The sequence below is a fragment of the Morganella sp. EGD-HP17 genome (assembly GCF_000512315.2).
Classification (GTDB): Bacteria; Pseudomonadota; Gammaproteobacteria; order Enterobacterales; family Enterobacteriaceae; genus Morganella; species Morganella morganii.
Map to the genome: position 1 here is coordinate 1 of NZ_AZRH01000007.1, position 215,164 is coordinate 215,164.

181 protein-coding genes, 5 tRNA genes, 1 pseudogene, 2 riboswitches and 1 other annotated feature are annotated in these 215,164 nt (G+C 52.7%); of the genes and pseudogenes, 67 read left to right on the forward strand and 120 right to left on the reverse strand.

Annotated features, from left to right (window positions below; translation table 11 throughout):
- Window positions 1–175: 175 nt before the first annotated feature.
- A complete protein-coding gene (gmhB, locus tag X965_RS08960) occupies window positions 176–757 on the reverse strand; it encodes a D-glycero-beta-D-manno-heptose 1,7-bisphosphate 7-phosphatase (protein WP_004237249.1) in 582 nt (193 codons plus the stop codon).
- Window positions 758–927: 170 nt separating this feature from the next.
- On the opposite strand from gmhB, the gene metN reads away from it, so the two are divergent.
- The 6 genes from metN to proS all read left to right on the forward strand — a co-directional run bounded on the left by metN (window position 928) and on the right by proS (window position 6,606).
- Window positions 928–1,962, forward strand: coding sequence for a methionine ABC transporter ATP-binding protein MetN (gene metN / locus X965_RS08965; RefSeq protein ID WP_004237248.1), 1,035 nt, complete (start codon window positions 928–930; stop codon window positions 1,960–1,962).
- A complete protein-coding gene (locus X965_RS08970; protein ID WP_004242237.1) occupies window positions 1,955–2,608 on the forward strand; it encodes a methionine ABC transporter permease MetI in 654 nt (217 codons plus the stop codon). Before metN ends, X965_RS08970 begins: the two co-directional genes overlap by 8 nt.
- Window positions 2,609–2,667: 59 nt before the next feature.
- Window positions 2,668–3,483 carry a MetQ/NlpA family lipoprotein gene (locus X965_RS08975; RefSeq protein WP_004237246.1) on the forward strand — a complete coding sequence of 272 codons (816 nt, stop codon included), beginning with the start codon at window positions 2,668–2,670 and terminating at the stop codon, window positions 3,481–3,483.
- A gap of 181 nt (window positions 3,484–3,664) precedes the next feature.
- Window positions 3,665–4,075 carry an Rcs stress response system protein RcsF gene (gene rcsF, locus X965_RS08980; RefSeq protein ID WP_004237245.1) on the forward strand — a complete coding sequence of 137 codons (411 nt, stop codon included), beginning with the start codon at window positions 3,665–3,667 and terminating at the stop codon, window positions 4,073–4,075.
- The gene (gene tsaA / locus X965_RS08985) at window positions 4,068–4,775 is read left to right on the forward strand and encodes a tRNA (N6-threonylcarbamoyladenosine(37)-N6)-methyltransferase TrmO (protein ID WP_004242235.1); all 708 of its coding nucleotides are present in this window, start codon (window positions 4,068–4,070) and stop codon (window positions 4,773–4,775) included. The genes rcsF and tsaA overlap by 8 nt, the downstream gene beginning before the upstream one ends.
- A 109-nt stretch (window positions 4,776–4,884) precedes the next feature.
- Window positions 4,885–6,606, forward strand: coding sequence for a proline--tRNA ligase (gene proS, locus X965_RS08990; protein WP_004237243.1), 1,722 nt, complete (start codon window positions 4,885–4,887; stop codon window positions 6,604–6,606).
- Window positions 6,607–6,679: 73 nt separating this feature from the next.
- Here proS and nlpE read toward each other — a convergent pair whose 3' ends face one another.
- Entirely contained in the window at window positions 6,680–7,339 is a 660-nt protein-coding gene (nlpE, locus tag X965_RS08995) for an envelope stress response activation lipoprotein NlpE (RefSeq protein WP_004237242.1), read from the reverse strand.
- 267 nt (window positions 7,340–7,606) lie between these two features.
- Here nlpE and rof point away from each other — a divergent pair, with 267 nt between their 5' ends.
- Window positions 7,607–7,873: a Rho-binding antiterminator gene (gene rof, locus X965_RS09000; protein WP_004237241.1), complete on the forward strand. Its 267-nt coding sequence runs from the start codon at window positions 7,607–7,609 to the stop codon at window positions 7,871–7,873.
- Here rof and tilS read toward each other — a convergent pair.
- The 18 genes from tilS to rpsB form a co-directional block, all read right to left on the reverse strand.
- Window positions 7,851–9,233, reverse strand: coding sequence for a tRNA lysidine(34) synthetase TilS (gene tilS / locus X965_RS09005; RefSeq protein WP_015422462.1), 1,383 nt, complete (start codon window positions 9,231–9,233; stop codon window positions 7,851–7,853). The two genes, rof and tilS, sit on opposite strands and share 23 nt — an antisense overlap.
- Before the next feature lie 9 nt (window positions 9,234–9,242).
- Window positions 9,243–10,202: an acetyl-CoA carboxylase carboxyl transferase subunit alpha gene (accA, locus tag X965_RS09010; RefSeq protein WP_004237239.1), complete on the reverse strand. Its 960-nt coding sequence runs from the start codon at window positions 10,200–10,202 to the stop codon at window positions 9,243–9,245.
- 12 nt (window positions 10,203–10,214) lie between these two features.
- A complete protein-coding gene (gene dnaE / locus X965_RS09015; protein ID WP_004237238.1) occupies window positions 10,215–13,694 on the reverse strand; it encodes a DNA polymerase III subunit alpha in 3,480 nt (1,159 codons plus the stop codon).
- A gap of 10 nt (window positions 13,695–13,704) precedes the next feature.
- Entirely contained in the window at window positions 13,705–14,301 is a 597-nt protein-coding gene (rnhB, locus tag X965_RS09020; protein ID WP_036417836.1) for a ribonuclease HII, read from the reverse strand.
- Complete coding sequence (gene lpxB, locus X965_RS09025) at window positions 14,301–15,455, reverse strand: lipid-A-disaccharide synthase (protein WP_036417838.1); 1,155 nt, start codon at window positions 15,453–15,455, stop codon at window positions 14,301–14,303. The genes rnhB and lpxB overlap by 1 nt, the downstream gene beginning before the upstream one ends.
- Window positions 15,456–15,469: 14 nt before the next feature.
- Window positions 15,470–16,261: an acyl-ACP--UDP-N-acetylglucosamine O-acyltransferase gene (gene lpxA, locus X965_RS09030; RefSeq protein WP_004237235.1), complete on the reverse strand. Its 792-nt coding sequence runs from the start codon at window positions 16,259–16,261 to the stop codon at window positions 15,470–15,472.
- A 3-nt stretch (window positions 16,262–16,264) separates the two neighbouring features.
- Entirely contained in the window at window positions 16,265–16,717 is a 453-nt protein-coding gene (gene fabZ, locus X965_RS09035; protein WP_004237234.1) for a 3-hydroxyacyl-ACP dehydratase FabZ, read from the reverse strand.
- 103 nt (window positions 16,718–16,820) lie between these two features.
- Window positions 16,821–17,849, reverse strand: coding sequence for a UDP-3-O-(3-hydroxymyristoyl)glucosamine N-acyltransferase (lpxD, locus tag X965_RS09040; protein ID WP_015422461.1), 1,029 nt, complete (start codon window positions 17,847–17,849; stop codon window positions 16,821–16,823).
- Window positions 17,850–17,852: 3 nt separating this feature from the next.
- Window positions 17,853–18,353: an OmpH family outer membrane protein gene (locus X965_RS09045; protein ID WP_004242223.1), complete on the reverse strand. Its 501-nt coding sequence runs from the start codon at window positions 18,351–18,353 to the stop codon at window positions 17,853–17,855.
- A 110-nt stretch (window positions 18,354–18,463) separates the two neighbouring features.
- A complete protein-coding gene (bamA, locus tag X965_RS09050) occupies window positions 18,464–20,860 on the reverse strand; it encodes an outer membrane protein assembly factor BamA (protein ID WP_004237231.1) in 2,397 nt (798 codons plus the stop codon).
- Window positions 20,861–20,901: 41 nt separating this feature from the next.
- Window positions 20,902–22,257 (reverse strand): sigma E protease regulator RseP, encoded by a 1,356-nt coding sequence (rseP, locus tag X965_RS09055; RefSeq protein WP_004237230.1) that lies wholly within the window; start codon window positions 22,255–22,257, stop codon window positions 20,902–20,904.
- 26 nt (window positions 22,258–22,283) lie between these two features.
- The gene (gene cdsA / locus X965_RS09060; RefSeq protein ID WP_024474952.1) at window positions 22,284–23,141 is read right to left on the reverse strand and encodes a phosphatidate cytidylyltransferase; all 858 of its coding nucleotides are present in this window, start codon (window positions 23,139–23,141) and stop codon (window positions 22,284–22,286) included.
- Window positions 23,134–23,847 (reverse strand): polyprenyl diphosphate synthase, encoded by a 714-nt coding sequence (uppS, locus tag X965_RS09065; RefSeq protein WP_004237228.1) that lies wholly within the window; start codon window positions 23,845–23,847, stop codon window positions 23,134–23,136. The genes cdsA and uppS overlap by 8 nt, the downstream gene beginning before the upstream one ends.
- Window positions 23,848–24,112: 265 nt before the next feature.
- Window positions 24,113–25,309 (reverse strand): 1-deoxy-D-xylulose-5-phosphate reductoisomerase, encoded by a 1,197-nt coding sequence (gene ispC, locus X965_RS09070; RefSeq protein WP_004237227.1) that lies wholly within the window; start codon window positions 25,307–25,309, stop codon window positions 24,113–24,115.
- Between the two features lie 155 nt (window positions 25,310–25,464).
- Complete coding sequence (frr, locus tag X965_RS09075; protein WP_004242216.1) at window positions 25,465–26,022, reverse strand: ribosome recycling factor; 558 nt, start codon at window positions 26,020–26,022, stop codon at window positions 25,465–25,467.
- 118 nt (window positions 26,023–26,140) lie between these two features.
- Window positions 26,141–26,869, reverse strand: a complete 729-nt coding sequence (gene pyrH, locus X965_RS09080; protein ID WP_015422460.1) for a UMP kinase — start codon at window positions 26,867–26,869, stop codon at window positions 26,141–26,143.
- A 120-nt stretch (window positions 26,870–26,989) separates the two neighbouring features.
- On the reverse strand, window positions 26,990–27,841 hold the full coding sequence (gene tsf / locus X965_RS09085) for a translation elongation factor Ts (protein WP_004242215.1): 852 nt from the start codon (window positions 27,839–27,841) through the stop codon (window positions 26,990–26,992).
- 140 nt (window positions 27,842–27,981) lie between these two features.
- Window positions 27,982–28,701 (reverse strand): 30S ribosomal protein S2, encoded by a 720-nt coding sequence (gene rpsB, locus X965_RS09090; RefSeq protein WP_004242214.1) that lies wholly within the window; start codon window positions 28,699–28,701, stop codon window positions 27,982–27,984.
- Window positions 28,702–29,062: 361 nt separating this feature from the next.
- On the opposite strand from rpsB, the gene map reads away from it, so the two are divergent.
- The 5 genes from map (at window position 29,063) to X965_RS09115 (ending at window position 34,747) form a co-directional block, all read left to right on the forward strand.
- Window positions 29,063–29,860 carry a type I methionyl aminopeptidase gene (map, locus tag X965_RS09095; protein WP_004237221.1) on the forward strand — a complete coding sequence of 266 codons (798 nt, stop codon included), beginning with the start codon at window positions 29,063–29,065 and terminating at the stop codon, window positions 29,858–29,860.
- A 76-nt stretch (window positions 29,861–29,936) separates the two neighbouring features.
- Window positions 29,937–30,653, forward strand: a complete 717-nt coding sequence (locus tag X965_RS09100) for a hypothetical protein (RefSeq protein WP_024474955.1) — start codon at window positions 29,937–29,939, stop codon at window positions 30,651–30,653.
- A gap of 84 nt (window positions 30,654–30,737) precedes the next feature.
- Window positions 30,738–33,392 carry a bifunctional uridylyltransferase/uridylyl-removing protein GlnD gene (gene glnD, locus X965_RS09105; RefSeq protein WP_036417840.1) on the forward strand — a complete coding sequence of 885 codons (2,655 nt, stop codon included), beginning with the start codon at window positions 30,738–30,740 and terminating at the stop codon, window positions 33,390–33,392.
- A 37-nt stretch (window positions 33,393–33,429) separates the two neighbouring features.
- On the forward strand, window positions 33,430–34,254 hold the full coding sequence (gene dapD / locus X965_RS09110; RefSeq protein ID WP_004237218.1) for a 2,3,4,5-tetrahydropyridine-2,6-dicarboxylate N-succinyltransferase: 825 nt from the start codon (window positions 33,430–33,432) through the stop codon (window positions 34,252–34,254).
- 106 nt (window positions 34,255–34,360) lie between these two features.
- Window positions 34,361–34,747 carry a DUF3461 family protein gene (locus X965_RS09115; protein WP_036417842.1) on the forward strand — a complete coding sequence of 129 codons (387 nt, stop codon included), beginning with the start codon at window positions 34,361–34,363 and terminating at the stop codon, window positions 34,745–34,747.
- Between the two features lie 55 nt (window positions 34,748–34,802).
- On the opposite strand, the gene X965_RS09120 is transcribed toward X965_RS09115, so the two are convergent.
- From X965_RS09120 to syd, 4 genes are all read right to left on the reverse strand, one after another.
- On the reverse strand, window positions 34,803–35,252 hold the full coding sequence (locus tag X965_RS09120) for a flavodoxin (protein ID WP_004237216.1): 450 nt from the start codon (window positions 35,250–35,252) through the stop codon (window positions 34,803–34,805).
- Window positions 35,253–35,293: 41 nt separating this feature from the next.
- Window positions 35,294–36,067: a tRNA pseudouridine(65) synthase TruC gene (truC, locus tag X965_RS09125; RefSeq protein WP_172794086.1), complete on the reverse strand. Its 774-nt coding sequence runs from the start codon at window positions 36,065–36,067 to the stop codon at window positions 35,294–35,296.
- Window positions 36,064–36,387 carry a YqcC family protein gene (locus X965_RS09130; protein ID WP_004242205.1) on the reverse strand — a complete coding sequence of 108 codons (324 nt, stop codon included), beginning with the start codon at window positions 36,385–36,387 and terminating at the stop codon, window positions 36,064–36,066. Before X965_RS09130 ends, truC begins: the two co-directional genes overlap by 4 nt.
- Window positions 36,388–36,799: 412 nt before the next feature.
- Window positions 36,800–37,351 carry a SecY-interacting protein gene (syd, locus tag X965_RS09135; RefSeq protein WP_036417844.1) on the reverse strand — a complete coding sequence of 184 codons (552 nt, stop codon included), beginning with the start codon at window positions 37,349–37,351 and terminating at the stop codon, window positions 36,800–36,802.
- Window positions 37,352–37,459: 108 nt separating this feature from the next.
- Here syd and queF point away from each other — a divergent pair, with 108 nt between their 5' ends.
- The 4 genes from queF to X965_RS09155 all read left to right on the forward strand — a co-directional run bounded on the left by queF (window position 37,460) and on the right by X965_RS09155 (window position 41,404).
- A complete protein-coding gene (gene queF, locus X965_RS09140; RefSeq protein WP_036417845.1) occupies window positions 37,460–38,311 on the forward strand; it encodes an NADPH-dependent 7-cyano-7-deazaguanine reductase QueF in 852 nt (283 codons plus the stop codon).
- 60 nt (window positions 38,312–38,371) lie between these two features.
- Window positions 38,372–39,739, forward strand: a complete 1,368-nt coding sequence (gene ppnN / locus X965_RS09145) for a nucleotide 5'-monophosphate nucleosidase PpnN (protein WP_004237210.1) — start codon at window positions 38,372–38,374, stop codon at window positions 39,737–39,739.
- 56 nt (window positions 39,740–39,795) lie between these two features.
- Window positions 39,796–40,563, forward strand: a complete 768-nt coding sequence (gene xni, locus X965_RS09150) for a flap endonuclease Xni (protein ID WP_036417847.1) — start codon at window positions 39,796–39,798, stop codon at window positions 40,561–40,563.
- Between the two features lie 145 nt (window positions 40,564–40,708).
- Complete coding sequence (locus X965_RS09155) at window positions 40,709–41,404, forward strand: DUF3592 domain-containing protein (RefSeq protein ID WP_036417849.1); 696 nt, start codon at window positions 40,709–40,711, stop codon at window positions 41,402–41,404.
- 38 nt (window positions 41,405–41,442) lie between these two features.
- Here the strand turns inward: X965_RS09155 and rlmM are convergent, their stop codons facing one another.
- From rlmM to X965_RS09170, 3 genes are read right to left on the reverse strand one after another with little or no spacing between them, the layout of a single operon-like run.
- Window positions 41,443–42,540, reverse strand: a complete 1,098-nt coding sequence (gene rlmM / locus X965_RS09160; protein WP_004237207.1) for a 23S rRNA (cytidine(2498)-2'-O)-methyltransferase RlmM — start codon at window positions 42,538–42,540, stop codon at window positions 41,443–41,445.
- On the reverse strand, window positions 42,533–42,928 hold the full coding sequence (locus X965_RS09165) for a DUF423 domain-containing protein (protein ID WP_015422457.1): 396 nt from the start codon (window positions 42,926–42,928) through the stop codon (window positions 42,533–42,535). Before X965_RS09165 ends, rlmM begins: the two co-directional genes overlap by 8 nt.
- A 26-nt stretch (window positions 42,929–42,954) precedes the next feature.
- Window positions 42,955–43,881, reverse strand: a complete 927-nt coding sequence (locus tag X965_RS09170) for a transcriptional regulator GcvA (RefSeq protein ID WP_004242201.1) — start codon at window positions 43,879–43,881, stop codon at window positions 42,955–42,957.
- Window positions 43,882–44,391: 510 nt separating this feature from the next.
- Between X965_RS09170 and csdA the strand changes: the two genes are divergently transcribed.
- Window positions 44,392–45,603 (forward strand): cysteine desulfurase CsdA, encoded by a 1,212-nt coding sequence (gene csdA / locus X965_RS09175; RefSeq protein WP_036417851.1) that lies wholly within the window; start codon window positions 44,392–44,394, stop codon window positions 45,601–45,603.
- A gap of 9 nt (window positions 45,604–45,612) precedes the next feature.
- Window positions 45,613–46,059, forward strand: a complete 447-nt coding sequence (gene csdE / locus X965_RS09180) for a cysteine desulfurase sulfur acceptor subunit CsdE (RefSeq protein WP_032098731.1) — start codon at window positions 45,613–45,615, stop codon at window positions 46,057–46,059.
- 5 nt (window positions 46,060–46,064) lie between these two features.
- Here the strand turns inward: csdE and tcdA are convergent, their stop codons facing one another.
- Together tcdA and mltA are read right to left on the reverse strand one after the other, a co-directional pair.
- The gene (tcdA, locus tag X965_RS09185) at window positions 46,065–46,883 is read right to left on the reverse strand and encodes a tRNA cyclic N6-threonylcarbamoyladenosine(37) synthase TcdA (RefSeq protein WP_036417853.1); all 819 of its coding nucleotides are present in this window, start codon (window positions 46,881–46,883) and stop codon (window positions 46,065–46,067) included.
- An 88-nt stretch (window positions 46,884–46,971) separates the two neighbouring features.
- Window positions 46,972–48,069, reverse strand: a complete 1,098-nt coding sequence (gene mltA, locus X965_RS09190; RefSeq protein WP_004242199.1) for a murein transglycosylase A — start codon at window positions 48,067–48,069, stop codon at window positions 46,972–46,974.
- 229 nt (window positions 48,070–48,298) lie between these two features.
- Between mltA and X965_RS09195 the strand changes: the two genes are divergently transcribed.
- From X965_RS09195 to X965_RS09205, 3 genes are all read left to right on the forward strand, one after another.
- Window positions 48,299–48,375 (forward strand) — tRNA-Met (locus tag X965_RS09195).
- Between the two features lie 58 nt (window positions 48,376–48,433).
- Window positions 48,434–48,510, forward strand: a tRNA-Met gene (locus X965_RS09200).
- Between the two features lie 26 nt (window positions 48,511–48,536).
- A tRNA-Met gene (locus tag X965_RS09205) sits at window positions 48,537–48,613 on the forward strand.
- Window positions 48,614–48,766: 153 nt separating this feature from the next.
- On the opposite strand, the gene amiC is transcribed toward X965_RS09205, so the two are convergent.
- Window positions 48,767–50,017, reverse strand: a complete 1,251-nt coding sequence (gene amiC / locus X965_RS09210) for an N-acetylmuramoyl-L-alanine amidase AmiC (RefSeq protein WP_004237199.1) — start codon at window positions 50,015–50,017, stop codon at window positions 48,767–48,769.
- Window positions 50,018–50,296: 279 nt separating this feature from the next.
- On the opposite strand from amiC, the gene argA reads away from it, so the two are divergent.
- Window positions 50,297–51,625 carry an amino-acid N-acetyltransferase gene (gene argA, locus X965_RS09215; RefSeq protein ID WP_036417855.1) on the forward strand — a complete coding sequence of 443 codons (1,329 nt, stop codon included), beginning with the start codon at window positions 50,297–50,299 and terminating at the stop codon, window positions 51,623–51,625.
- A gap of 9 nt (window positions 51,626–51,634) precedes the next feature.
- On the opposite strand, the gene recD is transcribed toward argA, so the two are convergent.
- Genes recD through X965_RS09255 form a run of 8 tightly spaced genes read right to left on the reverse strand, consistent with a single transcriptional unit; the run spans window position 51,635 to window position 65,239 of the window.
- Window positions 51,635–53,467 carry an exodeoxyribonuclease V subunit alpha gene (recD, locus tag X965_RS09220; protein ID WP_036413778.1) on the reverse strand — a complete coding sequence of 611 codons (1,833 nt, stop codon included), beginning with the start codon at window positions 53,465–53,467 and terminating at the stop codon, window positions 51,635–51,637.
- Window positions 53,467–57,084, reverse strand: coding sequence for an exodeoxyribonuclease V subunit beta (gene recB, locus X965_RS09225; protein ID WP_036417857.1), 3,618 nt, complete (start codon window positions 57,082–57,084; stop codon window positions 53,467–53,469). Before recB ends, recD begins: the two co-directional genes overlap by 1 nt.
- A gap of 4 nt (window positions 57,085–57,088) precedes the next feature.
- A complete protein-coding gene (ptrA, locus tag X965_RS09230) occupies window positions 57,089–59,980 on the reverse strand; it encodes a pitrilysin (protein ID WP_172794087.1) in 2,892 nt (963 codons plus the stop codon).
- Window positions 59,964–63,365, reverse strand: coding sequence for an exodeoxyribonuclease V subunit gamma (gene recC, locus X965_RS09235; RefSeq protein WP_036417861.1), 3,402 nt, complete (start codon window positions 63,363–63,365; stop codon window positions 59,964–59,966). The genes ptrA and recC overlap by 17 nt, the downstream gene beginning before the upstream one ends.
- 10 nt (window positions 63,366–63,375) lie before the next feature.
- Window positions 63,376–63,708 (reverse strand): prepilin-type N-terminal cleavage/methylation domain-containing protein, encoded by a 333-nt coding sequence (locus X965_RS09240; RefSeq protein WP_036417863.1) that lies wholly within the window; start codon window positions 63,706–63,708, stop codon window positions 63,376–63,378.
- Complete coding sequence (locus X965_RS09245; protein ID WP_225310106.1) at window positions 63,701–64,216, reverse strand: YgdB family protein; 516 nt, start codon at window positions 64,214–64,216, stop codon at window positions 63,701–63,703. Before X965_RS09245 ends, X965_RS09240 begins: the two co-directional genes overlap by 8 nt.
- Entirely contained in the window at window positions 64,191–64,778 is a 588-nt protein-coding gene (locus X965_RS09250; RefSeq protein ID WP_004237191.1) for a prepilin peptidase-dependent protein, read from the reverse strand. The genes X965_RS09245 and X965_RS09250 overlap by 26 nt, the downstream gene beginning before the upstream one ends.
- Entirely contained in the window at window positions 64,772–65,239 is a 468-nt protein-coding gene (locus X965_RS09255; protein WP_004237190.1) for a hypothetical protein, read from the reverse strand. Before X965_RS09255 ends, X965_RS09250 begins: the two co-directional genes overlap by 7 nt.
- A 481-nt stretch (window positions 65,240–65,720) precedes the next feature.
- Here X965_RS09255 and thyA point away from each other — a divergent pair, with 481 nt between their 5' ends.
- The gene (gene thyA / locus X965_RS09260; RefSeq protein ID WP_004242187.1) at window positions 65,721–66,656 is read left to right on the forward strand and encodes a thymidylate synthase; all 936 of its coding nucleotides are present in this window, start codon (window positions 65,721–65,723) and stop codon (window positions 66,654–66,656) included.
- Window positions 66,657–66,732: 76 nt separating this feature from the next.
- Here thyA and lgt read toward each other — a convergent pair whose 3' ends face one another.
- The 3 genes from lgt to rppH all read right to left on the reverse strand — a co-directional run bounded on the left by lgt (window position 66,733) and on the right by rppH (window position 70,525).
- Entirely contained in the window at window positions 66,733–67,629 is an 897-nt protein-coding gene (gene lgt / locus X965_RS09265) for a prolipoprotein diacylglyceryl transferase (protein ID WP_004237185.1), read from the reverse strand.
- Window positions 67,630–67,735: 106 nt separating this feature from the next.
- Window positions 67,736–69,982, reverse strand: a complete 2,247-nt coding sequence (gene ptsP, locus X965_RS09270) for a phosphoenolpyruvate--protein phosphotransferase (protein ID WP_032098738.1) — start codon at window positions 69,980–69,982, stop codon at window positions 67,736–67,738.
- A 9-nt stretch (window positions 69,983–69,991) separates the two neighbouring features.
- On the reverse strand, window positions 69,992–70,525 hold the full coding sequence (gene rppH, locus X965_RS09275; RefSeq protein WP_015422452.1) for an RNA pyrophosphohydrolase: 534 nt from the start codon (window positions 70,523–70,525) through the stop codon (window positions 69,992–69,994).
- Window positions 70,526–70,705: 180 nt separating this feature from the next.
- Window positions 70,706–70,814, forward strand: a riboswitch (TPP riboswitch).
- Window positions 70,815–70,883: 69 nt separating this feature from the next.
- On the opposite strand from rppH, the gene thiB reads away from it, so the two are divergent.
- The 6 genes from thiB (at window position 70,884) to rluA (ending at window position 80,450) form a co-directional block, all read left to right on the forward strand.
- Window positions 70,884–71,894: a thiamine ABC transporter substrate binding subunit gene (gene thiB, locus X965_RS09280; RefSeq protein ID WP_141650299.1), complete on the forward strand. Its 1,011-nt coding sequence runs from the start codon at window positions 70,884–70,886 to the stop codon at window positions 71,892–71,894.
- Window positions 71,870–73,480: a thiamine/thiamine pyrophosphate ABC transporter permease ThiP gene (thiP, locus tag X965_RS09285; protein WP_004242183.1), complete on the forward strand. Its 1,611-nt coding sequence runs from the start codon at window positions 71,870–71,872 to the stop codon at window positions 73,478–73,480. Before thiB ends, thiP begins: the two co-directional genes overlap by 25 nt.
- The gene (thiQ, locus tag X965_RS09290; RefSeq protein ID WP_036417867.1) at window positions 73,477–74,175 is read left to right on the forward strand and encodes a thiamine ABC transporter ATP-binding protein ThiQ; all 699 of its coding nucleotides are present in this window, start codon (window positions 73,477–73,479) and stop codon (window positions 74,173–74,175) included. Before thiP ends, thiQ begins: the two co-directional genes overlap by 4 nt.
- Before the next feature lie 73 nt (window positions 74,176–74,248).
- Window positions 74,249–76,624, forward strand: a complete 2,376-nt coding sequence (locus tag X965_RS09295; RefSeq protein ID WP_051997331.1) for a DNA polymerase II — start codon at window positions 74,249–74,251, stop codon at window positions 76,622–76,624.
- A gap of 213 nt (window positions 76,625–76,837) precedes the next feature.
- Window positions 76,838–79,744, forward strand: a complete 2,907-nt coding sequence (gene rapA / locus X965_RS09300) for an RNA polymerase-associated protein RapA (protein ID WP_036409232.1) — start codon at window positions 76,838–76,840, stop codon at window positions 79,742–79,744.
- A gap of 55 nt (window positions 79,745–79,799) precedes the next feature.
- The gene (gene rluA, locus X965_RS09305) at window positions 79,800–80,450 is read left to right on the forward strand and encodes a bifunctional tRNA pseudouridine(32) synthase/23S rRNA pseudouridine(746) synthase RluA (RefSeq protein ID WP_036417869.1); all 651 of its coding nucleotides are present in this window, start codon (window positions 79,800–79,802) and stop codon (window positions 80,448–80,450) included.
- 236 nt (window positions 80,451–80,686) lie between these two features.
- Here the strand turns inward: rluA and djlA are convergent, their stop codons facing one another.
- Window positions 80,687–81,508, reverse strand: coding sequence for a co-chaperone DjlA (gene djlA / locus X965_RS09310; RefSeq protein ID WP_004242174.1), 822 nt, complete (start codon window positions 81,506–81,508; stop codon window positions 80,687–80,689).
- A gap of 179 nt (window positions 81,509–81,687) precedes the next feature.
- Here djlA and lptD point away from each other — a divergent pair, with 179 nt between their 5' ends.
- The 6 genes from lptD to apaH all read left to right on the forward strand — a co-directional run bounded on the left by lptD (window position 81,688) and on the right by apaH (window position 88,439).
- The gene (gene lptD, locus X965_RS09315) at window positions 81,688–84,051 is read left to right on the forward strand and encodes an LPS assembly protein LptD (RefSeq protein ID WP_004237173.1); all 2,364 of its coding nucleotides are present in this window, start codon (window positions 81,688–81,690) and stop codon (window positions 84,049–84,051) included.
- Window positions 84,052–84,121: 70 nt separating this feature from the next.
- Complete coding sequence (gene surA / locus X965_RS09320) at window positions 84,122–85,420, forward strand: peptidylprolyl isomerase SurA (protein ID WP_004237172.1); 1,299 nt, start codon at window positions 84,122–84,124, stop codon at window positions 85,418–85,420.
- Window positions 85,404–86,402, forward strand: a complete 999-nt coding sequence (gene pdxA / locus X965_RS09325; protein WP_004237171.1) for a 4-hydroxythreonine-4-phosphate dehydrogenase PdxA — start codon at window positions 85,404–85,406, stop codon at window positions 86,400–86,402. The genes surA and pdxA overlap by 17 nt, the downstream gene beginning before the upstream one ends.
- On the forward strand, window positions 86,399–87,211 hold the full coding sequence (rsmA, locus tag X965_RS09330; protein ID WP_004237170.1) for a 16S rRNA (adenine(1518)-N(6)/adenine(1519)-N(6))-dimethyltransferase RsmA: 813 nt from the start codon (window positions 86,399–86,401) through the stop codon (window positions 87,209–87,211). Before pdxA ends, rsmA begins: the two co-directional genes overlap by 4 nt.
- 10 nt (window positions 87,212–87,221) lie before the next feature.
- The gene (apaG, locus tag X965_RS09335) at window positions 87,222–87,599 is read left to right on the forward strand and encodes a Co2+/Mg2+ efflux protein ApaG (RefSeq protein ID WP_004237169.1); all 378 of its coding nucleotides are present in this window, start codon (window positions 87,222–87,224) and stop codon (window positions 87,597–87,599) included.
- A 6-nt stretch (window positions 87,600–87,605) separates the two neighbouring features.
- A complete protein-coding gene (gene apaH, locus X965_RS09340; RefSeq protein ID WP_036413765.1) occupies window positions 87,606–88,439 on the forward strand; it encodes a bis(5'-nucleosyl)-tetraphosphatase (symmetrical) ApaH in 834 nt (277 codons plus the stop codon).
- 96 nt (window positions 88,440–88,535) lie between these two features.
- Here apaH and folA read toward each other — a convergent pair whose 3' ends face one another.
- Window positions 88,536–89,030: a type 3 dihydrofolate reductase gene (folA, locus tag X965_RS09345; RefSeq protein ID WP_015422448.1), complete on the reverse strand. Its 495-nt coding sequence runs from the start codon at window positions 89,028–89,030 to the stop codon at window positions 88,536–88,538.
- A gap of 171 nt (window positions 89,031–89,201) precedes the next feature.
- Between folA and X965_RS09350 the strand changes: the two genes are divergently transcribed.
- On the forward strand, window positions 89,202–89,816 hold the full coding sequence (locus tag X965_RS09350; protein WP_004237166.1) for a LysE family transporter: 615 nt from the start codon (window positions 89,202–89,204) through the stop codon (window positions 89,814–89,816).
- Between the two features lie 11 nt (window positions 89,817–89,827).
- Window positions 89,828–90,580 carry a nucleotidyltransferase domain-containing protein gene (locus X965_RS09355; RefSeq protein WP_225310107.1) on the forward strand — a complete coding sequence of 251 codons (753 nt, stop codon included), beginning with the start codon at window positions 89,828–89,830 and terminating at the stop codon, window positions 90,578–90,580.
- Between the two features lie 51 nt (window positions 90,581–90,631).
- Here the strand turns inward: X965_RS09355 and ftsP are convergent, their stop codons facing one another.
- From ftsP to nudF, 7 genes are all read right to left on the reverse strand, one after another.
- Window positions 90,632–92,059 carry a cell division protein FtsP gene (ftsP, locus tag X965_RS09360; protein WP_036417926.1) on the reverse strand — a complete coding sequence of 476 codons (1,428 nt, stop codon included), beginning with the start codon at window positions 92,057–92,059 and terminating at the stop codon, window positions 90,632–90,634.
- A 228-nt stretch (window positions 92,060–92,287) separates the two neighbouring features.
- Window positions 92,288–93,034: a 1-acylglycerol-3-phosphate O-acyltransferase gene (locus X965_RS09365; protein WP_036417871.1), complete on the reverse strand. Its 747-nt coding sequence runs from the start codon at window positions 93,032–93,034 to the stop codon at window positions 92,288–92,290.
- Between the two features lie 79 nt (window positions 93,035–93,113).
- Window positions 93,114–95,375, reverse strand: a complete 2,262-nt coding sequence (gene parC, locus X965_RS09370) for a DNA topoisomerase IV subunit A (protein WP_036417873.1) — start codon at window positions 95,373–95,375, stop codon at window positions 93,114–93,116.
- Window positions 95,376–95,417: 42 nt separating this feature from the next.
- Window positions 95,418–97,313 (reverse strand): DNA topoisomerase IV subunit B, encoded by a 1,896-nt coding sequence (gene parE, locus X965_RS09375; RefSeq protein WP_004237161.1) that lies wholly within the window; start codon window positions 97,311–97,313, stop codon window positions 95,418–95,420.
- Window positions 97,314–97,408: 95 nt separating this feature from the next.
- Window positions 97,409–97,987, reverse strand: a complete 579-nt coding sequence (yqiA, locus tag X965_RS09380) for an esterase YqiA (RefSeq protein ID WP_004242164.1) — start codon at window positions 97,985–97,987, stop codon at window positions 97,409–97,411.
- On the reverse strand, window positions 97,987–98,820 hold the full coding sequence (gene cpdA, locus X965_RS09385) for a 3',5'-cyclic-AMP phosphodiesterase (RefSeq protein ID WP_004242163.1): 834 nt from the start codon (window positions 98,818–98,820) through the stop codon (window positions 97,987–97,989). Before cpdA ends, yqiA begins: the two co-directional genes overlap by 1 nt.
- A 108-nt stretch (window positions 98,821–98,928) precedes the next feature.
- Window positions 98,929–99,567 (reverse strand): ADP-ribose diphosphatase, encoded by a 639-nt coding sequence (nudF, locus tag X965_RS09390; protein WP_036417875.1) that lies wholly within the window; start codon window positions 99,565–99,567, stop codon window positions 98,929–98,931.
- A gap of 219 nt (window positions 99,568–99,786) precedes the next feature.
- On the opposite strand from nudF, the gene tolC reads away from it, so the two are divergent.
- The 3 genes from tolC to X965_RS09405 all read left to right on the forward strand — a co-directional run bounded on the left by tolC (window position 99,787) and on the right by X965_RS09405 (window position 103,300).
- Complete coding sequence (tolC, locus tag X965_RS09395) at window positions 99,787–101,151, forward strand: outer membrane channel protein TolC (protein ID WP_004237157.1); 1,365 nt, start codon at window positions 99,787–99,789, stop codon at window positions 101,149–101,151.
- Between the two features lie 305 nt (window positions 101,152–101,456).
- Entirely contained in the window at window positions 101,457–102,134 is a 678-nt protein-coding gene (locus tag X965_RS09400) for a DUF1190 family protein (protein ID WP_004242161.1), read from the forward strand.
- A gap of 5 nt (window positions 102,135–102,139) precedes the next feature.
- Window positions 102,140–103,300, forward strand: coding sequence for a glutathionylspermidine synthase family protein (locus X965_RS09405; RefSeq protein WP_004242160.1), 1,161 nt, complete (start codon window positions 102,140–102,142; stop codon window positions 103,298–103,300).
- Window positions 103,301–103,375: 75 nt separating this feature from the next.
- Here X965_RS09405 and ygiD read toward each other — a convergent pair whose 3' ends face one another.
- Both ygiD and ribB read right to left on the reverse strand, forming a co-directional pair.
- On the reverse strand, window positions 103,376–104,155 hold the full coding sequence (gene ygiD / locus X965_RS09410) for a 4,5-DOPA dioxygenase extradiol (RefSeq protein ID WP_036413749.1): 780 nt from the start codon (window positions 104,153–104,155) through the stop codon (window positions 103,376–103,378).
- A gap of 186 nt (window positions 104,156–104,341) precedes the next feature.
- The gene (ribB, locus tag X965_RS09415; RefSeq protein WP_004237153.1) at window positions 104,342–104,995 is read right to left on the reverse strand and encodes a 3,4-dihydroxy-2-butanone-4-phosphate synthase; all 654 of its coding nucleotides are present in this window, start codon (window positions 104,993–104,995) and stop codon (window positions 104,342–104,344) included.
- Between the two features lie 167 nt (window positions 104,996–105,162).
- A riboswitch (FMN riboswitch) is annotated at window positions 105,163–105,308 on the reverse strand.
- A gap of 141 nt (window positions 105,309–105,449) precedes the next feature.
- Here ribB and X965_RS09425 point away from each other — a divergent pair.
- Window positions 105,450–105,710 carry an accessory factor UbiK family protein gene (locus tag X965_RS09425; RefSeq protein ID WP_004242156.1) on the forward strand — a complete coding sequence of 87 codons (261 nt, stop codon included), beginning with the start codon at window positions 105,450–105,452 and terminating at the stop codon, window positions 105,708–105,710.
- Window positions 105,711–105,756: 46 nt separating this feature from the next.
- Here X965_RS09425 and hldE read toward each other — a convergent pair whose 3' ends face one another.
- The 3 genes from hldE to X965_RS09440 all read right to left on the reverse strand — a co-directional run bounded on the left by hldE (window position 105,757) and on the right by X965_RS09440 (window position 111,118).
- Entirely contained in the window at window positions 105,757–107,184 is a 1,428-nt protein-coding gene (gene hldE, locus X965_RS09430) for a bifunctional D-glycero-beta-D-manno-heptose-7-phosphate kinase/D-glycero-beta-D-manno-heptose 1-phosphate adenylyltransferase HldE (RefSeq protein WP_004237151.1), read from the reverse strand.
- A 90-nt stretch (window positions 107,185–107,274) separates the two neighbouring features.
- The gene (glnE, locus tag X965_RS09435) at window positions 107,275–110,103 is read right to left on the reverse strand and encodes a bifunctional [glutamate--ammonia ligase]-adenylyl-L-tyrosine phosphorylase/[glutamate--ammonia-ligase] adenylyltransferase (protein ID WP_036417876.1); all 2,829 of its coding nucleotides are present in this window, start codon (window positions 110,101–110,103) and stop codon (window positions 107,275–107,277) included.
- A gap of 46 nt (window positions 110,104–110,149) precedes the next feature.
- Window positions 110,150–111,118, reverse strand: coding sequence for an inorganic triphosphatase (locus X965_RS09440; RefSeq protein ID WP_036417877.1), 969 nt, complete (start codon window positions 111,116–111,118; stop codon window positions 110,150–110,152).
- 228 nt (window positions 111,119–111,346) lie between these two features.
- Between X965_RS09440 and X965_RS09445 the strand changes: the two genes are divergently transcribed.
- Together X965_RS09445 and X965_RS09450 are read left to right on the forward strand one after the other, a co-directional pair.
- Window positions 111,347–111,964, forward strand: a complete 618-nt coding sequence (locus tag X965_RS09445; protein WP_024474998.1) for a TIGR04211 family SH3 domain-containing protein — start codon at window positions 111,347–111,349, stop codon at window positions 111,962–111,964.
- A gap of 31 nt (window positions 111,965–111,995) precedes the next feature.
- Window positions 111,996–113,177: a multifunctional CCA addition/repair protein gene (locus X965_RS09450; RefSeq protein ID WP_036417879.1), complete on the forward strand. Its 1,182-nt coding sequence runs from the start codon at window positions 111,996–111,998 to the stop codon at window positions 113,175–113,177.
- Window positions 113,178–113,207: 30 nt separating this feature from the next.
- On the opposite strand, the gene exbD is transcribed toward X965_RS09450, so the two are convergent.
- A complete protein-coding gene (gene exbD / locus X965_RS09455) occupies window positions 113,208–113,630 on the reverse strand; it encodes a TonB system transport protein ExbD (RefSeq protein WP_004237145.1) in 423 nt (140 codons plus the stop codon).
- 6 nt (window positions 113,631–113,636) lie between these two features.
- A complete protein-coding gene (gene exbB, locus X965_RS09460; RefSeq protein ID WP_036417881.1) occupies window positions 113,637–114,545 on the reverse strand; it encodes a tonB-system energizer ExbB in 909 nt (302 codons plus the stop codon).
- A 376-nt stretch (window positions 114,546–114,921) separates the two neighbouring features.
- Here exbB and X965_RS09465 point away from each other — a divergent pair, with 376 nt between their 5' ends.
- From X965_RS09465 to dkgA, 3 genes are all read left to right on the forward strand, one after another.
- Window positions 114,922–115,620: a DedA family protein gene (locus tag X965_RS09465; protein ID WP_036417883.1), complete on the forward strand. Its 699-nt coding sequence runs from the start codon at window positions 114,922–114,924 to the stop codon at window positions 115,618–115,620.
- A gap of 137 nt (window positions 115,621–115,757) precedes the next feature.
- Complete coding sequence (yqhD, locus tag X965_RS09470) at window positions 115,758–116,915, forward strand: alcohol dehydrogenase (RefSeq protein ID WP_004237142.1); 1,158 nt, start codon at window positions 115,758–115,760, stop codon at window positions 116,913–116,915.
- A 28-nt stretch (window positions 116,916–116,943) separates the two neighbouring features.
- Window positions 116,944–117,768, forward strand: coding sequence for a 2,5-didehydrogluconate reductase DkgA (dkgA, locus tag X965_RS09475; protein WP_004237141.1), 825 nt, complete (start codon window positions 116,944–116,946; stop codon window positions 117,766–117,768).
- 295 nt (window positions 117,769–118,063) lie between these two features.
- Here the strand turns inward: dkgA and X965_RS09480 are convergent, their stop codons facing one another.
- The 9 genes from X965_RS09480 to ribF form a co-directional block, all read right to left on the reverse strand.
- Window positions 118,064–119,338, reverse strand: a complete 1,275-nt coding sequence (locus tag X965_RS09480; RefSeq protein WP_036417885.1) for a YadA-like family protein — start codon at window positions 119,336–119,338, stop codon at window positions 118,064–118,066.
- Window positions 119,339–119,536: 198 nt separating this feature from the next.
- The gene (carB, locus tag X965_RS09485; protein ID WP_004237139.1) at window positions 119,537–122,764 is read right to left on the reverse strand and encodes a carbamoyl-phosphate synthase large subunit; all 3,228 of its coding nucleotides are present in this window, start codon (window positions 122,762–122,764) and stop codon (window positions 119,537–119,539) included.
- 14 nt (window positions 122,765–122,778) lie between these two features.
- Complete coding sequence (gene carA, locus X965_RS09490) at window positions 122,779–123,918, reverse strand: glutamine-hydrolyzing carbamoyl-phosphate synthase small subunit (protein WP_004237138.1); 1,140 nt, start codon at window positions 123,916–123,918, stop codon at window positions 122,779–122,781.
- A gap of 435 nt (window positions 123,919–124,353) precedes the next feature.
- Window positions 124,354–125,169, reverse strand: a complete 816-nt coding sequence (gene dapB, locus X965_RS09495; RefSeq protein ID WP_032099050.1) for a 4-hydroxy-tetrahydrodipicolinate reductase — start codon at window positions 125,167–125,169, stop codon at window positions 124,354–124,356.
- Between the two features lie 177 nt (window positions 125,170–125,346).
- A complete protein-coding gene (ispH, locus tag X965_RS09505) occupies window positions 125,347–126,297 on the reverse strand; it encodes a 4-hydroxy-3-methylbut-2-enyl diphosphate reductase (protein ID WP_004242138.1) in 951 nt (316 codons plus the stop codon).
- A 112-nt stretch (window positions 126,298–126,409) separates the two neighbouring features.
- The gene (fkpB, locus tag X965_RS09510) at window positions 126,410–126,841 is read right to left on the reverse strand and encodes an FKBP-type peptidyl-prolyl cis-trans isomerase (RefSeq protein WP_004237134.1); all 432 of its coding nucleotides are present in this window, start codon (window positions 126,839–126,841) and stop codon (window positions 126,410–126,412) included.
- A gap of 60 nt (window positions 126,842–126,901) precedes the next feature.
- Window positions 126,902–127,423 carry a signal peptidase II gene (lspA, locus tag X965_RS09515; protein WP_004237133.1) on the reverse strand — a complete coding sequence of 174 codons (522 nt, stop codon included), beginning with the start codon at window positions 127,421–127,423 and terminating at the stop codon, window positions 126,902–126,904.
- A gap of 3 nt (window positions 127,424–127,426) precedes the next feature.
- Window positions 127,427–130,240, reverse strand: coding sequence for an isoleucine--tRNA ligase (gene ileS / locus X965_RS09520; RefSeq protein ID WP_036417887.1), 2,814 nt, complete (start codon window positions 130,238–130,240; stop codon window positions 127,427–127,429).
- 27 nt (window positions 130,241–130,267) lie between these two features.
- Window positions 130,268–131,212 (reverse strand): bifunctional riboflavin kinase/FAD synthetase, encoded by a 945-nt coding sequence (gene ribF / locus X965_RS09525; RefSeq protein ID WP_004237131.1) that lies wholly within the window; start codon window positions 131,210–131,212, stop codon window positions 130,268–130,270.
- Window positions 131,213–131,563: 351 nt separating this feature from the next.
- Here ribF and rpsT point away from each other — a divergent pair, with 351 nt between their 5' ends.
- Window positions 131,564–131,824, forward strand: coding sequence for a 30S ribosomal protein S20 (rpsT, locus tag X965_RS09530; protein ID WP_015422441.1), 261 nt, complete (start codon window positions 131,564–131,566; stop codon window positions 131,822–131,824).
- A gap of 61 nt (window positions 131,825–131,885) precedes the next feature.
- Here the strand turns inward: rpsT and nhaR are convergent, their stop codons facing one another.
- Both nhaR and nhaA read right to left on the reverse strand, forming a co-directional pair.
- The gene (nhaR, locus tag X965_RS09535) at window positions 131,886–132,815 is read right to left on the reverse strand and encodes a transcriptional activator NhaR (protein ID WP_004237129.1); all 930 of its coding nucleotides are present in this window, start codon (window positions 132,813–132,815) and stop codon (window positions 131,886–131,888) included.
- A 91-nt stretch (window positions 132,816–132,906) separates the two neighbouring features.
- The gene (nhaA, locus tag X965_RS09540) at window positions 132,907–134,085 is read right to left on the reverse strand and encodes a Na+/H+ antiporter NhaA (RefSeq protein WP_036417889.1); all 1,179 of its coding nucleotides are present in this window, start codon (window positions 134,083–134,085) and stop codon (window positions 132,907–132,909) included.
- A 252-nt stretch (window positions 134,086–134,337) separates the two neighbouring features.
- On the opposite strand from nhaA, the gene X965_RS09545 reads away from it, so the two are divergent.
- Entirely contained in the window at window positions 134,338–135,180 is an 843-nt protein-coding gene (locus tag X965_RS09545; protein ID WP_036417891.1) for a DMT family transporter, read from the forward strand.
- A gap of 364 nt (window positions 135,181–135,544) precedes the next feature.
- Here the strand turns inward: X965_RS09545 and dnaJ are convergent, their stop codons facing one another.
- The 5 genes from dnaJ to tal form a co-directional block, all read right to left on the reverse strand.
- Entirely contained in the window at window positions 135,545–136,690 is a 1,146-nt protein-coding gene (gene dnaJ / locus X965_RS09550) for a molecular chaperone DnaJ (RefSeq protein ID WP_004237124.1), read from the reverse strand.
- 102 nt (window positions 136,691–136,792) lie between these two features.
- Window positions 136,793–138,715: a molecular chaperone DnaK gene (gene dnaK, locus X965_RS09555; RefSeq protein ID WP_004242128.1), complete on the reverse strand. Its 1,923-nt coding sequence runs from the start codon at window positions 138,713–138,715 to the stop codon at window positions 136,793–136,795.
- Window positions 138,716–139,029: 314 nt separating this feature from the next.
- Entirely contained in the window at window positions 139,030–140,328 is a 1,299-nt protein-coding gene (locus X965_RS09565) for an MFS transporter (protein ID WP_036409266.1), read from the reverse strand.
- A gap of 121 nt (window positions 140,329–140,449) precedes the next feature.
- Entirely contained in the window at window positions 140,450–141,034 is a 585-nt protein-coding gene (mog, locus tag X965_RS09570; RefSeq protein ID WP_004237119.1) for a molybdopterin adenylyltransferase, read from the reverse strand.
- A 106-nt stretch (window positions 141,035–141,140) separates the two neighbouring features.
- Entirely contained in the window at window positions 141,141–142,094 is a 954-nt protein-coding gene (tal, locus tag X965_RS09575) for a transaldolase (RefSeq protein WP_004237118.1), read from the reverse strand.
- 321 nt (window positions 142,095–142,415) lie between these two features.
- Between tal and yaaA the strand changes: the two genes are divergently transcribed.
- Window positions 142,416–143,198, forward strand: coding sequence for a peroxide stress protein YaaA (gene yaaA, locus X965_RS09585; protein WP_004237116.1), 783 nt, complete (start codon window positions 142,416–142,418; stop codon window positions 143,196–143,198).
- 91 nt (window positions 143,199–143,289) lie between these two features.
- On the opposite strand, the gene thrC is transcribed toward yaaA, so the two are convergent.
- From thrC to thrL, 4 genes are all read right to left on the reverse strand, one after another.
- Window positions 143,290–144,582 (reverse strand): threonine synthase, encoded by a 1,293-nt coding sequence (thrC, locus tag X965_RS09590; protein WP_036417894.1) that lies wholly within the window; start codon window positions 144,580–144,582, stop codon window positions 143,290–143,292.
- A 9-nt stretch (window positions 144,583–144,591) separates the two neighbouring features.
- A complete protein-coding gene (gene thrB / locus X965_RS09595; RefSeq protein ID WP_036413714.1) occupies window positions 144,592–145,524 on the reverse strand; it encodes a homoserine kinase in 933 nt (310 codons plus the stop codon).
- Between the two features lie 3 nt (window positions 145,525–145,527).
- Entirely contained in the window at window positions 145,528–147,987 is a 2,460-nt protein-coding gene (thrA, locus tag X965_RS09600) for a bifunctional aspartate kinase/homoserine dehydrogenase I (RefSeq protein WP_036417895.1), read from the reverse strand.
- A gap of 29 nt (window positions 147,988–148,016) precedes the next feature.
- Window positions 148,017–148,134, reverse strand: a sequence feature (Thr leader region).
- Window positions 148,073–148,159 carry a thr operon leader peptide gene (thrL, locus tag X965_RS19925; RefSeq protein ID WP_064483359.1) on the reverse strand — a complete coding sequence of 29 codons (87 nt, stop codon included), beginning with the start codon at window positions 148,157–148,159 and terminating at the stop codon, window positions 148,073–148,075. (Overlaps the previous feature by 62 nt.)
- A 615-nt stretch (window positions 148,160–148,774) precedes the next feature.
- Between thrL and arcA the strand changes: the two genes are divergently transcribed.
- Entirely contained in the window at window positions 148,775–149,491 is a 717-nt protein-coding gene (gene arcA / locus X965_RS09605) for a two-component system response regulator ArcA (protein WP_004237112.1), read from the forward strand.
- Window positions 149,492–149,570: 79 nt separating this feature from the next.
- Here arcA and creA read toward each other — a convergent pair whose 3' ends face one another.
- Window positions 149,571–150,062 carry a protein CreA gene (gene creA, locus X965_RS09610; protein ID WP_015422440.1) on the reverse strand — a complete coding sequence of 164 codons (492 nt, stop codon included), beginning with the start codon at window positions 150,060–150,062 and terminating at the stop codon, window positions 149,571–149,573.
- Window positions 150,063–150,273: 211 nt separating this feature from the next.
- Between creA and robA the strand changes: the two genes are divergently transcribed.
- The gene (robA, locus tag X965_RS09615) at window positions 150,274–151,194 is read left to right on the forward strand and encodes an MDR efflux pump AcrAB transcriptional activator RobA (protein ID WP_004242113.1); all 921 of its coding nucleotides are present in this window, start codon (window positions 150,274–150,276) and stop codon (window positions 151,192–151,194) included.
- Window positions 151,195–151,269: 75 nt separating this feature from the next.
- Here robA and gpmB read toward each other — a convergent pair whose 3' ends face one another.
- Window positions 151,270–151,917, reverse strand: coding sequence for a 2,3-diphosphoglycerate-dependent phosphoglycerate mutase GpmB (gene gpmB, locus X965_RS09620; protein ID WP_004237109.1), 648 nt, complete (start codon window positions 151,915–151,917; stop codon window positions 151,270–151,272).
- Window positions 151,918–152,106: 189 nt separating this feature from the next.
- On the opposite strand from gpmB, the gene yjjX reads away from it, so the two are divergent.
- The gene (yjjX, locus tag X965_RS09625; protein ID WP_004237108.1) at window positions 152,107–152,643 is read left to right on the forward strand and encodes an inosine/xanthosine triphosphatase; all 537 of its coding nucleotides are present in this window, start codon (window positions 152,107–152,109) and stop codon (window positions 152,641–152,643) included.
- 50 nt (window positions 152,644–152,693) lie between these two features.
- On the opposite strand, the gene X965_RS09630 is transcribed toward yjjX, so the two are convergent.
- Window positions 152,694–153,236, reverse strand: a complete 543-nt coding sequence (locus X965_RS09630) for a GNAT family N-acetyltransferase (protein WP_004237107.1) — start codon at window positions 153,234–153,236, stop codon at window positions 152,694–152,696.
- A gap of 169 nt (window positions 153,237–153,405) precedes the next feature.
- Between X965_RS09630 and X965_RS09635 the strand changes: the two genes are divergently transcribed.
- Window positions 153,406–154,269: a helix-turn-helix domain-containing protein gene (locus tag X965_RS09635; RefSeq protein ID WP_004237106.1), complete on the forward strand. Its 864-nt coding sequence runs from the start codon at window positions 153,406–153,408 to the stop codon at window positions 154,267–154,269.
- 1 nt (window position 154,270) lies between these two features.
- On the opposite strand, the gene trpR is transcribed toward X965_RS09635, so the two are convergent.
- Both trpR and sltY read right to left on the reverse strand, forming a co-directional pair.
- On the reverse strand, window positions 154,271–154,576 hold the full coding sequence (trpR, locus tag X965_RS09640) for a trp operon repressor (RefSeq protein ID WP_004237105.1): 306 nt from the start codon (window positions 154,574–154,576) through the stop codon (window positions 154,271–154,273).
- A 110-nt stretch (window positions 154,577–154,686) separates the two neighbouring features.
- Window positions 154,687–156,612 (reverse strand): murein transglycosylase, encoded by a 1,926-nt coding sequence (sltY, locus tag X965_RS09645; RefSeq protein ID WP_036417897.1) that lies wholly within the window; start codon window positions 156,610–156,612, stop codon window positions 154,687–154,689.
- Window positions 156,613–157,191: 579 nt separating this feature from the next.
- On the opposite strand from sltY, the gene X965_RS09650 reads away from it, so the two are divergent.
- Together X965_RS09650 and ettA are read left to right on the forward strand one after the other, a co-directional pair.
- Window positions 157,192–157,617 carry an Exc2 family lipoprotein gene (locus X965_RS09650; RefSeq protein ID WP_004237103.1) on the forward strand — a complete coding sequence of 142 codons (426 nt, stop codon included), beginning with the start codon at window positions 157,192–157,194 and terminating at the stop codon, window positions 157,615–157,617.
- Between the two features lie 213 nt (window positions 157,618–157,830).
- Window positions 157,831–159,498, forward strand: coding sequence for an energy-dependent translational throttle protein EttA (gene ettA, locus X965_RS09655; RefSeq protein WP_032099035.1), 1,668 nt, complete (start codon window positions 157,831–157,833; stop codon window positions 159,496–159,498).
- Between the two features lie 346 nt (window positions 159,499–159,844).
- On the opposite strand, the gene nadR is transcribed toward ettA, so the two are convergent.
- Genes nadR through serB form a run of 3 tightly spaced genes read right to left on the reverse strand, consistent with a single transcriptional unit; the run spans window position 159,845 to window position 163,511 of the window.
- A complete protein-coding gene (nadR, locus tag X965_RS09660; RefSeq protein ID WP_004237101.1) occupies window positions 159,845–161,107 on the reverse strand; it encodes a multifunctional transcriptional regulator/nicotinamide-nucleotide adenylyltransferase/ribosylnicotinamide kinase NadR in 1,263 nt (420 codons plus the stop codon).
- Window positions 161,108–161,119: 12 nt separating this feature from the next.
- Window positions 161,120–162,508, reverse strand: coding sequence for a DNA repair protein RadA (gene radA, locus X965_RS09665; protein ID WP_015422438.1), 1,389 nt, complete (start codon window positions 162,506–162,508; stop codon window positions 161,120–161,122).
- A 25-nt stretch (window positions 162,509–162,533) separates the two neighbouring features.
- Window positions 162,534–163,511 carry a phosphoserine phosphatase gene (serB, locus tag X965_RS09670; RefSeq protein ID WP_004242106.1) on the reverse strand — a complete coding sequence of 326 codons (978 nt, stop codon included), beginning with the start codon at window positions 163,509–163,511 and terminating at the stop codon, window positions 162,534–162,536.
- 101 nt (window positions 163,512–163,612) lie between these two features.
- Here serB and X965_RS09675 point away from each other — a divergent pair, with 101 nt between their 5' ends.
- Entirely contained in the window at window positions 163,613–164,281 is a 669-nt protein-coding gene (locus tag X965_RS09675; protein WP_004237098.1) for a YtjB family periplasmic protein, read from the forward strand.
- A 12-nt stretch (window positions 164,282–164,293) separates the two neighbouring features.
- On the opposite strand, the gene crcB is transcribed toward X965_RS09675, so the two are convergent.
- From crcB to X965_RS09755, 16 genes are all read right to left on the reverse strand, one after another.
- Window positions 164,294–164,677 (reverse strand): fluoride efflux transporter CrcB, encoded by a 384-nt coding sequence (gene crcB / locus X965_RS09680; protein ID WP_004237097.1) that lies wholly within the window; start codon window positions 164,675–164,677, stop codon window positions 164,294–164,296.
- Between the two features lie 40 nt (window positions 164,678–164,717).
- Window positions 164,718–165,800: an FUSC family protein gene (locus tag X965_RS09685; protein ID WP_004242105.1), complete on the reverse strand. Its 1,083-nt coding sequence runs from the start codon at window positions 165,798–165,800 to the stop codon at window positions 164,718–164,720.
- A gap of 12 nt (window positions 165,801–165,812) precedes the next feature.
- Window positions 165,813–166,979, reverse strand: coding sequence for an NAD-binding protein (locus tag X965_RS09690; protein WP_004242104.1), 1,167 nt, complete (start codon window positions 166,977–166,979; stop codon window positions 165,813–165,815).
- Window positions 166,980–166,991: 12 nt separating this feature from the next.
- Window positions 166,992–167,984, reverse strand: a complete 993-nt coding sequence (gene yut / locus X965_RS09695; RefSeq protein ID WP_004242103.1) for an urea transporter — start codon at window positions 167,982–167,984, stop codon at window positions 166,992–166,994.
- A gap of 93 nt (window positions 167,985–168,077) precedes the next feature.
- Window positions 168,078–169,043: an urease accessory protein UreD gene (locus X965_RS09700; RefSeq protein ID WP_015422437.1), complete on the reverse strand. Its 966-nt coding sequence runs from the start codon at window positions 169,041–169,043 to the stop codon at window positions 168,078–168,080.
- Entirely contained in the window at window positions 169,040–169,678 is a 639-nt protein-coding gene (ureG, locus tag X965_RS09705) for an urease accessory protein UreG (protein ID WP_036417900.1), read from the reverse strand. The genes X965_RS09700 and ureG overlap by 4 nt, the downstream gene beginning before the upstream one ends.
- Before the next feature lie 33 nt (window positions 169,679–169,711).
- The gene (locus X965_RS09710) at window positions 169,712–170,398 is read right to left on the reverse strand and encodes an urease accessory protein UreF (protein WP_004237086.1); all 687 of its coding nucleotides are present in this window, start codon (window positions 170,396–170,398) and stop codon (window positions 169,712–169,714) included.
- Between the two features lie 24 nt (window positions 170,399–170,422).
- A complete protein-coding gene (gene ureE, locus X965_RS09715) occupies window positions 170,423–171,100 on the reverse strand; it encodes an urease accessory protein UreE (protein WP_036417901.1) in 678 nt (225 codons plus the stop codon).
- 56 nt (window positions 171,101–171,156) lie between these two features.
- Window positions 171,157–172,875: an urease subunit alpha gene (locus X965_RS09720; RefSeq protein ID WP_004237084.1), complete on the reverse strand. Its 1,719-nt coding sequence runs from the start codon at window positions 172,873–172,875 to the stop codon at window positions 171,157–171,159.
- A gap of 67 nt (window positions 172,876–172,942) precedes the next feature.
- A complete protein-coding gene (locus tag X965_RS09725) occupies window positions 172,943–173,365 on the reverse strand; it encodes an urease subunit beta (RefSeq protein WP_004237083.1) in 423 nt (140 codons plus the stop codon).
- Between the two features lie 29 nt (window positions 173,366–173,394).
- Complete coding sequence (locus X965_RS09730; RefSeq protein ID WP_004242097.1) at window positions 173,395–173,697, reverse strand: urease subunit gamma; 303 nt, start codon at window positions 173,695–173,697, stop codon at window positions 173,395–173,397.
- Window positions 173,698–174,119: 422 nt separating this feature from the next.
- Window positions 174,120–174,917 carry an ATP-binding cassette domain-containing protein gene (locus X965_RS09735; protein ID WP_004237080.1) on the reverse strand — a complete coding sequence of 266 codons (798 nt, stop codon included), beginning with the start codon at window positions 174,915–174,917 and terminating at the stop codon, window positions 174,120–174,122.
- On the reverse strand, window positions 174,917–175,723 hold the full coding sequence (locus X965_RS09740) for an ABC transporter permease (protein ID WP_036417904.1): 807 nt from the start codon (window positions 175,721–175,723) through the stop codon (window positions 174,917–174,919). Before X965_RS09740 ends, X965_RS09735 begins: the two co-directional genes overlap by 1 nt.
- A complete protein-coding gene (locus X965_RS09745; RefSeq protein ID WP_004237078.1) occupies window positions 175,720–176,688 on the reverse strand; it encodes an ABC transporter permease in 969 nt (322 codons plus the stop codon). Before X965_RS09745 ends, X965_RS09740 begins: the two co-directional genes overlap by 4 nt.
- Window positions 176,688–178,283, reverse strand: a complete 1,596-nt coding sequence (locus X965_RS09750; RefSeq protein WP_004237077.1) for an ABC transporter substrate-binding protein — start codon at window positions 178,281–178,283, stop codon at window positions 176,688–176,690. The genes X965_RS09745 and X965_RS09750 overlap by 1 nt, the downstream gene beginning before the upstream one ends.
- A 669-nt stretch (window positions 178,284–178,952) precedes the next feature.
- On the reverse strand, window positions 178,953–179,729 hold the full coding sequence (locus tag X965_RS09755) for an energy transducer TonB (RefSeq protein ID WP_015422436.1): 777 nt from the start codon (window positions 179,727–179,729) through the stop codon (window positions 178,953–178,955).
- A gap of 192 nt (window positions 179,730–179,921) precedes the next feature.
- Here X965_RS09755 and X965_RS09760 point away from each other — a divergent pair, with 192 nt between their 5' ends.
- The 5 genes from X965_RS09760 (at window position 179,922) to X965_RS09780 (ending at window position 188,794) form a co-directional block, all read left to right on the forward strand.
- On the forward strand, window positions 179,922–180,464 hold the full coding sequence (locus tag X965_RS09760) for an RNA polymerase sigma factor (protein WP_036417906.1): 543 nt from the start codon (window positions 179,922–179,924) through the stop codon (window positions 180,462–180,464).
- Window positions 180,461–181,423 (forward strand): FecR domain-containing protein, encoded by a 963-nt coding sequence (locus tag X965_RS09765; protein WP_004237073.1) that lies wholly within the window; start codon window positions 180,461–180,463, stop codon window positions 181,421–181,423. Before X965_RS09760 ends, X965_RS09765 begins: the two co-directional genes overlap by 4 nt.
- Window positions 181,424–181,512: 89 nt before the next feature.
- The gene (locus X965_RS09770; protein WP_036417930.1) at window positions 181,513–184,275 is read left to right on the forward strand and encodes a secretin and TonB N-terminal domain-containing protein; all 2,763 of its coding nucleotides are present in this window, start codon (window positions 181,513–181,515) and stop codon (window positions 184,273–184,275) included.
- Window positions 184,276–184,317: 42 nt separating this feature from the next.
- The gene (locus X965_RS09775; RefSeq protein ID WP_036417908.1) at window positions 184,318–186,018 is read left to right on the forward strand and encodes an ABC transporter ATP-binding protein/permease; all 1,701 of its coding nucleotides are present in this window, start codon (window positions 184,318–184,320) and stop codon (window positions 186,016–186,018) included.
- On the forward strand, window positions 186,008–188,794 hold the full coding sequence (locus X965_RS09780) for a pitrilysin family protein (protein ID WP_036417910.1): 2,787 nt from the start codon (window positions 186,008–186,010) through the stop codon (window positions 188,792–188,794). The genes X965_RS09775 and X965_RS09780 overlap by 11 nt, the downstream gene beginning before the upstream one ends.
- Window positions 188,795–189,531: 737 nt before the next feature.
- On the opposite strand, the gene deoD is transcribed toward X965_RS09780, so the two are convergent.
- The 12 genes from deoD to X965_RS09840 form a co-directional block, all read right to left on the reverse strand.
- Window positions 189,532–190,251, reverse strand: a complete 720-nt coding sequence (gene deoD, locus X965_RS09785; protein ID WP_004237065.1) for a purine-nucleoside phosphorylase — start codon at window positions 190,249–190,251, stop codon at window positions 189,532–189,534.
- A 68-nt stretch (window positions 190,252–190,319) separates the two neighbouring features.
- A complete protein-coding gene (gene deoB, locus X965_RS09790; RefSeq protein ID WP_024475052.1) occupies window positions 190,320–191,543 on the reverse strand; it encodes a phosphopentomutase in 1,224 nt (407 codons plus the stop codon).
- Between the two features lie 62 nt (window positions 191,544–191,605).
- Window positions 191,606–192,928, reverse strand: a complete 1,323-nt coding sequence (deoA, locus tag X965_RS09795) for a thymidine phosphorylase (RefSeq protein ID WP_036417933.1) — start codon at window positions 192,926–192,928, stop codon at window positions 191,606–191,608.
- 92 nt (window positions 192,929–193,020) lie between these two features.
- Entirely contained in the window at window positions 193,021–193,800 is a 780-nt protein-coding gene (deoC, locus tag X965_RS09800; RefSeq protein WP_004237062.1) for a deoxyribose-phosphate aldolase, read from the reverse strand.
- Between the two features lie 446 nt (window positions 193,801–194,246).
- On the reverse strand, window positions 194,247–195,512 hold the full coding sequence (locus X965_RS09805; protein WP_004237061.1) for a NupC/NupG family nucleoside CNT transporter: 1,266 nt from the start codon (window positions 195,510–195,512) through the stop codon (window positions 194,247–194,249).
- 360 nt (window positions 195,513–195,872) lie between these two features.
- Window positions 195,873–196,667, reverse strand: coding sequence for a metal-dependent hydrolase (locus X965_RS09810; protein ID WP_004237060.1), 795 nt, complete (start codon window positions 196,665–196,667; stop codon window positions 195,873–195,875).
- A 4-nt stretch (window positions 196,668–196,671) separates the two neighbouring features.
- Window positions 196,672–197,736 carry a patatin family protein gene (locus X965_RS09815; protein WP_004237059.1) on the reverse strand — a complete coding sequence of 355 codons (1,065 nt, stop codon included), beginning with the start codon at window positions 197,734–197,736 and terminating at the stop codon, window positions 196,672–196,674.
- A 33-nt stretch (window positions 197,737–197,769) separates the two neighbouring features.
- Entirely contained in the window at window positions 197,770–198,174 is a 405-nt protein-coding gene (locus X965_RS09820) for a BON domain-containing protein (protein WP_004242077.1), read from the reverse strand.
- Between the two features lie 100 nt (window positions 198,175–198,274).
- Window positions 198,275–199,864 carry a peptide chain release factor 3 gene (prfC, locus tag X965_RS09825; protein ID WP_004237057.1) on the reverse strand — a complete coding sequence of 530 codons (1,590 nt, stop codon included), beginning with the start codon at window positions 199,862–199,864 and terminating at the stop codon, window positions 198,275–198,277.
- Window positions 199,865–199,988: 124 nt separating this feature from the next.
- A complete protein-coding gene (gene fliB / locus X965_RS09830) occupies window positions 199,989–201,221 on the reverse strand; it encodes a flagellin lysine-N-methylase (protein WP_004237056.1) in 1,233 nt (410 codons plus the stop codon).
- 111 nt (window positions 201,222–201,332) lie between these two features.
- Window positions 201,333–201,788, reverse strand: a complete 456-nt coding sequence (gene rimI, locus X965_RS09835; protein WP_004237054.1) for a ribosomal protein S18-alanine N-acetyltransferase — start codon at window positions 201,786–201,788, stop codon at window positions 201,333–201,335.
- Entirely contained in the window at window positions 201,757–202,167 is a 411-nt protein-coding gene (locus X965_RS09840; protein ID WP_032099229.1) for a DNA polymerase III subunit psi, read from the reverse strand. The genes rimI and X965_RS09840 overlap by 32 nt, the downstream gene beginning before the upstream one ends.
- Window positions 202,168–202,258: 91 nt before the next feature.
- Between X965_RS09840 and rsmC the strand changes: the two genes are divergently transcribed.
- The 3 genes from rsmC (at window position 202,259) to X965_RS09855 (ending at window position 203,596) form a co-directional block, all read left to right on the forward strand.
- Window positions 202,259–203,272: a 16S rRNA (guanine(1207)-N(2))-methyltransferase RsmC gene (rsmC, locus tag X965_RS09845; protein ID WP_036417912.1), complete on the forward strand. Its 1,014-nt coding sequence runs from the start codon at window positions 202,259–202,261 to the stop codon at window positions 203,270–203,272.
- A gap of 102 nt (window positions 203,273–203,374) precedes the next feature.
- A tRNA-Leu gene (locus X965_RS09850) sits at window positions 203,375–203,461 on the forward strand.
- Between the two features lie 48 nt (window positions 203,462–203,509).
- Window positions 203,510–203,596 (forward strand) — tRNA-Leu (locus tag X965_RS09855).
- A 36-nt stretch (window positions 203,597–203,632) separates the two neighbouring features.
- On the opposite strand, the gene X965_RS09860 is transcribed toward X965_RS09855, so the two are convergent.
- The 7 genes and pseudogenes from X965_RS09860 to X965_RS09885 form a co-directional block, all read right to left on the reverse strand.
- Window positions 203,633–203,893, reverse strand: coding sequence for a DUF1435 family protein (locus X965_RS09860; RefSeq protein WP_004237051.1), 261 nt, complete (start codon window positions 203,891–203,893; stop codon window positions 203,633–203,635).
- 179 nt (window positions 203,894–204,072) lie between these two features.
- A pseudogene (locus X965_RS18975) lies at window positions 204,073–204,186 on the reverse strand (GNAT family N-acetyltransferase); the annotation flags it as partial.
- Between the two features lie 9 nt (window positions 204,187–204,195).
- Window positions 204,196–205,851: a Na/Pi cotransporter family protein gene (locus tag X965_RS09865; RefSeq protein ID WP_004237049.1), complete on the reverse strand. Its 1,656-nt coding sequence runs from the start codon at window positions 205,849–205,851 to the stop codon at window positions 204,196–204,198.
- Window positions 205,852–206,194: 343 nt separating this feature from the next.
- On the reverse strand, window positions 206,195–207,631 hold the full coding sequence (gene phoA, locus X965_RS09870) for an alkaline phosphatase (RefSeq protein ID WP_015422431.1): 1,437 nt from the start codon (window positions 207,629–207,631) through the stop codon (window positions 206,195–206,197).
- A gap of 81 nt (window positions 207,632–207,712) precedes the next feature.
- Window positions 207,713–209,293, reverse strand: a complete 1,581-nt coding sequence (locus X965_RS09875) for an alpha/beta hydrolase-fold protein (protein WP_051997332.1) — start codon at window positions 209,291–209,293, stop codon at window positions 207,713–207,715.
- Between the two features lie 79 nt (window positions 209,294–209,372).
- Entirely contained in the window at window positions 209,373–209,999 is a 627-nt protein-coding gene (locus X965_RS09880; RefSeq protein WP_036417914.1) for an ATP-binding cassette domain-containing protein, read from the reverse strand.
- Between the two features lie 41 nt (window positions 210,000–210,040).
- Window positions 210,041–210,937: a LysR family transcriptional regulator gene (locus tag X965_RS09885; protein ID WP_036417916.1), complete on the reverse strand. Its 897-nt coding sequence runs from the start codon at window positions 210,935–210,937 to the stop codon at window positions 210,041–210,043.
- 107 nt (window positions 210,938–211,044) lie between these two features.
- Here X965_RS09885 and X965_RS09890 point away from each other — a divergent pair, with 107 nt between their 5' ends.
- From X965_RS09890 to umoC, 3 genes are all read left to right on the forward strand, one after another.
- Window positions 211,045–211,488, forward strand: coding sequence for a PACE efflux transporter (locus tag X965_RS09890; RefSeq protein WP_004242064.1), 444 nt, complete (start codon window positions 211,045–211,047; stop codon window positions 211,486–211,488).
- A 538-nt stretch (window positions 211,489–212,026) separates the two neighbouring features.
- Window positions 212,027–213,904: a glycoside hydrolase family 3 protein gene (locus tag X965_RS09895; RefSeq protein WP_036417918.1), complete on the forward strand. Its 1,878-nt coding sequence runs from the start codon at window positions 212,027–212,029 to the stop codon at window positions 213,902–213,904.
- A 69-nt stretch (window positions 213,905–213,973) separates the two neighbouring features.
- Window positions 213,974–214,393, forward strand: a complete 420-nt coding sequence (umoC, locus tag X965_RS09900; RefSeq protein WP_004237036.1) for a lysozyme inhibitor LprI family protein — start codon at window positions 213,974–213,976, stop codon at window positions 214,391–214,393.
- Window positions 214,394–215,164 lie beyond the last annotated feature (771 nt).

Here is a 215,164-nt window from a genome sequence, read left to right on the forward strand (position 1 = left end):
CCAGCCCCTTTGAGTCAAGCGTTGTTTTTCAACTTTCCGCTTTTTCTCTTTCTGCCGGAACCGCGTGTTATCGCGTTGTTCCGTGTCAGTGGTGGCGCATTATAGACACTCGCTGAGATCACGCAAGTGTTTATTTCAACTTTTTTTCTGTTTGCAGATAAAACACCCAATCGGGTTACTTTTTAGGTGATTTTGCGCTTTTTTGTACGGGTTTCAGCAGTGCAGGTAAATCCGCGATACTGTTAATCACAATATCTGCCGCCGCTTCGGCGTCTTCCGTTACCGGTTTACCGGTGCGTACCAATACGGTTGTACCCACTTCGGCTGCCCGTCCGGCCAGCATATCGTCGAGCTTATCCCCTACCATATAAGAGTTACTCATATCGATCTTCAGAAATTTCTGTGCATCCAGCAGCATACCCGGCTCCGGTTTACGGCAGTTACATTCCTGACGAAACTCTTCGACAGTACCTTCGGGATGATGAGGACAATAATAGATACCATCCAGGTCAACGCCGCGATCCGCCAGAGACCAGTCCATCCATTCTGTCAGATGCATAAACTGATCTTCGGTAAACATACCGCGGGCAATACCCGACTGATTTGTGACTATGATTAAAGCGTAGCCCATCTGCTTGATGGCCTGCATTGCTTCAATCGCGTTCTCTATAAACTGAAAATCATCAATCTCATGGAGATAGCCGGTATCTACGTTAATGGTGCCGTCTCTATCCAGAAATACTGCGGGGATACCCATGGTTACACTCTTAGTCCGTCATCAATAATGTATTTAGTATCGCCTATTTGATGCGGAATGAGAATGCGGCCTGATAACTAAATCCTGTTGACTTAGCCGTCCAGACATCTTAACATCCGAAAATCATCTGGTGAACAACCAGTTTCACGTAACAAGGTAATAATAATTACATGATAAAGCTGACGAATATAAATAAGGTTTTTCAGCAGGGTCATCGCGAAATACAGGCACTTTCTGATATTAACCTGCACGTCCCGCAAGGGCAGATTTACGGTGTGATTGGTGCTTCCGGCGCCGGGAAAAGTACGCTTATCCGCTGTGTGAATATGCTGGAACGGCCGACATCCGGACAGGTACTCGTCGGCGGCCGTGACCTCACTAAGATGAACGATAAAGAGTTAACCCGTGCCCGTCGCGGCATCGGAATGATTTTTCAGCACTTTAACCTGCTGTCCTCCCGTACTGTTTTCGGGAACATCGCTCTGCCCCTGGAACTGGACCGCGTACCGGCGGCGGAAATTGAAAAACGGGTTGTGAAGCTGCTTGACCTGGTCGGTCTGTCTGATAAACGGGATGTTTATCCGGCAAATCTGTCCGGTGGTCAGAAACAGCGTGTGGCTATCGCCCGCGCACTGGCAAACGAACCGGAGGTATTGCTGTGTGATGAGGCCACCAGCGCCCTGGATCCGGCAACGACCCGTTCGATTCTGGAACTGCTGAAAGACATCAACCGCCGGCTGGAGTTAACTATCCTGCTGATCACCCATGAAATGGATGTGGTGAAACGCATCTGTGACCAGGTTGCGGTTATCAGCGGCGGACAGCTGATTGAACAGAATACGGTGAGTGAGGTGTTCTCTCATCCGAAAACACCAGTGGCACAGGCCTTTATTGAATCCACGCTGCATCTGGATGTGCCGGAAGATTATCTGGCACGTCTGAAACCGGAACCGGCGGAAGGACTGGGTCCGCTGCTGAAACTGGAGTTTGGTGGTCAGTCTGTCGATGCCCCGCTGATCTCGATTGCATCACGCAAGTTCAATATTGATATCAGCATCCTGAGTTCTCAGATGGATTATGCGGGTGGTGTGAAATTTGGTGTCATGCTGGCAGAACTGGACGGTAACAGCCCGCAGGATGTTGAAGCGGCGATTAGTTTTCTGAAAGAACACCACGTAAAAACAGAGGTTCTCGGTTATGTCTGAAGGAATGATTTTACTGTTAGTTAAAGGCATCTGGGAAACCCTGGTTATGACATTTGCATCCGGTTTCCTGGGATTTTTAATCGGTCTGCCGGTGGGGGTACTGCTGTATATCACCCGTTCTGGGCAAATTGCGGATAATAAAAGCCTGTACCGGACCTTGTCCGTGCTGGTCAATATCTTCCGCGCGATTCCGTTCATTATCTTACTGGTGTGGATGATTCCGTTTACCCGGTTAGTCGTCGGTACATCTATCGGGTTACAGGCTGCCATTGTGCCGCTGACTGTCGGCGCTGCACCGTTTATTGCCCGTATGGTGGAAAACGCCCTGCTGGAGATCCCGTCAGGACTGATTGAAGCATCGCGGGCGATGGGAGCCACACCATTACAGATTGTCAGCAAGATCCTGCTGCCGGAAGCATTACCGGGACTGATCAACGCCGCTACCATTACGCTGATCACCCTCGTGGGTTACTCCGCAATGGGTGGTGCTGTCGGTGCAGGCGGGTTAGGTCAGATTGGTTATCAGTATGGTTATGTCGGATATAACGCAGTAGTTATGAATACGGTATTGGCATTGCTGGTTGTTTTGGTCTTTATTATTCAGGTATGTGGTGATCGTCTGGTTAAGGCCGTTACCCACAAATAAGACTCTCTCCGCGCCGCACTGACTGCGAACGCGTATTAAACAGAACGAGGAAAGAAAAGATGGCTTTTAAATTAAAATCGCTTGTCGTTGCCGGTGCTTTGCTGGGTTCATTAGTGCTGGCGGGTTGCGGACAGAATGAAAAAGATCCGAAAAGTATCAAAGTCGGCGTGATCGTCGGTGCTGAACAGCAGGTGGCAGAAGTGGCGAAAAAAGTCGCCAAAGACAAATACGGCCTGAATGTGGAACTGGTTACGTTCAACGACTACGTCATGCCGAACGAAGCGCTCAGCCGTGGTGATATCGATCTGAACGCATTCCAGCACAAACCGTATCTGGATCAGCAGATTAAAGACCGTAACTACAAATTAACTCCGGTGGGCAATACCTTTGTTTATCCGATTGCCGGTTATTCAAAGAAAATCAAATCACTGGATGAATTACAGGACGGCGCACAGGTCGCTCTGCCGAATGACCCGACTAACCTCGGCCGTTCACTGCTGTTATTACAGAAGCAGGGATTAATCAAACTGAAAGAAGGCACCGGTCTGCTGCCGACAGTTCTTGATGTGGTTGAAAACCCGAAAGGTCTGAAACTGATCGAGCTGGAAGCCCCGCAACTGCCGCGTTCACTGGATGATAATAAGATCGACCTGGCCGTGATCAACACCACTTACGCCAGCCAGATCAACTTAACCCCGGCTAAAGACGGCTTATTTGTTGAAGATAAAGATTCACCTTACGTCAACATTATTGTCTCCCGCGAAGATAATAAAGACAGTGAAGCGGTGAAACAATTTGTTCAGGCATATCAGTCTGATGAAGTCTTTAACGAAGCAGATAAAGTCTTCAACGGCGGTGCGGTGAAAGGCTGGTAAAAGACCGGGAGTTCAGAATAACTGCTAAGTTCTTTTATCTTTAATCAAAGAATATTACACTGAGGGTGAACAATTGTTCACCCTTTTTATTTTGTTATAATCATTAAATGTTCATCATATAAATAATAATATTTCATCTGCCCTTACTTTTCTGTTTTGTACAGCCAGAGGATTGTTTTCCATGCGAGTGCTTATTATCAGCCTGCTTGCTCTTCTCATCGCGGGATGCTCTTTCCGTCAGAGTCATTCTGAACAGGAGCAGGCGCAATACGCCGATATGCGGCTGAAAAAATCGGCCGGTAAAAAAGCCAAATCAACATCCGCAGCATCACGCGTCAAACTCTATCTCCACCCGGAAGAACTGTTGGGTAAACCTTTCCGTGACCTTGGTGTGGTTTTGGGTCAGAATTGCCGTGAAGCGGCAAACCCTGCACAGTCCGGTATTCCGGCAGCCCGTAAGCAAATGCTGTCCCGGGCCGGAAAACTGAAAGCAGATGCCGTGTTACTCCACCAGTGCGCCGTGAACCCCGCGCAGGGTTGTAAGCAGCTGGCGGTATGCGAAGGTACTGCGATTAAGGTTGATGATGTCTGAGTTTTCATTTTCGCCCGTGGGGTTTATCCGCTCACCGTGGCAGGAAAAATTTGCGATTCCGCGCCAGCCGGGGCTGGTTGAGGATGGTACCGGGGAACTGCACTTTGTGGCGCCCTATAATCACGCCGACTGCGTGCGCGGACTGGAACAGTTCAGTCATGTGTGGGTCATCTTTGTTTTCCATGATATTCCGGCCGGCAGCTGGCGTCCGCTGGTACGCCCGCCGCGCCTTGGCGGTAATGCCAAAATGGGCGTGTTTGCCACCCGCTCCACCTTCCGCCCGAATCCGATCGGGATGTCGCTGGTTGAACTGAAAAAAGTCTGTTACGACGGCGATACGGCGTATCTCTCCCTCGGCAGCCTGGATCTGCTTAACGGCACACCGGTGCTGGATATCAAACCCTATCTGCCCTATGCTGAATCCGTGCCCGGCGCACTGGCCGGTTTTGCGCAGGAAGAGCCGCCGGCGGATATGCCGGTCGTGTTCAGCCCTGCCGCGCAGCAATTCATAACAGCTCAGGCCGCACAATATCCTGATTTGGCGCGTTTTATCACACAGGTACTGGCGCAGGATCCGCGTCCGGCGTATAAAAAACAACAGGCTGACGATAAAATTTATGCCGTGCACCTGCTGGATTTAAATGTCCGCTGGCATATCCGTGACGGCGTGACCGAAGTCATCAGTCTGGAAAAACGCTAAACCCCTTTTGGGGCGCGGCAGTCACTGGTAAACTGTCAGGCTTAACTTCACTTCTGCGCAGAATATTTCTGCGATAAGACATGTTTGTCGTTCTAATGGAACCTAAATAATGCGTACTACCCAATATCTGCTCTCTACTCTGAAAGAGACCCCTGCTGACGCCGAAGTGGTCAGTCATCAGCTGATGCTGCGCGCCGGGATGATCCGTAAACTTGCTTCAGGTCTGTACAACTGGATGCCGACCGGTGTCCGCGTATTACGCAAAGTTGAAAAGATCGTACGTGAAGAGATGGAAAATGCCGGTTCACTGGAAATCTCCATGCCGGTGGTTCAGCCCGCAGATTTATGGCTGGAGAGCGGACGCTGGGAACAGTACGGTCCGGAGCTGCTCCGTATTACCGACCGCGGCGATCGCCAGTTTGTTCTGGGTCCGACGCACGAAGAAGTGGTCACGGACATCATCCGTAACGAAGTGACATCTTACAAACAGCTGCCGCTGAATGTGTTCCAGATCCAGACCAAATTCCGTGATGAAGTCCGTCCGCGTTTTGGTGTGATGCGCTCCCGTGAATTCATCATGAAAGATGCGTACTCTTTCCACCTGACTCAGGATTCTCTGCAGGAGACGTACGATACGATGTATCAGGCGTACAGCAAAATCTTCAACCGTATCGGACTGGATTTCCGTGCAGTAATGGCAGATACCGGCTCTATCGGCGGAAGTGCATCCCACGAGTTCCAGGTTCTGGCACAGAGCGGCGAAGATGATGTGATTTTCTCCTCTGAGTCCGATTACGCGGCCAATATCGAACTGGCGGAAGCGGTCTGCAACATTACTGAGCGCCCTGCACCGCAGAAAGCAATGGAACTGGTTGATACACCAAACGCGAAAACTATCGCGGAGCTGGTTGAACAGTTTAATCTGCCGGTTGAGAAAACCGTCAAAACCCTGATTGTTCACGGCAGCAAAGAGAGCGGCCACAAACTGGTTGCGCTGCTGGTGCGCGGTGATCACGAACTCAACGAAGTGAAAGCGGAAAAACATCCGCTGGTTGCTTCTCCGCTGGAGTTCGCGACAGAAGAAGAGATCCGCGCAGCCGTGAATGCGGGCCCGGGTTCACTGGGGCCGGTCAATCTGCCGCTGCCGGTGGTCGCTGACCGTACTGTTGCCATGATGAGTGATTTCGGTGCCGGTGCGAATATCGACGGCAAACACTATTTCGGTATCAACTGGGAGCGTGATGCTGCCCTGCCGGAAGTGGCGGATATCCGTAATGTGGTCGCCGGTGACCCGAGCCCGGACGGCAAAGGTACTCTGATGATCAAGCGCGGGATTGAAGTCGGTCATATCTTCCAGCTCGGTAAAAAATATTCCGAAGCACTGAAAGCGACAGTTCAGAACGAAGCCGGTCACAACGAAGTGGTCTTTATGGGTTGCTACGGTATCGGGGTCACCCGTATTGTTGCGGCAGCGATTGAGCAGAACTTCGACGATCGCGGGATTATCTGGCCGGATGCGATTGCACCGTTCCAGGTTGCTCTGCTGCCGATGAATATGCACAAATCTTACCGCGTGAAAGAAGTGGCGGAAAAACTCTACGCTGATCTGACCGCTCAGGGCATTGAAGTGATCTTTGATGACCGTAAAGAGCGTCCGGGTGTGATGTTTGCGGATATGGAACTGATGGGGATCCCGCATACCATCGTTATCGGTGATCGCAACCTCGACAGCGGTGTGGTGGAATATAAATACCGCCGCAGCGAAGATAAATCTCTTATCGCGCTGGATGACGTTGTCAGTGTGCTGAAAGAGAAAATCATCACTGCCTGATTATCAGTGCTGTGAATACAAAAAGGCTGAACATCTGTTCAGCCTTTTTTATGCCTGCGGGAGCCGGAAGAACTTACTGACAACCGCGTGATTTATCCAGTACGGATTTGCCGGTCTGGATCAGCGCCTGATCAAACTGGCCGTCTTCCATGGACGGACGGATGGTGTAATACCCTTCCACTTCCAAATAGACAGGTTTTCCGCCTTCAACGCCCAGCTTGCCGTAGCCCTGCTCTAAGCCGATATTGCCCGGTACCGCGTAAACCACACCGGTCTGGCAATCTTTAAACGTTGCCGCATCCGCCATATAACGATATTCACCTTTCAGCTGTACCGGTTTCACCATTTTCAGGGTGTAGTTCAAATCCGATTTAACCGGGTTGCCGTCGATATCCAGCATTACCAGCGATTTATCCTGCGGATCATAATAAGCACGCTGCCCGGCAGTATCGGTCAGACGCAGTTTTTCGCCGTCTTTCGCCCAGGTCCCGGTTTCAAAGAAGGTCTGGTTGCCGTCGCGGGTTTCCAGATAGGTGCGCTGCATAACATAGGTGCCGTCACCTTCCAGTAAAACGGTCACATCCATGCCGGAGCAATCGGCACACGGAACCACGCCGTTATAGGCACGGTCAAGAACATGGACTTCCGGAGTTGGTGGCACAACCACTGTCGAACTACAGGCCGTAATGCTGAAAATGCCTGCCGCCAATAAGAGTTTTGTCAGATTTTTCATGTTTCCCCCTGAACATCAGATGAGGTAATGTTAGCAAAATGATTGTCAGTTTTTGTATATTCACGCGCTTTCAGACAATTACGCATTTTTATTTTTAAAATGGCAATGATTTTCCTCAAAACAGTGATAAACAATATGTTTTGCCGATAATAAAATGTAATCAGTAATAGCCAATATGATAACTATGATATAGTCTGCTGGGAGCGATGAGGCTATTTGAATAACCATCCGCGGATGATACCGCAAGCGAAAGTATGGTGAGGGAATATGTCTGCAGAAAACGAATATCAACCAATTAATTGTGATGACTATGACAACCTCGAACTGGCCTGCCAGCATCATATGGTACTGGAAGTGACCTTACAGGGGGGCGATGTTCTGACAGGAAAAGCGACCGATTTGGTGCTCCGGAAGAAAGTGGAATACCTTGTTGTCACGATTGACAACGAACTGCGGGAGCTTCGTCTGGACTCTATTGTCAGCTTCAGTCATCCCGAACTGGGAACAGTGGTTATTGATCACTCACCGTCCTGAATAACTCTGCAACCCCGTCCGCGGGGTTGTTTTTTTCCTGCATAATCATCAGTTTTGCCTCATCCGCTTCTCCCTCTTTCGTGACAAATACCCCGACCGCCGCTATCAGCGTATCGTTATACCAGAGCAGCGGTGTGCGTTCGCGCAGCCAGGGCGCAACGCCGCATTCCTGCCACAGCTTTTTGGCTGATCGCCCGCGATCACGGCCGCAGATATGATAATGCCCCTGCAAACCAAAACGGACAGTCACCTGTTCATCCGGGCGCGGCGGACGCACCACAGAAGCCACATCCTGTGTAGTGACCGTTTCCGCCATCCGCAAAATGCCGGCATCATCAGGCAGTTGCAGCGCAGAGTGCAGATCCCACGGCAGGCAATAGTCTGATAACCCAGCGGTTTTTTCTGTCACATGCAGTTTATTCTGATAACGGCGGATGGTGACCGGTTTCAGATAATAGCCCGGCTCTGCATCCGGTTTCGCCAGTGCCACTTCCTGCCAGAGCAGTGCCAACTGATGCTGTGACGGCATCTGCACACCACAGTGTTTCAGCCAGCGGCGCAGTATGCCGTTGCGTTTCGCCGTCCCGGCGCTGAGCAGCGGGATAAAAGATAACCCGTTATCCGCATCCGTTAACTGCATAAGTTCCGGCAGCAGCAGTTCATCCAGCAGGGCTTCCTGTTCACCGCAAAGCGCGGCACTGCGGGAAACTGCCTGAGCAAAGTGCGGCCAGCGGGCATTCAGTTGCGGTAATACCGCATGGCGCAGAAAATTGCGGTCATAACGGCGATCCTGATTACTGTCATCCTCGACCCAGGAAAGCTGATAATATTGTGCATACTGTTCGAGCTGAGCACGGCTGAAGGAGAGTAACGGACGGATCAGCGGATTGGCACCGAATGCCATCTGTTCCGGCATTGCAGAGAGACCGGCAGGGCCGCTGCCGCGTTTTAAGGCAAGAAAGAAGGTTTCGCTCTGATCATCCAGATGCTGTGCGGTTACCAGCGCCTCATCCGGAGCTATCACTTCACGGAAAGCCTGATAGCGGGCATCTCTGGCGGCAGCTTCGATCCCTTTTTTGCGGGGATCCACCTGCACGCGGCACACCTGAAACGGAACAGAGAGTGAATCGCAGAATGTCCGGCAGTGATCTGCCCAGTCATCCGCCAGCGGATTTAATCCGTGATGAATGTAGACTGCCCGCAACCGCAATGCCGGACGCTCAGCGGTCTGCCACTGCCGCAGAGCATGCAGCAGGACAACGGAATCAAGCCCGCCGCTCAGTCCCGCCAGGATTGCCTGCTGAGAGGCAAACACACGGCGGAACACGGCAGACAGTGATTCACAAAAGGCAGTATCCACAACCGGTTATCAGCAGTAGCCGTAGCTCATCAGGCGCTCATAGCGGCGATTAGCCAGAGACTCGCTGTCCAGTTTATCCAGCTCTTCCAGATCAGACAGGATCTGTGCTTTCAGGGATGCGGCAACCGCTTCATAATCACGGTGCGCGCCGCCCAGCGGCTCAGGGATCACATTGTCGATCAGTTTCAGCTCTTTCAGACGCGGCGCGGTGATCCCCATCGCTTCTGCGGCGATCGGCGCTTTATCCGCACTTTTCCACAGAATCGAGGCACAACCTTCCGGTGAAATCACAGAGTAAGTGCTGTATTGCAGCATATTCACTTTGTCGCCCACTGCAATCGCCAGTGCACCGCCGGAACCGCCTTCCCCGACCACGGTACAGACAGTCGGTACTTTCAGGCGGGACATTTCACGCAGGTTACGGGCAATCGCCTCAGACTGGCCGCGCTCTTCCGCGCCCACGCCCGGATAGGCCCCCGGGGTGTCGATAAAGGTGATCACCGGCAGATTAAAGCGCTCTGCCAGTTCCATCAGACGCAGGGCTTTGCGGTAACCTTCCGGTGCCGGCATGCCGAAGTTACGGCGGATTTTTTCTTTGGTTTCACGGCCTTTCTGATGGCCGATAATCATCACCGGACGACCGTCCAGACGGGCAATCCCGCCGACAATCGCTTTGTCATCCGCATATGCGCGGTCGCCTGCCAGTTCCTGAAAATCGGTAAAGATCAGTTTGACGTAATCCAGGGTATACGGACGACGCGGATGGCGTGCCAGCTGAGCAATCTGCCAGGCACCCAGGTCAGCGAAAATCTTACGTGTCAGTTCCAGACTCTTCGCCCGTAAGCGTTCAACTTCTTCGTCAAGATTGATATCGAGTGATTCATCCTGGCGGCTGACCGCGGTCAGCGAATCAATTTTCGCCTCTAACTCGGCAATCGGCTGTTCAAAATCCAGAAAATTAAGACTCATAATGTTCCTATTTTAGTCAAATTCTAATTCTACCTGCTCATTACCCAGCAGAGTCCGCAGATCCGTCAGAAGGGTATCGGTCGGGGTGACCCGCCAGGTGGCACCGAAACGCATCCGCGCTCTGGCATCGTCCTTCTGGTAATAAAGGTGAACCGGTATTGTCCCGGAGCGGTGCGGTTCAAGCGCACCGCGCAGCCGGTGCAGCAGTTGTTCGTCAATTTGCCCGTCCGTGAGCGAGATAGCAAGCCCGCGCGCATATTTTTCGCGTGCTTCGCTGATATCCAGCAGCTCCCTGACCACCATTTTAAGCCCGCCGCTGAAATCATCAAAGCTGACCTGCCCGGAAGCAATCAGAATGCGATCCTGTTCGAGCAGATGCTGGTAACGTTCCAGTGCATCGGAAAATAGCATAATTTCCAGCCGGCCGGAACGATCATCGAGGGTACAGACACCAATCCGGTTTCCCCGTTTGGTGGTGATCACCTTGGAAGCCAGCACCAGACCGACTACCGTGGTCATCTGACCACGCGGTGTCGGGTTAACATCTTTCAGACGTAAACCATGAGTATAGCGCTCAATCTCTTTCAGATAACGGTTTATCGGATGTCCGGTAAGATACAGCCCGAGTGTTTCCCGCTCCCCTTCGAGGATAATTTCGTCCTGCCATTTCGGAATATTGGCATAAGAGCGCTCTACCTGCTCCGGTGCCTCTGCCAGTACCCCGAACATATCCGCCTGACCGATGGCTTCCGCTTTGGCGTGCTGATCCGCTGCTTTCAGCGCATCCTCCAGTGAGGACATCAGCGCGGCGCGGTGCGGCCCCAGCCGGTCAAACGCGCCGGACATAATGAGTTTTTCCATTACGCGGCGGTTCAGTTTTTTGGTGTCCGTACGGGCACACAAATCAAAAATATCCTTGAAATACCCGTCCTTACGGGCTTCCAGAATCGCTTCGATCGGGCCTTCGCCGACACCTTTAATCGCACCGATACCATAGACTATCTCACCTTCATCATTGACATGGAAGTGATACAGTCCGCTGTTGATATCCGGCGGCAATACTTTCAGACCCATCCGCCAGCATTCATCCACCAGCCCGACGACTTTTTCGGTGTTATCCATATCCGCCGTCATCACGGCAGCCATAAATTCCGCCGGATAGTGTGCTTTCAGCCACAGTGTCTGATAGGAAACCAGCGCGTAGGCAGCGGAGTGAGATTTGTTAAACCCGTAGCCGGCGAATTTCTCCACCAGGTCAAAGATTTTCATGGACAGCTCGGCATCGATGCCGTTTTTCACCGCGCCCTCTTCAAATACCGAGCGCTGTTTTGCCATCTCTTCCGGCTTTTTCTTACCCATTGCACGGCGCAGCATATCCGCGCCGCCCAGGGTATAGCCCGCCAGCACCTGGGCAATCTGCATCACCTGTTCCTGATAGAGGATGATGCCGTACGTCGGTTCCAGTACCGGCTGCAGGGATTCATGCTGCCATTCCACATCCGGGTAAGAGATGGCCTCACGTCCGTGTTTACGGTCGATAAAGTTATCCACCATGCCCGACTGCAGCGGGCCGGGCCGGAACAGCGCCACCAGGGCTATCATGTCTTCAAAGCTGTCCGGACGCAGACGTTTGATCAGATCCTTCATGCCGCGGGATTCAAGCTGGAAGACCGCTGTGGTTTCCGAGCGCTGCAGCATATCAAAGCTTTTCTGGTCGTCGAGCGGGATAGCCGCGATATCCACCGGCGGCTTGCCTTTTTTCTCATTGCGCGGGTTAATCATGCCCAGCGCCCAGTCGATAATCGTCAATGTACGCAGACCGAGGAAGTCGAACTTCACCAGACCGGCATATTCCACGTCGTTTTTATCAAACTGCGTGACCGGGTTATTCCCTTCCGGGTCGCAGTAAAGTGGTGCGAAATCGGTAATTTTTGTCGGCGCGATCACCACACCACCGGCGTGTTTGCCGGCGTTACGTGTCACCCCTTCCAGGATACGCGCCATATCGATCAGCGCCCTGACTTCCTCATCGGCCTCATACACCTCGCCGAGCTGCGGCTCTGCCGCAAAGGCTTTTTCCAGTGTCATACCGGGATCCGGCGGCACCAGTTTGGAAATTCTGTCGACAAACCCGTACGGATGCCCCAGTACACGGCCGACATCGCGGATAACCGCTTTTGCCGCCATCGTACCGAAGGTAATAATCTGAGAAACGGCATCACGCCCGTACATTTCGGCTACGTGATCAATCACGCGGTCACGTTTTTCCATGCAAAAGTCGACGTCAAAGTCGGGCATGGAAACACGTTCCGGGTTCAGGAAGCGTTCGAACAGAAGATCGAACTCCAGTGGATCCAGATCGGTGATTTTCAGGGAGTACGCCACCAGTGAACCGGCACCGGAACCACGTCCCGGCCCTACCGGCACATTGTTATCCTTCGACCACTGGATAAACTCCATCACGATCAGGAAGTAGCCGGGGAAGCCCATCTGGTTAATCACTTTCAGTTCAACATCCAGACGCTCGTCATATTCCGGGCGGCGCTGCGCACGCACTTCCGGATCCGGGAACAGGAACGCCAGGCGCTCCTCCAGTCCCTCTTTCGAGCGTTTGACCAGATAATCTTCCGTGCTCATGTCCCCGGTCGGGAACTGCGGCAGGAAATACTCGCCGAGACGGATAGTGACGTTACAACGCTTAGCAATTTCGACGCTGTTCTGCAGTGCTTCCGGGATGTCGGCGAACAGTTCGCACATCTCGTCCTCACTGCGCAGATATTGCTGAGGGCTGTAGAGTTTCGGACGTTTCGGATCCGCTAACGTATAACCATCATGAATGGCTACGCGGATTTCATGGGCGTCAAAATCCTCACTGCTGATAAAGCGGACATCATTGGTCGCCACCACCGGCAGAGATTTCTCTGTCGCCAGCTGTACCGCAGCATGCAGATAGCTTTCCTCATCCTGGCGGCCGGTACGGATAAGCTCCAGATAGAAGCTGTCCGGGAAGTGGGTCTGCCAGAATTCCAGCGCCTGCTCCACCAGGGCGCTGTTACCGCGCAGCAGAAACTTACCCACATCCCCCTTGCGCCCGCCGGAGAGAATAATCAGCCCTTCTTTATGATTAACCAGCCAGTCGCGCTGAATGGTCGGTCCCTGTGCACCGTAGCCTTTCTGATAGGCTTCGGAGATAAGCAGGGTCAGGTTCTGATAACCGGTATTATTGCGTGCCAGAATCGTGAGTGACGCCAGTTCATCACCCAGCAGCTCGCTTTCCATCAGGAAATCCGCGCCGACAATCGGTTTCACCCCGGCGCCGTGCGCACTGCCGTAAAATTTCACCAACCCGCACAGGTTAGTGAAGTCCGTAATCGCCATCGCCGGCATATTCATCGACGCCACTTTCTTGACCAGCGGGCCGGTTTTAGCCAGTCCGTCAATCATGGAATAGTCGCTGTGAATATTAAGATGAATAAAACGCGGTTCCGCCATTACGCCATCCTCACTTACTGATACCGGCCAGCGCGCGGCGGACCGGGCCAAAACTGGTGCGGTGATGCTCTGTCACCCCATACTGTGCCAGCATCTCAAGATGCAGCGCTGTCGGGTAACCTTTGTGTTTTGCAAATCCGTACTGCGGGAATTGTTTATCCAGCTCCGCCATTTCGCGATCCCGCGTGACTTTTGCCAGTATCGACGCCGCACTGATCTCCGGCACCAGCCCGTCACCCTTGATCACTGCCTGAGCAGGGACACCAAAATCCGGCGCTTTGTTGCCGTCCACCAGTACAAAACCCGGACGCACCGGCAACCCGGCAACCGCCCGCTGCATCGCCAGGAATGTGGCCTGCAAAATATTGATTTGATCGATTTCCGCCGCTTCCGCGCGGCCGATACTCCAGTACAGTGCCTTTTCCTGAATTTCCGCAAACAGGCGCTCACGTTTTTTCTCCGTGAGCTTTTTGGAGTCCGCCAGACCGTCGATCGGGTTCTGCGGATCAAGAATAACGGCGGCGGTAACCACCGCGCCGACCAGCGGCCCGCGGCCGACTTCATCGACACCGGCAATCAGTGCCGCGGCCGGATAAACAAAATCCATTAATTACTCGCTATATCTGATACGGCCTGTGCCGCCTGATTATCCGCATCAAGACGGATTTTCTGATGAAGTTCCAGGAAGGTTTCTCTGAGTTTATCCACGGCTTCACCGCCCTGCAACAGCGGCAGCAGTGCATTTGCCAGCAGATCACTGCGGCACTCATCCTGTAACAGTTCCGGCACGATCTCACACCCTGCCAGCAGGTTCGGCAGTGACACATACGAAGTTTTGACCAGCCGTTTCGCCAGCCAGAACGTGAACGGCTTCATGCGATAGCCCACGACCATCGGGCATTTCGCCAGCATGCACTCCAGTGCCGCCGTACCTGACGCCAGCAGTGCGGCGTCCGAGGCAATCATGGCATCACGGGCGCGGCCGTCAAGCAGGTGCACATCCAGTTCCGGGGCAATTTCCTGTTTGATAGCTTCAAATTCAGCGCGGCGTTTCGCATTTACCAGCGGCACCACAATCTGTAAATCCGGCAGTGCCTGCCGCAGCAGTTGCGCGGTTTTCAGAAAATCGCCGCTGAGCATCGAGACTTCCGCGTGACGGCTGCCCGGCAGTATTGCCAGACACGGCGCGGACGGATCCAGCCCCAGTGCGTCACGGGCAGCGGTTTTGTCCGGCTGCAACGGCAGTGCATCTGCCATAGTGTGGCCGATAAAGCGGCACGGCACATTGTATTTGTCGTAAAACGCTTTTTCGAACGGCAGGAAAGCCAGCACCAGATTGGTCGCTTTGGCGATTTTAAAGACCCTGTTCTGCCGCCACGCCCAGACTGACGGACTGACATAGTGGATCGTTTTGATCCCGGAAGACTTTAACCGTCCTTCCAGGGTGATATTGAAATCCGGTGCATCAATGCCGACAAAAACATCCGGCTTCAGTTCACGGAAGCGGCGGGTGAGATCACGGCGGATGGAGAGCAGACGCGGCAGGCGCCCCAGCACTTCCACAATGCCCATCACCGCCAGTTCTTCCATTTCATACCAGGTTTCACAGCCTTCCGCCTGCATCAGCGGACCAGCAACCCCGAAGAAACGAACATCCGGATATTTTTCTTTCAGTGCGCGCATTAAGCCTGCGCCGAGAATATCGCCGGAGGTTTCTCCGGCGACAATACCTATCGTGAGCGGACGAGGTGATACCGACATGGCAGCCCCCGCAATTACGGACGGATGATCCCGCGTTCAGCGGTATCCAGGAAGTCAGCGAAGGTTTTTACATGGACATTTTCTTTCGCCAGTTCAGCCAACTGCACTTTGGCTTCTGCCAGCGTCAGATTACTGCGGTACAGGACTTTATAGGCATTCTGTAACGCACTGATATCGTCTTTATCAAAACCACGGCGTTTGAGGCCGATAGCATTGAGGCCGAAGGCGGTCACATGGTTACCCTGCGCGATTAAGAACGGCGGGATATCCTGCGCCACACCTGAACAGCCGCCGACCATCACGTGCTCACCGATACGGCAGAACTGATGAACAGCCGATAAGCCACCCAGGATGACATAATCATCCAGCGTGACATGACCCGCCAGGGTTCCGTTGTTGGCAATGATACAATGGTTGCCGATCACACAGTCGTGAGCAACATGGGCATTGATCATCAGCAGGTTGTCGTTACCGATACGGGTAACGCCGGTGTCCTGCGCGGTGCCGCGATGAATAGTCACACTTTCGCGGATACGGTTACGATCACCGATTTCAACGCGGGTCGGTTCACCTTTGTATTTCAGATCCTGGTTTATCTCACCAATGGAGGCAAACTGGAAAATCTGGTTATCACGACCAATTTTGGTATGACCATTAATCACAACATGGGACTTGATTTCAGTCCCCTCACCGATCTCAACATCCGCACCAATACAGCAGAAAGGACCGATGGTGACATTGGCACCAATAACGGCGCCGTCTTCGATAATGGAAGACGGGTGGATCCGGGCGGTTTTATCGATCATTTATTACCCCTCACGGCGGCGTGCACACATCATGGTAGCTTCGCAGGCAACTTCTCCGTCAACTTTCGCAACACCCGTGAAACGGGCAACGCCGCGGCGTTCCTTATGGAAAGTCACTTCGAGGATCATCTGGTCTCCCGGCAGTACCGGGCGTTTAAAGCGACAGTCATCGATGGCGGCAAAATAATACAATTCGCCCGGCTCTAATTTACCCAGGCTTTTGAACGCCAGAATGCCGGTGGCCTGAGCCATCGCTTCCAGAATAAGAACGCCCGGAAAAATCGGTTTGCCCGGGAAGTGCCCCTGGAAGAACGGCTCATTGAATGATACGTTTTTCACGGCACGTAAAAATTTACCTTCTTCAAAATCCAGCACGCGATCCACTAATAAAAACGGATACCGGTGCGGAAGAAGCTCTAAAATTTCATCAATTTTGAGAGTATGGTTGTCACTCATCAGAATACTCTTCCTGTCTCTTTGTCATATGTCTTATTAATAACACGGCCTGCTATACCCGTCACGCGGTTAGCAGGCCGCAAAAATACCGCAAAATGCGCTGTTATTTATCGTCGTTATCCAGCTGCCGTTCGACTGCCTTCAGGCGTTTATTCATTTCGCTGATGTTCATCACCAGCGCGGCAGTTTTACGCCATGTTTTATTTGGCTGTAACGGAATACCGGAGGAGTATACACCCGGTTCGGTGATAGGCCGCATTACCATGCCCATACCTGTCACGACGACGCGATCGCAGATTTCCATATGACCATTAATGACGCTTGCTCCGCCAATCATACAGTTGCGGCCGATTTTCAGGCTCCCGGCCATAATCACACCACCGGCTACTGCGGTGTTGTCGCCGATTATGACGTTATGGGCAATCTGGCACTGGTTATCAATGATAACACCATTACCGATTACCGTATTTTCTAATGCACCACGGTCGATAGTGGTACAGGAGCCGATTTCAACCCGGTCACCGATAATAACGGAACCCAGCTGAGGGATTTTAACCCACTGACCGCGGTCGTTGGCATAACCGAATCCGTCCGCACCGATAACGGTGTTGGAATGAACCAGGCAGCCTTCGCCAATCACGATCCCGTGGTACACGGTGACATTTGCCCAGATACGGGTTTTGGCACCGATGGTGGTATTTTTGCCGACAAACGATCCTGCGCCGATGATAACATCGTCACCCAGAACCACGCCGGACTCAATGACAGCATTCGCACCGACCGACACATTCGCCCCGAGAGAGGCTGACGGGTCAATCACCGCAGACGGATGGATATTCTCAGCCGGAGCCGGTGTGGTATCCATAATCTGCGCCATATGCGCATACGCCAGGTACGGGTCTTTCACCACAAGGGCAGCGACCTGACAAAACGGTAAATCGTCTTCACGCAATACCACAGCACCCGCCTGACAACCAGCCAGTTTTTCCCGGTAACGGGCATCAGACAGAAAGGTAATTTGCCCGCTGTTTGCTGAATGCATAGGTGCGATACCGGTGATGACGAGATCGCCATCACCGTGTAACGTTGCATTCAACTGCTGAGCGAGATCAGCTAATCGAATGGAAGACATTAATTATTTAACCTGTTTCAGAACATCAGCAGTGATATCAATGCCGGAAACAGAGTAAGCAACTGCGTTAGCATCGATCACAACGTCATATCCGCCTTTTGAAGCAACAGATTTCACTGCATCTTCAACACGCTTCATGACTTTGTTGCGCTCTTCCATCTGACGTTTCTGGAAATCCTGGTCAAATGCCTGGGCTTTTTTCGCGAAGTCAGCACGTTTGGTGTCGAATTCACCTGCCAGTTTCTGACGCTCGCTGTCTTTCATGGTCGCGCCGTCTTTCTGCAGTTTCTGAGCACGGGTCTGCAGATCTTTTTCTAAACTCTGCAGTTCAGTACCACGGCTTTTGAATTCGCTTTCCAGTTGTTTTGCTGCCGCTTCACGGCCCGGCATTTTCTGGACAACTTCACCGATGTTGACAACCGCGATCTTGTCAGCAGCCTGAGCAGCACCGGCAGACATCGCTAATACCATACCCACGCTGGCAGCAGTTAATAACTTTTTCACAATAAAACCCCTTAAACACCATTTACTGGTTGGATATTAAACCCAATGGTAAAGATTCCCTTTGCACACTGAGCGTACTGGTTATTACGCATGGTAACCCTGTACTGCAATTACCAGGTCTTACCGATATTAAACTGGAACTGTTCTGTCCGGTCACCCTGGTAGTCTTTGATTGGCTTCGCATAAGAGAAGACCAATGGTCCGAGCGGAGAAATCCACTGGAACGCAACACCAGTAGAAACACGGATGTTCCCTGCTTTACTGTAATCAGGAATACCATACTTCTGCATAAGCTCAGTATTGTCCCAATTGGTATCCCACACTGTACCGGCATCCACAAAGAGTGATGTGCGGACAGAATTCGTGTATTTTTCGTCGATAAACGGTGTCGGAGTGATCAGTTCCATACTGGCCACCGCCATCGCGTTACCCCCGATAGCATCACGGGACGGGCTGTCGCTGCGTAACTTATCGGATGCCCCGTCATAGTAGACTGCTTTCGGACCGATGGTATTGGAACGGAAACCACGGACGGTACCGGACCCACCGGCATAGAAGTTCTCATAGAACGGCAGTTCTTTGCCGCCGAGACCATCACCGAAGCCTAAACGACCGCGTCCCATCACAACCCAGCTGCCGTTTTCGTCAATCGGGTAGTAGCCGGTGGTATCTGCGATCAGTTTATAGTATTCGTTATCAGAGCCCGGAACCGTGACTTTCGCACTCACAGTGGATTTCACACCGGAGGTCGGGAAGTAACCACGGTCGAGGTTGTTATAAACCCACGCAGTTGTCAGGGTAAAGTCATCGGCACGGAATTCCGCACGATCTTTATAGTTCGGCTCTTCACCCATTGAGTGCAGATAACGCCACATATTAACCTGTGGTTCCATACGTGACAGGGTGTTATGCACATAACCCAGACCTAAACGGAGGGAGTTATTTTCGTTGATCGGGAAGCCGAGCGTTCCGTCCACACCATAGGTTTTGTTGGTGTAACCGGACAAGTCTGCATCATCCGCACGGAAGTCGTTGTAGAAAATACGGCCGCCGAGACTCACACCATCAACCGTGAAGAACGGGTCAGTCAGTGACAGTTCAGCGTACGTTGAGTAGTCGTTCTTACTGGCGTTCGCACCAACCTGATAACCGGTACCTAACCAGTTATCCTGGGTGACACCCACCTGGAAGCTGACGCCGCTCTCTGTACCGAAGCCCACACCAAAGTTCAGGGAACCGGTGTTACGCTCTTTGACTTTATAGACGACATCGACCTGATCCGGCACACCCGGCACACGCTGGGTTTCCACCTCAACGGTTTCAAAGTAACCGGTACGGTTCAGACGCTCTTTACCGGCTTCAACCAGATCGTTACCTAACCATGCCCCTTCCATCTGACGCATTTCACGGCGCAGAACGGAGTCTTTACTCACGTCGTTACCGGCGAAACGGATCTGGCGGACATAGAAACGGTTACCGGCATCCACATTCACATGCAGAACCACGGTTTTATCGGCTTCATTAATTTCCGGCTGGGTCATGACGCGCGGATACGCATAGCCGTAACGGCCGAGCATATTTTTGACATCATTCTCCATTTTGGTGACCTGAGCACCATTATAGAGTGAACCCGGCTCAATGGCGGTCAGCTCGGTGATTTCAGCGGAGTGACCGGCCGTTTCACCTGCAACCTGAACCCCGGCAATCTGATACTGCTCGCCCTCGGTCACGTTGATGGTGATATAGATACCTTTTTTGTCCGGCGTCAGGCTGACCTGAGTCGAATCAATATTGAATTTCGCGTAACCGCGATCCAGATAGAAGCTGCGCAGGGTTTCAAGGTCACCGGCCAGTTTCTGTTTCTGGTATTTCTGATCAGCCGCCAGGTTCCACCACGGTACATCATCACGCAGCTGGAAACGGTTAACCAGTTCAGCCGTGGTAAACTGAGTGTTACCGACGATATTGATTTGCTGAATAGTCGCGGATACACCTTCCGCAAAAACGAATTTCACATCAATACGGTTGCGCGGCAGTGGTGTGACAACGGCTTTTACCGTCGCGTTATACTTACCGACACTGTGATAGAAATCTTCCAGCCCCTTTTCAATGTTTGACAGCATCGTCCGGTCAAGGGCTTCCCCGACGCGGATACGGGATGCTTCCAGGTTCTGTTTGAGCATGTCGTCCTTCACGGATTTGTTACCCGAGAAGGTGATATTTGCAATGGTCGGACGTTCCTTCACCTGAACCAGCAGTACATTACCTTCACGCAGGACGCGGACATCTTCAAAGTTACCTGTCGCGAACAGTGCGCGAATGGTACGTCCGATATCCTCATCACTGGCCGTGTCTCCGACACGGACAGGCATGTTCAGTAATGCAGCACCAACGGCGACGCGCTGAAGACCTTCAAACTGAATGTCCTGAACCACGAATCCGTCTGAACCGTATGCAGTGAAGCTGCCAAGCAGCAGCGACGCTATGAGCAACTTTTTCATCGCCATCGTTGTTATGCGTTTTCCTTACCGGTCCCGGTCTTCCTTAATCAGAAGCGGGAGAAATCATTGAAAAGTGCAAGCCCCATCAACAGTACCAGTGCCATTACACCAATACGATAACTGAAGTCTTGTACACGCTCAGACACCGGCCCGCCTTTTATCTTCTCGATAAGCAGGAATAACAGGTGTCCACCATCTAAAACTGGCAGCGGGAACAGATTTATGATCCCTAAATTGACGCTGATGAGCGCCAGAAACATCAGATAATACACTAAGCCGGAATCGGCGGAAATACCGGCACCTTTCGCAATCGATACCGGACCGCTGAGATTATTCAGTTTTACATCACCGGTCACCAGCTTGCCGATCATTTTCACGGTCAGATTCATTAACTGCCAGGTTTTCCCGGTTGCCTCGGCAACCGCTTCCACCGGCCCGTACTGATGTTCCGTAATATACTGCGGGTCGAGCGGAATAACCTTTAATTCGACACCAGCAAAACCAATTTGTTTACTGCCGCCGCTGTTTTTTATCTCCGGTGTGAGAGGCACATTAATATGTTCTCCGCCCCGCTCAATCAGTAAATCGAGCGTTTTACCGGGACTATTACGTACAAAGAGCGTAAACGGCTGCCAGACCGTAAGCGGCTCCCCGCTTACTTTAACGATCCTGTCCCCCGGTTGTAAACCGGCTTTTTCAGCAGGCCCCCCGGGCGTCAGTGCATTAATCTCATTACTGACCTTTGCGGACACCGGCATGATCCCCAGAGACAGGACAGCATCCTGTTTTTCCGGATCAAATTTCCAGCGGGTGAGATCGAGGCGTTTTTCCGCCGGTGCTGACCCCGGTTCCGGAATCACATTCAGAACGGTAAAATCATCGCCGATTTTACTGATCATCGCCATCCGCACACTATTCCAGTCAGGCGTTTCGATGCCGTCAACAGCATTTAGTTCCATCCCGGGCAAAATATTTGCCTGTTCTGCGACCGACCCCGCGCGGATATCCGCCACGACCGGACGAACCGCCGGCACACCGATCATAAACACAATCCAGTACGCCACGATGGCTAACAGAAAGTTAGCGATCGGCCCGGCGCTGACCACCGCCGCCCGCTGGCCGACGGTTTTGTTATTAAACGCCTGATGGCGACGCTCCGGTGCTACCGGTGCCACACGCTCATCCAGCATTTTGACATAGCCGCCGAGCGGAATCATTGCGATGACAAATTCTGTCCCGTGTTTGTCTGTGCGCCGCCAGAGTGCTTTGCCGAAACCGACGGAGAACCGTTCGACAAAAATACCGCAGCGCCGGGCCACCCAAAAGTGCCCGAACTCATGTACGGTAACCAAAATCCCCAGCGCGATAACAAACGCGGCTGAGTTCCAGATAAAAGTCATCATGCGTTTTCTGTCTGCTCCCGGTGTGCTTAAAAGCCGGAGAATACTAACAGGATCAGACCGGCAAATACCGGTACTGCCGCGGTCAGGCTGTCAATGCGATCCATCACGCCGCCATGCCCCGGGATCAGCTGACTGCTGTCTTTCACGCCGGACTGACGTTTAAACATGCTTTCGGTCAGATCACCGAACACAGAAATCAGAACCACAATCACTGACACGATAATCAGGTTTTCCGGCAGTGTCTGCAACGGCGAATAGTGACTGAACAGCCAGGACACCAGACCGGCGGTAATCAGGCCACCGGCCAGACCTTCCAGGGTTTTGCCCGGCGAGACACGCGGTGCCATTTTGTGTTTGCCCAGCAGACGGCCGAAGGCATACGCCCCGGAATCCGCCGCCCAGACCAGCAGCATGACATACAGCAGCCACCAGGCCCCCTGATACACATCACCGCCCGCATATCCCTGGTTGCGCAGTACCATCATGCCGCTGTAAAACGGAACAATGGTCACCACCCCGAAGATCAGGCGGATAATCACAGAATCTTTCCACAGCGCGGCGGATTTTGGGAAACTGATCACCAGCAGCACCGCGCAGACCCACCAGACCAGCGCCGCCCACAGGCTGACCTGTACAGCAGCATCCGCCATCAGGTTATTCATATCCAGTGTCAGCTGCCACGCAGCCAGACCGGCGGCAAACAGCACACCGGTGACAATACGCTGTCCGGCACCTTTCAGACCGGCAAACTGCGCCCATTCCCAGCCGGCCAGACCACACACGGCAATCACCACCCAGCCGAAATGTGCCGGTGCGAGCATAAACATCGCCAGCAGTACCAGCGGAATTAAAATAATGGCAGTAATTAGACGGTACTTAAGCAACATTTCCTCCCGGAGCCTGCTCAGACTGATCATCAGGTGTGGTTCCGCCGAAACGGCGCTCACGCTGTGTAAAAGAAGTCACCGCATCGCTGAATGCGTTTTCATCAAAGTCAGGCCACAGCACTTCTGTAAAATAAAATTCGGCGTACGCAACCTGCCAGAGCAGGAAGTTACTGATACGATGCTCACCACCGGTGCGGATCACGAGATCAATCGGCGGCTGGTCATGAAGCGAGATATGACGGCTGATATCCTGTTCGCTGACATCCTCAGCGGACAATTCCCCGCGCTGCACCTGTGCTATCACCTGTTTCACACTGTGGGTGATATCCCAGCGTCCGCCGTAGTTGGCGGCGATATTCAGCTGTAAACCGGTGTTATTGGCGGTCAGCACCTGACCACGGCGGATACGCTCCTGCAGACGCGGGCTGAACCGGCTGATATCACCGATGACAGATAATCTGACATTGTGCTTGTGCAGACTTTTGACTTCGTTGTCCAGCGCAAAGACAAACAACTCCATCAGTGAGTGGACTTCCTGTTCAGGACGGTTCCAGTTTTCACTACTGAAGGCATAAAGTGTCAGGGATTTTATCTGGTTTTTGATGGCAAAACTGACCGAGCTGCGGACCGATTTGATCCCTGCGCGATGGCCGGAAACCCGCAATTTTCCGCGTTTTTTTGCCCAGCGGCCGTTGCCGTCCATAATAATGGCGACATGCTGAGGTCCCGGCTTTTCTGAGGCATTTTCACTGGATACTGTCACGCAAGTTAATCCTTTGAGGTATCGGTTAATACATGGCGTCAGACACAAAAACACCGTGCAGGTTCACGGTGTTGTCTCTGTTTGTCAGTGATAACGTCATGGTGTTATTAACCGGTCATTAAAAATCTGATTTACAGAAATCGCAACGCTGAACTATATCACTTGCGCTATTCACCGACAAACGCAACCCGTTAATATAAATTAATTACTTCGCGATTTTTCCGATTGATTTACGGGTCAGTTCCCGCGCCTGTTTATCAATAATAAGGACATCATCAATTGACTGAGGTTCCGTGAACCGGTGATTTTCCACTACCATACGGTTTATTTGCGCGATATCTGTGAAACGGATTCTGTTTTGTAAAAATGCCTGCACAGTTTCTTCATTCGCCGCATTCATTGCCGTGGTTGCCGCCTGCCCGTCATCACAGGCTTCGATCGCCAGTTTCAGGCACGGGTAACGGTTATAATCCGGCTCAGTGAATGTCAGGCCGCCCATACGGGTAAAATCAAGGCGTTCAGCTCCGGCGGTAATACGGCCCGGATAACTCATGGAATAACTGATCGGGGTGCGCATATCCGGTGTGCCCAGCTGCGCGATAATGCTGCCGTCAGTATAGCGGACCATGGAGTGGATCACCGACTGCGGATGCACAATCACTTCCATTTGTTTTGCTGATGCATTAAAGAAATAACGTGCCTCAATATATTCAAGGCCCTTATTCATCATCGTCGCGGAATCCACGGAAATTTTACGTCCCATTGACCAGTTCGGATGTGCACAGGCCTGATCCGGGGTCATATTGGCCAGCTCAGATAAGGTGGTTTCGCGGAACGGGCCGCCGGAGCCGGTCAGGATAATGGAATCAATACCTGCGGCAGTCAGGTCAGCATGCCCGAGAGATAACTGTACGCCGGCCGGCAGGGACTGGAAAATCGCGTTATGTTCGCTGTCGATAGGAAACAGTTCAGCGCGGCTGGTGCTCATGGCGGCAAAAAACAGACGCCCGCTGGTGATCAGCGCTTCTTTGTTTGCCAGCAGAATACGTTTGTCAGCGCGGATAGCCGCGAGGGTCGGCAGCAGCCCGGCCACCCCGGTAATAGCGGCCATCACCTGATCCACTTCATCAAGCTGAACCACTTCACAGATAGCGGCACTGCCGCTGAGCACTTCGGTTGCACTGCCGTGGAGTTTCAGCTGAATACGCAATTCACCGGCAGCCACTTCGTCGGATAACACCGCATAGCGGGGTTTAAATTCCAGACACTGTTCAAACATCGTCTGAACATTTTTCCCGGCTGCCAGAACCACCGCACGGAACAGATCCGGGTGCTGACGAATAACCGAGAGTGTGTTTTTACCGATAGATCCTGTGGATCCGAGAATTGCCAAACCTTTCATGATAAATACTCAATGTTACTTTATCGTTATTTCGAATCGCAAAAGTATAGCACTTTGGTCAACAGAGAGTGAGAAGTCATTTCCGCAACTGATAAGTAAAAAAATAGTGCCTGAGGGCACTATTTTTATATGTTCTGTTCAGCACAGCATCCGGATCAGAATTCCATCAGCTCTTTTTCTTTTGCTGCCAGTGCATCATCGATTTTTTTGATAAACAGGTCAGTCATTTTCTGAACGTCGTCCTGGGAACGGCGGTCATCATCTTCACTGATTTCTTTGTCTTTCAGCAGTGCTTTGACTTTATCGTTCGCGTCACGGCGGACGTTACGCACAGCAATACGACCCTGTTCTGCGTCACCGCGGACGACTTTGATCAGGTCTTTACGGCGTTCTTCAGTCAGTGCAGGAAGCGGAACACGGATAACCGTACCGGCAGATGACGGGTTTAAACCGAGGTCAGAGGCCATAATCGCTTTTTCGATAGCCGGTGACATTGAACGGTCAAACACCGTGATAGCCAGGGTGCGTGAATCTTCCGCAACCACGTTAGCTAACTGACGCAGCGGAGTCGGTGTACCGTAATATTCAACAACGATACCGTCCAGCAGGCTCGGGGAAGCACGGCCGGTGCGCACTTTACTGATTTGGGATTTCAGCGACTCGACGCATTTTTCCATGCGTTCCTGCGCGTCTTTCTGGATTTCATTAATCACGTTATGAGTCCTTGGAAACGGGTAATTTTTCAGACCGTGCCTGTCGCGCGGCCCGCATTATAATTTTGGCGAATCGATTTATAAATGATACCGTCAAATTCCGCCGGTGTCCCGGCGTTTAGTCACGCGAAATCAAGGTACCTTCGTTCTCGCCCATCACGACACGGCGTAATGCACCGGGTTTGTTCATGTTGAAAACACGGATTGGCAGGTTATGGTCACGGGCCAGGGTAAAGGCCGCCAGATCCATCACTTTCAGTTCGCGTTCCAGCACATCCTGATAGTTGAGTTTTTCATACAGCACCGCATCCGGGTCTTTGGCCGGATCGGCTGAGTAAACGCCATCCACTTTTGTGGCTTTCAGCACCACATCCGCTTCAATTTCGATCCCGCGCAGACAGGCCGCAGAATCTGTGGTAAAGAATGGGTTGCCTGTTCCGGCAGAAAAAATAACCACACGGCCGTGACGTAAAAGACTGATTGCCTCAGCCCAGCTGTAGTTGTCACAAACGCCGTTGAGCGGAATCGCAGACATCAGCCGCGCATTCACATAAGCGCGATGAAGTGCATCACGCATTGCCAGACCGTTCATCACGGTTGCCAGCATACCCATATGGTCACCGACAACGCGGTTCATACCGGCTTCGGCCAGCCCTGCGCCGCGAAACAGATTGCCCCCGCCAATAACGACACCGACCTGAATCTGCAGTTCAACCAGTTCCTTAATTTCCTGCGCCATACGGTCAAGTACAGTCGCATCAATTCCGAAACCTTCATTCCCTTGTAAAGCCTCGCCACTGAGCTTCAGCAGAATACGTTGATAAACAGGTTTTGCATTGGTAGCCATGGTGTTCTGTCCTAAACAGATGAATTTATTGCCAGAGATACCCGGACGGATGCCCGGATGATAAACAGGGGTACTGCAGATAAAACAGAACCGCCTTCCGGCGGCTCTGATATGCAATGATTATTTGCTCATTGCCGCGACTTCTGCAGCGAAGTCAGCTTCAGCTTTCTCGATACCTTCACCCACTTCGAAACGGATGAATGCAGTCACGTCTGCTTTGTTTTCTTTCAGCAGATCGCCGACAGATTTGCTTGGTTCCATAACGAACGGCTGACCGGTCAGAGAGATTTCGCCGGTGAATTTGTTCATACGGCCGATAACCATTTTCTCTGCGATTTCCTGAGGTTTACCGGACTGCATTGCGATATCCAGCTGGATTTGTTTCTCGTGAGCAACAACATCAGCAGGAACATCTTCAGGTTTGGTATATTCAGGTTTGCTTGCCGCAACGTGCATAGCAATGTGTTTAACCAGTTCTTCGTTTGCGCCGGTTGCCGCAACCAGAACACCGATACGTGCGCCGTGCATGTAAGAACCGACCATGTCGCCTTCTAAGATAGCAGCGCGACGGAAGCTGATGTTTTCACCGATTTTGGCAACCAGTGCAACACGCTGTTCTTCGAATTTCGCAACGATAGCTTCTGCATCAGCAGTTTTCTCAGCCATAACGAAATTCAGGATGTCCTGTGCGAATGCCAGGAAACCGGTATCTTTTGCAACGAAGTCTGTTTCACAGTTAACTTCGATCAGTGCGCCGAATTTAGCATCTGCGCTGACAGCAGATAAGATAACGCCTTCAGCAGCAACGCGGCCTGCTTTTTTCGCTGCTTTAGCCTGGCCGGATTTACGCATGTTATCGATAGCTAATTCGATATCACCGTTTGCTTCAACCAGTGCTTTTTTACATTCCATCATACCTGCGCCAGTACGTTCACGCAGTTCTTTTACCAATGCAGCGGTAATTCCAGACATGTTATTTCCTCGATGAGCTCGCAGAAACTGTTTCTGCGGGGAGTTGTTCGTATATCAGATGCGTATAGGGAGCCATGACGGCTCCCTAACCATTTGCAGCAATACCTGGTTAATAAGAGCGCTCAGAGAGCGGACTCAGATTATTCAGCGGCTAATTCTTCAGCCTGAACAGCCAGATCCTGTGAACGGCCTTCGCGGACAGAAGTCGCGACTGCGCCCAGGTACAGCTTGATTGCACGGATTGCATCATCGTTACCCGGGATGATGAAATCAACACCGTCCGGATCAGAGTTAGTATCAACGATAGCAAATACAGGGATACCCAGGTTGTTTGCTTCTTTGATTGCAATGTGCTCGTGCTCAGCATCGATAACAAACAGAGCGTCAGGTAAACCGCCCATGTCTTTGATACCGCCCAGGCTATTTTCTAACTTACCAAGTTCACGGGTACGCATCAGCGCTTCTTTCTTGGTCAGTTTGTCAAAAGTACCGTCCTGAGACTGTGCTTCCAAATCTTTCAGGCGTTTGATTGACTGACGGACTGTTTTCCAGTTAGTCAGCATACCGCCTAACCAGCGGTGGTTCACGAAGAACTGGTCACAGCTGATTGCAGCTTCCTGTACCGCTTCGCTTGCAGCACGCTTGGTACCTACGAACAGGATTTTACCTTTGCGTGAAGCGATTTTGTTCAGTTCAGCTAATGCGTCGTTGAACATCGGAACAGTTTTTTCCAGGTTGATGATATGCACTTTGTTACGGGCACCAAAGATGAATGGTTTCATTTTCGGGTTCCAGTAACGAGTCTGGTGACCGAAGTGAACGCCCGCCTGGAGCATATCGCGCATGGAAACAGTAGCCATTTTAAACCTCTGTAAATAATAAGTTGGGGTTATGCCTCCACGAATCCCATGCTTCCGACTCCCTGTCAGCGTTAAGCTTCGGAGCACCCCGGCGCACGTGCCGATTCGTGTGTGTTATAACAGTTGAGTTAATTTAAGTTTCCGGCAACCGGGCAAAATACACGGAATGCCGGCGCGCTTTATACCATAAAAGCCGCAGCGATACCACATTTTCTTCAGTTTTCATGCCGGCGGTTATCCGTTGTCCGCCGGGTTTCCGCGCAATGATTGGCATCCTTTTCTCCGGCTGATAACATACCGCGTCTCAGTACCAGTTTCCTAAGTAAAGTAACGGGCATTCCCGGTTCGGATATCAATAATTATGGCAATCACAATCAAAACAGAAGACGACATCGCGAAGATGCGTGTCGCCGGTCGTCTTGCGGCCGAAGTGCTCGAAATTATCGCCCCGCATGTTGTGCCGGGTGTCAGTACCGGTGAGCTCGACCGCATCTGCCACGAGCATATTACAGTAAAGCAGCAGGCCATTTCCGCCTGTCTCGGTTACCACGGCTTCCCGAAATCTGTCTGTATCTCCGTCAATGATGTGGTCTGCCACGGCATTCCGAGCGAAGATAAGATCCTGAAAAACGGCGATATTGTGAATATCGATGTCACTGTTATCAAAGACGGGTTCCACGGCGACACCTCCGCCATGTTTATCGCCGGGAAACCGACGATTCAGGGCGAGCGTCTGTGCCGAGTGACACAGGAAAGTCTCTATCTGGCATTGCGTATGGTTAAACCGGGCATCCGTCTGCGGACTATCGGCGCGGCTATCCAGAAATTCGCGGAAGGACATGATTACTCTGTCGTGCGCGACTACTGCGGCCACGGTATCGGTGAAGGCTTCCACGAGGAACCGCAGGTGCTGCATTATGACGGCGATGACGGCGGCGTGGTGCTGAAAAAAGGCATGGCATTTACCATCGAACCGATGCTCAATACCGGCGATTACCGCATCCGTACCATGAAAGACGGCTGGACTGTCAAAACCAAAGATCGCGGCTTATCCGCACAATATGAGCACACGCTGGTTGTCACCGATGACGGCTGTGAAATCATGACCCTGCGTAAAGACGAGGAAGGTGCGCTTTCCCGTATTCTCGTTGCGCAGTAACCGCCCTGTATTCATGTCCGGCGCACATGCCGGGCATGATACCTCCCCGCCGTCAGGACGCTGAGGAATAACCGGAATGACAACTTCCCCCCGGAAATCTGCCTGTATCATTATTGGTATTGTCACACTGATCCTGCTTGTCATGCTGGTACCGTTTTATTTCCTGACCAAGTCATCCGGCTGGTGGCAGAAAGAGTTTGTCGCACGCGGGTATGCTGTCGGTGTGCAGATCCACCAGAATGTTTACGAACTGAATCTGTTTGATCTGGCCTTTACCAAACCGGTGTTTGATCACCAGTCAGTGTATGTCCCGGCAAGCAGCCTCGGCTCCTATTTCACACTGGTTGCGTTGTCACAACAGTCGTTTCCGACGCGGAAAAACATCCTGTTGCCGACGGAAAATCCCTATTTCAACGGCCGGATCAGCATCACTGCCCTGAATATTGATACCGCCGCGCTGGCAAGCGAGAGCAGACAGTACCTGAATGCCGGGGAGAGCTACCGCATCACCCGTCTGACCGCTTCACCGGACCGCTCTCTGTTCAGTTTCAGTACCGATGATAATGCGCCGGAAATACTGCAATCCTCCCCGTACCTGAAGGATATCGTCAATCAGGGTATGTGCCGCACAGACGGACAGAGCAACGGCTGCGGGATCGCTGAAGATACCTATATTAACCTCAGTGATGTCCTGCATAACTACTTCCGCAGCTGCCTGATTTACCGCGTGGATGATGAAAACAAACGCATTATTCTGCAGTTTATCCCGATGCCCGGCCCGGTACTGATATAACCCCGGCGAACCGGCAAAAAACTGGTTATTTCCCCGCTGACGCAGTAACCTTGCAGCAGAACACCTCTGCCACAAGGATCCCGCATGGACAACGCCCGGAGTACCGCATCAGCCCTGAAACCCGCCTCGCCGTTATCCTTTACTGATGATGATTTGCAGCTGCCTGTGCTGCGGGAGCACCTGGAGCATTACCGCCGCTGGCAGGCAGAGGCTTTCCGCGAAGGCCAGCCGGTTCATACCCTGCTGCTGACCCGCAGTGATTATATCGATCAGCTGCTGATCCGCCTGTGGCAATTTTTCAGTTTTGATGAGGTGGCGGATTTCGCTCTGGTGGCGGTCGGTGGTTACGGTCGCCGGGAACTGCACCCGTTGTCGGATATCGATATCCTGCTGCTGAGCAGAGCCCCGCTGCCGGAAGCACTCACACCGAAAATCGGTGAGTTTATTGCCGTGCTGTGGGATCTGAAACTGACGGTCGGCCACAGTGTCCGTACCCTGGATGAGTGTATCCGCGAAGGACTCGGCGACCTGACTGTCGCCACCAACCTGATTGAATCGCGCCTTATCTGCGGCACTCTGCCGCTGTTCCTGCAGTTACAGCGGCAGATATTTAATGACAGCTTCTGGCCGTCACCGCGCTTTTTTGCCGCCAAACTGGCAGAGCAGAAAGAGCGCCACGCCCGCTATCACAGCACCAGTTATAACCTGGAGCCGGATATCAAAAGCAGTCCGGGCGGGCTGCGTGATATCCACACCCTGCTCTGGGTGGCCCGCCGTCATTTCGGCGCGACGTCACTGTATGAAATGGCCGGTTCCGGCTTCCTGACCGATGCCGAGCGGGAAGAGCTGAATGAATGTCTGGATATGCTCTGGCGCATCCGCTTTGCCCTGCATCTGTCTCTGAGCCGCTACGATAACCGCCTGCTGTTTGATCGCCAGCTCAGTGTGGCGGAGCAGCTCGGGTATGACGGCGAGCACAATCAGCCGGTCGAGCGGATGATGAAAGCCTATTACCGCGTCACCCGCCGCGTGTCCGAACTCAATGAAATGCTGCTGCAATTGTTCGACGAAGCCATTCTGCACGCAGGGCACCACGATACCCCCAAACCGCTTGATAAGGATTTTCAGCTGTACGGCCACCGTATCGGGCTTATCCGTGATTCGCTGTTCAGTGAGGATCCCGCTGCCATTATGCGGATGTTTTACCGCATGGCCTGTGATGACACCATCACCGGCATTCATTCCGGCACACTGCGTCAGCTGCGCCATGCCCGGCGGCATCTCAGCCGTCCGCTGATGGAGTATCCGGAGGCCAGAGAGCTGTTTATCGCGATCCTGCGCCATCCGCGCGGTGTGAGCGCCGCGTTTGTTCCGATGCACCGTCATGGTGTGCTGGGTGCCTATATGCCGCTGTGGGGCAATATTGTCGGGCAGATGCAGTTCGATCTGTTCCATGCCTATACCGTGGATGAACACACACTGCGGGTGCTGGGAAAAATCGATACTTTCAGGCTGGAATCCGAGCGGGTGAATCATCCGGTGTGTGTGGATGTCTGGCCGAAACTGCCGCAGCCGGAACTGCTGCGCCTGGCGGCTCTGTTCCACGATATCGCCAAGGGCAGACAGGGCGATCATGCCGTTCTTGGTGCGGCAGATGCACGGGAATTCTGTGAATATCACGACCTGAATGAAGCAGACACAGATCTGGTCAGCTGGCTGGTGGAAAAACACCTGCTGATGTCGGTGACCGCGCAGCGCCGGGATATTCAGGATCCGGAAGTGATCCGCACCTTTGCCGGTGAGGTGCAGAGCACAGAGCGGCTCCGTTACCTTATCTGCCTGACCGTTGCCGATATATGGGCGACCAATGCCTCGCTCTGGAACGGCTGGCGGCGCAGTCTGCTGCGCGAACTGTTTATCAGCACCGAAAACCAGTTATTACGCGGAGTGCATAACAAACCAAATCTGCGCCAGCGGATCCGCCACCACAGCGACCGTGCACTGGCCCTGCTGCGTCAGGACGGTGCCGATGAGCAGAAACTGAACCGGTTCTGGTCGCGCTGTCATGCAGATTATTTTCTGCGCCATACCCCGGAACAGCTTGCCTGGCACGCCGGGGCACTGCTGAAAAATGATATGGCATCACCGCTGATCCTTATCAGTAACCAGCGCAGCCACGGCGGCAGTGAAATTTTTATCTGGTGCAACGACCGCCCTTCCCTGTTTGCTTCGGTGGTCAGCGAGCTGGATCGCCGCAATCTCAGTGTCCAGAACGCCCAGATTTTCACCAACCGCGACAATATGGCAATGGATTCCTTTGTGGTGCTGGAGCCGGACGGCAAGCCTCTCGCCGCCGATCGCCATGACACTATCCGTAAAGCACTGGCCTGCGCGGTTACCACAGATTATGTACCGAACCACCGCACCCGGACCGCCCCCGCCAAATTGCGCCATTTTGATGTGCCGACGCGGGTGAAGTTTATTCACAATAAACGCGGCCTGCGCAGCTACATGGAATTATATGCGCTGGATAAACCCGGACTACTGGCGCAGGTTGGTCAGATTTTTGCCGTACTCGGCCTTCAGTTGCACGGCGCGCGCATCACCACAACCGGCGAAAAAGTCGAGGATATTTTTATTCTGACGGATAAGGATAATAAAGCGCTGGATAAAAATATTCAGGAAGAACTGACTGAACGGTTGACAAAAGCCCTCAATTCAAAGGATAAAACAGAGTAAATTCATCAAAGCACCAGATAAAAGGAAACGAACACCGATGCAGCAATTACAGGCCATTATTGAATCCGCCTTTGAAGATCGCGCCGCTGTGACACCGGCAACTGCCACCCCTGTACTGCGTGACGCAGTTAATCAGGTGATTGAGTTACTGGACAGCGGAAAACTGCGCGTCGCTGAAAAAATCGGCGGCACCTGGGTGACACATCAGTGGCTGAAAAAAGCAGTGCTGCTCTCTTTCCGTATCAGTGACAATCAGGTGATGGACGGGGCTGAATCCCGTTACTTTGATAAAGTCCCGATGAAATTCGCGGATTACGACCAGGCGCGTTTTGAGCGCGAAGGGTTCCGTGTGGTACCGCCTGCGGCAGCCCGCCGTGGTGCGTTTATCGCCCGCAATACCGTACTGATGCCATCTTACGTCAATATCGGTGCCTATGTGGATGAAGGCACGATGGTGGATACCTGGGCGACGGTCGGCTCCTGTGCGCAGATCGGTAAAAACGTGCATCTCTCCGGCGGTGTCGGTATCGGCGGGGTATTAGAGCCGTTACAGGCCAATCCGACCATTATCGAGGACAACTGCTTTATCGGCGCACGTTCCGAAGTGGTGGAAGGAGTGATTGTGGAAACCGGTTCCGTGATTTCCATGGGTGTGTATATCGGCCAGAGCACCAAAATTTATGATCGCGAAACCGGCGAAATCCATTACGGCCGTGTCCCGGCGGGCTCTGTGGTTGTCTCCGGTAATCTGCCGTCAAAAGATGGCCGTTACAGCCTCTATTGTGCGGTGATTGTCAAAAAAGTAGATGAAAAAACGCGCGGCAAGGTCGGAATTAATGAATTGTTACGCACCATAGACTAATCTCAGAAATAGCGGATAATAACTCCGCTATTTTTTTATCCGTGCATCTTATCTTCCGCCTTTTGCGGCGGGAACAGGACAGAATAACAATCAATAGGTGGCGCACATGTACGACAATTTAAAAAGTCTGGGAATTACGCATCCTGAAGATATTGATCGCTATACTCTTCGTCAGGAAGCGAACAACGACATTCTGAAAATCTATTTCCGCAAGGATAAAGGCGAGTTTTTCGCCAAGAGCGTGAAGTTTAAGTACCCGCGTCAGCGCAAGACTATCCAGGATGCACAGGGTTTCAAAGAGATTAATGAGATCAACAGCAACCTGCGTTATGTCATCGAAGAGCTGGATACCATCTGCCAGCAGACAGAGAGCACGATGCCGGAAATCGATCTGAAACGTAAGATCCTCGACGATCTCCGCCATCTGGAGCATGTGGTGTCCAATAAGATCGCTGAAATTGAAAGCGATCTGGAAAAACTGACCCGCAAGTAACCGGATGAAACACTGCCGCAGTGCTGCAAAGCCGCTGCGGCGTTGTTTTCCGTGATCAGCTGACCAGTGCCGCCCAGGTTTTCAGCCACGGCTGTGCAAACTCTTCCGGTGCAGCGACTTCCGCGCCGTCAATCACCAGCATCTCGCCGATGCGCTGCGCATGCTGTTCCTGCAGTAACTCATTGAACTGATGGCCGCCACCGGCAAAATTATCATAACTGCTGTCGCCCAGCGCGATAATACCGTAGCGCAGTGACGGCTGATAACCGATGTCATCCCGCAGACCGGCAAACAGTTCGCGGATATTATCCGGCAGATCGCCCTGTCCGGTGGTGGAGGTGATCACCAGTGCCACATCCGTAAGGTAATCTTTCCACTGTGACAGTTCCGGTTCATCAAATAACACCACTTCATGACCGGCCTGCTCCAGAATGGTCTGTGCCTCTTCACCCACAGCCAGCGAATTGCCGTAAACTGTGCCGATAAAAATACCGATACGTGCCATTATCCGTCCTTTTTCATCAGTAAAATCAAATTATTAATAAATCAGGGTAATGTCCAGCCAAGCTGTTCTGCCACCCGCTGCCAGGTTTCATCGAAACCGGCATGCAGCACCAGCGACTCTCCGCTGACCGGGTGTGTCAGTACCAGTTCCGATGCATGCAGCATCAGCCGGCGGCTGCCGAAATGTTCTGTGAATCCCCGGTTCTGACGCAGATCGCCGTGGGCGGTATCACCGATAATCGGATGCCGCAGATGCTGCATATGGCGGCGCAGCTGGTGTTTACGTCCGGTTTCCGGTTTCAGTTCCGTCAGGGTAAAACGGGATGTCGGGTAACGCCCGATAGCCACCGGACACTCCACTTTCGCCAGCGGGCGGTAGTGTGTCACCGCCGGTTGCGCCGGTTTTTCCGCCGCAAATTTATCAGCGATTTTATCCAGCTCTTCCACCAGCGGGTAATCCAGCGTCGCCGTTTCCTCTATCCAGCCGCGCACCACCGCATGATAGGTTTTCTGCATTTCATGCCGCTCAAGCTGTTGTGACAGGAGGCGTGCCACCTCAGACGATAATCCCATCAGCAAGACGCCGGAGGTCGGTCTGTCGAGACGGTGAACCGGAAAAACATGCTGACCTATCTGGTCGCGCAGTGTCTGCATCACAAACACCGTTTCATGACGGTCAAGCCAGCTGCGGTGCACCAGCCATCCGGCGGGTTTATTCACCGCGACGATATGTTCATCCTGATAACAGATTTCCAGTAATGGTTTTTCCGGTAATGTTTTTTCCGGTAATGGCGTGTCCTGCAATGGTTGTGTCACGCGAAAAGCCCGTCCAGTGCCCGTAAATGGTCAAGCAGCACCAGATAGCGTGCAGCCTGTTCGTCCCCTCTGTAGTGCTCTTCAAAATACGGGGCTATCTGAAAGGCGGACGGCAGTGCCGCGCCCTGTTCAATCATGGCATACAGACGCGGGATAAGGATCCACTGTAACCACTCATGGGCATTCATGGTATCCACCGCAAACGGCAGTTCGCTTTCAAATGCTTCTGCTGCCGGAGGCTGCCCCTGCCACAGATCGACGGCGCGCATCTCATTCTCGATGTCCGTCAGGATCGCAGTAATCTGCTGATGTTTTGTCATAACTGAAACCTGTTTACGCTGTAAAATTCATTTTCCGCAGCCAATGCCGCTGATATCTGTAGCGTAACATTGAGGTCAGATAAGTAAAAATCAATTCCTGTCCGGAAGACATAAAAAGGCATAACGGGGATTTAGGGGGGATTAAAAACGAGGGGGAAAAATCCCCCTCGTTTCTAATAAAATAACATCCTGTCTCTGCTGAAAATACATCCGTGTATTTCCGTCCACTTCCTTATGGGCACAGACAGCATGCCGCAGCACTGCGTGACAGGCAATAATACCGGCGGGAAATCACGGTGGTACAGGAATATTAATTCAATGAATTTACTGCTTATTTTCAGTAAACCATGATTTTACGGCAGACCGTATTACAGCCATCACCGGTAAAATCCCACACCGCTGTCAGTGATATTTATGCTGTGCATACCGCCGTCAGCTGTGACAGAAATGATGCCGTATCCGCCGCCAGCACCCGGCGCTTTGTGGTACCGAACGTTTCGAGGATCACTTCACCGTTCAGGTTACAGACAGAAATCATGTCAAATTCTGATTCCAGTGTGGCGATAAACTGTGTCGGCGGCAGTTTCAGACGGCGCTGCGTGACCAGATGACCAATCAGGTTTTCCTGTAAGCGGATAAAATCATCCTCACTCCAGACCTGCACCAGACTGAGCTGAATATCCTCAAAAACAGCCTGCATATCCCCCGCAAACTGCTGCGTGTAGAATTCACTGATATCCGGGTGCAGCTGAATATCCAGCGCTTTCTCAACCGGCTGCAAATGCTTGTCTGCGGTGAATTCCGCCGGCTCCCAGTACACACATTCATCACCGGTGCGGATAATACACGGGGAAGGAATACCATAAAGATCGTGACTGATCGGCGGTAAACCTATTTTTTCCTGCCATAAACCGACATAATGCCGGGTAAACTGATGTAACGCCTGAGAAACTGTGCGGGTCATATCGCAAAACCTGTTAAACATAAAAGTATCATGCCGCTATAGTAACGTATGACAGACTGTATTGGCGACAGGCGGTACTATTTTTCACCTGAGGTAAAAGGGTTATTTATGTCTCTGTATGAAGGAAAGGCGGAACTGGCGTCACTGACGCTCGGTAAAAAAACCGGTTATGAGCAGCATTACAATCCCGCTCTGTTACAGGGTGTGCCGCGCAGCCTCAACCGGGATGCCCTGCATCTGCATGCGGATAATCTGCCTTTTCGCGGTGCGGATCTGTGGACCCTCTATGAGCTCTCCTGGTTACAGCCGAACGGCGTGCCCTGCATTGCGCTCGGCTATGTTTCCCTCGATGCCGCCGGGCTGAATCTGATCGAATCCAAGAGCTTCAAGCTCTATCTCAACAGCTTTAACCAGACGGTATTTGCCTCTGCGGATGATGTCCGCCGCACACTGGAGCAGGATTTAAGCGCCTGTGCACAGGGAACGGTAACAGTGGAGTTGCTGCACCCGGATCAGTTCACCGGACAAAAAATCATTGATTTTACCGGCGAGTGTATCGATTATCAGGATATTACGATTACTGATTATCAGTTCAGCAGTGATTATCTTATTGATGCCGTCAATGAAAATGACGATGTCGTTGAAGAAACGTTAGTCAGCCACCTGCTAAAATCAAACTGCCTGATTACACAGCAGCCTGACTGGGGCTCCGTCGCCATACAGTATCGCGGCCCCAAAATTGATCGTGAAAAACTGCTGCGGTACCTGGTGTCATTCCGCAACCATAACGAGTTTCATGAGCAGTGCGTTGAGCGGATTTTTACTGATCTGAACACACATTGCCGCCCGGTTGCCCTGACTGTCTATGCCCGTTATACACGGCGCGGCGGGCTGGATATCAATCCGTGGCGCACCAACACGGACTTTACACCGTCTGCGGACCGTCTCGCCCGTCAGTAAGGCAGACAGCGCGCAACCTGTACGACTACAATTTATCCACGGGATAACAAGGAGTTTTACTTGATCACACATATCAGCCCGTTAGGCTCTATGGATCTGCTTTCCCAGCTTGAAGTTGATGTTCTGAAACGGACAGCAAGCAGTCACCTGTACCGTCTGTACCGCAACTGTTCGCTGGCGGTGCTGAATTCCGGCAGCCAGATGGATAACAGTCATGAATTACTGTCCCGTTTCCCGGATTTTGATATTAACGTGCTGCGCCGTGAGCGCGGGGTAAAACTCGAACTGGTGAACCCGCCGCAGAATGCGTTTGTTGACGGCAAAATTATCCGTTCACTCCAGGCTAACCTGTTTGCCGTGCTGCGCGATATTCTGTTCGTCCAAACCCAGATCACCGATGCCGAGCGCTGCCGCGGCCTGAATCTGGACAACAGCGCACATATCACCAACCTGATTTTCTTTATCCTGCGTAACGCCCGCGCCCTGCATATTGATGAAGATCCGAATATGATTGTCTGCTGGGGCGGTCACTCCATCAATGAAACCGAATACCTGTACGGACGTAAAGTCGGGAACGAGCTGGGGTTGCGCGAGCTGAATATCTGTACCGGCTGCGGACCGGGTGCCATGGAAGCGCCGATGAAAGGCGCGGCTGTCGGCCATGCCCAGCAGGGTTACAAAAACAGCCGTTTTATCGGCCTGACCGAGCCGTCCATTATTGCTGCCGAGCCGCCTAACCCGCTGGTAAACGAACTTATCATCATGCCGGATATCGAAAAACGGCTGGAGAGTTTTGTCCGTCTGGCACACGGGATCATCATCTTCCCGGGCGGGGTCGGTACGGCTGAAGAACTGCTCTACCTGCTGGGGATCCTGATGCATCCGGAAAACAAAGATCAGGTACTGCCGCTGGTACTGACCGGGCCGAAAGAGAGCGCCGACTATTTCCGTGTGCTCAATGACTTCGTGATCAACACCCTGGGCGAAGAAGCCACCCGCCATTATCAGATCATTATTGATGATCCGGTGGAAGTTGCCCGCGTAATGAAACGCGCCATGCCGGAAGTGAAAGATAACCGCCGCAGCACCGGGGACGCTTACAGCTTCAACTGGTCGATTAAAATTGCCGGTGATCTGCAGCATCCGTTTGAGCCGACACATGAAAATATGGCTGCACTGAACCTGTACCGCAATCAGGAGCCGGAAAAACTGGCGGCAGATCTGCGCCGTGCGTTCTCCGGTATTGTCGCCGGTAACGTGAAAGAAAACGGTATGCAGGCCATCGCACAGCACGGGCCGTTCAAAATCCACGGCGAGGAAGCCATTATGCAGCGGATGGATGTCATGCTGCGCGGATTTGTTGAACAGCACCGGATGAAATTACCGGGCGGCACGGCTTACGAGCCATGCTACGAAATCATCCGCTGATACTTTTTATCTGAACTGTTTCCCCGCCGCCGGCGGGGAAATTATATATAGCGACTATGATCCATTTACTGATTATCGATGCAATGAATCTGATCCGCCGGATCTATGCAGTGCAGAGCCAGTCCGGCCTGCTGGTCTGTGAGCAGGCGCTGATGCAGATCCTGAATCATGCACAACCGACACACGCGGTCACCGTCTTTGATGAGGACGACCGCAGTCACAGCTGGCGTCATCAGCTGTTGCCGGGTTACAAAGCCGGACGCAGTGAGATGCCGGAAGTTGTCCGGCAGGAACTGCCGCTGCTGCGGGAGATGTTTGCCCGTCACGGCATCCGGGCATGGCATTCCGAAGGGGATGAGGCGGATGACCTCGCCGCCACACTGGCGCACAAAGTCGGTCAGGCGGGACACCGGGTGACGATTGTCTCCACCGACAAAGGCTATTGCCAGCTGCTCTCCCCGCAGATTCAGATCCGCGACTATTTTCAGAAACGCTGGCTCGATATGCCGTTTATTGCCGCCGAATTTGGTGTTACCGCGCAGCAATTACCGGACTTCTGGGGCTTAAGCGGCATCAGCAGCAGTAAAATTCCCGGCATCACCGGTATCGGCCCGAAAACAGCGGCCACACTGCTCAGCACCTTTGCTGACCTGGACTCACTTTACAGCGACATTGACCGGGTACCGGAAAAATGGCGTCAGAAACTGATCGACGGAAAAGCCATGGCTTACAGCTGCCGTGACGTCGCCACCCTGAAGCGGGATCTGCATTTACAGGGCAATCTCAGCCAGTTGCGCTTACCAGCGGGAAACAGCAGCTCTTAAACCAGACAACGGAGTGCCTGTGTTTACTCAGCTTCGTTCGGAATAATCCCGGTCAAATTTAGCTTAAGTTAAAATCGTTAGATAAACCGGCGGACATCCCCTACACTCGGTTTTATTAATATATTAACCAGCTAGCGGATGGCTTATGTTTACGAAAGCACGCATTATTTTAGGGTTTTTTGCTGTTATTGGTTTGCTGATGCTGATGGGCGGCAGTTACTTTTACCTTTCCGGTTATTCACAGGAAAAAAGCGGAATAGTGGTCACCGGACAAATTATCGATCTGTCTGTTCACCGCTCGGATGACGGTGCTTCTTATTGCCCTGTGGTAAAATACACTGACGGGCAGGAAGAGTATGTCATGGAGTCCTCTTATTGCAGCAGCGGTTACCGCAATGCACCGGGTGACGATATTGATGTTATTTACCAGCCGGGCAACCCGGATAACGCGGTTATCCACTCTTTCGGCGGACTGTACGGCGGAGCCGTGATTCTTCTCGGGATGGGTGCGGTATTTGCACTGGCCGGTACGCTGCCGCTGATTATCATGTATCTGCGGAGTAAATCCGGTCAGCGCCTGCTGCGGGAAGGAATGCCGGTCAAAGCCCGGTTCAGTGAAGTGATCCTCAATACCACGATCAATATCAACGGCCGAAGCCCGTTTCAGATTGTGGCACAAATGCATGACACCGCGGCAAACACGGTGAAACTGTATTACAGCCACAATATTGCGTTTGACCCCTCACCGTTTATTAATCAGGAGTTTGTCACCGTTTATGTGGACAAGAAAAATCCTGATAAATACTACATGGATATCTCTTTCCTGCCGAAGATGAAGTGATACAAAAAAATCCCGGCAATCATTGCCGGGATTATTTATCAGAAGACCCGATCCGGGTTATACGCACCCCACACCCGCTGGACATGCACCGTAATTTCCTCACGGTCATGATACAGATGTTTCGCGTGGATCAGCGCATTCACGCCCTGCTCTTTCATTTCAGCAGCCATTTTTTCGAGGATATGAGATACCTCTTCATAGCGCTTTTTCATCGGCAGTTTAAGGTTGAAAATCGTCTCGCGGCACCAGCCATTAACCATCCATGTGGTCATCAGCGCGGCCACTTTCGCCGGTTTCTCCACCATATCGCAGACCAGCCAGGTAATATTTTTGGATGTCGGCACAAACTTAAAGCCGTCCTCACGGAGATGGCGCACCTGACCGGTTTCCATCAGGCTTTCAGCCATCGGGCCGTTATCCACGGCCTGAACACGCATACTGTGTTTCACCAGCTGATACGTCCAGCCGCCCGGGCATGCCCCCAGGTCCACCGCCTGTAATCCGCCTTCCAGACGCTCTTCCCATTCGTCGTACGGAATAAACATATGAAATGCTTCTTCCAGCTTGAGGGTGGAGCGGCTCGGTGCATCTGACGGGAACTTCAGACGCGGGATCCCCATGTAGAACGCAGAGTTATTATTCGAGTAAGAATAACCGACATAGCAACAGCCCGGCGCGATAAAGAAAACGTGAATGACCGGACGGCCCCGGTTCTCTTTTGCCAGCAGCAGTTTTTCCTGACGCAGTGCCGAACGCAGCGGTACCGTGAATTTACGGCAGAACTTCATCAGCTCTTTGGCTTCGTTGGTGTCAGGCACTTCGACGCGCAGATCACCCGCACGCTCCACCACGCCGGTCAGCATCCCCATGATCGGCGAAATCCGGTCATTTTCGGGTAAGTTTTTCAGCAGTTCACCGACAACTATCATCTGACGGGCAAAAATCAGTTCTTTAAACGGGATCTCTTTTGCAATGCGATCGGCATCATCCGGCTGATAGCATTCAAAAATGACATAACCGCTGTTCTCTTTCACCCGCGGGAAACCAAAAATCTCAAGACGCCCGGCTTTATCCGTGATCTCAGCTGCACACTCTTTTTCAAAACCCGGACGGCAATATAATGCTATTTTATTCATGGCCGGAAGCCACTTTCCTTAGACGCAGCGCGCCAATCAATACACAAAACCAGCCTAACAGGAAACTTACCCCGCCAACCGGCGTAAAATAGGCAAAATATTTCATCTGTAACAGCGCCATACAATACAGGCTGCCGGAAAACAGCAGAATGCCGATCCCGAAAAACAGTCCGCTCCAGTAAAACCACAATACCACTTTGCGCATCAGCACAGCGGCCAGCCCCATCAGGGCGAGTGTATGTGAGATCTGGTACTGGAGACCCAGATTAATCCAGTCCATCTGGTGCTTTGCCAGAACCGGTGTTAAAAGGTGCGATCCGATTGCGCCGAATGCAACATAAAAAAAGCCGCTGAAACCGGCAAAAATTAACATCAACCGACTATTCATTTGCCATACCTTATGTGAAGTTCAGGTTAATCCTGCTCACTTGTCATCCAACCTAGTTTTTCCTGTTCACTCGCCGCCTGCGCCATAATCCACTGACGGAATGCTGCGATTTTACCGGAATCAGCCTGACTGTCCTGACACACCAGATAAAACGCATTCTTACTGACCAGAATATCTTTAAACGGGCACACCAGGCGACCGGCATCCAGTTCATTTTTTGCCATAACATTATTGACCAGTGCCACGCCCTGCCCGTGCACTGCGGCCTGAATCACCATCGCACTGTGGCTGAAAATCGGCCCGTGCTGCACATTAACCTGCTGCTGCAAATCCGCCTGACGGATATACGCCTGCCAGTCACGGCGGGATGAATCATGCAGAAGTGTATGATACGACAAATCGGTCAGCGTTTTGAGCGGCCGTTCACCGGTCATCAGTGACGGCGCGCACACCGGGATCAGATATTCCGCATACAGCCGGTCTGTACGCAGACCCGGCCAGTTACCCCTGCCGTAAAAAATCGCCACATCCACATCATCGGCCAGTTTATCTTCTTCGCGGTCAACCGCCTGGATCCGCACATCAATGCCCGGATAGGCCTGATGAAAGCCGGACAGACGCGGTACCAGCCACTGGATCGCGAAACTCGGTGACAGACTGACTGTCAGCGCCCCTTTGGCACTGCGTGCCTGGAGTTTGCGTGTGGCGTCGTTTATCGCTGAGAAGATTTCCTTAATATCGAGATAATAACTCTGCCCCTCTTCCGTCAGCAACAACGAACGGTTCCGGCGGCGGAATAATTTCAGCCCGAGGAAATCTTCCAGGCTTTTCATCTGATGGCTCACTGCGGCCTGAGTCACAAAAAGCTCTTCCGCCGCCTTAGTAAAACTTAAATGGCGGGCGGCAGCATCGAAGACACGCAAAGCATTGAGCGGAGGCAATCGTTTGGACATTTTCTGGTTTTTCTGTCAGATCCGGATACCGGTAACGTAAGTTTAGTCGGGATTAGTTTTTGTAATCCGAAGCATTATAAATTGTCCCTTGATGATACACCAGCAAATACCTATAGTATGCCCACTTCCTAAGCCGGAACGAAAAGTTGAACGGTAGCGATACTGCAAAACTTTTGGCTATGTGGTTGTGATGTTGTGTTTGCAAGTTGTCCGGGAGTTCCGGACATAGTAGCTTAAGCTACTGTTTTTTTCACTTCCTGTACATTTACCCTGTCTGTCCATAGTGATTTTTTGAATGCACCGCCGATTGCGGTGCTTTTTTTTGCCTTCCGTCCGCAGATACGTTTCCCCCGTCTGGAAAGCCGCCACGATGTTGATTATAGTAAACCGTCGCTGACGGTGCTACCGCCGCGATCCGGCCGGTCACCACCGGGCTCCCGCCTCTGATGTACCGGATACCGCACTTTTTGCATAAGCTCTGTTTATCTCAGACTGCCGTTGATAACACTGATGAAAACCTTTTCTCCCGATACATTCCGCCGCGCCTTTCCCGGGACCGCCGGTGACACTGTTTTTCTCGACAGCGCCGCCACCGCCCTTAAACCGGAGGTGATGACACAGGCCACCGCCCGCTATTATCAGCATGACAGCGGCGCGACCGTTCACCGCAGCCATCACCGGCAGGCCAGAGCCGTCACTGAACAGTTTGAGCAGGCGCGTGACGCTGTGCGGCAGCTGATTCAGGCTGAAGATGCCCGCAGCTGTATCTGGACAAAAGGCACCACCGAATCCCTGAACCTGGTCGCTCAGGGCTTTTTCCGCCCGCGTCTGCAGCCGGGGGATGAAATCATTGTCAGTGAGCTGGAACACCATTCCAACCTGATCCCGTGGATCATGCTGGCACAGCAGACCGGAGCAACCCTGGTGAAATGGCCGCTGACAGCGGACAAAACACTGTGCTGCGATCAGTTGGAACACCTGCTGTCACCGCGCACCCGGCTGGTGGCGGTCACACAGATGTCCAATGTCACCGGCTGCCAGCCGGATATTGCCCGCGCGGCACAGCTGGCACATCAGCACGGTGCACTGATTGTCGCTGACGGTGCTCAGGGTGTGGTTCACCGTCCGCTGAATGTTACTCTCAGTGATGTTGATTTCTATGCGTTTTCCGCCCACAAACTCTATGGCCCGAACGGGCTGGGTGTGCTGTACGGCCGTCCGGAGCTGCTCAGTGACATGCAGCCGTGGCAGGGCGGCGGCAAAATGCTGACGGATACCGACTTTTTCAGCTTCACCCCGGCTCCGGTTCCCGCCCGTTTTGAAGCAGGAACGCCCAATGTGGCCGGTGTTACCGCGTTCGGAGAAACCCTGCGCTGGCTGGATACAATCGATCTCACCGCCGCCCACGATTACACCATTGCACTGTGTGACAGTGCAGAACAGCAGCTCGCGGCACTCCCCGGCTTCCGCAGTTACCGCAGCCCGGGCAGCCCGCTGCTGGCCTTTAATATCGATGGTATTCATCACAGTGATATCGCCACGCTGCTGGCGGAAAAAAATATCGCCCTGCGCCACGGGCAGCACTGTGCGCAGCCGCTGTGTCAGGCTCTGGGCACGGAAGGCTGTCTGCGGGTCTCCTTTATGCCGTATAATCAGCCGGATGATGTCCGTCAGCTGGTGCAGGCGGTACAGTTTGCCCTTGAAATTCTGGCTGACAACTGAGAGAAAAAGATGACACACACATTCCCGGCACACCCGTTCGGCCACTCTATCCGCCGTGAGCAGCTCACGGAAACCTTTTCCGCCTGCCGCTCATGGGAGGAAAAATACCGTCAGCTGGTGATGCTGGCACGTCAGTTACCGGCACTGCCGCCGGAAAGCAAAGGTGAAGAGACAGAAATTAAAGGCTGTGAAAACCGCGTCTGGCTGGATGGCACACTCAGCAGTGACGGTACGCTGCATTTTTGGGGGGACAGTGACGGGCGGATTGTTAAAGGTCTGCTGGCAGTACTGCTGACCGAAGCGGAAGGTCTGACACCGGCTGCTCTGTTATCCGCGGATTTATCCGCAGCGTATGAACAGTACGGACTGAGTGCGCAGCTCAGCCAGTCCAGACAAAACGGGATTCAGGCACTGATTGATGCCGCCCGCGCCATTGCACAGCGGTTCAGCGCCTGAAAGGCTTATTCCGCCGCAGCACGCTCCGCTTTTGCCACCAGTTTTTTCAGTGCATGAGAGACCGCCACAAACCCGAAGGATGCCGTAACCACGGTGGCGGCACCGAATCCGGCGGCACAGTCCATACGCATACTCCCTTCCGCACTGTTTTTCATACCGCAGGCCGCGCTGCCGTCCGCCTGCGGATAACGCAGTGGCTCTGTCGAGAAAACACAATCAATCCCGAGCCGCCCTTTGCCGTTTTTACGCACACCATAATCTGATTTCAGGCGTTCACGCAATTTCGCCGCCAGCGGATCCTGCAAGGTTTTCGCCAGATCCGCGACCTGAATCTGTGTCGGATCGATCTGCCCGCCCGCGCCGCCGGTGGTGACCAGCGGAATTTTATTGCGGCGGCAGTAAGCCAGCAACGCCGCTTTCGGGCGGACGCTGTCGATAGCATCAATCACATAATCAAACCCCGGGCTCATCATGTCTGCGACATTATCCGGCGTGACAAAATCATCCGTACAATGCACCTCACATTCCGGGTTGATAGCCAGGATCCGCTCCCGCATCACCTCAATTTTCGGCTGTCCGACCGTGCCCTGCATGGCGTGGATCTGCCGGTTGGTATTGGTTATGCACACATCATCCATATCAATCAGTGTAATGGCACCGATTCCGGTACGCGCCAGTGCTTCCGCAGCCCACGAGCCGACACCACCGATGCCGACAACACAGAAACGGGACCGGGCAAATAAACGGAGTGCCTGCTGACCATAAAGACGGCCAATACCGGCGAAGCGCTGTAAATACGCATCAGATAAAGAAGTTTGTGTCATCGGGAACCTGCGGTGTCAGTCACGGAAAAAGAAGGAATTGATGCCGGTGCATACATCGTAGTGAAGTATACACCGCACAAAAGGAAGACTACAGCGCCGGATTCAGGATCGGCGGGATCCCTTTTTTCAGTACCCAGACGCGGCCGTAGTGATTGTAGAAACCAGCCATCAGCCCGGCATCGTGGCCGATACCGTGGTAAATATCGAAGTGATGCCCCTTGATAGCCCCGCCGACATCCAGCGCGATCATCAGGCGCATATCATAACGGCCGGTAAAATTGCCCTGATTATCCAGTACCGGGACTTCCGCCAGAAGCGTGGTACCCGGCGGGATCAGAGTTTTATCCGAGGCCACAGAGGCTTTGGCAATCAGCGGTACCGCGCTCGCCCCTTTCACCGGTGCAAACTGCTTCGGTGTGAAGAAGACAAAAGAGGCGTTTTGCTCCAGTAATTCCTGCACTTCCTGCGGAGAGTGATTATCGGCCCACTGGCGGATCGCCAGCATCGACATATCTTTCTTCTCCACCTCGCCGCGATCGATCAGAACACGCCCGATACTGGTATAACCGTGCCCGTTCTTCCCGGCATACGCGAAAAAGTTCAGCTCAGAACCATCACCGAAATCAATATAAGCACTGCCCTGAACATCCATCAGGAAATTATCCATCAGTGAGTTGCTGTAGGCGAGGACATAGTTATCACTCAGCGCGCCGTTATAAATCTGGGCCCGGCTCGGCAGACGGCTGCCTTTTTTCGGCGGCATGCGGTAGATAGGATACTGAAACTCCCCCTGACGGGTATGACGGGCCTGAACGACCGGGGTGTAATAGCCGGTAAACTGCACATTTCCGTAGTTATCTTTGCCTTCCATCTGATAGCTGTGCAGGTTGAACTGCCGCAACTGTGCGGTATCCGCACCGGAGCGCAGCCAGTTTTCAACCGCACGGAAGTTCTCGCTGTACTGATTGTACAGGCGTGGCGAGGTTGTCCGGATGGCTTCCACCTGTTTCAGAAAGTCCGGGCCGTTGACCGGCACACCGGGACTGTTGACGTTCGCCACTTCCTGTAAATTCTGTGTCAGATGCCCGTCTTTATACTGCTGACCTTTATCTGTCGGACGCGATTCACAACCAACCAATAAAGAAAATAATACGCCGCACAACAAATACCTGCCGGTTTTGCTCATACCCATCCGCCAACCAATAATTTGAATTAATGCAATATGTATGCGAACGATATCAAATCGCTTTTATTATGCAACCGCTTTAATTTTTGCTGCTGAACAATCATCCGGTCAAATGAATAAAAAACACGCAATCAGCCGGACAATTAACCAAATCAGGGGGTAGCATAGCTTTTTATCAAGAAAAAACTTGCATCAGCTCTCATCCTGAGTATAGTAAGCGCCTCACAGACGCGGGATGGAGCAGCCTGGTAGCTCGTCGGGCTCATAACCCGAAGGTCGTCGGTTCAAATCCGGCTCCCGCAACCAATTTTGAAGTGCGCTGTCTGTGAATACAATGTGATATGCTCAGTTAATGATATTCGGACGCGGGATGGAGCAGCCTGGTAGCTCGTCGGGCTCATAACCCGAAGGTCGTCGGTTCAAATCCGGCTCCCGCAACCAACCTTCATATCATTAACAAATTCGGACGCGGGGTGGAGCAGCCTGGTAGCTCGTCGGGCTCATAACCCGAAGGTCGTCGGTTCAAATCCGGCCCCCGCAACCACTCTTCTGACAAATTCTCTGTCAACTTTTCCTGAAAACACACAAAATTCATTCCTGAAAACGATTTTTTTCAGTGCATAACTATGTCTGTACTGTATCTGTCCGTTTCACACCACATCCTTGTGATGCACAATTTCTGTGATAAACCGTATTTTCAGTTGCGTCGTGCGACAGCCCCGCCGTTGGCAAAATACGCCTTAATCCCCAGGAAAATAGAATTTGCCATCTCCTGCTGGAATTTGGCCGTTTTCAGCAGACGCTCTTCCTCAAGGTTACTGATAAACGCCGTTTCCACCAGAATCGACGGAATATCCGGTGCTTTCAGCACCGCAAACCCTGCCTGATCAACCGTGCGCTTATGCAGTTTGTTGACATTTCCCATCCGTTTCAGCACTTCTGAACCGAATTTAAGGCTGTCTTTGATACTCGCACTCTGCACCATATCAAACATGGTCTGGTCGAGGTATTTGTCGCCGCTTTTGCTGACGCCCCCGATTTTATCCGCATCGTTCTGGGTCTGAGCCAGATATTTTGCGGTATTACTGGTTGCCCCGCGCGTCGAAAGCGCAAAGACCGACGAACCTCTGGCAGAGCGGTTGGTAAAGGCATCCGCATGGATTGAGACAAACAGATCCGCCCGCATTTTACGGGCTTTCGCCACGCGCACCGACAGCGGGATAAACACATCCTCGTTGCGCGTCATATAGGCACGCATACCCGGCTCGCGATCGATAAGCGACTTCAGGCGGCGGGCAATCTGCAGCACCACATCTTTTTCGCGGGTTTTGTATTTCCCGATAGCACCGGGGTCTTCCCCGCCGTGGCCCGGGTCAATCATAATAACAATCGGCCTGTCCTGACCGGCTTTACCCGGTTTCGGCGTTTCACGCGGCAGGCTTTCTTCGAGATCACCGCGGTTGTAATCTTCCAGCAGTGCCAGCAGAGGATCGTCTTCTGTCGCAGCACCATTTTTCGGATAAAAATCAAGCACCAGACGGTTTTTAAACTCAGCGACCGGGGTCAGTTCCAGCACCTGCGGGCTCATCGCCTGTTTCACTTCAAACACCAGGCGGACAGTCTGCGGATCATTCTGACCGACACGGATCAGCTTCAGATGCGGATCGCGATCCTGCACCTGCTTATCCATCCCTTTCAGCACACTGTTGAGGTGCACATTTTTCAGATCAACAACGATACGTTCCGGGTTCTGCAGTGAAAACTGCTTATATTTCAGCGGATGATCCGACTCAATAGTCACACGGGTATAACTGGATGCCGGCCAGATACGCACCGCCACAATCTGTGACGACGCCGCAAAGCCGAACGGGCTGATACTCAGCAGACAAAACGCCGCAGCTCCTTTCAGTAACAGACGGCGCGACGCATCATGTTCAGAATGACTCATGAAAAAATATCCATAGCGTAAATCAAATCAACAATAACCGGTGCGGGTTATGAAAACCGGAAAATAAAGAAGCAGAACAATTTATTCCGTAAATAATTTAAACGGCACTTTATCTAATCATTTGCGCCCTGTCATTATGCATTTTTGGCTTATATGGCGATAACGCGGCATAAAACCCGGTGAAATCTTAACCGGCGACCAAAATTTACGCTTGCTATTCCTTTGCAAAAAGAATAAAAATACATAAATTGCGAATAAAAATTCACTTACGAGGGTGTTATGAAAGAGCGCAGTATCGAACTGGTGGACGGATTCCGTCAGTCGGTTCCTTATATTAATGCTCACCATGGCAAAACATTTGTGGTGATGCTGGGCGGCGAAGCTATCGAGCATGAAAATTTTCCCGGTATTGTTAATGATATCGGCTTACTGCACAGCCTCGGCATCCGCTTGATTGTGGTGTACGGCGCCCGTCCGCAAATTGAAAAAAATCTGCTGGCCCATCAGTGCGAGCCGGTTTATCACAAAAATACCCGAGTGACAGATGCGCGGACTCTCGAGCTGGTCAAGCAGGCAGCCGGACAGTTACAGCTCGATATCACCGCCCGTCTGTCGATGTGTCTGAGCAACACACCGCTGCAGGGTGCGCATATCAATGTGGTGAGCGGGAACTTTGTGATAGCCCAGCCGCTGGGCGTGGATGACGGTATTGATTACTGCCACAGCGGGCGTATCCGCCGGATCGATGAAGATGCCATCAACCGCCAGCTCAATAACGGCGGTATCGTTTTGATTGGCCCGGTGGCGGTTTCTGTCACCGGTGAAAGCTTTAATCTGACCTCCGAGGAGATTGCCACGCAGATTGCCGTCAAACTGAAAGCTGAAAAGCTGATCGGTTTCTGCTCTGCGCAAGGTGTGGTGGCGGATGACGGCGGGATTATCTCCGAAATGCACCCGAATGATGCAGAGCACTATGTACAGGCGCTGGAAGGCAGCGGCGATTATTACTCCGGAACCGTCCGTTTCCTGCGCGGCGCAGTGAAAGCCTGCCGCCGGGGCGTGAAACGCAGCCATCTGCTCAGTTACCAGGAGGACGGCGCGCTTATCCAGGAACTCTTCTCCCGCGACGGTATCGGGACACAGATTGTGATGGAAAGCTCGGAACAGACACGCCGCGCCAATATCAATGATATCGGCGGGATCCTCAAGCTTATCCGCCCGCTGGAACAACAGGGCATTCTGGTGCGCCGCTCCCGCGAACAGCTGGAAATGGAAATCGACAAATTCACCATTATTGAACGCGATAACACCACGATTGCCTGTGCCGCCCTCTATCCGTATCCGGAAGAGAAAATCGGTGAAATGGCCTGCGTAGCGGTGCATCCCGATTACCGCAGCTCCGCACGCGGCGAGGAACTGCTGCACCGGGTCACACAGCAGGCAAAGCAGATCGGGCTGGAAAAGCTGTTTGTGCTCACCACCCGCAGCATTCACTGGTTTCAGGAGCGCGGCTTTGTCCCGGCAGAAATTGAAAACCTGCCGGTCAAAAAACAGGCGCTGTATAACTATCAGCGGCGCTCAAAAATCCTGATCCTGGGCTTTCAGTAATCCGCCGGACTAACGCAAACGCCCGCTCAGTCCGCTGTACCGCTGAGTCGGCGTTTTCACCGCCCGCTTAACACACTCTTCCCGGCTGTATATGGTCAGAAACTGCTTCGCCCGCGTCAGTGCTGTATACAGCAATTCACGGCTGACCAGCGGCGAAGGCTGCACCGGCAGCACCAGCGCGGTATGAGCAAACTCAGAGCCCTGTGATTTATGCACCGTCATCACATATGCTGTTTCGTGTGCCGGAAGACGGCTCGGGCGGATACTCCTGATAGTGCCGTCCGGCAGCCGGAAATACACCCGCAGTTCATGGTTTTCATCCGTCAGCATAATCCCGATATCACCGTTGAACAGCCCCAGCGGGCTGTCATTACGGCTTATCATCACCGGTTTGCCGTTATAGGCGCGGTGCCGGTGTATCAGCGGACGGCGGATATGCCCCTGCTGATGCAGCAGCCGTTCAATGCGCTCATTCAGCCCTTCCACACCGAACGGCCCTTCACGCAGCGCACAGAGCAGCCGGAACTGACTGAAGGCGTCAAGCACCGCTGCAGGATCGGCATGCTGTTTCACCAGTGATAAAAACGGCAGATAGGCTTTCATGGTGTCTGTCAGTACCTGAGCATAGCCTTCTTCATCCTCCAGCGGCACATAACGGACATCCGGCCGCTGCCCGCCGAGAACCGCCATGGTTTCCCGGATATCGCCGTTGTTAACTGCGGTGGCCAGTTGCCCGATGCCGGAACCGGCATCAAAACGGAAACTTTTACGCAGCAGGCAGAGGTGATCCTGCACATTGACCGGATGCGCCGGCGACTTATCCGGCAGCACACAGCCGGTCATAGCCTCCAGCGCCTGCCGCCGCTGTGGTGTGTAACCGGATTCAGCAAAACGGCAGATATCCCCCAGCACCGCCCCGGCTTCCACCGAAGCCAGCTGATCTTTATCCCCCAGCAGGATCAGAATAGCGTTCTCCGGCAGTGCATCAATCAGTGACGCCATCATCGGTAAATCAACCATGGATGCTTCATCCACAATCAGCACATCCGACATCAGCGGGTTTTTCTGATGATGGCGTAACCGGCGGCTGTCCGGCTGAGCGCCCAGCAGGCGGTGCAGGGTTTTGGCTTGCTCCGGCATCATGGCCCGCTGTGCATCCGTCAAATCAAGCTGCGCGATCGCCTCACCCAGTGATTCAGTCAGGCGGGCTGCCGCTTTGCCGGTCGGTGCTGCCAGTTCAATCAGCAGCGGCTCAGCGGCGGATTGCACCAGTGCCGCCAGAATACGGGCAACGGTTGTGGTTTTACCGGTACCGGGCCCGCCGGAAATAACGGAAGTCCGGCTGCTGACCGCTACCGCTGCGGCAATTTTCTGCCAGTCCTCCGGTTCTTCCGTACCGAACAATGCATCCAGAACCGGGCGCAGTTTCTCTGCATCAGCAGAAATCCGCTGAGGCCGGGAGAAAAATTCCGCCACCCGGCATTCATACTGCCACATCCGGTGCAGGTACAAATTCTCTTCTGACAGCACAACCGGTGCGGGAAGTGAGCCATCACTAACCGCATCAGAGGCAGACAGCGCCGCTTTTATCTCCGGCAGTCCCGGCTCATTCAGTGCCTTCCAGACAGACTGCATGATCTCCGCATGCCGTCCGCCCTGTTCCGCTGCGGGAATAATCCGCGACAGCGGCAGGCAGACGTGTCCGCCGCCGGTTTGTGCACTGAGCAGGGCAAAGACGAGTTGCAGCAGAGGATGACTGTCCGGTGCCAGCATGGCGGCGAACTGACAGTCCAGGGGACGCAGGATCTGCTCTGCACACAAGATTTGTAAGTGAGTATTCATTAACCTTCCTCCCCTTTAAACAGGGCATCCAGTTGTTCCGTGAATGCCTGCTCCGGGCGATAAAACCAGATCCCCCAGCCGGGATGGTCCGGTGTCATGCCGCGCAGAAAGAGGTAATACACACCGCCGAAATGCGTCTGATAGTCATAATCCGGCAACCGGTGGCGCAGATAGCGATGCAGCGCCAGCGTATACAGCTGATACTGCAAATCATAGCGGTGTTCCAGCATCGCCTGCGCCAGTGCGTCCGGCTGATAATCTGCGTGACTGTCACCCAGATAGTTTGATTTATAGTCCGCTATGTAATATTTACCGTCGTGATAAAACACAAGGTCAATAAAGCCTTTCAGCATACCGGTCACTGCCGCGAAATCCAGCGGTGGTGCCTGTGCTGACAGCGGATCATACTGCCGCGTCAGTGCATCCAGTTTTTGCGCGGTCAGGTCGCCGTCTATCGGCAGGAAAAACTGCATTTCATCCTGTTTATAACGTACCGGGATTGCACTGAGCACCGGCCCTTCCGCAGACAACGGTGTATTAACCAGATCCGTGAACCAGGTTTGCAGGAACGGTGCCCATTCAGCAGAGAATCCGTATGACAGCAGTTGCTCCCTCAGCCACTCAAGTGAGGGCTCACTATCAAATTCAAGCTCTTCAAACAGGCTGTGCAGGAATGTCCCCGCCATCGCACCGCGCGGGAAGGTACCGGCGGTTTGTGCCGTTCCGGTTTCGTCCTGCACTTCACCGAGCGTATCTGTATCCAGTGACGGGCTGAGAGAACGGATCATCGCCATCATCTCTTCCTGTCTGTCCTGTGTATACACAGTGCCGCCGGACGATGCACCGTAACTCAGGCCACTGTAACTGGTCACACGCCAGCGGCTGCTGACATTCCGGGTAAACGGCTTCACCGCCAGGGACGGCGGCTGTGACATACCGGGCTGCCACAGTTGCAGTTGTGGTTCTGTTATCCGGGTGACAGCAACCGGGCTGTCGCCCTGACAAAAAGCATCAAGCCGCTCCGCCAGGGTTTTGCTGTCACATGCCTGTCCGTTCTGAAGCAGATACCCCAGCCCGTTAAGATGCAGGTCGGTATTACCTGTTTTTTTGCGGTTCCCTCTGATAATCGGCGCAACACCCAGGCTGCAATGGTAAACCGCCCGCGTCACCGCCACATACAACAGACGTAAATCCTCTGCCAGACGTTCTTTATCCGCCAGGGCAAGCTGTGTTTCATCCGGTGACAGTGTCAGGCACGGCTCGAAGGTGGTTTCATCATGATAAAGCCGCTGACCACCCGCCTGAAAATTACAGATAAACGGCAGCCACACCAGCGGGTATTCCAGCCCTTTGGATTTATGGATAGTGCAAATCTGAACCAGATGCTGATCACTTTCCAGCCGCATCTGCTGACTTTCTGACTGCGCATCCGGGCGTAATACCTGTTGTGCCAGCCAGCACACCAGGGCGTGTTCATTTTCCAGCGTCAGTGATGTTTCCTGAAGTAACTCACTGATATGCATGATATCGGTTAAGCGCCGTTCACCGTCCTGCCCCACCAGAAGATTTTCCGCAATCTTCCGCTGACTGAGCACCCGGCGCAGCATCGGCAGAACGCCCTGCTGCTGCCAGATCTGACCATAACCGGCGAACTCGTCCACCAGCCTGTCACGGGCAGCTTCATCCTGATTCAGTGCATCAATTTGCGCAGCATTCAGACCAAACAACCCGGATGCCAGCGCACTGCGCAACAACCGCTCCTTTTCCGGATTCAGCACCGCCTGGAGCAGCCACAGCAACTCGCGGGCTTCCGGTGTGTCAAACACGCTGTCGCGGTTTGAGAGAAAAACAGACGGGATCGCCCGCTGGTTAAGGACATCTTTTATCAGTTGTGCTTCCCGGCGGCTGCGTACCAGCACGGTAATATCTGCCGCACTGACCGGCCGTTGTTTCCCGGGCTTGCCAATCAGTGCCGTGCCGTTTTGTCCGGCATCCAGCCAGTCGCAGATCTGCCCGGCACACACTCCCGCCATTGTCCGCTCATAATCCCCGCTGCTGACCCCCTCTGCGGCCTGCCACCAGAACTGCACCGCCGGTTGTGTTTTTCCGCCGATAATAAAAGCGGCCTCATCATTATCCGGTGCGGAACTGACCGGCTGAAACGGGATCTGTTTAAAGCAGAAAGGCTCATCCGCCTGTAAAAACAGCTTGTTGACGCTGTCGACCATCGTCTTCGCGGAACGGAAGTTAGTCCCAAGAGTGTAATGCGCACTGACATCCTGCCGCGCTTTGATATAGGTGAAAATATCCGCGCCGCGGAAGGCGTAAATCGCCTGTTTCGGGTCACCGATAAACAGCAGTCCGTACGGATCTGCCGGTGTGCCGTTGTCACCGGTGTTTTCCTGATAGATAGTACGGAAGATCCGGTATTGCTGGGGATCGGTATCCTGGAATTCATCAATCATCGCCACCGGAAAACGTCTGCGCAGTGTCTGCGCCAGCAGAACGCCGTTTTCCTGATGCAGCGCGTTATCCAGCCGGGTCAGCAAATCATCAAATCCCATCTCGCCCCGGGCCTGTTTCTCCTGCGTGATGGTCCGGCGGATCTCATACACCGCGCGGGTAAACAGGACATCCTCCAGCGTCAGTGCCTGTGCTGTCAGTTCCTCAATCGCAGAGAACACCGGATGTGACGGCGGCGTACCGCCTTTTTTGGTTTTTTCATCCAGCACTGCCTGACTGAAACGTTCTATATTTTTCGGCAGTGCGTAATGTGTGGTTTCGGTTTCCTTCGCCCAGTCATCAATGCCGGCAATCCATCCGGGCACCAGATTAGCGCGGTAACTGCTTTTATTCAGATCAGAGTTCTGAATAAGACTGACAAAATCAACATCACTTTCCCGCCAGCACTGTTTGACCTCATCAATCGCGGCGATAATTTTTTCATGGCGGGAAAGTAATGTTTCATCCGATTCCGGTGCATCTGTAATTCCGGGCAGTTCCCCCTGCAGCCAGGGGTAAATATCCCGCAGCAGCGCCTCAGGATCAGACCAGAGCTGTGTAATGGCTCTGGCCAGTTCAACCGGCAGCGGGTAACAATGACGCCGCCAGAAGTCCTCGCAGGCCTGTTTACGGACAGGATGCTCATCCTGAATCAGCGTTTGTTCAAAGAGCACGCCGGATTCAAAGGCGTTGTGTGTCAGCATACGCTGACAAAAACCGTGGATGGTAAAAATGGCGGCTTCATCCATCTGCCGTTCAGCCAGCAGCAGGCGCTGAGCAGCACTTTGTTTATCCTCAATCAGCGCCAGAAGCGGACCGAATCCGTAATCCTCCCCCGGTTCCCCGCCTTCTTCATGACGCAGACAGGCGATCCGCAACTTATGGATGTTCTCACGGATACGCCCCCGCAGTTCATTGGTTGCCGCTTCGGTAAAGGTCACCACCAGGATCTCTTCCGCCGATAACGGCCGGACAAATGCCCCTTCACCAATACCCAGCAGCAGACGCAGATAGAGCCGGGCCAGGGTGTAAGTTTTCCCTGTACCGGCAGAGGCCTCAATTAACCGCTGCCCCTGCAGCGGTATTGTCATCGGATTTAAAGATTCAGCCGCCATCGTTTTACCGGATTTCTTCTTTAACAGGTAACAGCGCCTGGAAAGCCGTGACAGACGGATACGTCGTCCATCCGGCCGGTTTCGCGTAATCATCCGCTTTGCCGCCGGTACCGGTCACCTGAGAGTAAAGCGCCAGTCCTTTTTTCGACATCACCGCGTTCTCATAGAATGTCACCACATCCTGTTTGGTCATTTTTTTCACCGCCGCAATCGTCTGCTCGCGGGTGTTGAAATCAAAGTAATTATTTTTGAAATCAAATGAATAACGGGATGCTTCTTCCTCAAAGGTTTCCGGCGGTTGTGTCATTTCAGTCAGCAGTGCATTACGGTATTTATCAAACTCCGCATTATCCAGTGCTTTCAGGCGTTTTTCCGCATTGATATAAAAATCATCAAAGCGTTGTGACAGATAAGCCGGATTCTTTTCATTGCTTTGCAGCAGGAAACCGATCCCCCACTGGCGGCCGAAGTTCGGGTTAAATGCAAACAGGGCATACCCCAGCTGTTCCTGTGTCCGCAACTGATCATAGAACCACGGATGCAGAATTTTCGACAGCACAGACGAGAATGCAGCACCTTCCGTCCGTGAATAACCGTCCGGAATAAAGATATTGGCCAGCGCGTTATCTGTGCTGTTGGCTTTTTCGTCAAAGCTTGGTTTCAGGGCTTTATCAATCACATAGTAATCCCCGACCCACCATTCCGTACCCTGTGAACCGAGCTGTGCCTGAGCTTTCGATGCAATCTGCTTTGCCTGAGGTGCTGTCAGATTACCGAATACAAACATCTGGAGAGCACCTTCACGGATAAGACGGTCACGGTACTGCGTGATGTCACTTTCGGTAATGGTGTCCAGCGCTGCGAGGCGTTCTTTATCTTCAAAATAAGGCACTGATTTCAGACGGCTGAACGGACGCATTGCCATTTCATAGGCTTTGCCGTTATCCGATACCGCAACCTGCTCACGATACCAGGATTTCGCCTGTGCAAGCTCCGATGCTGACGGTGTAAAGGACTGGTATTCACTCACTGCGGTGGTCAGCAGTTCCGGCAGATGCTGGGAATAACCACTGACGCTGATATTCAGACCATCATCATCACTGATATTGATCCCCATTCCTGCCACGCTGGCCTGATAACTGAGCTGATTCAGCTTCAGTTCACTGACATAACTGAGCAACGCGCTGGTGACAACATCTTTGGCTGTTCTGCCGGCATTCCGGTTACGCAGTTCCAGCGCGATAATTGCCTTCGGCTCATCCGCAAAATAGCGGCTCGGCATATAGAACAGGCGCAGTTTTGCAGTGTCTGTCAGTTGTACCGGTTTTTGCTGTTCCTGCTGTTTGATCAGATCAAAATTATCCGGAATAAACGGGTTCAGTGCAGGCAGAGAGAAACGGAAATCACCTTCAGATTTACGCCATTTATCCAGCTGAGCTGCAGTCACTGCATCCACCTGATAAGGCGCATCAACGAAATAGGCTTTTTTATTGCTTGGTTCCTGCGGGCTGGTATACCAGATGCGGGCTTTTTCCGGTGTTAAATCCGCAAGGCGGGCTTTGATGGCGGCAGGATCCCAGTCATCAGCCAGATAGCCGACATTCAGAACATTTTTTACCGGATATTCCATCATCGTATTTGCCAGTGATTCAACATAGTTCATATCACGGACAACCGAGCTGTAGCGGAATGCCAGCATATTCACGCGGGCGATTTCATCGAAATAGTCTTTATTGATCCCTTTTTCTTTAATCAGATTCAGGTACGCAAAAACAGCGGCGGTAATTTCATCGCGCTTCGCCATGCCCTCATCAGTCAGTGAGACAGAGATAATAAACACGCCCTGGTTACGTGCCAGGGTTGAGGATGCCGATGCACTGACGCTCTCCGCCAACCCGTTGGATATCAGCCAGTTCGCCAGCGTACCTTCACTGCGGCTTCCCAGCAGATACGCAATATAGGTATCTGTCTGCTTGCGGAAATCTTTGCTGTTGTTGTCGATGACAAACTCAAAATCCAGCGATTTCTGCGGCTGCGCAGGAACATAGTGAATGATTTTCTGCTGCTCGGCTGCGGTGATCAGCGGAACGGTAATCTGCGGAACAGCTGCGTGGCGATCCGGAATCGTGCCGAACGTCTCATTGGCCAGTTTTGCCAGTTCTTCCGGGGACTCCGGTCCGTAGATAACAGCTTTCATCAGATTGGATGAATAATAGGTATTATAAAACTTCAGCAGCTCTTCATGCAGGATGCTGCCGGGCTTATCTCTAAGGGTTTCCAGGTTACCACCGGAAAAACGGGAAATCGGATGTGCCGGGTTCCAGGTTTCCGCCCGGACCTGATACATGCGGTGCCCGTCACGGGAACGCGCCATGGTCAGCTCAGCGTTAACCGCATTACGTTCTTTATCCGCATTCACCGGATCCAGCAGCGGTTCTGCCAGGGCATCAGCCAGCCGCTCCGTTGCCCCTTTCAGCGCATTATTTTCCACTTCAAAATAGAAGTCAGTGTAATTGGAGCCGGTACTGGCATTATGGCTGCCGCCGTGCTTCGCCAGATAATCACTGAAATTACCGGGTTCAGGGAAACGTTTTGAACCCATCAGCACCATATGTTCCAGATAGTGCGCAAGACCAGCCTGGCTCTGCGGCTCATCCATACTGCCGATGGCCAAACTGACTGCCGCCGCTGATTTGCGCGCGGTTTTATCGGAAATCAGCAGAACCGTCATATTATTTTTCAGGGTGATTGCCTGATACTGACGCGGATCGTTGGCGCTTTTCTCAATCTCTCCGGGCAGAACCTGCCAGTTATTCTGAGCAAGTGCATTGGCACCGGTAAAAAAGAAAAGCAGCGTAAAAATAAACTGCACTAGTTGTTTAGGCATCAGCCTCATTCTCCCTGTTCTTCTGATGTTGAAACATCGGCAAAAAGAGTTGTTGTGAAAATTGCTTTATTGCATCCATAAGTGCTTCATCAAAATGGCGGAATGCGCGGACGACATAATCGTCCTCCGCCTCACCGGTAAACTGATATCCCCCCTGCAGTGTCTGCAGAAGCAGTAAACCGGCTTTATGTTGGAGTGCATCATCATCAGAGAGTTCACCGGTGTTCTCATCCGCCAGTGTGGTCAGCCATGCCCAGCCGCTTTTGACAAAGACAGGCAGCGGCTCATTCAGACCACGGACAAACACATCCAGCAGCTGACGCAGATAGCCCTGCGCCTGCTCTGCCGTCAGCGGCTCAAAGATCCACACCGTATCACCGCGCCCGTACATCCGGCTGTACTGCTGCCGTCCGCTCAGGCTGTATGTCAGATGTTCAATCCACAAACGCAGCCCGTCAGCGGCGGTAAGTGCCGCCGGACGCCAGCGGAGCAGCCCGTTCTCCTGAACTCCGGTCAGTTGCCCGCTGTAAGTATACGGCCCGGTAACATAGTGAAACGACTCAATATCAGATTCTGTCCGTGCATTACGGATTTTCTCCGCCAGAACATCCATTTCCTGTAATTGTTCTTCCCAGTAAACCTGTGCAAACGCCCCGGCCGGCAGTTCCCCCGCCGCCTTCAGTATGCGGAAGACCCGCTCTTCCGGTTCGCCGTCCACCAGCGCATCAAGCAGCCGGGTGTTAAACCCGTAACGCTGTAAATTATCAACACTGAACGGTTCTTCTTCCGGCAGAGCCACATCCTCAATATCAAAATGGACATTCAGACGCTGCTGAAAAAATGCCCTGACCGGATGACGGTAAAACCTCAGCAGCTGATCAATGGTTATTTCTGTTATATCTTCTGACGGAACCGGGACATTAAACGGCCCCTGCGCTTCGCCCTGCCGTAATGCTGCCGGTAACCACTGCGGCGAAAAGCTCTGAAATTCCGCGCCCTCCCGGTAGTTATCCGCCGCAAACGGAACCCTGGTGTGCCGGACAATCAGATGATTTTCCAGCGCTTCCCGGCTGGTATCCAGGTCAGCAAACCGGTCTTTCTCCAGACAAAAACTGAGACCGGCATATTCCAGCAGTTCACTGACCAGCACTGACGGGTTACGCTCTTCATTATCGCGGATAGATCGGCCGATATAACTGATATATAAATATTCTTTTGCTGACCCCAGCGCCTCCAGGAAAAGATAGCGGTCATCATCCCGGCGTTTGCGGTCACCCCGGCGGCTTTTTTCCGCCATAAGATCAAACCCCAGCGGCGGGATTGTCCTCGGGTACACACCGTCATTCATACCCAGCAGGCAAATAACCTTAAACGGCACAGAACGCATCGGCATCAGCGTGCAAAAGTTTACCGCTCCCGATAAAAAGCGCTGGCTGATTTTCTCGTCATCCAGCCGCAGAGAGAGCTCATCCCGGATCAATGCAAGCGGAACATCGCCGTCATAACAGGCTTTAACCCCCTGATCCAGTACCTGCTGCCACTGCTGTAACACCATACTGAGCACCGGTTCGGTATCCGGTGTCGTCATGAAAAAGGCAGACAGAAGCTCAGAACCGGTTTCACGCCATTGTGCCGGTGTCCGCGGTTCACTCAGTATTTTCTGCCACTGCCGCAACGTATCAATAAAAGCAGCCAGTTGTCCGACCCGGTCCGCTGACATACCGGAAACCTCGTCATACGGCAGGATCCCGCGCCAGGTACCTTCCTCCTCTGCCATGGCATAGCCCAGCAGCATGCGTTCCAGCCCGAATTTCCAGGTGTTCTGGCCAAAAACCGGCAGTGAGAAAGATTCAATATTATGGTCATCCAGCCCCCAGCGGACACCGGATCCGCTGACCCAGCGGCGCAGAAGCGGTAAATCGCTCTCATCCAGCCCGAACTGCTGCGCCACCGCCGGGACTTCCAGCAGACTGAGTACATGCTCTGAGGTGAAACGGCTCTGCGGTAATTCCAGCAGTGTCAGTACTGCCTGTAATACCGGATGAGCCTGGCGGGCTTTACGGTCTGAAATAGCAAACGGCAGATAGCGGTTTTCATTCCCCTGGCCAAATACCGCCTGAATATAAGGAGAATAACTGTCGATATCCGCCACCATCACAATAATGTCGCGGGGAGTCAGTGACGGATCATTTTCCAGCAGGTTCAGTAAATAGTCCTGCAAAATCTCGACTTCCCGCTGCGGACTGTGGCAGGAATGGAATGTCAGGGAACGGTCATTATCCGCAATCACCCGCCGCCGCTTACTGGTGACAAATTCCTCTTTGTTTTTTCCCACCACACTGCCGTCTTCCAGATTAAGAATATCCTGCTGAACAGCAGACAGCAGTGTATCTGCAGGGCGGTCGACAAAGGCTTTAATAGCATGGATTTCTTCAATTTCTTCCAGGAAAAACAGATTATCCCGGCCGGGACGCCCCCACGATGCCAGCAGCGGGTTACCGGTATTCTGTTCCCCGTCAGCCTCAAAATCGAACAGTGAAGGTGCATCCTCATCCGATTTAAACCAGCTGACGGCTTTTTTATCCCAATAACTTTGCGGCTTGCGCGCCAGCATACGCCGCAGTGCAGCCGGGCTCTGTAAATCGCCCCAGTAATACTGGCAGGGATTGGTAAACATCAGATGGATATGGGTATGTTGCCCGAGCGCCCGCAGAGCCTGCAGATAGACCGGCGGTAATGCGGAGATACCACAGATAAAAAGTCGGGGCGGCAGATTGGAAACCACTTCCGGATCACCTTCATTGAGCACATCAATAAAACGCTGATAAAGATTGGCACGGTGCCATTCCGGCTGCCCCAGGCTGCGGGTTAGTGTCTGCAAATCCTGCCACAGGCATTTCTGCCAGGACTGGTTCTGGCTCAGCCCGTCAATCAGTTCATTATTTTCCCACGCCGTCAGCCAGTCCGGCCGGTAGACAAGATACTGGTCAAATAAATCAGCAATACGTCCCGATAGCTGATGCAGTTTGCGTTTATCCCCGTCATCATCAAGATAATGGCGCAGCGGGGCAAAATCCGGATCATCAAGGCGCTGCGGCAGCAGTGACATCAGCTTCCAGGTCATTGCGCCCTTACTGAAGGCACTCTCCCTCGGAATGTCCGGCAGGACACGGGTAAACATATCCCAGATAAATGTGGCGGGCAGCGGAAATGTTATATTCGCGGCAATACCCAGTTTTTCTGCCAGGCTGATTTGCAGCCACTGAGACATCCCCGGGCTTTGCACCAGCACGGTTTCAGGACAAAAAGGATCATTAATTTTATCATTATCAATAATATGGCATATCAGATCTTTCAGCAGATCCAGATCATTGGAGTGATAAACTGTAAACATTGTCCTGTCCTTACATACATTGCCATCTGCCGGCGGTTAACCGGCGCTCTCCCGGAGAGACCAGCCCGATAGTAACGGAAATACAGCCCGGTGACACATTTTCCTGATAACTTTCCCATTTCTGCCGGGGAGATAAATGTGTCTGCATCATCTGCCGTAATATCCCGGGATCCGACGTAAAACGCATCATCTGATGCAGATGACGTACCGTGCTGACATCCGCATATTGCCGCTGTTTTCCGCTATGCAGGAGCTGATAATAGCGTAATAATCCGGTAACCAGAATCGCAAAAATAAAGGCACAAATCATCACTTCCGGTAACGACATGCCGCGCTCATTCATTGTTTTCTCCCGTTTCAGTATGCCGGTTGCAGCCGGGTTTTAAATCCGGCGGGCAAAAATCACTCCATCCCTGCGGTATTGCTGTCAATATCATGTTGTCTCCTTCTTCCCGTGCACTGACCAGCTGATAATGCGTGATATTTTGTTCAAACCAGGGAGAAAACATGCTGCCCTGTAATAACAGCTTATTGGCTCTCAGCCGCCGCAAACAACTCTTCAGTTCCGGATCCGGTGCTGTCCGGCAGTAAAACTGTGTTTCGTTCAGTGCTTTCCGGGACCACGCCAGTGTCAGCCCCCATTCCAGTGCAGAGGCCGCACCGGCATCCGCCCGGTAAAATGCCGTTTCATCCTGACCGTTACGCCACTCTGTCTGATAAAAGCGATGTAAAACAGACAACATCATCAGTGAAATTCCCAGCAACAGCATAATCATCAGCAACAGGGCATTGCCTCCGGAGTGACCGGCTTTCTCCCCGCCGGATCTACAGGTGGTAATTAGGCATGACAATCAGGCTTTCTCCGGTTCGCTGTATTAAGGGCATGTCCCGTCCGGTGAGTGTCAGGGTCAGTTTCAGGCCATTTTTTCCGTACAGTTTTACCGGCGTGACCAGAAACCGGGAAACATTCACATAGCGGCTATCCGTGACCTTTTGCCAGCCGGTATCCCGGCAGCTGCGGGCGTCGCGCGTCCATTCCAGTGCCTGCTTATTCAGACGGTAGCCGAAATGCTCCCCGATTTTACGGACATTCCGCTCCCAGCGGCCATTGTGATTGAGGTCGTAAGCAACAATGATGCAACTGCCGTCTGTCTCGCCGCGCCGGGCGGCAATTTCCAGCGGTTTGCCCTGACAGTGCCCCCGGCAGAATGCCGTCCGCCGGAGATCTTTTTCCAGCCGCAAAAGGGTTTCCCGCATTATCGTATCCAGCTTGTATTGCCGGTATGTGTTCAGTACATCCTGCCCCAGCGCCGGAAAAAAGCGGGTGACCGTGACCAGAAGAATTGCACTGACAGCCATTCCCGCCAGCATTTCAAATAGCAGTGAACCCTTTTCCCGCCTTTTATTCAGCATGACGGTACTCCGGATATCGTGTCCGGCGTGCACAACCGTATACGGCCCGGGGCCGAGATAATCAGTTTTATCTGTCCCTGCGTATTTTCCAGTAAAAAGCTGGCAGCAGAGGCGGTATGCCGGGTTCCCCAGAACAATACGGTACCGGTCGTGCCGGAAACAATCCGGACACCTTCCATCGGTGTGAATCCTTCCGGATCATCATCACACCGTGCTGCGGATACCTGATGACAGGCCCGGCTTTTCTCACCAAACGTAACCGCGATTTTCCGTGTTTCGTTCAGATAGGTTGCTTTCAGTTTATGGCTGCTGAGATATTGCTGAAACAACGCAGCCGTTTCTGTCAGATAACGCCGCTCTCTGTGGCTTTCCCATGAAATATTAATAAATGAAACAGGTAATGCCATAATAAATAAAACAATAATGACTTCCATCAGCGATATCCCCCGTTCTGTCAGCATGTATTCATCCGTTCGTTTTCTCTGCCGAAAAAATAACGGATTTACCACTCCCGGAAAGACAAAACCGAAAAAAATGCGATGCAACAGGAAAAAAATTCTGCGGAATACTGCAAATTCACATTCATTTTTCGTGTTGTACGGAAAAAAATTATCTGCCAGAGAAAAAAGTGTGGAGTGAACAAAATGAAGGCGCTAAAAAGTACAGACACCACCGCTCTTTAACAATACGGAAATTAACTGATATAAAAACCGGCCGCCGGTACTGTATTTGAATATCAGTACCGGTGAGCCGGAAATAATCAGATAAAGAATAAAAAACCCACTAATGATTTTTATAAATAACAAAAACATTAACTCAATTATTAATATGATTAATAGATTTAATACTGATAAAAAATCAAAATAATATTATCTTGTATTAAAAAAATGAAAATAATGTTATAATATAAAAACCATATACTGCGTCAACAGGAAAACGAAAGTGGAACAATATTTAGACATTGCAAAGCGGATTCTGGAGGAAGGGAAATGGATTGAGAATAAACGGACAGGTAAAAGATGCCTGACAATTATTAATGCCGATTTCACTTACCACGTTGACAAAAATGAGTTCCCGCTGGTGACCACCCGCAAGGCATTCTGGAAAGCCGCAATTGCAGAGATGCTGGGTTACTTACGCGGATATGACAGCGCCGCTCAGTTCAGAGCCATCGGCTGTAATACCTGGAACGCTAACGCCAATGAAAATACCGACTGGCTGGCAAACCCGAACCGCAAAGGTGAGGATGATATGGGCCGCGTTTATGGTGTTCAGGGACGGCAGCTGAAAGTATCCCCGACAGAAGCACAGTATGATTTATTATTATCATTAAATGATTCCGGAGATAAAGAAGGTGTTAAAACACTGATTAATGAACTGCGAAAAAATACATTCGATCAACTCCGTAAAGTCTATGATAATTTAAAAAAAGGAATTGATGACCGCGGTGAAATTATTTCATTCTGGAATCCCGGTGAATTTAATCAGGGTTGCCTGAGACCCTGCATGTTTATGCATCATTTCTCCGTTCTTGATGGCACATTATATTTAAATAGTTATCAGCGCAGTTGTGATTATGCACTGGGTTATGTTTTCAATGCGCCGCAATGTTATTTCCTGCTGGCTATTATGGCTCAGATAACCGGCCTGAAATGCGGTAAGGTTTATCACAAAGTGGTTAACCTTCATTTATATGAAGATCAGCTGGAATTAATGCGTGATGTCCAGATTGCACGTAAGCCATTTGCATCACCGAAACTGCATATTAACCCTGACATTAAAACGCTGGATGATTTAATGACATGGGTAACCACCGATGACTTCACAGTGACAGATTATCAGCACCACGACCCGATTAAATATCCGTTCTCTGTCTGAGAAACCATTAAACAGCCGCGCATAAAAAAACTGCATCCGTTACGATGCAGTTTTTTATTACTCACTAAAGCCTGATCTATTCCGGTGCGTTCTGTTTTCCGGTATTACTCTGCTTTTTATTACCCGGGCATTTGTATGCCCATACCATCATCAGTACACCAATAATAATCATCGGCACAGACAAAATCTGCCCCATGCTGATCCCGCCGAATAAACCAAGCTGGGCATCCGGCTGGCGGAAAAATTCCACAATGATACGGAACAGCCCATAGCCGATCAGGAACAGACCTGACACACTGCCCATCGGGCGGGATTTACGGACAAACACATTCAGAATAATAAAGAGGACGATCCCTTCCAGCAGCATTTCATACAGCTGCGACGGGTGACGCGGCAGAACGCCGTATTGCTCAAGCACCGGCATCAGAGACGGATCAGCAGCAGCCAGTTTCACGTCTTCACTATAAGACGTCGGGAACAGAATGGCCCACGGTGTATCGAGTGTCACACGCCCCCACAGTTCGCCATTAATAAAGTTACCGATGCGCCCCATACCGAGACCAAACGGAATCAACGGTGCCACAAAGTCAGCAACCTGTAAAAAATGACGCTTCGTGCGGCGGGCAAACCACCACATAGCAATAATAACGCCCATCAGTCCGCCGTGGAATGACATACCGCCATCCCAGACTTTGAACAGATACAGCGGGTTTTCTGCAAACAGCGGGAAGTTATAAAACAGCACATAGCCGATACGGCCGCCCAGGAAAACCCCCACAAACCCGGCATATAACAGTGTTTCAACTTCACTGCGTTTCCAGCCGCTGCCCGGTTTGTCTGCACGCCGGTTGGCCAGCCACATGGCAAACACAAACCCGACAAGATACATCAGCCCGTACCAGCGTAACGCCACCGGCCCCACAGAAAAAATAACAGGATCAAAATCCGGAAATGCCAGATAAGTGTTACTCATCGTACCTCACACTGTGTGTTGTATCCGGCTGCGGTTACAGCTCTGCCTGCCGCAGACCGGGATATATGACTGTAAGGACAGAACGGCCTCATCTCCGGAGTGCCGGTCAGGCACTGCCCCGGATAAGCTGTCCCAGTCCCTTGTTCTCAATAAACAGTTCCGCTTTTTCACGGATCTCAGCCGCTGTCTGCGCATCCAGCAATGATGCCAGCAGCGGCTCCAGTACTCCGGCATCCAGATGCCGCAGCAGATACTTAATACGCGGGATACTCCGCCCGTTCATACTCAGCTGACGGTATCCTAAACCAATCAGTATCATTGCACCTAACGGATTTGCCGCCATTTCCCCGCAAACCGAGACCGGGATCCCCAGCCGGGTGGTTTCAGTCCGGACAAAATTCAGCATACGCAGGACCGCCGGATGGAGCGAGTCATATAATGGTGCAACATGTGTATTATTCCGGTCAACCGCCAGCAGATACTGGGTTAAATCATTCGTACCGACAGAAATAAAATCAATATATTGTTTCAGCTCCGGCAGCATAAACAACAATGACGGCACTTCCAGCATCACACCTACCGGCGGACGTTCCACCCGTTCCCCGGTCAGTACCGATACTTCTTCACAGGCACGATCAAGCAGGCGGATGGCCTCTTCAACCTCCGCAAGCCCGGAAATCATCGGGAATAATATCTTCAGATTATTCAGCCCGATATTGGCCCGCAGCATGGCCCGCAACTGGATAAGAAAAATCTCCGGCTGATCCAGCATCACACGGATACCGCGCCAGCCCAGACACGGGTTTTCCTCGCTGATAGGCATATACGGCAGCTGCTTATCAGCACCGATATCCAGTGTCCGCAATACTACCGGTTTCCCGGCAAAGAGTTGCAGCATATCCTGATAACGGACTTTCTGCTCTTCTTCTGACGGAAAACCATTATGCACAAGAAACGGTATTTCCGTACGGTACAGGCCAATCCCGTCAATACTTTTGACGATTTTTTGCTCATACTTCAGACTGAGCCCGGCATTCAGCTGAACGGAAACCCGTTCGCCGCTTTTCAGTGCAGCTGAGCGGCTGAGCTCATCCTCGGCCAGTTGGCTGATAGCCTGCTCCTGCTCAATAATCTGGCTGAATTCCTGTGCTATCAGCGGCTCCGGTTCGATATACACCACGCCCCGGTAGCCATCGAGGATAAGCAGACGGTTGTGTAACAGCTCCGGCTGAATATCCGCGCCCATGATAACCGGAATACCCATCGCCCTGACCAGAATGGCGGAATGGGAATGTGTTGCCCCGTCACGCACCACCACACCGGCAAGCTGTTCCTGCGGCAGCTCTGCCAGCAGGCTGGCACTCAGTTCATCAGCCACCAGCACAAAGCGTTCCGGCCACTGGTTGCTGCCGGTAAAATTATCATCAAGATGGAATAACAGCCGCTGCCCGAGTGCACGCAAATCCGTGGCCCGCTCCCGCATATAGCTGTCCTGAAGCCCGGCAAACCGGCCCGCAAATTGCTCAATGACCGTTTTGACTGCCCATTCGGCCACAAAACCCTGCTCCACAATGCTGTACAACTCCTTTTTCAGTTGCAGGTCGTTCAGCAGATGGGAGTAGAGATCGAAAATAGCGGCACTCTCTTTTTGTGAGGCGGCATTAAAACGCTTGCTGATACGGCGGCACTCTGCCGTGGCATCCTCCAGCGCTTTATTCAGGCGGGCACGCTCCTGCACGCGGTCCAGTGCCGAGGCTTCAGAAACATTCTCAAGCACCGGCTGTGAACGGTCTTCCCAGCCATAGGCCATCACAATCCCGGAAGAAACCGGAATAGCCTGGATCCGGGTCTGACGAAACTGCCCGAACAACCCTTTGGTTTGTGCCTGAGCCAGCAGTACGGCAAGCTGCATCGCCAGAGTGACAATAAAAGACTCTTCCGTTTCACTGAACAGGCGTTTTTCTTTCTGCTGAACCACCAGCACGCCCAGTAACTGGCGGCGGTAAACCACCGGCGCACCGAGAAATGCACGCAGGTTGTCTTCTTTAACCTGGGGGAGATATTTAAAACCGGGGTGTTCGCGGACATCCGCGATATTGATAAGCTCGGCGCGGCGGCCGACATGACCGACCACACCTTCGCCGAAAGCAAGGCTGACAGCACGGCCGCGGGGCTTTTTCAGCCCCTGCGTTGCCATCAGATAAAAACAGTGATGCTGATTATCTGCCAGGTAGATGGAACAGACATCCGTTCCCATCGCCTGACAGGTTTCTTTAACCAGAAGCTCCAGCGCTTCCGCGAGATCGGCGGCGGCAGCCACTTTTTCAATCACTTCACGTAAACGCGTCAGCATCCGTTCCCCCTAATTCTGGCGCCGGCGACGGTAGGGAAACGGTGCCCGCACAGCCGTCGCTTCGCTGTTGGCAGGCATCACAACGGAAGAAAACTCTTTCATTACGCGGCGGTATACATCACGTTTGAAAGAGACCACCTGACGAACAGGATACCAATAGGTGACCCAGCGCCAGCCGTCAAATTCCGGCGACTTGCTGCGGGTCACATTGACCTCTTTGTCCTCGCAGAGCAGCTGAAGTAAAAACCAGCGCTGCTTCTGACCGATACAAACCGGTTTGGTATCCCAACGCACCAAACGTTTGGGTAATTTGTAGCGCAGCCAGTTGCGGGTGACCGCCAGGATACGCACATCTTTACGCGTTAAACCAACTTCCTCATACAATTCACGGTACATGGCCTGTTCCGGTGATTCGCCGGGATTGATACCTCCCTGAGGAAACTGCCACGAGTGCTGTCCGTAGCGGCGGGCCCATAAAACCTGGCCTTCCTTATTACAAATTACAATCCCGACATTCGGGCGGTAGCCATCATCATCAATCACTCGACTACCTCAGAAAAAAACTGAAAGATAGCCAATTGTTTCACACTCCCATCATGGGGTAAACCTCTGCACTCAAAATCCTTCAGCCCGCCGCATTTCCGGCTCTGACAGAAGAAAAACAACACGCCACGTTAACGGTTCCGGACAGTGGCAAATTCCTGAGAAAAACACTACACTATTCCTCTCTCAACGGGGTGCAGCTCCGGCTTTCCGGCCGGTGTTGCTGAGATAACACCCGAGGAACCTGATCCGGTTAATACCGGCGTAGGGATTTGAGCCGCCACTGCTGACAGCACAGCCTGTCGCCATCATGCTGCACTCAGATCCTTTGCCAATCCTTCCCTTACAGGAGCGCAAAGTGTTACAGAAACTGACCAGAAATATCATCGCAGGCGGCCTTGCTGCTCTGTTCTCTTTCCAGGCGGCTGCGGATAACAGCAAGCCGGTTCTGACTGTCTATACCTATGACTCATTTGTTGCTGAGTGGGGACCGGGGCCGGAAATTAAGAAAAACTTTGAAGCGCAATGCAACTGCGAACTGAAACTCGTCGGTCTGAGTGACGGCGTGACGCTGCTGAACCGTCTGCGGATGGAAGGTAAAAAATCACAGGCCGATATCATCTTAGGTCTGGATAACAACCTGATGCAGGCGGCTCTGGATACCGGACTGTTTAAAGAAAGCAATGTTGATCAGTCAAAACTGGTGCTGCCGGTCAAATGGGAAAGCAAAACCTTTATTCCTTATGACTATGGCTGGTTTGCTTTTATCTACAACAAAGACACCCTGCCGAACCCGCCGAAAAGCATGAAAGAACTGCTTAACAGTGATCAGAAGCTGACCATTATTTATCAGGATCCGCGCACCAGCACACCGGGACTGGGATTACTGCTGTGGATGGAAAAACTCTACGGGGATGATGTGGCGGCACAGTGGGCCAAAATGGCGAACAAGACCCTGACGGTCACCAAAGGCTGGAGTGAATCTTACGGCCTGTTCCTGAAAGGTGAAGCTGACCTGGTACTGAGTTATACCTCTTCGCCTGGTTACCACATGCTGGCAGATAACAAAGATAACTATGCCGCAGCACTGTTTGAGGAAGGACATTATCTTCAGGTGGAAATGGCAGGTGTACTGACCTCCTCAAAACACCCGGCACTGGCGGAACAGTTCATGCAGTTTATGCTGACACCGGATTTCCAGAAAACGCTGCCGACCACCAACTGGATGTATCCTGTGATTGATATGCCGCTGCCGCCGGTTTACGACAAAATGCCGAAACCGGCGAAAACGCTGGAATTTGATGCAAAAGAAGTGGCGAAAGAGCGCAATCAGTGGATACGGATATGGCAAAACGCAGTCAGCCGTTAATTGCCGCGTACCTGATACCGGGCGCACTCGCGTCCGGTCTTCTTCTGGTCGTTGCTGTCAGTGCCTTCGGGGCGCTGTGGTTTAACACACCGGATACAGACTGGCAGCAGATATGGGATGACAGCTACTTGTGGCATGTCGTCCGCTTTACCTTCTGGCAGGCTTTCTTATCCGCACTCTTTTCCGTTATCCCGGCTGTTTTCCTGGCCCGGGCACTCTGGCGCCGACGTTTCCCGGGACGGACGGTCTTTCTGCGGTTATGCGCGATGACGCTGGTACTGCCCGTGCTGGTAGCCGTATTCGGTATTCTGTCAGTTTACGGACGTAACGGCTGGCTGGCACATATTTCCGGTTTTCTGGATCTGGACTATACCTTCTCCCCGTACGGATTACAGGGCATTCTGCTGGCGCACATCTTCTTCAATATGCCGCTTGCCACCCGGATGCTGTATCAGCAGCTCGATAATATTGCCACGGAGCAGAGACAGCTCGCCGCTCAGCTTAATATGAATGAATGGCAGCATTTCCGGATTGTGGAATGGCCTTATCTGCGCCGTCAGTTGCTGCCGACCGCCGCACTGATTTTTATGCTCTGCTTTGCCAGTTTTGCCACGGTGCTGGCACTCGGTGGCGGCCCGGCGGCAACTACCATTGAACTGGCGATTTATCAGGCACTGAATTATGACTTTGATATTGGCCGCGCTGCCCTGCTGGCGCTGATCCAGCTGGTGTGCTGCATCGGGCTGGTGCTCGTCAGCCAGCATTTGTCCGGTCATTTTTCTGTCGGCTTTACCCAGTCACTGCAATGGCGCAACCCGCAGGACACGCTGCCGCGCAGACTGGCTGACGGCCTGATCATCCTCTGTGCCCTGCTGTTTCTGCTGCCGCCGTTTTTTGCCATCATCGCGGACGGTCTGAATCCGGGATTACTGCCGGTCCTGCAGCAACCGGCACTGTGGCGAGCTTTTTTCACCTCGCTCGGAATTGCGCTGGCTTCCGGTTTTATCTGTGTGCTGCTGACCATGATGCTGTTATGGAGCAGCCGTGAACTGCGGCTGCGGCAGGCGGTCAGAGCAGGACAGGCCATGGAGCTTTCCGGGCTGGTGATCCTCGCCATGCCGGGAATTGTACTGGCTACCGGGTTTTTCCTGCTGCTCAACAGCACGACCGGCACCACTGATTTGGGAGCAATTCCATACGGGCTGGTGATCCTGACCAACGCGCTGATGGCGATTCCGTATGCACTGAAAGTGCTGGATAACCCGATGCGTGACCTGGCTGAACGCTATAACCCGCTCTGTCTCTCGCTGAATATCAGCGGCTTCAACCGGCTGAAACTGATTGAACTGAAGGCTCTCCGTAACCCGCTGGCACAGGCGGTGGCATTTGCCAGTGTGCTGTCGGTCGGGGATTTTGGCGTGATCGCGCTGTTCGGCAATGAAGATTTCCGCACACTGCCGTTCTATCTTTATCAGCAGATCGGCGCTTACCGCAATGCGGATGCCGCGGTCACTGCACTGATCTTGTTTTTACTCTGTTTCGGGCTGTTTACCGTTCTGGAACGTCTGCCGGGGAAACGCCCATGATTTATTTTGATCATATTCTTTACCGCTATCAGCAACAGACCATGAATTTTCATTTTTCCGTTGCCGCCGGAGAAAAAATTGCCATTCTCGGCCCGAGCGGCGCGGGTAAAAGTACCCTGCTGTCACTGATTGCCGGGTTTCAGTTTGCCGAAAGCGGCACTATTCTGCTGAATAATGAAGATCACACCCGCACACCGCCCGCTTCACGCCCGGTATCCATGCTGTTTCAGGAAAATAACCTGTTTGCTCACCTGACGGCTGAACAGAATATCGCTCTCGGTTTTCATCCCGGGATGAAACTGAATGCGGCGCAAAAAGTGCAGCTGGAACAGATCGCTGAACAGGTTTCGCTGACACCACTGCTGAAACGGCTGCCATCACAGCTTTCCGGCGGTCAGCGCCAGCGGGTCGCACTGGCGCGCTGTCTGGTGCGTTCTCAGCCGGTTTTGCTGCTGGATGAACCCTTCTCCGCACTGGATCCGGCACTGCGCAATGAAATGCTGGCACTGCTGGAAACCATCTGTGATTCACGGCAACTGACACTGATGATGGTTTCCCACAATACCGATGACGCAGTCCGAATCGCGCCCCGCGCGATGGTGGTGGATAACGGTACCATTGCCTTTGACGGCAGTACCGCCGCCCTGGTCAGCGGTGAGGTTCCACAGGCTCAGATCCTCGGTATCCGTCCGTAAACCCGCATCTTAAATACTGTATATATCCACACCACTCTGCTATAGTTATTTTTTCATCAGCAGAACGGACAAAATGATGGCAGGGCACAACAGTTTTCCCTCCCGTCAGGTGGCAGCACCGGCGGAAGCCGGTTTTATTCTGACCCGTCACTGGTCTGATACCCCGCGCGGTATTGAAGTCCGTTACTGGCTGGCAACAGATAACGGGCCACGGCATGTTTCTGTTCCGCTGCAGCAGGCTGTCGGCTTTGTCCCGCACCGGGAGCTGGCGGAAAGCCGTCCCTTCATTAACAACATTCCCGGCGCCACACTGACAGCACCTCCGCTAAAGGATTTTCATCAGGATGATGTCAGTGCCGTTTACTGCCGCCAGTACCGCCAGTTACAGCAACTGGAAAAACAGCTCGGCGAACAGCATCTGCACCTTTATGAAGCGGATATCCGCCCCTGCGAGCGCTATCTGATGGAGCGTTTTATCACCGCCGCTGTCTGGGTGCAGCCACAGCCGGATGGTCATGTGCTGATGAAACCGCATCCGGATTACCGCCCGGCGCTGAAAATCGTTTCTCTGGATATCGAAACCACGGAGTTCGGTGATCTTTACTCCATCGGGCTCTCCGGTTGCGGTGCTGATACTGTTTTTATGCTCGGCCCGGAGAACGGCACACCGCTGACCAATCCTGATTTCACGCTGGAGTATGTCCCGCGCCGCCCGGATCTGCTTCACCGTCTGAACCAGTGGCTGGCGGAACATGATCCGGACATGATAATCGGCTGGAGCCTGATCCAGTTTGATCTGCGCATTCTGCAGCGCCATGCGGAAAAATATCAGATCCCGCTGATTTTCGGCCGTAATAATGCCCCGCTTTCCTGGCGGGAGCACGGCTTCAAACCCGGACAATTTTTTGCCGGTGCTCCGGGGCGGCTGATTATTGACGGTATCGATGCCCTGAAAGCCGCGACCTGGCAGTTCCCGTCTTTCAGTCTGGAGGCCGTGTCTCAGACACTGCTCGGCGAGGGCAAAGACAGCGATTCCCCGTATGACCGCATGGATGAAATCAACCGCCGTTTCCATGAGGATAAACCGGCGCTGGCACGGTATAACCTTCAGGACTGCCGTCTGGTCACCCGGATTTTTGAGCACACCCATCTGACAGAATTTTTACTGGCGCGGGCTGCCGTAACCGGCCTGGCACCGGATCGCATGGGGGGTTCTGTCGCCGCCTTCACCCATCTTTATCTGCCGCCGATGCACCGTAAAGGCTATGTCGCACCCGACCCCGGCGAGAAACCCGGTGAGCCGATACCGGGCGGCTTTGTGATGGATTCTGCCCCGGGATTATATGACTCGGTGGTGGTGCTGGATTTTAAAAGCCTGTACCCCTCCATTATCCGCACTTTTCTCATCGACCCGATTGGTATGGTAGAAGGTCTTGCCGCACCGGAACAGGCGGTTCCCGGGTTTAAGGGGGCGTATTTTTCCAGGGAAACCAACTGCCTGCCGGATATCGTCAACCGAATCTGGCATGAGCGGGACATGGCAAAACTGGCAGGGGATAAGCCGCTGTCGCAGGCACTGAAAATTATTATGAATGCGTTTTGTGGTGTTCTGGGTGCCGCCGGATGCCGTTTTTATGATCCGCGCCTGACCTCCTCCGTCACCATGCGCGGACATGACATCATGCGCAAAACCCGCACTATTATTGAGTCTCTGGGTTATCAGGTCATTTACGGCGACACCGATTCCACCTTTGTCTGGCTGAAAAATGCGCACAGTGAAGCCGGTGCGGAACGTATCGGACGCTGGCTGGTGGAAGAGATCAATCAGTGGTGGCAGACACATTTAAAGGATGAATACGGGCTGACCTCTGCCCTGGAAATTGAGTATGAAACCCACTACCGGCGTTTTCTGATGCCGACAATCCGCGGAACTGACCTCGGCAGCAAGAAACGGTATGCGGGGCTTTCGGGGGATAACATGGTCTTTCGCGGGCTGGAGACGGTCCGCAGTGACTGGACACCGCTGGCACAGCATTTCCAGCAAACCCTGTACCGGCTGATTTTCGATAAAATGCCGTATCAGCAGTTTATCCGTGATTATGTCCGTGACACACTCGCGGGACGCTACGATGACCGGCTGGTGTACCGCAAGCGTCTGCGCCGTCCGCTGGCGGATTATCAGCGTAATGTGCCGCCTCATGTCAAAGCGGCCAGAATGGCGGATGAGTATAATGTCCGCATGAATCGTCCGCCGCAGTACCAGCGCGGTGCGGGGATAAGCTATATTATTACCCGCTCCGGGCCGCAGCCGCTGGAGATTCTGACGGCACCGCCGGACTATGAGCATTACATTAATAAACAACTGATGCCGATAGCCGACGCCATTCTGCCTTTCCTGGAGGATAACTTCACCACATTGTTAACCGGGCAATTATTGATGCCATTTTAATTTTGCCATTTTACAGGTGACGATGCGGATCTTATGGATTAACATAGCGCCCCTTTACTGCTTTTAACACCGGAGCAGAGTGATGCAGCTGACGCTGCTGTTCTGACTGTCGGTGTTTTTTCCCGGTGAATACAATGCCGTTTTTGTATCACCGGTAATGATGTCCACAGCATTTTTCTAATTAGCCCTGAATAACAGAATCGAGCCAAAAATATGCCGTTTACTCTTGGTCAACGCTGGATAAGCGATACTGAAAGCGAGCTGGGATTAGGTACAGTTGTATCTGTCGACGCCCGGATGATCACCCTTCTTTTCCCTGCCACCGGTGAAAACCGTCTCTATGCCGCAGCCGATGCCCCTATCACCCGTGTGATGTTCAACGAAGGGGATACCGTTACCAGTCACGAAGGCTGGCAGCTCAGTGTGACCGCCGTTGAAGAGAGCGACGGATTATTAACCTATACCGGGCAGCGTACCGATACCGGTGAGGAAAATGTCCGCCTGCGCGAAGTGTTTCTCGACAGTAAACTGACATTTAATAAACCTCAGGATCGCCTGTTTGCCGGTCAGATTGACCGTATGGATCGCTTTGCGCTGCGCTACCGTGCCCGCAAATTCCTGAGTGAAGAGTACCGCCGCGCCACCAGCGGCCTGCGCGGCATCCGCGCCAGCCTGATCCCGCATCAGCTGTTTATCGCCAATGAAGTCGGTAAACGCCACGCGCCGCGTGTTCTGCTGGCGGACGAAGTGGGCCTGGGTAAAACCATTGAAGCCGGGATGATTATCCACCAGCAGTTAATGGCCGGACGCGCCGAGCGTGTGCTGATTATCGTACCGGAAAGCCTTCAGTACCAATGGCTGGTGGAAATGCTGCGCCGTTTCAATCTGCGGTTTTCTCTGTTCGATGACAGCCGCTACACCGAAGCACAGCACGAGAGTGACAACCCGTTTGAGACCGAACAGCTGGTATTATGCTCGCTGGATTTTGTCCGCAAGAGCAAGCCGCGTTTTGAACACCTGGCTGAAGCCGGCTGGGATATGCTGGTGGTGGATGAAGCACACCATCTGGTCTGGAGCGAAGAAGCGCCAAGCCGTGAGTATCAGGTGATTGAAACCCTGGCAGAAAGCATTCCGTCTGTACTCCTGCTGACCGCCACTCCGGAACAGCTGGGCATGGAGAGCCACTTTGCGCGTCTGCGCCTGCTGGACCCGAACCGTTTCCATGATTTCGAAACCTTTGTTGCCGAACAGCAAAAATATCAGCCGGTTGCCGATGCGGTCACTCTGCTGCTCGACCGCGCACCGCTGACCAAAGATCAGCAAAATGCCATTCATGACCTGATCGCCGAACAGGATATTGAGCCGCTGCTGAAAGCCGCCAATACCGACAGTGAAGACGGCGAAAATGCCCGTCGCGAGCTTATCAGCATGCTGATGGACAGACACGGCACCAGCCGCCTGCTGTTCCGCAACACCCGCAACGGTGTGAAAGGCTTCCCACGCCGCGAACTGAAAGCGATTAAGATGCCTCTGCCGGCACAGTATCAGACCGCGATTAAAGTCGCCGGGATCATGGGCAGCAAAAAAACCACTGAAATCAAAGCCCGTGAAATGCTCTATCCGGAGCAAATTTATCAGGAATTTGAAGGCGAAAACGCCACCTGGTGGAACTTCGATCCGCGTGTTGAATGGCTGCTCGGCTTCCTGCTGGCAAACCGCAATGAAAAAGTGCTGGTAATTTGTGCCCAGGCCGCAACCGCTCTGCAGCTGGAGCAGGTTCTGCGCGAGCGCGAAGGCATCCACGCTGCGGTTTTCCATGAGAATATGTCCCTGCTGGAACGCGACCGGGCGGCGGCCTACTTTGCCTCCGAAGAGGAAGGCGCACAGGTGCTGCTCTGCTCTGAAATCGGTTCTGAAGGGCGTAACTTCCAGTTTGCCAATCAGCTGGTGATGTTCGATCTGCCGTTTAACCCGGATCTGCTGGAGCAGCGTATCGGGCGCCTCGACCGTATCGGTCAGAAACGCGATATTCAGATCAGTATTCCGTATCTGGAAAATACCGCACAGGCCGTGCTGCTGCGCTGGTTCCACGAAGGTCTGGAAGCCTTTGAATATACCTGTCCGACCGGCCGCACCATCTATGACCGCTATTACGACAGACTGATTAACCTGATGGCAAACCCGGCGGATCTCAGTGGTTTTGATGAATTTATCGCGGAATGCCGGAAGACCCATGATGTACTGAAACAACAGCTGGAACAGGGCCGTGACCGCCTTCTGGAGATGCATTCCAACGGCGGCGAAGCCGGTAATGAGCTGGCTGCTGAAATTGCGGATCAGGATGAAGATACCGAACTGGTCACCTTTGCCCTGAATCTGTTTGATATTGTCGGCATCAATCAGGATGACCGCAGCGATAACATGATAGCCCTGACTCCGTCTGACCACATGCTGGTGCCGGATTTTCCGGGTCTGCCGGAAGACGGCTGCACCATCACCTTTAAGCGTGAACAGGCATTGTCCCGCGAAGACACACAGTTTATCAGCTGGGAACACCCGATTATCCGCAACGGTCTGGACCTGGTCCTGTCCGGTGATACCGGCAGCTGTGCGGTCTCCGTGCTGAAAAACAAAGCCCTGCCGGTCGGCACACTGCTGACAGAGCTGATTTATGTGGTGGAAGCACAGGCTCCGAAGAATCTGCAGCTGACCCGCTTCCTGCCGCCGACACCGGTGCGTCTGCTGATGGATGTGAAAGGCAATAATCTGGCATCTCAGGTGGAGTTTGAAAGCTTTAACCGCCAGTTGAATGCCGTAAACCGCCATACCGGCAGTAAGTTTGTCAATGCGGTGCAAAATGAGGTGCATCAGGTGCTGCGTCTGTCCGAAGATGTTGTTGCCGGTCAGGCCCGTGAGCTGATTACCGCAGCGAAAGCAATGGCTGATCAGCACCTTACTCTGGAACACGACCGCCTGCTGGCACTGAAATCGGTTAACCCGAACATCCGTGATGACGAGCTTGATGCCATTGAAGAAGAACGTCAGCAAATCCTGTCACATCTGGATGATGCCAACTGGCGCCTGGATGCTATCCGGCTGATTGTCGTTTCGCATCAGTAACCTGTATCCCGGCAGAGAATATCTGCCGGGTCTCTGATTTGGTGATCCCATGCTAATGGAACCCTATAACCCGCCTGCCGATCCCTGGCTGCACATCCTCTGGCAGGATGAAAGTATCATTGTGGTGAATAAACCAAGCGGACTGCTTTCCGTACCCGGCCGTGCGCCCGAACATAAAGACAGTGTGATGACACGCATTCAGCGTGATTATCCTGCCGCAGAATCTGTTCATCGTCTGGATATGGCAACCAGCGGTATTATTGTGGTTGCGCTGACCAAAGCCGCCGAGCGGGAGCTTAAACGGCAGTTCCGCGAACGGGAACCGAAAAAAACCTATGTTGCCCGTATCTGGGGACATCTGGAGCCGGAAACCGGCATGGTGAATTTACCGCTGATTTGTGACTGGCCGAACCGGCCGAAACAGAAAGTGTGTTTTGAAACCGGAAAACCGGCTCAGACAGGTTATGAAGTGCTGGAATATGAGGAAAATGCCACGCGGGTAAGACTGTTTCCGGTTACCGGGCGTTCGCATCAGTTGCGGGTGCATATGCTGGCACTGGGACACCCGATTCTGGGGGACCGTTTTTATGCACACGATGAAGCAAGAGCCGCAGCGCCCCGGCTGCAGCTTCATGCAGAGGCGCTGTCTGTCACACATCCGGCAAACGGCAAGCCGATGCATTTTACTTGTAAATCAGATTTTTAGTGGATTAACACGGTCACCGAATTCATTGAGGCAAGAATCAGGCAAAGTGCTAATCCCGCTACTCCGATAAGAACACGGGTATTGGCCATGGATCATATCCTTAACATATTTAATGAAATATTTACGTAATTTTTCAACTGCATTTATATTTTATAGCAATTATATGAAAAGAATATGATCCGCCCTGCACTTTCCCGGCAACATGTTTTACACCTTTAAAACGGTATTAAACGGGATTATTTAAAGCCTTTCTCTTTTTTAATGAGATCATATGCTGCCTGGATAGATTGCGCTTTCTCTTTCGCCAGCTCCATCATTTCCGGTGGTAATCCCTTCGCCACCAGTTTATCCGGGTGATGTTCACTCATCAGCTTGCGGTAGGCGCGTTTGATGACAGTACTGTCGTCGCTTTCTTTCACGCCCAGCACCCGGTAAGCGGCGGCAAGGTCTGCGGTCTGATCGCGGTAATAACCCTGCTGAGACTGCTGCTGCCAATTACCGCTCTGTGCCCCGCCGTGCATCTGCGCCTGCATCATTGCCAGTACATTTTCAAACTGATGACGCGGGATCCCCAGCTCTTCGGCGATCACCAGGAGTACCTGGCGTTCATTCGGATGCAGCTCCCCGTCACCAAACGCCGCCTGGATCTGGATTTCCAGAAACATGCGCAGTAAATCCGCCCGCCCGTAACAGGCGCGGCGTAACTGGCGCAGTGCATCGCGCAGCGGGAAACCGGCCGCTTTACCTTCACGGAAAGCATTCTGAGCCTGAGTCCGTGCACTGCCGTGCAACTGCATGCGATCCATCAGGGCGGTGGCCAGATAAATGTCTGACTCCGTTACCCGGCCTTTTGATTTGGTCAGATGCCCCAGAATCTGAAAGGTTGTACTGAAAAAGAGTGCCTGTCTGGACTGATTGTTGCTGAATGAGCCACCCAATTGCTGACTGCGGACTTTATCAATCGCATGACCAATAAGAAAGCCGAGAAAAATACCCCAAAAACCGGCCCCTGACGCCATGCCTAATAAAATTCCGATGATTTTTCCCAAATAGTGCATATACTCCTCAATTCAACAATGCCCTTGGCGCAATTTTGCATTATCATACTACCCATTCTGTACGATGCCTAACGCCATTTGGATACGTGAACCTGTTTCACGCGCGCTCTTTTTTCGTGTAAATTAGGCTTTTGGCGTTCGGGCAATGTGCTACCGAGGACGGAATTGCAGACATACTTATGAAGAAGAGTTATCCAACCCTGCTGGCCACCATTATCTGGGCAGCGTTATACAGTCAGGCTGCACAAGCCGCCACACTTGCCGAGCAATGTATGCTGGGTGTTCCGGTGTATGACGAACCGGTTGTTGACGGTAAACCCGGCGATTTTCCGGTCAATATCACTGCACAAGGTGTGTCAGGCGAATATCCGCACGCGGTAAAATATGATGGTGGCGTTGATATCCGCTCAGGTAACCAGAATCTGAAAGCGGATGAAGTCGAAGTTACCCAGAGCGGTGAAGAAACTAACCCTGTCCGTATTGCGACAGCGACCGGTGATGTCCGCTATTCTGATCCGCAAATCCGTCTGAAAGGGCCGAAAGCGTGGCTGAATCTCAATAACAATGATGCTGATGTTGAGAAAGGTGATTACCAGATGGTCGGCCGTCAGGGCCGCGGTGATGCCGACAAAATGAAGCTTCGCGGCGAAAACCGTTATACCATCCTCGAAAACGGGGTCTTTACCTCCTGCCTGCCGGGCAATGACAGCTGGAGCGTCAAAGGCTCTGAGGTCATTATTGACCAGGAAGAGCAGGTTGCGGAAATCTGGAACGCCCGTTTCCGTGTCGCCAATGTCCCGATCTTCTACAGCCCGTACCTCCAGTTACCGATCGGTGATAAACGCCGCTCCGGTTTTCTGATCCCGAACGGCAGCTATTCCAAATCATCCGGCCTGGAATTTACCCTGCCGTATTACTGGAATATCGCCCCGAATTACGATGCCACTATCACGCCGCACTATTTCAGTAAACGCGGCCTGAAAATGGATAATGAATTCCGTTACCTGACACAGTTCGGTACAGGCACACTGGCCTTTGATTTCCTGCTGGATGACTCGCAGTATAAGAAAGACAAAGAAGCTGCCGGTGATGCAGAGTGGGCGAAACGTGATTCCAATGACCGCTGGTTATTCTACTGGGGTCACAGCGGGTCATTTGCCCAGGACTGGTGGTTCTCCTCTGACTACACCAAAGTCAGTGACTCGCGCTATTTTACCGATTTCACTTCCGCTTACGGTAACTCCACTGACGGCTACGCCACACAAAAACTGGCTGTGGGTATCCGAAAATCGAACTGGAATGCCACCGTAACCGCCAAACAGTTCCAGATCCTGACCAACAATGATAATGCAACATCCTACCGTGCTGAGCCGCAGTTGGATCTCAATTATTATAAAAATGACCTCGGGGTATTTGATTTCCGGGCCTACGGTCAGGTCTCCCGCTTTACCAGCGTAGGTAAAAATAATCCGGATGCCGTCCGTATTCATGCGGAACCGACACTCAGCATGCCGCTGTCTAACGGCTGGGCCAGCTTCAATACTGAAGCGAAACTGATGGCAACCCATTATGATCAGGATATTCCTGAAGTACTGAAGAACTCCGAACTTGAAAAAAATGTTACCCGGGTGCTGCCGCAGTTTAAAGCTGATGCGAAGATGATCTTCGAGCGGCCGATGTTCTTTAATGACAGCTTCACCCAGACATTAGAGCCGCGCGCACAATACCTGTATGTCCCGTATAAAAACCAGGACAATATCAATAACTTTGACTCCACACTGATGCAGTCCAGCTACAGCGGTCTGTTCCGTGACCGCATGTACAGTGGTCTGGATCGCATTGCATCCGCCAACCAGGTCACCACCGGGGTAACCAGCCGGATTTATGATGATGAATTAGTTGAACGATTTAACGTTTCTGTGGGTCAAATCTACTACTTTGAACGTCCGCGTACCGGTAAAATTACCGTTGTGGATGAAAAAGATGAAACCGGCTCGATGGTCTGGGCGGGTGATTCCATGTGGCGTTATAACGACAACTGGGGCCTGAAAGGCGGTATTCAGTATGACCGCCGTCTGGGCAGCGTCTCCATGTCCAATGCCACGATGGAATACCGTCAGGATGCCGAACGTCTGATTCAGCTGAATTACCGCTATGTGGACCGGGACTATATCCAGGCCATGCGCCAAAATACACAGTATGGTCAAGACTATGTCACGCGCCCGAACCAGAAAGGCATCTCCCAGGTCGGTATCGTGGCCAGCTGGCCGGTTGCAGAGCAGTGGGCCTTTGTCGGTCAGTATTACTATGACACCAAAGAGAGCCAGCCGGCCAGCCAGTTAGTCGGTCTGCAATACAATACCTGCTGCTGGGCGGCAAACGTCGGTTACGAGCGTAAGATTATCGACTGGAAAAATGACGCCAGTGAGTACGACAATAAAATCACGTTTAATATCGAATTACGCGGTATGAGCAGCAATTACAGTCTGGGCAGCCAGAAAATGCTTGAGCGCGGTATTCTGCCGTATGTTCCGGCATTTTAACCGCCTGAGCTGACACAATTTTCACATGCCGTACCGGCGGTACGGCGATACGAAACATGATGGGATACTTATGAAAAACTGGAGAACACTCATTCTCGGCCTGATGTTCACGGCAAGCACAACCTCATTCGCAGCACCGCAGCAGCTTGATAAAGTTGCGGCAGTCGTGAATAACGGTGTGGTTCTGGAGAGTGATGTCAATAATATGCTTCAGACTGTCACCATGAATGCCCGCAATGCCGGTCAGCAGATTCCGGATCAGGCAACATTACGTCAGCAGATTCTTGAACGTCTTATCATGGACAATATCGTGATGCAGATGGCCGGACAGATGCAGATCTCTATCCCTGACCAGGCGGTTGACGGCGCTATCGAAGATATCGCCCGTCAGAACAACATGACCCTTGCCCAGATGAAAGATCGTCTGAAACGCGACGGCATGAGCTATGACAAATACCGCAGCGATATCCGCAAAGAAATGATGATGGCGGAAGTCCGTAACAACGAAGTCCGCCGCCGTGTGGTGATCCTGCCGCAGGAAGTTGATTCTCTGGCAAACCTTATCAGCACGCAAAACGCTGCGGATACTGAACTGAACATCAGCCACATCCTGATCCCGCTGCCGGAAAACCCGACAGAAGAGCAGATGAATGCAGCAAAAGAAAAAGTCACCACCATTATGAATGAACTTCAGCATGGTGCCGATTTCGGTAAACTGGCGATCACCTATTCTGCGGATCCGCAGGCGCTGAAAGGCGGTAATATGGGCTGGAGCCGTTTACAGGAGCTGCCGGGTCTGTTTGCCGAGCGCCTTCAGACAGCCAAAAGCGGTGAGATTGTCGGGCCGGTTCGCTCCGGTGTCGGCTTCCATATTCTGCGCGTGAATGAAGTCCGCGGAAACAGCCAGCCGATTTCTGTGACTGAAGTGAAAGCCCGTCACATTCTGATCAAACCGTCACCGGTGATGACCGATGACCAGGCCCGCAGCAAACTGCAGCAGATTGCCGCTGATGTGAAAAGCGGTAAAACCTCCTTTGATGCTGCGGCAAAACAATTCTCAGAAGATCCGGGCTCTGCCCTGCGTGGTGGTGAGTTAGGCTGGTCAATGCCTGATATCTACGACCCGGCTTTCCGCGACGCACTGATGAAACTGAAAAAAGGCGAACTGAGTCAGCCTGTCCGCTCCTCTTTCGGCTGGCACCTGATCCAGCTTGAAGATACCCGCAACGTGGATAAGACCGAAGCGGCTCAGAAAGATCGCGCTTACCGTATGCTGTTTAACCGTAAATTCAGCGAAGAATTACAGAGCTGGATGCAGGAACAGCGCGCCGGCGCTTACGTGGAAATTTTAGATGGCAGTAACAAATAAGCTGAAACCTGTCGTTATTACCCCCGGCGAACCTGCCGGGGTTGGTCCTGACCTGACAGTCGCGCTGGCACAGCGCGACTGGCCGGTAAAACTGGTGGTCTGTGCTGACCCGCAACTGATGCAGCAACGCGCACACGCCCTGTCACTGCCGCTCACCCTTGAACCTTATTCACCGGATACCGCCTGTCAGCCGCAGCGTGCCGGCACACTGACTATTCTGCCTGTTGAACTGAAAGCGCCGGCTGTCGCCGGTGAGCTCAACGTGGCAAATGCCGCTTATGTGACCGAAACACTGGCTCGTGCCTGTGACGGCTGTTTACAGGGTGAATTTGGTGCTTTGATTACAGGTCCGGTGCACAAAGGCATCATTAACGATGCCGGGATCCCGTTTATCGGCCACACAGAATTTTTTGCCGACCGCAGTCACTGCAAACGTGTGGTGATGATGCTGGCCACCGAAGAAATGCGGGTGGCGCTGGCGACCACGCATCTGCCGATTTTACAGGTGCCTGCAGCCGTTGACCGCACCTGCCTGCATGAAGTGATCACTATCCTCAATCATGACCTGCGCACCAAATTCGGTATCGCGCAGCCACATATCATCGTCTGCGGTCTGAACCCGCATGCGGGGGAAGGCGGCCATATGGGGCATGAAGAGATAGACACCATTATCCCGGCACTCGATGAGCTGCGGGCGCAGGGGATTTCCCTGGAAGGTCCGCTGCCGGCAGACACCCTGTTCCAGCCGAAATACCTGGAGCGTGCGGATGCCGTGCTCGCCATGTATCACGATCAGGGCCTGCCTGTGCTAAAATATCAGGGATTCGGCCGTGCCGTGAATATCACGCTGGGACTGCCGTTTATCCGGACCTCTGTCGACCACGGCACAGCCCTGGAACTGGCAGGTACCGGCAAAGCAGATGTGGGTAGCTTTATCACCGCATTAAATTTAGCGATTACAATGATTAAAAACAGTCAATGAATACACGAGTCCATCAGGGGCATTTTGCCCGTAAACGTTTCGGGCAGAACTTCTTAACCGATCAATTTATTATCGACAGCATTGTCGCGTCGATTAACCCGCAACCCGGCCAGGCGATTGTTGAAATCGGGCCGGGACTGGCTGCACTGACTGAGCCGGTCGCCGATCGCATGGACAAAATGACGGTCATTGAAATTGACCGTGATCTGGCCGCCCGTCTGGCCAGCCATCCGTTTTTACAAAGCAAACTGACCATTATTCAGCAGGATGCCATGACCGTGGATTTTACGGCACTGGCACAGGAACGCGGCCAGCCGCTGCGGGTGTTCGGTAACCTGCCGTACAATATCTCCACGCCGCTGATGTTCCATCTGTTCACGTTCACTAACGCAATCAGTGACATGAACTTTATGCTGCAAAAAGAAGTGGTTAACCGTCTGGTTGCCGGTCCGGGCAGCAAAACATACGGCCGTCTGAGTGTCATGGCACAGTATTACTGCCAGGTCGTTCCGGTTCTGGATGTGCCGCCGACGGCATTCCGCCCGGCACCAAAAGTGGATTCAGCGGTTGTCCGTCTGATCCCGCACCGCGAAAATCCGTATGTGCTGAAAGATGTCGCGCTGCTCAGCCGTGTGACCACGCAGGCCTTTAACCAGCGCCGCAAAACGATCCGCAACAGCTTAGGTGATCTGTTCAGTCCGGAAACCCTGACTGAGCTGGGTATTGATCCGGCCACCCGTGCAGAAAATATCAGTGTTGCGCAATACTGTCTGATGGCCAATTACCTGGCGGAACATCCCGCCTCATAGGGGATTCATCATGAATAACGACCCGAGAATTTGTATTCAGGTTCAGAGTGTTTATATCGAAAGTCAGTCTGAACCGGATGCGGAACGCTATGTTTTCGCGTATACCGTTTCTATCCGTAACCTGGGTCGTGATCCTGTGCAGCTTATCAGCCGCTACTGGCGTATCACTAACAGTGAAGGCCGCCAGACAGAAGTTCAGGGGGAAGGTGTCATCGGTGAACAGCCGGTGATCCGGCCCGGTGAAGAGTATCGTTATACCAGCGGCACAGTTCTGGAAACACCGCTGGGCACCATGGAAGGTTATTACACTATGGTGGATCACGAGGGTGCGGATTTCATCAGTGAGATCCCTGTTTTCCGGCTCGCAATACCAACCTTTATTCACTGATTTTCTATGGCAACCTATCTTATCGGCGATGTTCATGGCTGTTACCATGAACTTCGCGCATTACTGGCTCAGGCTGATTTTGATCCGCTGGCTGATACCCTGTGGCTGACCGGCGATCTGGTCGCCCGCGGCCCTGATTCACTGGATGTCCTCCGCTATGTCAAAAGCCTGGGTGACTGCGTCAGGTTGGTACTCGGCAATCATGATCTGCATCTGCTGGGGATCTACGCAGGGATCAGCCGTAACAAACCGCGCGATCATCTGAACAAACTGCTCAGCGCGCCGGATCTGGATGAGCTGATCAACTGGTTGCGCCGTCAGCCGATGTTGCAGGTTGATCATGAGAAAAAACTGGTCATGGCACACGCGGGGATCACCCCGCAGTGGGATCTGGATACCGCCATTCTGTGTGCCCGTGAAGTGGAAGCGGTTCTCAGCAGTGATACCTATCCGCTGTTCATTAATGCTATGTATGGTGACCTGCCGAATGACTGGTCACCTTCCCTCACCGGCCTGCCGCGTCTGCGTTTTTCCACCAATGCCCTGACCCGGATGCGTTACTGTTTCCCGGGCGGACAGCTGGATATGGTCTGCAAAGATAAACCTGATCAGGTTTCCGCGCCGCTGAAACCCTGGTTTGCCCTGCCGTCAAAACTGCCGGAAGGCTACAGTGTGGCCTTTGGTCACTGGGCGTCACTGGAAGGCAAAGGAGCACCACGCGGTATCTATGCACTGGATACCGGCTGCTGCTGGGGCGGACAACTCACCATGCTGCGCTGGGAAGATCGCTGCTATTTCTGGCAGGAGTCTTTTGCGGTGCGGGATGAGGATGATGACTGACCGGCCACCGGTAACAGACAAGAAAAAAGCAGAGCCGGTGGCTCTGCTTTTTTTATATCAGCATTATTTATGAAATAATACGAATCAACTGATTAATCAGCTCTTACGGCGCTCTAAGATTTCAAAGCAGAAACCGTGAGAGTTTGCTTCATCCGCGTCATGATATTCCATAAAAGTGGAGTCCCACTCATCCGGCTCATAGTCAGGGAAGTAAGTATCCCCGCTGACTTCCGCATCAACGTGTGTCAGATATAAACGATCCGCCAGCGGCAGGAATTGTCCGTAGACTTTACCGCCGCCCATCACCATGATCTCGCCGTCTGTTTCTTTCTGTGCAATCGCCAGTGCTTCTTCCACAGACTTCGCCCAGACCACGCGATCATCGTTGCCCGGCGTACGGCTGAGCACGATATTGAGGCGATCCGGCAGAGGGCGGCCGATAGATTCATAAGTCACACGACCCATGATCACCGGTTTATTCACCGTATTACGTTTAAACCATGCCAGGTCTTCCGGCAGTGTCCATGGCATCGCATTTTCCATGCCAATAACCCGATCCATAGCTAAAGCAGCGATCAAGCTAATGTTCATTCATTTCACCTTAGGGCTGAGAGAAATTTTGCCGTCACTATACGTAAACTACTCAATGCCGTCGACTGAATTCAGTGTTTCATCAATACAAATAATTTATTTGTCTTCACACTTGAAGGTGAGTCATACTTTTACTCTGCATTCAGGTCTTTTTCAGCAAGGATATACCACATGTATGACGCCACTCTGATGGTCACCACCATCGCTGCGCTCGGTATGATCTCCCCGGGCCCGGACTTCTTTCTGATTGTGAAAAACGCAGCCCGTTACCAGCGTGCCGCCGCCATGATGACCGCATTGGGCGTGCTGTCCGCGATCGCCATTCACATGACCTACTGCGTGGCCGGGCTTGCTGTGATCATCACCACCACACCGTGGCTGTTTATGATCCTCAAATATGCCGGGGCGGCTTACCTTATCTGGATAGGGATCAACAGCCTGCTGGCACGTGCCGGGCATACCCTTGATACCGGGGACGGCTCACATCAGCGCATTTCTTATAAGAAAGCCTTTATGCAGGGATTTCTCTGCAACCTGCTGAACCCGAAAGCCACACTCTTTTTCCTTGCTATTTTTACCCAGGTACTGGATATCAATTCCGGATTTGGTGAAAAACTCTGGTATGCTGCTATTGTGATGGGACTGGCAGTGGTTTACTGGCCATCGCTGGTACTGCTGATTCAGAGTGCTCCGGTACGCCACGGATTGGCGAAAATTCAGAAATATATCGATAAGGTCCTTGGCGTCGTCCTGATTGGCTTTGGCGTCCGGGTCGCAATGAGCTGATGATTATGATAATGAAAACAGATAAATACACTTTTCAGCCGGAATTTCAGAATGTGATACAGGATGCCGTACAGTCCCTGTGTACTGCACTGCCGGGTATTCTGCACAGCATCTATGTTTACGGCAGTGTGGCTGAAGGCCGCGCTGTCCCGGGCCGCTCTGATCTGGATCTGACCCTGGTTTTGCACCGGCCGCTCAGTGCGGCGGAAAAAACCATTCTCCGTTGTCTGGACAAAGCACTGACCGCGCGTCACAGCAGTGTGTCAAAAATCGGGTTTGATACCGGCCTGCTGTCAGAAGTGACCTCTGCGGAAGAACAGCCGGTCTGGGCTTACTGGCTGGCACACTTTTGCCTGCCGGTCTGGGGTGATGACCTGACACTGAAACTGCCTGTCGTGACACTGAACCGTGAGATTATACACGGCATTAACGGTGATTTTCCGGTACTCGTCCGTACCAACCTGATGCAGTTACAGAAAAGCCCGCCGCTGACTGAGATCCGGCGGATAAAACGGGAAACTGCGCGGCGTCTGCTGCGTGCCACCGCCCTGGTGTGGAATGATTATGAAACCTGCACTTACCCGCTGCCGCTGCCGCAGATGGCCGGAAAAGCCATAGCACTGTATCCGGAAAAGCGCCACGCGATCACCTTCCTGCTGGGGCAGACCGAAGAACCGGATACCGGCATCATTCAGTTTATCGCGGTTGCCGGGACATTCTCCCGCTGGCTGCGGGATGAGGAAAAACGGCTGCTGAGCCGCTGAGAAACCATAAAAAACCGCTGATTATTCAGCGGTTTTTTTATATCCGGTATTTTAATACTGAGAAGACGGCTCGATTTCCAGCTGCCCGGTAACCCCTCTGTCCGCCTGCTCCAGGAACTGGCTGTAATAGAAGAACGGGAAGTGAGAATACGATGGCTGCATCATCTGCACCAGCAATTCACTGCGCCCGTCAATCCAGACAGTGTCTTTCCAGCCGTAATCCTGCGGCTGCGGTGACTGGCCGTTATGGTTGATCACCTTAAAGCGGACACCGCTGATATGGAACGGCTGCGGAGTATCGGTTGTGACAACCCAGCGCTCCCAGTTGCCCTGCTGTGTGCGGATATCGGTTCGGCTCATATCCCACATCGCGCCGTTAATCCCCGGCGGTGACAAACTGAGTGACACATCGCGGTTACGGACACCGGTCGTGATCTGTGTCGGATCCTGAATCAGGGTGGTTGGCAGGTTATCTGTTACCAGCGAGATCAGGCCGGTTGCGCGGATAGTCAGCACATTGGTATTCACCAGTGTGTTTGATGTCTCAAACAGGCTTTTAAAACGCTCTGTCAGGGTAGCAGATTCCCCGGCCGTGATAGTCAGTGTTTCTGTTTTTGACATATCGATCAGCACTTCACGCCGTTCACCCGGTGACAGGGACAGCACCTCAACCGCCACTGGTGACGGCAGCAGCCCCTGATCAGAGGCAATCATATAGAACGGACGGCCGTCACTGAGTTTCAGTTCAAAGCGGCGGGCGTTTGCGGCATTAACCATGCGCAGCCGGATCCAGCCTTTCGACACTTCCAGATACGGATCTTCCGCACCGTTGACGATCAGCCGGTCACCGATAAACATACCGTCACTTTCTGTGCGGTACTCCGGTGAACCGAAGGAATCCAGGCGTTTATCCTGAATGATCAGCGGGAAATCATTGACGCCGTACTCTTTCGGCAACGGCAGATTACGGCTTTCCTCATCATCCACAATCCACATGCCGGCGAGCCCGTTATAAACGTGCGGCGCCATCCGGTTCGGGGTATTGGCATGATACCAGCAGGTTGCAGCCGGCTGGCGCACCGGGATCACCGGCGACCACTCGGTATTCGGTGAAATCAGACGGGCAGCGCCCCCTGCGACAGTACCGGGCACCAGCAGCCCGCTGACATTGACCGCAACCGGCTCTGACAGGCGGTTGCTGTAAATCATTTTGATGTCATCGCCATTACGGACGCGGACAGTCGGCCCGAGATAACGGCCGTTAAAGCCCCAGACACTGGCCTGAGTTTTACCGTTAAATGACCAGTGTGTACGCTGCATCGTCAGAAATAACGGCTGTCCGTTGCGGCTTTCCAGCAATGGCGGAACAGGTAACGGCTGACTGCCGCCCTCATCTGCCGCGCGGACAGACAGAGGCAGTGAGCCTAAACACACAGCTAAGCCGGATGCTTGAATAAACCGGCGCCGACTCAGGGTCATAGCATCTCCGAAAAAAACGTTTCCATGATTTTTATGATTTGTGCCGAACACCCGTATGCCGGTGAGCAGACAGAGACATCCGTGTTATCGTTTCATGAAGGGCATACGCTTAACAACGGAGTGTTAAGCGTATGATATAGCGGATGAAGAGCAATTCCTAAACTTATCTATGATAAGTTGCAAAATAATAAGGCTGGTATTGTATAACCAGCGTGACAGTCACGGAAATTAAGCGTCTTTACGACCCTTTTGTTTTTCCATTTCAATCACTTCCTTATCCAGCTCCGCGATACGTTTGATCATCATCTGGCGGCAATCTTCGGCCAGTTCACGCACCTGTTCACGGGTATATTTTGAGGTATCAACCGGCGGCAGCATTTCCACAATCACCACACCATTATCCCAGCGGTTCAGTTTAATGCGCCCCTGAGTGGTGGACACACATACCGGCACCACCGGCACACCGGCGGCCATTGCCGCGTGGAAAGCACCGGTTTTAAACGGCAGCATACCGCGGCCCCGGCTGCGCGTGCCTTCCGGGAACATCCAGACAGAGATATTGCGTTTTTTGATCTGATCCGCCACCTGGGTAATGGTGTTATGGGCTTTACTGCGGTTGCTCCGGTCAATCAGGATATTCCCCGAAATCCAGTACAACTGCCCGAAAAACGGGATCCAAATCAGGCTGCGCTTACCGACAGTCACTGTGCGCGGCTGCACCGCATTCGACATGGTGATCATGTCATAGTTGTTCTGGTGGTTGCCCACATACACACAGGAACCGTAGTGTTTCGCTTCTTCCGGAATGCGGTACACCATTTTGATGCCGAAAACATGAGAAAGCTTGCCGTACATGCGGCCGAAAGTCATCACATGCTTCGGGTTACGCGGGCTGGTCAGGCAGATAAGAATGCCGGCCAGACTACCGAAAATACAATAAATAATAACAATGATGATACGTAAAATGGCTAACATGCGTCCCCCGCAAAATGGCCTTTTAAGAAAAGCGGGGCAATCATTGCCCCGTGAATAGTATCGCTGTTAATACCGGATATTACGCCTTCGGCTCCGGTTCAGAAATATCAATCCGTTCGATCTTCTTCTGCATGCCGCGCGGCAGTGCCGTACCACGGCGTCCGCGCTCAGCACGGAATTTCTGCAGATCTTCCGGACGCAGCATCAGTTTACGCTTACCGAAATGCAGTGTCACACTGGCATCCGGGCGGATCACAAACAGATGTGCCAGACCGTCTTCCCCGGCTGCGGCCGCCGCAGAGGTAATGGAGATAATTTTGTTCCCCTTCCCTTTTGACAGCTGCGGCAGGTCACCGACAGGGAACAGCAGCATCCGCCCTTCCTGCGATACTGCCAGCAGAAGGTCGTTTTCCTCGTCATTCACCTCAATCGGCGTCATGACTTTCGCGTTATCCGGCAGCGTGATCAGTACTTTCCCGGCTTTGTTTTTCGCGACCAGGTCACTGAATGTACAGATAAAGCCGTAACCGGCATCCGAGGCCATCAGGTACTTCTGATTTTCATCGTTCATCAGTACCTGTTCAAACACGGCACCCGGCGGCGGTGTCAGTTTGCCGGTCAGCGGCTCGCCCTGACCACGGGCACCCGGCAGTTCCAGCGGATCGAGCGAATAACTGCGCCCGGTGGAATCAAGGAATACCACCGGCTGATTACTTTTGCCCCGTGCCGCGCCAAGGAAGGTATCACCCGCTTTGTAGTTCATGCCGGACGGGTCGATATCATGGCCTTTGGCGCTGCGCACCCAGCCCATCTGTGACAGCACAACCGTCACCGGTTCGGACGGCAGAATGTCATGCTCGCTCATGGCTTTCGCCTCTTCGCGCTCGTTGAGCGGGGAGCGGCGATCGTCACCGTACTGTTTAGCGTCTTCCTCAAGCTCTTTTTTCAGCAGCGTGTTCATACGCCGCTCAGAGCCGAGAATAGCCTGTAATTTATCTCGTTCTTTGGCCAGCTCATCCTGCTCGCCACGGATTTTCATCTCTTCGAGTTTGGCTAAATGGCGTAATTTCAGTTCGAGGATGGCTTCCGCCTGAGTATCACTCAGCCCGAAACGATCCATCAGTACCGGTTTCGGCTCATCTTCCGAACGGATGATTTCAATCACTTCATCAATGTTGAGATACGCGAGCAGCAAACCGTCAAGAATATGCAGACGGCGCAGTACTTTTTCCAGCCGGTGATTCAGGCGGCGGCGCACCGTTTCGCGGCGGTAAACCAGCCACTCATTGAGGATCTCAACCAGCCCTTTAACCGCCGGACGTCCGTCCAGACCGATCATATTCAGGTTGATACGGTAGCTTCTTTCCAGATCCGTGGTCGCGAACAGGTGAGTCATCACCTGATCAAGATCGATCCGGTTACTGCGCGGCACAACCACCAGCCGGGTCGGGTTTTCATGATCCGACTCATCGCGCAGATCTTCCACCATCGGCAGTTTTTTCGCCCGCATCTGTGCAGCTATCTGCTCCAGCACTTTCGCGCCGGAAACCTGATGCGGCAGCGCGGTGATCACCGCATTACCGTCCTCAGTTGTCCACACCGCGCGCATACGCACAGAGCCACGGCCGGATTTATAGATTTTACGGATATCCTCCGGTCCGGTGATGATTTCCGCTTCTGTCGGATAATCAGGGCCGGGGATAAACGCCATCACCTCTTCGAGAGACAGAGACGGCTTGTCAATCAGCGCCAGCAGTGCACCGGTCACTTCACGGGCATTGTGCGGCGGAATATCCGTCGCCATACCGACCGCAATCCCGGTGGTGCCGTTGAGCAGAATGTTCGGCAGACGCGCCGGTAACATTTTCGGCTCCTGCATGGTGCCGTCAAAGTTCGGCACCCAGTCTGCGGTGCCGTGTCCCAGTTCACTGAGCAGCACTTCCGCATATTTTGACAGGCGCGATTCGGTATAACGCATGGCGGCGAAGGATTTCGGATCATCCGGTGCCCCCCAGTTCCCCTGTCCGTCCACCAGCGGGTAGCGGTAAGAGAACGGCTGCGCCATCAGTACCATCGCCTCATAACAGGCGCTGTCACCGTGCGGATGGTATTTACCCAGCACGTCACCGACAGTACGGGCGGATTTTTTGTATTTGGCGGAGTTGCTCAGCCCCAGTTCAGACATGGCATACACGATACGCCGCTGAACCGGTTTTAACCCGTCGCCGATAAAAGGGAGTGCCCTGTCCATGATGACGTACATGGAATAGTTGAGGTAGGCATTCTCTGTAAAATTATGAAGCGCCTGGCGCTCCACACCGTCATGAGTTATTTCACTCATTCACTCTGTTCCTCTGACCTTTTGTGCCGTCACGGGGTGACATCACACATCCAATTCCACCCGATCACCCTTTTCCTGCAGCCAGTTACGGCGGTCTTCCGCACGTTTCTTGCCGAGGAGCATATCCATCACCGACATGGTTTCCTGATAGTTTTCCTCACTGATAGTGAGCTGTACCAGACGCCGGGTATTCGGATCCAGGGTCGTTTCACGCAATTGACCGGGGTTCATTTCCCCCAGCCCTTTAAAACGCTGCACATTCGGTTTGCCGCGCTTGCGGCTTAATTTATCCAGAATCGCATTTTTCTCGCTCTCATCGAGGGCGTAATGCACCTCTTTACCGAGGTCGATACGATAGAGCGGCGGCATGGCCATATAGACATGGCCGGCTTTCACCAGCGCCGGGAAGTGACGCACAAATAGCGCACACAGCAGGGTGGCGATGTGCAGCCCATCCGAGTCCGCATCCGCGAGGATACAGATTTTGCCGTAACGCAGGGTGCTTAAATCGTCGCTGTCCGGATCGATACCGATAGCCACAGAAATATCATGCACTTCCTGAGACGCCAGCACTTCATCAGACGACACTTCCCAGGTATTCAGTATCTTACCGCGCAGCGGCATGATGGCCTGGAATTCACGGTCACGCGCCTGTTTGGCTGAACCGCCCGCCGAGTCCCCTTCCACCAGAAACAGTTCGGTCTGATTCAGATCCTGGGATGAACAGTCCGCCAGTTTCCCCGGCAGCGCCGGACCTGACGTCAGCTTTTTGCGCACCACTTTTTTCGCGGCCCGCAGACGGCGCTGGGCGCTGGCAATCGCCATTTCCGCCAGCTGTTCCGCTGCCTGTACGTTCTGGTTGAGCCACAGACTGAATGCATCCTTCACCACACCGCTGACAAATGCCGCGCACTGGCGTGATGAGAGACGTTCTTTGGTCTGACCGGCAAACTGCGGATCCTGCATTTTCACGGAGAGCACATACGCACAGCGCTCCCAGATATCGTCAGCGGATAACTTCACGCCGCGCGGCAGAATATTACGGAATTCGCAGAACTCGCGGATACCGTCGAGCAGCCCCTGGCGCAGGCCATTGGCATGGGTACCGCCCAGCGGGGTCGGGATCAGGTTGACGTAGCTTTCAGTCAGCAGTTCGCCGCCTTCCGGCAGCCACAGCAGCGCCCAGTCCACCTCTTCGTTGTCCCCGGCATGTTTGCCGGTAAACGCCGCTTCCGGCAAAGTGACCAGGCCGTTGACGTTTTCCATCAGGTAATCGGTCAGGCCATCCTGGTAGCACCAGCGCTGTTCAGTCTCGTTCACATTATCTTTGAAAAGGATCTCAACACCCGGGCACAGCACGGCTTTGGCTTTCAGCAGATGCACCAGCCGGGAGACAGAGAAGCGCGGACTGTCAAAAAACTGCTCATCCGGCCAGAAATGTACGCTGGTACCGGTGTTGCGTTTGCCGCACTGCCCGATGACAGCCAGTTCACTGACTTTGTCACCATTTTCAAAGGCAATCTGATAAACCTGTCCGTCACGGCGGACAGTCACTTCGGTGCGTTTTGACAACGCATTGACCACGGAAATACCTACCCCGTGAAGACCACCGGAAAACTGATAGTTTTTATTGGAGAACTTCCCCCCGGCATGCAGGCGGGTCATGATCAGTTCGACCGCAGAGACTTTCTCTTCCGGGTGGATATCCACCGGCATTCCGCGCCCATCGTCAATCACTTCAACAGACTGATCTTTATGTAAAATAACTTCGACAGATTTAGCGTGACCGGCTAAAGCCTCATCGACGCTGTTGTCGATAACTTCCTGAGCAAGGTGATTCGGCCGCGTCGTGTCCGTATACATACCCGGACGGCGGCGGACAGGCTCCAAACCACTGAGGACTTCAATATCCTCTGCGTTATAAGATGATTGCGTCATGTTGGATTATCGGTTTTTCGCTAAAAAATAAACAAAATACGTGAATGATACTGGCGATAATACCAGTCCCTGATAAATTTAAATACGATTTTTCATTAATGGCCGAGGCCGAGGAACTCAATTATCTGCGGAAAATAGCGCTGAAATCCGGTAAAGGCATGGTTTCCGCCGGGTTCAATCGTCTGTTTGCATGCCACCAGATGGGTGACCGCCTGGCGGTAATCCAGCACTTCATCGCCGGTCTGCTGCAATAACCAGATCAAATCCGGTGATTCGACAGGATCGGCAAAAATCGCCCGTAAATCCTGCATATGATGCGGTTCGAGTGTGTAACGCTCGCCGGTGTAGGGGTTTTGATTTTCCCCGAGATAATCCTGAAGCAGATCAAACGGATATACTGCCGGATTGACCACCACAGCGGGGACATCAAACGCCTGTGACAGCCAGAGGGCAAAATACCCGCCCAGCGATGACCCGACAATTCCGGTGGTCTCACCGGCCAGCGAGTTCATCAGATCTTCCAGAAACAGTGCAGCCTCATCCGGATAACAGGGGATCTGCGGCTGTAACATCCGGATCGCCGGATGGTGCTCAGCCAGCCACGCTTTCAGCATCGTCCCTTTCTCTGACAACGGGGAACTGTTGAAGCCGTGCAGATAAAGGAGCGTCGCCATCAGTAACCGTCCGAACCCAGGTCGGGGCTGAATTCATCCGTATCCAGCCGGAACAGCTGTGTGGTCAGCGACGGATTATCACCGGTGGTCAGCTCCAGATAACGCCAGCCCGGAGCGGCGGTATCCAGCGTAAAATTGGTGCAGTGCGGTTTGAACTGGACACAGGTCGACGGCGTGGCCAGCATGCGGATACCGTTCCACATCACATCCAGATCCTGATGAATATGCCCGCACAAAATACCTTCAATATTCTGATAGCGGGTCAGAACCTCAGCCAGCATATGCGAGTTGCGCAGACTGTGCTGATCGAGCCAGGTACAGCCGGATGCCAGCGGATGGTGATGCAGCATAACAACAGTATGGCGGTCAGGCTGCTGCGCCAGGCAGTTATCCAGCCAGATAAGCTGATCATCACTCAGTTCGCCGTGCGGCACACTCTGAACCTGACTGTCGAGCAGCAGGATCTGCCACTGATCCCCGAGCAGCACCTGCTTGGAGGGAGAGATACCGGCGGCGGCCAGCTCCTGCGCCATGGACGGCTGGTAATCATGATTCCCCGGCAGCCAGACACACGGCGCCGGTAAACGGGCAATACCGTCCGTAAACCGCTGATAAGCCCGGGTGCTCTGATCCTGAACCAGATCACCGGTGGCAACAATCAGGTCGGCCGGTAACTGCTGTTTTACGATAGCATCCAGCACGGCATGGTAACTGTGCAGGGTATTAATGCCCAGCAGCGTGTCGGTTTCGCCGGCAAAAAGATGCGTATCAGTAATCTGTAAAATTCTGACCGCAGCGCCGTCAGCCACGGGCAAGTGCAACGGGGTTTCCAATCGATGTCCTTGTTATTTTAACAACTAACATATAATGATAACGTGTTTCGGCGGAGAAGATCTGCAATCCCGCACACAATTCCCCGGATGCGTATAAAAAAATCCGGATTATTTATCCCGCCACGTTGTGCGTATACGTTCATAGTGCAGTGTAAGCCACTGAATTGCAATGACAGTTGCTGCGTTATCGATCACACCTTTTTCAACCCATTCATACGCCTGTTCCCGGCTGACCACATGAACACGGATGTCCTCATTCTCCTGCGCCAGCCCGTGAACCCCGCCCGCCGCTGTGGTATCTGCCTCGCCGATATACACATACATCCGCTCGGACGTCCCGCCCGGGCTTGAAAGATAACTCAGTGCAAAGGTACAGCGGCCGATTTTCAGCCCCGCTTCCTCTTCCGCTTCACGCCGTACCACATCTTCAGCGGATTCCCCGCTTTTATCGATCATCCCGGCCACGGCTTCCAGCAGCCAGGGCGTCTGACTGCTTTCGATGGCCGGCAGACGAATCTGTTCAATCAGCACAATTTCATCACGAACCGGGTCATACGGCAAAATCACTCCGGCATTGCCCCGTTCGAAGACCTCGCGGCGGATTTCCGGGCTCCAGCCGCCCTCAAATAACCGGTGACGGAAACGGTATTCATTAATCTTAAAGAATCCTGAAAACAGGGTTTTCTTACTGATTATCTCCACGTCATCACTGCTGAACGCTAAAGGCAATCCGGATGTGTGTTTCATACTATTTTCTCCGCCAATACATCAATTATCAGTGATAATGGCCTTTTTCCTCTGCTGAGATAAAGAAATTTTCATCCCGTTGAGGTAAAGTTAAGCTAATTTAACGCAGAAGGCACAAACGGCTACCTTTATTAGCGAGCGGACTCTGCTAGAATTAGAGCCATTTGGTGCTTCCCGTGAGGCAACTGACAGATTAGCGCTGTGCAAAAAGGAATCCTAATGAAGAAACTGCTTTCTCTTCTCATTGCTGTGAGTGTGGCAGGTTTCAGCTCTGTCACCCAGGCTGAAGACCTCCTGCAGGTTTATCAAAAAGCGAAAGAGACCAACCCGACCCTCCGTCAGACTCAGGCTGAACGTAACCAGGCTTTCGAAAAAATTAACGAAGCCCGCAGTCCGTTACTGCCGCAGTTAGGTTTAAGCGGGGGTTATGACTATAACACCGGTTACCGTGATAACAGTAACCAGAGCAATAATGCACTGAATGCACAGCTGAAACTGACTCAGACAATTTTTGACATGAGCAAATGGCGTCAGCTGAACCTGCAGGAACAAACTGCCGGGATCAGCGATATCACATTCCAGAGTGCCCAACAGCAGCTGATTGTGGATACCGCCGTTGCTTACTTTAATGTTCTGCGCGCGCTGGATACCCTGTCTTTCGTACAGGCACAGAAAGAAGCCGTCTACCGCCAGTTGGATCAGACCACTCAGCGTTTCAATGTGGGTCTGGTAGCCATTACTGACGTACAGAACGCCCGCGCTAACTACGACAGTGTTCTGGCTCAGGAAGTCGCCGGCCGTAATGATGTCGAAAACGCCATTGAAGCACTGCGTCAGGTGAGCGGTATTTATTACAGCGAATTAGCCTCCCTGGATGTGAACCGCTTTAAAACCAATGCCCCGGATGCCATCGAAGCCCTGCTGAAAGAAGCACAGGAACGTAACCTGAACCTGCTGGGTGCCACACTGAGCCGTAATCTGGCGAAAGAGCAAATCAGCCTGGCGGAATCCGGTCACTATCCGACTGTAAACCTGAGTGCCGGCACAGGCGTAACCAACACCGATTACAGCGGCAACGGCTACCCTAACGGCCGCCCAAATAACAGCTACGCCGGTCAGAGCACCATCGGCGTGAACGTCAGTATCCCGCTGTACACCGGTGGTGCTGTGTCATCACAGGTTGATCAGGCTCAGTACGGCTATACCGCTGCCAGCGAAAAACTGGAAGCGACACTGCGTCAGGTTGTTCAGACCACCCGCTCTTCTTACAACAATATCAACGCCTCAATCAGCAGCGTGAACGCCTACAAACAGGTTGTGACCTCTGCGGAAAGCTCACTCGATGCAACCGAAGCCGGTTATCAGGTGGGTACGCGTACGATTGTGGATGTGCTGAACGCCACCACTACCCTGTATGAAGCGAAGAAAAGTCTGTCCAACGCCCGTTATGACTATCTGATTAACCAGCTTTATATCGGTCAGGCACGCGGTACGCTGAATGAAGACGATATCCTGCGCCTCAACCAGGTGCTGGGTAAAACTATTTCCACATCACCGGCTTCCGTGGCACCGACCACCCGCTGATCCTGATGTTTGTATGATAAGAACCCGCCTTCCGGCGGGTTTTTTTATACTTTTGCTGTTTTTGCGGATAATACTTCTGCCGGGCAGTGAAATATCAGGTTATATACCGGAGGCCGCAATATAATTACACCGGCCGGGCGTATTCCCCCCGTAAAAATACCGCGATACCGGTATCTTTTTTTTCTGTTAATCTGATTTAATTCACATCAGATGCAAAAAGCAGATTATTGCTTTAATTTCACACAGTTTTCCCCTATCCTAGACAGTAATTACCTCCCATAAAACCGTTTCCGGATATAACGACGATGACAATGAAACGCACCAAGAATATTAACCGCGACGCTTTCCGCAAAACCTGGCGTCAGTACCGCCTGGCACCTGTTGCGGCTGCTGTCGGCGCTGTTCTGATGTTAACCGCCTGCGATGAAGCCGATGAAACCGTTGCGCTCTACACCACCGCAGAGCAGTGCTCCGCCGCGAACCCGTCACAGGCCGGTGAATGTACCACTGCCTATAACAACGCACTGGAAGAAGCAGCAAAAACCGCACCGAAATATGCCACCCGCGAAGACTGCGTGGCGGAATTCGGTGAAGCCCAGTGTACTCAGGCACCAACAGAGCTGGCGAATAACAGCCAGCAGCAGCAACCTGCCCAGGCATCCGGCAGCTTCTGGATGCCGCTGATGGCCGGTTATATGATGGGCCGTATGATGGGCGGCGGTGCCGCTGCTTCTCAGCCGCTGTTCACTTCCCGTAACCCGGCAAGCCCGGCTAACGGCAAGTTTGTTGATGCCACCGGTAAAAACTACGGTTCTGCCACCGGCGGACGCAGCATGACAGTACCGAAAACCGCCATGGCACCAAAACCGGCCACCACAACCACCACCACACGCGGTGGCTTCGGTGACAGCGTGGCGAAACAGAACACCATGCAGCGCTCATCCGGCAGCAGCAATTCATCTTCCCGTTCAATGGGCGGCTGATTTACATGAAACGCGTAGCGATTAGCGAGCGCCCTGACTGGCGCGGGAAAGCCGAGGAATTCGGCTTCCATTTTCATACTATGTACGGCGAGCCGTACTGGTCAGAAGATGCCTGTTATCAGTTTTCTATGGCACAAATCGATGAAATCGAGGAAGTGACCAGCGAACTGCATCAGATGTGTCTTCAGGTGGTGGATAAAGTCACACAAAGTGACGAGCTGATGGCCCGTTTTCAAATCCCGAAACACTGCTGGGATTTCGTGCGTGAGTCATGGGCAACCCGCCAGCCGTCGCTTTATTCACGCCTGGATCTGGCCTATGACGGCGTGAATCCGCCGAAGTTACTGGAAAATAATGCGGATACACCGACATCGCTGTATGAATCCGCTTTCTTCCAGTGGATCTGGCTGGAAGACCAGATTGCCGCCGGTAACCTGCCGGAAAATGCCGATCAGTTCAACGGCATCCAGGAAAAGCTGATTGAGCGTTTCGGGGTGCTGGCGGAAGAGTACGGGTTCCGTTATCTGCACATGGCCTGCTGTCAGGATTCCGTGGAAGATCGCGGTACTATCCAGTATTTGCAGGATTGTGCACAGGAAGCCGGTGTCACCACTGATTTTCTGTTTATCGAAGATATCGGGCTGGGCGATCGCGGTGAGTTTACTGATCTTCAGGATCAGATTATCAGCAACATGTTTAAACTCTATCCGTGGGAATTTATGATGCGGGAGATTTTCTCCACCAAGCTGACAGACGCCGGTGTTCGCTGGCTGGAACCGGCCTGGAAGAGCATTATCTCCAACAAAGCCCTGCTGCCGATGCTGTGGGAAATGTTCCCGGATCACCCGAACCTGCTGCCTGCCTATTTTGCGGATAAACCGTATCCGGAAATGGAGAGCTACGTCATCAAGCCGCTGTTCTCCCGCGAAGGTGCCAATATCCGTATTATCGAAAACGGCAAAGAAATCGCCGCAGCGGACGGCCCTTACGGCGAAGAAGGCATGATTGTCCAGCAGTTCCATTCCCTGCCGAAATTCGGCGACAGCTATACCCTCGTAGGCAGTTGGCTGGTAAATGATGAATCTGCCGGGATCTGCATCCGTGAAGATAAAGAGCTTATCACCCAGGATCTCTCCCGTTTCTATCCGCATGTCATTATTGACTGACGAATAGTCTCTGGCTGATACAAAAATCCCCGGGACATCAGATGTCCCGGGGATTTTTTATGACAAAAGAAATCGTCAGCCGACTTTGACTGTCAGCATACTCAGTGAGCCGGATTCAATACCATCTACCGGTACGGTGACCGGCTCGCTGCCCTGCCGCATACCGAGAATATAGAGCAGCGGCAGATAATGTTCCGGTGACGGATTCGACCGTTTTCCGTCTTCGCGCTCAAGTGCATTCACCAGCGGATGCGGCCGGGCGTCGCTCTCCAGGTTATCACGCACAAAATTATTAAAACTCACTGCCCACGGATACGGTTCGGCCTGCGCATTCTGCCAGTCCATCTCACGCAGATTATGCACCACATTACCGCTGCCGAGCACCAGCACACCTTCATCACGCAGCGCCGCCAGTTTACGGCCGGTATCATAATGCCACTGTGCCGGTTTGCTGCCGTCAAGGCTGAGCTGCACCACCGGAATATCCGCATCCGGATACATTTTCACTAAGATCCCCCAGCTGCCGTGATCTAACCCCCACTCACCGTGATCTTCCCCGATATTATCATCACTGAGCAGATCTTTTACCCGCGCCACCAGCGCAGATGATCCGGGAGCCGGATATTCCGTTTCATGCAGCGCAGGCGGAAAACCGCGAAAATCATGGATGGTGCGCGGGTGTGCGGCAGATGTCAGCCACGCCCCCTGTGTATACCAGTGCGCGGAAATCACCAGAATGGCGGACGGACGCGGTATCTCCTCTCCCAGTTGCCGCCAGGTTTCGGTATAACGGTTGGTTTCCAGGACATTCATCGGGCTGCCGTGACCCGCAAACAGAGCCGGTAATCGTTTCATTGCTGACCTCACACAAAAATTGTTCACTGAGATCAGTGTATGCCATTCCGGGATTTATCACGCAGGGTAATCATGATGAAGTTATTCAAAAAATATGACAGGAGTGCGGATACAAAAATGCCGCTGTGTCAGCAGCGGCATTCTCAGGATTTCAGTCTTGTTCAGTTACTGACCCTGTCAGTGATGTCAGCCCGCTTTCGCCATTAACTGCTCACGGTACTGCACCAGGTCATCAATAGTCACAACCGGCATATCATGGGCTTTTGCAAACACAATCACTTCCGGTGCACGGGCCATTGAGCCGTCATCGTTGGTCAGTTCACACAGCACACCGTACGGCTTCAGACCGGCGAGTGTCGCCAGGTCAACAGAGGCTTCGGTATGACCGCGGCGGGTTAACACACCACCGTTCTGCGCGCGCAGCGGGAATACGTGGCCGGGACGGTTCAGATCCGCCGGAACAGCGCCATCAGCCACCGCAGCGCGGATGGTGGTGACGCGGTCAGCCGCAGATACCCCGGTGGTCACACCGTGAGCGGCTTCAATCGTGACGGTAAAGCCGGTTTTGAACTGGCTGGAGTTGTTCTCCACCATCATCGGCAGCTCAAGCTGCTGACGGCGTTCGTCAGTCAGGCACAGGCACACAATACCGCTGCCGTGACGGATGGTCAGTGCCATCTGCTCAACGGTGATGGTTTCGGCGGCGAACACCATGTCGCCTTCGTTTTCGCGGTTTTCATCATCGAGTACCATTACCCCCCGTCCCTGACGGATAGCTTCAATGGCACGTTCTGCACGTTCAATCGGATTGCCGTAATCTGATAACAGCGTCTGATTCATGGTAAATAAACCTCATCGTAATTAAAAATGATTACCAGAACCAGGGCATCTTAGGAGTTGCATACATATCATAACGCCATGTCATAAAACCATGCCGCAACAGGTTTTTACCTGTGCAGATAATTGATGATATGCGATCGGACGGGCGGATATTGCCCGGCTGATGCTGACTCTCTCCCATCCGGACTATAACCGTCGGCCCCGGAATTACACCGGATCTGCTGACCTTCACCGTAGTGAAGCGCTCGCGGGCTTCATTCGCAATGGAATGTTTACCGCCGGTGGGGACTTTCACCCCGCCCTGAGATAGCAGAGTTACTATACCCCCAACGAGTGAGCCCGGCCAGTGGTTATTTTTACCGGGGGCTCAAAATGAGAACTCAGACTGGTTCAGAATCCCGTAACAGGTTACTATTTGCGGCATAACGATCCTCCGGCTCAGAAAGGAAAAATCATGATTGACCCGAAAAAAATTGAACAGATTGCCACACAGCTGCAAAGCGCGCTGCCGAAAGGTGTGCGGGAGATCGGAGCGGATATCGATAAAAAGATGCGTGCCATTTTACAGTCACAGCTCGGCAAGCTGGATTTAGTCAACCGCGAAGAGTTTGATGTGCAGACTCAGGTGCTGCTGCGCACCCGCGAAAAACTGTCGCAGATGGAAAAACGTCTGGCAGAGCTGGAAGCGCGCCTGGCGGAAAAAGGCGGCGAGTAATGACAACAGGAGATACGCCGTGCGTATCTCCTGCATAATCAGCCGGTTACTTTGATTTATTGATCGTATTGATGATATTGGTGGTGGAAATGCCATCCTCAAAATTGAGGACTTTCACTTCCCCGCCTGCGGCCCACACTTCCTCACTGCCGGCGATCTCTTCCGGACGGTAATCCCCGCCCTTAACCAGCACATCCGGCAGAACAGAAGCGATCAGACGCTGCGGCGTATCTTCCTCAAACGGCACCACCCAGTCCACGGCACCCAGCGCACCGAGTACAATCATCCGCTGATCCAGCGGGTTGACCGGACGGCTTTCGCCTTTCAGACGTTTGGTGGAAGCATCACTGTTTACCGCCACAATCAGGCGGTCACCCAGTTTGCGGGCGTTGGCAAGATAAGAGACGTGTCCGGCGTGCAGAATGTCGAAACAGCCGTTGGTCATCACCACTTTCTCGCCGCGCTGACGGGCATCCGCCACCGCCTGATGCAGCTCTGCTTCGGTCATCACACCAAAGCCGTTATCGCTGCGGCCGCGTACGGCATTTTCCAGTTCAACCGGCGATACGGTGGATGTCCCCAGCTTACCGACCACCACACCTGCAGCGGCATTGGCCAGCGCACAGGATTCGTCCAGGGTTTTCCCGGCGGCCAGCGAGGTTGCCAGCACACCGATTACCGTGTCCCCGGCACCGGTCACATCAAACACTTCCTGCGCCTGTGTCGGCAGATGCAGGGCAGGCTGTCCCGGACGCAGCAGGCTCATGCCCTGCTCGGAGCGGGTCACCAGCAGTGCCTGCAAATCGAAATCACGGATAACTTTCAGGCCTTTTTCTTCGATATCCGCATTATCGGTGCATTTCCCGGCCACAGCCTCAAACTCTGACATATTCGGCGTCAGTAAGGTTGCGCCGCGATAACGGGCAAAATCGGTGCCTTTCGGGTCGATCAGAATCGGTACACCGGATTTGCGGGCCAGCGCGATCATCTCTTCCACATGCGCCAGTGCGCCTTTGGCGTAATCAGACAGCACCAGCGCGCCGATGTGCGGCAGCGCCTGTGCGATACGCTCAAGCATCGGCTGCGGATCTACATCCGAAAAACCTTCTTCAAAATCCAGGCGGATCAGCTGCTGGCTGCGGGATAACACGCGCAGCTTGGTGATCGTCGGGTGTGTCGGCAGGCCGACAAAATCACAGCGGACTTTCACATCATTCAGGCGCTCGGTCAGTGCACGGGCGGCGTCATCAATACCGGTCAGCCCCACGAGGCGGGAATTTGCCCCCAGAGACGCGATATTCATGGCCACGTTTGCCGCACCGCCGGGACGCTCTTCAATTTCAGTGACTTTCACCACCGGTACCGGGGCTTCCGGGGAGATCCGGCTGGTCGGCCCGTGCCAGTAACGGTCTAACATCACATCACCGACGACTAAAACTGCGGCATTCTGAAAATCCGGGAGTGTTACTTTCATTCCCTGCTCCACCTTATGAATAACGAAATTATTGCTGATAATATCACAAACTGGCCGCCGGACAGAAAATCCGCGTGCGGCAACCGGTGCTTATTCCCCGAGCCAGTGCTGCCAGCGGGCGCGGACAAATTCGCGCTCAGCGGCAAATTCCGTCAGCGGCACCACGCCGGATTTATCCTGCAAAGAAAGATGATGCAGCCTGTCGCGCATCATAATATAGGCCGCAGTCAGCCGCAGTGACTCCTCTTCCGGCATCACATCATAATTAGCCATCAGCTCAAAAATCCGGACATTATCAGACCAGCGGATCAGCGCTTTATTCTCCGGTGCAAAACGCAGTACCAGATACTGAGCGATAAATTCAATGTCCGTGATCCCGCCCGGATCAGTTTTGATGTTAAACACGCTGTCATCACGGCTGCCGAGATGCTGATACATTTTTTCGCGCATCTCACGGACATCCAGTTTCAGCTGTGCGTTATCACGCTGACGGCACAGAATATCACGGCGGATGCTGTCAAAACGGGCAGCAATCGCCTCATCGCCGTACACCTGACGGGCACGGATCAGAGCCTGATGCTCCCAGGTCCAGGCGCTGTTCTGCTGGTAATCCGCAAATGCCTCCAGCGTGCTGACCAGCATCCCGGCTTCCCCGGATGGCCGCAGACGGGCATCCACCTCATACAGCACGCCGGATGATGTGCGGGTGCTGAACAGATGCATAATGCGCTGCGCCAGCCGCAGATAGAACTGCCGCGCGTCGATTTCACGCGGGCCGGTGGTTTGTGTGCCTTCCGGGCAATCCAGCAAAAACACCAGGTCGAGATCAGAGCTGTAGCCCAGCTCCCAGCCGCCCAGCTTGCCGTAACCAATCACCGCAAAACCTTTATCCCCGTCGCGGGTCAGATGCGCAGGTTCACCATAGCGTCTGACCATCTGCCCCCACGCCTGCTGCACCACAGCACCGATCATTGCTTCTGCCAGCCAGGTAAGGTGATCACTCACTTTCATTACCGGCAGCACGCCGGTGATATCTTCCGCCGCTATCCGCAACAACTGTGCCTGTTTAAACTGGCGCAGTGCCTCAAGCTGCTGCTCCTCATCGTCCTCCGGAACCCGCATCAGATACTGACGCAGCTCATCACGGTACGCATTCAGCGGCAGCGGCTGGTAGAGTGAGGCCGGATCCAGCAGCTCATCAAGCAGCAGCGGATGGCGCGCCAGCTGCACGGCAATCATCGGGGATGCCGCACACAACCGCACCACATGGGTCAGTACCACATCGGATTCCAGCAGCAGCTCCAGATAGGTTGTCCGGCTGACAATGCTGAGCAACAGCGGCGTCAGGCGCTGTAACACCCGCTGTGCATCCGGCTGGGACACCAGCTTCGCCAGCAGTTTGGGCAGCAGATGATCCAGCACATCCCGTCCGCGCGGCCCGATGGTCCGTTTGCCGAGATCCTGCCGGAACCCCTGTAAACCGGTAAGAAACTGTGCGGCATCTTCTTCATTCAGGGAAAACAGAGAGGTGATATCAGTCAGTTCCGGCTCACTCTCCCACAACGAGATAAACGGCTGTAAGGCAGTTTCATCCTCACTTTCCTCATCATCCTCGCCGATAAGATCGGTAAAAATCTGGTGCACTGCCGCCATTTTACTGTTCAGCACCGTTTCCAGATCCGCCCACGAAGCGGCATCCATCCCCTGTGCCAGCCGCGCCTGATCCAACGGTGAATCCGGCAGCGTCTGTGTCTGGCTGTCATTAATGGCCTGCAGCAGATTTTCCAGCCGCCGCAGATACGTGTAAGCATCCAGCAACTGCGCGACCTGCTCCTCACCGAGCAGCCCCAGACGGGCGATTTCCGCCAGCGCCGCATGCAGGGATTGTGTCTGTAATCCCGGCTCACGTCCGCCGCGGATCAGCTGAAAGACCTGGGTGATAAATTCCACTTCCCGGATGCCACCGGCACCGAGTTTAATATTGTTGGTCAGCCCGCGCCGCCGGACTTCGCGGCCAATCATACCTTTCATATTGCGCAGAGACTGGATCACACTGAAATCAATATAGCGGCGGTAAACAAACGGGCGCAGCATCCGGCGCAGCGTCTCACTGTACGCGGAATCATCACGGCCGAGGATACGCGCTTTGACCATCGCATAGCGCTCCCAGTCGCGCCCCTGTTCCTGATAATAATCTTCCAGGGCGGAGAAGCTGAACACCAGCGGCCCGCTGTCACCGAACGGCCGCAGGCGCATATCTACGCGGTAGACGAAACCGTCCGCTGTGGCGTGATCCAGCATTCTGATAATTTTTTGTCCCAGGCGGGTAAAGAACTGTGCGTTTTCCAGCTCGCGGCGGCCACCCTGCGTGACACCGTTTTCCGGATAAGCAAAAATAAGATCAATATCGGAGGAGAAATTCAGCTCGCCACCGCCCAGTTTCCCCATCCCGAGGATCAGAAGCGGCATTGCGCTGCCGTCTGCCGAACAGGGTGTGCCCCAGTCCGCACAACAGCACTGATAAAGCCAGTCACGGGCGGCGATAATCAGCACTTCCGCCAGTTCACTGAGCTGACGCAGCGTCTCTTCTGTGGTGCTCCGGCGCAGGATCTGCATGACAGCAATGCGCATCAGCATCTGATAACGGAACAGGCGCAGCACCCGCATCACATCCTCTTCCTGTGCGGCATCCGCCATCATCTCCGTCAGCCGGGCGGCGTAATCCTGCCATTCATCCGGCTGCGGTGGGGTGTCGCGGAGGGCGGAGAGCCAGTCCGGGTGGCGGATACACTGCTCCGCCACAAAATCACTGCCGGCAAAAATCAGCGCTTCCTGTTCAGAGTACGGCACCAGTCCGGTATCAAGCCGGGCGGTTACCCGCTCAGCGGCTTGCCGGAGTATCGGGGTCAGCGGCAGCATCAATGTTCCTTTTGTTATCAGATTCACATAACAGCTCTGCACCCGGTTACGGCATGGCAGGCGCCGCCATCCACAGTGCGAAAACCCATTGCGTGAAAGCCAGTTTACACTGCAACCATACCGGACTGAAACAGACATCCGCAGATTTTGCATCCGCTTCCGCCAGTGCCGATACCACCTCCGGCAGCGGGCAGTCACGGACAAAATCAGGCACTGCGCCGGGATAGTGGTCTGCCAGTGTCAGCAGCAGAGAAAGGGTTTGCTGCAATGCCGGTAATGCGCCGTCCGCATCCAGCAGCCAGGCTTCTTCCAGGCTCTGCCACTGTTTGATCAGACGGACAACCACATCCGTCAGCGGGGTCTGCGGATCCCACTCTGTGAACAGCTCAGGCAGTTCCGGTACCGGGGCTCCCTGAGCCAGCCAGTAACCGCGTGCCGCTTTGCTGCGCCCGGCAAGGCGCAGCCCCGGCAATTCCGCCAGGGCTTTGGCGGCTGTCAGCAAATCAGCGGCAGCCCCCTCTTTCAGCTCCATCTCAAATTCACAGATAGAGCTTTCTGCCTCTCCGGCAACCACACTGCCCTGATCCAGCACCGCTTCCACCACACTGTGATTGACTGTCAGCAGCCACTTTTCACGGGCGAAATCCGTGGTAAAACGGGCGCGCAGTGATGACTGCAGCGCCGCAACATCCGTTTCCGGCGGCCAGACATCCGCAGGCAGCGCCGCTAAATCCAGTTCCGGGCGGGAGAGCGGAATATTATATTCAGGACGCTGATGTAAACCGCCGATATCATTTCCGGCCGTTTTCAGGGTCATTTCATATTCGGTATCACATCCCCGGATCCGCAGTCCCATATCCCACTGCCGCAGTGTGTCGTCAGCTGTTTCAAAATAGCTGTTGGTCAGGCGGACAGCACGGAAATGCTGATGAGGAAAGGCGGTCAGCGCAGCGATCACCGCTGTGATGGCTTCCGGTTTTACCGCAAATTTCAGTTCTGTTTCGTAATCGCTCATAGACATTCCCGTAATCTTATACCGTTATTTATCGTCAGTCTGACCCTGTATTCATGATAAAGATGACACTCATTTGTTATAAATAGCCGGATTTTTCGCTGTTTATCCACTTTATCCCGTCATTTATTCCGTTGTTAAGAGTAATCTCATGGCTGTTTAACGTTTGCACCCGCACACTTAACTCATTAGTATGCTATTCATAACCAACGATTGATAAAGCTTATGACGATGAAAAAACTCGCCTTACTCCCTTTGCTGTTTGCAGCAACCGTCAGCATTACCGCCCATGCTGAAGAAATCCGTTATGTCTCTGATGACCTCTCCACCTATGTTCACAGCGGCCCGAGCAACCGCTACCGCATTGCCGGTTCACTCAATTCCGGAGAAAAAGTCACCGTTCTTGATGTGAATAATGAGAGTGGTTTTGTCCGTGTCCGTGACAGCAAAAACCGCGATGTCTGGTTACCGAAAGAGCTGCTGAGCACCACGCCGAGCCTGAAAGAACGCGTACCGGCCATGGAAGAAGAAATTAAAACCCTGCGCGGCAAACTCGCCAATATCGACGGCACCTGGAACGACAAAACGGCTGACATGCAAAACCGTGTGGCCGCCAGTGATGATATCATTAATAACCTGAAAAAAGAGAATGACAGCCTGCGTAATCAGGTTGTGGTCGCAAAGAAAAAACTGGATGCCATCAGCGTGCAGTTAGATGACAAACAGCGCGATATTATCCTGCAATGGTTTATGTACGGCGGCGGTGTAGCCGGTGCCGGTCTGCTGCTGGGTCTGCTGCTGCCGCATATGATCCCGCGCCGCAAGAAAAAAGATCGCTGGATGAACTGAGCCTCACAGTAACCGCAGTACGGAGAAACGCGTGGATATTTATCTGGTCGGCGGCGCAGTCCGCGATGCCCTGCTGGGTCTGCCTGTCTCGGACAGAGACTGGGTGGTTGTCGGTGCCACCCCGGAGATGATGCTGGCGCGCGGCTATCAGCAGGTCGGGCGTGATTTCCCGGTATTTCTCCATCCGGATACCCGGGAGGAGTATGCGCTGGCGCGGACAGAGCGGAAAACCGGGGCCGGATACACAGGATTTGCCTGTTACAGTGCGCCGGATGTCACGCTGGAAGACGATTTACAGCGCCGGGATCTGACCATCAATGCTATTGCCCAATCGGCTGACGGCACACTGCATGACCCGTATCACGGGGCAGATGACCTGAAAAACCGGGTGCTCCGCCATGTTTCTGCGGCGTTTACGGAAGATCCGCTGCGCGTGCTGCGCGTGGCACGCTTTGCTGCCCGTTTCGCCCCGCAGGGATTTGTTATTGCACCGGAAACCCTTGCGCTGATGTCTGCTATCACACAGCAGGGAGAGCTTGCCCATCTGACGGCGGAGCGGGTCTGGAAAGAGACAGAAAAAGCCCTGAACAGCCCGTGCCCGGATATCTATTTTGCGGTACTGCGTGATTGCGGTGCGCTGGCGGTGCTGTTTCCGGAGCTGGAAGCCCTGTTCAGCGCCACTGACGGGCAGACAAGCTATGACATCCTGACCGCCGCACTCCTGCGCCGGACAGTGCTTCTGACTGACAGCACTGATATCCGCTTTGCCGCGCTGTGTCTTTACCTGAGCGGTCACAGTATCGCAGAGGGAACCGCCGCAATTCAGAAGATGTCTGAGCGCCTGCGGGTGCCGAACCCGGCACGGGATCTGGCTCTGCTTGCCACCCGTGATTTCCGGACTGTTCATGACATCAGCCATCTGACTGCAGACAATATCATCACCCTGTTTGATTCACTGGATGCCTGGCGCAAGCCGGAGCGCATTACACAGCTGGCTATCCTTTGCGAAGCGGATTACCGCAGCCGGATAGCGCCGGACGCAGCAGATTATCCGCAGGGGCAGTTACTGGCTGAGGCCTTCGCGCTTGCACAGCAGGTTGCCGTCAAACCGGTGATTGAGGCCGGTTTTAAAGGCGCGGACATCAAAGCGGAACTCACCCACCGCCGCGCTGAGGCCATCAGAGGCTGGCAACAAAAAAGCCGTTCATCATGAACGGCTTTTTTCATTTCAGGCTGCGGATAATTATTTCTCCGCAGACTCCATACCCACTAACCCGACTTTCAGATATCCCGCTTTGCGCAGAGCATCCATAATGCCCATCAGCGTTTCATAATCGACCGTTTTATCTGCCTGGAAGAAGATCGTGGTTTCCTTATTGGATTCCGTGGTCTGATCCAGGATCTGAGCCAGTGTTTCTTTTGTGACTTCCTGCTCGCCCACCAGCAGCTGGTTATCCGCTTTCACCGTCAGGAAGACCGGTTTTTCCGGACGCGGCTGTGGTTTTGCCGTTGAGGCCGGCAGATTTACTTTAATATCAACAGTCGCCAGCGGTGCGGCTACCATAAAGATGATCAGCAGAACCAACATCACATCAATAAAAGGTGTGACGTTAATTTCATGCAATTCGCCGCTGTCATCCGACTCTTCGTTAAGACGCATTGCCATCAGATATTACCCTGCTTTGCTGTCTGCCAGGTCGAGATCACGGCCCAGCCATAAAATAGTGTGTGCTGCGGTATCACCCAGGTCACCACGGTAAGCGGAAATCATACGGGCAAAGATGTTGTAGATAACGACCGCAGGAATTGCCGCGACCAGCCCCAGTGCCGTTGCCAGCAGTGCTTCTGCAATCCCGGGTGCCACAACCGCGAGGTTGGTGGTCTGTGAGTGGGCGATACCGATAAAGCTGTTCATGATACCCCATACGGTACCAAACAGGCCGACAAACGGTGAAATAGCCCCGATAGTGGCCAGATAGCCGTTACCGCGTCCCATATGACGGGCAACACCGGCAACGATACGCTCCTGGCGGAATGTCACACGGTCTTTGATGCCGCTCAGATCACGGCTTTTTTCTGATGCAGTCCGCTCATTGACGGCATCAAGCACCAGCATCCGGGTGACACTCTTTTTCCCGAATGTATCGGCGATGGCTGCCGCTTCATCCAGCGAGCGGGCATCTTTGATTGCTGCCGCTTCACGGCGGATACGACGGCGGGAAGCGATAAGATCAGCGCCCTTGGCAAAGAAAATGGACCAGGTAATCACTGAGGCGATAATAAGGCCGATCATAACCGATTTAACGATAACATCCGCGCCCTGATACATGGAAATTACGGACAATTCCGCCGCAAAGCCACGGTTACCGTCTGCCGGTGCTGCGCTGATTTCCTGAACAGGAACCTCTGTTGCGGATACCGGGACCGCCGGTTGTTCAGGCGTCTGAGCAGGCTGACCGGCGGTTGCTGCCGGCGCGGTGACAGGTGTTGTTGTCGCTGGTGTGACAGCTGCAGTGGTATCTGCGAATGCACTGCCGGTTAAACATAATGCCAATAGCACAGAAACGGTCAAATTACGCATCAGTTGGCCTTCAACTCTCTTTTGTTATGAACTCTTTCTCAGCAAAAAATAAATCGTGTTATTCATCGCTACCCAAAAAACGAAACCCGCTGATCATACCAAACCCTGAGTAATTTGATAGTAATTATCATTACCGTTTACCAAAAAATGCGATTCCGGCGGAAAATTTCACACGGAATGCTAAGGGTTTTCAGTCATCCATCCGGGATCACCACAGATAAAACGCACAAAAAACACACGCAGGGACATGATTCACCAACCTGACTTTATACCGTCAGTGAATCGGAAGAAAAACCCGATCAAATCAAACGAGTGAACAATTTTTGCGATACACTGTCTGTACCGTTGTTCCGGATCTCGTTTTACAGGAAATCTAATGTCTAGTTTATCAGAGATTGTGAGTGCGCTCTGGTCTCACGATTTTGCCACACTCTCTAATCCCGAAGTCCTCTGGCTGGTTTACGCTATCCTCTTCACTGTCATTGTGCTGGAGAACGGCATTCTGCCCACTGCGTTTCTGCCCGGGGATACCCTGCTTATTTTGTCAGGCGCACTGATTGCGAAAGGCGTGATGGATTTCCTGCCGACACTGGCCATTCTGACCGCCGCCGCCGGTATCGGCAGTTGGCTGGGTTTTGTTCAGGGGCGCTGGCTGAGTGATACCAAAACCGTCAGGCGCTGGATGACGCAGATCCCGAAAAATTATCATCAGAAAGCCGAAGTGCTGTTTAACCGCCACGGCCTGTATGCCCTGCTGATCGGCCGTTTTCTCGGTTTTGTCCGTACTCTGCTGCCGATGCTGGCCGGGCTCTCCACACTGCCGAACCGCCGTTTCCAGTTCTTTAACTGGCTGAGCGGATTCCTCTGGGTGGCAATTATTACCACCTTCGGTTATGTGCTCAATCAGATCCCGTTTGTCAAAGCACACGAAAAAACCGTAATGACCGCACTGCTGCTGATCCCGGTCTTTTTCCTGATTGTCGGTATCGCGGCATCCCTGTATCTGTTGATCCGCCACTACCGCAGACGCCGCGCCCTGCTCAACCGCAGACGTCACCGCACCTATAAGAAATAAGATAAGGGCTCCTGCGGGAGCCTTTTTGCTGCCGGTGTGCCGGAAAGCACAATCCGGTTCGCCACAACACCCGCCCTGATTTACACTACACTTAATGGTTATCCGCTTCATTTTTCCTAATCTTACCCGGAGAAATAATGAACAACTTCACTCTTTTCACCCCGACAAAAATTCGTTTCGGCAAAGGCCAAATCGCCAAACTCAGCAGTGAAATCCCGAAAGATGCCAAAGTGCTGATGCTGTACGGCGGCGGCAGTATTAAGCGTAACGGTGTTTACGAGCAGGTACTGGCTGCCCTGGACGGTTATGATGTTCATGAATTTTCAGGTATCGAGCCGAACCCGGCCTATGAAACGCTGGTAAAAGCGATTGCGTATATCCGTGAGCATGACATCAGCTATCTGCTGGCGGTCGGCGGCGGGTCTGTTATCGACGGCACCAAGTTTATTGCTGCTGCGGTGGATTATCCGGGCGACCCGTGGGATATCATCACTACCGGAGGCCGCAATATCCGCAGTGCACTGCCGATTGCCTGTGTGCTGACACTTCCGGCCACCGGTTCTGAAACCAACTGTTTTTCTGTGGTCAGCCGCCGTGAAACCGGAGATAAGCAATCATTCGGTCACCCGCTGGTGCATCCGAAGTGCGCCATTCTTGATCCGCAGACCACTTACACCCTGCCGCCGCGCCAGACAGCCAACGGCGTGGTTGATGCCTTTATTCACACCCTCGAGCAGTATCTGACGTATCCGGTGAATGCCAAAATTCAGGACCGGTTTGCAGAAGGTATTCTGCTGACACTGATTGAGGAAGGCCCGAAAGTACTGGCAAATCCGGAGGATTATGACAGCCGTGCCAATGTGATGTGGGCCGCCACCCAGGCGCTGAGCGGGCTGATTGGTGCCGGTGTGCCGCAGGACTGGGCAACCCACGCACTGGGCCATGAAATTACTGCGCTGTACGGACTGGATCACGCGCAGACACTGGCGATTGTGTTACCGGCACTGCTGCGGGAAAAACGCAAAACCAAGCGCGAAAAATTATTACAGTACGCTGAGCGTGTCTGGCATCTGACAGACGGTTCTGAAGAGAGCCGGATTGAGTGCGCCATTGAAGCAACCCGCGTTTTCTTTGAAGAGCTGGGCATAAAAACCCGTTTCTCTGATTATCAGATTGATGACAGCGGCATTCCCAAACTGGTTGCCAAGCTTACTGAACACGGCCAGACTGCCCTGGGTGAACACCAGGACATCACACCGGAAGTCAGTGAACGGATCTACCGGGCTGCCGTCTGATACACCATAAACACTGATTGGAGGCCACATGAACAAACCTGCATTAGTTACCTTATCTGACGGACACTTAATGCCGCAACTGGGGCTGGGTGTCTGGAAAGCCGGGAACGACGTGGTCGGCTCTGCTGTGCAGACCGCACTCGAAACCGGTTACCGGCTGATTGATACTGCCGCGATTTATCAGAACGAGGAAGGTGTCGGTGAAGGACTGAAAGCGACCACCGTTCCCCGCGACGAGTTGTTTATCACCACCAAACTGTGGAACAGCGATCAGCAACATGCCGGTAAGGCGCTGGAAGCGAGCCTGAAAAAGTTACAGCTCGATTATGTGGATTTGTATCTGATCCACTGGCCCGCACCGGCAGAAGACCATTATGTCTCCGCCTGGGAGCAGTTGATTGAATTACAGAAATCCGGACTGACCCGCAGTATCGGTGTCTGTAATTTTGATATCGGCCATTTGCAGCGCATTATCCACAAAACCGGCGTGGCACCGGTACTCAATCAGATAGAACTGCATCCTCTGCTGCAACAGCGCGAGCTTCAGGCCTGGAATGCGACCCATTCCATTCACACTGAATCCTGGAGCCCGCTGGCACAGGGCGGCGAAGGCGTTTTTGATACTGATATCATTCAGGCATTAGCGGCGAAATACCAGAAAACACCAGCACAGATAGTGATTCGCTGGCATCTGGATCGCGGGCTGATTGTGATACCGAAATCAGTCACCCCTTCGCGGATTCATGAAAACTTTGATGTCTTTGATTTCCGTCTGGAGAAAGAAGAACTCTCACAGATTCAGTCTCTCGATTCAGGTACCCGCTTAGGGCCGGATCCAAAAGAATTTAATTAAGTTAGTTACTGTCTGAAAGCCATCTGTATAAATTATACAGGTGGTTTTTATTTATTTTATAACTACTTTTCAAATGACCATTCAATAAACAAATAATTCATAAATAAAAAAGGGGAAATACACGAACGCAATATGTATTTCCCAAAGCATGGCAAATATAGCAGGATTAATTATCCAAATTTCAGCCTTGCTGTCATCAATATAATTAATTCGCTATTTATTAAAAATAAATTCAAACGCCAATATGAAAGGAGGAGTATATGAAACATGACCTTTCAGTCACCATAACACAGCATTACCATTCAAGGTTAAAAGCCATGTTGTACATCACATCGTTCGAACCGGTGTATGCGACACCAGTCTTCACAGCGATGTTCTCGTTGAACCGGTAACCGGTTCCCACTGCGACTGCCTGAGTGGACTGGTATCCGCCCATCGCCGCAGTGATATTCAGTTTACCGACACCGTACGGCTGGAACAGACCGTTCAGTGCGGCACTGGCCGCCAGACCGTTATCAAGGCGCTCGTTGGTTTCACGTAAATCATTTTCCAGTGAACGCAGATCCTGGCGGTTCTTCAGGATATCGAGGGTATTTTTATCAATTTTGGTCGCATGTTTATCAATATCTCTTCTGTTAGCATTAGCCACATTGGTTGTCGTATTACTCTTTTTGCGAACATCTTTTAAATCTGTTGTCAGCTTGTCTGAATCGGCTTTCAGTTCAGAGATCATTTTTCCCTGTTGCTGAATTTCGTTACCCTGTGAAAAATTCACTTCATCTGTCAGTTCGATAGCTGATTCCAGATTATTAATTTCCTGCTCATTCTTCTTACTATCTTGTTTTAACTGATAAATTGCATTATCGGCAGGGATCGCTCGTTCAATCAGAGAATTGATATTATTTCTTATGTTTTTATTTTCCGAATGAAGTTCTTCGAGTTGATCATCCTGTTCTTTATTCACAGTCTGAACGGCTGAGATATCCGTATGCAGTTCACCCACAGATAAAATGACAGATTCACTCTGTATTTTGATACTGTCTGCATCCTGTTTTAACTGAGATATCTCATTGAATACCGGTGATATTGTCTCATTTATCTCATTGATTTTAACTTCAGCAGACAGGGCTGCCGCCCCCAGTTTCTCCAGCTTAGTATCCTGTTTTTCATTAGCATCCTGTATATTTTTCATGTCACTATTAAATTCATCAATAGTTTGAGATAATGACTGATTATAAACAGGGGAATTACTCTGTATCTCCGTAACACTGTTCAGTGTATGATTAATTTTGTCATTTAAGTAATTATATGTTTGAATAACTTCTGAAATACCCGCACTGCGGTCATACTCATTTTTAATTTCAGATGTAATCAATGGCTGATAATTATTTTCTACAAAATATAATTTAGTACTGGTTTCCGGTACTAATACCGGAATCTCGTCTTCAGTAACTTTTTTATATTCAGATAAATCAACAAGTGTTCTTGCATAATAGTAGTTGCTGTTATCATCAGCGTTCGCATATGAAAAAGGCAGCATGATAAGCAGGGAAATTAAATTTTTTTTCATTCATTAACTCTCAATATAGATAAAACAGGATTTGAAAAAATATACCTGCATTACCGCAGAGAAAGAATAAACAAAACATAAACACAAAAAAAAGCAAAAAATATAGTTAGGTAATTATTTTAACAGAAGAGAATCGAATCGTTTTTCCGGAGAAATAAAAAATCCGCCGCAGCGGATTTTTTATTTTAACAAACGTGATTATTTATCTTTAATCAGGCTGTGCATTTCCTGTACTGAAATCACTCTCTCTGTCGGATCCATATTCAGAGACAGTGTGGTGGCAAAGCCGCCGTTCATGGTGGTGTCGTAATGCACTTTATATTGCAGGGCGCTGCGGCGGATCACTTTGGAATCCTCAATCGCCTGACGACCGGCGGTGGTATTCACAATGTAATCGTATTCGCCGTTTTTAATTCTGTCCTGAATGTGAGGGCGACCTTCGTGCACCTTATTCACCAGGCGCGGGTTAATACCCGCCTCACCCAGCACAATCGCAGTACCGTGTGTCGCATCCAGCTCAAAACCCTGTTTCAGCAGTTTTGCCGCCAGATCCACCACCCGCGCTTTATCACCTTCGCGGACAGAGAGCAGCGCACGGCCTTTCTTCTTCAGTGAGGAAGAGCTGCCGAGCATGGCTTTGGCAAAGGCTTCCGCAAAGGTGCGTCCCACGCCCATCACTTCCCCGGTAGAGCGCATTTCCGGCCCTAAAATCGGGTCAACGCCCGGGAATTTGTTGAATGGCAGCACCACTTCTTTCACCGAGTAGTACGGCGGGATGACTTCTTTTGTCACACCCTGCTGCGCCAGTGTCTGACCGGCCATCACGCGCGCTGCGACTTTCGCCAGCGGCACCCCGGTGGCTTTGGAGACAAACGGCACCGTACGCGCCGCACGCGGGTTAACTTCAATCAGATACACTTCGTTGTCTTTGACCGCAAACTGGGTGTTCATCAGACCGCGCACGCGCAGTTCCATCGCCAGTTTTCTCACCTGGTCGCGCATCACATCCTGGATTTCCTGACTCAGCGTGTAAGCCGGTAACGAGCAGGCAGAATCCCCAGAGTGAACCCCCGCCTGTTCGATGTGCTCCATAATGCCGCCAATCAGCACCTGTTCGCCGTCGCAGATAGCATCGACATCCACCTCAATCGCATCGTCGAGGAAGCGGTCAAGCAGTACCGGCGCGTCATTGGAGACACTGACTGCATTCTGGAAGTAACGGCGCAGGTCGGTTTCGTCGCAGACGATTTCCATCGCGCGGCCGCCCAGCACATAAGAAGGACGCACCACCAGCGGATAACCAATTTCTTTTGCCCGCTCAACCGCCTGCTCAATATTAGAGACGGTGGCGTTTGCCGGTTGTTTCAGGCCGAGGCGGACGACCGCCTGCTGGAAACGCTCGCGGTCTTCCGCGCGGTCAATCGCATCCGGGCTGGTACCGATAACCGGCACACCGGCCGCTTCCAGGCTGCGCGCCAGTTTCAGCGGAGTCTGGCCGCCGTACTGAACAATCACACCCGCCGGTTTTTCGACACGCACGATTTCCAGCACATCTTCCAGCGTCACCGGCTCGAAATAGAGGCGGTCAGAAGTGTCGTAGTCAGTGGAAACCGTTTCCGGGTTGCAGTTGACCATGATGGTTTCGTAGCCGTCTTCACGCAGCGCCATCGCCGCGTGTACGCAGCAGTAGTCAAACTCAATGCCCTGGCCGATACGGTTCGGCCCGCCGCCGAGTACCATAATTTTCGGTTTGTCGTTGTTCGGCTGCGCTTCACACTCTTCTTCATAGGTGGAGTAGAGATAGGCGGTGTCAGTGGCAAATTCCGCCGCGCAGGTATCCACACGCTTATAAACCGGCCACAGCTGATAGCTGTCACGCAGTTTGCGGATTTCAGCTTCCGCCACACCGACCAGTTTTGCCAGCCGCGCATCCGCAAAACCTTTGCGTTTCAGGTGACGCAGGAATTCGGGGGTCAGGCCGTTAATCCCGACTTCTGCCACCTGCTCTTCCAGACGCACCAGCTCTTCAATCTGTACCAGGAACCAGCGGTCAACGTTGGTCAGGTTAAATACGCCGTCAACTGACAGTCCGGCGCGGAATGCGTCCGCGATATACCAGATCCGCTCGCCGCCCGCTTCTTTCAGCTCACGGCGGATGCGGGTCAGTGCATCCGGGTCGTCCAGGTTCACTTTCGGATCAAAACCGGTCGCGCCCACTTCGAGGCCGCGCAGCGCTTTTTGCAGGGATTCCTGCTGAGTGCGGCCGATAGCCATCACTTCACCGACGGATTTCATCTGTGTGGTCAGACGGTCATTGGTGCCGGCAAATTTTTCAAAGTTAAAGCGCGGGATTTTTGTCACAACATAGTCGATGGACGGCTCAAAGGAGGCCGGTGTCAGGCCGCCGGTGATGTCGTTTGACAGTTCATCCAGCGTGTAGCCGACTGCCAGTTTGGCCGCGATTTTGGCAATCGGGAAGCCGGTCGCTTTGGAGGCCAGCGCGGAGGAGCGCGATACACGCGGGTTCATCTCGATAACAATCAGACGACCGGTTTTCGGGTTCACCGAGAACTGCACGTTGGAGCCGCCGGTTTCCACGCCGATTTCACGCAGCACCGCCATCGAGGCGTTACGCATGATTTGGTATTCTTTGTCGGTCAGGGTCTGTGCAGGGGCAACAGTGATAGAGTCACCGGTGTGGATCCCCATCGCGTCGAAGTTTTCGATGGAGCAGACAATGATGCAGTTATCATTTTTGTCCCGCACCACTTCCATTTCATACTCTTTCCAGCCAATCAGTGATTCATCAATCAGCAGTTCGTTGGTCGGGGAGAGATCCAGGCCGCGGGTACAGATTTCCTCGAATTCTTCACGGTTATACGCAATACCGCCGCCGGTGCCGCCCATGGTGAATGACGGGCGGATAATGCACGGGAAACCGACATCATCGGCGACCGCAAACGCTTCTTCCATGGTGTGTGCGATACCGGAACGCGCTGTATCCAGACCGATTTTTTTCATCGCGATATCGAAACGGCGGCGATCTTCGGCTTTATCAATCGCATCTGCTGTCGCGCCAATCATTTCGACGCCGAACTCTGCCAGCACGCCGTGACGTTCCAGATCCAGCGCACAGTTCAGCGCGGTTTGTCCGCCCATGGTCGGCAGAACGGCATCCGGGCGCTCTTTTTCGATGATTTTGCGCACCACTTCCCAGTGAATCGGCTCGATGTAAGTCGCATCCGCCATTTCCGGGTCGGTCATAATGGTTGCCGGGTTCGAGTTAACGAGGATAACGCGGTAGCCCTCTTCGCGCAGGGCTTTACACGCCTGGGCGCCGGAGTAGTCAAATTCACAGGCCTGGCCGATAACAATCGGACCGGCGCCTAAAATCAGGATGCTGCTGATATCTGTACGTTTTGCCATTTTTCTGCTCCTGATCAGTGACGGGCGTTTTTCATCAGTTCAATAAAGTGGTCGAACAGCGGGGCGGCGTCGTGCGGGCCCGGGCTGGCTTCAGGGTGACCCTGGAAGCTGAATGCAGGCTTATCATTACGGTGAATACCCTGCAGTGTGCCGTCAAACAATGATTTATGCGTGACGCGCAGTGTCGCGGGCAGCGTCGCCTCATCCACCGCAAAACCGTGGTTCTGCGCGGTAATCATCACCACATTATTTTCAATGTCTTTAACCGGGTGGTTGCCGCCGTGGTGACCAAATTTCATTTTGATGGTCTTTGCACCGCTGGCGAGTGCCAGTAACTGGTGCCCCAGGCAGATGCCGAACAACGGAATATCGGTTTCCAGGAAACGGGTGATAGCCTCAATCGCATAATCACACGGTGCCGGATCACCCGGGCCGTTGGAGAGGAAAATACCGTCCGGTGCCATTTTCAGCACCTCTTCCGCCGGGGTCTGTGCCGGTACGACGGTCAGGCGGCAGCCGCGATCCACCAGCATACGCAGAATATTGCGTTTAGCACCGAAGTCATACGCCACCACATGAAACGGCAGCTCTTCCGCTGTTTTATCCGCCGGTAAGCCGCTGTCCAGTGTCCAGGAGCCCTGTGTCCAGCTGTATGGCTGCGCGGTGGTGACTTCTTTCGCCAGATCCAGCCCGTTAAGCCCGCTGAAGCTCTGTGCATTTTTCAGCGCCAGTGCCGCATCCGGGTGTTCACCGGCGATGATGCAGCCGTTCTGAGCGCCTTTCTCGCGCAGTAATCGGGTCAGTTTGCGGGTATCAATATCGGCGATAGCCACGACGTTGCGGTGTTTCAGGTATTCGGAGAGGCTTTCTTCACTGCGGAAATTACTGGTGGTCAGCGGCAGGTCGCGGATAACGAGGCCTTGTGCATAAACATCCGGGGATTCTTCATCAGCACTGTTAGTGCCGGTATTACCAATATGGGGATAAGTGAGAGTGACTATCTGGCGGGAATAAGAGGGGTCGGTGAGAATTTCCTGATACCCCGTCATCGAGGTATTAAAAACAACTTCGCCGGTAACGGCACCCTCTGCGCCGATGGCGCGTCCGTGAAATGTGGTTCCGTCTTGCAGAACCAGGATTGCTGACTTAAACAAAACACCCTCCGGAGGAATAATAAATCACAATTAGTGCATATTAATTCAGATTTGGGGCTATAAAGCAATGCCAAAATAGAAATTTAACCAAATTTTGACAAATTGCGGCGCATTCTAAAGATCGAACGGGCAGTTGTCCAGAGAAAATCGACTTTTTTATATTTTTTTACTCATCATGATCAAAACAGGCTGGCTGACAGGGATAAAACAGTATCATTATTAGCTTTATGCTGAATTTTTGATGAGATGACTGAAAAAAAGGCTAACGGCCGGAAAAAGAGGTGAGAAAGGCAAAAACAGCAATAAAAAAGAGAGTAACAACGATGATAATGATAAAAAACATAGGTCAGATAAAGAATTATAAAAAAAGAATAGTTAAAGCAGTGATAAATCAAAATATCACTGCTTTATCAATCTGTTGTAATTTATACTTTATTATAAATTTTCCAGATCAAGCACATCCTTCATAGTGAATAGACCGTTCTTTTTATCACTCAGCCAGGCTGCTGCCTTAACCGCGCCATTTGCAAATGTCATCCGGCTTGAAGCCTTGTGGCTGATTTCAACACGCTCGCCGATATCCGCAAACATCGCTGTGTGCTCGCCCACAATGTCCCCGGCACGCACAGTGGCAAACCCGATAGTGTTCCGCTCCCGCTCGCCGGTATAGCCTTCACGGCAATACACCGCGCAATCCTTCAGGTCACGCCCCAGCGCCCCGGCAATAGATTCTCCCATCGCCAGCGCTGTTCCGGACGGCGCATCCACTTTATGGCGGTGATGCGCTTCAATAATTTCAATATCGGTATAGTCGCCCATGACTTTGGCCGCCTTTTCCAGCAGTTTCAGCACCAGATTGACGCCAACACTGAAATTCGCCGCAAAAACCACAGGAATTTGCTGCGCAGCCTGTGCAATAGCGGCCTTTCCGGCATCATCAAACCCGGTGGTGCCGATAATCATCCCTTTGCCGTTCGCGGTACAGAACGTCAGATGTGTCAGGGTGCCTTCCGGGCGGGTGAAATCAATCAGGATGTCGAAATTGTCTTTCTGGCTGTTCAGATCAGCCGTCAGGATCACGCCATTGCGCCCGGTACCGGCCAGTTCACCGGCATCAGTCCCGGTGAGTGAGGAGCCTTCGCGCTCAAATGCCGCACCCAGCACCACATCATCATTCTGTGCAATCGCCTGAATCAGCTGGCGTCCCATGCGGCCACCGGCACCCGCAACCGCGAGCCGTAACTTACCCATATTTGTTATCCTCAGTTTTCTGTCTGTATGTCAGCAGATTAACGGCTGTCCGGCCGGATTACCAGTTACCCGCCGCTATCATCAGAAAATCACAATACAGCCCGCCGATTATCAGTAAAACTGTATTTACCGGACTGCAGACAAAAAAAAGCAGAACCTGCGTTCTGCTTTGCTGTGTCAGACTTCTTTGATATCCACCCGTAACTCTTTCGGGACTTCAAAGATAATATTTTCCTCACGCCCCTCGAGCTGACTGATTTCATCCGCCCCCAGTTCCTGAAGACGGCTGATCACCTGCTGTACCAGCACATCCGGTGCGGATGCCCCGGCCGTCAGGCCGATAGTATCCACATCACGTAGCCAGGCGGGATTAATATCATCCGCAGAATCAATCAGATAAGACGGTTTTCCGACCCGCTGCGCCAGCTCCGCCAGCCGGTTGGAGTTTGATGAGTTTTTAGAGCCAACCACCAGCACCAGATCTGCCTGACCCGCCAGATCCCGCACTGCTTCCTGGCGGTTGGTGGTGGCATAGCAGATATCGTCTTTGCGCGGCCCGATGATTTTCGGGAAACGGGCATTCAGCGCATCAATAACTTCGGAGGTATCATCGACAGACAGAGTGGTCTGCGTCATAAAGCTGAGGTTTTCCTCATCTTTGACGTTCAGTTTCCACACATCTTCCGGGGATTCCACCAGATACATGCCGCCTTCCGGGTTGTTGTACTGTCCCATCGTCCCTTCCACTTCCGGATGCCCGGCGTGGCCGATCAAAATCGCCTCTTTGCCTTTGCGGCTGGCACGGGCCACTTCCATATGCACTTTGGTAACCAGCGGACAGGTGGCATCAAACAGCATGGTGAGATTACGGGAACGCGCTTCCTGGCGGATTGCCTGCGAGACACCGTGGGCGGAGAAGATCAGAATGGCGTTATCCGGTACTTCAGCGATTTCCTCAATAAAAATCGCGCCGCGCTCACGCAGATCATTGACCACATAGCGGTTGTGCACGACTTCATGACGGACATAGATAGGCGCACCATATAACTCCAGCGCCCGCTCCACAATACTGATTGCCCGGTCAACACCTGCACAGAACCCCCGCGGGTTAGCCAGTAAAATACGCACGTTCAGCCTCCAAACGATCGCCCGGACGGGCAGTAAAACAAAAATTCAACATTTGCGCGCTACTATACCAGAGCCGTCCCCCGGACCGTAATGCTAATTATTGCTCTGTGTCTTATGCAGTGACGTCACGGACACTGATATCAAACGTCACATCCTGTCCGCACAGCGGATGGTTGAAATCCACCTCGACAGAATCTTCAGTAACGGATTTGATAATTCCCGGCATTTCGCTGCCGTTCATCGCGGTAAACAGCATGATCGTACCGGTTTCCGGCAGACCGGCTTCCAGGAAATCAGCAGCTGAGAAAAACTGAATCAGATCCGGGCTCGGCTTGCCGAACACCGCCTCACCGGGCAGTGTGAAGGTTTTTTTATCCCCGGCGGATAAGCCCAGTAATTGCTGTTCCAGTGCATCAGACAAGCTGCCGTCGCCGAGGCGGAACAGTGCCGGTTTGCCTTGTGCTTCTGTGGAATCTGCCACCGAGCCGTCAGACAGTTTCAGGGTGTAATCCAGTAATACGCTGTGATGTTCTGCAACCTGCATATAATTATTACTCTCTGTATCAGATAAAAAATATCCGCCTGGCGGCGGATATTCGGGTCATCAGTCTGATGATGTTTTATTCTCTGGTTTGTCGCTTTTCTTACCGTCAGGGATAAAGCTTTCAATAATGATAAGCCCCGCCCCGATGATGATCCAGCTGTCCGCCAGGTTGAACGTCGGCCAGTGCCAGTCACCGACATAGAAGTCGATGTAATCCACCACAAAGCCGTGCATCAGGCGATCGAGCAGATTGCCGATCGCCCCGCCGATAATCAGCGCATAGGCAATATTACTGAGTTTATTGCGTGCACTGGTACGGTACATCATCACTAATAATGTCACGGAGATACCGATAGCCACCGCTGTGAAGAACCAGCGCTGCCAGCCGCCCTGAGATGCGAGGAAGCTGAATGCGGCACCGTAATTCCGCACATAGGTCAGATTAAAGTACGGCATCAGAGATGTGGATTCATGCAGCCCGTAATTGGCTAAAATCAGCTGCTTTGAAATCGCATCCAGTACCAGTACCAGGACCGCCAGCCACAGCCAGCGTAATCCGGTCGAACACAGTGGTTTTTTCATTTATCAGGCAAACTTACGTTCTTCACCGTTTCCGGCTACGTTAGTCACACAGCGGCCGCACAGTTCAGGATGTTCACTATCCTGACCGATGTCGGTCGCGTAATGCCAGCAACGCGGGCACTTACTGCCTTCCGCTTTGCCGAAGCCGATGCGCAGGCCGTCCAGCTCACTGTTTACCGCACTTTCCGGTGCCGCAGACAGCGGTTTCACATCTGCCTGAGAGGTCAGCAGCACGAAACGCAGTTCATTACCCAGGCGGTTCAGCTGTGCCGCCAGGGCATCATCCGCATACAGAGTCACCGCTGCTTCCAGCGAGCCGCCAATCAGTTTGTCGGCACGTGCCTGCTCCAGCACTTTGTTGACTTCACCACGCACCGCCAGCAGCGTTGCCCAGTAATCATCGTTCATGCTGTCCTGTGCATTCAGCCCGAACAGGCCGTCATACCACTCTTCAGTGAAGACGTACTGCGGACGTTTGCCCGGCATCACATTCCAGATTTCATCGGCAGTGAAGGACATGATCGGCGCCATCCAGCGAACCAGAGCTTCCGCGATGTGGAACAGTGCGGTCTGACAGCTGCGGCGCGCCAGGCCATCGCTTTTCGCGGTGTACTGACGATCTTTGATGATATCCAGGTAGAAAGAACCCATTTCCACCGAGCAGAACTGCATCAGACGCTGTACCACTTCATGGAAATCATAGGCTTCATAGGATTTCAGGATATCAGCCTGTGCCGCCAGCGCGCGGCCGACAGCCCAGCGGTCTGCCACAATCATCTCTTCCGGTTTCACCATATCGGTTTCCGGGTTGAAACCATTGAGGTTCGCCAGCAGGAAACGCGCGGTGTTACGGATACGACGGTAAGAATCCGCAGAGCGTTTCAGGATTTCATCCGAAACCGCGATTTCACCGGAGTAGTCAGTAGAAGCAACCCACAGACGCAGGATATCCGCGCCGAGTTTGTTCATCACATCCTGCGGGCTGATGGTGTTGCCCAGCGATTTGGACATTTTGCGTCCCTGACCATCGACGGTAAAACCGTGAGTCAGTACTTCGCGGTAAGGCGCTTTGCCTTTCATCGCGGTGGACAGCATCAGTGAGGACATAAACCAGCCGCGGTGCTGGTCAGAACCTTCCAGATACATGTCCGCAGAATTGCCATGAAACTCAGGACGGGCATCGACAACGGCAAAGTGGGTGGATCCGGAGTCAAACCAGACATCCAGGGTATCCGGCACTTTTTCATAGATATCGGCATCATCACCCAGCAGGTCACGCGGGTCGAGATCCCACCACGCCTGAATACCGTGCTCTTCCACACGTTTGGCGACGTCTTCCATCAGTTCCAGTGTACGCGGATGCAGTTCCTGGGTCTCTTTATGGACAAACAGAGACATCGGTGTGCCCCAGGTGCGCTGACGGGAGATACACCAGTCCGGACGGTTTTCCACCATCGCGGTGATACGCGCTTCGCCCCAGCCGGGGATCCACTTCACGCCTTTGATTTCATTCAGAGACTGCGGACGCAGACCGTTCACATCCATCCCGATAAACCACTGCGGCGTGGCACGGAAAATGACCGGCGTTTTGTGACGCCAGCAGCACGGATAGCTGTGCGAAATATTTTCGCTGTGCAGCAGTGCGCCTTTTTCTTTCAGCAGTTCCAGAATGATGTCATTGGCTTTCAGCACAAACACACCATCCAGTGACGGATAGGTGCCGCTGACATAACAGCCGTTCGGGCCGACCGGGTTAGCGGTTTCCAGGCCGTATTTCTGGCCGATTACATAGTCGTCAGGACCGTGGCCCGGCGCGGTATGCACAGCACCGGTACCCGCATCCAGGGTAACGTGATCGCCGAGGATAGCCGGGACATCGAAGCCCATAAACGGATGATTAAACCGCAGCAGTTCCAGGTCGCTGCCTTTGCAGTCCGCTTCAACAGTCCAGCTGGTGATACCGGCGCGTTTCATCACGCTTTCCACCAGGTCAGCGGCCAGAATCAGACGCTCGTCGTTCACATGGACTAACTGATAATCAAATTCCGGGTTCAGGGAAATCGCGCGGTTCGCCGGTAAAGTCCACGGGGTGGTGGTCCAGATAACCAGAGAAACCGGCAGCCCGTCATTTTTCACGCCGAATTTGCTGTAAACCGCATCCGCGTCCGCAGCGGTGAAACGCACGTCAATGGACGGGGAGGTTTTGTCGTAATATTCCACTTCCGCTTCCGCCAGGGAAGAGGCACAGGAGGTACACCAGTGAACCGGTTTTGCCCCTTTGACCAGATGGCCGTTGGCAATCACTTTTGCCAGTGCGCGGATAATATGAGCTTCGGTTTTGAAGTCCATGGTCAGGTACGGATGATCCCAGTCACCCAGCACGCCCAGACGGATAAAGTCTTCCTTCTGGCCTTCAATCTGCTCTTTTGCGTATTCACGGCAGGCGGCACGGAACTCAGCCGGTGTGACTTTATCACCCGGCTTGCCAATCACCTGTTCGACTTTGTGTTCAATCGGTAAGCCGTGGCAGTCCCAGCCCGGAATATACGGGGAGTCGAAACCGGCCATGCCTTTGGATTTAATAATAATATCTTTGAGAATTTTATTGACTGAGTGACCAATGTGAATGCTGCCGTTTGCATACGGAGGGCCGTCATGCAGGATAAATGTTTTTTTACCGGTTTTGGCTTTACGGATCGCCTGGTACAGACCTTCTTTGTACCAGCGTTTCAGCATATCAGGTTCGCGCTTTGCTAAGTCCCCGCGCATAGGGAACCCTGTTTCCGGGAGATTCAGGGTATTTTTATAGTCACTCATTCGATTCTCAGTTCCAATATTATTCCGTTAAACACATAACGAGGGGTTGGATTGTAAAAATTCCCTTGCCGCAATCTCATCCCGCGCGATTTGCGCTTTCAGCTCATCGAGCGAGGCAAACCGCTGTTCATTTCGCAATTTCTTGCGCAGTACCACATCCGGATGCTGCCCGTATAAATCCATTGCCGCATCAATCAGATGAACTTCCAGTTGCTGGCCCTTGCCCTGTACAGTCGGGCGGGAGCCGATATTGGCCACACCCGGCAGCGGATGCGGCCCGAGGCCGTATACGTCCACAGCGTACACACCGTTTACCGGTGCGGCCAGACGTTTCAGGGGGATATTGGCAGTCGGGAAACCGATCGTGCGCCCGAGTTCGTTGCCGTGCACCACGCGCCCGCTGATGCGGTAAGGGTGCCCGAGCAGTGCCTCAGCCAGTGCCAGATCGTCATTTTCCAGCGCACGGCGGATGGCCGTGCTGCTGATCCGTTTGCCGTTATCACAAAAACTTTCCGTGCTGCGGACCGTGAAACCATACTGTTTCCCTGCCTCACACAGCCCGTTAAAATCGCCCTGACGATTTTTTCCGAAACGAAAATCATCCCCGACCACCAGAAATTTTACCCCGAGCTGTTCAACCAGCAGGTGTGAGATAAAGGCATCCGGTGTCAGTGATGCAAATTGTTTGCTGAATTTAACACACAATAAGTAGTCCACACCGTACTGCGCAAGATATTTTACCTTATCGCGCAGCCGGGTCAGGCGTGCCGGCGCTTTATCCGGGGCAAAAAATTCCAGCGGCTGCGGCTCAAAGATCATGACGACCGACGGCAGCCCCAGGCGTTTTCCTTCCTGCGCCAGATGTGACAGTAATGCCTGATGTCCGCGATGAACGCCATCAAAATTACCGATAGTCAGCACGCAACCATGGTGACGCGCACGAATATTGTGAGTACCGCGAATTAGCTCCATAGCCGGCTCAATACAGTCAAAATTAGTCCGATTATACCTTGTCCGCCGCGTCAGGTTAACCCACTAATGCGGCTGAATCGCGAATTCTCTGTACAAAAAGCGGGGCATCCCCCTCTGCGGAAAGTGAAAAATAATTTTTTTCGTCAGAATCTTACCATTCCGGTGACTTTTTTCCGTGTAAGGGCTGTATTCCCGCTGCGTAAACTGATAAAATCCCCGCCCATCACAACGTACATTTGCGTCGCTGTACAACGACGCATATTTGCACAAATCCATTGACAAAATAAAGCGGAGCAGGCATATTCCTCCACCTTTGTATTGTCCTCGAAGAATATATTTGGGAGTTGGACCTTGGCTAATATCAAATCAGCTAAGAAACGCGCCATTCAGTCTGAAAAACGTCGTCAGCATAACGCTAGCCGTCGTTCTATGGTGCGCACCTTTATCAAGAAGGTTTACGCTGCTATCGCTGCCGGCGACAAAGAAGCTGCTCAGAACGCATTTAATGACATGCAACCACTTGTGGATCGTCACGCTGCTAAAGGCCTGATCCATAAGAACAAGGCTGCCCGTCATAAGGCGAACCTGGCTGCTCAGATCAAAGCAATGTAATCTGATTGTGCAGACATAAAAAAACCGGCTGATGCCGGTTTTTTTATGTCCTTTTTCTGCCTCAGTCCGGTAAACCGGCATCCGCAGCCGACTGCGAACCGCTGAACAACGCAGAGAAATCCTTGTTACACACCCGCTGAACCGCCGGATGCTGGATCATACGCTCGGCAAAAATCACATAATACTCTTCTTTGATGGTATCCACTGTTCCCAGCTCGACAACATCACTGTCCGCAAAAATGCCTTTGGTGTAGAGCGACGGCGCCACAAAAATCGCATTGTGATACATACCAAATGCTTTCATCAGTGCCGCATCATCAAATTCACCCAGGATTTCCACCTCCAGGTTTTTATTGCGGATCCAGGTCAGCAACTGACGGCCGAGCATCGAGCGGCGGCCGGGCACCAGAAGGCGGCGCTCTTCCAGGCATTCCGGGAACGGCTTCTGCGGCGCGGGCTGGCGGCAGTAGAAACTCATACTGCATTCCCCGAGCTTCACGGAAAACAGCCCTTCCTGCTGGGTGGAATCCACCGGGCAGTCAGAGAGGATCATATCCAGTTTGTGCTGGCTGAGCTGCTCCAGCAGCATTTCGTGAGTGGATTCAAAACAGCGCAGATGGATTTGCTCATGCTCCATCACCGCCGTTTCCAGCACTTTGCTGACCAGACGTTTTGACAGTGCGTCCGCAACCCCGACATCAAACAACAGATTGGATTCGCGGCTGTAAGTGACAATATCCAGCATTTCCTGGCTCAGCATAAACATTTTGTCCGCATAGCGGAACACCAGCTGACCCAGCTCTGACGGCACCAGGCCGCGTCCCTGACGTTTGAACAGCTTACCGTCCAGACGCTCTTCCAGCGCCTTGATTTGGCCGGTAATGGTTTGCGGGGTGAGATAGAGCGCTTCTGCCGCCCCCACCACCGAACCTTCTTTGCAGACGTGCCAGAAATAATAGAGGTGATTGTAGTTTAAATGGGAGACTCGCATAGTTTTTCCCGGTACATACCTTATCTTTTTTTGATGATTAACTCGGAAATTCTGTTGTATTCACCGGCCGCGGAGGCCGGTGAATAACGGATTACTGCCGGACTGTTTTCTTCGGTAACACGGAATGGAGCAGGAACAACCCGGTAACTGCCGCCATAGTGGAACCAATCAGAATTCCCAGCTTGGAGTAGGTGTTAAATGCTTCCGGAAGCCCGGTAAATGCCAGTCCCGCGATAAAGATAGACATTGTAAAACCGATCCCGCATAACACCGATACAGCGAATATCTGGTTAAGAGTAATCCTCTCCGGCAGTTTTGCAAAGCCCAGTTTTACCGAAATCAGACATGCGGTGAAAATCCCCAGCGGTTTACCGACAAACAGACCGAGCAGGATCCCCAGCGGCAGTGTGCCCATCAGTGCATCAAAGGAAATTCCCTGAACACTGACACCGGCATTGGCAAAGGCAAACAGCGGCAGGATCAGAAACGCCACCCACGGATGCAGCACATGCTCCAGCTCCTCTGACGGTGAGTGCTCACCATCTTTACTGCGCAGCGGGATCAGGAACCCGACGATCACTCCGGCCAGAGTTGCGTGCACGCCGGATTTCAGAATACACACCCACAATATCAGCCCCACAATCATATACGCAGCGGTGTTGCTGACATTACGCCAGTTCATCACACACAATACCACCACCATCAGTGCCGCCAGCAGCAGCGCTGTCAGTGAAACGGTTTTGGTGTAAAACAGCGCGATAATCACGATAACCCCGAGGTCATCAATAATCGCCAGTGCCAGCAGAAAGACTTTCAGCTCTGTCGGTACTCTTTTACCCAGCAGTGCCATTACGCCGAGGGCAAAGGCAATATCGGTTGCGGCCGGAATCGCCCAGCCCTGTGCAGCAGCGGCATCCCCGCCGTTAAACAGCAGATAGACCAGCGCCGGGGCTATCATACCGCCGAGTGCGGCAATTGCCGGAAACATCGCTTTGTCGCGCCCGGCCAGAGAGCCGGTCATCAGCTCCCTTTTTACTTCGAGCCCGACGACCAGGAAAAATATCGCCATCAGAGCGTCATTAATCCATAATAACAAGGGCTTATCAATTTCCAGTGCCGCAAATTTTACAGCAACAGGAATATCAAGAAACGACTGATACAACGCCGACAACGGCGTATTCGCCATTACCAGCGCGATCAGCGCGGCGATAATCAGCAGTATGCCGCCTGCGGCTTCGAGTTTTAAGAACTGTCGGATAATTGCGGTCATGGGTTAACTCCTTTAAGACTGTCGGCGTTAATAATATGCAAACAATTAACTCGAAAAAAGCAGATTATTCAGCAATAATAACTCGATAATTCCTGATTAATGAGGGTCTGAATCACAGAATTTCCTGATAAACACTCCGTGATTAACTATATATTAACATTTTCGTTTCTGTGAAGTGTATCGTATGATCCATCATACCGGCGGATATTCTGCTGTCGTTGCCACCGCTCACTGAATAAAACAGGTTATCCCATGTCCGCCACGCTGTTTATTGCTGTACTGTTTGCTGCCTTTTTCCATGCATCCTGGAATGCGGTGATTAAATTCGGGCAGGATCGCTTTCTGGGTATCGCAGTGATGACCATCTGGTCCGGCGTGGTCTCAGTTCCCGCCCTGTTTTGGCTCGGCTTACCGGATGCAGCTGCGGTAAAGTGGCTGCTGCTGTCCGCCCTGTTTCATATCGGTTATGCCATCTGTCTGAGCAAAGCGTATTCAAAGGGCGACCTCAGCCAGATTTACCCGGTTTCCCGGGGTTGTGCCCCGCTGCTGACGACCCTGTTTGCCGTACTTCTGTTTGGTGAGCATCTGCCGTGGCTCTCTTTAGCCGGTATTCTGCTGATTATCACCGGGGTTATCCTTCCCGCACTGAAACACCGGGCTTCCGGGCACGCCCGCAGCGGGCTGATCTATGCGGTGATCACCGCCTTTTTTACCGCCTGTTACACTCTATCCGACGGCTTCGGTGCCCGCAGCAACACAGACTCACTGACTTATATCTTCTGGCTGTTCGCCCTGAACGGGCTGGTGATGGTGGTGATGGGTTTTGCCCGTTACCGCCACCATTTCACCCGTGACTTTCTGCGCTACAGCAAGCCCGGGCTGACCGGCGGTATTCTGCAAATCTTCAGCTACGGCATTGTGATATGGGCGATGGGACAGGCACCGATTATGATTGTCGCGGCGTTACGGGAGACCAGTGTGCTGTTTGCGCTGCTGCTCTCCGCGTATTTCCTGAAAGAAAAGTTGACACCCGCCCGGATTCTGGCCGCCTGTATTATTGTGGCCGGGGTGATTGTGACGAAGCTGGGAGGATAGTTTCAGCCCTGATGTTATACAGCGTGTTCAGCATCAGCAGATTTATTTCACCTGACTTCACATTCACTTTTGTCGCATCAGATGCAGTCATCTCCTGCCGGGCAAACTCTGTCCGGGTATTGCAGACCTGTGTCACGGGTATGCTTTTCGCAACACCAGCGCTGTGTCCGGTAGATACTGAAGGCTGAACTGCAATCAGCCCGGCATGAATAATGGCGGATCCGATAGTATTCATCGCGTTAATCCCTGTTGATAATCAGAGCAAAAACAATAACGCGTTCAGATAAAACAACTTTTACAAAACACACAAAAAAACCGGCCGGGACAATTATCCCGGCCGGTTATATACATATCTGACAATGACTTATTTGGTCAGGTCATCAAAGAATTTTTTCACACCGTCAAAGAAGCGTTTCGCTTTCGGAGTGTTGTTGTGACCGCTCTGGCCATCAACGGATTCACCGAACTCACGTAACAATTCTTTCTGTTTTTCGCTCAGTTTCACCGGAGTTTCCACCACCACACGGCACATCAGGTCACCCTGCATTCCGCCGCGCGCCGGTCTGACACCTTTACCTTTCATGCGGAACAGCTTGCCGGTCTGGGTTTCTGCCGGAATTTTCAGCTTAACGCGTCCGTCCAGTGTCGGTACTTCAATTTCACCGCCCAGCGCCGCAACCGTAAAGCCAATCGGTACTTCACAGTAGAGATTGCTGCCGTCACGCTCGAAGATATTGTGCTGGCGGACATGAACCTCGACATACAGATCGCCTGCCGGAGCCCCCATTTCGCCTGCTTCACCTTCGCCGGTCAGACGGATACGGTCACCGCTGTCCATCCCCGCAGGGATTTTGACTGACAGGGTCTTATAGCGTTCAACACGCCCGTGACCATGACATTTGCTGCAAGGATCTTTGATGATTTTGCCACGGCCGTGACAGGTCGGACACGCCTGCTGCACTGCAAAGAAGCCCTGGCGCATCTGCACCTGGCCCATACCGTGACAGGTCGGACACTCCTGCGGCTCAGTACCTTCTTTCGCCCCGCTGCCGTGACATTTATCACAGGTTTCCAGGGTCGGAATACGGATCTCTTTGGTCACACCACGAACCGCTTCTTCAAGGGTCAGTTCGATGTTGTAACGCAGGTCTGCTCCGCGTGCCGCGCGTTGCTGACGGCGACCACCACCAAAAATATCACCGAAGACGTCACCAAAGATATCACCGAAATCAGCACCGCCGAAACCGCCGCCGCCAAATCCGCCGCCACCGCCCATACCGCCCTGCTCAAATGCCGCGTGGCCGTACTGGTCATAAGCCGCACGTTTCTGTGCGTCGGTGAGGATCTCGTATGCTTCTTTTACTTCTTTGAATTTATCTTCCGCGTCTTTATCGCCCTGATTACGGTCAGGGTGATATTTCATCGCAAGGCGTTTGTAGGCTTTTTTAATCTCTTTGTCATCCGCAGATTTCGAGACGCCCAACACCTCGTAGTAATCTTTTTTTGCCATCCGTTTTGTCCCTTAACACAAGCACACGGGCGCAGAGTTTCCTCAACGCCCGTGCCGGTTTTCAGTGATTAATAACAGTCATCACCGCGCCCGCTAAGGGCCTTATTTTTTGTCTTTGCTGTCGTCAACTTCTTCGAATTCAGCATCGACAACATCATCATTTTTACCTGCATCCTGCGCGGCATCAGCACCTGCTGCACCTGCCTGCGCCTGCTGCTGGGCAATTTCCATCAGTTTGGCAGAAGCGTCGATCAGCGCTTTCGTTTTCTCTTCGATAGCCGCTTTATCTTCGCCTTTCGCTGCGATTTCCAGCTCACTCACCGCCTGCTCGATTTTCACTTTATCGTCGCCCGGCAGTTTGTCGCCCGCTTCTTCGATCTGTTTACGGGTAGCGTGAACCAGCTGATCTGCCTGGTTACGGACCTGTACCAGCTCTTCGAACTTACGGTCAGCTTCAGCGTTGGCTTCCGCATCACGTACCATTTTCTGGATCTCTTCCTCGTTCAGACCGGAAGATGCCTTGATGGTGATGTTCTGCTCACGGCCGCTGTTTTTGTCTTTCGCGGACACATGCAGGATACCGTCGGCATCGATGTCAAAAGTAACTTCGATCTGCGGCATACCGCGCGGAGCAGCCTGAATACCATCCAGGTTAAACTGACCCAGTGATTTGTTGTCACCGGAACGTTTACGCTCACCCTGCAGAACATGGATAGTTACCGCAGACTGGTTGTCTTCCGCTGTGGAGAACACCTGGCTGTGTTTGGTCGGGATAGTGGTGTTCTTCGCAATCAGCGGAGTCATCACGCCGCCCATGGTTTCGATACCCAGAGACAGCGGGGTAACGTCCAGCAGCAGCACGTCTTTAACATCACCACCTAACACACCGCCCTGAACCGCAGCACCAACAGCCACAGCTTCGTCCGGGTTCACATCTTTACGCGGCTCTTTACCGAAGAAATCAGCAACGGTTTTCTGAACCAGCGGCATACGGGTCTGACCACCTACCAGGATGACATCATTGATATCATTCACTGACAGACCGGCATCCTGTAATGCAACTTTAACCGGATCCATAGAGCGTTTAACCAGATCTTCAACCAGTGATTCCAGTTTCGCACGGGTCACTTTGATGTTCATATGTTTAGGACCGGTCGCGTCCGCCGTGATATACGGCAGGTTAACGTCCGTCTGCTGTGCGGAAGAAAGCTCAATTTTCGCTTTCTCGGCAGCTTCTTTCAGACGCTGCATTGCCAGCGGGTCGTTACGCAGATCGATACCCTGTTCTTTCTTAAATTCTTCAACCAGATAGTTGATCATGCGGCTGTCGAAGTCTTCACCACCTAAGTGGGTGTCGCCGTTCGTTGCCAGCACTTCATAGGTTTTTTCGCCGTCAACTTCATCGATTTCGATGATGGAGATATCGAAAGTACCACCACCGAGGTCGAAGACCGCGATAGTACGGTTACCCACTTCGCGATCCAGGCCGTAAGCCAGTGCCGCTGCAGTCGGTTCGTTGATAATACGTTTTACATCCAGACCTGCGATACGGCCGGCGTCTTTGGTTGCCTGACGCTGAGCATCGTTAAAGTAAGCAGGTACGGTGATAACCGCTTCGGTTACCGGCTCGCCGAGATAATCTTCAGCGGTTTTCTTCATTTTTTTCAGGACTTCAGCAGAAACCTGTGGTGGTGCCATTTTCTGGCCTTTTGCTTCCACCCATGCGTCGCCGTTATCAGAGCTGACAATTTTGTACGGCATGATGTTCATATCGCGGCGCACTTCTTCATCGTCAAAACGACGACCAATCAGACGTTTGATTGCAAACAGTGTGTTCTGCGGGTTGGTAACAGCCTGACGTTTTGCCGGCTGACCGACCAGGATTTCACCATCCTGTGTATACGCAATGATTGACGGCGTTGTGCGGTCGCCTTCTGCGTTCTCCAGGACACGTGCCTGATTACCATCCATTACAGCAACACAAGAGTTGGTTGTACCTAAGTCGATACCAATAATTTTACCCATCTAAAGGCCTCCGAATAATTCTGTTCGTCTTACGCTACCGATGTATATGAGGTTCAATTTTCACTTTTCAAGAAAAAATTTTTCGCTCACCCGTCACCCGGAATATTTCCTGACGGTACCGGACATCCGCAGCGTTAAAGGGGATTCAACTGAGTTTCAGTTTCCGATGACAAGTAGATGGGGCCATAAATGCATTCATCAAGGGGAAAATGAAAAAAAAACAGATTATTTAAAAGAAAATGATGAAACACTGAAAAATGCCGCGCTGACAGTCATATCAGCACGGCATTCACACAACACAATGCAGGGGGTTATCAGGAGCTGAACACCATCATCCGCTGACGCACCGCCGCTTTCCCCATATACAGTCCCAGCAGCAGGCCGATCAGTGAAAGCCCCAGCATGTAATACGCCGGTGCCAGCGGGGTCCATTTCAGGAACAGCGTGACCACCACCGGCGTCAGTCCGCCGAAAATGGCATAAGAAAGGTTGTAGGAGAACGAAATACCGCTGAAGCGGATCTCCGCCGGATAACTGTTCACCATCACAAACGGTACCGCGCCCACCACGCCGACACTGAATCCGGCCAGTCCGTAGGTCAGCGACAGCGGCGTACCCGGCTCACCGGCGGTCAGGTAAAAATAGCCGGTGCAGACCGCCAGCAGCAGGCTGCCGAAGGTAAAGACCACAGAGGCGCCCAGTTTGTCACACAGATAACCCGCCACCAGACACCCGGCACACAGTGCCAGAATTGCGGTCATATTGGCGACTGAAACCACCGCTTTTGCCAGGCCGAACTCCGTCTGTAAATACGCCGGTGTCAGCAGGATCACCACCACAACCCCGGCGGAGAGCAGCCAGGTCAGCAGCATGGAGATCACAATCGCTTCTTTGTGATTCACCACCACGGTTTTCAGCGGCAGCTCTTTCGCCAGTGCTTTTTGCTGCTTCATCTCCTGAAAGATAGGGGTTTCCGCCAGCCAGCGGCGCAGATACAGTGCCACAAACCCGAAAATCCCCCCGAGGAAGAACGGTACACGCCAGCCCCAGGCAAGCTGCTGCGCTTCAGTAAAGAGTGTCGCCATCATCATGGCCACCAGCGAGCCGAGCAGGATACCAACCGTCAGCCCTGCCGTCAGTGTGCCGCAGGCAATGCCGACACGGTGCTTCGGCACATGCTCGGAGACAAATACCCAGGCACCAGGCACTTCCCCGCCGATAGCCGCCCCCTGCATTACCCGCATTAATAAAAGCAGTAACGGCGCGGCAATGCCGATAGATTCATAAGTCGGCAGCAGGCCGATACAGAGTGTCGGCACCGCCATCAGCAGAATACTGAGGGAAAACATTTTCTTGCGCCCGACCAAGTCACCGAAGTGTGCCATCACAATACCGCCCAGCGGGCGTACCAGATAACCGGCAGCAAAGATCCCGAAAGTCTGCATCTGCACCAGCCACGCAGGGATGTCAGGCGGGAAAAACAGTTTGCCGATAGTGACGGCAAAAAAGATGAAAATAATAAAATCGTAGAATTCGAGTGCGCCGCCCAGGGCCGCGAGAGAGAGTGTTTTATAATCCTGCCGGTTGAGTGTCCGGGGAATGGTCTGTGCCATGGGTTCACCTTTCCTGTCTTTACATTGCTGTTATCTTTACTTTACATAAGTGGATAACCGCATCATAGGACAAGAAAGGTGTCCGGGGGAATGTTTTTTATTTTATGCTGAAAACGCAGCATTACTGCGGCTTTATTGCTGATTTAGGGCGAAACGCCGCGACAATTTCAGGGTCAGTTTCGATGTAAGGCCCGTCGAGCAACTGTATACAATACGGTACACTTGCAAAAATACCGGAAACCATTACTTTGCCGTTTTCATCTTTCAGCCCTTCCAGGGTCTCAGCGATAGCTTTCGGCTGCCCCGGCAGATTGAGGATCAGTGACTGATTGCGGATCACGCCCACCTGGCGGGATAAGATTGCCGTCGGCACAAATTTCAGGCTGATCTGACGCATCTGCTCGCCGAAACCCGGCATTTCGCGATCCGCCACCGCCAGTGTTGCGTCCGGAGTCACATCACGCCGCGCCGGGCCGGTTCCGCCGGTTGTCAGCACCAGATGGCAGCCGAATTCATCCACCAGCTCACACAGCGTCTGGCTGATCATCGCTTCTTCATCCGGGATCAGGCGGGTTTCTGTCTGAAAAGGCGTGGTGATAGTTTTTTCCAGCCATGCCTGTAAGGCCGGAATGCCTTTATCTTCATAAATACCACCGGATGCGCGGTCAGAAACCGAGACAAGACCGATGCGCAACACATTGTTCATAGTCACCTCAACGTCATTTTGACTCCGGGGCACAGCATAGCATTGCCGCCGGAAACAAAAAAGGCAGCCTGCCGGCTGCCCTTCTTATCTGTTTGTTTTATAAAGATTACAGCAGATCGGCGATCATTTTTTCCAGTTTGCCCTGGTCTACCGCAAACTTACGGATACCGTCCGCCAGTTTCTCGGTTGCCATAGCGTCACTGTGGTGACCCCAGTAGAACTCAGCTTCTGTCAGCGGCGCAGGACGCGCTTTCACTTCGCCTTTGTATTCCAGTTTGCGCTCAACCGCGCCGGTCGCTTCTGACAGCTCTTTCAGCAGTGCAGGGGCGATGGTCAGACGGTCACAACCGGCCAGTTCCAGGATTTCACCTGAGTTACGGAAGCTTGCGCCCATAACCACGGTTTTGTAGCCGTGCTCTTTGTAGTAGTTGTAGATTTCAGTTACTGAAATCACGCCCGGATCTTCTGCCGGTGCGAACTCTTTCTTATCGCTGTTTGCTTTGTACCAGTCGAGGATACGGCCGACAAACGGAGAAATCAGATATACACCTGCTTCCGCACAGGCACGCGCCTGAGCAAAGGAGAACAGCAGTGTCAGGTTACAGTTGATGCCTTCTTTTTCCAGCTGTTCCGCCGCGCGGATACCCTGCCAGGTGGACGCCAGTTTGATCAGGATACGATCGTTGCTGATGCCGGCATCGTTATACAGTTTGATGAGACGTTTTGCTTTCGCGATACTTGCCTGAGTGTCATAAGAGAGACGGGCATCCACTTCTGTGGAGATGCGACCCGGAATCAGTTTCAGGATCTCCAGACCGATATTCACCGCCAGTTTGTCACCGGCATCGATAATCTGCTGTTCACGTGAATCGCTCTGTGCACGCGCCCAGGTCACCGCATCATCAATTAACTTACGGTACTCCGGAATCTGCGCCGCATTGAGGATCAGAGAAGGGTTGGTGGTGGCATCCTGTGGTTTGTAAAGCTTCATCGCTTCGATGTCACCGGTATCGGCCACAACCGTGGTCAGATTACGCAGGGAAGTTAACTTATCGGTCATTTTCGTCTCTCATCTTATGTCAGAAGATACTCTGAATAATCCAGCATGCCTGCAGGCGGGCTTTGCGTAGTCAACACCCCGGCATTCTGAAGTATGGCGAGTACAGATGGCAATATGCCGCAACTGCACCTGATAATATCACGGACAGCCCGCCGCGCAAGCAGGGAAAATCCGATGCCGCACCGGTGATCCGCCGTTATTCCGCTGTAATCCGGAACGCCTCCTGTTTTGTATGTATTACCGATTACAGTGATTTGCCCGCTCTGTGCTTTTTTTTGGTAGAGTACCGTTAATAATGACAATATCAGACCGGAGCCGACCATGCTGCTGACTATTTCCCCTGCCAAAACCCTCGACTATGACAGCCCGTTAGCCACTGAACGCCATACTCAGCCTGAGCTGCTGGCACAATCAGAAGCCCTGATGGAAACCTGCCGCAAACTGACCCCGGCGGATATCGGCTCGCTGATGCATATCAGTGATAAACTGGCGGGTCTGAATGCCGCCCGTTTCGGGGAGTGGCAGCCGGATTTCACGCCGGACAATGCCCGTCAGGCTATTCTGGCATTTAAAGGGGATGTGTATACCGGGATGCAGGCGGAAACCTTCAGTGAAGCCGATTTTGATTTCGCCCAGCAGCATCTGCGTATGCTTTCCGGCCTGTACGGCGTGCTGCGCCCGCTGGATCTGATGCAGCCTTACCGTCTGGAGATGGGGACGAAACTCGCCAATCCGCGCGGCAAAGATCTGTATGCGTTCTGGGGGGATATTATTACGGACAATCTCAATCAGGCACTGGCCGCACAGGGTGATAATGTACTGGTCAATCTGGCCTCTGATGAATACTTTAAAGCGGTGAAGCCGGAGAAACTGAATGCGGTGATTATCAAACCGGTTTTCCTCGATGAGAAAAACGGCAAATATAAAGTGATCAGTTTCTATGCTAAGAAAGCACGCGGCCTGATGAGCCGGTTTATTATTCAGAACCGCCTGACACAGCCGTCTCAGCTGACCGGCTTTAACCTCGACGGTTACCGTTTTGATGAGAGTCAGTCCGGTGAGCGGGAACTGGTGTTTACACGTTCAGAACACCACGCAGCATAACCGCCGGATAATTCAGCTGCGCCATCCATGGCGCAGTATGCTTTTTGTTCTCTTACCCGTTATCATCTCGCTATCGCTGATTGATAAGAAATTACGGCTTCACCGTCTTCAGCATATAGTCCCGCAGCGCCGCGAAATCCGCTGGTAACACGGCTGACAGCAGTGGTAAATCAGCCCGCTCCGCCAGTTCAGCCGGTAACGGCAGTTTACTGCCCAGAATCGCTTCCACACTCTCCAGGAATTTTGCCGGATGCGCCGTGCCGAGGAAAATACCGTACTCACCGGGCTGCAAGTCACTGCGCAGCTGGCGATAAGCAATCGCGGCATGCGGCTCGGAAATATAACCTTTCGCAGCCAGATCGCGCATCGTTTCGCGGGTTTCGTCATCACTTACCGCACCGGAACGCAGATCCTTCAGAGACCAGCCTTCGCGCGCAAACAGCGCCTCAATACGCGGCCAGTTATTCGGCTGGCTGACATCCATGGCATTGGATAACGTTGCCACCGTCGCCGCCGGTTTCCACTGTCCGTCCGCCAGATAGCGCGGTACCGTGTCGTTGGCATTGGTCGCGGCGATAAAGCGTTTCACCGGCAGCCCCATCGCTTTCGCCAGCACCCCGGCGGTCAGGTCACCGAAGTTGCCGCTCGGCACCGAGAACACCAGTTCACCGCGTTTTTCCGCCGGAACCTGTGCCACCGCTTCAAAGTAATAACAGATTTGTGCCAGCAGACGGCTGATATTAATAGAGTTTGCCGAGTTCAGATGCAGCGTCTGCTTCAGTTCCTCATCATCAAATGCCTGTTTTACCAGTGCCTGACAGGCATCGAAATCATCCTGCACCGCCACGGTATGGATATTACCGCCGAGGGTACAGAACAGTTTTTCCTGTAACGGACTGATTTTTCCCTGCGGATAGAGGATCACCACCTGCACATTTTTCAGGCCGTAAAAGGCGTGTGCGACGGCAGCACCGGTATCCCCTGAAGTCGCGGTCAGAATAGTGACCGGCTTGTCACCGGCAACCGCGGCCAGCGCCTGGGCCATAAAACGTCCGCCGAAATCTTTGAATGCCAGTGTCGGGCCGTGGAACAGCTCCAGACAGGCCACATCCGGCTCTACCGGGTTCAGCGGTGCCGGGAAAGCAAAGGCGGCACGGACACGCGCTGCCAGCTCAGCTTCCGGGATCTCATCACCAATCAGGGCATGCAGAATGGCGGTGCTGCGGCTGACAAAATCCATCGCCAGCAGCTTATCCATTTCCGCCTGCTCAAAAAACGGAATCTCACGCGGGAAGAACAGCCCCTGTCCGCGTCCCAGCCCCTGTTTTACCGCCTGTGCAAAACTGACTTTTTCACTCTCATCTTTTAAATTGTACAGTTCCATTTTTTACCTTTATGCACTTATCTGACGTGCGCCTTTGAGATCGAGACGGCACAGATGGACAAACCCTTCGCTGTTCTGCAAATACTGTGTGTTAAAGACATCCGCTACCTGCTCTGCCGCTGATTTGCTGTCACAGACCGCAAACAGGGTCGGACCCGAGCCGGAGATGCCGCATGCCTTCGCGCCGCGTGCAAGCACCTGCTCACGGACCGCATCAAAATTCGGTAATAATTCACGGCGGTACGGCTCTGCCACCACATCACGGATCATCGCCGCCGCCAGGTCAGCCTGTCCGGTATGACAGGCGTGGATGAATCCGGCCAGGTTGCGGCCGTGGCTGACAATATCCGCCCGTGAATAGGTCGCCGGTAAAATCGCCCGTGCCTGCGCCGTGGAGACTTTGATACCCGGATACGCCATTACCCAGTACCAGTGTTCAAACCCCGGCACAGCCTGGCTGACGCTGTCGCCGGTTTCAATATTGAGCTGCAATCCGCCGAGGAAGCAGGGGGCGACATTGTCATAATGCACACTGCCGGAGATGCGCCCTTCCATCTCGCCCATCAGACGCAGCAGCGCCATTTCCTCCAGCGGCCTGCCGGTATACTCGTTCAGCGCCACCAGCGCGGCCACCACCGAGCAGGCGCTGGAGCCGAGCCCCGAGCCCACCGGCATATTTTTTTCCAGCACCATAGCGACCTGCAGATCATCATGAATGATCTCACTGAACCGTTCACGGCACTGATACACAATATTGTGCTTCGGATTCACCGGCAGTTTCCCGGCAAAACGCCCGCGGTTTCTGAGTGAAAACGTCTCTGCCTTCGCGATGGACACACAGTCGCCGAGCAGTGCCCCGCTGACCGGAGACACTGCCGCACCCAGCACATCAAACCCCACACTCACATTCCCGATTGACGCCGGTGCATAAATTTTTATCACGTTTTACACTCCCAGTTTCCATGACATTGTCCGCAGCACATCCGCAAACACCCCTGCCGCTGTCACATCATTCCCCGCGCCGTAACCGCGCAGTACCAGCGGGATAGGCTGATAGTAGCGGGTATAAAACGCCAGGGCGTTCTCGCCGTTTTTCACTTTATACAGCGGATCGTTACCGTCTGCCTCTGTGATTTTCACCTGACAGCGGCCGTGATCAATGATGCCAACATAACGCAAAACGCGGCCTGCTTCTGCGGCTTTCGCCACACGCGCGGCAAAGGCCGCATCCAGTGACGGCAGATTCGCCATAAAGGTATTCACATCGCCGGAAGCATCGAAGTCCGGCGGCAGCACGGAATCCACCTCAATATCGGATAATTCAAGGGAAAGTCCCGCTTCGCGGGCCAGGATCAGCAGCTTACGCGCCACATCCATCCCGGAGAGATCATCACGCGGATCCGGCTCGGTAAAGCCTTTGGCTTTCGCCGCAGCTGTTGCCTCAGACAGTGACATTCCTTCATCCAGCATACCGAAAATAAAGGAGAGCGAACCGGACAGAATACCGCTGAACTGCATCAGTTCATCCCCCGCGTTGAGCAGGTTTTGCAGGTTTTCGATCACCGGCAGCCCGGCACCGACGTTGGTGTCATAACGGAACTGACGTTTTGATGCCGCCGCCGCACTGCGCAGTTCATGGTAATAATCCATCGACAGGGTGTTGGCTTTTTTGTTCGGCGTCACCACGTTGAAACCGTCCTTCAGGAAATCCGCATATTGCAGGGCGATTTCCTCATTCGACGTACAGTCCACAATCACCGGATTAAGGAAGTGATATTCTTTTTCCAGGCGGATCAGACGGCTGAGGCTGAACGGCTCTTTGGCCTGCGCCAGCGACTGACGCCAGTCCTGTAAATCAATGCCGCGCATATTAGTCAGCATCGCTTTTGAGTTGGCGATACCGCACACGCGCAGATCGATACTCCGGGCTTTCAGCCACGCCTGCTGGCGGCGGATTTGCTCCAGCAGCGCACTGCCGACCCCGCCGGTGCCCACCACAAACACCTCCACAATGCGGTCAGTGTTAAACAGCATCTGATGACACAGACGCACACCGGCGGCCGCGAGATCATTATCCACCACCGCAGAAATGGAACGTTCAGACGAGCCCTGCGCGATCGCGATAATATTGATGTTGGCGCGCGTCAGTGCCGAGAAGAACCGCGCGGAGATGCCTTTGAGTGTCCGCATGCCATCCCCGACCACGGAGACAATCGCCAGGTTATCCAGTACATCCAGCGGGTCGAGCACGCCCTCTTTCAGCTCCAGATAGAACTCTTCTTCCAGTGCCTGCTGAGTGCGGGCCTTATCTTTCTGCGCCACACAGAAACTGATGCTGTATTCGGAAGATGACTGTGTAATCAGCACGACAGAGATATTACGCCGTGACATCACCGTAAACACCCGTGCCGCCATCCCGACCATTCCTTTCATACCCGGGCCGGAGACGTTAAACATCGCCATATTATTCAGATTGGTGATCCCTTTCACCGGCAGGCTGTCATCACGCTGGCCGTCGCCGATCAGCGTGCCCGGTGCGTCCGGATTGAGGGTATTTTTAATCAGGCACGGGATCTGGAACTGTGCAATCGGCGCGATAGTGCGCGGATGCAGGACTTTTGCCCCGAAATAGGAGAGTTCCATCGCCTCCTGATACGACATGCCTTTCAGCAGACGGGCATCCGGCACAAAACGCGGGTCACAGGTATACACGCCGTCCACGTCAGTCCAGATCTCACAACAGGCCGCACGCAGACACGCCGCCAGTACCGCTGCGGAATAATCAGAGCCGTTACGCCCCAGCACCACCAGCTCACCGTTTTCATTACCGGCGGTGAATCCCGCCATCAGAATGATGTGGTCAGACGGGATATTCAGTGCTGCAATACGTTTTGTTGATTCATTAATATCAACGGTGGATTCCAGATAACCACCAAACGCCAGCAGGCTGGCCACCGGGTCAATCACCGTTACTTTATGGCCGCGGGCTTTCAGCAGTGATGCCATCACCGCAATGGAAAAACGCTCGCCGCAGCTGATCATATTGGCGTTGATGCCGTCCGGACACTGCCCCAGCAGTGACACACCGTGCAGTACCCGGCGGATCCGGCTGATTTCCTGCTCTGTTTCATGCTTCAGCCGGTCATATTCAAAGCCCGGTACCGCATCGCGCAGCCCGTCCAGAATCGCCCCGAGAATCGCGGCGGCATCGTGTACCAGGGTGTTTGCTTCCTGCCCGCTGACGGTCTGCTCCACCATCGCCACTAAGTAATTAGTGATTTTCGCCGGTGCGGAAAGCACCATGGCGAGCTGTCCCTGCGCGAGTTTTTTCTCCGCGATTCCTGCGATGTTCAGTATACGATCCGCGTTTGCCACGGATGTGCCGCCAAATTTAAGTACACGCATGTGTCACCTGCTCCTGCCGTTTTTAGTCCAAAAAAAAAGCCCGCACAGTCATTGTGCGGGCTTTTTTCGTGATTTCAGATATGCGTCAGCCCGCACCGCCGGTGGTAATGGTGGTGGTGGTAATAATAATCATGGTCAGGCTGTGATTACGCATGGGGTTCCTGTCTGTCATTTGTCTGGTTAACCCTATTACGGTTAAAGGAAAGGCAGGTTGATGTCAAATTATTCTTCAGATTTGCCCGCAGAATCAGACAATTTGAATCTGATCACATATCAGAATAAAAAGAAATTACGGCAAATTAACGCGGTTATCATCTCATCAACCGGCATTTAATTTTACAGAACCAGGAGTTTCTGTATTTTTTCACTTTTATCATGCAGGTTGCGTTTTTCGCTGTTTACCCGGCAGAAAAATGTACAATAATCAGACAAGTCAGATATAATGCTTAACATTGTATTTCTATTTATTTGACAATCATTAAAACCGGCAATTAACAATTGAAAATTGTGTTAACGTGCTACAATTGATTTTGATATGTATCAACAAAGGTTAGATTTCCGGATGGTAAATGATTGGGTTGCTGTTATATTGGTGTTAATAGACTAATATTGGTACGAATCGTTTCAATTCCTTACGTTCTGAGTTGAGTGATTGTTAAAATGCGGTCTGAACAAGATTTTTTTCTGTCTGTGGTGATGTGCCGGACATAACCACAACGATACCGGCACAGGTTACACGGGCAGATAATCAGATTTCTTATTATTCTAAGTAATTTAGGTAGCGACTATGCAAACCCCGCATATTTTAATTGTTGAAGATGAGATCGTCACCCGTAACACCCTGAAAAGTATTTTTGAAGCAGAGGGTTACGTGGTACATGAAGCCACTGACGGTGCAGAGATGCACAATGTGCTGTCAGACCATGATATCAATTTGGTTATCATGGACATCAACCTCCCGGGAAAAAATGGTCTGTTGCTGGCGCGTGAGCTCCGCGAACAGGCAAACGTGGCACTGATGTTCTTAACCGGCCGTGATAATGAAGTGGATAAAATCCTCGGTCTGGAAATCGGTGCTGATGACTACATCACCAAGCCGTTTAACCCGCGTGAACTGACTATCCGCGCACGCAACTTACTGTCACGGACCATGAATCTGGCCGGTGGCAGCGAAGAGCGCCGCAGTGTGGAAAGTTACAAGTTCAACGGCTGGGAACTGGATATCAACAGCCGCTCATTAATCGGACCAACCGGCGAGCAGTACAAGCTGCCGCGCAGTGAGTTCCGTGCAATGCTGCACTTCTGTGAGAATCCGGGCAAGATTCAGACCCGCGCTGAACTGCTGAAGAAAATGACCGGCCGTGAACTGAAACCGCATGACCGTACAGTGGATGTCACCATCCGCCGTATCCGCAAGCATTTCGAGTCCACACCGGATACTCCGGAAATCATCGCCACCATTCACGGCGAAGGTTACCGGTTCTGCGGCGATCTCGAAGAGTAATCTTCCGCTGCGGTAACATATATACGAAATCCCCGGTGATGCCTGGCACCACCGGGGATTTGTTGTTGCTGTTATCCGGTTATTTGTTCCACGGAATGATCGGCACCGCGCTCAGCGCATTCTTCGGCGAGCCGTCGACCACTTTATCCGAATAGGTCAGATAAATCAGCGCGTGACGCTTCTCATCATAGAAACGAACCACCTGTAACTTCTTGAATACCATGGATGTCCGCTTCTGGAACACCACCTGGCCTTTATCTTTGCGGCCTTTTTTCACTTTATCACTGACTGTGACCGGCCCGACCTGCTGACAGGAAATCGCGGCATCAGATGTATCCTCCGCCAGACCCAGCCCACCCGAGATCCCGCCGGTTTTTGCCCGGCTCAGGTAACAGGTGATATTTTCCACATCCGGATCATCAAAGGCTTCCACCACAATCTTGTGGTCCGGCCCCAGAATTTTGAACACGGTGTCCACAGAGCCGATTTCTTCACCATGGCTCAAAAAGGATAACGAACTCAATGAAATAGCTGTGATAATTCCCAGTATAGACCGGCGAGTCTGATTCATAATCTTAATAGCCCAAGAAAATCATTTGAAAATTGTATGATTTTAAAGATAATCCATGTTACCAGTTTATGATAGTCGCCCTGTTCTTAAAACATTTTTTCCGGCCAAAAGTAAGAATTGGTAAATGATTATCCCGTTGATAATCACTCAGGTTAGAATATAAATTCGTTATATCTCTTTCAGAACTTCATCAATCCAATAAGGGAGATGTATGGATCAGACCAGCATCATTCGCGATTTACTCCGTTGGTTAGATGAGCATTTAGATCAGCCACTTTCCCTCGATAACGTCGCTGCGAAGGCAGGCTACTCCAAGTGGCATTTACAACGTATGTTCAAGGACGTTACCGGTGAGGCCATCGGCGCTTACATCCGCGCCCGCCGTTTGTCACGCGCAGCCATTGCACTGCGGCTGACTGCCCGTCCTATTTTAGATATCGCATTACAGTATCGTTTCGATTCACAGCAAACCTTTACCCGCGCATTCAAGAAACAGTTTAATAAAACACCTGCGCTGTACCGCCGTCTTGACGAATGGTGCTCTGACGGAATCTGCTCCGCCATTCTGCTTGATGATGTGCCGATGCCGGAGCACGAGTTTGTCACGCTGCCGCCGCGCACAGTCACCGGTATAGAGAACAGCTGTTCACATCGTCTGGAAGACTGGGCAACCGCGTGTACCCACATGCGCCAGGAGTTCTGGCTGCATCATATTTCTGTGGCGAAAACTATCCCGGACTATGTTTACGGGCTTTACAGCACTACCCGTAATCCGGACAAAGAAGATGAGCAGACAGTCCATTACACCACTGCCGTGGCGAAGGAATTTGCTGCCTTTACCACTGAGGAAAATGTTCACGAGGTGGAAATGCCCGGTGGCGAATATCTCTGCTTCACCTTCAGCGGCATTCCTTACCGCGGTGCGATGCAGGAATTCCTGTTCACGATTTACGGCCAGTGTGTGCCGCGACTGGGGATCACCCGCCGCCGTGGTTACGATATTGAGAGCTATAAACTGAGAAAGGGAACCGACATCCGCTATCCGGATGCGGCTGATGTGGATGAGACTGATCCGCGCCATCACATCGAGGAATTTAAATACTATATTCCTGTCAGACGTGACGCGCAGTAACAGCCTTCCCGCAGAACAAACACCGCCGCCGGTGGTGTCTTGTTCACCCGGGCGGTGTCTGATTCACCGGTTTACTCAGCGCTGCACTTCATCCAGCGCCGGAAGACTCAGATGTGTGGTGTCACCGGCCGTTTCAACTACCCAGCCATCCGCCAGCCACGGGCTTTCCTGATACTCCAGAACGGATAACGAACAGTTGCGCAGACGCAGACGGCGCTCCGCATACGCCGGCAGCCCCAGCACAGAGCCAATCAGGCATCCCAGCGCAATACCGTGACTGACCAGCAGAACTTTGCTGCCCTCCGGCAGATCCAGCGTGCTCTCCAGCGCCGCCCGCATCCGGCTTTCCAGCTCCGCGAGAGATTCCCCTTCCGGGATACGCCCGTCTTCCGCGCCGTTAAGCAGACTTTTACGCCAGCCCTCTTCTTCTGCGGTCAGGGTATGGATCTGACGTTTTTCCAGCACGCCCATATTGAGCTCACGCAGACGCGGATCCGCAATAATCTCACAACCGCAGGCTTCTGCGATCAGTTTCGCGGTCTGCTGTGTGCGGCCCAGATCACTGGCAATAATATGGGTGATCCCTTCATTTTTCAGACGCGCGGCAACCTGCTTCGCCTGATCGATACCACTTTGTGTTAACGGGCTGTCAGAATGACCCTGGATACGGCGCTGAACGTTCCATTCAGTTTCGCCGTGACGGACAAGAAATACCTGTGACATAACTATCAATCTCTGCTTTTACTGTGTGAAAGTCTGATTACCCCGCTACCATACCGTAAAAACATTCCCGGGATCACGCTTTATCCCTGAAACTCTTTCACCGCACGGCACCGTCTAAAAAAATCTGCGGAAAGCCGTCAATATTCGCTATACTGCGGCAAACATAATTACGTGGATAGTTTAATTATCATGTTTCATATTATCGCAGCAACGACTAATCCGGCCAAAATTCAGGCTATCCGTTCCGCTTTTGAAGTGGTACTGGGTAACGGCAATTTTGATATTGAAGATGTCAATGTGGACAGCAGTGTGCCGCAGCAGCCTATCGGGAACACAGAAACCCGTACCGGTGCCCGCCAGCGCGTCAATGCGGCCCGTCAGGTCAGACCGGAAGCGGATTTTTGGGTTGGTGTTGAGGCGGGTATTGAAGGCGATATGACCTTTGCCTGGATTGTTATCGAGCACCGTCAGCTGCGCGGGGAATCCCGTTCTGCCAGCCTGATGCTGCCGGAAAAAATTCTCGCGGGGATCCGCGAAGGCCGCGAACTGGGTGATGAAATGGCCGACCTGACCGGGGTGGAAGATATCAAACAGAAAGGCGGAGCGATCGGTTTCTTCACCGGCGGCGCGCTGACCCGCACCAGTGTCTATGAGCAGGCAATTATCCTGGCGCTGGTGCCTATCCAGCATGAAATTTATAAATCCCTGAACACCAAAGAATCCTGATCTGAAAAACCGGACCGGTACTCACCGGCCCGGTGACCTTCCCGGCACATTTACTGCTGTGCCAGCCACTCTTCCCGCGTAATGCGGCTGATATGTTCAGTCCGGTAATCATTCAGGAACTGATTGAATTTATTCTCTTCGGTATGATGATGACGGAATCCGCATTTGGCCTGGGCGCGGTGTGACTGTTCATTGTTTTCAAAATAGCCGCACCACAGTGCATCCAGCTCCAGTGTTTCAAATGCATGGCGCATCACTTCCCTGACCGCTTCCGGGATCAGACCCTGTCCCTGGTACGGCACACCAATCCAGTAGGCGATTTCCCCTTCCCGCTGACTGATGTCAAAGTTGCTGTTTTCACCGATCAGGATCCCGATACAGCCCACAGCCCGTCCGTTCGCTTTCAGTTCAGTGGCATAGACCTCATCAAGGTTAAAAACGGTGCGGATAATATCGGCACTTTCCTCAGCGCAACTGTGCGGCGGCCAGCCGGCAATCGGGCCGACGCGGTCATCTTTCGCCACTTCATATAAATCGGCGGCATCGGTTTCTGCCCACGGGCGCAGAATCATACGTTCTGTTTCTAATTTCATACTGCTTACCTTACTTCAGTTATACATTCAGCCTCAGCGGCTCTCTCTGTGATGACGGGAAGTGTAGCCTGACGGCAGACCGGCGGTAAGCAACAAACCTCCGCACTTTCGGTACTTTTGAAAACTATTGTGATAAATTTCCTCTGATATCTGCTTCAGGACGGCAAAAATGGCAACTCACGATATTACACTGACAGATCAGATTCCGGTGCTGACGGAAGAAACAGACACATTACTGACAGGGGAAAGCACACTGGCCGATCACAACGGCGTACCGCTGACCTTCGGAAATGCGTATCTCACCCTGATGATCTGCCGGGCGGGATACGCGCATATGTCACTGAACTTTAAATCTCAGCCTGTACGGGCGGGGGATATTCTGGTGCTGGCGGAAGATACGATCGCGCTGCTGAAAAAGCGCTCACGGGGATTCCGTGTGTTTTTTTGTCTGATCCCGGCCTCCTTCTCTGCCGAAATCGCCTATGTCCTGCCGAACCCGCTGTTTCTGTTTCTGCATGAATATCCCCGCTGCATTCCGCTGCCGGAAGAAAAATCGCTGCTGACAATGTGGCTGGCACAAATGCAGGATATCACCCGCAACAGCCCGGTTTACCGGCATATCATGCAGCGTAATCATTTACAGAATCTGTTTTTGCGGATAGCGGAAAGAATGCCGCCGGATGCCCCGGCCGCCATACAGAAGTACAGCCGGAAAGAGACGCTGTGCTGGCAGTTCTGGGAACTTATCTGCCGCCACAGCCGGGAACACAGGGATGTGCAGTACTATGCACGGCGGTTAAATATCACGCCGTTTTATCTGTCACAGCTGACCGGAACGTTTTTCAATCACTCGCCCAAGTCACTGATCAACCGCCGGGTTATCCCTGAAATCAAGACACTCCTGCGTTACAGCACGCTGTCAGTGGAGCAGATCGCAGATAAACTGCACTTTGATGACCCGTCCTACCTGTGCCGCTATTTCAGACGGGAAACAGGTATTTCTCTGACAACATACCGGCGGCAGAACAGCTGAGTTATTTTTTGCCGCTGAGGAGTTCCTGCTCCAGCCAGGCTTTTACCTCTTCCGGGGCATATTTCAGGCTGTTGGAGCCGCGGGTGATGGTCGCAATGCCGACCCCCAGCTCACTTTTCAGCTCACGCTGACTCATCTTACCGCGCAGCAGTTCCTCGACGATCCGCACGCGTGTGCCCAGCGCTGTGCGCTCATCCGGGGTAAAAAGCAGCTGAAAAAGGTGGGATTCAATATCCTGTGAATAGGCATTGCGCAGCAGGCTGACAAAGCGCTGCCAGTCGCTGTCCTGAAGTTGGTCTGTCGTCATGTGTCACCCCATAGGATCGGGAGTACAAAAAGTACCCGTTAACTAGTACATCTAGGATAACACAAGCCCGGTGCAGCTGTCTTCTGCTGAACCGGGCCGGAGGGGAATGATCAGTAACGCATTGATTGTTCGGAAGGTGTCAGTACATCCGCCGGGCGCTGCCCTTTCAGGAAGTTCTGATAAAAGACATCAAATGCCAGCACATTCTTCACATAACCCCGGGTTTCCGCGAACGGAATGGTTTCCACGAAGGCAACCGCATCGAGCCGTCCGCCGCTGTTGCTCAGCCAGCGGGTCACACGGTTCGGGCCTGCGTTATACGCAGCACTCGCCAGGATCCGGTTCTGACCGAACTGGTTATACACGCCGTTGAGATACGCGGTGCCTATCTCGATATTTTTGCGCGGATTAACCAGCTGCGCACTATTGCTGTAATCCGCAATACCATTGTCGCGGACCGTCTGGGTTGCCGTTGCCGGCATCAGCTGCATCAGCCCCGTTGCGCCGACCGGCGAACGCGCCTGCGGGTTCCAGGCACTTTCCTGACGGGCTATCGCCATCGCATAGCTTTTGCTGATATTTTTATTCTGAGTGAACTCATCAAACTCACTCTGCCAGGCCAGCGGGAAGCGCTCTTCCAGATGATCCCACAGCTTGCCGTTGATCGTCGCCTGCACACTCAGATCCGCCCAGCCCTGCTCCAGCGCATAACGCGCCAGCTGTGCTTTGCGCGCCGGTGTCTGGCTGTCCACCAGATTCAGCCACTCGGTGCGGGCCAGCCCTTCCATCTGCCAGTACAGCAGCTCACGGATACGCTGAATTTCCGGCAGATTGCTGATGCTGTTGTCCGGTTTATCCGCCGCATTGATCATCATGACATACGGTTTACCCAGACGCTGTGCCGCCACCATCGGATAGAACCCGCGACCCTGAGTGATTTTTTCCAGAATGGCATCTGCTGCCGCTTTATTGCCGCCTTTTTCCAGCAATACGGCGCGCCAGTACTGCCATTCCTCTTTCTGCTGAGCATCCGCCGGTAACCGGGTCAGCCAGCGATCCAGATCACGGTCATCCGCGTTACTCAGCGCCAGACGCACACGGCGCTCGCGCAGGGTGACAGAATCGGTTTCCTGAATCACCCCATCACGCCAGGCAGCCTGCTCATCTGTCACGTCGCTCCCCATATACTGCCACGCGACAGCATCTTTCAGTTGCTGACGCTCGCTGTCATTCATTTTCTGGGCGCGCGCCACACTGTTCAGGTCAGCCCGTGCCGCATCCGGTGATTTGCGGGCATAGGCGGAGAAAGCGGAGATGGTGGCCTCGCGGGTGAAATCCGTCGGGCTCAGCTGGGCAAATGTCACCACTGATGCCGGGTTTTTCTGTAAGTTAATCACACCATTGCTGATGGTCTGATAAGAGGCAGGCAGGCGTTTTGCCAGATAACTGACCAGAGAGGTGTTGCCGTTTTTCAGCGCCAGGCTGATGCGTTCAAGAACACGTTCCGGTGTCAGTCCGCCGGACTGATCCCAGACATCAAATAACTTATCGCAGGAGGACGGCAGGGAATTTCCCGCCAGCCAGACTGATTTCGCCCCGTCCAGCGCCACCTGACGGTTTCCGGTCTGCCAGTTGGCATAGTAATAGTCACACTTCGCACTGACCGGTTTTGGTACAGTCGTGCTGTAGCTGACCAGCCCCTGCCAGTCATTACGTTTGGCCAGCTCACTGATAAATTTATTTTTCAGACTTGCCGCTGACGGCAGGTTCGGATGGGTATCCGTAAAATTTTTCACCTGACCTGCTGTCAGCAGGCTCATGTCCTGTGTCAGCTCACGGTATTCCAGATAAGGATAGAGCGGATAATCCCGCAGTGACGGCATCAGGCGTTCCACTTCCGCCATATTATTGGCATCCCAGGCAGATTTGACATCCTGATAGCGCTGACGCTGCTCACTCAGTGAATCCGCTGACGCCAGTGCTGAAAACATCAGCATGCTGAGGGCTGTCACGCCCGGCCATATACATTTCCTCATGATCTGCTCCTGTCTCCTTCATTACCGTTTATCTGCACAATACCTCAGACCCTGATACACAGTGTAAGTGCCCTGTCACGCAGACACAAATCATACCGTTGTACCGGATAACCAGATACCGGAAATTATATTATTCAGAATATATGTCTGATTATTCTTATTATGCATTCCCTTTGCCGTAAATGATGGTTTATTAAACAGAATGCAGTGATATCGTCTGGTGCACTCATCATTCTTGCTATATAGTAAAGTTAAATTTAAAATTATAATGATAACACTTCAGGAAACCGGCTACCGCCGTAAACGGGATCCTGAGCACTACCAATAACTCTATAAGTAGTGAACACATTTCAGACGACTCCGGTCGTCTTTTTTTTACCCCTTGCTCCGGGATAAACACGCTATTTTAATTAATCAGATAGTTATATTTTTGAAGTATTTTTATTTTCCAGATTACAGACAGAAATCATAAAATATATGATGTACATCACTTGCTGTATTTCCGGTTTCCATTAAAAATATTCTCATATTTTTACACCACATCCGGTTTACTGATAACCGTAAAGGACGTAATACATTATGAATAATATAAAAAACATAATAATCATCTCTGCATTATTTGCTCTGACAGCATGTGCATCACAGCAGACCGCCTATGAGAAAATCACCCGACACTATGTCTACCAGCAGGCCGCGCAGGATTCTGACCCTAACTTTCAGACTCATATAAATGGCTCCGTTAAACTTATGACGCCGTTTTTTAAACAATTCTATGATGCCGGTATAAAAGATAAAAAAGACGGAATAACACCGCAACAATATAAAGAGCGAATTAGTTATTTCAGAAGTAACGAATTTTTGAGCCGTATGACCGGGACAACACAGTTTATTTCACCAAAAGTACATACTGAGAAAGTAAATGAAAGTGACCGCACGGACCGGCAGAAAAAAATGCTGACAGACAATATTATTGCTGCTTATGAGGCCGGTTACAGCGGCCGTTAGCACACCGGCCCCGGGTTCATCATGATACGGATCCCGGCGACGGCACGATCACCGTGAGAATAACGCAGGCCGGTGTTAGAATGGGGAATCTGCTGTACCCGCCGGTCACTGCCGGCAACCGGGCAATACTGACACCGGAGTGGCTTTAACTAAACGTAAAACTTAGTCATAATGCCCCGCAGATGCCCCATCAACGAAAAAAGGTAGACTACATTGGCTCAATACGTTTATTCGATGCACCGTGTCGGCAAAATTGTGCCGCCGAAGCGTCATATACTGAAAGATATCTCTCTGAGTTTCTTCCCGGGCGCCAAAATCGGTGTTCTCGGCCTGAATGGTGCCGGTAAATCAACCCTGCTGCGCATCATGGCAGGTGTGGATACCGATATTGAGGGCGAAGCACGTCCGCAGCCCGGCCTGAACATCGGCTATCTGCCGCAGGAACCGAAACTGAATCCGGAACACACTGTCCGTGAAGCGGTTGAAGAAGCGGTTGCGGAAGTGAAAAATGCCCTGACCCGTCTGGATGAAGTGTACGCGCTGTACGCCGATCCGGATGCGGATTTTGACAAACTCGCCAAAGAGCAGGGTGAACTGGAAGCGATTATCCAGTCTCATGACGGCCATAATCTGGATAACCAGCTGGAACGTGCGGCAGATGCCCTGCGTTTACCGGCCTGGGATGCCAAAATCGGTAATCTGTCCGGGGGTGAGCGCCGCCGTGTGGCTATCTGCCGCCTGCTGCTGGAAAAACCGGATATGCTGCTGCTCGACGAACCGACCAACCACCTGGATGCGGAATCTGTCGCCTGGCTGGAACGCTTCCTGCACGACTACGAGGGTACCGTTGTGGCGATCACCCACGACCGTTACTTCCTTGATAACGTCGCCGGCTGGATCCTCGAACTTGACCGCGGTGAAGGTATTCCGTGGGAAGGAAACTACTCCAGCTGGCTGGAGCAGAAAGATGCCCGTCTGGCACAGGAAGCGTCTTCTGAAGCTGCCCGCCGCAAGTCTATCGAGAAAGAGCTGGAGTGGATCCGTCAGAATCCGAAGGGTCGTCAATCCAAAGGCAAGGCCCGTCTGGCCCGCTTTGAGGAACTGAACAGCGTCGAGTACCAGAAACGTAATGAGACCAACGAACTCTTTATTCCGCCTGGTCCGCGTCTGGGTGACAAAGTTCTGGAAGTGGAAAACCTGACCAAATCCTATGATGGCCGTACCCTGATCGATAACCTGAGTTTCTCGCTGCCGAAAGGGGCGATTGTCGGGATTATCGGGCCGAACGGCGCGGGTAAATCCACCCTGTTCCGTATGATCAGCGGCAAAGAACAGCCGGATTCCGGTACTATCACTCTCGGTGATACCGTGACTATCGCGTCTGTTGATCAGTTCCGTGATGCCATGGATGATAAGAAAACCGTCTGGGAAGAAGTGTCCGGCGGGCAGGATATCATGCGTATCGGCACCACTGAGATCCCGAGCCGTGCTTATGTCGGACGCTTTAACTTCAAAGGCGTTGACCAGGGCAAACGTGTCGGTGAGTTATCCGGTGGTGAGCGCGGCCGTCTGCATCTGGCCAAACTGCTGCAGGTCGGCGGCAACATGCTGCTGCTCGATGAACCAACCAACGACCTGGATATCGAAACCCTGCGGGCACTGGAAAACGCCCTGCTGGAATTCCCGGGCTGCGCTATGGTCATTTCCCATGACCGCTGGTTCCTTGACCGTATCGCCACCCATATCATCGACTATCAGGATGAGGGCAAAGTGGAGTTCTTCGAAGGTAACTTCAGTGAATATGAAGATTACAAGAAACGAACTCTCGGCGAGGCCGCACTGGAGCCGCACCGCATCAAGTACAAACGTATGACCAAATAGGCCATATAACGGAAAATGCCGCGTGGTGAGGGACCGCGCGGCATTTTTTGGTTGGATGGATAAAAGAGTGTCTTTTGTTACGGGTATTACATTGAACCTGGTACTTAAGGTACAACCGAAGCTGACTTACTACTTCATACTTACCGCTTTCATAACACTTAAAACTGATAAACAAATCAATCAGTTAACACCATCAGTAAAGGGATCCTTTACTCTTCATCTTTCCTCCCTTTGTTGCCCTGAATTCTGTCGGACGCTGTGTGTTGTCCTTGTTCTTTCAGTATAGAAGAGAAAAATAATTTCTCACGGAAATTACCTGATTATTTTTCGATTCTCACAACATTCTTTATTTTTGCTGATCCCCGTCACGAATTTCAGGGGTATCCAGCATCAGCAGACGCTGAACCAGCTCGACGCACTCGAGAAAACGGGTATCGTAATCCGCCGATGTCACATGGACAAACTTAATGCCGTTTTCCCGCAGCATATCGATCAGCAGATCCTGAAACGCTTTGCGGTCATTGTCACTGCCGAGGCTGCGCAGTCCGTCAGCCACCCACGGCGTGTTATTTTCCAGCAGGATCACCAGGTCAAAGCGGTACTCCGCAATCAGTGCCTGCACAAACGGATGCTCTTTACCCTCATACCGTTTGCAGAAAGCCTGGGTCGTGACAAAATCCGTATCAACAAACGCAACTTTATTGGCATATTTTACTGCAAAATCAATATACTGAGCATGCCCCAGCGCGATTTTGTCATAGTCGGAATATTGCAGCGCCATTTCATCACCGCCCAGGTGGGAAAACACATAATCGCGTCCGTATTCCCAGGCACTGGTGGTATTGAACATATTCGCCAGTTTATTGACGAGGGTGGATTTTCCGCTGGATTCCCCGCCGAGCACCGCCACAGTGCGCACAAAGAAGGGTTTGACCTCTGTCGGAATATAGTCCCAGTAGCGGAACGGCGCCTGACGGATCTGCCGCCCGCTGATATTCATAAAGGTACGTTCCGGGTCGATAAGCACTGTTTCAATGCCGAACGATTCACGGTAACGCGGCACATCCGCTTTTTCGCCTGAATAGATAAAATCCGGCGTGATCCCTTTTTCCCGCATAAACTGACACACACCCTGACTCCAGTGTTCCCAGCCGTGCGGATACGGATCATAAGCGTGCTCATCAAATGAGTGAATGCGGATATTTTTCTGATATTTAAACGTTTGCAGAAGCCAGCGCAGGCGATCACTGACGGTCGGCTGCTGAGACATCGAACTGTTGATAAACAACGCTTTATCACGCGGTTCGTCGTGACAGAGGATCACATGCAGCTCATCCACCTGGCTGCACGCCCGCTGGATCAGATAAATATGGCCGGTGTGCAGCGGGTAAAATTTCCCGAACACCACCCCGGTAATTTTCTGCTTCAGCGGATAATCCAGCCCCAGCGCACTGTGCAGCCCGGCCAGCTTCTGGCCGCCGGGACTTTTGATTTTGTTGTTAATCAGCTGGCTGAGATACCCTTTGGTCACTCCGCACTGATCCGCCAGTTGCTGGAGTGTGACACCCGCCTGTTTAATGGCTTGTTTCAGATAGGAAAAATCGGTCATTCTCTGCCTCACTTATTCCAGTTCATCCAGCACAGACAGGGCATCCGACAGTTTTTTCACCCCGAACACCTGCATACCCGGCGGTGGGTTTTTCGGGCGGTTGGCATTCGGCACAATCGCCCGTTTAAAACCGTGTTTGGCCGCTTCCGAGATCCGCTCCTGGCCGCTCGGTACCGGACGGATTTCCCCTGCCAGTCCCACTTCGCCGAAGATCACCACATCACGCGGGATCGGCCGGTCACGGAAACTGGAGACCAGCGAGAGAAGCAGCGCCAGATCCGCACTGGTTTCGGTGACTTTCACCCCGCCGACCACGTTGACGAACACATCCTGATCCGACATCTGCAATCCGCCGTGACGATGCAGTACCGCCAGCAGGATAGCCAGCCGGTTCTGCTCCAGCCCGACCGCCACACGGCGCGGATTCGACATCATGGAGTGATCCACCAGCGCCTGGATTTCCACCAGCAGCGGACGTGTGCCTTCCCAGACCACCATCACCGAACTGCCGGACGTGATTTCATCCCCGCGGCTCAGGAAAATGGCGGACGGGTTGCTCACCTCGCGCAGCCCCTGCTCCGTCATGGCAAACACACCCAGCTCATTCACCGCACCAAAGCGGTTTTTATGGCTGCGCAGTGTGCGGAAACGGGAATCGGCCTCGCCGTCGAGCATGACCGAGCAGTCAATACAGTGCTCGAGTACCTTCGGTCCTGCCAGAGAGCCGTCTTTGGTGACGTGGCCGACCATAATGATCGCCACACCCCGGGTTTTGGCAAAGCGGGTCAGATAGGCAGCTGTTTCGCGTACCTGTGCCACACTGCCCGGCGAAGACTGAATATCCGCCATGTGCATCACCTGGATGGAGTCAATCACCATCAGCTTCGGCTGTTCCTGCTCTGCGATCAGGCAAATCTGCTCAATCGCCGTTTCCGACAGCATATTGAGATTGTCCATCGGCAGCCCGAGGCGGTGCGCCCGCATCGCCACCTGCTGTAAGGATTCCTCCCCCGTGACATACAGGGTTTTCATCTGTGCGGCGAGCTGGCACATGGTCTGTAACAGCAGGGTACTTTTCCCGGCGCCCGGGTTACCGCCGATCAGAATGGCACTGCCCGGTACCACGCCGCCGCCCAGCACACGGTCAAATTCTTTGAAACCGGTGGAGAAACGCGGCAGTTCCTCAAGACTGATTTCCGACAGCTTCTGTACTTTGCTGACACCGCTCTGCCCCGCATAGCCGCTGAGGCGATCATTGCGTGCCGCAGACGATGAGACAGAAGCCAGCCGGACTTCCGTGATGGTATTCCACGCCTGACACGCGGTGCACTGCCCCTGCCAGCGGGGATAATCCGCCCCGCACTCGTTACAGACAAAGGCGCGTTTTGCTGGTTTTGCCACTCGTGACCCCGTAATAACTGATAAATTAACGTTCTTCGTGTTTCAGACCACCACTGAGGGTGCACATCACCCCCATCAGGTCGGCATGGCGGATAGCCACTTTTGCCCGTGCATACACTTTCGGTTTGGCGTGGAAGGCAATACCGAGACCGGCTTTTTTCAGCATTTTCAGGTCATTGGCACCATCACCGATCGCCACGGTCTGCTCTAAAGGAATATTGAGAAATTCCGCCAGTTTCACCAGCGCCTGCGCTTTGTATTTGGCATCCACCACCGGACCTTTGACTTTGCCGGTCAGTTTGCCGTCTTTGATTTCCAGCTGATTGGCATAGACGGCAATCAGGCGCAGAGAATCTTTTAAATGATTGGCGTAGAAAGTAAATCCGCCGGAAGCAATCGCGACATGCCAGTCCATCGCCTGGAGTTTACGCACCAGGCTGGTCAGCCCCGGCATCAGCGGCAGCGTATCCAGCACCTGCTGTAAAATGGCGGCATCCGCCCCGGCCAGCAGGCCGACACGCGCTTTCAGGCTTTCGCTGAAATCCAGTTCGCCCTGCATCGCTCTTTCCGTCACCTCCGCGACTTCATCACCGACGCCGGCTAATCTGGCGATTTCATCGATACATTCGATTTGGATCGCAGTGGAATCCATATCCATCATCAGTAATCCGGGGGAGCGCAGTTTCGGGATATTACCCAGCGGCACGACATCCATCTGAAACTCATCCGCCACCCGCTTGATGCGCCCGGTCAGACTGCCCGCAATCCGCACCACCTGATAGTCATCAATCCGCCATGACGAGACCACCACAATTGCCGCACCCAGACGGTGCTGGAAATCGCTGATCCGCGCCTTATCCAGCCCGCGTCCGTACAGCAGCCAGCCGCTGTCACCCGCCCGGTAGTCCAGCGGCATCACTTCATCACCGCTCAGGGAAAGAGGAAGGCCCGGCCACTTATGGATTTCATTCGGCAAATAACAGTAGGTCAGACTCGTCGACATCAACAGATACTCCTATAATCCCTGATAATATTCATGATGGTAGCAGATAAAAATTTCCGCTTCTGGCAATATGGTGGCGACAACGGAAAAACGGATAAACAATGGCCAAAACGAAGTTAACATTCCGGCTGCATAAAACAGCCATTATTCTGATTTGTCTCGCCCTGATGGTGTGTCTGTTACAGGGTGTGTCTTATTTCAGCCGCGTCCACCAGCAGTCGTCAATGGACCAGTTTAATGAACTGGCCTATTCGCTGGCACAACAGGTGGCGTTTAACCTTTCCGATGCTATAGACGATAACGGGAAAGTGCTCAATAAGAAACAAATTACGGCAAATTTAGCGCAGCTGACCACCAACAGCCGCATTCTCGATGCCACAGTATATCAGGATGACGGGGTACAGATAGCCGGCAGCGGCGAGAGTATCACTGTCCGCGACCGGCTGGCGCTGGACGGACAAAAAGCCGGCAGTTATTTTAATCATCAGATTGTCGCCGCCATCCCCGGGAAAAAAGGCCCAAAAGGCTTTCTGCGCCTGACCATCGATACCCACCGTCTGGCCACAGAATCCACCCAGGTGGATAACACCACCAACCTGCTGCGGGTGATGTTACTTCTCGCTCTCGGTATCGGCTTTGTGCTCGCCAATAACCTGCTGCAGCTGACCCCGAGCCGCTGGCAGCAATCCCTGTATCTGCTGACCGCCAATCTGAAAAATGAAGATGAAAAGCCGGGGAAGAAAACGGAAGAGAAAGAAAAAGGGGAATAATTTCCCCTTTTTTTACCGGTGCTGCAACACCTGCCAGGTCAGCAGGCCGAGCCAGGTCATCAGCAGGGAGCTGAGTACATGCAGGGCGATTTCTGCCATACCGTGGTGGATGCGCCCGGCCTGGAAAGCCTGCACAATCTCGAGTGAAAAAGTCGAGAATGTCGATAACGCGCCGCAGAAACCGGTGACAATAAACAGCCGCCATTCCGCCGGAAGTGTCGGGTGAGAAGAGAAAAACGCCACCGCCAGCCCGATAATATAACCGGCAATAATATTAGCGAGATACGTCCCCAGCGGCATCATTGCCAGCACCGGGTTGAATTTATTACTCAACACCCAGCGGCCGAGGCCGCCGAGTACTGATCCTGCGGAAATGCTGAGGATCACATTTAACATAGAAAAACCTTACGTCATTTTTGTTTCAATATTTCTGTGTTTATGCGCATTTCTTTAAAATGTCAATCTGAACCAGCCCGCACACTTCATCCAGCAGCTTGATTACTTCCACACTCATCCCGACCATCATGGCATCCGCCGAGTTACTTTCCGGCTGTGCATTGATCTTCTGATGCAGCTCATGTGTGCTGGCACGCAGTGCCTGGAGCTTATCCATGGTGTCATCGTCTTTCCCCTGCACAAAGATATCAGAGAGCAGTTTCATGATCTCACTGTTGCTTTTCTGCAACTGCACAATGTAGGGATTTTCGGTGTTCAGCGCATGAGCGAAGTAGTTTTTACTGAAGGTATCGGTCAGCAGTTCCAGTATCGCCACCAGCCGCCGGATGCGCCCATGAATGGCCGTAAAGGTGGCAGCCGGAACATGGGTTTCTTTGACAGCCGGTGCAATGTAGGTATTACAGGTCAGCAGTGTGGATAACGTGTCTTTCAGCTGATTATCCCACCGTTCCGGGTCGGTACTGCTCAGTTTCATGATGTGCTCATCATATAATCTGGCAATATCGCGCAGAATAGTGCTGATATTCATCCGCCAGAACACAAACCCTTTCAGCGGCAGGATCGCCGAGAACACCAGTGCCAGAATCGAGCCGCCCACCGTCTGCGCCGAACGGATAAGCGCAGAGTCCATGTCCCCGACAGGTGCGGTGGCAACGATACTGATGGTCATCCCGATCAGCATCCCGACATACATATTTTTGCCCAGCGCAATCAGGCCGCAGACAAACATCGCAATGGTCGCCAGCGCCAGCATCAGCGGGAAAGAGTGGGTTTCCGTATACAGCAGCAGCATCCCTATCAGTGAGCCGATAACGGTGCCGAGGGTGCGCTGCATCGAGCGGATCAGCACATTTCCCCAGTACGGCATCGGCATCAGGATAGAGATAAGTGTCATAATGATATAATCGAGCTTATCGCTGTGTAATTCCCGGAACACCAGAAACGTCAGTGTAAATGCCAGCGCAATGCGGATGCCGTGCAGCTGTTTAAACCGGGAATAGAAAAATGACTGAGCCCGGGAGATCCCGTGGCTCAGATTTATTTTTTTTTCTTTATGCTTCACAACCGGCCCTGCTTATGGCGCTTTGGCTAATAAGATGTCAGCCATAACGCTGTTATTGATGCTTTCACCGCACAGCATTTTCATCAGCACTTCACTGCCGAGCTGTGACAGGGAGAAGGTCATATCCGCATGCAGCAGGCGCATTTTGTCGCGGTTCTCTTCCTGATTCACCACAGTCACGGTTTTCACGCCTTCACCGGCCAGCTGTTTCACCGCCAGCAGCGCAAAGGTGTTATCCGCATCATTATCACTGATAGCCATCACACAGCGGGCATCTTTGACATTAGCTTCATTCAGGGTCACGGCATCCGCACTGTCACCGGCCACGGTCACGGTGCCGTCAGGGAAGTGCTTTTTGTCCTCATCAGAACAGATCACCACCACCTGCAAACCGCGTTTTTTCAGTCCTTTATAGATATTGACCGCCAGCGGATTCGCGCCGATAACAACATAATGCTCTTTCATGTGTAACAACCTCTTTTTGACAATCTCGCGTGTGCCGCGCAGGACGACACCCACAATGTACACAATGGATGTGGTGAAAATCGTGATACCGAACACCACCACCGTCAGGGTAAACATCCGCGCTTCCACGCTGATCGGGATGATGTCCCCGAAGCCGACCGTGGTCATACAGACCAGGGCAAAGTAGAAGGCAGCTGAGATATCCGTGACATGCGGCTGGAATTCATTGCCGAGATACAGGGTGCCGAAGACGGAATACACCACCAGCAGGATAATACTGCTGACCGCCACCACGCCGGCACTGGTCAGGCTGTGATGCGGGAACTGCCGCCACAGGCAGCCGGACGCAATCAGCAGCGCCAGCGAGAACAACCCCTGCAGTGAGTATTCCCGGGCCAGCCCCAGATCCATCAGTACCATCGTGAGCAGGATAAACAGGGAGAACAGCCAGGCGATGCGTGCGCCGGTCAGCATCAGCAGCGCCAGCAGTGCCAGCAGTAACCCCAGCATAAAGCGGGGAATATCCAGCAGTTTTATAAACCCGAGCGACTGTAACCACGCGGTGAAACCGCCGTCCTGCCAGGCAATATCCCCGGTATAGGAAAACAGCACCGGCGACAGGATCATCACCCCGTCAATAAACAGCAGCACCGACAGGATCACCCGCAGACTCAGTAATTTATGTAACCCTGTCTTCAGTAGATTACTCTGCATATTTCTCCCCTTTTACTGACGGTGTTCCGGCATGATGTCCTGATTCGGCACCAGGAACAGCCAGGAGGCCAGAACGAACGGCATGGTCAGTGTCGGAATACCGAACGGCGAGACCACCACATCCAGCGCGCCCTGGACAAACACCGTAAAAATCACACCCACTACGGTATACACCAGCACTTTGAAGCTCGGTTTATTAAATGTGGAACCCAGCGCGATCGCAGTTAACACGGCGCTGAATGAATACAGCCCGGTATGCACACTACCGAAGTCTGCTTTCAGGAAAGATGCCACACCAAAAGCCAGCAGTGAGCCAAAGACCGCAAAGACCGCCGCCCACACAGAACTGACTGCCAGACCGATCACAAACAGGATCCCCACGGTAATGCTGCTCAGCAGAAAGACCTCTGACACACCACGAAAAATATCCGGGATCAGATCGGAATACGGGATCCCGGCGATCGGTGCCACATACTGATCCGGCAGTGCCGGCCCCGGCAGACTGACGCCTTTGATACCGAAGAAACTGTAACTGGCCAGCAGGATAGTCCAGGTCACCAGCACGAAAGGCGCGGTCAGCGCAGCAACTTTCCAGTTTTTCAGGAAATCGGTCAGTGAGATGGTGGCGATCACCGCCACGATACTGCCGAGCACAATGGCCGCCCACATAAACGGTGTGTTATCCAGGAAGGTCGGCAACGCCACACCGACCAGGCAGCCGTTATAGCCGTACAGCCCGGCACGCAGTGAAGTGACATCCATTTTGCTGACATACGCCGTCAGCGTGGACACCACGGTACCGAGCAGACAGCCCCAGCCGACCGCCGGAATGCCTTCACTGTATGCACCTGTAAAAATAGCGGCGAAAAAGAACAGCCCGGTCAGCGGGTTGTTCTGAAACATCACCTGCGCACAACCACGCAGCGTGATATCAATAAAATGTATGACAGGATTGGATCCGGCCAGTTTATTCCAGCCGTTCTGACTGACTGTTGAAGTTGCCATCGTCTTTCCCCTGAAGGTAAACCGGACAAAGGGACTGATTATGCTGATAATAACCAGTCCCCTGAGTAACCACCGGTGTCATCCTGCAGCGCATCAGCGCCACAGGAACGGTTTCTGCAATGTGATGCCGAGGATCTCTTCCCGGGCGATTTGCCAGAAATAACGGACAGCCTCTTTGGTTTTCGGGCTGTCGATTCCCAGCACTTTGAAGACCAGACCGCACTCGTTCGGCAACTGCGTCGCCCCGAATGCAACCTCTTCATCCGTGTCATAACGGGCTTCCAGACGCTCCAGGATACGGGCATGATGCTCTTTCGGTGTCAGTAAAATCACGTTACCGAAAACATCAAAACCCCCCATCACGCCGACCACATTCAGTGCTTCTTTTTTCGGTTCCAGAATGTATTTTTCAACAAATAATTCTTTTCCCTCATTGTCCTGCGCCCGGATCTTTGAGGAAAAAATATCAAACCCGAACTGTTCGTCCGGATGGTGATATTTCCGCCCCGACATCAGGATCTCGGAGTAGATCACGGTTGCTGTCGGATCAACCGTGATCTGAGTGTCCGTTAAAAAACGGGCATTACGGTGCGGGATAATCGGATCCGGCATAAACTCCAGATAACCGCCGGCTTCCACCACCACATTCTGGTACTGCGTGGCGTAGTTCGCCTCCATCATGTGGATTTTGGTGGCGGACTGTGTGGTGACGTGGGCGCACGCCCCCTCTTCCACAATCAGATCCAGCGCCTGGCGGTCGCCCTGTAACAGGCAGCCGGAGGTGGAAATCATAGTGACACACGGCATCTGCGGCATCATTTCATCCCAGTACAGCGCGCGCTGCACCAGGGAAGGTACGCGGCGCTCCATTTCCACCATTTCACTGCGGTATTCCCGTTTGGCAAACCGCAGTTTCAGATAGCCGCTTTTCCCGATGGCACCACTTTGCATCTGCTTTGGCTCATCCTGGTAAGGCGCCATTTCCGGCGCCTTTTCCCCTAAGAGATGAGCCCGGAGGCGCGTAGGCGTCCCCGCAATCTCAGCCCTCAGTTGTGTCATGCTTTCGCTCCCGGGATCTGATGGGTGAACAGGAATTTATCCATGATCATATCCACCAGCTCCACCACGCCTTCGCCGGTTTTGCAGTTGGTCATGACATACGGACGGTTGCCGCGCACCACTTTGGTGTCACTTTCCATCACTTCCAGGCTGGCACCAACATACGGTGCGAGGTCGATTTTGTTGATGACCAGGATATCCGCCTGCACCAGGCCCGGGCCGTTTTTACGCGGGATTTTTTCCCCTTCCGCCACATCGATAACATAGATGTAGAAGTCAGCGAGTGCCGGGCTGAAGGTCAGCGTCAGGTTATCGCCGCCGCTTTCAATCATGATGACGTCGCTGTCCGGGAAACGCTCTTCCATATCTTCCACGGCTGCAATGTTCATACTCGGGTCTTCGCGTACGGCAGTGTGCGGGCAGGCACCGGTTTCAACGCCGAGGATTTTCTCTTCGTCGAGGATCCCTTTCAGGGTGCGTTTGACCTGCTTCGCATCTTCGGTGGTCACGATGTCATTGGTGATGATTAACGGCTTGATCCCGCGTTCGATCAGGATCGGGGTGATCACTTCAATAATCGCCGTTTTACCTGAACCAACAGGGCCGCCGATGCCGATCCGTGTCATTTTTTTCATCAATATACTCCCGGAAAATAAGTCAGCCGCCTGTCAGTTCATAAACAGGCGGACAAAAGATTTGGTATGAACTGCCGCAAGGACGTCGATCACCGGCACATAGGAAGACATCTGTTCAATGTCGCCGCAGGCTGCAATATCGCAGAAGGTTTCAATGTCGTTGTTCAGCTCAAATAAAATGTGCTGTGTTTCAAAGTGCGTGATCCGCATCAGGCGCATGGCGGCGCTGAGGATCGTCATTGCGATCCCGTACTGATGCATAACCACCACTTCGCGTTCGCCGATACCCTGTACCGCCATCACAATAGCCTGAGTGACAGGCTGGGTGCCCGGGGTGTCCCCGCTTTTAATCTGTGCCAGCCACCATGCCACGAGCGGATCGTCAAAAATATGGACAGAAATTTCCGCCAGTTTTTTCCCCATCCGCGTTGCCATCAGGCGGGCTTCTTCATTCAGTTTGCGGTTATTCACCGCCCGGTCGACCCGCAGAATGGCGTCGTTATCACCGGCAAGCACTGCGCGGTGTGCCGCGACAACAGCAATACCGTCACCGCTCGCCGCCTGTTTCAGCGCGGTGCGGACAAAGCCTTTCAGGGTTTCGGCATCATGTACCACACCCGTCTGAATCGCCGATTCCACACCGTTTGAGAAAGTAAAGGCGCCGACGGGAAGTGCCGAATCACCAAACTGCATGATCCGGATAAGATCAGCCGCTTTCATCACACGTTCTCCCGTTCCGGTCTGTCAGTGTTTGTGGTCATGGTCGTGATCGTGGTGATGATCATGGCCGTGGTCGTGACTGTGGTCATGATCATGGCTGTGCCCGTGATCGTGGCCGTGTGAATGTGAGTGCCCGTGGTTATGTGCCACATGCACGTGAGTATCTGTCTCTTCCGCGCCGCCGAACAGCAGACGGGATTCTGAGTTGGTCAGGATCGGCAGAATGGTTTCGCCTTTGACGAAGGCAAACGTATCATTGTCGAAGCCGTGGGTGCGCATCACCGATTCCATCACTTTTTCACTGACGGTCAGCGGGACATACACCTTGTTTTCTTTGATAACGGCTTTCCAGTGCTGGTTACCGAGCGCATGGCCCAGTTCAAAACTGATGCGGATCTGCTCTTCCGGCGTGCTGCCCTGAAGACGTTTAAGATCAACAACCATGACATCACGCAGATCGATCTGGACAACAACCATCGTATTGGTGGCGTCGTCGGTGTGGATCACATCTCCGTCAGACAACAGCACGTTGCGATCCAGCGCGATCCCGATATCCAGCCCGTTTTGGGTGTGTTTACGGCAGCGGCTTTTCTGGGCTTCACGCTGATCGAGGATCAGCATATCCACCGTCATTTCGTTCGCTTTATCAGCCCACGCCTGATCTTTTCTGACGTTGCCGAGAATGTGCTCAATGAGGATCATGGAATTACCTTTTTGTTATGCCCGGCGGGCAGAACAACACCCGCCGGGGAAGTCAATCAGCCGAAGAAATAACGCTGGTTCATCGCCGCCACCGAGATTGGCTGGCAGGTCGCGTGTTCCCCGTTAACTTTCACCGCGAAGGTTTCCGGATCCACTTCGATATCCGGGGTTTCGCCGTTACGGACCAGGTCGCGTTTGGTGGTGGTGCGCATGCCCTGAACCGCGACAACTTCGCGCTCCAGACCCGCTTTCTCTTTCACGCCATCTTCCAGTGCTGCCTGGGAAACGAAAGTCACACAGGTATCCTGCAGGGTTTTACCCATCGCACCAAACATCGGACGATAGAAGACCGGCTGCGGCGTCGGCAGGGACGCGTTAGGGTCACCCATCGCTGCCCAGTTGATCATGCCGCCTTTGATAACCAGTTTTGGTTTCGCGCCGAAGAAACGCGGATCCCACAGGACCAGGTCCGCCATTTTGCCGACTTCGACTGAGCCGAGCACATGGCTGATACCCTGGGCAATCGCCGGGTTGATGGTGATTTTTGCCACGTAACGCAGAACACGGAAGTTATCGTTACCCGCCGCATCTTCCGGCAGCTTGCCGCGTGCCGCTTTCATCGCGTTAGCGGTCTGGATCACACGCAGCCAGTTCTCACCGACACGGCCCATCGCCTGGGAGTCACTGGAGAACATGGAGATAGCACCCATATCATGCAGCACGTTTTCCGCTGCGATGGTTTCCGGACGCACGCGGCTTTCCGCGAAGGAAACGTCAGCCGGGACATTCGGGTTCAGGTTGTGACATACCATGATCATGTCGAACAGTTCTGCCTGGCTGTTGATGCCGTACGGCAGTGTCGGGTTAGTGGAGCTCGGCAGCACGTTCGGCTGGCTGACCACTTTGATGATGTCCGGCGCATGACCACCGCCCGCACCTTCGGTGTGGTAAGTATGGATAGTACGGCCTTCAAAGGCTTCGATGGTATCTTCCACATACCCGCCTTCGTTCAGACTGTCAGTATGTACCGCAACCTGGATATCATAATCATCTGCCACACGCAGGGCATGACGGATGGCGTTGGAGGTTGCACCCCAGTCTTCGTGGACTTTCAGACCGGCAACACCGGCAATGATCTGTTCAACCAGCGGATCGCGGGCAAAAGAGTTACCTTTCCCGAGCATACCGACGTTAACCGGTAAACCTTCCAGTGAACGCAGCATCGCGCGGATGTTCCACGGACCGGCGGTAACCGTTGTCCCGTTGGTGCCGTCTGTCGGCCCGATACCGCCGCCGAAGAAGGTGGTGACACCGTTGGACAGCGCCGCATAAGCCTGCTGTGGTGAGATCAGGTGAATGTGGGTATCGATACCCGCCGCTGTCAGGATCAGATGCTCACCGGAGATAGCATCAGTCGATACCCCGGCAACCATTCCCGGGGTGATACCGTCCTGCAGGTTCGGGTTACCGCTCTTGCCGATACCGACAATTTTACCGTCCTTCACACCCACGTCCGCTTTGATGACGCCTAATTTGGCATCCAGGATAGTGACGTTGGTGATAACCAGGTCGAGCACGCCGTTGTCGCTGGTCAGCGTGTTGTTCGCGCCCATCCCGTCACGGAGGGATTTCCCGCCGCCGTAAACAGATTCTTCGCCGTAACCGCGTAAGTCTTTTTCAATTTCGATATAGAGATCGGTATCACCAAGACGGATTTTGTCTCCGGTGGTCGGCCCGAACAGGCCGCAATATTCTTGTCTGGAAATCTGTGGCATAACGTGTTCCTTATTTCGTTCAGGATGCCTGTGCATCACTGCCGGAAAATCGTGTCAGGACGGAGAATTACTTCTTCGCTTCTGCTTTATGGCTGAAACCGCGGGCAATCGCTTCGTTCAGAGCAATCGCTTTTGCCGGACGTTCGCTGGTGGCCACATTATTACCGGCCCAGCCGTCCACCAGGTTGTTAAACCCGTAAACTGTCTGTTTGCCGCCGTAAGGAATAAGAGAAACTTCAGTTTCATCACCCGGCTCAAAACGGATTGCGGTGGTGGATGAAATATTCAGGCGTTTGCCGTAAGCCGCTTCGCGATCAAATTCCAGGGCATGGTTCACTTCAAAGAAATGAAAATGCGAACCGACCTGAATCGGGCGATCCCCGGTGTTACGGACTTTAATTTTGGTTTCCGGCTTACCGGTATTAAATTCAATCGGGGTATCCGCAAAAATGACTCCGCCTAACGGCGTGGGTTGTTTTGTATTGCTCATAATCAGAACCTCACCTTTTTGCTGTACGTTTATTTGATTGGGTTATGAACCGTCACCAGACGGCTGCCGTCTGTGAAAATCGCCTCAACCTGCACATTCGGGATTAAATCATCCACCCCTTCCATCACGTCGGCTTTGGTCAGTACGGTGGCAGCTTCTTTCATCACATCTTCCACTGTTTTGCCGTCACGGGCGCCTTCCAGTGCTGTCACGGTAATAATCGCGACCGCTTCCGGGTAATTCAGTTTTACCCCTCTGTCGCGACGTCGCTGCGCGACATCCGCCAGGGTATATACCATCAGCTTTTCAACTTCTCTCGGGGTTAATTGCATAACGCCTCCACAATTGAATGAAAACAGAGTCATCAGACAGCAATCCGGATATCAGTATTCCGGGATACCGTGATTTCAGTTTTTATTTCAGTGACGCATCCGCTGAATGCAGACACAATCCGCCACTGACCGCCGGACATGCGCAGGCGCACACCCGGAAATACTAAAGCGTGAAAAATGTAAGCTGTTAATCAGCCATAAAAAAATAAATCATGCACCGCTGTTCTCCTGATAAGAAAACGAGGTTCAGATCCCTTTCAGACTATGCGGAGTTTCCGTTACCGCATATAAATGAATTAATATCCGCTACTGTGTTTAAATATAAAATAAATAACCCTGCTGATTTTCAGCAAATAAATAAAAAATACTCATATACGGACGAATTAAAGCGGATTATCACCTGTATTCATCCGTCATTCTTATTACCGCCTCATCCCGGTATATTTCCGCCCCGCCAGAAAACGGTGTTCCGGCAGTGCGTCCCACAGTGACTGCAGCCACGGGCTGCCTTCCCCGTTCAGTAATGCCTGCGATGTCAGTGTTTCCTGTAAAACCCCGTGACGCAGCACGGCAATCCGGTCAGCAAAGCGGGCGGCCATCGCCAGATCATGCGTGACCCACAACACACCGCGCCCGTCCGCACACAGCACTTTCAGATGCGCGAGTATCTGCCCCGCATGTTCGTCATCCAGCCAGGATGTAATTTCATCCGCCAGAATATACTGCGCCCCGGTCAGCGTTGCGCCGCAGGTCAGCACCCGTTTTGCCATTCCGCCGGAGAGCCGGTTCGGAAACGCATCCGTCAGCTCAGGCCGGAGGTTATAACGTTGCAGCTGGCGCGCCACGTCGTGCATCTTCACATGCATACCGCTGAGTGTGGCCGCGCGTTCCAGCTGCGGGCCGACCCGCACCAGCGGATTCAGCGCACTCACCCCCTGCGGTACGTAACACAGGGTGTTGCCGCGGTGCAGCTGTTTGCTCTCTTCCGTCAGGGTTTCCCCCGCCAGCGAGATAGCGCCACGGCAGCGCATATTATCCGGCAGAAGCCCCAGTGCACTTTGCAGCAGCAGGCTTTTGCCTTCCCCGCTGCTGCCGACCAGCGCCACCAGCTCACCGGGCTGAACTACCAGGGAGATATCTGTCAGCAGCGGCTGCCAGCGTTTTTTCCGCAGCCAGCTGAACTGTGCGACATCAATGGCAAGCCGGTCAAATTTCAGCATTATGCGATCCTCAGCCAGAGCTGTTGTAAGGCTTTCGCAAACTGATCAAACAGTAACACCAGTCCGACCAGCACCAGTCCCGGGAAAAATGCCAGCCACCAGGCACCGGTACTGAGATAGCGCAGTGCATCTGACAGCAGGATCCCCAGTGATGCCTCATGCGGCGCAAGCCCGAAGCCCAGAAAACTGAGCGCCGCACTGTGCAGTACCGAATGCGGTAACATCAGCAGTGTGCCGACAATCCACTGCGGTAATAACATTGGCAGATAATGATGACGCCAGCAATACAATCGCGAATTTCCCATGCGTTGTGCCAGCATCACATAATCCGTTTCCCGCACCCGCAGGATTTCCGAGCGCAGGATCAGCGTCAGTTTCGGCCAGTGTGTCAGGGCTATCGCCCAGATCACGCCGGATTTTCCGCCGCCCAGGGTGAAACAGATTAAAATCAGCAGCAGCAGATGCGGCAGCGCCAGCAGTGCATCAATCACCCCGCGCACCAGATAATCTGTTCCTTTGTTAACCGTTGATAACCCGGCCATTGTCAGCGCCACCAGCCCGCTGGTCAGGGCGGAAATCAGTCCGATCTGCAGACTGGTTGCCATGCCCTGAAAAGTGCGATCCCACAGATCACGCCCCAGGCTGTCAGTGCCGAACCAGTGCGTGACAGACGGTGCCTGCCGCCGCGCCAGGAAATCCATATCAATATCAGTGTGTGTGATCCATATGGCATAGACGCCCAGCAGGATCAGCATCAGTAATGTGCCCGTCAGTTTTAACAGCGCACGGTTCGGGTTATACGTCATGATTCGCGGATCACTCCCTGATTCACGCGGCGCAGTAAAATATCCGCCGTGCTGTTACCGATAAAAATCAGGATCGCGCAAAACATCACAATACCCATCAGCAGCGGGATATCCCCCCGCAGCCCCGCGTCTATCGTCGCCTGTCCCAGTCCGGGATAGGCGAACACTTTCTCCGCCAGCAGTGAACCGCTCAGCAGTTCCCCCACAGAGGCAAACTGTAAACAGAGTGCCGGGGTAATGGCGTGACGCAGCACATGAAATTTAATCATCGGCCAGCCTTTATCCCCCTGCGCTTTCGCATAACGGATAAATTCGGTCCCCATCACTTCCGCCACTTTTGCCCGTGTGTGCAGGGCAATGTTACCGACACCGAGTAAGCCCAGCGCCAGCACCGGCAGAATCAGGTGATGAATTTTCTGCCCGAAGGTTGCTGTATCCGCATCCTCGCCCATCGGCCAGGCACAGCAGATTGGTGCCCAGTTCAGGGTGACCGCAAACAGCGACAGCAGCAGCAACCCTATCCAGAACGTCGGTATCGAAGCCAGCAGATACGACAGTGCCGAAATAATTTTGTCCGGCCAGCGGTTCAGATAACGCCCGGCCACCAGCCCCAGCAGCAGCCCGGCAATGCCCGAGAGCAGCCAGGCGCTGATAAGGAGTGCCAGTGACGGCCCGAGCCGCGCCGAAATCACCTCTGACACCGGCGCGTTATACAGCATAGAGTAACCGAGATCGCCCCGCAGCATCTGTGAGAACCAGATCCAGAACCGCTGCCACAGCGGCTGATCCAGTCCCCAGCGGGCGGCAATCGCCGGATACTGCTCCGGCGGCACATGCAGCAGATCATTTCCGATATAGGCTCTGATCGGGTCAATTGGCGAATAGCTCAGGAGGATAAATACCCCCGCCGCCGTGACCGTCAGCAGACAAACAAACCGCACGAAAAGGAGCAGGGCACTGCGCATTATTTACAGGTCCAGGCCCAGTCATCCACACTGTTGAGCAGTGACCATGACCCGTGGATCTCCGGTGCCCCCTTGCCCAAATCAACACAATCACTCACCACATAGGTATGCTGTACATTCAGCAGCCACGCCCAGGCGGCATCCCCTTTAATCCCGGTACCGGTTTTGCCGTTCCAGTCCACCTGCTGCCAGACAGGAATGGCGGCTTCCTGATCCGGCGCACTCATGGCTTTCTCAAGAATGGCATCCACCTGCGGATTTTTGTAATAGCCCGGGTTGTAGAATTCCACACCCGCCGCTTTGCTGCTGTAGTGATGGACTAACTCCATCGGATCCAGGCTGCCCCAGCCGAACAGCGTCGGGTTGGCGTGCATATGGCGTTCGACGGTTTCCCAGCTGCCGGACTGTAAATCCAGTTCAATGCCGATTGGTTTCAGGAAGGCGCGGATAGCCTGTGCCAGGTCACGGCGGGTGGTATCCCCGCTGGTGTACCACAGCGTCAGTTTGGCGACTTTGCCGTCTTTCTCACGCAGCCCGTCTTTATTGAGTTTCCAGCCGGCTTCTTCCAGAATCTGTTTGGCTTTTTCCGCATCACCATCTTTAAAGGCGGCTTCCGGGTTGTTCCACGGCAGGCCGTGAACACCGGTAAAGGCCGGTACGGCGTACCCTTCCATCACCTGCTCAGACAGCAGTTTGCGGTCAATCGCATAGTTGATGGCTTTACGGATGGCAACATCAGAGGTGATATCGTTACCGATCGGGTAACCCTGTGCATCTTTTTCACCGGCTTTCGGGATAGGGAAAACAATACCGCGGTTTTCCACGCTGGCGCGTTCCACCAGTTTCATCCCTTTGACATCACCGGCAGTTGCGGCAATCACCGGCGGAATGCGGACAACCTCAAGCTGGCGGCTCTGTGCGGCAGCAAAGGCGGCATCCTCATCCAGGAAGACAAACACCAGCTTGTTAAAGTCATTTTTCGGCCCGGCGTAGTACGGGTTAGCCTCAACAATCAGCTGCTGGCCCGGCTGGAAAGCTACCAGGCGGTACGGCCCGGCACCCACCGGTTTTTGGGCATACTGTCTGGCATCATATTTATCGGCGGATACAATGCCGAGAGAGCCGAGCACGTTGATAAACGTACTCTGAGGTTCGGACAGGGTGATTTTCACTGTCAGCGGATCAATTTCCTCTGCTTTGGCAAAGTTACCCATATCGATTTTACCGCCGCCGGCGGCCGCATTGTTATAGGTGAACGCCACATCTTTGGCGGTCAGCGGGGAGCCGTCAGAGAATTTCAGGTCTTTTTTCAGCTTCAGTGTCCACTCTTTGCCGTCGGCATTGTGGTCGTAGCTGTCCAGCAGGTAGCTGTGCCAGGAAAGATCGGCCTTTTGTTTGAGCAGCGGGCTGTGCAGTAACAGATAACTGCCGTGGCTCCAGCCGAGCATCGGGTCAAACCCTTCTGTCGGTTCTGCGCCGATGGCCAGCCGCAATGTATGACCGGTATTTTCTGCCGCAGCCAGCGCTGAAGCACTGATTGCTGTACCTAACAGCAGAGAGACGAGTGTTCTTGCAAAAACTGACTTTTTAGTCATTACTTGTCCTTACCTAACTAAAATTTACAATGTTTAATTTTGAGTTAATCCGGCGTTACGCAAAATCACCTATAAAAAATTAATCTACCAAAGAAAACAGAGTTTATACCACTAAAATCACGTCCGAAAATGATGCATATTAATGAATCGTGGTAAAAATCGGATTTCTCATATATTAAATTCTTTTATTCAATCCTGCTGCTGAATAATAACATCATTACATATTTCTCTGATAATTTCAGAATGAAATATTTTGTAACAACCTACCCGTAAACAGACTAAAAATGATTATTTGCCAAAGCATTATGATGTTTACACACGGGCTCGCAGGTGATGTTATCAGCATGACAGTTACACATTTCTTAACAGCTTAACACACTCTTTTTGATTATAACGGTTGAATTCTCTTTAGTATTATATATTAATAATATTAATTATTTTCTTTCGGAAAATATAATCATAACACGTCATCACAGGATTTTATCCAGGTCTGAACCCGCTTTACTGCGCCTGTTGCAATATGAGTAACTGAAACTCATTCAGATAAATTAAGAAAACCACAGAAAAACCGAAATATTAAGCAGAGAAAAGATAACAAGGGAAACAAAAATGCGGAAAATACAGACAATTCCTGGTAATAAAAACGTAACTTCGGGAATTGTCTGCTGGTTACAGGTAAAAACCGATGGGAGTGACTATCTCAATATGACCGTTTCTGCCGCGTTCCTGTGGCGGCAGCGGGAAAGGTGATGCCCGTTGTACGGTGGCAAGCGCTTCTTTATCGAGCAGTTTTGTGCCGGATGAATTAACCAGCTCCGCAGAGACAACATTTCCCTGCATGTTCAGAGTCACTTTCACATGAGAAACGCCGGTGGATTTATAGCGCAGCAGTGCGCGCGGATAGCGTTTATATTTCGCCAGATGCGAATGTACCGAGCTTTCCCAGCCGGTACTGCCGCTGACCGGCTGCGGTGCATGGCTGGTAAAATCCGCACGGCTCGCGGAACTGTCGCCCTGACGCGGCGCGGAAGTGCTTTCTGCCAGTACCGGAGACGGATTATCCGTTTCCGGCATTTTGATCTCTGTTACCGGTTTTTTGTCCGCTTTTTTCTTTGGTTTTTCCGCTTTCCGTGTCCAGGTGCCCTGGTCAGAAACCGCCAGTTTATCGACAGCAGACTCCCGCTCCGGCTCAGCCACCGGCTGTGGTGCCGGTTGTGACATCACCTGTCTGACACCTTCCGCCTTTTCCGGCGGTGCACTTTCCAGCTGATAAACTCCCGGCATCAGTACAAACGCCGGGGGCAGCATGCCTTTCGGCTCATCCGCTGAAAAACCCAGCCAGCCCAGAAACAGTGCCAGCAGCAGCGCGTGAGCACCCACACTGGCAGCTGTGCCGCCGACTGAATATCGCCTGTTCTGATAACAGGCCGCAGCCACATTCAACATCACTCAACTCACTTTTTTAATCGTTATTCACGTATTTCAATTTGTAAAATTACAGGCATAATGATAACGCAAATGATATTGCTTTTTATTATTAAATAATAATTCAAATAACAACAATGAGATTTTTTGGATTTTTCTAAGCAATGCGTAATGACTCCTTCAATTACGATGACTTCGATACACACCAGAAAAATGACGACTGAAAAATCGGTAAGCAGGCTTATCGCCGGGGCTTATCACTCAACCTACCATCAGCTTGTCCGCTTCTTCCATAAGCGGCTGGGCAACAGTCAGGATGCACGGGATTTGTCGCAGGATGTGTTTGCCCGCTGGCTCAAAGGCGGCAACGAGACATCTGTGCAGGAAACCCGCGCGTTCCTGTTTAAGATCGCCAACAATGTGCTGACCGACCACTGGCGTCACAGCCAGCGGAAGGGCCGAGACCGGGTCAGTGAATGGGATGATTCACTGACAGAGAAAGTGGCACAGGCACATGCCGATCCTCAGGTACAGCTCGAACACCGGCAGCGGCTGGACAGGCTGTATCAGGTGCTGAATGAACTGCCGCCCCGTCAGCGGGAAGCCTTTGTGCTTTACCGGTTTGACGGACTTTCGCAAAGTGACATTGCCGAACGGATGGATATTTCTGTCAGTATGGTGGAAAAGCATATTGCCCGTGCCCTGCTGCAATGTAAACGCGCCATGAATGCCGCAGAGCAGAAGGACGGGGAATGACAGACCGGCGGGAGCAGGACGAACGGGAAGACGCCGCCGCACTGTGGTTTACGCGCTGGCACAGCCAGAGCATGACGGCACAGCAGCAGCGGGAATTACAGGCATGGCTGGCGGCTTCCCCGGAAAACCGGCAGGCGTTTGATGATATGGCGCTGCTGTGGCGGGAGATGTCGGCCCTGCCGCGCCCGGAAATCACAGAGCAGGCACCCGCCCGGGCTTTTCCGCTTCTGCGCCCGCTGCGCCATACCCTCGCCGGACTGTTTATCCTGGTGATGCTGTTTCTGCCCTACAGCCAGTTACCCGCCCTGCTGATGGATAACCTGACGCTCGCCACCGCCGCGGAAAGCAAATCCATGATCCTGCCGGACGGCAGCCGCATTTTTCTCAGCCGTGACAGCGAAGCGGATATTACCTATGAACAGACACACCGCCGTATTTCCCTGGTGCGCGGTACCGCCTTTTTTCAGGTGAAATCCAACCCGTGGCGGCCGTTTGTTATCCGCGCGGACGGCAGAGAGATAACGGTTGTCGGCACGGAATTTGATGTCAGCCGCCGGGGAACGGAAGTGGCAGTCTCTGTGGCAAACGGGATTGTCGCCCTGCGGGATGCGCCGGATGAAAAACCGGTGTATCTGCGTGCCGGGGATAAAGCTGTCAGCCCCGCGCAGGGCGCTGCACTGCTGCTCAGCCATATCCCGCCGGAACAGGCCGGGGAGTGGCGCAACGGACAGATCACCCTCACCGATACCCCGCTGCGTGATGTTGTTGACCGCCTCGCACCTTACAGCAACCACCCCGTCTCACTTGCCGCGAATGCGGCGGATCTGACCGTCTCCGGCCGGGTCACCCTTTCCGAAACCGATGCCTTTTTCACGGCATTGCCGCTGCTGTTACCGGTTGAAGTCACCGAACTGCATGACGGCAGCCTGTTGATTGTGAAGAAAAATAAAAATAAATGAAAAAAAGAATAATTATCAGGTGAGGATAATTCTCATTTCCGCGTCTTCTGATACAGGGGATAACTATGACACTTCCGGAAATGATAAAAATGACAATAAAACCATCACCATTCAGCATCAGGGCGGCCAGTTCTGCCATTGTGCTGGCACTCGGGCTGACAGCGGCACCGGCCGGAGCCGCAGATCTCACGCTTGATCTGCCCGAACAGGCACTGAGCCGTTCACTGAACACCATCGCACAGAAGGGACAAATCCAGTTACTGTATGATGCCGGACAACTCGGCGCACTGCGGGCACCGGCTCTGCACGGCAGCTATTCCGCACAGACCGCCATCCAGACACTGCTGGCAGGCTCCGGCCTGACGCTGGTGCAGCAGGGCAGCAGCTATGTTATCCGCCCGCTGACAACCGAAGCGGAAACCATTTTAATCCCGGAAACCCGGGTTCAGGGCGAACTGGCTTACCATCCGGCCACGGATGTCATGTCTGCCCCGCAATACATTACTGCGGAGGAGATCCGCCAGCGCAATACCGGCGACGGCAACGTCACGGAACTGCTGCGCACCAACCCGGCGGTACAGTTCGCCGGTAATGACAGCTCGTCCCTCAACCAGGGCGAAATCAAACCATCACGGATTTCCATTCACGGCGCATCCAGTTTCCAGAACGCCTATAAACTCGACGGCATCAGTTTTAACAACGATTTCGACCCGGCAAAAGATACCCTGGGTGAAACCTCCACCCGTCTGGACAGCGGCGACCAGGGCATGTATATAGACAGCCGTCTGATCGACAGCGTGACGGTTTACGATAACAACATCCCGGTGGAATTCGGCGGCTTTACCGGCGGCAGTGTGGATGTCACCAGCCGCCGCTGGAACGGCGAAAACAGCGGCCATATGTATTACCGCACCACCCGCTCCTCCTGGAATCATCTGTTTGAGGATTCCTCACAGCCGATTGATTCATCAAAAAATGATATCAGTCACCCGGCCCGTTTCCAGAATGAATATAACAAACACGATTTCGGCGGCTGGTTTGAAGTCGGTGTAACAGAAAACAGCGGCCTGACGGTATCCGCCTCCCGCCGTACCTCCACCATCCCGGCCAATACCTCGGTACTGATGGCAGTGATGGAAGGTGAAGAACTGGTCGGTTATGAGTTTGATAAGCGCAAACGCAACCAGAAACGTACCTCAGACAACCTGTTTGTGAAGTATGCAATGGATCTCTCGCCGGTCACCACGGCGGATATTTCCCTGAATTATTCTGACTACAAGGCGCGTTTATTCGCCTCCAATATTGCCAACTCCGGTTATGACAATAACCACAAAGGGTTAGGTGTGACCGGTGTTCTGAAACACCAGACCAGCCTGGCTGATCTGGAATTCACCCTGGGTTATCAGAAACTGAAAGATAACCGCGTGAATGACGAGCAGAATTTCTATGAAATGAAGAACCGGTCACCGGACGGAAAAACGATTGTTAACACCAAAATGGGCGGACTGGGTGATCTGCGGACCGAGCAGGACAATGTCACCACCAAAGCCGTCGCCCGTTTCCTGCCGTCAGAAGGCTTCGGGATCACACACCGCCCGACACTCGGGATGGAATCCACCCATACCAAAGGCCGCTATATCCGCGATAAGTCGCACTATCACACCAGCGAGGACTATGTCAGCTATGCGGAATGGGGGTTTGAGGATCCGGTAGTCAACAAGCACCGCTTCCTGCCGGGAACCGCCTCTGTCAGTTATAACAACTACTCCCTGTTTGCCGATGACAATATTGAAATCGGCCGCCTGACACTGCGTCCGGGTGTCCGTGTTGACCGGGATGATTTTGTCCGGCAAACCAATATCGCGCCGCGCCTGGCCGCCACTTACGACCTGTTCGGTAATAAAGAAACATTGCTGATCGCCGGTGCCAACCGTTATTACGGCCGCTCCATGCTGACTTATGCCCTGTACGGCGCGCAGAATGCCGGGCTGGAAAAATGCTATATGTGCGGCTTTATGGGCATGGATCCGACCTGGGATAAAACCAATGATTATGAAGGCCTGGATTCACTGAAAACCCCGTATAACGATGAGATTTCCCTCGGCCTGCAACAGGAAATCCTCAGCACCACCTGGCGTCTGACCTATGTCCACCGTGAAGGTTACGATGAAGTCCGCAGCCGCACCAAATACAACAACCTGACCGGGTCAGATAAATACTCCGATAAAGGAAAAATCCGTACCTTTGATAATGCCGGACGCAGCAAACATGACTCCGTTACCCTGGCTGTCAGCAACAGTCAGCCGTGGGAATGGGGACAGGCAACCCATGTCTTTACCTCCTCAATCGTCTGGCAGGATACCAAAACCAACTTCCCGTCTGACCAGGGCTATGCCTTCTTTGAACCGGGCACTGCCATTAACTCCGACAAAGTGATGTACGGCGGCAAAGTGATCGATGTCAGTGATCTGCCTGCCAGCAACTTTAACTCGCCGCTGAAGCTGAACGTTGAGCTGACCAGTGACTGGGATAACTACAACATTTCCTGGTACAACCGCCTGCAATGGTGGGGCGCGCGTAATCAGGCTGTCCGTCATGACAACGAAGTGGTCCGTGATCCGCAGTACGGCGAGTTACGTGTCTATCAGAAAGAGCATTTCGCATCCAAATTCACCTGGGATACCCGCGTGAACTGGAAACCGGAGTTTGCTTACGGTGCGTCTGTCTCACTGGAAGTGAATAACGTCCTGAATAACAAAAATGTCGCGGATACCTTTATCTACGCCGGTAACAAGGTGATTGCCTATGATCCGGGCCGTCAGTTCTGGTTACAGCTGAATTACGATTTTTAATCTGAGCATGTGAGCAATGTCTCTTAACATTATGAATAATCAATGAAAACAATAAAACAATTTTTCTGGCTGGTGAAGCCGTTCTGGGGGCGGCGTGCCGCCCTGTTTTGCTGGTTCTTACTGTTGTTGTCTCTCGGGCTGACACTCTCCTCCGTCTGGTTCAATATCCGCATGAACCAGTGGAACGGGGATTTTTATAATGCACTGCAAAAGCTGGACGGCGCGGCGCTGTATCAGCTGATCAAATTTTTCGTCGTGCTGGTCAGCGGGCTGATTCTGGTGGTGGTGCTCGGCACGTATTTCCGGCAGAAACTGGCTATCCGCTGGCGGGAGGGGATGACAGAACAGATCCTCAGCCGCTGGCTGTCGCCGCAGAGCCGCCATTACCTGCTGCGCCTGACCGCCCGCGAGCCGGATAACCCGGATCAGCGGATTGCCGAGGATGTCCGCCTGCTGGTGGAATCTACCCTCAGTCTGCTGATCACCTTCCTGCATTCACTGCTGACCCTGATTTCCTTTGCCGCCATCCTCTGGCAGCTTTCCGGCAGTATTCTGCTCTCTGTCGCCGGTACTGACTGGCGCATCGACGGCTATATGTTCTGGGCCTGTATCGCCTACACCTTAGTGGGTATCGCGCTGACACAGCTTATCGGCGGGCCGCTGCGCAAACTGAATATGGAAAAACAGCAGCGTGAGGCGGATTACCGTGCGGCACTGATCACCCGCAGACAGCACGGCGATGCCATTGCCGGACAGCGGGGGGAGTTACAGGATAAACAGCAATTGCTGGCCCGCTTTGCCCGGGTGGCGGCCAACTGGAATCAGCTGATCCGCTGCGAGCGGAATTTATCCTTTTATACCGTGGGTTATCAGCAGGTGACCGCACTGGCGCCGATCCTGTTTGCTCTGCCGAAATTCCTCGCCGGGGAACTGATGCTGGGCGGATTAATGCAGCTGCGTCAGGCCTTCAGCAGTGTTGCGACGTCACTCGGCTGGTTTATTTTTGCCTATAAAGAGATAGCCGCCTGGCAGGCGACGGTAACCCGTCTGTACCATTTCGTCCGTCTGCTGGAAAATGACGCGGTGTCTGATGTCACCGAAACCCGTCAGTCGGCAGTGCGCCTGGATGTTTGCGCCGATATTCTGCTGCAGGATAATCGTCCTCTGCTGGAGAATGTCTCACTCTCTCTGCACGCCGGAGAATTTGCCATTATCAGCGGCCGCTCCGGACTGGGTAAATCCACTCTGCTGCGCACACTCAGCGGTCACTGGCCTTATTACCGGGGCAATATCAGCCGTGAACAGGATGTAATGTGGGTGCCGCAGTCACTTTATCTGCCGTCCGGGACACTGAAATCCCTGCTCGCCTATCCGCATACCGCCGCACAGTTCACGCCGGAGGCTTACCGCGAAGTGCTGGACGCCACCGGGCTTGCTGCACTGACACCACAACTGGATACCGATGCCGACTGGCGTCAGCGCCTGTCCGGCGGTGAACAGCAGCGGTTGCTGATCGCCCGTCTGCTGCTCAGTCAGCCAAAGCTGATGCTGCTCGATGAAATTACCTCCGCACTGGATGATGACAATGCGGTCCGCATGATCCGTCTGCTCCGTCAGCGTCTGCCGGACAGCACGCTTCTGCTGGTCAGCCACCAGCGTTTTCTTCAGCAGGAGGCAGATCGCGTGATCGCCCTGTCCGCCCCTGCCGCCACCTGCACATCAGGAGTCCGATATGCATTATAAACTGACCTTTGCCGGTGTGGTGCTGATCCTCACCGGCTGTACCGCTGTCAGCACAACCGGTACAGATAACCGTCCGCTGCCGCAGCGCAGTGATTTACAGCACATCCGCCTGGCAAACGGCATGAATGTGTATCTTCTGTCACGCCCGCAGCCCGGCGCAGAGCTGCGGCTGCTGGTGGAAAGCGGTTCATTACAGGAAACAGAAGAGCAGCGCGGTCTCGCGCATTTCACCGAACATATGGCCTTTAAAGGCACCACGCATTTCCCGGACACACAGAGTTTTAAACAGCTGGAAAAACAGGGGCTGAATCTCGGCAGCCATGTGAATGCCGCCACCAGCCTCAATTCCACTGTCTATAAACTGTCGCTGCCGCAGGCCACCCCGGAACAGATTCAGACCGGTTTGCAGGTACTCGCCGACTGGGCACAGGGCATGACCTTTGACCCTGTTGCGTTTGATAAAGAACGTTCCGTGATTATTGAGGAGTGGCGGCTGCGTCAGGGCATCGGCTTCCGCATCAATAATGCCCTTGAGCAACTGCGCTATGCGGGCAGTCTCTATGCGGAGCGTGACCCGATCGGGTTATTGGATGTGATCCGCCATGCACCGGTCAGCACAGCAAAAGACTATTATCAGACCTGGTATCAGCCGCAGCGGATGAGTCTGGTGGTTATCGGACAGTTTAACCGCCACGACGTCAGCAATCTGGCGGAGGCGTATTTTAATCAGCCCGCCAAAGAAGATGCCGCACAGGATGATCCGGCCCGTCAGCGCTTTGCCCCGCAGCCGGGACTGCTGGTAAAACCCGTCTTCGATAAAGAGCAGGGACAGCGCATTATGCAGTTCGCGCTGCAGCGGGATATCCGCGCGCCGCTCAATACCCGTGACGGGCAGTATGATGACCTGCTGGATAATCTCTGGGTGACTATCCTCAATCAGCGCCTGACCGCGCTGGTGGATAGCGGACAGTTACCGGCTGCCAGTATCAACCCGCAGGGCGCCATGCTGGACAGCCGCCGTCTTCAGCAACTGATGATAGTGCATCCGCAGGGCGGGGATTACCTCGGCAGTATCACCTTATTGTGGACAGAAATTCAGCGCCTGGCGACACAACCCGTCACACAGACAGAGCTGGACGATGCCCGGCAGAGCCTGCTGGCAAAACTCAGTCAGCAGGCCGCCGGTGAATCCCGCTACGGTAATGATTATCTCGCCGATACCATCACCACCGCACTGGAATACAGAATGCCGGTTCAGGACAAACGTCAGCAGCTCACCACAGCATGGGAACTGCTCAAACCGGTCACACCGGATACGCTGAAAACCCATGTGAGCGGATTCCTGAATCAGGCATCACCACGGCTGGCGCTGCTCGGGCCGGACAGCGAACAGGCCCGTTTTGATGAGAAAGCGTTCACTGACCGCTGGCAGCAGATCCGGCAGTCCGCCCCCGGGCCGTTTTCCCTGACCGTGCGGCAGGTCGCGCTGAATGTCACCCCGGCGGCGGCCGGCAGCATTGTTCAGGAGCAGGCACTGCCGTTACCGTCCACGGAATCGTGGCAGTTATCCAACGGTCTGCGGGTCATTGTGCATCAGGATAAAAGCCTGAAAGATAATATTCAGATCAATCTGCACATTCCGGGCGGCCGCTCACTGGAGCCGGCCGGACAGGAAGGACTGACCGACTGGGCACTGAAACTGCCGGAAAGCAGCGGTTACGGTGAGCTGAGTGCCCGTGAGCTGACCTTATTCAGCAAACAGCACAGTCTCAGCCTGCGGCCGTACAGTGAGCTGCTGAATCACGGATTCCGTGGTGAAGCCCCGCCGGAAGAACTGGATACCCTGCTGAAACTGCTGCATCTGAAGATCACACAGCCGCAGTTCAGCGGCGAAAAATTACTCCGCAATCAGCAGCTGACACTGGAAAGCCTGAACAGCACCCCGGTGGAGCGCCGCTTCCTGGATGCCATTAACCGTGAAAGTCATACTCACGGCGAACGTCTGGTGATAAATGAAAACGGTGGCTGGCGTCAGTTTACTGCCGCGCAGTTACAGCAGAACCACCGTCTCCTGCTCAGCCCGGTACAGGACATGACACTGGTGATCAGCGGTGCGGCAGATAAAAAACAGATAAAACAGGCTGTTGAGAAATGGATCGCCACCCTTCCCGCTTCCGGGCAGCGCCTGCAGTGGCGGGATCCGGCTATCGCACCCAAAATGCAATCCTTCAGCCGGACTTACCCGATAGCCAGCTCTGATAAAACCATGGTGAGTATTCAGTATGCCGCCCCGGCACAGTGGTCACTGAAAGAAAGCCTGACACTGCAACTGGCCGACAGCATCATCAGCAAACAGTTGCGCAGCGCATTGCGGGAACAGGCGGGCGGTATTTACGCCCTGAGTTTCTCCTCTATGCTGGCAAAACTGCCGTCACCGTACTACAGCGCCCGGCTGAATTTCACCACCGATCCTCAGCGCGCCGCAGAGATGACAGCACTGAGCCGGAATGTGCTGAAAACCCTGAAAACAGACGGTGTGAGTGACAATGCCCTGAAAGAAGCCAGAGCCAACTGGTTACTGGAAAAACAGCAGGTTTACCAGAGTGCGGCTTTCTGGACAGAATCACTGGCTCAGATTGCCGGGGACGATAATGAGTTTACGCGGATAACCGCAGAAGAGGCGTTAGTTAATCAGATAACCGCAGAGGATATAAACCGGGCATTATCCCGCTACAGCGGTGAGAATGAAAAATTATTTATGCTCACACCGCCATAATAATATAAAGCCGCTTAACAGCGGCTTTATTATTTCCGTTAACTGACAGAAATAACAATCATTGTATTAACGAATAATGAGAATATATTTTGTGATATATCTCCGTATTATCCCCCGAATGAGGCAGAGATAAAGAGAAACACAGTTGTTATATTTTCTGCGGGTGCCTGATTCTGTCCGGATCAGGCTATGTTTTCCCTGTTCCGGATAGAAGAAAGCCCCGATTACGTTTTTCAACATAAACCGGGGCTGAATCTCTACCAAACAATAGGGATTTTGCCTCCTTAAATTAAAGGAGTCAAGAGAAATGACCGGAAGATCAATAACAACATTAGCTATAGTTGCAGTGGTATTAATAACTGCTCTTACAATTTCTGATGTTGTAAATTCGTTACTCAATAATCATCGGGTATCCGATTTTTCATTGAAAGGCGGAGATATGCTGGTTGACGCAACATTGTCCTGTAACGATAAATGATGCTGAGGGGGGAGAAATCCCCCCGTTTCTCTCTGTTGCAGGTAACGGTTAATCAGGCACCTTATTTTACTTTATTATTAACATTAATTTTATCCATAACCTACGCTAAAATTCTCAATAAAACCTGTGACTTTAGTTTTAAAATTACGATAGGAAATGGTGTTTCAGAAATTCATACCAGACCTGATAACAGTAAAAAATAAAAAAACCGCTGCAGGGAAATAATACCGGCAGCGGTTTTTATAATGACTGAAATAAATTACTTCTTATCGCCCAGTAAAACAGATTCCAGCGCGATAGTGATCATTTCATTAAAAGTAGTCTGGCGCTCTTCTGCCGGTAAATTTTCACCGGTACGGATATGGTCAGAAACGGTGCAGATAGTCAGTGCTTTTGCACCGAATTCAGCAGCCACACCATAAATACCGGCAGCTTCCATTTCCACGCCCAGAATGCCGTATTTTTCCATCACGTCAAACATTTGCGGATCCGGTGTATAGAATAAATCCGTAGAGAAGATATTACCGACACGCGCCGGGATCCCGGCGGTTTCTGCCGCTTCAACCGCATTACGTACCAGCCCGAAGTCCGCGATAGCCGCGAAATCGTTATCCTTGAAACGCAGACGGTTCACTTTGGAATCCGTGCTCGCGCCCATGCCGATAACCACATCACGCAGTTTGACATCACGGCTGATAGCCCCGCAGGAACCGACGCGGATAATGGTTTTCACGTCAAATTCAGTGATCAGCTCTTTGGCATAAATAGAGCAGGACGGGATCCCCATACCGTGGCCCATCACGGAGATACGGCGGCCTTTATAGGTTCCGGTAAAACCCAGCATGCCACGCACATTGTTGACTTGTTTAATATCTTCCAGAAAATTTTCTGCAATGTATTTCGCGCGCAGCGGGTCGCCGGGCATCAGAACAACATCAGCAAAATCACCGCGTTCGGCATTAATGTGAGGGGTAGCCATAAAAAAATCCTTTCAGTCAATCCAAAGGGAAAGGGCAGACTGAAAGCCTGCCCGAAAAAAAAGACACATTACAGCATGTTTTTGCCGTAATCCATCGGGGATAAATTAAAATAGGATGCAACAGTCTGCCCGATGTCCGCGAAGGTTTCACGGTAACCCAGAGAGCCCGGTTTGACTTTCGGCCCGTACACCAGCACAGGGATATGTTCGCGGGTGTGATCGGTACCCGGCCAGGTCGGGTCACAACCGTGGTCTGCGGTCAGGATCAGAATATCGTCCTCTTTCACCAGCTTCAGCATTTCCGGCAGACGGCGGTCAAACAGCTCCAGCGCAGCAGCATAACCTGCCACATCACGGCGGTGACCGTACGAGGAATCGAAATCAACGAAGTTGGTAAACACGATGGTGTTATCACCCGCCAGTTTCATCTCTTCCAGTGATGCATCAAACAGCGCATCAATACCGGTCGCTTTCACTTTTTTGGTGATACCGACATGGGCATAAATATCCGCGATTTTACCGATAGATACCACTTCGCCCTGCTTCTCTTCCACCAGCTTCTGCAGCATGGTCGCTGACGGCGGCTCGACCGCGTAGTCGTGACGGTTACCGGTACGTTCAAATGAACCGGCTTTTTCACCGGTAAACGGACGCGCAATCACACGGCCGATGTTGTAACCGCCTTTGGTCAGTTCTTCGCGGGCAATTTCGCACAGCTCATACAGTTTTTCCAGGCCATACGTTTCTTCGTGACAGGCAATCTGGAAAACGGAATCCGCAGAGGTATAGAAAATCGGTTTGCCGGTTTTCATATGCTCTTCGCCGAGCTGATCCAGAATCACAGTACCGGATGAGTGGCAGTTGCCGAGGTATCCCGGCAGATTGGCGCGTTTAACGAGGATATCCAGTAATTCCTGCGGGAAGCTGTTTTCATGATCGCTGAAATAGCCCCAGTCAAACAGAACCGGCACCCCGGCAATTTCCCAGTGGCCGGACGGGGTATCTTTACCGGAAGATAATTCCCCGGCATAGCCGTATGCGCCGATAATTTCCGCATTCTTATCCAGACCTTCCGGGAAGTGTCCGGTGGATTCCTCAGCTGCTTTACCCAGCCCCAGACGGGACAGATTAGGCAGATGCAGCGGGCCTTTACGGCCTTTATCTGCTTCACCGCGGGCACAGGCCTGTGCGATATGACCTAACGTGTCAGCGCCGGTGTCGCCGAAATCAGCGGCATCATGTGCTGCGCCGATACCGAATGAATCCAGCACCATAATAAATGTACGTTTCATACTTCTCTCCTGTGTCAGATCACGTCAGGATGCAGGGCTCCGCGTGAATAACAAAATTGTTCTTATTCGCTGATCCGGCGGTAAATCAGCGGGGTATCTGTAACCGGGCTCTCACTGAGTGTGACTGCCCGGCGCACGGCCTGAGCAGCTTCATTCCACGCATCTTCATTATTGGCGTGGATCATCGCCAGCGGCATCTGTCCGTCAGCAACACTGTTGATCGGCGCGATATCACTTAACCCGACACTGTAGTCAATCGGGTCGCTGGCCTTACGGCGTCCGCCGCCCAGCGAAACAACCGCCATACCCAGTGCGCGGGTATCCATGGCGGTCACAATCCCTTCTGTCTCAGCATAGACCGGTTTACTGAGCACTGCCGATGGCAGATAGTGCGAATAGCGTTCGATAAAATCAGCCGGTCCGCGCTGCGCGGCAACCATCCGGCCGAAGATTTCCGCCGCTTTGCCATTATCCAGCACCTGCTGTAATTTTGCTTCCGCCTCTGTGCGGTCAGCCGCCAGCCCGCCGGAAACCAGCATCTCTTTGCACAGCGCCATAGTGACTTCATACAGGCGCGGATTGCGGTACTCACCGGTCAGGAAACGCACCGCTTCACGCACTTCCACCGCATTACCGGCGCTGGATGCCAGCACCTGGTTCATGTCGGTCATCAGTGCAGTGGTCCGGCAGCCCGCGCCGTTGGCAACCTGTACGATCGCCTGCGCCAGCTGCTCTGATAATTCATAGGTTGGCATAAATGCCCCGGAACCGACTTTCACATCCATCACCAGTGCATCCAGTCCTTCGGCCAGTTTTTTGCCGAGGATAGAGGCGGTGATCAGCGGAATGGAATCCACGGTTGCCGTAATATCGCGGGTCGCATAGAAACGCTTGTCCGCCGGTGCCAGTGAGTTGGTCTGGCCGATAATCGCCACACCGGTCTCTTTGATGATACGGCGGAAGGTTTCATCATCCGGGAAAATATCAAAGCCCGGAATCGCTTCCAGTTTGTCGAGCGTGCCGCCGGTATGTCCCAGGCCGCGGCCGGAGATCATCGGGATATAGCCGCCGCAGGCAGCCACCATCGGCCCGAGCATCAGGGAGGTCACATCCCCCACGCCGCCGGTGGAGTGTTTATCCACAACGGGGCCCGGTAAATCAAGGTTTTTCCAGTCCAGCACCGAGCCGGAATCCCGCATCGCCAGTGTCAGCGAGACGCGCTCCTGCGGGTTCATATCATGAAAATAGATAGTCATCGCCAGCGCGGCAATTTGTCCCTCAGAGACTGAGTTATCACGCACGCCGTTAATAAAGAAACGGATTTCCTCATCAGAGAGCGGGTGTCCGTCCCGTTTTTTGCGAATGATTTCCTGAGCCAGAAACACAGTGAACTCCTTAAAATACCGGATCCGTCCCGGTACCACAGATACCGGGTTAATCAGAAAGCCGGGCGGCAAAAGCGGCCCGGAAAGCGTGATTAATACTTACTGTCAGATTTGGCGTCTGCGTAGCCCAGTGCATTGAGCAGGCTGGCTAACAGGCTGGATGCGCCAAAGCGGAAGTGACGGGAGTCAGCCCAGCCTTCGCCCATGATACGGTCAGCCATCGCCAGATACTGCGCGGCTTCTTCCGCAGTGCGGACACCACCGGCCGGTTTGAAACCAACGGTTTTACCGACGCCCATATCACGGATCACAGTCATCATGATTTCCGCAGTTTCCGGCGTGGCGTTGACCGGCACTTTACCGGTGGAGGTTTTAATAAAGTCAGCACCGGCTTTGATGGAGATTTCAGATGCCTGACGAATTAACGCAGGATCTTTCAGCTCACCGCTTTCGATAATCACTTTCAGCAGCACATTGTGTTTCGCACAGACTTCTTTGCAGGCTTTCACCATATCAAAACCAACCTGGGTATTACCGGCCATCAGTGCGCGGTACGGGAACACCACATCCACATCATCTGCGCCGTAAGCAATCGCAGCATTGGTTTCAGCCAGTGCAATCTCAATGTCATCATTACCGTGCGGGAAGTTGGTGACAGTCGCGATACGCACTTCCGGCGTACCCTGCTCACGCAGAACTTTACGGGCCAGCGGGATAAAACGCGGGTAAATGCAGATGGCCGCAGTCTGGCCGGCCGGGCTTTTCGCCTGATGACACAGCGCAGTGACTTTCGCGTCAGTATCATCATCATTCAGGGTGGTTAAATCCATTAAGGACAGCGCGCGCTGCGCTGCGGCGGTTAAATCGGTCATAAAACTCTCCAACGTATGTCTGCGCCGTTGCCGGGCAGACGCAATATCTGAACGATGCAAAATGTGTTGGCGAGCGGGACTTGGTTCCGTGAAGACGTTGTCTCTCTTGAGATAAGAGCTAACGCTGAGATCCTTCTCACCGCGCTGTAATACAGGTGACTGATAAACAGAATCACCGAATCCGTTACATGGTATCCATGCCGTATTTGAGCATGTCCTGGCGCTATAATACGTGCCTTTCATCACGTTTATATAACAGCATTTACATCAATACATATGATTATGTGATAAAAATCACGTTAATGGCCTGATATGCACAAAATGGCAGCACATATTCACGGCATAGTATAGCGCAGGAAAGGGATAAACAGGGAGAGACAGAAAGACAAGTACACTGAATCAGTGAAGTGCACAGGTGAACCGGGTTCACCTGTGCAGGAAGAGCATTACAGTGCCAGGAAGAAACCGGCGATGGTTGCACTCATCAGGTTGGAGAGAGTACCGGCCATCACAGCTTTCATACCCAGACGTGCCACGTCTTTACGGCGGTTAGGTGCCATACCGCCCAGGCCACCCAGCAGGATAGCAACAGAAGAGAGGTTGGCAAAACCGCACAGTGCAAAGGAGATAATCGCTTTGGTGTGATCAGACAGCGGTTGTAAACCGGCAGCAATCACCTGTGCATCCGGCTTCATGTATTCACCGAAGTTCATGAAGGCAACGAATTCGTTGACCACAATTTTTTGTCCGATGAACGAACCGGCGGTCATAGCTTCACTCCACGGCACACCAATCAGGAAGGCGATTGGCGAGAAGACCCAGCCGAGGATCAGTTCCAGTGACAGCTGCGGATAGTCAAACCAGCCACCGACGCCGCCCAGGATACCGTTGATTAAGGCGATCAGCGCGATAAACGCCAGCAGCATCGCACCCACGTTCAGTGCCAGCTGCATACCGGAAGATGCACCGCTTGCCGCCGCATCAATGATGTTGGCAGGGCGCTCTTCTTCCGCCATACCGGCCATTGCTTCGGTACGGTCATCAAAGTGTTCGGTTTCAGGCACCATCAGTTTCGCAAACAGCAGGCCGCCCGGTGCCGCCATAAAGGATGCCGCGATCAGGTACTCCAGCGGTACCCCCATCTGCGCATACCCGGCGAGAACTGAACCGGCCACGGATGCCAGACCACCACACATCACCGCAAACAGTTCAGAGTTGGTCATCCCGGAGATATACGGACGCACCACCAGCGGGGCTTCAGTTTGTCCGACAAAGATGTTGGCTGTCGCGGACAGGGATTCGGTACGGGAGGTGCCCAGCAGCTTCTGTAAACCGCCGCCGAGGATTTTAATCACAAGCTGCATAATGCCGAGGTAATACAGAACGGCAATCAGCGAGGAGAAGAAAACGATAACCGGCAGAACACGCAGGGCAAAGACGAAACCGCCACCGCCGAATACCTCGAACATTTTGTCGGATACCAGGCCGCCGAAAATAAAGTCCATCCCTTTCTGGCCATAGCCGATAACACTGGCGACACCGTCAGACATTGCCAGGAGGATTTTACGTCCCACCGGGACATAGAGAACCAGCGCACCGATCAGTACCTGAATAATGAAGGCACCGACAACAGTCCGCAGTTTGATTGCCCGGCGATCACTTGAAAACAGCACTGCGATAAAGATCAGCGCTGCCATCCCGACCAGACTCATAAGGAGTTGCATGGAAGTATCCCTGTTCACGATAATGTAGATTAATAGTCCTGCTCCGCATGCAGCTCTGAGCAGGACCCTGTGGCGCTGATTATACCCGGTCAGTCCGGCCAACAATCAACTTGCGTCACAAATAACGACTGAAAAAAGTAACAAAAAATACAAAAATATGATGATAATCACATTATTCAACTATTTTACCCTGAAAAGTCTCCCGCAAAGCCGGGAATTGGCGGGTATTTAACCAGATGACGAACATGAAATAACATCTGCTTACAATTGTAAGTGATTTCAGGTGATTTGGCACACAAAATGCAGGCTTTAACAGGACAAAATCGCGGGAAAATCGATTCAGGAATCTTAATCAGATGATTGCAGCGAAAAAAGTGTACAGCTGTTGCGATAAATCTGAGCAGCAATCTCTTCCGGAGACTCACTGCGCAGTGAACAGAGCACTTCAAATGTACGGACAATCCGCTCCGGCCGGTTCGGTTCACCCTGAAAACCGCTGAGCGGCATATCCGGGGCATCCGTTTCCAGCAGTAACGCAGAGAGCGGGAGCTGCGCGATTGCCCGCCGGGTCTTCTGAGCCCGGTCGTAAGTAATCGTCCCGCCGACCCCGATGTAATAACCCAGCTTCACAAAGGCATCCGCCTGGGCAAAACTTCCTGAAAATCCGTGAATCACACCACGGCGGGGCACCGGGTGACGGCGCAGAACAGCAGCGAGCGTGTCATGGGTTTTGCGGGAGTGCAGAATAACCGGTTTATCTGTCCGTGCGGCCAGTTTCAGTTGAGCAATAAAAAAATCCAGCTGCTTATCCCACTGCGGCTCCGCCATATAGCGATCCAACCCGATTTCCCCCACCGCCACGCATTCTGTCCCGCTTGCGGTGATAAACGACTCAAGCTGTTCCAGATGTTCAGGGGTGTGTTCGGCAATATAAAGCGGATGCAGACCAAATGCCGCGTGCAGGCGGGGAAATGCATCGCCGGATGACCGGCACAGCCCGGCCACCGTGCTGAGGTTCCGATTGCTGACCGCCGGGATAATAATATCGGTCAGCCCGGCCTGTGCCGCTGCGGCTTTATGGCGGGTAAGATCATCCGTAAAAAACGGGAAATCGAAATGGCAGTGGGTATCAATAAATTGCATTTATTCAGTCCGCCGGCTTTTCCGGTGAGCGTTCCGGTGAATGTAATACCGCCGCTGTACCGTCCGTGACCGGCAGTTGTGAGTCGTTGTCGTTGGATGCGGGCGGAACCCTCAGTACGGAACTTCGTACCGGCTCATATGACGCCCAGCGCTCACCGAGTGTTGCCAGAAAATAACGTCCGCTGCGGCGGCCCAGCCGGTAATCCTGCATCAGCGTTTTAACCCGGCTGCCGAGCGCATTGCTTGCCAGCGGTGCATTCGGATAAATTTCAGCAATTTCAACCCCGGGCGGCGGTGACTGAATAAATTTTTGTGTCCGGTAATAGCTTTTGGCATGCTGTTTCATCATGGCAACCATCCGTTTCAGATGGCTTTTTTCCAGCCAGCGTTCCATCCTTTTCACCCATTCCGGGGTGTAATAGAGCTGTGACGGCACAGTCCGGATCACCACAATCCGGGTCGCGCCCCGCCGCCATGCCTCAATAACCGGCACCGCATCACTGATGCCGCCGTCGTGATATGTGATGCCGTCAATTTCCACCCCTTCACGGTAGAATCCGGGGATAGCGCTGGAGGCTTTGATATATTCCAGCCAGTCTTCGGCCTGCGGGCTGAAATACGCGGCATCCAGATTATCCGCCCTGCTGGCACACATATAAAATTCCTGCCCCTGATCAAAGCGCCGCAGTGCATGCGCAATATTCAGCGGACATTCCGCAGAGGTTGAAGAAATAAGCCAGTCGAGATCGATAAGATTGCCGCCGCGGATAAAACGCAGCGGATTAAAGAATTGTTTGTCGGTGGTGTAGCGGGTAATGACATGACGGGCGTAGCCGCGCTGACCGCACAGATACGCAGACAGGTTCTGCGCACCGGCAGAGGTGCCTATCAGCAAATCAAACGGGTTAAACCCGGCTTTGAGAAACTCATCCAGCACACCGGCCGTAAAAATCCCGCGCTGGCCGCCGCCTTCACAGACCAGCGCCAGTTTACCGGTCGCCTGAAGCGGATCAGGCAACCAGGCCAGCGGTGCGATTTTCCCGGGCGTTACCGGGATATACGTTCCCATCCTGCTCTTCCCCCGGCGCAGATTACCTGCCGGTTATTTATACTGCCCGATACTGACTTCCACGGCACGGACACCGGGAACGCCTTTGGCAATATCGATGATTTTTGTACGCTGCGCATCTGTGGTAACAAATCCGGAGAGATACACAGTACCGTTAATGGTTTTCACGGCGATATCATTGCTGTCAATATCATCCGCACTCAGCAGCTGACCACGGATTTTGGCGGTGATCGTGCTGTCATCCACCAGCAGTGAGGCATCTTTTACCGCGCCGTCAAATTTTTGCTCCGCCTGCTTACCCAAATCTTCCGCAGACTGAGAAGCACTGTCCCACGCCTGGCCGGCTTTCTGACTCAGAGATTCCCCCGCCATGGCGGATGCGCTGAACAGCGCGCCGCTGACCAGCAGGACGGCCAGTGATTTCATGGTATTGCGCATTATCGTATCCTTCTTCATTTTCATGATGAACATCATCTGTCTGTCAGTGTATCTTAACTCCGCCATAAAAAAAACGCGCCGGAGGCGCGTTCTCATTCTGTCAGTGTTCGCGGGTTTTGTGGAAACTCACATCCGGATAACGTTCTGCGGTGAGGTTCAGGTTCACCATAGTCGGTGCGATATAAGAGAGGTTATCGCCGCCGTCAAGTGCCAGATGCAGTTCGTTTTTACGTTTGAACTCTTCCAGTTTCTTCACATCGTCACACTCCACCCAGCGGGCGGTGGAGACGTTAACCGCCTCATAAATAGCTTCGACGTTGTACTCGCTTTTCAGACGGGCAACCACCACATCAAACTGAAGCACACCCACCGCCCCGACAATCAGGTCGTTGTTGGCCAGCGGACGGAAGACCTGCACCGCGCCCTCTTCGGACAGCTGAACCAGTCCTTTCAGCAATTGTTTCTGTTTCAGCGGATCACGCAGACGGATACGGCGGAACAGTTCCGGTGCAAAGTTCGGGATACCGGTGAATTTCAGAATCTCACCCTGAGTGAAGGTATCACCAATCTGAATGGTGCCGTGGTTATGCAGACCGATAATATCACCGGGATAGGCGCAATCCACATGCGCACGGTCGCCGGCCATAAAGGTCAGCGCATCAGAAATCACCACGTCTTTTTTGAGACGCACCTGATGCAGTTTCATGCCTTTTTCATACACACCGGAGACAATGCGCAGGAACGCCACGCGGTCACGATGTTTAGGATCCATATTCGCCTGAATTTTAAAGACAAACCCGGTGAATTTATCTTCTTTTGCAGTCACTTCACGGACATCCGTCTGACGCGGCATCGGTGCCGGTGCCCAGGAAACCAGGCCGTCCAGCATATGATCCACCCCGAAGTTCCCCAGCGCGGTACCGAAGAAGACCGGTGTCAGTTCACCGGCGAGGAACAGCTCCTCATCAAATTCATGGGATGCACCCTGTACCAGTTCCAGCTCATCACGCAGCTGTTTTGCCAGCTCTTCGCCGACAGCTGCATCCAGATCCGGGTTATTCAGCCCTTTTACGGTACGGACTTCCTGAATGGTATGCCCCTGGCCGGTCTGATACAGATAAGTTTCATCGCGGTACAGGTGATAAACCCCTTTGAACAGCTTACCGCAGCCGATAGGCCAGGTGATTGGCGAACAGGCAATCTTCAGCTCGTTTTCCACTTCATCCAGTAACTCCATCGGGTCACGGATATCGCGGTCAAGTTTGTTCATAAAGGTCAGGATCGGCGTATCACGCAGACGGGTAACTTCCATCAGCTTACGGGTACGATCCTCAACCCCTTTTGCCGCATCGATCACCATCAGGCAGCAGTCCACCGCCGTCAGGGTGCGGTAGGTATCTTCGGAGAAGTCTTCGTGTCCCGGGGTGTCCAGCAGGTTCACCAGGGCATCGTGATACGGGAATTGCATCACGGATGTGGTGATTGAGATCCCGCGCTGTTTTTCCATCTCCATCCAGTCAGATTTGGCGTGCTGATTAGAGCCGCGGCCTTTGACAGTACCGGCTTTCTGGATAGCCTGTCCGAACAGCAGGACTTTTTCGGTAATGGTGGTTTTACCGGCATCGGGGTGCGAAATGATCGCAAAGGTGCGGCGTTTGGCCACTTCCTGTAAAAATGCATTATTTGACATCTGGGCGTTCTTCTGGGGCTGCGAGGCAGAAACACACGGTTTCCGCCTCTGATTTCTCATTAATGGTGCTTATTTTCGCCCGGTTTGCCCCGTGAAACAACAAAAGCTTGAAAATCCGGCTCCGTCAGTTATCCAGCAGGCAGATACAGGCGATTGCATCGCTCATCTGACAACGTTCCATCAGTGCCAGTAAATCTGCATTAATATCACCCACATGCATTTTCAGTGAGAAATAGGCGCCCAGCAAAAGCTGAACATCACTCTCTTTCAGTACCCGTTCTTCCGTTACCGCCAGCGCCGTCAGATTGGTCCGCAAATAGAAATAATCCATGACCAGCAGACTGAAGTGAGACAAGGCATTGCGGGAACCGGTAACACCACCGGCGAAATTAGCCGCATGCGGAAACTGGCTGTGATACAGCAGATAGGAAAACAGATTACGCAGTGTGTATGGTTGATTCAGACAACTGTTCTGCTGCTGTACTTTCCATTCTGACCGCAGACGCGCCATGTTTTCTTCCGTGCGTACTGCGGTCTGTTGCTCATCCATTCCGAGTTGCTTCAGCGTATTGATATAAGTGGAGAATAAAAAAGTACCACTGCGGGATAACCTGGGAATAAATTTACCGTAAACACTTAATACTGCGGTCTGAAAACTGACCGGGTGCGGCAGTGCTCTGCGCTCTGCCGTCAGTTCTCCGTTTTCCGTTGCATTGAGCAGAAATTCATACACGCCCTGAATACGATCAAAATTCGCTTCAATGTCATAATTGAGCTTACTGATAAACGTCAGCAGCTGCATAACGGCATAGAGGTTATCCTCAAACTCCGGTGACGGTACCTGCACCAGATTCAGACACCAGAGGTACATCAGGTATTGCGGATCAGTCAGCGCCGCATCCTGCGGTACTTTTTTCAGATACTGCTCTTCTTCTGTTAACTGCATGGCATCGGCGGAAAACAGCAACTGACGAACAACCTCCGGGCAGGAAAGTGACAAACGTTTGAACGTCGCATTCTGATATTTTATTTCACTGCGCGGATATTCACGGCAGGTATCACTCATTGCCGAAGGCCCGAGCTTACTGTAAACACCACACAGCCGCTTTTCTGTCAGAAACGGACACTGTTTTTCTTCTGTCAGCCGGATATACGCATATGTACCGGCACGCTCCGATTTAAGAACATGTTCCTGAGAAATCTGTTTAATTTCAATGCTGTCCGCACTGTGATATTTTTTATAGGTTTTCTTATCAATACTGATAAACCAGTCCTGGCAGCAGTGCGACAGGCATTCAGAACCGACGCATTCAAAGCGCCGGATAAACATCGGTGTGATAATTTTATGGATAAACATGACAAGGCGCGCCTGTGATAAATGTATACCATCACAGTAACACGCAGAAAATTGCCGAAAGGGATAAAAAACCGCCGTTTTATCTGACTTATCGCTCTATTACATTTCGCGCTATGACATTCCGAAACTCAGGTAAAGCGCCATAATCACTGCATCCTCTTTACCCTGTGCCGCCGGATAATAGTTCTTCCGCACAGTGACCTCATTAAAACCAAGCGATTCATACAGCGCAATCGCCGGGCTGTTTGATGCCCGGACTTCCAGCCAGAGTGTCGCAATCCCTTTTGCTGTCAGGTCTTCAATCACTTTTTCCAGTAACTGACGGCCATAACCTTTTCCCTGATGCTCAGGTGAAACCGCAATATTAAACAGGGTCGCTTCATCCAGTACCGTCTGGTTGATGGCGAATCCGGCCAGTTCCCCGTCTGCTTCCAGTTTCAGGTTATGGTAACGTTCGCCGTGATTGCTGCGGAATGTGGCTTCACTCCAGGGATAAGCGTGAGCGGCCTGTTCAATACGGAATGCGGCGGAAAAATCAGCGGGAAGCAGCGGTGACAGTCTGATCATAATGATAAATTTGTGTCCATAATCCGCGTTTTGCCTGCGCGTCCTGATACAGGTCGGCAAGACGGGGAGAGTGTAATGAAGGCAGTGAATCCGGCAGTTCAGCTTCCGTTCCCGGCAGCCAGCACAGGCAGTTTGTCTGCGCCGGGATACTCTGTACATTATCCGGTGTGATGCAGTAAACATCATCCGCCGTGATATTCAGGCTGCGGAATATATCGCTGAGTAAATCACAGGTGAGATCTGCCTGCTCATCGGTTATGATCAGCAGACGTGCCGAAGCCGGGATCTGTACAGACAGTTCCCCTTTCAGGCGCTGCGGCTGACGCAGCGTCCATTGGGTGATCCCCATCTGAGCCAGCATTCTGTCTCGTCGCGTCATAATGTATCCCTGAAATAACAAACGACACTATCTTAGCAAAGCGCGCTGCCCGCGCCAATGCTGCCGAATTATGATTTACAGGAGTTAACGGATGTCCATGCTTACCCCGGCCAGTGAAGTGATTTTACGTCATGCAGACGAATTTACCGGGAGCCGTGTCCTGCTTGCCGGGGACATTCAGGATCCCCTCGCTGCACAGCTTTCCGCGCAGTCAGTGTATGTCAGCACCAGCCAGTATCATCAGTGGCAGGTCCTGCGTGTCCCGCTGGGTGATCGCGCCGCATTTGCGCTGACCGTCAGCCCGGAAGCCGCCGCACAATGCGACACACTGATCTATTTCTGGCCGAAGAGTAAACAGGAAGCGCTGTTCCAGCTGACACAGATTTTTTCCTGCCTGCCGGTCGGCAGTAATATTTTTATTGTCGGTGAAAACCGCAGTGGTGTCCGCAGCGCGGAAAAAATGACAGAGCCATTCACAGCACTCCGTAAAATTGACAGCGCACGCCGCTGCGGCCTTTATTACGGCGAACTGACCACGCCGGCACACTTTGCCCTGAAAGAGTGGATCGGCAGTTATACCGCTGAAGGGACGCAAATCGTGACGCTGCCGGGTGTATTCAGCCAGGACAATATTGATGTCGGCAGCGCACTGCTGCTGGAATCACTGAACCAGGCGGTGACCGGCTCTCTGCTGGATATTGCCTGCGGCAGTGGTGTTATCGCGACCGTACTGGCAAAACGTAACCCGGGGCTGACCCTGACGCTCAGTGATGTCTCAGCGGCCGCCCTTGAAGCCGGACGAGAAACTCTGGCACGCAACCAGCTGGAAGGCCGTGTAATCGCCAGTGATGTGTATTCGGATATCAGTGACCGCTATGACTGGATTGTTGCCAACCCGCCGTTCCATGACGGTCTGAACACCAGCTACAGTGCCGCACAGCGCCTTATTTCCGGTGCCAAAGCCCGTCTGAACCGCGGCGGAAAACTGTGCATCGTGGCCAACGCCTTTTTACCGTATCCCGATCTGCTGGACAGCACATTTGGTCAGCATAAGGTTCTGGCGCAAACCGGTAAATTTAAGGTCTACCTGGCTACAAATGCCTAATAAGTAAGCGAAGTCACCAATTTTGATAAAAAAATATTGACGGCGCGGATAAAACCGCTAAAATCCGCCTCCATGCTATCAGTTACAAGATAGTTCTGAATTGCGAGGGTGGCGGAATTGGTAGACGCGCTAGCTTCAGGTGTTAGTGTCCTTACGGACGTGGGGGTTCAAGTCCCCCCCTTCGCACCAATCAGATCTTATCACACACAACTGACAGCAGATTGAATGACAGTACCTGCGAGGGTGGCGGAATTGGTAGACGCGCTAGCTTCAGGTGTTAGTGTTCTTACGGACGTGGGGGTTCAAGTCCCCCCCTTCGCACCACTGTTATGACAATCTTCTGACATCACTTCCCGGATATCACATCCTCAGATGCTCGAACCAGAGCAGACTTCCCAAAACGAATGCAATCCCTGCCGGAATCAGCAGGAAATGACGCAATACGCGGTTATACAGCATCGGCATTGTCAGCAGAATCACCACTGCTAATGCAATACGGGCAGCATCCTGTTCATGCCCCTGTGATAAAAACAACACGACCGGTATCAGCGCCAGCATCATGCCACCGACCCCGGTTAACTGCTGCCAGAAAAACGATGAAAGCGGGTGTTTGATTTGCATCACAGCCACTCCTTACAATAACGAAATGAGAATCATTACTGTTATCATAAATAATCTGCCGCCTGTTGCAACCGCTTTTTCGCATAAAATGCAAAAAAGGCGCATGATTATATACCTGAAAATCATACACCTATAATTAATGCGTCTATAAATTGAACAGATATTAATGTGTTAAATGATCAGTTCCGGAAAAGAGACACAAAATGAATGTCTTCCGGTTCCAGGGCAAACAGCGCCGGATCCGGCTTTGCGATCAGTTCACATCCCAGATGCTGATAAAAATGCACGGTATTTCCTGTCGTTCAAGCTGTCTCGTGAGAAGTGTCATCATTTGTTGTCTCTGTTTTTATATCTGCGACACCTTCTAACACATGATAGGCCACAGAGCAAAACAGAGAGTTCAGACGCTTCATATCCCCCAGCAGCCCGATATGTAACCGGCTGCTGCCGATGCTCTGCAGATTATTGACATGCAGCCGCTCCACATGAGCAAAAGAGTAACGCTGATTCAGCAGACGGAACCGGTGTTTTGCCCGGCGCAGCCGCCGTGCATTATCCACATCCCCGGAAACAAATACCGACATCGCCAGATTCAGGTTATTCTGCAGCCGTGACATCATGGTGGTCAGTTCACTGTAGCCGTCTTTCGAGAAAACACGCTGCGGATCCGCCGTCTGATTCGCCACATCGTGGGACATCCGCCCGATAATCAGGGAGGACTGCTGAAGTGACATCGCGGTATCAATCACCTCCGCCCAGCGCCGGGAATCACTTTCCCCCAGTTCGGTTTGCTGTAACTGCGCCAGATAGAGTTTGATACTGCTGTGCAGCATCTCTGCTTCTTCTTCCAGGTGGCTGATCAGCCGTTTCTGCTCACCTTTACCCGCCAGCTGACTGTCAAAACGCTGAAGCATCTGCTCAATCACATCCCCCAGCCGCAGGGTTTCCCGTACCGCATTAGCCAGCGCAAGAGAAGGAGTATCCAGCGCACTCTGATCCAGATAACGGGGCGCTGCGCTGTCCTCTTCCGCCTCCGGTTCGGCGATAAGACGCTGACACAGCCGTGCCATCGGCTTCACCAGTGCCAGCATCAGCACACAGCGGACCAGGTTATAGACCACATGGAAATAAATAACGACTTCCGCCGCCGGCAGATTGTACTGGCCGACCCAGAGCGCCAGCGGTTTCACCCACGGCAGCACCAGCACACAGCCAATCAGTTTGAACAGCATACTGCCGAGCACCACCTGACGCGCAACCGCATTCTGACCGCGGCTACTCAGCATGGCCAGGAAGCCGCTGCCGAGGTTAGAGCCGATGACGATCGCCAGACTGATATGCAGCGGCACCAGGCCGGTGGCACTCAGTGTAGCCGTCAGCAGCACCGCCGCCAGGCTGGAGTAGCTGACCATGGCGAACAGTGCGCCCACCAGTAGCGCCAGCACCGCATCCCCGCTCAGTGAGGTGAAAATAGCCTGAACAGCGGACGCCTGTGTGATCGGTTCTGCGGAAGCCACAATCAGCTGAAGCGCCAGGATAATCAGACCCAGCCCGATACCGACCCTCCCCAGTTGCCCGGTCCGGCTCTTTTTCTGACTGAGAAACGTAGTAACCCCCGCCAGGATCAGCAGAGGTGAGAGCCAGGAGAGATCAAACGTCAGCACCCGTGCCATCAGCGCCGTCCCGACATCCGCCCCCAGCATAATAACCAGTGCGGGCGGCAGCGCTATCATGCCCTGCGCCACAAACGAAATCACCAGCAATGCGGTGGCATTACTGCTCTGCACCAGCGCAGTCACCCCCAGACCGGCGAGAAACGCCCGTGATGTTTTCCGGATGCTCTTTCCGAGCAGCCGCCGCAGATCTGCGCCGAAGACACGCATAATCCCTGTCCGGACAATGTGTGTCCCCCAGACCAGCAGCGCAACCGATGAAAGAAGATGGAGTAATGTCAGCATAGTGTTTTCGTCAGCATAAGGTCCCGTTAAAACGATCAGATCAACGGTATATCACACAGGCACTGTGTCACAATGTGATAATGGTAATAAACACCGCCGCCATCAGAATAAAAAATCGCATAAAACACACAGTCTTACGGAATACAGGATATCTGTCCCGGAGCCGGGACATCGGATAAGTATACCTTATGGTAAATATATTTCAAAAATCATCATGTTACAAAAAATAATAAAAAACCGCCGGCACAGAGTACCGGCGGCAGCCACTGCTGAAATCAGCAAAATGATGCAATCAACATGAAGAAAAGCACTTCAGAACAGTGTGAATATCAGGTACCGCAGATTACTTCAGCTCCATCGCGTCCCGCATGGTGAAGAACAAATCTGTCTGATCCGTCAGACCCACCACATTCGCCGCCCCCGGACCGTATGCCGCCACACGCAGCTGGGCACCGGTATGCTCCTGCGAATCTGATTCCGAGTTACCGTAGTTAACTGCCATCACGCTGCCGTCTTTGGTCAGCAGTGCCTGAGTCAGACCCGGTGAGACTACATCCGCTTCAATAATCTGGCTGGAATGAGCATGATCAGCGGTCACAATCACCAGCGTATCACCATGTTTTTTCGCGTATTCCATACCGATTTGTACCGCTTCATCCAGTGCAACGGTTTCGCCGATCTGGCCGCAGGCGTTTGCCGCGTGATCCTGTTTATCGATAGAGGCGCTTTCCACCTGTAAGAAGAAGCCGTTTTCATGATCTTTAAGCAGATCAATGGCTTTTTCAGTCATCTGAGCCAGTGTCGGAGCATTCGGATCCAGTTTTGAACTTGGCTTACACTCCACAACAGGTTTGTCGAGATTACCGCGGTAGGAGGCTTTCGGACCTTCCCACGCCACTTCCATATTGCCGTCACTGAATAATCCGAGCACCGGTTTATCCTGATTTGCCGCTTTCACATCCGCCAGCGATTTGGCATCTTTCACAACCAGATAACCGCGTGCCGCTGCCTGCTCTTCCAGGGTTTTACCTGCATAGTCCCCGGCTTTGGCTGTCTGGCGGAAACTCTTCGCACCGCCGCCAAGCGTGACATCCGCACGGGCATTCAGCAGTTGCTCACTGATGGAGCCCAATCCGCCGTTTTCCAGCGCATCTGCACTGCAGCGCTCTGCGGTTTCTTCCGGGCCGTAGCATTTACGCTGGCTGATATGTGAGATCAGTGCAGCGGGTGTGGCATCCTGAATTTCAGATGTGGTGACATTCCCGGTCGCTTTGCCGTTTTTCTTTGCCAGCTCGAGAATGGTGGTGTGCGGTTTGCCGGTAACATCAATGCCCAGCGCGCCATTATAGGTTTTCACCCCGGAAGCCCAGGCAGTCGCAGAGGCAGCAGAATCAGTAACATAATTCGGTTTCTGTGTTTTCTTATCGAGCGCATACGTGGTGTACTGGCCGGTCAGCGGCAGAGAATCAATCCCTTTAAACACGCCACCCGCGCCTTCTGCATAGTTACGCGCCACGGTAATTTCGGAATCCCCCATACCGTCGCCGATAAACAGAATCACATTTTTTGCTTTGGTCTGACCGATAGCCGCTTTCAGCGCCTCAGTCTGATCGGATGACAGACGGCGGGCACCGCCGAACTCCGTGATATTGCCTTTGGCGGCGCGATCCTGTGCCAGAATGGCATCTGCATTCCCCGCTGCAACTGCCGGTAATGCAGAGCCAGTCAGCAGTGCCAGAACGGCAGCTGCAACCCGTGTTTTCATCGTCGCATGAAGCATGAGCAGAATCCTTGTCATTAATAAAATAGTCAGTTATCAACGCAGGACAGCCTAATCCGCTCTTATGACATCAGCGTGACACTATTGTGACCTCTTTGTGTCAGTCAGATGCATCAGCCCGGAATGCAGGGTTTCGCACCATGAGACATAGTCATGCCCACCCGGGCGCTCCTCACGGGTAACCTCGTAACCTTTTTCCTGTAAAACCTGATACAGCGCCCGGTTGTTATGCAAAATCCCGCCGGCACCGGCACGGGTTTCAAACACACCGGCCTCAAGAAAAAACCGCAGCGGAAGTTTGTGAGTACCTGCAAACTCGCGAATCAGCCATTCCTGCGGCTCTCCCTCCGGTGACCACCAGTAAGAGCCGGACATACTCAGCACATTACCGAAACGGTGGGGTAATTTCATCGCATTCCAGGAAGACGCAAGGCCGCCGTAACTACTACCGGAAACAATGGTCCGCCCCGCCGGGATATTAATACCCTGCTGTGCCAGCCACGGCATCAGCTCTTTATCCAGAAACTGCGGGAATTGCTCATTCGGCGGCAACTCTTTGCCGCGCTGCTCACTGCTGATACTGTCCACCATCACCACATACAGCAGCGGGATTTCCCCGCGCTTCACCCACTGATCAATAAATGTGACGATATGATAGTTTTTGCGGTATATCTGCCCGTCAAACAACACCAGCAACCAGGGCTTCGCACCCGGCTCCGGCGGGGTATACACCGCAATTTCCCGCTGATTATTCAGAATATCGCTGTGCAGCTGATGCAGCGTCACCGTACCAAAAACCGGTTGTTGTCCGGGCGCCCGGAAATCACACACTCTGTTGTTATCTAACGCAATAATGGCATGGCGATTAAATTCATCTGCCTCGTCGGCACCCGCACTCAGCGGGTTACGCGGATCCGCCTGTGCCGTGCTCAGCAGCGCTTTACGGCGGGCACCTTCAACGGAACTGTCAAGCTGCGGAATATCCGGGGCAATTTTATACTGACTGACAGTCTCTGCGGGAACAATGTAGGAGCGATACCAGATATCGGTATCATTCAATCTGGCCATCGGATCATGCTGTCCGGAAGGTGCGCCAAGTATGTAAGCATTCACTTTTGCACCACGCCAGAGAAACGTGATCCGCTTGTGGTGCTCGTCATACTCCTCAACCAACGGGGTTTCTGTCACCGCCTGCCAGAAAGCCGAGGTATCGCCCCCGTTAACCAGCGTTATCAGCTGTTGCAGGCGCACACTGTCCACCGGCAGGGAGATGTTTTCAGCTACCGGCTGATACGGGTAGTTAGTAAGCGCCAACTTCCATTTAGAGCCCGGTACACCCTGTGAGGTCAGTGTCCAGGTGTCATCAAACGGTAATGTGAATGTCACAGATTGCATTTCTGTGACAGGATTGTCGGTAAGCAGCGTCCGGCGGGGTGTCATCTGACTGTCATAGAGTGACAAATCACGGATATTCTCACTTTCCGCAATCACTACCTGTTTTTCTGACAACGGCAACTGCACACAGGCCTGTCCGTTGTGATCAAATGTGCCGGTAATCGTCATCGTCTGTTTTTCATCCGGAACGGAAAGTGACTGACAGGAAGAAGAGGCCTGCGCGGAAAATGCAGAAAATGCCGCGCAGCAAAGCAGAGTTTTTTTCACGTCGCTGATCCTTCAAAATCAGTAATAATTATCATTATTATTTATCAGCTTCGTATTTTTATGCCACCGGACGGAAAAGTCAAACTGCCACATCAGACAGCAGGCCCTCTTCCGGCTCCCCGGCAATCCATACCGATGTGCAGACCTTTTCCAGCAACGCCTTATTGTGACTGAATACCACCAGCCCGAGCGGCCGTTTCTCTGATTCTTCAATCAGCACCTGCCAGATCTGTGCCTGAATATGTGCATCCAGTTGCGCGGTCACCTCATCGGCGATCAGGAAACGGGTACGCGGATCTAACGCCCGCAGCAGTGCGATTCTCGCCAGTTCCCCGCCGGACAACTCATCCGGACGACGTTCCAGCCAGTGAGGCTCAATGCTGAGCTTTTCCAGCCATTCCGCATCCGGTTTCCAGGCATCATATAACCCGGCACCGGTCGTACGGTACGGATTAAAACACTTCTCAGGATGCTGCGGTACCAGCTGTACCGGACAATAGCCGGCTTTCGGTAGCGGTTTGCCGTCGAGCAGCAGTTCCCCGGCATGCGGTTGCTGCCACTGTGCCAGGACCCGCCCCAGCGTTGTTTTCCCGAACCCGCTGGGTGCGGAGATCCCCAGACGCTCACCGGCATTCAGCCGGAAAGAAAGGCCGTCCCACAATGTTTTTCCGCCCTGGATAACCTGTAAATCGCGGATTTCAAACATACGCTTTTCCTCTCTGCTGATTTATCCCGTTATCATAACAACTAATTTCCCGCAGACACACGGCTTTCCGTCAGCAGCCCGATGCACTCCTGAGCACCACGTTTAAGCACATCCCCTTTCCGGCTGACAATATGCACCGGCAGAACCAGACCGTTGCGGGTATTGCGGAATGACAGGACTTTCAGTGTTCCGGACGCCACTTCCGCCCGGATCATGGATTCCGGCAGATTCCCCCAGCCGATACCCGCTTTAACCAGTCCCAGCGCCACCGAAAAATTATCAGTCTGCCAGGTTTTCGTCGCCATCTGTGAACGCACATCAGTGAGAGAATGGTGAAGACTGGCAATAACGATTTGTTTTGCCTGTACCAAATCCTCAATATAAACAGATTGTTGTTGTGATAAAGAAGGATGCGTGGCTGAAATGGTGGCCACCAGGGCTTCATGACCGATACAGTGAAACTGCCCGCGCGGATCCACATACAGCCCGCCGAAAACCAGTGCCAGCTGGATCCGCCCCTGATGCAGCAATGGCAGAATGTCATCCTGTGACCCGGATAAAATTTCCGTTTTCAGCAGCGGATAACGCTGATTCAGTATCTGCAGTGCAGAAAACAGATCCTGCGGATTCACACAGGTTGCAACCCCCACCGCCAGTGTGCTCTCCACGTCCTGCGTCAGTTCACGGGTAAACACATTCAACTGATGAATTTTATCCGTTATCTCTCTGGCATACGGTGCCAGCGCCAGGGCTCTTTCTGTCGGTACCGGTGCCCTGCCTGAACGTTCAAACAGTGCAAAACCCAGTTCAGCTTCCAGATTACTGACCGCCATACTGACCGCTGACGGCACGCGGTACAGCGCTCTTGCGGCGGCTGAAAATGATCCTTTCTCCAGCACCGTCAGAAAAAGCTGCAAGTTATCACTGTTAAACGGCATATACCCTCCGGCCTGTCAGAAAATCTGATAGTAGCTGACTTTTATTATCATCTCTATTGATTTACTTTCCCTGCATTCTTCACAGTAAACAGCAGCAGGATATCAATATGCAGGGTTTAAAACGAAAACTGGTCTTTATCACCGCTTACGAGCTCATCGGCTGGGTCATTTCATCAGTTGCGCTGGCCATACTCTCCGGTAATTCAGCCGGTGTAACCGGGCCGCTGGCGCTGGCAATTACCACCATCGCCGTCAGCTGGAATTTTATCTTTAATACATTGTTTGAATTCTGGGAATCCCGCCAGATTTCCCGTATCCGGACATTCCGCCGCAGATTCGTACACGCCGTTCTGTTTCAGCTGACACTGGTGGTTTTCCTTATTCCGCTGATTGCATGGTGGTTATCGGTCAGTTTAATACAGGCTTTCCTGCTGGATTTTGCCCTGATTATTTTTATCCCGATCTACACATTTTTCTTTAACTGGGCGTTTGACAAACTATTCGGAGTTCCGGCTTCCGCATTGCCCCGGAAAGAGACAGCCACACATTAATAATAATATTAAAAATAGCCATACCGGTGAAACGGCATGGCTTTTTACCTGATAAAAACAAAATTTAAAAACTAATATTTAATCCCCAAACCAGTCATACCTCTATTTCCTGTTAGTTTAAATTCAGCATTACCTTTATTAATTTCAATTCACTCAACAGTTTCATCAGGATCAACAACATCCCGCCCTGACCGGGAATTTGCTTCCCGTCATCACCTGCGCCCGGCTTAATACCGGCCCGGTTATCAGTCACAGTCAGGTCAGTAACATCCTTTTCATGCTAATAGGTTATCGCCGCTGACGCTGTCATTGAATTCACTAAAAGTACGCCGCAGATGACATTTGCAGTGCTGTTTTTTGCATCATTTTTTGATTTCCTTATCTGACCGTTATATCCTGCTGACAAACAGAAATCAGAGTAAAAATTCGCCGGATGGAGCTATCAGGATGAAAAGAACTATCAGCAATCTGATAGCTCAGAAAATAAAAATAACCGGCCACAATAAACAGCTGAAAACATCATGAAAAGGATGTCATTATGAAAAAGGTATTGCTGTTATTTATATTATTCAGTTTTCAAATTATCGCAGCACCACTGACTCCTTCAGATATCGATGCACTGAAAAAAGAACCGGAAAGGGCAGCAGAAAACATTGTTGCATCCATGAGTCAGACAGAAAAAATTGGTCAGCTGATGATGCTTGATTTTCGCTATTGGGATATATTCCGGAGTCCGGTTCCTGTTCCCGTGATCAATATAAATAACGATATCAAAGATATTATCTATCGTTACCGGTTAGGTGGCATTGTATTATTCAGGGAAAATTTAATTAACACCCCCCAGACAGTAAAACTGATCAATGATATTCAGTCTTCCCGTTACCGTCTTCCGTTATTTATCAGCACTGATCAGGAAGGTGGTTATATAACCCGGCTGCGGGTTGGTACAGAAATGCCCGGAAATATGGCTCTCGGAGCTACACGTGACCCGGATTCAGCAAGACTAACCGGTGAAATTCATGGCAGTGAGTTATCTGCACTGGGATTTAATATGAATTTTGGCCCGGTTGTGGATATCAATAATAATCAAAATAACCCGGTTATTGGTGTACGGGCGTATTCTGACAGAAAAGAGCTGACAGAAATCCTGTCAGCCGCCTATATCCGTGGTATTCATCAATACGGACTTATCACTGCTCTGAAACATTTCCCCGGACACGGCAATGTCTCTGCAGATTCACATGTCGCCCTTCCGGTTGCCACATCAGATGAAAAAACCTGGCGGCAAACAGAATTACCGCCATTTATTTATGCGCTGCAACATGGTGCAGATGCGGTTATGACTGCACATATTATTGTTCCGGCACTGGATGACACAAAAATAAAAACCCGTGACGGTTCAGAAGCAGGTACACCAGCCACATTATCAAAACCTATCCTGACCGGCATATTACGCAAAGAACTTCATTTTCAGGGGCTGATAATTACGGATGCCATGGATATGAAAGCCATCACTGATAACTTTGATCTCAATTTTGCCGTTGAGCACGCCCTGTCTGCAGGCGCCGATATTATCCTGATGCCGGTAAAAATGTGGGATGAAGAAGCAGTTAAGCGCCTTGATAATTTATATCGCTATCTGGATGAACAGGCACAGAAAAACCCGGAACTGCAGCAACGTATTGATGAATCCGCAAAACGGGTGGTTCTGATGAAGCTGAATAAAGCCATCAGCGGAGCACCTGCGGATCCGGTGAAAGCACAGCAAATTGTCGCCTCAGTACAGCATAAAAATCAGGAAAATAAGGTATCTGAACAGGCCGTTACCATAATAACAAATGACGGTATCCTGCCTTACCAACTGAAACCGGAAAATAAAATTCTGGTAATCTCCGATGAATATCCCCGTAATCAGTTAATTAAAAAGCATCTGAATGATATTGCACGGGAAACGGAAACCCGTATTCATGTCACTGCACAAAAAATAAAAACAGATAAGAAAACGCTCTCTGAAAAGAAAATCAGCACCATGATCAGCGGGCAGGATATTATTTTACTGGTCACTTACAACCTGCGGGAACGTGATACAAATGCACAATTTATCATCAACTCCGCTAATGATGCAGGCATTCCCTTAGTCGTGATATCTTCACGGGATCCATACGATATTGCGAGTCTGAGTAATGTAAAAGCCAATATTGCTATCTATGGTATTACCGGATTTGATATTACAAATGGTCAGCGTAATGCACTGGAAACGAATATCCGGAGCGGCTTGCGGACGTTATTCTCCGGTAAAAACGCCCGCCCGCTTAATTATCCCGCCGGACGGTTACCCGCAGACATTAAAGACCCGGAAAGTGGTATTATTTTATACCCTTATGGCACAGGGGAAACCTATGATAAGCAGGATTAGAAATACATCTGCCGGAATCTTCATCTGTCAGCCGGACAGTAACGAACAGGATTGAAATAAGGAATAAGCATGAATTTATCCCGCACTGCTGTAATACTGGGTATCGTCGGTCTGAGCATCAGCTTTCCCGCTGTAACGATGGCGGAAGAGAAAGGATTAAGTCCGCTGGAACAATGCTATCAGTCTGTCGGGGATTCACCACGGACAAAAATTGCAGGCTGCCTGGGTGCAAAACTGAATGCCGCAAATACCCGGCTGAATACGATTCTGGCACAGCAAAAACAGGAAATTGCATCACTCCATTCAGCCGGAAGTGAAAAAGCCATTCAGTCACTGAATTTGTCACACTCCGCCTTTATCACTTTCCGCGATGCTGAGTGCCGGTATCGCTATGATGCAACTCTCGGTGGTAGTGGTGCCGGCGATATCATGAAAGCCTGCCAGATTGACCTGACAAATTGGCGGATAAAACAGTTACAGGAAAATTAATTCACAGAAAAAACAGCAGATAACGCTATTCCGGCACAGAAATACCGGCCAATGCATTTCCACCACAGAGCATCCCGGTCAATTCATTATCTGCTGTTTTTTTTCACTGATTTCACACAGCCTATCCTGCAGATGTCATCCCCGGCAATATTTATTACTCTTGTGTAGCCGTACCCTCTGTCTTTTCCTGAAACAACTAAGATAAGTATCTATATTATCTGCAGACTACCATTATTAACCTGATTATCAGGATGATGATGAAAATATCATCATGATGACAGATAAAATACAAACGGAATTATTTTTCTGGTCACAGTCAGATTCCGGGAAGGCGATTAATTATCTGATTTTTTGTATTCAGAGGGATAAAGGGATGGCAAAGATGTCTTTATAAATACCACTCTGGTCTGCCCGGCCTGTTCGCCGGGAAACCATATCGATGAGCAGGCTGCGGACAGTTCATCAGCCCGGGCGCTTTCATGAGTCTGCTATCCAATACTGAAACTTCTTTCGATGACTAATATCATGAAGTTCCTGTATCTGACGGCGTAATATAACCCGCCAGCCATCCGGCTTATCAGGCCAGCTTTTCCGGTATTTGTAGCTGCTGCATGAACCCAGGACTCCCGGCAGAGTTTGCCCACAAGATAGTGCGTTCTGAATTTCCCGGTTACCGGGAATTGTTCGGGGAGTCTGGTATCTGGCACGTGGTGACTTTTTTAATAAAAGGATATCCGGAGAGAAGTGGATTCAGAATAATTTTTCTTTTCG

Excerpts from the sequence above, each read along its gene's own strand:
- gmhB (WP_004237249.1), bottom strand. The coding sequence starts at position 757 with ATGGGTATCCCCGCAGTATTTCTGGATAGAGACGGCACCATTAACGTA.
- metN (WP_004237248.1), top strand. The coding sequence starts at position 928 with ATGATAAAGCTGACGAATATAAATAAGGTTTTTCAGCAGGGTCATCGC.
- X965_RS08970 (WP_004242237.1), top strand. The coding sequence starts at position 1,955 with ATGTCTGAAGGAATGATTTTACTGTTAGTTAAAGGCATCTGGGAAACC.
- X965_RS08975 (WP_004237246.1), top strand. The coding sequence starts at position 2,668 with ATGGCTTTTAAATTAAAATCGCTTGTCGTTGCCGGTGCTTTGCTGGGT.
- rcsF (WP_004237245.1), top strand. The coding sequence starts at position 3,665 with ATGCGAGTGCTTATTATCAGCCTGCTTGCTCTTCTCATCGCGGGATGC.
- tsaA (WP_004242235.1), top strand. The coding sequence starts at position 4,068 with ATGTCTGAGTTTTCATTTTCGCCCGTGGGGTTTATCCGCTCACCGTGG.
- proS (WP_004237243.1), top strand. The coding sequence starts at position 4,885 with ATGCGTACTACCCAATATCTGCTCTCTACTCTGAAAGAGACCCCTGCT.
- nlpE (WP_004237242.1), bottom strand. The coding sequence starts at position 7,339 with ATGAAAAATCTGACAAAACTCTTATTGGCGGCAGGCATTTTCAGCATT.
- rof (WP_004237241.1), top strand. The coding sequence starts at position 7,607 with ATGTCTGCAGAAAACGAATATCAACCAATTAATTGTGATGACTATGAC.
- accA (WP_004237239.1), bottom strand. The coding sequence starts at position 10,202 with ATGAGTCTTAATTTTCTGGATTTTGAACAGCCGATTGCCGAGTTAGAG.
- dnaE (WP_004237238.1), bottom strand. The coding sequence starts at position 13,694 with ATGGCGGAACCGCGTTTTATTCATCTTAATATTCACAGCGACTATTCC.
- rnhB (WP_036417836.1), bottom strand. The coding sequence starts at position 14,301 with ATGGATTTTGTTTATCCGGCCGCGGCACTGATTGCCGGTGTCGATGAA.
- lpxB (WP_036417838.1), bottom strand. The coding sequence starts at position 15,455 with ATGTCGGTATCACCTCGTCCGCTCACGATAGGTATTGTCGCCGGAGAA.
- lpxA (WP_004237235.1), bottom strand. The coding sequence starts at position 16,261 with ATGATCGATAAAACCGCCCGGATCCACCCGTCTTCCATTATCGAAGAC.
- fabZ (WP_004237234.1), bottom strand. The coding sequence starts at position 16,717 with ATGAGTGACAACCATACTCTCAAAATTGATGAAATTTTAGAGCTTCTT.
- lpxD (WP_015422461.1), bottom strand. The coding sequence starts at position 17,849 with ATGTCTTCCATTCGATTAGCTGATCTCGCTCAGCAGTTGAATGCAACG.
- bamA (WP_004237231.1), bottom strand. The coding sequence starts at position 20,860 with ATGGCGATGAAAAAGTTGCTCATAGCGTCGCTGCTGCTTGGCAGCTTC.
- rseP (WP_004237230.1), bottom strand. The coding sequence starts at position 22,257 with ATGATGACTTTTATCTGGAACTCAGCCGCGTTTGTTATCGCGCTGGGG.
- uppS (WP_004237228.1), bottom strand. The coding sequence starts at position 23,847 with ATGGACGGCAACGGCCGCTGGGCAAAAAAACGCGGAAAATTGCGGGTT.
- ispC (WP_004237227.1), bottom strand. The coding sequence starts at position 25,309 with ATGAAAGGTTTGGCAATTCTCGGATCCACAGGATCTATCGGTAAAAAC.
- pyrH (WP_015422460.1), bottom strand. The coding sequence starts at position 26,869 with ATGGCTACCAATGCAAAACCTGTTTATCAACGTATTCTGCTGAAGCTC.
- tsf (WP_004242215.1), bottom strand. The coding sequence starts at position 27,841 with ATGTCTGGAATTACCGCTGCATTGGTAAAAGAACTGCGTGAACGTACT.
- rpsB (WP_004242214.1), bottom strand. The coding sequence starts at position 28,701 with ATGGCTACTGTTTCCATGCGCGATATGCTCCAGGCGGGCGTTCACTTC.
- map (WP_004237221.1), top strand. The coding sequence starts at position 29,063 with ATGGCAATCACAATCAAAACAGAAGACGACATCGCGAAGATGCGTGTC.
- X965_RS09100 (WP_024474955.1), top strand. The coding sequence starts at position 29,937 with ATGACAACTTCCCCCCGGAAATCTGCCTGTATCATTATTGGTATTGTC.
- glnD (WP_036417840.1), top strand. The coding sequence starts at position 30,738 with ATGGACAACGCCCGGAGTACCGCATCAGCCCTGAAACCCGCCTCGCCG.
- dapD (WP_004237218.1), top strand. The coding sequence starts at position 33,430 with ATGCAGCAATTACAGGCCATTATTGAATCCGCCTTTGAAGATCGCGCC.
- X965_RS09115 (WP_036417842.1), top strand. The coding sequence starts at position 34,361 with ATGTACGACAATTTAAAAAGTCTGGGAATTACGCATCCTGAAGATATT.
- X965_RS09120 (WP_004237216.1), bottom strand. The coding sequence starts at position 35,252 with ATGGCACGTATCGGTATTTTTATCGGCACAGTTTACGGCAATTCGCTG.
- X965_RS09130 (WP_004242205.1), bottom strand. The coding sequence starts at position 36,387 with ATGACAAAACATCAGCAGATTACTGCGATCCTGACGGACATCGAGAAT.
- syd (WP_036417844.1), bottom strand. The coding sequence starts at position 37,351 with ATGACCCGCACAGTTTCTCAGGCGTTACATCAGTTTACCCGGCATTAT.
- queF (WP_036417845.1), top strand. The coding sequence starts at position 37,460 with ATGTCTCTGTATGAAGGAAAGGCGGAACTGGCGTCACTGACGCTCGGT.
- xni (WP_036417847.1), top strand. The coding sequence starts at position 39,796 with ATGATCCATTTACTGATTATCGATGCAATGAATCTGATCCGCCGGATC.
- X965_RS09155 (WP_036417849.1), top strand. The coding sequence starts at position 40,709 with ATGTTTACGAAAGCACGCATTATTTTAGGGTTTTTTGCTGTTATTGGT.
- rlmM (WP_004237207.1), bottom strand. The coding sequence starts at position 42,540 with ATGAATAAAATAGCATTATATTGCCGTCCGGGTTTTGAAAAAGAGTGT.
- X965_RS09165 (WP_015422457.1), bottom strand. The coding sequence starts at position 42,928 with ATGAATAGTCGGTTGATGTTAATTTTTGCCGGTTTCAGCGGCTTTTTT.
- X965_RS09170 (WP_004242201.1), bottom strand. The coding sequence starts at position 43,881 with ATGTCCAAACGATTGCCTCCGCTCAATGCTTTGCGTGTCTTCGATGCT.
- csdA (WP_036417851.1), top strand. The coding sequence starts at position 44,392 with ATGAAAACCTTTTCTCCCGATACATTCCGCCGCGCCTTTCCCGGGACC.
- csdE (WP_032098731.1), top strand. The coding sequence starts at position 45,613 with ATGACACACACATTCCCGGCACACCCGTTCGGCCACTCTATCCGCCGT.
- tcdA (WP_036417853.1), bottom strand. The coding sequence starts at position 46,883 with ATGACACAAACTTCTTTATCTGATGCGTATTTACAGCGCTTCGCCGGT.
- mltA (WP_004242199.1), bottom strand. The coding sequence starts at position 48,069 with ATGAGCAAAACCGGCAGGTATTTGTTGTGCGGCGTATTATTTTCTTTA.
- amiC (WP_004237199.1), bottom strand. The coding sequence starts at position 50,017 with ATGAGTCATTCTGAACATGATGCGTCGCGCCGTCTGTTACTGAAAGGA.
- argA (WP_036417855.1), top strand. The coding sequence starts at position 50,297 with ATGAAAGAGCGCAGTATCGAACTGGTGGACGGATTCCGTCAGTCGGTT.
- recD (WP_036413778.1), bottom strand. The coding sequence starts at position 53,467 with ATGAATACTCACTTACAAATCTTGTGTGCAGAGCAGATCCTGCGTCCC.
- recB (WP_036417857.1), bottom strand. The coding sequence starts at position 57,084 with ATGGCGGCTGAATCTTTAAATCCGATGACAATACCGCTGCAGGGGCAG.
- ptrA (WP_172794087.1), bottom strand. The coding sequence starts at position 59,980 with ATGAGGCTGATGCCTAAACAACTAGTGCAGTTTATTTTTACGCTGCTT.
- recC (WP_036417861.1), bottom strand. The coding sequence starts at position 63,365 with ATGTTTACAGTTTATCACTCCAATGATCTGGATCTGCTGAAAGATCTG.
- X965_RS09240 (WP_036417863.1), bottom strand. The coding sequence starts at position 63,708 with ATGAATGAGCGCGGCATGTCGTTACCGGAAGTGATGATTTGTGCCTTT.
- X965_RS09250 (WP_004237191.1), bottom strand. The coding sequence starts at position 64,778 with ATGCTGAATAAAAGGCGGGAAAAGGGTTCACTGCTATTTGAAATGCTG.
- X965_RS09255 (WP_004237190.1), bottom strand. The coding sequence starts at position 65,239 with ATGCTGACAGAACGGGGGATATCGCTGATGGAAGTCATTATTGTTTTA.
- lgt (WP_004237185.1), bottom strand. The coding sequence starts at position 67,629 with ATGAGTAACACTTATCTGGCATTTCCGGATTTTGATCCTGTTATTTTT.
- ptsP (WP_032098738.1), bottom strand. The coding sequence starts at position 69,982 with ATGCTGACGCGTTTACGTGAAGTGATTGAAAAAGTGGCTGCCGCCGCC.
- thiP (WP_004242183.1), top strand. The coding sequence starts at position 71,870 with ATGGCAAAACGCAGTCAGCCGTTAATTGCCGCGTACCTGATACCGGGC.
- thiQ (WP_036417867.1), top strand. The coding sequence starts at position 73,477 with ATGATTTATTTTGATCATATTCTTTACCGCTATCAGCAACAGACCATG.
- X965_RS09295 (WP_051997331.1), top strand. The coding sequence starts at position 74,249 with ATGATGGCAGGGCACAACAGTTTTCCCTCCCGTCAGGTGGCAGCACCG.
- rapA (WP_036409232.1), top strand. The coding sequence starts at position 76,838 with ATGCCGTTTACTCTTGGTCAACGCTGGATAAGCGATACTGAAAGCGAG.
- rluA (WP_036417869.1), top strand. The coding sequence starts at position 79,800 with ATGGAACCCTATAACCCGCCTGCCGATCCCTGGCTGCACATCCTCTGG.
- djlA (WP_004242174.1), bottom strand. The coding sequence starts at position 81,508 with ATGCACTATTTGGGAAAAATCATCGGAATTTTATTAGGCATGGCGTCA.
- lptD (WP_004237173.1), top strand. The coding sequence starts at position 81,688 with ATGAAGAAGAGTTATCCAACCCTGCTGGCCACCATTATCTGGGCAGCG.
- surA (WP_004237172.1), top strand. The coding sequence starts at position 84,122 with ATGAAAAACTGGAGAACACTCATTCTCGGCCTGATGTTCACGGCAAGC.
- pdxA (WP_004237171.1), top strand. The coding sequence starts at position 85,404 with ATGGCAGTAACAAATAAGCTGAAACCTGTCGTTATTACCCCCGGCGAA.
- rsmA (WP_004237170.1), top strand. The coding sequence starts at position 86,399 with ATGAATACACGAGTCCATCAGGGGCATTTTGCCCGTAAACGTTTCGGG.
- apaG (WP_004237169.1), top strand. The coding sequence starts at position 87,222 with ATGAATAACGACCCGAGAATTTGTATTCAGGTTCAGAGTGTTTATATC.
- apaH (WP_036413765.1), top strand. The coding sequence starts at position 87,606 with ATGGCAACCTATCTTATCGGCGATGTTCATGGCTGTTACCATGAACTT.
- folA (WP_015422448.1), bottom strand. The coding sequence starts at position 89,030 with ATGAACATTAGCTTGATCGCTGCTTTAGCTATGGATCGGGTTATTGGC.
- X965_RS09350 (WP_004237166.1), top strand. The coding sequence starts at position 89,202 with ATGTATGACGCCACTCTGATGGTCACCACCATCGCTGCGCTCGGTATG.
- X965_RS09355 (WP_225310107.1), top strand. The coding sequence starts at position 89,828 with ATGAAAACAGATAAATACACTTTTCAGCCGGAATTTCAGAATGTGATA.
- ftsP (WP_036417926.1), bottom strand. The coding sequence starts at position 92,059 with ATGACCCTGAGTCGGCGCCGGTTTATTCAAGCATCCGGCTTAGCTGTG.
- X965_RS09365 (WP_036417871.1), bottom strand. The coding sequence starts at position 93,034 with ATGTTAGCCATTTTACGTATCATCATTGTTATTATTTATTGTATTTTC.
- parC (WP_036417873.1), bottom strand. The coding sequence starts at position 95,375 with ATGAGTGAAATAACTCATGACGGTGTGGAGCGCCAGGCGCTTCATAAT.
- parE (WP_004237161.1), bottom strand. The coding sequence starts at position 97,313 with ATGACGCAATCATCTTATAACGCAGAGGATATTGAAGTCCTCAGTGGT.
- yqiA (WP_004242164.1), bottom strand. The coding sequence starts at position 97,987 with ATGGCGACGCTCCTTTATCTGCACGGCTTCAACAGTTCCCCGTTGTCA.
- nudF (WP_036417875.1), bottom strand. The coding sequence starts at position 99,567 with ATGAAACACACATCCGGATTGCCTTTAGCGTTCAGCAGTGATGACGTG.
- tolC (WP_004237157.1), top strand. The coding sequence starts at position 99,787 with ATGAAGAAACTGCTTTCTCTTCTCATTGCTGTGAGTGTGGCAGGTTTC.
- X965_RS09400 (WP_004242161.1), top strand. The coding sequence starts at position 101,457 with ATGACAATGAAACGCACCAAGAATATTAACCGCGACGCTTTCCGCAAA.
- X965_RS09405 (WP_004242160.1), top strand. The coding sequence starts at position 102,140 with ATGAAACGCGTAGCGATTAGCGAGCGCCCTGACTGGCGCGGGAAAGCC.
- ygiD (WP_036413749.1), bottom strand. The coding sequence starts at position 104,155 with ATGAAACGATTACCGGCTCTGTTTGCGGGTCACGGCAGCCCGATGAAT.
- ribB (WP_004237153.1), bottom strand. The coding sequence starts at position 104,995 with ATGAATCAGACGCTGTTATCAGATTACGGCAATCCGATTGAACGTGCA.
- X965_RS09425 (WP_004242156.1), top strand. The coding sequence starts at position 105,450 with ATGATTGACCCGAAAAAAATTGAACAGATTGCCACACAGCTGCAAAGC.
- hldE (WP_004237151.1), bottom strand. The coding sequence starts at position 107,184 with ATGAAAGTAACACTCCCGGATTTTCAGAATGCCGCAGTTTTAGTCGTC.
- glnE (WP_036417876.1), bottom strand. The coding sequence starts at position 110,103 with ATGCTGCCGCTGACCCCGATACTCCGGCAAGCCGCTGAGCGGGTAACC.
- X965_RS09440 (WP_036417877.1), bottom strand. The coding sequence starts at position 111,118 with ATGAGCGATTACGAAACAGAACTGAAATTTGCGGTAAAACCGGAAGCC.
- X965_RS09445 (WP_024474998.1), top strand. The coding sequence starts at position 111,347 with ATGAAAAAACTCGCCTTACTCCCTTTGCTGTTTGCAGCAACCGTCAGC.
- exbD (WP_004237145.1), bottom strand. The coding sequence starts at position 113,630 with ATGGCAATGCGTCTTAACGAAGAGTCGGATGACAGCGGCGAATTGCAT.
- exbB (WP_036417881.1), bottom strand. The coding sequence starts at position 114,545 with ATGCGTAATTTGACCGTTTCTGTGCTATTGGCATTATGTTTAACCGGC.
- X965_RS09465 (WP_036417883.1), top strand. The coding sequence starts at position 114,922 with ATGTCTAGTTTATCAGAGATTGTGAGTGCGCTCTGGTCTCACGATTTT.
- yqhD (WP_004237142.1), top strand. The coding sequence starts at position 115,758 with ATGAACAACTTCACTCTTTTCACCCCGACAAAAATTCGTTTCGGCAAA.
- dkgA (WP_004237141.1), top strand. The coding sequence starts at position 116,944 with ATGAACAAACCTGCATTAGTTACCTTATCTGACGGACACTTAATGCCG.
- X965_RS09480 (WP_036417885.1), bottom strand. The coding sequence starts at position 119,338 with ATGAAAAAAAATTTAATTTCCCTGCTTATCATGCTGCCTTTTTCATAT.
- carB (WP_004237139.1), bottom strand. The coding sequence starts at position 122,764 with ATGGCAAAACGTACAGATATCAGCAGCATCCTGATTTTAGGCGCCGGT.
- dapB (WP_032099050.1), bottom strand. The coding sequence starts at position 125,169 with ATGGGTAAGTTACGGCTCGCGGTTGCGGGTGCCGGTGGCCGCATGGGA.
- fkpB (WP_004237134.1), bottom strand. The coding sequence starts at position 126,841 with ATGCAGGTTGCAGAACATCACAGCGTATTACTGGATTACACCCTGAAA.
- lspA (WP_004237133.1), bottom strand. The coding sequence starts at position 127,423 with ATGAAAAAACCACTGTGTTCGACCGGATTACGCTGGCTGTGGCTGGCG.
- ileS (WP_036417887.1), bottom strand. The coding sequence starts at position 130,240 with ATGAGTGACTATAAAAATACCCTGAATCTCCCGGAAACAGGGTTCCCT.
- ribF (WP_004237131.1), bottom strand. The coding sequence starts at position 131,212 with ATGGAGCTAATTCGCGGTACTCACAATATTCGTGCGCGTCACCATGGT.
- nhaR (WP_004237129.1), bottom strand. The coding sequence starts at position 132,815 with ATGCGAGTCTCCCATTTAAACTACAATCACCTCTATTATTTCTGGCAC.
- nhaA (WP_036417889.1), bottom strand. The coding sequence starts at position 134,085 with ATGACCGCAATTATCCGACAGTTCTTAAAACTCGAAGCCGCAGGCGGC.
- X965_RS09545 (WP_036417891.1), top strand. The coding sequence starts at position 134,338 with ATGTCCGCCACGCTGTTTATTGCTGTACTGTTTGCTGCCTTTTTCCAT.
- dnaJ (WP_004237124.1), bottom strand. The coding sequence starts at position 136,690 with ATGGCAAAAAAAGATTACTACGAGGTGTTGGGCGTCTCGAAATCTGCG.
- dnaK (WP_004242128.1), bottom strand. The coding sequence starts at position 138,715 with ATGGGTAAAATTATTGGTATCGACTTAGGTACAACCAACTCTTGTGTT.
- X965_RS09565 (WP_036409266.1), bottom strand. The coding sequence starts at position 140,328 with ATGGCACAGACCATTCCCCGGACACTCAACCGGCAGGATTATAAAACA.
- mog (WP_004237119.1), bottom strand. The coding sequence starts at position 141,034 with ATGAACAATGTGTTGCGCATCGGTCTTGTCTCGGTTTCTGACCGCGCA.
- tal (WP_004237118.1), bottom strand. The coding sequence starts at position 142,094 with ATGACCGATAAGTTAACTTCCCTGCGTAATCTGACCACGGTTGTGGCC.
- yaaA (WP_004237116.1), top strand. The coding sequence starts at position 142,416 with ATGCTGCTGACTATTTCCCCTGCCAAAACCCTCGACTATGACAGCCCG.
- thrC (WP_036417894.1), bottom strand. The coding sequence starts at position 144,582 with ATGGAACTGTACAATTTAAAAGATGAGAGTGAAAAAGTCAGTTTTGCA.
- thrA (WP_036417895.1), bottom strand. The coding sequence starts at position 147,987 with ATGCGTGTACTTAAATTTGGCGGCACATCCGTGGCAAACGCGGATCGT.
- thrL (WP_064483359.1), bottom strand. The coding sequence starts at position 148,159 with ATGACAGACAGGAACCCCATGCGTAATCACAGCCTGACCATGATTATT.
- arcA (WP_004237112.1), top strand. The coding sequence starts at position 148,775 with ATGCAAACCCCGCATATTTTAATTGTTGAAGATGAGATCGTCACCCGT.
- creA (WP_015422440.1), bottom strand. The coding sequence starts at position 150,062 with ATGAATCAGACTCGCCGGTCTATACTGGGAATTATCACAGCTATTTCA.
- robA (WP_004242113.1), top strand. The coding sequence starts at position 150,274 with ATGGATCAGACCAGCATCATTCGCGATTTACTCCGTTGGTTAGATGAG.
- gpmB (WP_004237109.1), bottom strand. The coding sequence starts at position 151,917 with ATGTCACAGGTATTTCTTGTCCGTCACGGCGAAACTGAATGGAACGTT.
- yjjX (WP_004237108.1), top strand. The coding sequence starts at position 152,107 with ATGTTTCATATTATCGCAGCAACGACTAATCCGGCCAAAATTCAGGCT.
- X965_RS09630 (WP_004237107.1), bottom strand. The coding sequence starts at position 153,236 with ATGAAATTAGAAACAGAACGTATGATTCTGCGCCCGTGGGCAGAAACC.
- X965_RS09635 (WP_004237106.1), top strand. The coding sequence starts at position 153,406 with ATGGCAACTCACGATATTACACTGACAGATCAGATTCCGGTGCTGACG.
- trpR (WP_004237105.1), bottom strand. The coding sequence starts at position 154,576 with ATGACGACAGACCAACTTCAGGACAGCGACTGGCAGCGCTTTGTCAGC.
- sltY (WP_036417897.1), bottom strand. The coding sequence starts at position 156,612 with ATGAGGAAATGTATATGGCCGGGCGTGACAGCCCTCAGCATGCTGATG.
- X965_RS09650 (WP_004237103.1), top strand. The coding sequence starts at position 157,192 with ATGAATAATATAAAAAACATAATAATCATCTCTGCATTATTTGCTCTG.
- nadR (WP_004237101.1), bottom strand. The coding sequence starts at position 161,107 with ATGACCGATTTTTCCTATCTGAAACAAGCCATTAAACAGGCGGGTGTC.
- serB (WP_004242106.1), bottom strand. The coding sequence starts at position 163,511 with ATGTCGACGAGTCTGACCTACTGTTATTTGCCGAATGAAATCCATAAG.
- X965_RS09675 (WP_004237098.1), top strand. The coding sequence starts at position 163,613 with ATGGCCAAAACGAAGTTAACATTCCGGCTGCATAAAACAGCCATTATT.
- crcB (WP_004237097.1), bottom strand. The coding sequence starts at position 164,677 with ATGTTAAATGTGATCCTCAGCATTTCCGCAGGATCAGTACTCGGCGGC.
- X965_RS09690 (WP_004242104.1), bottom strand. The coding sequence starts at position 166,979 with ATGCAGAGTAATCTACTGAAGACAGGGTTACATAAATTACTGAGTCTG.
- yut (WP_004242103.1), bottom strand. The coding sequence starts at position 167,984 with ATGGCAACTTCAACAGTCAGTCAGAACGGCTGGAATAAACTGGCCGGA.
- X965_RS09700 (WP_015422437.1), bottom strand. The coding sequence starts at position 169,043 with ATGACACAACTGAGGGCTGAGATTGCGGGGACGCCTACGCGCCTCCGG.
- ureG (WP_036417900.1), bottom strand. The coding sequence starts at position 169,678 with ATGAAAAAAATGACACGGATCGGCATCGGCGGCCCTGTTGGTTCAGGT.
- X965_RS09710 (WP_004237086.1), bottom strand. The coding sequence starts at position 170,398 with ATGAAAGCGGCTGATCTTATCCGGATCATGCAGTTTGGTGATTCGGCA.
- ureE (WP_036417901.1), bottom strand. The coding sequence starts at position 171,100 with ATGATCCTCATTGAGCACATTCTCGGCAACGTCAGAAAAGATCAGGCG.
- X965_RS09720 (WP_004237084.1), bottom strand. The coding sequence starts at position 172,875 with ATGCCACAGATTTCCAGACAAGAATATTGCGGCCTGTTCGGGCCGACC.
- X965_RS09725 (WP_004237083.1), bottom strand. The coding sequence starts at position 173,365 with ATGAGCAATACAAAACAACCCACGCCGTTAGGCGGAGTCATTTTTGCG.
- X965_RS09730 (WP_004242097.1), bottom strand. The coding sequence starts at position 173,697 with ATGCAATTAACCCCGAGAGAAGTTGAAAAGCTGATGGTATATACCCTG.
- X965_RS09735 (WP_004237080.1), bottom strand. The coding sequence starts at position 174,917 with ATGCTGAAATTTGACCGGCTTGCCATTGATGTCGCACAGTTCAGCTGG.
- X965_RS09740 (WP_036417904.1), bottom strand. The coding sequence starts at position 175,723 with ATGACGTATAACCCGAACCGTGCGCTGTTAAAACTGACGGGCACATTA.
- X965_RS09745 (WP_004237078.1), bottom strand. The coding sequence starts at position 176,688 with ATGCGCAGTGCCCTGCTCCTTTTCGTGCGGTTTGTTTGTCTGCTGACG.
- X965_RS09750 (WP_004237077.1), bottom strand. The coding sequence starts at position 178,283 with ATGACTAAAAAGTCAGTTTTTGCAAGAACACTCGTCTCTCTGCTGTTA.
- X965_RS09755 (WP_015422436.1), bottom strand. The coding sequence starts at position 179,729 with ATGTTGAATGTGGCTGCGGCCTGTTATCAGAACAGGCGATATTCAGTC.
- X965_RS09760 (WP_036417906.1), top strand. The coding sequence starts at position 179,922 with ATGACGACTGAAAAATCGGTAAGCAGGCTTATCGCCGGGGCTTATCAC.
- X965_RS09765 (WP_004237073.1), top strand. The coding sequence starts at position 180,461 with ATGACAGACCGGCGGGAGCAGGACGAACGGGAAGACGCCGCCGCACTG.
- X965_RS09770 (WP_036417930.1), top strand. The coding sequence starts at position 181,513 with ATGACAATAAAACCATCACCATTCAGCATCAGGGCGGCCAGTTCTGCC.
- X965_RS09775 (WP_036417908.1), top strand. The coding sequence starts at position 184,318 with ATGAAAACAATAAAACAATTTTTCTGGCTGGTGAAGCCGTTCTGGGGG.
- X965_RS09780 (WP_036417910.1), top strand. The coding sequence starts at position 186,008 with ATGCATTATAAACTGACCTTTGCCGGTGTGGTGCTGATCCTCACCGGC.
- deoD (WP_004237065.1), bottom strand. The coding sequence starts at position 190,251 with ATGGCTACCCCTCACATTAATGCCGAACGCGGTGATTTTGCTGATGTT.
- deoB (WP_024475052.1), bottom strand. The coding sequence starts at position 191,543 with ATGAAACGTACATTTATTATGGTGCTGGATTCATTCGGTATCGGCGCA.
- deoC (WP_004237062.1), bottom strand. The coding sequence starts at position 193,800 with ATGACCGATTTAACCGCCGCAGCGCAGCGCGCGCTGTCCTTAATGGAT.
- X965_RS09805 (WP_004237061.1), bottom strand. The coding sequence starts at position 195,512 with ATGAGTCTGGTCGGGATGGCAGCGCTGATCTTTATCGCAGTGCTGTTT.
- X965_RS09810 (WP_004237060.1), bottom strand. The coding sequence starts at position 196,667 with ATGCAATTTATTGATACCCACTGCCATTTCGATTTCCCGTTTTTTACG.
- X965_RS09815 (WP_004237059.1), bottom strand. The coding sequence starts at position 197,736 with ATGGGAACGTATATCCCGGTAACGCCCGGGAAAATCGCACCGCTGGCC.
- X965_RS09820 (WP_004242077.1), bottom strand. The coding sequence starts at position 198,174 with ATGCGCAATACCATGAAATCACTGGCCGTCCTGCTGGTCAGCGGCGCG.
- prfC (WP_004237057.1), bottom strand. The coding sequence starts at position 199,864 with ATGTCAAATAATGCATTTTTACAGGAAGTGGCCAAACGCCGCACCTTT.
- fliB (WP_004237056.1), bottom strand. The coding sequence starts at position 201,221 with ATGTTTATCCATAAAATTATCACACCGATGTTTATCCGGCGCTTTGAA.
- rimI (WP_004237054.1), bottom strand. The coding sequence starts at position 201,788 with ATGATCAGACTGTCACCGCTGCTTCCCGCTGATTTTTCCGCCGCATTC.
- X965_RS09840 (WP_032099229.1), bottom strand. The coding sequence starts at position 202,167 with ATGACGCGACGAGACAGAATGCTGGCTCAGATGGGGATCACCCAATGG.
- rsmC (WP_036417912.1), top strand. The coding sequence starts at position 202,259 with ATGTCCATGCTTACCCCGGCCAGTGAAGTGATTTTACGTCATGCAGAC.
- X965_RS09860 (WP_004237051.1), bottom strand. The coding sequence starts at position 203,893 with ATGCAAATCAAACACCCGCTTTCATCGTTTTTCTGGCAGCAGTTAACC.
- X965_RS09865 (WP_004237049.1), bottom strand. The coding sequence starts at position 205,851 with ATGCTGACATTACTCCATCTTCTTTCATCGGTTGCGCTGCTGGTCTGG.
- phoA (WP_015422431.1), bottom strand. The coding sequence starts at position 207,631 with ATGCTTCATGCGACGATGAAAACACGGGTTGCAGCTGCCGTTCTGGCA.
- X965_RS09880 (WP_036417914.1), bottom strand. The coding sequence starts at position 209,999 with ATGTTTGAAATCCGCGATTTACAGGTTATCCAGGGCGGAAAAACATTG.
- X965_RS09885 (WP_036417916.1), bottom strand. The coding sequence starts at position 210,937 with ATGCCGTTTAACAGTGATAACTTGCAGCTTTTTCTGACGGTGCTGGAG.
- X965_RS09890 (WP_004242064.1), top strand. The coding sequence starts at position 211,045 with ATGCAGGGTTTAAAACGAAAACTGGTCTTTATCACCGCTTACGAGCTC.
- X965_RS09895 (WP_036417918.1), top strand. The coding sequence starts at position 212,027 with ATGAAAAAGGTATTGCTGTTATTTATATTATTCAGTTTTCAAATTATC.
- umoC (WP_004237036.1), top strand. The coding sequence starts at position 213,974 with ATGAATTTATCCCGCACTGCTGTAATACTGGGTATCGTCGGTCTGAGC.